At 69.7% G+C, this 230,686-nt stretch carries 156 protein-coding genes and 18 pseudogenes (2 of these 174 cut by a window edge); 89 read left to right on the top strand and 85 right to left on the bottom strand.

Annotated elements, in window-relative coordinates:
* The 6 genes from KY5_RS03275 to KY5_RS03250 all read left to right on the top strand — a co-directional run.
* Positions 1-14,227: the 3' portion of a non-ribosomal peptide synthetase gene (locus KY5_RS03275; protein ID WP_098240744.1), read on the top strand. 3,266 nt of this gene lie to the left of the window's left edge; the window shows 14,227 of its 17,493 coding nt (coding positions 3,267-17,493); its start codon lies beyond the left edge, outside the window; the stop codon is at positions 14,225-14,227.
* Positions 14,224-21,417, top strand: a complete 7,194-nt coding sequence (locus tag KY5_RS03270) for an amino acid adenylation domain-containing protein (protein WP_098240743.1) — start codon at positions 14,224-14,226, stop codon at positions 21,415-21,417. Before KY5_RS03275 ends, KY5_RS03270 begins: the two co-directional genes overlap by 4 nt.
* A 130-nt stretch (positions 21,418-21,547) precedes the next feature.
* Positions 21,548-22,798, top strand: coding sequence for a cytochrome P450 (locus tag KY5_RS03265; protein ID WP_098240742.1), 1,251 nt, complete (start codon positions 21,548-21,550; stop codon positions 22,796-22,798).
* 27 nt (positions 22,799-22,825) lie between these two features.
* On the top strand, positions 22,826-23,047 hold the full coding sequence (locus tag KY5_RS03260; RefSeq protein WP_098240741.1) for an MbtH family protein: 222 nt from the start codon (positions 22,826-22,828) through the stop codon (positions 23,045-23,047).
* Between the two features lie 83 nt (positions 23,048-23,130).
* Positions 23,131-25,581, top strand: coding sequence for a penicillin acylase family protein (locus tag KY5_RS03255; protein WP_098240740.1), 2,451 nt, complete (start codon positions 23,131-23,133; stop codon positions 25,579-25,581).
* 7 nt (positions 25,582-25,588) lie between these two features.
* On the top strand, positions 25,589-26,413 hold the full coding sequence (locus KY5_RS03250; RefSeq protein WP_098240739.1) for an alpha/beta fold hydrolase: 825 nt from the start codon (positions 25,589-25,591) through the stop codon (positions 26,411-26,413).
* A 75-nt stretch (positions 26,414-26,488) separates the two neighbouring features.
* Here KY5_RS03250 and hisC read toward each other — a convergent pair whose 3' ends face one another.
* From hisC to KY5_RS03225, 5 genes are all read right to left on the bottom strand, one after another.
* Complete coding sequence (gene hisC, locus KY5_RS03245; RefSeq protein ID WP_098240738.1) at positions 26,489-28,603, bottom strand: histidinol-phosphate transaminase; 2,115 nt, start codon at positions 28,601-28,603, stop codon at positions 26,489-26,491.
* A gap of 72 nt (positions 28,604-28,675) precedes the next feature.
* Positions 28,676-31,426 (bottom strand): ferritin-like domain-containing protein, encoded by a 2,751-nt coding sequence (locus KY5_RS03240; protein ID WP_098240737.1) that lies wholly within the window; start codon positions 31,424-31,426, stop codon positions 28,676-28,678.
* A gap of 24 nt (positions 31,427-31,450) precedes the next feature.
* Positions 31,451-32,602, bottom strand: coding sequence for a cytochrome P450 (locus KY5_RS03235; RefSeq protein ID WP_159072476.1), 1,152 nt, complete (start codon positions 32,600-32,602; stop codon positions 31,451-31,453).
* Between the two features lie 334 nt (positions 32,603-32,936).
* Positions 32,937-33,749 (bottom strand): ABC transporter permease, encoded by an 813-nt coding sequence (locus KY5_RS03230; RefSeq protein WP_098240735.1) that lies wholly within the window; start codon positions 33,747-33,749, stop codon positions 32,937-32,939.
* The gene (locus KY5_RS03225; protein ID WP_098240734.1) at positions 33,746-34,690 is read right to left on the bottom strand and encodes an ABC transporter ATP-binding protein; all 945 of its coding nucleotides are present in this window, start codon (positions 34,688-34,690) and stop codon (positions 33,746-33,748) included. The genes KY5_RS03230 and KY5_RS03225 overlap by 4 nt, the downstream gene beginning before the upstream one ends.
* Before the next feature lie 340 nt (positions 34,691-35,030).
* Between KY5_RS03225 and KY5_RS03220 the strand changes: the two genes are divergently transcribed.
* Positions 35,031-37,061, top strand: a complete 2,031-nt coding sequence (locus KY5_RS03220) for a glycosyl hydrolase family 95 catalytic domain-containing protein (RefSeq protein ID WP_098240733.1) — start codon at positions 35,031-35,033, stop codon at positions 37,059-37,061.
* 93 nt (positions 37,062-37,154) lie between these two features.
* Here KY5_RS03220 and KY5_RS03215 read toward each other — a convergent pair whose 3' ends face one another.
* Together KY5_RS03215 and KY5_RS03210 are read right to left on the bottom strand one after the other, a co-directional pair.
* Positions 37,155-39,656, bottom strand: a complete 2,502-nt coding sequence (locus KY5_RS03215) for an ABC transporter permease (RefSeq protein WP_159072475.1) — start codon at positions 39,654-39,656, stop codon at positions 37,155-37,157.
* Positions 39,657-39,667: 11 nt separating this feature from the next.
* The gene (locus tag KY5_RS03210; protein ID WP_098240731.1) at positions 39,668-40,411 is read right to left on the bottom strand and encodes an ABC transporter ATP-binding protein; all 744 of its coding nucleotides are present in this window, start codon (positions 40,409-40,411) and stop codon (positions 39,668-39,670) included.
* A 153-nt stretch (positions 40,412-40,564) separates the two neighbouring features.
* Here KY5_RS03210 and KY5_RS03205 point away from each other — a divergent pair, with 153 nt between their 5' ends.
* From KY5_RS03205 to KY5_RS03190, 4 genes are all read left to right on the top strand, one after another.
* Positions 40,565-41,872: a sensor histidine kinase gene (locus tag KY5_RS03205; RefSeq protein ID WP_159072474.1), complete on the top strand. Its 1,308-nt coding sequence runs from the start codon at positions 40,565-40,567 to the stop codon at positions 41,870-41,872.
* Entirely contained in the window at positions 41,869-42,516 is a 648-nt protein-coding gene (locus KY5_RS03200; RefSeq protein WP_098240729.1) for a response regulator, read from the top strand. Before KY5_RS03205 ends, KY5_RS03200 begins: the two co-directional genes overlap by 4 nt.
* A gap of 152 nt (positions 42,517-42,668) precedes the next feature.
* Positions 42,669-45,134 (top strand): HAD-IC family P-type ATPase, encoded by a 2,466-nt coding sequence (locus KY5_RS03195; protein WP_098240728.1) that lies wholly within the window; start codon positions 42,669-42,671, stop codon positions 45,132-45,134.
* Positions 45,135-45,536: 402 nt separating this feature from the next.
* Positions 45,537-46,937, top strand: coding sequence for an aminotransferase class V-fold PLP-dependent enzyme (locus KY5_RS03190; protein ID WP_098240727.1), 1,401 nt, complete (start codon positions 45,537-45,539; stop codon positions 46,935-46,937).
* Here the strand turns inward: KY5_RS03190 and KY5_RS03185 are convergent.
* Positions 46,903-48,627 carry an ATP-binding cassette domain-containing protein gene (locus KY5_RS03185; protein WP_098240726.1) on the bottom strand — a complete coding sequence of 575 codons (1,725 nt, stop codon included), beginning with the start codon at positions 48,625-48,627 and terminating at the stop codon, positions 46,903-46,905. The genes KY5_RS03190 and KY5_RS03185 overlap by 35 nt on opposite strands.
* A gap of 96 nt (positions 48,628-48,723) precedes the next feature.
* Entirely contained in the window at positions 48,724-49,857 is a 1,134-nt protein-coding gene (locus KY5_RS03180; protein ID WP_098240725.1) for a serine hydrolase domain-containing protein, read from the bottom strand.
* A 378-nt stretch (positions 49,858-50,235) separates the two neighbouring features.
* Here KY5_RS03180 and KY5_RS03175 point away from each other — a divergent pair, with 378 nt between their 5' ends.
* Both KY5_RS03175 and KY5_RS03170 read left to right on the top strand, forming a co-directional pair.
* Positions 50,236-50,691, top strand: a complete 456-nt coding sequence (locus KY5_RS03175; protein ID WP_098240724.1) for a hypothetical protein — start codon at positions 50,236-50,238, stop codon at positions 50,689-50,691.
* A gap of 37 nt (positions 50,692-50,728) precedes the next feature.
* Complete coding sequence (locus KY5_RS03170; protein ID WP_098240723.1) at positions 50,729-51,076, top strand: hypothetical protein; 348 nt, start codon at positions 50,729-50,731, stop codon at positions 51,074-51,076.
* Positions 51,077-51,105: 29 nt separating this feature from the next.
* Here the strand turns inward: KY5_RS03170 and KY5_RS03165 are convergent.
* Positions 51,106-52,886, bottom strand: a pseudogene (locus KY5_RS03165) (siderophore-interacting protein).
* Positions 52,886-53,392 (bottom strand): annotated as a pseudogene (locus KY5_RS03160) (ferric enterobactin (enterochelin)-binding protein); the annotation flags it as partial. The pseudogenes KY5_RS03165 and KY5_RS03160, both read right to left, overlap by 1 nt.
* Between KY5_RS03160 and KY5_RS03155 the strand changes: the two are divergent.
* The 3 genes and pseudogenes from KY5_RS03155 to KY5_RS03145 form a co-directional block, all read left to right on the top strand.
* Positions 53,390-53,623, top strand: a pseudogene (locus tag KY5_RS03155) (iron chelate uptake ABC transporter family permease subunit); the annotation flags it as partial. The pseudogenes KY5_RS03160 and KY5_RS03155 overlap by 3 nt on opposite strands.
* A gap of 40 nt (positions 53,624-53,663) precedes the next feature.
* Positions 53,664-54,425, top strand: a pseudogene (locus KY5_RS03150) (FecCD family ABC transporter permease); the annotation flags it as partial.
* A gap of 513 nt (positions 54,426-54,938) precedes the next feature.
* Positions 54,939-56,570, top strand: coding sequence for a M4 family metallopeptidase (locus KY5_RS03145; RefSeq protein WP_098240722.1), 1,632 nt, complete (start codon positions 54,939-54,941; stop codon positions 56,568-56,570).
* A 455-nt stretch (positions 56,571-57,025) separates the two neighbouring features.
* On the opposite strand, the gene KY5_RS03140 is transcribed toward KY5_RS03145, so the two are convergent.
* The 3 genes from KY5_RS03140 to KY5_RS03130 form a co-directional block, all read right to left on the bottom strand.
* Positions 57,026-57,430, bottom strand: coding sequence for an FKBP-type peptidyl-prolyl cis-trans isomerase (locus KY5_RS03140; RefSeq protein ID WP_098240721.1), 405 nt, complete (start codon positions 57,428-57,430; stop codon positions 57,026-57,028).
* Positions 57,431-57,978: 548 nt separating this feature from the next.
* Positions 57,979-58,668 (bottom strand): RNA 2',3'-cyclic phosphodiesterase, encoded by a 690-nt coding sequence (thpR, locus tag KY5_RS03135; protein WP_098240720.1) that lies wholly within the window; start codon positions 58,666-58,668, stop codon positions 57,979-57,981.
* A gap of 339 nt (positions 58,669-59,007) precedes the next feature.
* Positions 59,008-59,643 carry a hypothetical protein gene (locus tag KY5_RS03130; protein WP_098240719.1) on the bottom strand — a complete coding sequence of 212 codons (636 nt, stop codon included), beginning with the start codon at positions 59,641-59,643 and terminating at the stop codon, positions 59,008-59,010.
* Positions 59,644-60,275: 632 nt separating this feature from the next.
* On the opposite strand from KY5_RS03130, the gene KY5_RS03125 reads away from it, so the two are divergent.
* Positions 60,276-60,680 carry a hypothetical protein gene (locus tag KY5_RS03125; RefSeq protein WP_098240718.1) on the top strand — a complete coding sequence of 135 codons (405 nt, stop codon included), beginning with the start codon at positions 60,276-60,278 and terminating at the stop codon, positions 60,678-60,680.
* Between the two features lie 25 nt (positions 60,681-60,705).
* Here the strand turns inward: KY5_RS03125 and KY5_RS03120 are convergent, their stop codons facing one another.
* Together KY5_RS03120 and KY5_RS41690 are read right to left on the bottom strand one after the other, a co-directional pair.
* Positions 60,706-64,335, bottom strand: coding sequence for a hypothetical protein (locus KY5_RS03120; protein WP_098240717.1), 3,630 nt, complete (start codon positions 64,333-64,335; stop codon positions 60,706-60,708).
* 9 nt (positions 64,336-64,344) lie between these two features.
* Positions 64,345-64,491, bottom strand: a complete 147-nt coding sequence (locus KY5_RS41690; RefSeq protein ID WP_159072473.1) for a hypothetical protein — start codon at positions 64,489-64,491, stop codon at positions 64,345-64,347.
* Between the two features lie 225 nt (positions 64,492-64,716).
* Between KY5_RS41690 and KY5_RS41685 the strand changes: the two genes are divergently transcribed.
* Positions 64,717-64,893: a hypothetical protein gene (locus tag KY5_RS41685; protein WP_159072472.1), complete on the top strand. Its 177-nt coding sequence runs from the start codon at positions 64,717-64,719 to the stop codon at positions 64,891-64,893.
* Positions 64,894-64,917: 24 nt separating this feature from the next.
* Positions 64,918-65,145: a hypothetical protein gene (locus tag KY5_RS03115; RefSeq protein ID WP_098240716.1), complete on the top strand. Its 228-nt coding sequence runs from the start codon at positions 64,918-64,920 to the stop codon at positions 65,143-65,145.
* A gap of 237 nt (positions 65,146-65,382) precedes the next feature.
* Here KY5_RS03115 and KY5_RS43210 read toward each other — a convergent pair.
* Both KY5_RS43210 and KY5_RS43205 read right to left on the bottom strand, forming a co-directional pair.
* Positions 65,383-65,661 (bottom strand): annotated as a pseudogene (locus KY5_RS43210) (transposase); the annotation flags it as partial.
* A complete protein-coding gene (locus KY5_RS43205; protein ID WP_418952736.1) occupies positions 65,658-66,050 on the bottom strand; it encodes an IS5 family transposase in 393 nt (130 codons plus the stop codon). The gene KY5_RS43205 and the pseudogene KY5_RS43210, both read right to left, overlap by 4 nt.
* A gap of 466 nt (positions 66,051-66,516) precedes the next feature.
* On the opposite strand from KY5_RS43205, the gene KY5_RS03100 reads away from it, so the two are divergent.
* Together KY5_RS03100 and KY5_RS03095 are read left to right on the top strand one after the other, a co-directional pair.
* On the top strand, positions 66,517-66,702 hold the full coding sequence (locus KY5_RS03100) for a hypothetical protein (protein WP_098240715.1): 186 nt from the start codon (positions 66,517-66,519) through the stop codon (positions 66,700-66,702).
* A gap of 111 nt (positions 66,703-66,813) precedes the next feature.
* On the top strand, positions 66,814-68,265 hold the full coding sequence (locus KY5_RS03095; RefSeq protein WP_098240714.1) for a GDSL-type esterase/lipase family protein: 1,452 nt from the start codon (positions 66,814-66,816) through the stop codon (positions 68,263-68,265).
* Positions 68,266-68,506: 241 nt separating this feature from the next.
* Here KY5_RS03095 and KY5_RS03090 read toward each other — a convergent pair whose 3' ends face one another.
* Positions 68,507-69,040 (bottom strand): GrpB family protein, encoded by a 534-nt coding sequence (locus tag KY5_RS03090; protein WP_098240713.1) that lies wholly within the window; start codon positions 69,038-69,040, stop codon positions 68,507-68,509.
* A gap of 457 nt (positions 69,041-69,497) precedes the next feature.
* Here KY5_RS03090 and KY5_RS03080 point away from each other — a divergent pair, with 457 nt between their 5' ends.
* The 7 genes and pseudogenes from KY5_RS03080 to KY5_RS03050 form a co-directional block, all read left to right on the top strand.
* Positions 69,498-69,773: a hypothetical protein gene (locus KY5_RS03080; protein ID WP_199842913.1), complete on the top strand. Its 276-nt coding sequence runs from the start codon at positions 69,498-69,500 to the stop codon at positions 69,771-69,773.
* The gene (locus KY5_RS03075; protein ID WP_098240711.1) at positions 69,773-72,052 is read left to right on the top strand and encodes a heavy metal translocating P-type ATPase; all 2,280 of its coding nucleotides are present in this window, start codon (positions 69,773-69,775) and stop codon (positions 72,050-72,052) included. The genes KY5_RS03080 and KY5_RS03075 overlap by 1 nt, the downstream gene beginning before the upstream one ends.
* Positions 72,049-72,588: a copper chaperone PCu(A)C gene (locus KY5_RS03070; protein ID WP_098240710.1), complete on the top strand. Its 540-nt coding sequence runs from the start codon at positions 72,049-72,051 to the stop codon at positions 72,586-72,588. Before KY5_RS03075 ends, KY5_RS03070 begins: the two co-directional genes overlap by 4 nt.
* A gap of 349 nt (positions 72,589-72,937) precedes the next feature.
* A complete protein-coding gene (locus KY5_RS03065; protein ID WP_098240709.1) occupies positions 72,938-73,987 on the top strand; it encodes an ABC transporter substrate-binding protein in 1,050 nt (349 codons plus the stop codon).
* A gap of 65 nt (positions 73,988-74,052) precedes the next feature.
* Positions 74,053-75,018: a FecCD family ABC transporter permease gene (locus KY5_RS03060; protein ID WP_098240708.1), complete on the top strand. Its 966-nt coding sequence runs from the start codon at positions 74,053-74,055 to the stop codon at positions 75,016-75,018.
* 5 nt (positions 75,019-75,023) lie between these two features.
* Positions 75,024-75,818: an ABC transporter ATP-binding protein gene (locus tag KY5_RS03055; RefSeq protein ID WP_098240707.1), complete on the top strand. Its 795-nt coding sequence runs from the start codon at positions 75,024-75,026 to the stop codon at positions 75,816-75,818.
* A gap of 681 nt (positions 75,819-76,499) precedes the next feature.
* Positions 76,500-76,962, top strand: a pseudogene (locus tag KY5_RS03050) (transporter); the annotation flags it as partial.
* Positions 76,963-78,334: 1,372 nt separating this feature from the next.
* On the opposite strand, the gene KY5_RS03040 reads toward KY5_RS03050, so the two are convergent.
* The gene (locus KY5_RS03040) at positions 78,335-79,213 is read right to left on the bottom strand and encodes a hypothetical protein (RefSeq protein WP_159072471.1); all 879 of its coding nucleotides are present in this window, start codon (positions 79,211-79,213) and stop codon (positions 78,335-78,337) included.
* A gap of 1,452 nt (positions 79,214-80,665) precedes the next feature.
* On the opposite strand from KY5_RS03040, the gene KY5_RS03035 reads away from it, so the two are divergent.
* The 8 genes from KY5_RS03035 (at position 80,666) to KY5_RS02995 (ending at position 89,168) form a co-directional block, all read left to right on the top strand.
* Positions 80,666-81,661: a beta-ketoacyl-ACP synthase 3 gene (locus KY5_RS03035; RefSeq protein WP_234362596.1), complete on the top strand. Its 996-nt coding sequence runs from the start codon at positions 80,666-80,668 to the stop codon at positions 81,659-81,661.
* A gap of 49 nt (positions 81,662-81,710) precedes the next feature.
* Positions 81,711-81,953, top strand: a complete 243-nt coding sequence (locus KY5_RS03030) for a phosphopantetheine-binding protein (RefSeq protein WP_098240704.1) — start codon at positions 81,711-81,713, stop codon at positions 81,951-81,953.
* 362 nt (positions 81,954-82,315) lie between these two features.
* A complete protein-coding gene (gene mvk / locus KY5_RS03025; protein WP_098240703.1) occupies positions 82,316-83,386 on the top strand; it encodes a mevalonate kinase in 1,071 nt (356 codons plus the stop codon).
* Positions 83,373-84,374: a diphosphomevalonate decarboxylase gene (gene mvaD / locus KY5_RS03020; protein ID WP_098240702.1), complete on the top strand. Its 1,002-nt coding sequence runs from the start codon at positions 83,373-83,375 to the stop codon at positions 84,372-84,374. The genes mvk and mvaD overlap by 14 nt, the downstream gene beginning before the upstream one ends.
* Positions 84,374-85,585: a phosphomevalonate kinase gene (locus KY5_RS03015; RefSeq protein ID WP_098240701.1), complete on the top strand. Its 1,212-nt coding sequence runs from the start codon at positions 84,374-84,376 to the stop codon at positions 85,583-85,585. The genes mvaD and KY5_RS03015 overlap by 1 nt, the downstream gene beginning before the upstream one ends.
* 642 nt (positions 85,586-86,227) lie before the next feature.
* Entirely contained in the window at positions 86,228-87,319 is a 1,092-nt protein-coding gene (locus tag KY5_RS03005; protein ID WP_098247032.1) for a hydroxymethylglutaryl-CoA reductase, read from the top strand.
* Positions 87,309-88,544 carry a hydroxymethylglutaryl-CoA synthase gene (locus KY5_RS03000; RefSeq protein WP_098240700.1) on the top strand — a complete coding sequence of 412 codons (1,236 nt, stop codon included), beginning with the start codon at positions 87,309-87,311 and terminating at the stop codon, positions 88,542-88,544. Before KY5_RS03005 ends, KY5_RS03000 begins: the two co-directional genes overlap by 11 nt.
* Positions 88,545-88,778: 234 nt before the next feature.
* A complete protein-coding gene (locus KY5_RS02995) occupies positions 88,779-89,168 on the top strand; it encodes a hypothetical protein (RefSeq protein ID WP_098240699.1) in 390 nt (129 codons plus the stop codon).
* A 41-nt stretch (positions 89,169-89,209) separates the two neighbouring features.
* Here the strand turns inward: KY5_RS02995 and KY5_RS02990 are convergent.
* Positions 89,210-89,830 (bottom strand): annotated as a pseudogene (locus KY5_RS02990) (transposase family protein); the annotation flags it as partial.
* A gap of 136 nt (positions 89,831-89,966) precedes the next feature.
* Here KY5_RS02990 and KY5_RS02985 point away from each other — a divergent pair.
* A pseudogene (locus tag KY5_RS02985) lies at positions 89,967-91,116 on the top strand (IS3 family transposase).
* 101 nt (positions 91,117-91,217) lie between these two features.
* Complete coding sequence (locus KY5_RS43200; protein WP_418952860.1) at positions 91,218-91,325, top strand: hypothetical protein; 108 nt, start codon at positions 91,218-91,220, stop codon at positions 91,323-91,325.
* Here the strand turns inward: KY5_RS43200 and KY5_RS02980 are convergent.
* Positions 91,291-92,123, bottom strand: a protein-coding gene (locus KY5_RS02980; protein ID WP_234363130.1) for an IS5 family transposase whose coding sequence is annotated in 2 segments (ribosomal slippage) — positions 91,291-91,784 and positions 91,784-92,123 — 834 coding nt in all. Because the reading frame shifts where the segments join, the coding sequence is not laid out codon by codon here. The two genes, KY5_RS43200 and KY5_RS02980, sit on opposite strands and share 35 nt — an antisense overlap.
* Positions 92,124-92,337: 214 nt before the next feature.
* Here KY5_RS02980 and KY5_RS02975 point away from each other — a divergent pair.
* Both KY5_RS02975 and KY5_RS02970 read left to right on the top strand, forming a co-directional pair.
* Complete coding sequence (locus KY5_RS02975) at positions 92,338-92,892, top strand: helix-turn-helix domain-containing protein (RefSeq protein ID WP_324959689.1); 555 nt, start codon at positions 92,338-92,340, stop codon at positions 92,890-92,892.
* A gap of 191 nt (positions 92,893-93,083) precedes the next feature.
* Positions 93,084-93,836 (top strand): annotated as a pseudogene (locus KY5_RS02970) (transposase family protein).
* Positions 93,837-94,160: 324 nt separating this feature from the next.
* Here the strand turns inward: KY5_RS02970 and KY5_RS42425 are convergent.
* From KY5_RS42425 to KY5_RS02960, 3 genes are all read right to left on the bottom strand, one after another.
* The gene (locus KY5_RS42425) at positions 94,161-94,469 is read right to left on the bottom strand and encodes a transposase (protein ID WP_234362595.1); all 309 of its coding nucleotides are present in this window, start codon (positions 94,467-94,469) and stop codon (positions 94,161-94,163) included.
* Positions 94,370-94,789, bottom strand: coding sequence for an IS110 family transposase (locus KY5_RS42420; protein WP_234362594.1), 420 nt, complete (start codon positions 94,787-94,789; stop codon positions 94,370-94,372). The genes KY5_RS42425 and KY5_RS42420 overlap by 100 nt, the downstream gene beginning before the upstream one ends.
* A gap of 395 nt (positions 94,790-95,184) precedes the next feature.
* Positions 95,185-96,054, bottom strand: a complete 870-nt coding sequence (locus KY5_RS02960) for an IS5 family transposase (protein WP_098247031.1) — start codon at positions 96,052-96,054, stop codon at positions 95,185-95,187.
* A gap of 441 nt (positions 96,055-96,495) precedes the next feature.
* On the opposite strand from KY5_RS02960, the gene KY5_RS02955 reads away from it, so the two are divergent.
* From KY5_RS02955 to KY5_RS02940, 4 genes and pseudogenes are all read left to right on the top strand, one after another.
* The gene (locus KY5_RS02955) at positions 96,496-97,335 is read left to right on the top strand and encodes an IS5 family transposase (RefSeq protein WP_098240697.1); all 840 of its coding nucleotides are present in this window, start codon (positions 96,496-96,498) and stop codon (positions 97,333-97,335) included.
* 2,207 nt (positions 97,336-99,542) lie between these two features.
* Positions 99,543-101,279 carry a hypothetical protein gene (locus tag KY5_RS02950; RefSeq protein ID WP_234362593.1) on the top strand — a complete coding sequence of 579 codons (1,737 nt, stop codon included), beginning with the start codon at positions 99,543-99,545 and terminating at the stop codon, positions 101,277-101,279.
* A gap of 244 nt (positions 101,280-101,523) precedes the next feature.
* The gene (asnB, locus tag KY5_RS02945; RefSeq protein WP_098240696.1) at positions 101,524-103,362 is read left to right on the top strand and encodes an asparagine synthase (glutamine-hydrolyzing); all 1,839 of its coding nucleotides are present in this window, start codon (positions 101,524-101,526) and stop codon (positions 103,360-103,362) included.
* A gap of 544 nt (positions 103,363-103,906) precedes the next feature.
* Positions 103,907-104,703 (top strand): annotated as a pseudogene (locus KY5_RS02940) (IS5 family transposase).
* Here KY5_RS02940 and KY5_RS43040 read toward each other — a convergent pair.
* The 3 genes and pseudogenes from KY5_RS43040 to KY5_RS02930 all read right to left on the bottom strand — a co-directional run.
* Positions 104,631-105,353, bottom strand: a pseudogene (locus tag KY5_RS43040) (flavodoxin-dependent (E)-4-hydroxy-3-methylbut-2-enyl-diphosphate synthase). The pseudogenes KY5_RS02940 and KY5_RS43040 sit on opposite strands and share 73 nt — an antisense overlap.
* Positions 105,283-105,753 (bottom strand): flavodoxin-dependent (E)-4-hydroxy-3-methylbut-2-enyl-diphosphate synthase, encoded by a 471-nt coding sequence (locus KY5_RS43035; RefSeq protein WP_324965832.1) that lies wholly within the window; start codon positions 105,751-105,753, stop codon positions 105,283-105,285. Before KY5_RS43035 ends, KY5_RS43040 begins: the two are co-directional and overlap by 71 nt.
* Before the next feature lie 129 nt (positions 105,754-105,882).
* Positions 105,883-106,999, bottom strand: a pseudogene (locus tag KY5_RS02930) (IS110 family transposase); the annotation flags it as partial.
* 152 nt (positions 107,000-107,151) lie between these two features.
* Between KY5_RS02930 and KY5_RS02925 the strand changes: the two are divergent.
* Positions 107,152-107,279: pseudogene (locus tag KY5_RS02925) on the top strand (IS701 family transposase); the annotation flags it as partial.
* Positions 107,280-108,031: 752 nt separating this feature from the next.
* On the opposite strand, the gene KY5_RS02920 reads toward KY5_RS02925, so the two are convergent.
* Positions 108,032-109,090 (bottom strand): polyprenyl synthetase family protein, encoded by a 1,059-nt coding sequence (locus KY5_RS02920; RefSeq protein ID WP_098240695.1) that lies wholly within the window; start codon positions 109,088-109,090, stop codon positions 108,032-108,034.
* Positions 109,091-109,278: 188 nt separating this feature from the next.
* Between KY5_RS02920 and KY5_RS02915 the strand changes: the two genes are divergently transcribed.
* The 3 genes and pseudogenes from KY5_RS02915 (at position 109,279) to KY5_RS02905 (ending at position 111,746) form a co-directional block, all read left to right on the top strand.
* Positions 109,279-110,634: a tetratricopeptide repeat protein gene (locus KY5_RS02915; protein ID WP_098240694.1), complete on the top strand. Its 1,356-nt coding sequence runs from the start codon at positions 109,279-109,281 to the stop codon at positions 110,632-110,634.
* Between the two features lie 684 nt (positions 110,635-111,318).
* Positions 111,319-111,399: pseudogene (locus KY5_RS43195) on the top strand (hypothetical protein); the annotation flags it as partial.
* Between the two features lie 47 nt (positions 111,400-111,446).
* Positions 111,447-111,746 carry a transposase gene (locus KY5_RS02905; protein WP_234362592.1) on the top strand — a complete coding sequence of 100 codons (300 nt, stop codon included), beginning with the start codon at positions 111,447-111,449 and terminating at the stop codon, positions 111,744-111,746.
* 7 nt (positions 111,747-111,753) lie between these two features.
* On the opposite strand, the pseudogene KY5_RS02900 reads toward KY5_RS02905, so the two are convergent.
* Positions 111,754-112,959 (bottom strand): annotated as a pseudogene (locus KY5_RS02900) (IS3 family transposase).
* A 469-nt stretch (positions 112,960-113,428) separates the two neighbouring features.
* Positions 113,429-113,749, bottom strand: coding sequence for a hypothetical protein (locus KY5_RS41680; protein WP_159072469.1), 321 nt, complete (start codon positions 113,747-113,749; stop codon positions 113,429-113,431).
* 736 nt (positions 113,750-114,485) lie between these two features.
* Here KY5_RS41680 and KY5_RS02895 point away from each other — a divergent pair.
* The 3 genes and pseudogenes from KY5_RS02895 to KY5_RS02890 all read left to right on the top strand — a co-directional run.
* Positions 114,486-115,205: pseudogene (locus tag KY5_RS02895) on the top strand (SPFH domain-containing protein); the annotation flags it as partial.
* 406 nt (positions 115,206-115,611) lie between these two features.
* Positions 115,612-115,737 (top strand): hypothetical protein, encoded by a 126-nt coding sequence (locus KY5_RS42915; RefSeq protein WP_267894260.1) that lies wholly within the window; start codon positions 115,612-115,614, stop codon positions 115,735-115,737.
* 64 nt (positions 115,738-115,801) lie between these two features.
* Positions 115,802-116,134: a C40 family peptidase gene (locus tag KY5_RS02890; RefSeq protein WP_098240691.1), complete on the top strand. Its 333-nt coding sequence runs from the start codon at positions 115,802-115,804 to the stop codon at positions 116,132-116,134.
* A gap of 185 nt (positions 116,135-116,319) precedes the next feature.
* Here KY5_RS02890 and KY5_RS02885 read toward each other — a convergent pair whose 3' ends face one another.
* Together KY5_RS02885 and KY5_RS02880 are read right to left on the bottom strand one after the other, a co-directional pair.
* On the bottom strand, positions 116,320-116,853 hold the full coding sequence (locus KY5_RS02885) for a transposase (protein ID WP_234363129.1): 534 nt from the start codon (positions 116,851-116,853) through the stop codon (positions 116,320-116,322).
* A gap of 79 nt (positions 116,854-116,932) precedes the next feature.
* A complete protein-coding gene (locus KY5_RS02880; protein WP_418952735.1) occupies positions 116,933-117,226 on the bottom strand; it encodes a helix-turn-helix domain-containing protein in 294 nt (97 codons plus the stop codon).
* 132 nt (positions 117,227-117,358) lie between these two features.
* On the opposite strand from KY5_RS02880, the gene KY5_RS02875 reads away from it, so the two are divergent.
* The 3 genes and pseudogenes from KY5_RS02875 to KY5_RS02865 all read left to right on the top strand — a co-directional run.
* Positions 117,359-119,128, top strand: coding sequence for a M4 family metallopeptidase (locus KY5_RS02875; protein WP_098240689.1), 1,770 nt, complete (start codon positions 117,359-117,361; stop codon positions 119,126-119,128).
* A 108-nt stretch (positions 119,129-119,236) separates the two neighbouring features.
* Positions 119,237-119,381: pseudogene (locus KY5_RS42415) on the top strand (polyisoprenoid-binding protein); the annotation flags it as partial.
* Positions 119,382-120,297: 916 nt separating this feature from the next.
* A pseudogene (locus KY5_RS02865) lies at positions 120,298-120,695 on the top strand (transposase); the annotation flags it as partial.
* On the opposite strand, the gene KY5_RS02860 reads toward KY5_RS02865, so the two are convergent.
* Positions 120,692-120,946, bottom strand: coding sequence for an RHS repeat domain-containing protein (locus KY5_RS02860; RefSeq protein WP_098240688.1), 255 nt, complete (start codon positions 120,944-120,946; stop codon positions 120,692-120,694). The pseudogene KY5_RS02865 and the gene KY5_RS02860 sit on opposite strands and share 4 nt — an antisense overlap.
* A 17-nt stretch (positions 120,947-120,963) precedes the next feature.
* On the bottom strand, positions 120,964-121,203 hold the full coding sequence (locus KY5_RS02855) for an RHS repeat domain-containing protein (protein ID WP_159072468.1): 240 nt from the start codon (positions 121,201-121,203) through the stop codon (positions 120,964-120,966).
* Positions 121,204-121,549: 346 nt separating this feature from the next.
* Here KY5_RS02855 and KY5_RS02850 point away from each other — a divergent pair, with 346 nt between their 5' ends.
* The gene (locus tag KY5_RS02850; protein ID WP_098240686.1) at positions 121,550-122,500 is read left to right on the top strand and encodes a GlxA family transcriptional regulator; all 951 of its coding nucleotides are present in this window, start codon (positions 121,550-121,552) and stop codon (positions 122,498-122,500) included.
* Positions 122,501-122,956: 456 nt separating this feature from the next.
* On the opposite strand, the gene KY5_RS02845 is transcribed toward KY5_RS02850, so the two are convergent.
* The 4 genes from KY5_RS02845 to KY5_RS02830 all read right to left on the bottom strand — a co-directional run bounded on the left by KY5_RS02845 (position 122,957) and on the right by KY5_RS02830 (position 126,505).
* Positions 122,957-123,535, bottom strand: a complete 579-nt coding sequence (locus tag KY5_RS02845; RefSeq protein ID WP_234362591.1) for a hypothetical protein — start codon at positions 123,533-123,535, stop codon at positions 122,957-122,959.
* A 93-nt stretch (positions 123,536-123,628) separates the two neighbouring features.
* Entirely contained in the window at positions 123,629-123,910 is a 282-nt protein-coding gene (locus KY5_RS42410; protein WP_234362590.1) for a hypothetical protein, read from the bottom strand.
* Between the two features lie 172 nt (positions 123,911-124,082).
* Entirely contained in the window at positions 124,083-126,074 is a 1,992-nt protein-coding gene (locus tag KY5_RS02835; protein ID WP_098240685.1) for an ATP-binding cassette domain-containing protein, read from the bottom strand.
* Entirely contained in the window at positions 126,071-126,505 is a 435-nt protein-coding gene (locus tag KY5_RS02830) for an NUDIX domain-containing protein (protein WP_234362589.1), read from the bottom strand. Before KY5_RS02830 ends, KY5_RS02835 begins: the two co-directional genes overlap by 4 nt.
* 826 nt (positions 126,506-127,331) lie before the next feature.
* Here KY5_RS02830 and KY5_RS02825 point away from each other — a divergent pair.
* The 5 genes from KY5_RS02825 to KY5_RS02805 all read left to right on the top strand — a co-directional run bounded on the left by KY5_RS02825 (position 127,332) and on the right by KY5_RS02805 (position 131,468).
* Positions 127,332-127,688, top strand: coding sequence for a hypothetical protein (locus tag KY5_RS02825; RefSeq protein WP_159072467.1), 357 nt, complete (start codon positions 127,332-127,334; stop codon positions 127,686-127,688).
* A 203-nt stretch (positions 127,689-127,891) separates the two neighbouring features.
* On the top strand, positions 127,892-128,800 hold the full coding sequence (locus KY5_RS02820; RefSeq protein ID WP_098240682.1) for an MFS transporter: 909 nt from the start codon (positions 127,892-127,894) through the stop codon (positions 128,798-128,800).
* A 338-nt stretch (positions 128,801-129,138) separates the two neighbouring features.
* Entirely contained in the window at positions 129,139-129,444 is a 306-nt protein-coding gene (locus KY5_RS02815) for a winged helix-turn-helix domain-containing protein (RefSeq protein WP_234362588.1), read from the top strand.
* Between the two features lie 447 nt (positions 129,445-129,891).
* On the top strand, positions 129,892-130,089 hold the full coding sequence (locus KY5_RS02810; protein WP_098240681.1) for a helix-turn-helix transcriptional regulator: 198 nt from the start codon (positions 129,892-129,894) through the stop codon (positions 130,087-130,089).
* A complete protein-coding gene (locus KY5_RS02805; protein WP_199842909.1) occupies positions 130,086-131,468 on the top strand; it encodes a tyrosine-type recombinase/integrase in 1,383 nt (460 codons plus the stop codon). Before KY5_RS02810 ends, KY5_RS02805 begins: the two co-directional genes overlap by 4 nt.
* 161 nt (positions 131,469-131,629) lie before the next feature.
* Here KY5_RS02805 and KY5_RS02800 read toward each other — a convergent pair whose 3' ends face one another.
* The 6 genes from KY5_RS02800 to xylB all read right to left on the bottom strand — a co-directional run bounded on the left by KY5_RS02800 (position 131,630) and on the right by xylB (position 139,391).
* Positions 131,630-133,153 (bottom strand): aldehyde dehydrogenase family protein, encoded by a 1,524-nt coding sequence (locus KY5_RS02800; RefSeq protein WP_098240679.1) that lies wholly within the window; start codon positions 133,151-133,153, stop codon positions 131,630-131,632.
* A gap of 192 nt (positions 133,154-133,345) precedes the next feature.
* Complete coding sequence (locus KY5_RS02795) at positions 133,346-134,656, bottom strand: GAF domain-containing protein (RefSeq protein ID WP_098240678.1); 1,311 nt, start codon at positions 134,654-134,656, stop codon at positions 133,346-133,348.
* Positions 134,657-134,697: 41 nt separating this feature from the next.
* The gene (locus KY5_RS02790; RefSeq protein ID WP_098240677.1) at positions 134,698-135,297 is read right to left on the bottom strand and encodes an N-acetylmuramoyl-L-alanine amidase; all 600 of its coding nucleotides are present in this window, start codon (positions 135,295-135,297) and stop codon (positions 134,698-134,700) included.
* Positions 135,298-135,380: 83 nt separating this feature from the next.
* Complete coding sequence (locus tag KY5_RS02785) at positions 135,381-136,412, bottom strand: acetamidase/formamidase family protein (protein ID WP_098240676.1); 1,032 nt, start codon at positions 136,410-136,412, stop codon at positions 135,381-135,383.
* Between the two features lie 301 nt (positions 136,413-136,713).
* On the bottom strand, positions 136,714-137,922 hold the full coding sequence (locus KY5_RS02780) for an ROK family transcriptional regulator (RefSeq protein WP_098240675.1): 1,209 nt from the start codon (positions 137,920-137,922) through the stop codon (positions 136,714-136,716).
* Between the two features lie 14 nt (positions 137,923-137,936).
* Complete coding sequence (gene xylB / locus KY5_RS02775) at positions 137,937-139,391, bottom strand: xylulokinase (protein WP_098240674.1); 1,455 nt, start codon at positions 139,389-139,391, stop codon at positions 137,937-137,939.
* Positions 139,392-139,515: 124 nt separating this feature from the next.
* On the opposite strand from xylB, the gene xylA reads away from it, so the two are divergent.
* Positions 139,516-140,682: a xylose isomerase gene (gene xylA / locus KY5_RS02770; RefSeq protein ID WP_098240673.1), complete on the top strand. Its 1,167-nt coding sequence runs from the start codon at positions 139,516-139,518 to the stop codon at positions 140,680-140,682.
* Between the two features lie 325 nt (positions 140,683-141,007).
* A complete protein-coding gene (locus KY5_RS42075) occupies positions 141,008-141,586 on the top strand; it encodes a hypothetical protein (protein WP_199842907.1) in 579 nt (192 codons plus the stop codon).
* 20 nt (positions 141,587-141,606) lie between these two features.
* On the opposite strand, the gene KY5_RS02760 is transcribed toward KY5_RS42075, so the two are convergent.
* From KY5_RS02760 to KY5_RS02750, 3 genes are all read right to left on the bottom strand, one after another.
* Positions 141,607-142,974: an esterase-like activity of phytase family protein gene (locus KY5_RS02760; RefSeq protein WP_098240672.1), complete on the bottom strand. Its 1,368-nt coding sequence runs from the start codon at positions 142,972-142,974 to the stop codon at positions 141,607-141,609.
* A gap of 437 nt (positions 142,975-143,411) precedes the next feature.
* On the bottom strand, positions 143,412-144,725 hold the full coding sequence (locus tag KY5_RS02755; RefSeq protein ID WP_098240671.1) for an SWF or SNF family helicase: 1,314 nt from the start codon (positions 144,723-144,725) through the stop codon (positions 143,412-143,414).
* The gene (locus tag KY5_RS02750; protein WP_098240670.1) at positions 144,722-147,607 is read right to left on the bottom strand and encodes a DEAD/DEAH box helicase; all 2,886 of its coding nucleotides are present in this window, start codon (positions 147,605-147,607) and stop codon (positions 144,722-144,724) included. Before KY5_RS02750 ends, KY5_RS02755 begins: the two co-directional genes overlap by 4 nt.
* 248 nt (positions 147,608-147,855) lie before the next feature.
* Here KY5_RS02750 and KY5_RS02745 point away from each other — a divergent pair, with 248 nt between their 5' ends.
* From KY5_RS02745 to KY5_RS02735, 3 genes are all read left to right on the top strand, one after another.
* A complete protein-coding gene (locus tag KY5_RS02745) occupies positions 147,856-148,908 on the top strand; it encodes a fatty acid desaturase family protein (protein ID WP_098240669.1) in 1,053 nt (350 codons plus the stop codon).
* A gap of 159 nt (positions 148,909-149,067) precedes the next feature.
* Entirely contained in the window at positions 149,068-149,250 is a 183-nt protein-coding gene (locus tag KY5_RS02740; RefSeq protein WP_098240668.1) for a hypothetical protein, read from the top strand.
* Between the two features lie 157 nt (positions 149,251-149,407).
* Positions 149,408-152,824: a hypothetical protein gene (locus KY5_RS02735; RefSeq protein ID WP_098240667.1), complete on the top strand. Its 3,417-nt coding sequence runs from the start codon at positions 149,408-149,410 to the stop codon at positions 152,822-152,824.
* A gap of 54 nt (positions 152,825-152,878) precedes the next feature.
* Here KY5_RS02735 and KY5_RS02730 read toward each other — a convergent pair whose 3' ends face one another.
* Positions 152,879-153,715, bottom strand: a complete 837-nt coding sequence (locus KY5_RS02730; protein ID WP_098240666.1) for a hypothetical protein — start codon at positions 153,713-153,715, stop codon at positions 152,879-152,881.
* Positions 153,716-153,843: 128 nt separating this feature from the next.
* Positions 153,844-154,140 (bottom strand): hypothetical protein, encoded by a 297-nt coding sequence (locus KY5_RS02725; protein ID WP_098240665.1) that lies wholly within the window; start codon positions 154,138-154,140, stop codon positions 153,844-153,846.
* A 99-nt stretch (positions 154,141-154,239) separates the two neighbouring features.
* Here KY5_RS02725 and KY5_RS02720 point away from each other — a divergent pair, with 99 nt between their 5' ends.
* The gene (locus KY5_RS02720) at positions 154,240-155,145 is read left to right on the top strand and encodes an oxygenase MpaB family protein (RefSeq protein ID WP_098247027.1); all 906 of its coding nucleotides are present in this window, start codon (positions 154,240-154,242) and stop codon (positions 155,143-155,145) included.
* Here the strand turns inward: KY5_RS02720 and KY5_RS02715 are convergent.
* The gene (locus tag KY5_RS02715) at positions 155,122-155,658 is read right to left on the bottom strand and encodes a PadR family transcriptional regulator (protein ID WP_098247028.1); all 537 of its coding nucleotides are present in this window, start codon (positions 155,656-155,658) and stop codon (positions 155,122-155,124) included. The two genes, KY5_RS02720 and KY5_RS02715, sit on opposite strands and share 24 nt — an antisense overlap.
* 130 nt (positions 155,659-155,788) lie before the next feature.
* Here KY5_RS02715 and KY5_RS02710 point away from each other — a divergent pair, with 130 nt between their 5' ends.
* A complete protein-coding gene (locus KY5_RS02710) occupies positions 155,789-156,559 on the top strand; it encodes an alpha/beta fold hydrolase (RefSeq protein ID WP_098247026.1) in 771 nt (256 codons plus the stop codon).
* Here KY5_RS02710 and KY5_RS02705 read toward each other — a convergent pair.
* Positions 156,550-157,149, bottom strand: coding sequence for a class I SAM-dependent methyltransferase (locus KY5_RS02705; protein WP_098247025.1), 600 nt, complete (start codon positions 157,147-157,149; stop codon positions 156,550-156,552). The two genes, KY5_RS02710 and KY5_RS02705, sit on opposite strands and share 10 nt — an antisense overlap.
* A gap of 151 nt (positions 157,150-157,300) precedes the next feature.
* Between KY5_RS02705 and KY5_RS02700 the strand changes: the two genes are divergently transcribed.
* From KY5_RS02700 to KY5_RS02680, 5 genes are all read left to right on the top strand, one after another.
* Positions 157,301-158,074 carry an MHYT domain-containing protein gene (locus KY5_RS02700; RefSeq protein WP_098240664.1) on the top strand — a complete coding sequence of 258 codons (774 nt, stop codon included), beginning with the start codon at positions 157,301-157,303 and terminating at the stop codon, positions 158,072-158,074.
* Positions 158,075-158,138: 64 nt separating this feature from the next.
* On the top strand, positions 158,139-160,829 hold the full coding sequence (locus KY5_RS02695) for a nitrate- and nitrite sensing domain-containing protein (protein ID WP_098240663.1): 2,691 nt from the start codon (positions 158,139-158,141) through the stop codon (positions 160,827-160,829).
* A complete protein-coding gene (locus tag KY5_RS02690; RefSeq protein WP_098240662.1) occupies positions 160,826-161,260 on the top strand; it encodes a roadblock/LC7 domain-containing protein in 435 nt (144 codons plus the stop codon). Before KY5_RS02695 ends, KY5_RS02690 begins: the two co-directional genes overlap by 4 nt.
* Positions 161,261-161,279: 19 nt before the next feature.
* Entirely contained in the window at positions 161,280-161,693 is a 414-nt protein-coding gene (locus KY5_RS02685) for a DUF742 domain-containing protein (RefSeq protein ID WP_098240661.1), read from the top strand.
* Positions 161,674-162,279, top strand: coding sequence for a GTP-binding protein (locus KY5_RS02680; RefSeq protein ID WP_098240660.1), 606 nt, complete (start codon positions 161,674-161,676; stop codon positions 162,277-162,279). The genes KY5_RS02685 and KY5_RS02680 overlap by 20 nt, the downstream gene beginning before the upstream one ends.
* 4 nt (positions 162,280-162,283) lie before the next feature.
* On the opposite strand, the gene KY5_RS02675 is transcribed toward KY5_RS02680, so the two are convergent.
* Positions 162,284-162,712, bottom strand: a complete 429-nt coding sequence (locus KY5_RS02675; RefSeq protein ID WP_098240659.1) for a PPOX class F420-dependent oxidoreductase — start codon at positions 162,710-162,712, stop codon at positions 162,284-162,286.
* Between the two features lie 92 nt (positions 162,713-162,804).
* On the opposite strand from KY5_RS02675, the gene KY5_RS02670 reads away from it, so the two are divergent.
* Positions 162,805-163,218 (top strand): roadblock/LC7 domain-containing protein, encoded by a 414-nt coding sequence (locus tag KY5_RS02670; protein ID WP_098240658.1) that lies wholly within the window; start codon positions 162,805-162,807, stop codon positions 163,216-163,218.
* A 110-nt stretch (positions 163,219-163,328) separates the two neighbouring features.
* On the top strand, positions 163,329-164,288 hold the full coding sequence (locus tag KY5_RS02665) for a DUF6397 family protein (RefSeq protein ID WP_199842905.1): 960 nt from the start codon (positions 163,329-163,331) through the stop codon (positions 164,286-164,288).
* Positions 164,289-164,301: 13 nt separating this feature from the next.
* Here KY5_RS02665 and KY5_RS02660 read toward each other — a convergent pair whose 3' ends face one another.
* From KY5_RS02660 to KY5_RS02645, 4 genes are all read right to left on the bottom strand, one after another.
* The gene (locus KY5_RS02660) at positions 164,302-164,820 is read right to left on the bottom strand and encodes a tetratricopeptide repeat protein (protein ID WP_098247023.1); all 519 of its coding nucleotides are present in this window, start codon (positions 164,818-164,820) and stop codon (positions 164,302-164,304) included.
* A gap of 148 nt (positions 164,821-164,968) precedes the next feature.
* Positions 164,969-166,162 carry a winged helix DNA-binding domain-containing protein gene (locus KY5_RS02655; RefSeq protein WP_098240657.1) on the bottom strand — a complete coding sequence of 398 codons (1,194 nt, stop codon included), beginning with the start codon at positions 166,160-166,162 and terminating at the stop codon, positions 164,969-164,971.
* 25 nt (positions 166,163-166,187) lie between these two features.
* Positions 166,188-167,090, bottom strand: coding sequence for an acyl-CoA thioesterase (locus KY5_RS02650; protein ID WP_098240656.1), 903 nt, complete (start codon positions 167,088-167,090; stop codon positions 166,188-166,190).
* 46 nt (positions 167,091-167,136) lie between these two features.
* Positions 167,137-169,650: a DEAD/DEAH box helicase gene (locus KY5_RS02645; protein ID WP_098240655.1), complete on the bottom strand. Its 2,514-nt coding sequence runs from the start codon at positions 169,648-169,650 to the stop codon at positions 167,137-167,139.
* Positions 169,651-169,771: 121 nt separating this feature from the next.
* On the opposite strand from KY5_RS02645, the gene KY5_RS02640 reads away from it, so the two are divergent.
* On the top strand, positions 169,772-170,566 hold the full coding sequence (locus KY5_RS02640; protein ID WP_098240654.1) for a metal-dependent hydrolase: 795 nt from the start codon (positions 169,772-169,774) through the stop codon (positions 170,564-170,566).
* Between the two features lie 62 nt (positions 170,567-170,628).
* Here the strand turns inward: KY5_RS02640 and KY5_RS02635 are convergent, their stop codons facing one another.
* The 4 genes from KY5_RS02635 to KY5_RS02620 form a co-directional block, all read right to left on the bottom strand.
* A complete protein-coding gene (locus tag KY5_RS02635; protein ID WP_098240653.1) occupies positions 170,629-172,485 on the bottom strand; it encodes an ABC transporter ATP-binding protein in 1,857 nt (618 codons plus the stop codon).
* A complete protein-coding gene (locus tag KY5_RS02630; RefSeq protein ID WP_098240652.1) occupies positions 172,482-174,335 on the bottom strand; it encodes an ABC transporter transmembrane domain-containing protein in 1,854 nt (617 codons plus the stop codon). The genes KY5_RS02635 and KY5_RS02630 overlap by 4 nt, the downstream gene beginning before the upstream one ends.
* Before the next feature lie 75 nt (positions 174,336-174,410).
* Positions 174,411-176,192, bottom strand: coding sequence for an ABC transporter ATP-binding protein (locus KY5_RS02625; protein ID WP_098240651.1), 1,782 nt, complete (start codon positions 176,190-176,192; stop codon positions 174,411-174,413).
* Positions 176,189-178,045, bottom strand: a complete 1,857-nt coding sequence (locus KY5_RS02620) for an ABC transporter transmembrane domain-containing protein (protein ID WP_098240650.1) — start codon at positions 178,043-178,045, stop codon at positions 176,189-176,191. The genes KY5_RS02625 and KY5_RS02620 overlap by 4 nt, the downstream gene beginning before the upstream one ends.
* 278 nt (positions 178,046-178,323) lie before the next feature.
* Here KY5_RS02620 and KY5_RS02615 point away from each other — a divergent pair, with 278 nt between their 5' ends.
* Together KY5_RS02615 and KY5_RS02610 are read left to right on the top strand one after the other, a co-directional pair.
* Positions 178,324-179,064 (top strand): L,D-transpeptidase family protein, encoded by a 741-nt coding sequence (locus KY5_RS02615; protein WP_098240649.1) that lies wholly within the window; start codon positions 178,324-178,326, stop codon positions 179,062-179,064.
* A gap of 46 nt (positions 179,065-179,110) precedes the next feature.
* Positions 179,111-180,736, top strand: coding sequence for a peptide-N4-asparagine amidase (locus KY5_RS02610; RefSeq protein WP_098240648.1), 1,626 nt, complete (start codon positions 179,111-179,113; stop codon positions 180,734-180,736).
* An 80-nt stretch (positions 180,737-180,816) separates the two neighbouring features.
* On the opposite strand, the gene KY5_RS02605 is transcribed toward KY5_RS02610, so the two are convergent.
* The 3 genes from KY5_RS02605 to KY5_RS02595 form a co-directional block, all read right to left on the bottom strand.
* A complete protein-coding gene (locus tag KY5_RS02605; RefSeq protein WP_098240647.1) occupies positions 180,817-182,262 on the bottom strand; it encodes a Gfo/Idh/MocA family protein in 1,446 nt (481 codons plus the stop codon).
* 105 nt (positions 182,263-182,367) lie between these two features.
* The gene (locus KY5_RS02600; protein ID WP_098240646.1) at positions 182,368-185,286 is read right to left on the bottom strand and encodes an FAD-binding and (Fe-S)-binding domain-containing protein; all 2,919 of its coding nucleotides are present in this window, start codon (positions 185,284-185,286) and stop codon (positions 182,368-182,370) included.
* 19 nt (positions 185,287-185,305) lie between these two features.
* Positions 185,306-185,746 (bottom strand): MarR family winged helix-turn-helix transcriptional regulator, encoded by a 441-nt coding sequence (locus KY5_RS02595; RefSeq protein WP_098240645.1) that lies wholly within the window; start codon positions 185,744-185,746, stop codon positions 185,306-185,308.
* A gap of 118 nt (positions 185,747-185,864) precedes the next feature.
* Between KY5_RS02595 and KY5_RS02590 the strand changes: the two genes are divergently transcribed.
* The 3 genes from KY5_RS02590 (at position 185,865) to KY5_RS02580 (ending at position 189,939) form a co-directional block, all read left to right on the top strand.
* Positions 185,865-187,670, top strand: a complete 1,806-nt coding sequence (locus KY5_RS02590; RefSeq protein WP_098240644.1) for an ABC transporter ATP-binding protein — start codon at positions 185,865-185,867, stop codon at positions 187,668-187,670.
* Positions 187,671-187,713: 43 nt separating this feature from the next.
* Positions 187,714-188,532 (top strand): endolytic transglycosylase MltG, encoded by an 819-nt coding sequence (gene mltG, locus KY5_RS02585; protein WP_098240643.1) that lies wholly within the window; start codon positions 187,714-187,716, stop codon positions 188,530-188,532.
* 162 nt (positions 188,533-188,694) lie between these two features.
* Positions 188,695-189,939: a S8 family peptidase gene (locus tag KY5_RS02580; RefSeq protein ID WP_418952734.1), complete on the top strand. Its 1,245-nt coding sequence runs from the start codon at positions 188,695-188,697 to the stop codon at positions 189,937-189,939.
* A gap of 4 nt (positions 189,940-189,943) precedes the next feature.
* Here KY5_RS02580 and KY5_RS02575 read toward each other — a convergent pair whose 3' ends face one another.
* The 11 genes from KY5_RS02575 to KY5_RS43190 all read right to left on the bottom strand — a co-directional run bounded on the left by KY5_RS02575 (position 189,944) and on the right by KY5_RS43190 (position 203,290).
* Complete coding sequence (locus KY5_RS02575) at positions 189,944-191,053, bottom strand: NAD(P)-binding domain-containing protein (protein WP_098240641.1); 1,110 nt, start codon at positions 191,051-191,053, stop codon at positions 189,944-189,946.
* A 7-nt stretch (positions 191,054-191,060) separates the two neighbouring features.
* On the bottom strand, positions 191,061-191,501 hold the full coding sequence (locus KY5_RS02570; RefSeq protein ID WP_098240640.1) for a cupin domain-containing protein: 441 nt from the start codon (positions 191,499-191,501) through the stop codon (positions 191,061-191,063).
* 25 nt (positions 191,502-191,526) lie between these two features.
* Positions 191,527-193,497: an aminotransferase class I/II-fold pyridoxal phosphate-dependent enzyme gene (locus tag KY5_RS02565; RefSeq protein ID WP_098240639.1), complete on the bottom strand. Its 1,971-nt coding sequence runs from the start codon at positions 193,495-193,497 to the stop codon at positions 191,527-191,529.
* An 8-nt stretch (positions 193,498-193,505) separates the two neighbouring features.
* Positions 193,506-194,486 carry an NAD-dependent epimerase/dehydratase family protein gene (locus tag KY5_RS02560; protein WP_098240638.1) on the bottom strand — a complete coding sequence of 327 codons (981 nt, stop codon included), beginning with the start codon at positions 194,484-194,486 and terminating at the stop codon, positions 193,506-193,508.
* Between the two features lie 13 nt (positions 194,487-194,499).
* Entirely contained in the window at positions 194,500-197,238 is a 2,739-nt protein-coding gene (locus KY5_RS02555; protein ID WP_098240637.1) for a non-ribosomal peptide synthetase, read from the bottom strand.
* 310 nt (positions 197,239-197,548) lie between these two features.
* Entirely contained in the window at positions 197,549-198,700 is a 1,152-nt protein-coding gene (locus tag KY5_RS02550; protein ID WP_324959592.1) for an ATP-grasp domain-containing protein, read from the bottom strand.
* A 351-nt stretch (positions 198,701-199,051) separates the two neighbouring features.
* Positions 199,052-200,260, bottom strand: a complete 1,209-nt coding sequence (locus KY5_RS02545) for an LLM class flavin-dependent oxidoreductase (RefSeq protein ID WP_098240635.1) — start codon at positions 200,258-200,260, stop codon at positions 199,052-199,054.
* Positions 200,261-200,262: 2 nt separating this feature from the next.
* The gene (locus tag KY5_RS02540) at positions 200,263-201,309 is read right to left on the bottom strand and encodes an ABC transporter substrate-binding protein (RefSeq protein ID WP_098240634.1); all 1,047 of its coding nucleotides are present in this window, start codon (positions 201,307-201,309) and stop codon (positions 200,263-200,265) included.
* A gap of 59 nt (positions 201,310-201,368) precedes the next feature.
* On the bottom strand, positions 201,369-202,160 hold the full coding sequence (locus tag KY5_RS02535; protein ID WP_098240633.1) for an ABC transporter ATP-binding protein: 792 nt from the start codon (positions 202,158-202,160) through the stop codon (positions 201,369-201,371).
* On the bottom strand, positions 202,133-203,035 hold the full coding sequence (locus tag KY5_RS02530; protein WP_098240632.1) for an ABC transporter permease: 903 nt from the start codon (positions 203,033-203,035) through the stop codon (positions 202,133-202,135). The genes KY5_RS02535 and KY5_RS02530 overlap by 28 nt, the downstream gene beginning before the upstream one ends.
* A gap of 171 nt (positions 203,036-203,206) precedes the next feature.
* On the bottom strand, positions 203,207-203,290 hold the full coding sequence (locus KY5_RS43190; protein WP_355809829.1) for a putative leader peptide: 84 nt from the start codon (positions 203,288-203,290) through the stop codon (positions 203,207-203,209).
* A gap of 122 nt (positions 203,291-203,412) precedes the next feature.
* On the opposite strand from KY5_RS43190, the gene KY5_RS02525 reads away from it, so the two are divergent.
* On the top strand, positions 203,413-203,835 hold the full coding sequence (locus tag KY5_RS02525) for a secondary thiamine-phosphate synthase enzyme YjbQ (RefSeq protein ID WP_098240631.1): 423 nt from the start codon (positions 203,413-203,415) through the stop codon (positions 203,833-203,835).
* A 230-nt stretch (positions 203,836-204,065) separates the two neighbouring features.
* A complete protein-coding gene (locus KY5_RS02520; protein ID WP_159072466.1) occupies positions 204,066-204,713 on the top strand; it encodes a hypothetical protein in 648 nt (215 codons plus the stop codon).
* Between the two features lie 13 nt (positions 204,714-204,726).
* Here KY5_RS02520 and KY5_RS02515 read toward each other — a convergent pair whose 3' ends face one another.
* The 7 genes from KY5_RS02515 to KY5_RS02485 are packed head-to-tail and all read right to left on the bottom strand — an operon-like array spanning position 204,727 to position 213,090.
* On the bottom strand, positions 204,727-205,866 hold the full coding sequence (locus KY5_RS02515) for a zinc-binding dehydrogenase (protein ID WP_098240629.1): 1,140 nt from the start codon (positions 205,864-205,866) through the stop codon (positions 204,727-204,729).
* The gene (locus KY5_RS02510) at positions 205,863-206,165 is read right to left on the bottom strand and encodes a putative quinol monooxygenase (RefSeq protein WP_098240628.1); all 303 of its coding nucleotides are present in this window, start codon (positions 206,163-206,165) and stop codon (positions 205,863-205,865) included. Before KY5_RS02510 ends, KY5_RS02515 begins: the two co-directional genes overlap by 4 nt.
* A 4-nt stretch (positions 206,166-206,169) precedes the next feature.
* On the bottom strand, positions 206,170-206,829 hold the full coding sequence (locus tag KY5_RS02505) for a glycerol-3-phosphate responsive antiterminator (RefSeq protein WP_098240627.1): 660 nt from the start codon (positions 206,827-206,829) through the stop codon (positions 206,170-206,172).
* A gap of 14 nt (positions 206,830-206,843) precedes the next feature.
* The gene (locus tag KY5_RS02500) at positions 206,844-208,397 is read right to left on the bottom strand and encodes an FAD-binding oxidoreductase (protein ID WP_098240626.1); all 1,554 of its coding nucleotides are present in this window, start codon (positions 208,395-208,397) and stop codon (positions 206,844-206,846) included.
* Entirely contained in the window at positions 208,394-210,067 is a 1,674-nt protein-coding gene (locus KY5_RS02495; RefSeq protein WP_098240625.1) for a glycerol-3-phosphate dehydrogenase/oxidase, read from the bottom strand. Before KY5_RS02495 ends, KY5_RS02500 begins: the two co-directional genes overlap by 4 nt.
* 4 nt (positions 210,068-210,071) lie before the next feature.
* Positions 210,072-211,655, bottom strand: coding sequence for an FGGY family carbohydrate kinase (locus KY5_RS02490; protein ID WP_098240624.1), 1,584 nt, complete (start codon positions 211,653-211,655; stop codon positions 210,072-210,074).
* A gap of 10 nt (positions 211,656-211,665) precedes the next feature.
* The gene (locus tag KY5_RS02485) at positions 211,666-213,090 is read right to left on the bottom strand and encodes an MFS transporter (protein WP_098240623.1); all 1,425 of its coding nucleotides are present in this window, start codon (positions 213,088-213,090) and stop codon (positions 211,666-211,668) included.
* Positions 213,091-213,440: 350 nt separating this feature from the next.
* Here KY5_RS02485 and KY5_RS02480 point away from each other — a divergent pair, with 350 nt between their 5' ends.
* Positions 213,441-215,678 (top strand): penicillin acylase family protein, encoded by a 2,238-nt coding sequence (locus KY5_RS02480; RefSeq protein WP_098240622.1) that lies wholly within the window; start codon positions 213,441-213,443, stop codon positions 215,676-215,678.
* Between the two features lie 95 nt (positions 215,679-215,773).
* Here the strand turns inward: KY5_RS02480 and KY5_RS02475 are convergent, their stop codons facing one another.
* From KY5_RS02475 to KY5_RS02465, 3 genes are read right to left on the bottom strand one after another with little or no spacing between them, the layout of a single operon-like run.
* A complete protein-coding gene (locus KY5_RS02475; protein ID WP_098240621.1) occupies positions 215,774-216,850 on the bottom strand; it encodes a branched-chain amino acid aminotransferase in 1,077 nt (358 codons plus the stop codon).
* A gap of 12 nt (positions 216,851-216,862) precedes the next feature.
* The gene (locus KY5_RS02470; protein WP_098240620.1) at positions 216,863-217,240 is read right to left on the bottom strand and encodes a nuclear transport factor 2 family protein; all 378 of its coding nucleotides are present in this window, start codon (positions 217,238-217,240) and stop codon (positions 216,863-216,865) included.
* A complete protein-coding gene (locus KY5_RS02465) occupies positions 217,237-219,873 on the bottom strand; it encodes a non-ribosomal peptide synthetase (RefSeq protein ID WP_098240619.1) in 2,637 nt (878 codons plus the stop codon). The genes KY5_RS02470 and KY5_RS02465 overlap by 4 nt, the downstream gene beginning before the upstream one ends.
* A 294-nt stretch (positions 219,874-220,167) precedes the next feature.
* On the opposite strand from KY5_RS02465, the gene KY5_RS02460 reads away from it, so the two are divergent.
* The 6 genes from KY5_RS02460 to KY5_RS02435 form a co-directional block, all read left to right on the top strand.
* Complete coding sequence (locus KY5_RS02460; RefSeq protein ID WP_098240618.1) at positions 220,168-220,386, top strand: MbtH family protein; 219 nt, start codon at positions 220,168-220,170, stop codon at positions 220,384-220,386.
* Positions 220,387-220,388: 2 nt separating this feature from the next.
* The gene (locus tag KY5_RS02455; RefSeq protein ID WP_098240617.1) at positions 220,389-221,153 is read left to right on the top strand and encodes a thioesterase II family protein; all 765 of its coding nucleotides are present in this window, start codon (positions 220,389-220,391) and stop codon (positions 221,151-221,153) included.
* On the top strand, positions 221,153-222,175 hold the full coding sequence (locus KY5_RS02450; protein ID WP_098240616.1) for a TauD/TfdA family dioxygenase: 1,023 nt from the start codon (positions 221,153-221,155) through the stop codon (positions 222,173-222,175). The genes KY5_RS02455 and KY5_RS02450 overlap by 1 nt, the downstream gene beginning before the upstream one ends.
* 152 nt (positions 222,176-222,327) lie before the next feature.
* Positions 222,328-224,169: a non-ribosomal peptide synthetase gene (locus KY5_RS02445; RefSeq protein ID WP_098240615.1), complete on the top strand. Its 1,842-nt coding sequence runs from the start codon at positions 222,328-222,330 to the stop codon at positions 224,167-224,169.
* A gap of 198 nt (positions 224,170-224,367) precedes the next feature.
* The gene (locus tag KY5_RS02440) at positions 224,368-225,366 is read left to right on the top strand and encodes an asparagine synthetase A (protein WP_199842903.1); all 999 of its coding nucleotides are present in this window, start codon (positions 224,368-224,370) and stop codon (positions 225,364-225,366) included.
* Between the two features lie 48 nt (positions 225,367-225,414).
* Positions 225,415-230,686, top strand: partial view of a non-ribosomal peptide synthetase gene (locus tag KY5_RS02435; protein ID WP_098240613.1) — the 5' portion only. It continues 4,589 nt past the right edge of the window; only the first 5,272 of its 9,861 coding nucleotides appear in the window; the start codon lies at positions 225,415-225,417; its stop codon lies beyond the right edge, outside the window.

Raw genomic sequence — 230,686 nt, 5'->3', positions numbered from 1 at the left:
GCGAGCCGCGCTGGCCGACGTGGTGGCACGTCACGCGCCGCTGCGCACCCTCTTCGCCGAGGACGCCGAAGGCGCCCACCAGATCGTCCGCGACGACATCGCGCCCGAGTTCACGACGCTCCGCGTCGACGCCGACCGGCTCGACGAGGAACTCGCCCGCGCCGCACGGCACCCCTTCGACCTGACCGCGGAAACCCCTTCCCGCACCTGGCTGTTCGACCTCGGCGACGACCGGTACGTCCTGCTCTTCCTGGTGCACCACATCGCGGCCGACGGCTGGTCCGTACGCGTGCTCGGCGCCGACCTGGCCACCGCCTACACCGCCCGCTGCTCGGCGGCCGCCCCCCAATGGGCCGAACTGCCCCTGAGCTACGCGGATTACGCGGTGTGGCAGCGGGATGTGCTGGGGTCCGGTGATGATCCGGATTCGCTGCTCGGTGGTCAACTGGCTTACTGGCGTGCGGCGTTGGCCGGGTTGCCGGAGGAGTTGGCGTTGCCGGTGGACCGGCCGCGTCCGGCTGTGGCCTCGTATGAGGGTGAGCGGCTGGAGTTCGAGGTTCCGGCGGAGCTGCATGCCCGGGTGGTGGAGGTGGCGCTCCAGCATCGGGTGAGTGTGTTCATGGTGGTGCAGGCCGCGCTCGCGGTGCTGTTGTCCCGGCTTGGTGCGGGGACGGATGTGCCGATCGGTACGCCGGTGGCGGGGCGTACGGATGAGGCGGTGGAGCGGCTGGTGGGCTGCTTCGTCAACACGCTGGTGCTGCGCAACGACCTGTCGGGTGAGCCGACGTTCGCCGAGCTCCTGGAGCGGGTGCGCGAGACGGACCTGGCGGCCTACGCCCATCAGGACCTGCCCTTCGAGCGGCTGGTGGAGGAGCTCAACCCCGAGCGCTCCCTCGCCCGCCACCCCCTCTTCCAGATCATGCTGGCCTCCGCCGAGGGCCGGGCCCGGGACCTGAACGGGCTGCCCGGACTGACCTCGCGGCCGCGCCAAGTCGGCACCAGCACCGCCCAGTTCGACCTCTACCTCACCATCCAGGAGCGGCGCGCCCACGCGGACGCGAGCGCCGAGGGCATCGGCTGCTCCCTGGAGTTCGGCACCGACCTGTACGACAGGGCGACCGCGCAGTCCCTGGCCGACCGTCTGGTGCGGCTCCTGGGCGCGGCCACGGAGGCCCCCGAGACCGCGATCGCGGACCTCGACCTGCTGGACCCGGCCGAGCGCGATCAGGTCCTGGCCGCCTGGAACGACACCGCGACCGCGCTGCCCGCGGCGGCCCGAGCCGTCGCGTCGCCGAGCGAGCTCTTCGCGGAGCAGGCCGCGCGCACCCCCGACGCGGCCGCGGTCGAGTACGAGGGCCGCACCCTCACCTACCGCGAACTCGACACGGCGGCCAACCGGCTCGCCCACCACCTCATCGAAAGGGGCTGCGGCCCCGAGCGGTACGTGGCCCTCGCGCTGCCCCGCACCGAGCAACTGCTCGTGGCCATGCTCGCGGTCCTCAAGACCGGCGCGGCCTACCTGCCGGTCGACCCCGACTTCCCTGCCGACCGCATCGCCATGATGGTCGAGGAGGCGGCGCCCGCCCTGCTGCTCACCACGACCGAAGCGGCCGACGCCCTGCCGCAGGGATACGCCGACCGCGTCGTACGACTGGACGCGGAGGCGACCCGCACGGCCGTCGCCGCGCGGCCGGACCACGCCCCGACGGACGCCGACCGCACGGCGCCCGCGCACCCCGACCACCCGGCGTACGCCATCTACACCTCGGGCTCCACCGGCCGCCCCAAGGGCGTCGTCGTCCCGCGCGGCGGACTGCTCAACTTCCTGCGGGACATGGGCGACCGGGTCGCCCTGGTCCCCGGTGACCGGCTCCTCGCCGTGACCACCGTCGGCTTCGACATCGCCGCCCTGGAGATCTTCGGCCCGCTCCTGAACGGCGCCACCGTCGTGCTCGCCGGCTCCGAGACCGCACGAGACGCGGTCGCCCTGCGCGCGCTGCTCGGCGGCGGGGACATCACCGTCATGCAGGCCACCCCCAGCCTGTGGCACGCGATCACCAGCGACGGCGGCGGCGCCGAGCTCCGCGGCGTGCGCGTCCTGACCGGTGGCGAGCCGCTGCCCGCGGACCTGGCGCGTACGCTGCACCGGCACGCCGACTCCGTGGTCAACCTGTACGGACCCACGGAGACCACCGTCTGGTCCGCGGCCGCCCATGTCGACGAACGCGTCGCCTCGTCCCCTGACATCGGCACGCCCATCGCCAACACCCGCACCTACGTGCTCGACCGCGCCCTGCGGCCCGTGCCCCCGGGCGTACCCGGCGAGCTGTACATCGCGGGAGCGGGCGTCGTCCGCGGCTACCTCGCCCGCCACGACCTCACCTCCGAGCGGTTCGTGGCCGACCCCTACGGCGCCCTGCACGGCGACACCGGGTCCCGGATGTACCGCACCGGCGACCTCGCGCGCTGGAGCGCCGACGGACGGCTCCGCTTCGTCGGACGCGCCGACGACCAGGTCAAGCTGCGCGGATTCCGGATCGAACTGGGCGAGATCGAGACCGCCGTCGGCAGTCACCCGGACGTGCGCAGGGCCGCCGCGGCCGTCCGCGAGGACCGCCCGGGGGACAAGCGCCTCGTGGTCTACGTCGTCCCGGCGGACGGCCGGGTCCCGGTGGCCGCACGGCTGCGCGAGCACGCCGCCGCCTCCCTGCCCGACTACATGGTGCCCTCGGCGTTCGTGACGCTGGAGGCGCTGCCGCTCACCCCGAACGGCAAGCTCGACCGCAAGGCGCTGCCCGCCCCCGCCCGGGGCGCGGACGGCACGGGCGCCGCGGGAAGGGCCCCGCGCTCGCCGCGTGAGGAGATCCTGTGCGCCCTGTTCGCCGAGGTGCTCGGCCTGCCGGACATCACCATCGACGACGACCTCTTCGACCTCGGCGGGCACTCGCTGCTCGCCACCCGTCTCATCAGCCGCATCCGCGCCACCCTCGGCGTCGAACTTCCGCTGCGCGCCCTGTTCGAGGCGCCCACGGTCGCCCGGCTCGCACCGAGGCTCGACGACGCCGACCGCGCGCGCCAGGCCGTGACGGCCGCGCCGAGGCCCGCCAGGCTGCCCCTGTCGTACGCACAGGAGCGGCTGTGGTTCCTCAACCGCTACGAGGGCCCGTCCGCGACCTACAACATGCCGCTCGCGCTGCGCCTGACGGGCCGCCTCGACGAGGAGGCCCTGCGGGCCGCGCTGACCGACCTCGTCGAGCGGCACGAGCCGCTGCGCACCGTCTTCGCCGAGGACGACCACGGCCCGTACCAGATCGTCAGGGACACCGTCCCCCTCGTCCCCGAGACCGTGTCCGTGCTGCCCGGCGAGCTGGACGAGCGGCTCGCCGAGGCCGCGCGGTACGGCTTCGACCTGGCCGCCGAACTCCCCGCGCGCGCCTGGCTGCTGAGGCTTCCGGAGCCCGCCGATCCGGCCGACCGCGAGCAGGTGCTCCTGCTCCTGGTGCACCACATCGCGGCGGACGGCTGGTCCCTGCCCGTCCTCTCCCGTGACCTGAATGCCGCCTACACCGCACGGTGCGCGGGACGGAAGCCCGACTGGCAGCCGCTGCCCGTCGGGTACGCCGACTACGCGCTCTGGCAGCGGAGGGTCATCGGCGACGGAGGCGCCGACGGTGCCGGCGATGACGCCGGGACCACCGGCGCCATCGACCCCGCCGACACGCTCATCGGCAGGCAGCTCGACCACTGGCGGACCGCCCTCGACGGCCTCCCCGAGGAGATCTCCCTCCCCGCGGACAGGCCGAGGCCCGCCGTGCCCACCCATCGCGGCGACCGGATCGACTTCACGGTCCCCGCCGCACTCCACGGCGAACTGGCACGACTGGCCCGCGAGAACCACTGCAGCCTGTTCATGGTGGTCCAGGCCGCCGTCGCCACCCTGCTCTCCCGCCTCGGCGCGGGCACCGACATCCCGCTGGGCAGCCCCGTCGCGGGCCGCGCCGACGAGGCCGTCGAGGACCTGGTGGGCTGCTTCGTCAACACGCTCGTCCTGCGGACCGACCTCTCCGGCGACCCGACGTTCGGTCAACTCCTCGAGCGCGTACGGGAGACCGACCTCGCCGCCTACGCCAACCAGGACGTGCCCTTCGAGCGCCTGGTCGAGGAACTCAACCCGGAGCGCTCGGCCGCACGCCAGCCGCTGTTCCAGGTGCTGCTCGTCCTCAACAACGCCGTACGCGACGGCGCCGTCCAGCCGCTGCCCGGTGTCACCGCCGGAGTCCAGCAGGTGAGCACCGGCGTGGCCCGCTTCGATCTGCTGGTGTCCTTCTCCGAGCGGCGCGGCCAGGACGGCGCCCCCGCGGGCATGGACGCGGCCCTCGAGTTCAGCACCGACCTGTTCGACCGGGCCACCGCCGACGAACTGACCGGCCGCCTGCTGCGCCTGATGGACGCCGTCAGCACGGCCCCGGACCAGACCGTGGGCGCCATCGACGTGCTCGGCCCCGAGGAGCGCGCACTGGTCGTCGAGCGGTGGAACGACACCGCCCGCGAGGTGCCCGCCACCACCCTGCCCGCCCTCTTCGAGCGGCAGGCCGCCCGCACGCCCGAGACCCGGGCCGTCGTGGGATCCGACGCGACGCTGACGTACCGGGAGCTCAACGCCCGCGCCAACCGCCTCGCCCGTCACCTGATCGGCCGGGGCGCGGGCCCGGAGACGCGCGTGGCCCTCGCGATGCCCCGGTCCGAGCGCTGGGTCGTCGCCCTGCTCGCGGTCCTGAAGTCCGGTGCCGCATGGCTGCCGATCGCCCCTGAACTGCCGCTGGAGCGCGCCGAGTTCATGCTCGCCGACAGCCGCCCCGTGCTGGTGCTGCGGGGCGACGAGCCGGAGCTGGCCGATGACTTCGGCCGGGCCCCGCGCCCCGCGGACGACGACGTCACCGACGCCGAGCGATCGGCGCCGCTGCTGCCGGACCACCCGGCGTACATCATGTACACCTCGGGCTCCACCGGTCGGCCCAAGGCCGTCGTCATGCCCTCGGGCGCGATGGTGAACCTGCTCGACTGGCACAGCAGCACCCTCCCCGGTGAAGGGGGCACCGTCACCGCGCAGTTCACCGCGATCAGCTTCGACGTGTCCGCGCAGGAGATCCTCTCCACGCTCCTGTACGGCAAGACGCTCGCGCTCTGCCCCGAGGACGTGCGCCGCGACCCCGACGCACTGGCCGCCTGGCTCGACGAGTACCGGGTGGCGGAGCTGTACGCGCCGAACCTGGTGGTGGACGCCGTGTGCCGGGCCGCCGACGAGCAGGGGCTGGAACTGTCCGCGCTGCGGCACATCGCCCAGGCGGGCGAGGCCCTCACACCGGGCGGCGCCATCCAGCACTTCCACGCGCGCAGGCCGGGCCACCGGCTGCACAACCACTACGGCCCGACCGAGACCCACGTCGTCACCGCGCACACCCTGGCGGACGACCCCGCGCGCTGGCCCGGATCCGCCCCGATCGGGCGCCCGGTCGGCAACACCCGCGCCTACGTCCTCGACAGCGGGCTGCGCCCGGTCCCGGTCGGCACCCCGGGCGAACTCCACATCGCGGGCGCCGGTCTGGCCCGCGGCTACTGGGACCGCCAGGACCTGACCGCCGAGCGGTTCGTCGCCTGCCCCTTCGGCAACCCGGGCGAGCGGATGTACCGCACCGGCGACCTGGCGCGGTGGAACCGCGAAGGGGAGCTGGAGTACCTGGGCCGCGTGGACGACCAGGTGAAGATCCGCGGCTTCCGCATCGAGCCAGGCGAGGTCGAGGCGTGCCTGGGCGGCCACCCGGACGTGGCCCGCGCCGCCGTGGTCGTGCGCGAGGACACCCCCGGGGACAAGCGGATCGTCGCCTACGTCGTACCGGTGGACGGCGCGGCCTTGGACACCGAGGCCCTGCGGACGCACACGGCGGGCACCCTGCCCGAGTACATGGTGCCGTCCGCGGTCCTCGTCCTGCCCGCGCTGCCCCTGACGACCAACGGCAAACTGGACCGCAGGGCACTGCCCGTACCGCAGTACGGAACCGACCACGGCGGGCGGGCCCCGCGCTCCCCGCGCGAGGAACTCCTGTGCGGCCTGTTCGCCGAGGTGCTCGGCGTGGCCGAGGTCTCCATCGACGACGACTTCTTCGCCCTGGGCGGCCACTCCCTGCTCGTCACCCGGCTCGTCAACCGCATCCGCGCGACCCTGTCGGCCGAACTCTCGGTCCGCCAGGTGTTCGAGTCGCCCACGGTCGCAGCCCTGAGCACCGCCCTCGACGGCGCGGAGCGGGGCCGCACCCCGGTCACCGCCGTCACGCCGCGCCCGGACCGGCTGCCGCTCTCGTTCGCCCAGCAGCGGCTCTGGTTCCTCGAACGGCTCCAGGGGCCGAGCCCCACGTACACCATGCCCGCGGCGGTACGGATCACCGGCCGGATCGACATCGACGCGCTGCGGCAGGCGCTCGCCGACACGGTGGCCAGGCACGAGGCGCTGCGCACCGTCTACGCCGAGGACGCCGAAGGGCCGCACCAGGTGGTGCTCGACCCGGGAACGGCGCCCGAACTGCACACGGTGGCGACCACCGAGGAGGAGCTGGCCGAGCGCGTGGCCGACGCCGCGCGGCGGCCCTTCGACATCCGCACCGAACTGCCGGTGCGCTGGCACCTGTTCAGCCTGGCGGAGGACGAGCACGTCCTGCTGATGCTGATGCACCACATCGCGGGCGACGGCTGGTCGATGCCGCTCATCGGCCGGGACATCGGCGCCGCCTACGCGGCGCGGTGCGCGGGAGAGCGGCCGGGCCGGCCGCCGCTGCCGGTGCAGTACGCGGACTACGCGCTGTGGGAGCGCGCGGTGCTCGGCGACGAGGGCGACGCCGACAGCGTGCAGGCACGTCAGCTCGACCACTGGCGGAAGACGCTGAGCGGCAGCCCGCAGGAACTGGTGCTGCCCACGGACCGGGCCCGCCCCGCGACCGCCAGCCACCAGGGCGACCTGGTCGGCTTCGAGATACCCGCCGAGCTGTACGGGCGGCTGCGGCTCCTGGCCCAGGAGACCCGCTCCAGCCTCTTCATGGTCTTGCAGGCCGGTCTCGCCGCCCTCCTGACCCGGCTCGGCGCGGGAACGGACATCCCGCTCGGCGCCCCGGCCGCGGGCCGCGGCGACGACGCGGTGGGCGAGGTCGTCGGCGTCTTCGTCACCACCCTCGTCCTGCGCACCGACACCTCGGGCGACCCCACGTTCGCCGAGCTGATCGAGCGGGTGCGCGGGACGGACCTGGCCGCCTACGCCCACCAGGACGTCCCCTTCGAGCGCCTCGTGGAGGTGCTCGCCCCCGAACGGTCCCTGTCCCGCAACCCGCTCTTCCAGGTCGCGCTCGCACTCAACAACACCGCGCGGTCCGGGGTTTCGGAGGCGCTGACGCTGACCGGCACCGACATCGCTCCGTACGAGGTGAGCACGGCCACGGCCAAGGTCGACCTCGCCTTCGCCCTGCACGAGCGGCCCGAGGCGCACCAGGACGGACTGCACGGCGTCCTGGAGTACAGCACCGACCTGTTCGACCGGGAGACGGTGGCCGACCTTGCCGAGCGCTTCGTACGCCTGCTGGACTCGGCGTCCGCCGAACCCGGCCGTCGCATCGGCGAGGCCGACGTCCTCGACGCCGGTGAACGCCGCCGTGTCCTGGAGAGCTGGAGCGCGACGGGCGACGCCCTGCCGCCGCGCACCCTGCGCGCCATGGTCGAGGAGCAGGTGGCACGCACCCCGGAACACATCGCCGTGGAGAGCGGGGAGCGGCGCCTCTCGTACGCGGAGCTGAACGCGCGGGCCAATCGCCTCGCCCGCGTGCTGGCCGCCGAAGGCGCGGGACCCGAGAGCCTGGTGGCGCTGGTCCTGCCGCGCGGCGAGTCCTGGATGGTGGCGATGCTCGCCGCCGTCAAGGCCGGGGCCGCGTGGGTGCCCGTCGACCCCAACTACCCGGCCGACCGCATCGCGTACATGATCGATGACGCCGCACCGGTCCTGGTGCTCGCCGACGCCGACACCCGGGGCGCGGCGGCCGAGGCCCTCGGCGCCGCCGGGACCGAGCGGCTCGTCGACCTCGACGCGCCGGCGGTGCGCGCGCGGCTCGCGGCGGCGCGGGACACCGACCCGGAGGAGGGCGGCGACGTGGCCGCCGCGTGCCCGGACAACACCGCGTACGTCATCTACACCTCGGGCTCCACCGGCCGCCCCAAGGGCGTGGCGGTCACCCACCGAGGGCTCAACTCGCTGCTCACCAGCCACATCGAGAACCTGGCCATGGACACGTCGAGCCGGGTGCTGCAACTGATGTCGCTCAGCTTCGACGCCGCCGTCGCCGACGTCACCCAGGCGCTGGTCTCCGGCGCGACCCTGGTGCTCGGCCCCGCCGACGCCAGGCTCACCGGTGACGAACTGGCGGACCTGATGACCGAACGGGCCGCCACGCACATCCTGCTGCCGCCGCCCCTCCTTGCCACCGTGCCCGAGGAGCGCGTCACCACCCTGCGGGCCGTCATGACGGGCGGCGACGCCTTCGGGCCCGAACTGGCCCGGCGCTGGACCCGCGGCGGGCGCAGGATCATCGACGCCTACGGTCCGACCGAGGCCACGGTCACCGCGACCATGAGCGCGCCCCTGGCCGAGGGCGAGACGCCGCACATCGGCAGGCCGGTGGCGGGCACCCGGGTGTACGTACTCGACGAAGGGCTGAACCCGGTGCCCCCGGGCGTCGGCGGCGAGCTGTACATCAGCGGCGCCGGTCTCGCCCGCGGGTACGTGCGGCGCGCGGCGCTGACCGCCGAGCGGTTCGTGGCCTGCCCGTTCGGCGGGCCCGGCGAGCGGATGTACCGCACCGGAGACCTCGTGCGCTGGCGCCGCGACGGCACCCTGGAGTTCCTCGGCCGGGCCGACGACCAGGTCAAGATCCGCGGTGTCCGTGTCGAGCCCGGCGAGATCAGGGCCGCCGTCGCGGACCTGCCCGGCGTCGCGCGGGCCGAGGTCGTGGTGCGCGAGGACCGGCCGGGCGACCGGAGCCTCGTCGCCTACGTGGTCCCCGCCGACGGCGCGTCACCGACCCCTTCGGCGCTCCGCGCCGACCTGGCTCTGACGCTCCCCGACCATCTGCTGCCCTCGGCGTTCGTGCTCCTGGACGCCATGCCGCTGACGCCCAACGGCAAGCTCGACCGTGCGGCACTCCCGGCGCCCGAGCGCACCGCGGAGGGCCCCCGGCGGGAGCCGCGCTCACCGCGCGAGGAGATCCTCTGCGGGCTCTTCGCCGAAGTGCTCGGCGTGGAGCAGGTGTTCATCGACGACTCCTTCTTCGACCTCGGCGGGCACTCGCTGCTGGCCACGCGCCTCGCCAGCCGCATCCGGACCGTCCTGCGCACCGAGGTCGGCATCCGCACCCTCTTCGACGCGCCGACCGTCGCCGGGCTCGCCGCCGCGCTCGACGGCGGCCCCGGTGGCCGCGCCGCCCTCACGGCGGGGCCGAGGCCGGACCGCGTCCCGCTCTCCTACGGACAGCAGCGGCTGTGGTTCCTCAACCGCTTCGAAGGGCCGAGCGCCGGTTACAACATGCCGCTGTCCCTGCGGCTCTCGGGCCCGCTGGACCGCGCGGCCCTGGCCGCCGCGCTGCGCTCCGTCGTGGCCAGGCACGCACCGCTGCGCACCGCCTTCGGCGAGGACGACGAGGGCGCCTTCCAGCGGGTGCTCACCCCGGAGGAGGCGGACATCGGCCTGGTCGTGCTGCCCGTCACCGCGGAGGAACTGGACGACAGGCTGGCGGCGGAGGCCCGGCACCCGTTCGACCTGAGCACCGAACTCCCGCTGCGGGCACGGCTGTTCGCACTGTCCGACGACGAGCACGTCCTGCTGCTGCTGATGCACCACATCGCCGCGGACGGCTGGTCGATACCGCTGCTCGCCCGCGACCTGACCCGCGCCTACACCGCGCGGCTCGAGGGCGAGGAGCCCACGTCGGCCGAACTCCCGGTGACGTACACCGACTACACGCTCTGGCAGCGGGAGCTGCTCGGCTCCCAGGACGACCCGGACAGCGAGATCGGGTCCCAGCTCGCCTACTGGACGAAGACCCTGAGCGGGCTGCCGGAGGAGCTCGCACTGCCCACCGACCGCCCCCGGCCCGCCTCTCCCTCCTACCGGGGCGACCGCTTCGACATCACCGTCCCCGACGCGCTGCACGCCCGGCTGCGTGAGGTCGCCCAGGCGCACGACGCCAGCGTCTTCATCGTCCTCCAGGCGGCCCTGGCCACCCTGCTGTACCGGGTGGGGGGCGGCAGCGACATCCCGGTCGGCTCCCCGGTCGCCGGGCGGACCGACGAGGCGCTCGACGACCTGGTGGGCTTCTTCGTCAACACCCTGGTGCTGCGCACGGACGTCTCCGGCGGCCCCACCTTCGCCGAGCTCATCGGACGGGTCAGGGAGACCGTGCTGGACGCCTACGCCCACCAGGACGTGCCCTTCGAACGGCTGGTGGACGCCCTCAGCCCCGAACGCACCCTGGCCAGGCACCCGCTCTTCCAGGTGGTGCTCTCGCTCAACAACACCGACCCGGTGCCGCCCGGCACCGAGGCGGGCAGCCACGGCCTGAGCGTCACGCCCCACCCCGTGGGAACCGGCACCTCCGGCTTCGACCTGCTCTTCGGATTCGGCGAGGTGCCCGCGAGGGACGGCGCCGATGGCGGCATGTACTGCTCGGTGGAGTACAGCACCGACCTCTTCGACGAGAGCACCGTACGGGGCATCGCCGACCGCTACCTGCGGCTCCTCGACGCCGTGACGAGGGACCCGGGCCTCTCGGTCGACCGCGTCGACGTCCTGGAACCCGCCGAACGCGAACTCGTCCTCGGCACGTGGAACGACACCGCGCGGGAGCTGCCGCGCGAGACCTGGCCCAGCCTGTTCGAGGCGCAGGCTGCCCGCACCCCGCACGGCATCGCCGTCGAGTGCCAGGGCACGGCCGTGTCGTACGCGGAACTCAACGCACGCGCCAACCGGCTCGCGCACCACCTCATCGACCTGGGCGTGGGCCCCGAGCAGTTCGTGGCCGTGGCGCTGCCCCGCACCGACGAACTCGTCGTCGCGCTGGTGGCCCTGCTCAAGGCGGGCGCGGGCTATCTGCCCATCGACCCCAACTACCCCGCCGACCGCATCGCCTACATGCTCGGACAGGCCCGTCCGACGCTGTTCGTGACCACCTCCGAGACGGCCGCGACGCTGCCCGTCGGCGACGCGCCCCGGCTCCTGCTCGACGACCCGGCGACGCGCACCGCGGTCGCCGACCGTCCCGCGCACGATCCGACGGACCGGGACCGGGTCGCACCGCTGCGGCTCGAAGGCGCCGCGTACACGATCTACACCTCCGGCTCGACCGGCCGTCCCAAGGGGGTGGTCGTGCCCCACACGGGCCTGGCCTCGCTCGCGGCCGCCCACGCCGAGAAGCTGGCCCTCGACGAGGCCAGCCGGGTGCTCCAGCTCGTGTCGCCCAACTTCGACGCCGCCATCGGCGACTACGTGATGACGCTGCTCACCGGCGCCACCATGGTCCTCGGCCCGGTGTCGGGACTCGTCGGCGGAGACGAACTGGCCGACCTGGTGACCCGCGAGCGAGTCACGCACACCGCGCTCCCGCCGACCCTCCTGGCCACCCTCGACCCTGAACGGGCACCCTCCCTGCGCGGAGTGCTCATGGGCGGCGAGTCCTTCTCCGCCGAACTGGCCCAGCGCTGGTCGCAGGCGGGGGTCCGGGTCATCAACGTCTACGGCGCCACGGAGTCCACCGTCCTGACGACCATGAGCGACCCGCTGCGCGGCGACACCGTGCCGGACGCCGGAGGCCCCATTCCCAACGACCGCCTCTACGTCCTCGACAGCGCGCTCAACCCGGTGCCGCCGGGCGTCACGGGCGAGGCGTACCTCGCGGGCGAGGGAGTGGCCCGGGGCTACCTGAACCGGCCCGACCTCAGCGCCGACCGGTTCGTCGCCGATCCGTTCGGCCTCGCGGGCGCCCGCATGTACCGGACGGGCGACCTGGTGCGCTGGACCTCCGCGGGCTCGGTGGTGTTCGTCGGCCGCGCCGACGAGCAGGTCAAGATCCGCGGCTTCCGCGTCGAACTCAGCGAGATCGAGGCCGTACTGGCCCAGCACGCCTCGGTCGCCCAGGGCATGGTGACGGTGCGCGAGGACCGGTCGGGCGACCGGCGCCTGGTGGCCTACCTCGTGGGCGCGTCGGGAGACGTCGACACCGGCGAGATCCGCGACCACCTCACCCGCAGCCTGCCCGACTACATGATCCCGGCCGCGCTGATCGGCCTCGACGAGTTCCCGCTGACGCCCAACGGCAAGCTCGACCGCTCGGCCCTGCCCGCACCGGACTTCGGTGCGGGACCGCTGGGCGGGGGAGAGCCGGGCACCGAGCGCGAACGGCTGCTCTGCGAGCTGATCGCCGACGTCCTCGGCCTCGAACAGGTCGGTGTGGACCAGGAGTTCTTCGCCCTCGGCGGCGACAGCATCATGTCCATCCAACTGGCCAGCCGGGCCCGCAGGCGCGGCCTGGTGATCTCGGCGAAGGACGTCTTCGAGCACAAGACGGCCGCCGCGCTCGCCCGCGTGGCCACCGAGACCGACGGCGGGAGCGTCGAGGAGGAGGGCGCGGGCGTCGGACCCGTCCCGCTGACCCCGATCGTGCACTGGTTCGCCGAACTGGGCGGCCCCGTCGACGAACTCCACCAGTGGCGGGTGCTCCAGGCCCCTGCCGGCTGCGACCAGGAACGCCTGGTGGCCACCGTGCAGGCCCTGCTCGACCACCACGACGCGCTGCGGCTGCGCCTCACCGTCGACCCCGGCGCGCCCAGGGAAGGGACCGGCGCGGGTGACGGCTGGCAGCTCGAGGTCAGGGCCCCCGGCGCCGTCCCCGCCGACCCCATGGTGCGGCGCGTCGAGTGCGCGGGTCTCGAGGAGGACGCCTACCTCAAGCTGATGGTCGAGCACGCGCACGCCGCGCGGGAACGGCTCTCGCTCCAGGAGGGCAGCCTCGTACAGGCCGTGTGGTTCGACCGGGGAGCGGACGAGCCGGGACGGATCTTCCTGAGCGTCCACCACATCGCCGTCGACGGAGTGTCCTGGCGCATCCTGCTCCCGGACCTCGAAGAGGTGTGGCAGGCGGTGGTCAAGGGCGAGCAGCCCGCGCTGCAGCCGGTCGGCACGTCCCTGCGCGGCTGGTCCCTGCGGCTCGCCGACTGGGCGCAGCACCCGGCAAGGGAGACCGAACTCGCCCACTGGCAGGAGGTCCTCGCCCACGACGAGCCGCTCATCGGGAAGCGGCCGATGGACCCGGAGCAGGACGTGAACGAGCGCGGCGCGACACTCGCCCGTACGCTCTCGCCCGATCTCACCCAGGCCGTACTGACGACCGTTCCCGAGACCTTCCGCACGGGTGTCGACGAAGTCCTGCTGACCGCGCTGGCCATGGCCGTCGCCGATCTGCGGGGCGACGGCACCACGGGAGTCCTGGTGGACCTGGAGGGCCACGGCCGTGAGGAGGAGATCCTGCCGGGCACCGAACTGTCCCGGACCGTCGGGTGGTTCACCAACATGTACCCGGTGCGCCTCGATCCCGGTGTCTACGACCACGCCGAGGCGCTGGCCGCCGGGCCCGCCGCGGGCCAGGTGCTCAAGCGGATCAAGGAGCAGCTGCGGGCCGTCCCGGACAACGGGATCGGCTACGGCGCTCTGCGCCACCTCAACCCCCGCACGGCACGCGCCCTCGCCGCACGGCCCGGGGCCCAGATCGGCTTCAACTACCTGGGCCGGTTCACCGAGTCGGAGACCACCGAGGCCGCGACCGACTGGTCGGTCCTCGCGGACCTCAGCGGAGTCGGCGGACAGGCACCCGGCATGCGGCTGCCGCACGCCGTCGACCTCGCGGCCGTGACCCGAGACGGCGCGAACGGGCCGGAACTGACGGCCCATTGGCTCTACGCGAAGCACGTGCTCTCCCAGGAGGAGGTCCGCCGTCTCGCGGACGCGTGGTTCAGAGCCCTCGAGGCACTGGTGGAGCACGCCCGCCGGCCGGCCACCGGCGGATACACCCCCTCGGACATGCCTCTGGTGGAGCTGAGCCAGAGCGAAATAGATCTGCTGGAAGGCGACTGGAGGATGTCGGAATGAGTCAGCCCGGGCTGGAGGAAATCCTGCCGCTGTCCCCGCTGCAGGAAGGGATGTTCTTCCACAGCGTGTACGACGAGAGCGCACCTGACCTGTACGCGGTGCAGCTCGTCGTCGATCTCGAAGGTCCACTGGACCGTGCGGCCCTCAGGGCCGCGGCGGAGGGGCTGCTGCGTCGCCACGCGAACCTGCGGTCGAGCTTCCGCTACGAAGGGGTCAACCGCCCGCTCCAGCTCGTGCACCGCGAGGTGCCGGTGCCCTGGAACGACGTGGACCTCACCCCGCTGAAGGAGGAGGACCGCGCCGCCGAGGCCGACCGCGTCGTCACCGAGGACCGGGGCCGCCGCCTCGACCTGTCCAAGCCGCCCCTGATGCGCTTCACGCTCGTCAGGATCGACGACGACCGTCACCGCTTCCTGCTGACGTTCCATCACATACTGCTCGACGGCTGGTCGTTGCCCGTCCTGTGGCGGGAGCTCTTCGCCCTCTACAACAGCAGGGGCGACGCGTCGAAGCTGCCGCACGTGCGCCCCTACCGCGACTACCTCGCCTGGCTCCAGGGCCAGGACCGGGTCGCCGCCGAGAACGCCTGGCGGGAGGCGCTCGCCGACCTGGAGGGGCCGACGCTGGTCGCGCCCGACGCGGGCACGGTGTCGATGGTGCCCGGGCAGGTCAACGTCAGGCTGTCCAAGGAGGTCACGGACCGGCTCACCGACTGGGCCCGCGACGAGGGCCTCACCATGGGCACCGTCCTCCAGGGCGTCTGGGCGGTGGTGCTCTCGCGCCTCACCGGACGCGACGACGTGGTCGCCGGAGTCACCGTCTCCGGACGGCCCTCCGAGATCGACGGCGTCGAGGGCATGCTCGGCCTGTTCATCAACACGGTTCCCATGCGGGCCAGGCTGCGCCCCTCCGAACCGATGGCCGCGTTCCTGCGACGGCTCCAGGAGACGCAGACCCGTCTGCTGCCCCATCAGCACATCGGCCTCGCCGACATCAGCAAGGCCGTCGGTGCCGAGGGCCGCGGCGGACTCTTCGACACCCTCACCGTCTTCGAGAACTACCCCTCGGGCGGCGGCGGTGGAGCGTCGTCGGCCGCCCTGAAGGTGACCCGGGTCGACAGCCAGGACGCCAACCACTACCCGTTGTCGCTCATCGGCGCGCCGGGCGAGCGCATCTGGCTGCGCCTGGACCACCGCCCCGACCTGTACGACGAGGCCGCGGCACGGCAGATCATGGACCGGGCCGTACGAGCCCTGGAAGCGGTCGCGGCCGCCCCGGAGAGCCCGGTCGCCCGGATCACTGCGGCGGCCGAGCCGGGTGGCGCCGACACGCTGGCGCGGGACCTCACGGGAGCCGAGCGGGCCGTTCCCGACGCCCCGCTCGCGCAGCTTTTCCGCGACCAGGTCCTGCGGGTGCCCGACGCCCCCGCCCTGGTCCACGACGGCGGCGTGGTCACCTACGCCGAACTCGACGAGCGCGCCAACCGGCTCGCGCACCGGCTCATCGACGAGGGCGTGCGCCCCGACTCCCCGGTCGTGCTGCTTCTCGAGCGCTCTCCCGAGGTACCCGTCGCGGTCCTTGGCGCCCTCAAGGCGGGCGGCCACTACGTCCCCCTGCACCACAGCTACCCGCTGGAGCGGATGCGGCAGGCCGTCGCCGACGTCGGCGCGGAGGTGGTCGTCACCGACCTCGCCACGGCCGAGCGCGCCGAGGAACTCGGCCTGCGCACGGTCGTCGTGGACGCGCGGGACGGCGGGTCGTGGCCGTCCACCGACCCCGGCGTGACCGTGAGCCCGGACCAGGCGGCGTACACGATGTTCACGTCCGGCTCCACCGGCAGGCCCAAGGGCGTGGTGGTGACCCAGCGGGGCGTGGCCGAACTCGCCTTCGACGCCCGCTGGCACACCGGCGCCCACGAGCGGGTCCTGATGAACGCCACGCTCGCCTTCGACGCCTCCACCTACGAACTGTGGGTGCCGCTGCTCGCCGGACACCAGATCGTCGTCGTGCCGCCGGGCGAGGTGGACGTGGACGCCGTGGAACGGACCGTCACCCGGCACCGGGTCACCGGCGCGCTGCTGACCACCGCGCTGTTCAACCTCCTCGCGGAGGAGCGCCCCGGAGTCTTCGCCGGGATGCGGGACATCACCACGGGCGGCGACGCGGCGTCGGCCGAGGCGTTCCGCAGGGTCCTCGAACACTGCCCGGGCGTCACCGTGTCGAACCTGTACGGCCCGACCGAGATCACCATGAACGCCACCCACCACGCCGTCACCGACGCCGGCGCGCTCGGGTCCGTGGTGCCCATCGGCGGTCCCATGGACAACACCCGGCTCTACGTGCTCGACGCGAACCTGCTGCCCGTGCCCGACGGCGTGCCGGGAGAGCTGCACGTCGCGGGCGCGGGCCTGGCGCGCGGCTACGCGGGCCGCACGGCCCTGACCGCGGAGCGGTTCGTCGCCGATCCGTTCGGGCCGCCGGGCACGCGCATGTACCGCACCGGCGACCTGGTCCGCCGCACCGCGGACGGCGTCCTGGAGTTCGCGGGGCGCGCCGACCACCAGGTCAAGATCCGCGGGTTCCGGATCGAACCCGGCGAGGTCGAGGACACCATCGCCAGGCACCCCTCGGTCGGCCAGACGGTGGTCCTGCCGCGCCTGGACAACGCCGACGAGAAGCGCCTGGTGGCCTACGTGGTGCCCGCGGCGGGCGGCGAGGACACCCTCGACATCGAGGAGCTGCGCGCGCACACCGCGCAGACCCTGCCGGGCTACATGGTGCCCACCGCGTACGTGCCGCTCGTCTCGCTGCCTGTCCTGCCCAACGGCAAGGTGAACCGCAAGGCCCTCCCCGAACCCGACTGGGACACCGCGGTCCTCGGCCGAGGCCCGCGCAATCCCCGTGAGGAGATCCTCTGCGGCCTCTTCGCCGAGGTGCTCGGAGTCGCCAGGGTCGGCATCGACGAGGACCTCTTCGAACTGGGCGGCAACTCGCTCATGGCCACCCGTCTGGTGAGCCGCATCCGGTCCACCCTCAAGACCGAACTGGCCATCCGCGAACTGTTCGAGGCGCCGACGGTGGCCGCGCTCTCCGGCGTCCTCGACCGCACCGGCGGCGGCCGCACCGGCATCCGCGCCGCCTCGCCGCGCCCGACGCGCGTCCCGCTCTCCTTCGCCCAGCAGCGCCTCTGGTTCCTGCACAAGGTGGAGGGGGCGAGCCCCACCTACAACCTCCCCGTGCCGCTGCGGCTGAGCGGCCGGCTCGACGACGCCGCCCTGCGTGCCGCGCTCGCCGACGTGGTGGCCCGCCACGAGCCGCTGCGCACCGTGTTCGCCGAGGACGCCACGGGCCCGTACCAGAAGGTGCTGCCCAGCGCGCCCGTCGACGTGGAGACCGTGCCGACCACCGAGGAGCGGCTGCGCGGCCTGCTCGACGAGGCCGTGGAGCACCGGTTCGAGCTGAGCGGTGAACAGCCCCTGAAGGTCTGGCTGTTCCGGCTCTCCGAGACCGAACACGTCCTGCTGCTGCTCATGCACCACATCGCGGCCGACGGCTGGTCGATGCCGCTGCTGCGGCGCGATCTGACCGTGGCCTACGCGGCGCGCGTCGCGGACCGCGCCCCTGAGTGGCAGCCGCTGCCGGTGAACTACGGCGACTACGCCCTCTGGCAGCGGGAGATGCTGGGCTCCGAGGACGTCGCCGACTCGGCCATGTCCCGCCAGCTCGCCCACTGGAAGGAGGAGCTCGCCGGGCTGCCGGAGGAGCTCGAACTCCCCGCCGACCACGAGCGCCCGCGCGTCGCGAGCGGCGACGGCGGCATGCTGATCTTCGACGTGCCCGAGGGGACGCACGCGGGCCTCGCCCGGCTCGCCCGCGACACCCGCTCCACGCTGTTCATGGTCGTCCAGGCCGGACTCGCCGGGCTGCTCTCCCGGCTCGGCGCGGGCACCGACATCCCCATCGGCACCCCCATCGCGGGACGCACCGACGACGCCATCGGGGAACTCGTCGGCTTCTTCGTCAACACCCTGGTGCTGCGCACCGACGTGTCGGGCGACCCCACGTTCAAGGAACTCATCGCCCGGGTCCGCGACACCGACCTGGCCGCCTACGCCCACCAGGACGTCCCCTTCGAGCGCCTGGTCGAGGTGCTCAACCCCGAAAGGTCGCTCTCCCGCCACCCGCTCTTCCAGGTCCAGCTGTCGTTCAACAACAACGACCAGCAGGCCGCCGCGAGCGTGCAGGGGCGCCTGCCGGGGCTGACCGTCTCCAACGAGCCGGTCACCGTCAACACGGCCAAGTTCGACCTGCTGTTCTCGTTCGCGGAGCGGCGGGGCGCGGACGGCACACCTGCCGGAATGCAGGCGTCGTTGGAGTACAGCCGCGACCTGTTCGGCGACCGCACCGCGCAGTCCCTCGTGGACAGCCTGCTCAGGCTGCTCGACATGGCCGTGGAGAACCCCGCGGCGCGGGTGCGGCGCATCGACGTGCTCTCCGCCGAGGAGCGCGAGCAGGTCCTCACCGCATGGAACGACACCGGTGAAGAGCGGCCGTGGCGCAGCCTGCCCGAGCTGTTCCAGGAGCGGGTCGCCCTGGTCCCCGACACCTTCGCCGTGGTGCACGAGGACGTGGCCGACGACGGCACGCCCCGCGGTGTCGAGCGGCTGACCTACGCCCAGCTGAACGCGCGGGCCAACCAGATCGCCCGGCTCCTCATCGACCTGGGCGTCGGTCCCGAGACCTACGTGGCCGTCGCCATGCCGCGCTCGCCGCTCCAGGTCACCGCCGTGTGGGGGATCCTGAAGACCGGCGCCGCGTACGTGCCGATCGACCCCACCCACCCGGCCGAGCGCGTCGCCTACATGCTCTCCGACGCCGAACCCACCGTGGTGCTCACCAGCTCGGCGGTCGTGGACCTGCTGCCCGGCGAGCGCGCCGACCACCTGGTGCTCGACGACCCGGCGGTCCGCGAGACGCTCGGCGCGTTCGCGGACACCGACGTCACCGACGCCGAGCGCCCGCCGCTGCTGCCCGACCATCCGCTGTACGTCATCTACACATCGGGTTCGACCGGCCTCCCCAAGCCCGTCGTGATGCGGGCAGGAGGCCCCGCGAACCTGATCGCCTGGCAGGACGTCCTGCTGCCGCAGAGCAGGATCACCGCCCAGTTCGCCCCCGTCGGCTTCGACGTGTCCGTCCAGGAGATCCTCTCCGCGCTGGTCTACGGCAAGACCCTGGTGCAGTGCCCGGAGGACGTACGACGCGACGCCGAACGCCTGGTGGCCTGGCTCGACCGGCACCAGGTGCAGGAGCTCTTCGCGCCCAACCTCGTCGTGGAGGCGATCAGCGACGCGGCCTGCGAACGCGGCATGGACCTGCCGGCCCTGCGCGACATCGTGCAGGCCGGGGAGGCGCTCGTGCCCAGCGAGTCCATCCGGGCCTTCCACGCGCGCGTGCCGGGCCGCCGCCTGCACAACCAGTACGGCCCGGCCGAGACCCACGTGGTGACGGGCTGCGTCCTGCCGGAGGACGCGGCGGGGTGGCCCGCCGCCCCCGCGATGGGCGGGCCCATCACGGGCGTCAGGCTGTACGTCCTCGACGAGGCGCTCCGCCCGGTCGCGGCGGGCCGCTCCGGCGAGCTGTACCTCGCGGGCACCGGCGTGGGCCGCGGCTACCTCAACCGCCCCGGCATGACGGCCGAGCGCTTCGTCGCCGATCCGTTCGGCACGCCGGGCGGACGCATGTACCGGACGGGGGACGTGGTCCGCTGGACCCAGGAGGGTCAGATCCGCTACGTCGGCCGCGCCGACTTCCAGGTGAAGATCCGCGGCTTCCGCATCGAACCGGGCGAGGTGGAAGGGGTGTTGACCCGGCACCCGGCCGTGGCCAAGGCGGTCGTCCTGGCCCGTGACGAAGGCCGGGGCGAGAAGCGCCTCGTCGCCTACGTGGTGCCGGACGCGTCGGCAGGAGAGTCCGGGGGAGCGGTCGACGACGAGGAACTCGCCGCGCACGTCAGGCAGAGCCTGCCGGACTACATGGTCCCCTCGGCCTTCGTGACCATGGACGCCTTCCCGCTGACCCGCAACGGAAAGCTGGATCGCCGCGCGCTGCCCGACCCGGGTCTGCGGCCCGCCTCCTTCGTGCACCCCCGCACACCGGAGGAGAAGGTACTGGCCGACCTCTTCGCCGAGCTGCTCGGCCTGCCGGCGGTCAGCGTCCACGACGACTTCTTCCGGCTCGGCGGCCACTCCTTCCTGGCGACCAGGCTGGTGCGCCGGGTGCAGTCGGACCTCGGGGTGGAGATCTCCGTACGCACGGTCTTCGAGGCGTCCACCCCGGCCGGACTCGCCCGCGAACTGGGCTCCGACACATCGAGCGACCCGCTCGCCCCGCTGCTGCCGCTGCGCCCCAGGGGGGATCGTCCCGCGCTGTTCTGCGTCCACCCCGGCTCGGGCACCAGCTGGTCGTTCGCCGGACTCCTCACCCACCTGGACACCGACCAGCCCGTCTACGGGCTGCAGTCCAGGGGCCTCACCGAGCCGGACGAGATGCCCGGCACGATCAAGGAGATGGCCGCCGACTACATCGAGCGGATGCGCACGGTACAGCCGACCGGCCCCTACGCGGTCCTCGGCTGGTCGTTCGGCGGCCTGGTCGCCCACGCGATCGCCGTCCAACTGGAGGAGCAGGGCGAGGAGGTGAGCGTGCTCGGCATCATGGACACCTACCCGCCGGACCTGGAGGCCGAGGCCCCCAACTGGTCCGACGCGGAGATCATCGCGCCCCTGCTGGCGTCCGGGTTCGACTTCGACCTGACCCAGCTCGCCGAGGACCGTGACGCCGTCCTCGGCCGCTACGCGGCCTATCTCGACGAGGAGAACAGCCGGTTGGCCGCGCTCGGCGAGGAGGGCCTCGTGAAGAGCATGAACGCCTACGTCCACAACAACCGCCTCATGAAGACCTTCGATCCGGGCGTCTTCGGCGGGGACGTGCTGTTCTTCACCGCGGCCCGCCCCACCCCGGGGATCGAGCACCCCGAGGAGGTGCAGGAGAGGCTGGTGCCCGAGTCGTGGCGGCCCTACGTCAAGGGCACCATCGCCGACCACGTGGTGGACACCACGCACGGCGGGATGCTCTCCGAGGCGGAGGCCGTCGCCGCCATCGGCAGGGCGCTCGCCCAGGAGCTGTGAGAAAGACGGAATGACGGTGGGTCATTTGGCTGCCGCTTAATGACGGTGCCCGTTTCGACGGCCGGTGCTAGCTTCGGTGCCGGCCGTCGACGCAAGGATCCGACACCAGAACGAAGAGGTAATCCGCGGCATGACGGAATTGATCCAGGACGTAGACCTGGCCGACCCGCAGACCTTCAACGGTCACGATCTGACGGACTACTGGCAGCGACTCAGATCCGAGAGTCCGGTGCACTGGCACCCGCCACTCGGCAAGAATCCGGGCTTCTGGGTCGTCAGCCGATACGCCGACATCATGGCTGTCTACCGCGACAACGTGAACTTCACGTCGGAGCGGGGGAACCTCCTGGTCACCCTGCTCGCGGGCGGGGACTCGGCGGCCGGTCAGATGCTCGCCGTCACCGACGGCCACCGGCACCGCGAACTGCGGAAGATCATGCTGAAGGCATTCTCCCCGCGCGCCCTGGAGCGGATATCCGAGCGGGTGCGGGTCAACACCAGGAAACTGGTGGCCGAAGCGGTCGAGCGGGGCACCTGCGACTTCGCGGAGGACATCGCGAGTCACATCCCCATGGGCACCATCGCGGACCTGCTGGGCGTTCCCGCCGCCGACCGTGAATTCCTCCTCACCCTGACGAAGTCGGCCCTCAGTTCCGACGCCGCCGACACCCAGGAGATGGACGCGCTCATGGCGCGCAACGAAATCCTCCTGTACTTCGGCGAGTTGGTCGAGGAGCGGCGCCGCTCCCCGGGCGACGACGTCATCAGCGTGCTGGCGGGCGGCGAGATCGACGGCCAGGCCCTCACCGAGGACGAGATGGTCCTCAACTGCTACAGCCTCATCATCGGCGGCGACGAGACGAGCCGCCTCTCGATGATCGACTCGGTGTTCACGCTCTCACACCACCCGCGCCAGTGGCAGTTGCTGCGGAGCGGCGAGGTGGGCCTCGGCACCGCCGTCGAGGAGGTGCTGCGCTGGGCCTCGCCCGCCATGCACTTCGGACGGACCTGCCTCAAGGACACCGAGGTGGGCGGAGTGCGGATCGCGGCGGGGGACATCGTCACGCTGTGGCACTCCTCGGGAAACCGCGACGAGGCCGTCTTCACGGACCCCGGCACCTTCGCCCTGGACCGCACCCCCAACAAACACATCACCTTCGGGTACGGACCGCACTTCTGCCTCGGCGCCTACCTCGCCCGCGTCGAGCTCTCCGAACTGCTCTCCGCGCTGCGGACCTTCAGCCAGGGCTTCGAGATCGCGGGCCCGACCCAGCGCATCCACTCCAACTTCCTGACCGGATTCAGCGAACTGCCCGTGCGCTTCGAGCCGGATCCGGCGGGACTCGCCCACTACAACGAGACACGTGACGCGGTCAGCTGACCCCGTCACCAGCCGAGGAGGACACAGATGAGCACCAACCCGTTCGAGGACGCCGAAGGCACCTACCTGGTCCTGGTCAACGACGAGGGCCAGCACTCCCTTTGGCCGTCGTTCGTCGAGGTACCGGCCGGATGGCTGGTCGCCCTGAAGGAGACGAACCGCCAGGCGGCGCTCGACTACGTCAACGAGAACTGGACCGACATGCGGCCCAAGAGCCTGATCGACGCCATGGAGAAGGCCGACGCCTGATCCGGCGTACCAGGCCCCCCGTAGCCCGTCCTCGATGACGGGCGTGCCCGACAGGACCCGACACAGAAAGGGGGGCCTCACGCATGCCGCGCGTGACCCGGCTGCCCGCACGAATCCGCGGGGCGGTGAGTTCGCTGGTGGCCGGGATCACGCTGGTGGGGCTCACCGCCCTGCCCGCCTCCACCACCCCCACCCACACGGCCGCCGGTTCCGACCGGCGCGCCGTGATCCAGTACACCGAGTACGGCGTTCCGCACATCACGGCCGATGACTACCCCGGTCTCGGCTACGGCTACGGCTACGCGTCGGCCAAGGACAACGTCTGTGTCCTCGCCGACGCGTACGTCACGGTCAACGCCGAACGCTCCCGCTACTTCGGCGCCGACGCGCCCGCCAACGCGGGCGTGGGCGTGGCGGCCGACAGCCTCACCAGCGATCTCTACTTCCAGCGGCTCAAGGACTCCGGCACCGTCGAGCGACTCGTCGACAAACCGCCGCCGCTGGGCCCGGAACCGGAGGTCGCGCAGCTGGTGCGGGGCTACGTCCAGGGCTACAACCGCTACGTCGCCGAGGCGGACGCGCGGGGCGGCATCACCGACCCCGCCTGCCGAGGCAAGGAGTGGGTCAAACCCATCGCCGCCATGGACGTGTACCGGCAGATCCACGCCGTTACCACGATGTCCGGCTCCGGCACCTTCATGGACGGCATCGCAGGGGCCCGCCCGCCCGCACGGGCCGCGGCGGCACCCCGGCGCTCCGCCGACCCCGCCGCCGGTCTCGCCGCGGCGGTACGCGCCGCCCGCGGCGACGGCGAACTGGGCAGCAACGCGCTCGCGATCGGTGCCGAGGGCACCCGCGGCAGCCGAGGCGTACTCCTCGCCAACCCGCACTTCCCCTGGCAGGGGATGCGCCGCATGTGGCAGAGCCAGCTGACCATCCCCGGCCGCCTCGACGTCTCGGGCGCCTCGCTGCTCGGCTTCCCCGCCGTCCTCATCGGCCACAACCGCGACGTCGCCTGGACCCACACGGTCGCCACCGCGAGCACCTACGGGCTGTACGAAGTGCCGCTCGTCCCCGGCGATCCGACGCGCTATCTCGTCGACGGCACGCCCGAGCAGATGAAGAGCCACCGCGTGCGCGTCCGGGTCAAGGAGAAGGACGGGACGACCGGCACGGTCGAACGGACGCTGTGGGACACCCGCTACGGACCCGTGCTCGGCGCGGGACCCGGCGGCTTCCCGCTGCCCTGGGGCAAGGACACCGCCTACACGCTGCGCGACGCCAACAGCACCAACCTGCGGGCACTGAACAGTTGGCTGGGCCTCGGCAGGACCACGAGCACCGAGGACGTACGCCGGTCGCAGGCACGCACCCAGGGCCTGCCGTGGATCAACACCCTCGCGGTGGACCGCAAGGGCAGTGCCTACTACGCCGACATGCAGGTCGTGCCGCACGTCACCGACGAGCTGGCCAAGCGGTGCTCCACCCCGCTGGGCGAGCGGCTGCTCGCCACCAGCGGAGTGCCCGTCCTGGACGGCGGACGCGGCGCCTGCGCCTGGGGCACCGACAAGGATGCGGTGGAGCCGGGCCTGCTCGGCCCGGGCCGACTGCCACGGCTGATCCGCGACGACTACGTCACCAACTCCAACAACAGCCCCTGGCTCGCCAACCCCCGTTCCCCGCTGACCGGTTACCCCCGCGTCGTCGGGGACATCGGCACGCCGCGCTCCCTGCGCACCCAGGAGGGCCTCCTCTCCGTACAGCGCCGCATCGCCGGTACGGACGGGCTGCCGGGCAAGGGCTTCTCGCGCGCCACGATGGAACGGATGCTCTTCCGGGACCACAGCAGGGCCGCCGAACTGGCCGGCGCCGACACCGCGACGATGTGCCGGTCCTTCCCCGGCGGAACGGCACCCTCCACCCACGGCCCCGTCGACGTGTCGAGCGCCTGCCGCGCGCTGGCCGACTGGGACGGCCGCTACAGCAGCGACAGCCGCGGCTCACTGCTCTTCGCCCGTTTCGTCGCGAAGGCCGCCGGGGTGAAGGACGGCCCGTGGAAGGTGCCCTTCGACCCGTCCGACCCCCTGCGCACCCCGCGCACCCTGGCGGCGGACAAGCCCGAGGTGCAACAGGCGTTCGGCGACGCGGCCGCTGAGCTGCGCGCCGCGGACATCCCCCTGGACGCCCGGCTCGGCGACCATCAGTACGTCGTACGCGACGGCAAGCGCCTCCCCATCCACGGCGGGCCGCACGAAGCAGGTGTGCTCAACGTGATCACGCCCCGGGCCCTCGGGGCAGGCACTCCCGACGTGGCCACCGGGTCCAGCTTCCTCCAGGTGACGGAGTTCCCCGCCAAGGGCGCTCCCCGCACCTCCTCGCTGCTCACCTACGGGCAGTCCGCTGATCCCACCTCCCCGCACCACGCGGATCAGACACGGCTCTACGCGAAGGGCCGCTGGGTCCGCGAGCGGTTCACCCAGCGGGAGATCCTCGACTCGCCCCAGCTGCGGACGCACATCCTGACCGGGAAATAGGAGAACCATGCCCCTTGCCACCGTCAACGGCATCCGTCTCAACTACGAGGACAGCGGCTCCGGCGAACCCATCGTCATGATCATGGGTTCGGGAAGCGGGGGGCGCGCCTGGCACATGCACCAGGTACCGGCGCTGAAGGCGGCCGGTTACCGGGTGATCACCTTCGACAACCGCGGCATCCCGCCCACCGACGTGTGCGCCCAGGGGTTCACCGTCCAGGACATGGTGGCGGACGTCGTCGCGCTGATCGGCCGACTGGGCCTCGGCCCGGTGCGGTTGGTGGGCACCTCCATGGGCGCCTACGTGGCGCAGGAACTCGCCCTGGCCCGGCCCGACCTGGTGCGCCAGGCCGTCCTGATGGCGAGCCGGGCCCGCAGCGACGCACTGCGCCTCGCCCTGGCAGGCGCCGAACGGGAACTGCACGAGTCGGGGGTGGTGCTCCCCACGCGCTACCGCGCGGTCGTCCAGGCGATGCAGAGCCTCGCCCCCCGGACGCTCGACGACGAACGGGGCGTGGTCGACTGGCTGGACGTGCTGGAGATGTCCACCCAGGACACCGCGGGCCGGGGCGCCCAGCTCGGCCTTGAGCCGATGCCCGACCGCCGCGACGCCTACGCGGGCATCCGCGTCCCCTGTCACGTCATCTCCTTCGCCGACGACCTGATCACCCCGCCGTGGGCGGGGGAGGAGCTGGCGGCCCTGATCCCGGGCGCCGGGATCGAGGTCATCCCCGACGCCGGGCACTACGGCTATCTGGAGAACCCCGAACCGGTCAACAAGAGCATCCTGGAGTTCTTCCGCTCCGCCGCCCCGGTCGGCAGCGCGGACTGACCACGGCACGAAGGAGGGGCGGTCGCCACGGCGACCGCCCCTCCTTTCGTGTGCGCGGATCGGTCCGCGCTCACCTCACTCGGTGGTCAGCAGCCACAGCCAGGTCGAGGGAGCACCCAGCGGCTCGCGCCGCTCGACCCGGAGACCCGCACCGGCGAAGGCGTTCTCGTAGGTCGTCTGGTTCATGATCGGCGTGTCCATGAACGCGTGCACCAGCTCGAAGCCCGCCGAGAACACCGGCAGCGGCCCCTCACGCTTCTCCCAGTCCTGGGCCACGGTGTCGCCGATCAGGAACCGCTTGGCGTCCGGGAACACCCGGCGCAGCGTCTTCATGACCCCGACCGGGTCTCCCGTCGCGTCGAACAGGTCGTGCATCATCAAGAAGCTGGAGACCAGGTCGACCCCGGGGAACGTACGCTCGGAGAAGGCCAGGACGTCGCCGTGCACGATCTCGATGCGGTCGGAGAGCCCCGCGTCCGCGACCCGCCCGACCGCCTGCTCGCAGGCGCCCGCGTTGATCTCGATGCCGGTGCCGCGCCGGGCCGTGTCACCGCCGCACAGCCGCAGCAGCCGGGTGGCGTCGCCGCAGCCGAGGTCGGCGACCGAGCCGAAGTCGACCGAGGCGAGCACCTCCTTCTCCAGCGGCAGCATCATCGCGCGACCCACCTCGCCGGAGCCCACCGCGACCATCGCGCCGTCGCGGTCGATGTCCCCCTCGAAGACCGAGGTGCCGAGGGCGAGATCGGAGAGCCCGCGCAGGACGTCGTTGTAGCCGCCGACGCCCCAGGTGAAGAAGCCCTTCATCCGGACGAGTTCGCGGCCCGTCTCCGTCAGGGAGACGGTCTGGGTGTCCCCCTGACGCAACTCGACGTAGCCCAGCAGGGCAGCCACCCGCAGCATCGCCGTCAGGCCCGTGGAGTCGGTGCCCGTCGCGGTGACGAGCGAGTCGAGCGTGCACGCGGGCTGCGCCGAGAGCGGTTCCCACACGCCCAGCCTGGTCAGCGCGAACACCACGTTGGCGCCGATGTAGCCGTTGAAGAGGCTCTCGGGCGTGACCGCTTCCAGGGTCGGCACGGAGATCACGTCCCGTGCGCCGCCCAGCCCGTGGCCGCGCGCGGCGTGCGAGTTCGGGGAGGCGAGCAGCTTGCCGACCGCCTCGCAGAACCGGTCGGTCTCCTCGGACGTCCCCACCGTGACCCGCACCTGGCCGGGCCGTCCGAAGAACGTCAGGTCCCGCACCAGGATCCCGTGCTCGTCGGCGAGCCGCGCGGTGAATCGGGCGCTGTCACCGGGCGTCTTGACCATCACGAAGTTGGTGACCGAGGGCACGTAGGCCACGCCGAGGCGGTCAAGGCCCGCGCAGAGCCGCTCGCGCTCCAGCGCGTTGCGCTCACGGACCTCGTCTATGTGGTCCGGGCTCTCGAGGGCGGCCACGGCCGCCTGCTGCGCCAGCCTGTTCACGTTGAACGGCAGCGCCCTGCGCACCTCCTGGATGCCCGCGACGAGGTCGGCGGGACCGACCGCGTAACCGGCGCGCAGGGCGGCGAGGCCCCATGCCTTGGAGAAGGTCCGCAGCACCAGGAGGCGCCGGCCCGCGCGCACCGCGTCCAGGGCGTGCTCGTAACCGGACCCGGCGAACTCCATGTACGCCTCGTCGAAGACCGGTACGGCCCCGGCCCGTTCGGCGGCCGTGATGATCTCCTCGACGGCGGCGGGGGCGAGCGCGGTGCCCGTGGGGTTGTGCGGATTGCAGACGAAGACCAGGCGGGCTCCGTCGAGCTCCGCCACCAGGCCCGCGGCCGGTACGTGGTTGTCCAGGAGCGGCACCTTGCGGACCGTCGCCCCGGCCACGGCCGCCGACGCGGCGTACCCGGGGAACGTCGACTCCGTGACGACGACGGTCTGGCCGGGGCCCGCCGACGCGAGCGTGACGAGCAGCACGAGCTCGTCGGCCCCGTTGCCCACGGCCACCATGTCCGTGGGCACGCCCAGGTGTTCGGCGAGCCGCGTCCGCAGCACGGTCGCTTCGCTGTCCGGGTAGGTGGCGCACCGGCCCTCGAGCTCCTTGGTGACCGAGGCGATCACCCCGGGCGGCGGGCCGTACGGGTTCTCGTTGCAGTGGAGTCTCAGCATCCCGTCGCCCCTCTCGTGCTCGTGGTGGAGTGCGTGCAGTGTCGATGGGCTGCTCACGGTGTCTCCTTTGACGGGGAAGTGCCTGTGTGTGGCGTGCGCGCTCCCGGCTCCTTGATCCGCCGGGCGCGTCTACTGGCCGAGGTCGACGCCGGGCGACTGGAAGGCGGGCCCGAGGACCGTCTTCGCCCCCTCCGCCGAGGGGATGGCCAGCAGCTTCTTGGCCTCGACCTGCACCTGGAACATCAGCCCCACGGCGTCGTCCAGTTCTTTGGGGTGGCCGTTGAACACTCGGTTCAGGCCCTTGAGGAGGTTGGTGTACGACGCGTCGCAGCGCAGTGACTCGCGCCGTCCGACGGAGTCCGCGGGCAGCCGGTAGGTGTCGGGGTCGTCGACCACCGGGTGGACCCCGTCGGGGTCGAAGGGGATCGTGGGCCCCGAATAGGTCCACTTGCCGCTGCTGTCGAGCGCGAGCTGCCGCCCCTCGACGATCTCCTTGAACATGTAGTAGTGGCCGAGCTCCCCGGGGTCGCCCAGGCCGTCGCCGTCCAGGTCGTGCGGAGAACCCTCGCCCTGCTCCACGATCTGGTGGATGGCCAGGAGGGCCGAGCGGCTGTCGGTGACCTTGTAGAGTGTGCCCGGCGCGTCGGGCCAGCCGACCTGCCGGTCCGGGTCGCCGCTGAACAGCTTGCCGCCGTCGTCGAGGCGGATGATCGCGCGGGCGATGTGGTTGTAGAGCCACGCGATGGTCTGCGGCTCGTACTCCGCCTTGGAGAACCAGGACCTGAGCTTGTCGACGGCGTCGTCGTCCACGTGCCGCAGGTCGCCCTCGGGGCTGACCCGCACGCTCTTGGGCGAGATGACGTGGCCCTTGAAGGGCTTGCCGTCCACGGTCGGGTGCTGCGGCTGCTCGATCGTCATGAAGACGTCCCGCACGTGCTCGATCGACAGCTTGCGCAGCCTGACTTCGAGGTCGGGCAGGACGCCCGCGGGCAGCGCGCCCGGATAGACCGGCACGAGCCCGGGGCGGCCGATGCGCGGTTGCCCGCCGACGGCGTTCAGGAGGTTGCACACCTGGGCCATGTGCTGCATCTCCTCCAGCACGACGGCCCGGATGAGCCCGGCGATCTTCACGTTGCGGCCGGGCTTGATGGACATCAGCGCGGCCAGATAGGGCGGCACGGTCGCCAGTTCGACGACCATCGCCTGCTGGAGCACGTCCCTGAGTTCCTCGACGGTGGTGATGTCGAGCAGCGGCGGCAGGGGCCCGCTGTCCAGCCAGCTCACGATCATGTCTCGCTTTCCTGGGGAGAGGTCCCGGGTGACCGGCATGTGGTTGGGGGAGTCGGACGACGCGAGCAGGGTCCGCCGGATGTAGGTGCGGTGCTGCAGGACGTGGTTGTAGTTGGCCAGGTCCAGCACGTCCCGCATCACGGGGTAGAGGTTCGCGTACTGCTGGAAGAGGGGCCGGACGTCGCGGAGCCACGTCGGGCGCCGGGGGGCCCGGTAGGGGTCGAAGACGCGGAAGGAGAGCTTGCCGTCCGGTTCGCCGGGGCGGCGCAGGGACCCGTAGGACACCTCGGCCAGCGCGCCGTCGATCTTCTTGCGGGGATTGCCGGGGTCGGTGCCCGTGATCGTCACCACGGCGCGTCCCTTGGCGTCGGTGACGGCCTCGTCGGGGACGGACAGGGGGTGGGCGCCCTTGCCCGCGTCGAGGAACAGCCGCATCGCCTTGGCCGGTTGGCCGAAGCGCGTCGCGTACAGCGTCGTGGAGGCGGTCTTGGCCGGGCTCCCGGGATGCAGCCGGAAGACGGCACCGTCGGCGTGGATCCAGGTCGCGTCGTCGTTCTCCGCGAGGAGGACGACGGGCGGGTCCGCCGAGCTGACCACGGCGAGACGGCGCCGGGAGATCAGCGAGAGCTGCTTCTTCGTCAGCCGTACGGCGGCGATCCCCGCGTCGCGTTCGTAGAAGTCGCCGTCGATGCCCTCGACGGGGGCGAGCGTCTGCGGTCTTCCGTCGTCGCCGAGCACGGCCAGGGAGAGGGGGCCGACGTCCTTGAGGGGACCGCCGCGCTTGGTGGCGGGAATGCTGTTGCCGAGATCGAGGAAGATGGTGGACGACCGCTCGTCGACCCGGCACGGCGCGTGGAACAACGGGCTCTTGTCGTCGGGCTTGCGGAGCCTGCGACCGGCGACGAAGCGCCGGGGCTCGCCCGAGAAGTAGGGGCCGATGGAGCCGACGATCCGCCCGAAGGTGATGTTGTCGGGCCACTTCTCCACGCCGTCCTCGACGGCGTCCATGGTGACCTTGATCGAGAGCATGTCGTCCTCGGTCAGGGCCCGCAGGGCGCGCAGGAAGGGGGAGTCGAGGTCGGACGCCCAGTCGAGACCGGTCAGGACGGAGTGATACGTCCCGGAGATGTCGGGCCGCCCCGAGGGGAGCATGGCGCGCGGCCACATGTCCTCGACGGCGGACGGGAGGTAGTCGCCGCGCAGCAGTTCACCGCCGTCCTTGTCCAGGAGGCGGGGGCGCCAGCCGTAGATCTCCGGCACCATCTGGTTGTGCGGGTCGAGGTCGACCATCTTGCCGTTGGTCCGCAGGTCGTCGTCGACCAGGCGGCCGCCCACGACGGGGTCCTTGCGGCCGTCGGTGATCCGACGGCCGTTGGGAAGGCAGACGCTGGTCACGGAGACGTCGGCGAGGCGCAGGGTGCCCGGACCGCGCGGATTCCACAGGCCGTTGACGTCGGGCAGGTTCATCCGCCACTGGTAGCGCGGTTCGAAGAGGTCGTTGTCGAAGTACTGCGGCACGTTGTTGGCCGTGGCCACGTCGGTCTGGATGGTGCCGGCGAAGTTCAGCCTCGGGTAGCCGAGATAGGACACGGTGTGCGTTCCCCTCCTGCGGGGCTAGCGGCTCGTGGAGCCGGCCCAGCGGATCTGGACGGGGAGCTTGGCCGGTGCGAGGTTCACCCGGGGCGCGGAGTACTCCAGCGGAACGCCCGGGGAGACCGTGATGCTCGAACAGCGGTCCAGGAGCAGGGACATCGCGGTCTCGGCCACGACCCGGGCCAGCGGAGCACCGAGGCAGAAGTGCATGCCGTGCCCGAAGCCCAGGTGGCGGTTGGACGTGCGGCGGATGTCGAACCGGTCCGGATCCGCGAACTGGCTCTCGTCCCAGTTGGCCGACGCCGTCCAGACGACGACGGGAGCACCGGCGGACACGGCGTGCTCACCGATCCGGCAGTCCTCGGTCGCCAGGCGCAGGGCGCGCGGCAGCGGCCCCCGGTAGCGGAAGACCTCCTCGATCGCCGAGGGGATCAGGCCGCGGTCCTCGCGTATCGCGGCGGCGGAGGCCGGGTTCTCGTCCAGGCACACGACGAGGTTCGCCAGCAGCATCGTGGTGGTGTTGTGCCCGGCGAGCAGCATGACGGCGGCCAGGCTCACGACGTCCTGGACCGTCAGCTGTTCGCCGTCCACCTCGGCGGTGGCCAGGCGGCTGAGCAGGTCCGTGCCGGGTTCCTTGCGGCGCCTGCCGACCAGCTCGTGCAGGTACTGCTCCAACTGCTCCAGTTCGCTGCCGAGTTCGCCGCCCTCGGCGGTGCCCTGCCCCGCCGGGTCGATCAGCGAGGCCGCCCAGCTCTGGAAGGCGCGCCGGTCGTCGTGCGGCACTCCCAGGAGCTCGCACAGCACGATCATCGGCAGGGGGTAGGCGAACCGGTCGAGCAGGTCGAACTGCTCCACGCCGTCGAGTTCGTCCAGGATGCCGGTGGCCGTCTCGGCGACGCGGGGAGCGAGGCGGTTCACCAGGCGCCGCGAGAACGCCTGGCTGACCAGGCCGCGGAACGAGCGGTGGGTGGTCGGGTCCATCGTGAAGAAGCTGGCCGACGTCAGCCGCTCGATGACCGGCGGCACGTGGGTGTCGATGCCCGCGGCCTGGCTCGCCGCCCGCATGTCGGCAGAGAAGGAGGGATCGGACAGGATCCGCTGCGCCTCGTCGTAACCGAATACCTGCCAGGCGCGGATGGACTCGTCATAGCCGACAGGGGCGGTGTGCCGCATATGTGTCAACCATGAATTCAATGCGTCCACCTCCTTGTCGGGAAGGCGGGCCGCATTGTTGTCGATTTCTGGCCCAGAAGGCAGCATGAGACTCCACCGGAGGAATGTGACGGCTGACGGGCTAGTGGAGACTAACTCAGCTCTGTAGCCCTGTCAGGGTCGATCGTTCCGCTGCCGGGTGGAGTGGGCAGGTATTCCTGGCGGGGAAAGGGCCCCTGCCAGTTTCTTTTGTTCACCGCTTAATTAGCGGCCCCCTCGAACGGGAAGTCCCGGGCCCCGCGGGGGATGTGAGGGCCCGGGACGATCAGGTGGCGCCCGCGACGGGCGGTAGCCGTCAGGCGTCGCGGGTGCGCAGTACCCAGTAGCCGGCCACGTTGGCGACCACGGCCCAGAAGGCGAGCAGCACGATGGCCACGGGGGCGCCGTAGGGGTCGTTCTCGGAGACGCCCATCAAGCTCATGCCTGCGGGGCCCGGCAGGTAGTCGGCGGCCTTCGCGAGGAACTCCACCGACACGGACTGGAGGGTCATGGGGAGCACGAGGAGCACCAGGAAACCGACGGTGAGGGTGCCCGCGACGCTGCGCACCGCCGCACCGACGCCGGTGATGATCACGCCGACCGAGCCGAGGTAGCCGCCGACGGCCAGCGCCTGGCGGAAGGTGTCTCCCGCGCTCACCGGGTCCGCGACGTCACCGAGGGCCGCGATCGCGGTGCCGAGCGCGATGGGCGTGAGCACCAGGCCCGCCACGAACAGCACGGGGAACAGCACCAGGCTCTTGGCCAGCAGCATCCGGTGTCGTACGGGCACCCATTGCAGGGTGGCGCGGATGCTGCCGGTCGCGTACTCGGAGGCGATGACCATCGTCGCCATGGCGAGGACGGCGAACTGGCCCATGAAGATGACGCCGGTGCCGATGTTGTCCAGCGGCGCGGTCGGCAGCCCGCCGCTGGAGACCGACTCGTCCGTGGACCGCGCGGAGACGCCCGAGATGACGGTGTAGGCGATGAGGAGTGCCGCCGTCGCGACCAGGGAGACCCAGGTGGAGCGTACGGACCACAGCTTGGTCCACTCGGCGGCCGCGGCGCCCGGCAGACCGCCGCGGCCGTGGGCCACCGCCGCGGGAGCGGTCGTCGTCTTGTCGTTCATGCGTCCAACCCGTCCGTTCGGTTCGTCATCCGGGCGGTGCCGTACTCCAGGCTCCCGGAGGTCAGTTCCATGTACGCCTCTTCCAGCGAGGGCTCCTGCATGCGCAGTTCGTGCAGCCGGATCGCGGCCTCGTGCGCGAGGTCGCCCACCTGCTCGGAGGTGGCGCCGCGCACGACGAGCACCTCGTCGTCCGAGCGGTCCGCCGTGAAGCCCGCCGACGCGATGCGCGACGCCAGCTCCTCGCGGCCCCGAGGGTCGGGGACCCGCACGCGGACCGTGCCGAGGGCGCTGCGCTCGATCAGCTCCAGGATCGGCATGTCGGCGATGAGCTTGCCCTTGCCGATGACGACGACCTGGTCGGCGGTCTGCTGCATCTCGCTCATCAGGTGGCTGGAGAGGAAGACCGTGCGCCCCTCGTCGGCCAACGAGCGGGCGATCCCGCGCACCCAGCGCACTCCGTCGGGGTCGAGGCCGTTCACCGGCTCGTCGAAGATCAGCACCCCCGGGTCGCCGAGCAGCGCTCCCGCGATGCCCAGGCGCTGGCCCATGCCGAGCGAGAAGAGCCCGACCCGCCGCTTCGCGACCGAGGTCAGGCCGACGACCTCGAGGACCTCCTCGACGCGCCGCCCCGCGATGCCGTTGCTGCGGGCCATCGAAAGGAGATGGCTGCGCGCTGTCCTGCCGGGGTGCAGCGCCTTGGCGTCGAGGAGGGCGCCGACCTCCCGCAGGGGGTGCTTCAGCTCCTCGTACGTCTTGCCGTTGACCAGGGCCTTGCCGGATGTGGGGTGGTCGAGGCCGAGGATCATACGCATCGTCGTGGACTTCCCCGCGCCGTTGGGGCCGAGGAAGCCGGTCACACGGCCGGACTTGATCTCAAGACTCAGATCGTCCACGGCGGTGACCGTCCCGTAACGCTTCGTAAGCCCGCTGAGGCTAATCATGCATGCTCCCTGTTGGTGCGCCGGTGCCTTCACCGTATAAATCGGGGCAGCCCGGCACATCTGACGATGGAAATCAGCTGCTTGCCACTTTCGTAGGGGGCGGCCGCAGCTTCCGGTTGGGCCTCCGGGGGCCTCCCGGTGGAGCGTCTTTCATCGGTCGCTTAATGGCGGTGACTGTCGCATGCCCCAGTTGTAGGGTGGATTTTCGGTGCGGTAAAGGGGTGGCGAAAAAACAGAATCGGGCCTTTGGAATTACCGGCCGGTGGAAAGAGGGGCGTTCCATGAAGGCCCTCTACGCCCTCTCGACATCGACAGCGACTTGAGGCCGGAGGCCCCGACAGTGAACGCCGGATTCGGCAGACGGACCTTCATCCGTACGACCGCGGGCACCGGCCTTGCCGCCGCGTCCGGCAGCGCCTGGGCGGCGGAAAAGCCAGGTGCCCCGGCGGCCGGTGGCCCGGAGAATTCCACCGACCCCTATGAACGCGCCGTGCGGGACGCCCGCATGGAATGGGCGCGGCTGCCGGAGGACCCGGGGGCCGCGCCGTACCTGGGCAACGGCCGCACGGTCGCGCGGCTCGTCACGGCGCGGGGCGGACGCGCCGTGCGCCTCCTCGTCGGCGGCCGCGGCACGCGCCCCGACGACCCGCAGCCCGGCCGACTCGACCTGGTTCCGCTCGGTACCCCGACCGCGATCTCCTGCGCACTGGACCTGTGGCACGCCGAGCTGACCGGACGGCTCACCACCACCAGGGGCAGCATCACCTTCAGCGTCCTCGTCGACCGGCACGGCCCGGCCGTCCTGCTGCGCGCGAGTGCGGAAGGGGGCGAGCGGGTCTCCTTCGACGCCCCGCCCGCGGACGGCCGGACCCGGCAGCTGACCTGGGTCCACCAAGGCGGCGGCGCCCACCAGTTGCTCGCCGCCACGTCCGAGACGGGGCGGGGGACGGACGAAGGCTCGCTGCGCGCGCTCCTGAGGGCCGACCCCGACGCCGTCGTCGAGCGGCACCGCGACTGGTGGCGGACGTACTACCGGCGTGCCTACGTCGCCCTGCCGGACCGGACCCTCCAGCGGTTCCACTGGATCCAGATGTACGGCCTGGCCGTCGTCGTCGACACCGACCCCGAGCGGATCGGCCACGCCCCGGCCCTGCTCGGCCCGTCCGGCCACCTCGACATCGGCCCCTTCGCCCGCGCCGTCGAGCGGGGACCGCACCCCGGCCACGGCCATCTGACCAGCGCCCTGCCCGGAGTGGGATCGAAGGCCGGGCGTACGGAGAACCCGGTGCGCGCGTCGGGTGCGCTCGCCCTGTGGGAGGCGTACCGCTACTCCCCGGACCGGCGCCTCCTCGCGGAGCTGCTGCGGCCCGCGCTGCGACGCGCGGTGGACTACTACGCGGGTTTCCTCTACGCGGGCGTGGACGGACTGCTGCACCTGCCCGTCACGTACTCGCCGGGCCAGGCCGACGTCACCGACTGCACCCACGATCTCGCGCTCGTGCGGTGGGCGGTGACCACGCTGATCGACACGGTCCGCAAGGTCGGCGACGACGATCCCCGGATGGCGGACTGGCAGGACATCGCCGCGCGGCTCACCCCGTACCACAGGGACGACACCGGCGTCATGGTCGGAGCGGGCGTCCGGGCGAGCGGCTCCTACCCGCTCCCCTCGCACCTCCTGTGGATGCTGCCCCTGCGCGAGAGGGCGGGGGAGGGCGACCAAGGGCTGGCGCGGCGCAGCTTCGCGCAGTGGTCGAGCAGGCGGGAGGCATGGCACGGCGGATCGTACGCCGTGGCGGCGTCCCTGGCCGCGGCCCTGGGCGACGCGCGGCGGACGCTGGAGATGCTGCGCCACCTCACGGGCAGCGGGACGGCGACCGAGGGCGCACTGGCGTCCAACGCCCTGTACACACACGTGGACTCACCCTTCACCGCCGCTCCCTTCGAGGCGGGGCAGGCCCTCCTCGAACTGCTCGTCGGCGCGGGGAGCGGCCCCGTCGAGGTGTTTCCCGCCGTGCCCGACGACTGGCGGGACGTCCGGGTCGCCGGGCTGCGCGCCCCTGGCGGCTTCGTCGTCGAGGCGGCACGCCGGGACGGCCGCACACAAGGGGTGCGGGTGCGCGGCGAGTCCGATCGGCCGCTGACGCTGCGGCACGGCATCGAGGGCGACGTCGAGGCATGGGTGAGCGGTCCCGGCGACACGGGCCCCGGCCGCCGCGCCGAGCTGCGCCGCACCGGACCGGGCACGGCTTCGTTCCGGCCCGTCGAGGGCAGGACGCTGACCGTCGTACGCCGTGGCGTGGACCCGGACTTCGACGTGTACGACGTGCCCGCCTCGGACGGCGGCCGTCGCTGGGGCGGCCTCGGCTGACCCGCGAGGCACGACGACACGACGGAGCGGGGCCGGTGGACATCCACCGGCCCCGCTCCTCGTGCTCCGCTGTGCCGAGCCCTTCCGCCCCGGCTAGTCGCTGGCGATCGCCGCCAGCACGTTGGTGTTCGCGGCGCGGCGGGCCGGCCACATCGCCGCGAGCACGGCCGCGACGGCCATCCCGACCAGCGCGATCCCGATCGTGGCGTACGGCATCGTGAAGTCCCACAGCCGCTGTCCGAACATGGCGTGCTGCATCACGGCGCCCGCGGGAACCCCCACCACCACGCCGAGGAGCGCGCCGAACAGGGAGATCGCGATGGACTCCGACCTGATCATCCGGCGTACGAGCATCCGCTTGGCGCCCACCGCGCGGATCACGCCGATCTCACGGGTGCGTTCCATGACGGACAGCACCAGCGTGTTGATGACACCGAACACCGCGATGACGATCGCCACGCCGAACATGGCGTACATCAGGGTGAAGGCGAACTGCTGCTCCTCCACGCCCTGGTCGACCAGGCCCTCGCGGTCCGTGATGGTCACGTCGGGGCGGTCGCGGAACGCCGCCTTGATGCTCGCCCGCGCCTTGTCGGCGTCGGACCCCGAGGCGTACAGGAGGGAGATCTGATTGCGCAGCGACTGCGGTGCCTTCGCCGCGTCGACGAAGATGCTCGCCTGCAGCTCCGTGGCGTCGTAGATGCCCACCACGGGTTGCGTGACGGACGTCTTGGCGTCCAGCTTCAGCGTGATCTTGTCGCCCATGCCCAGCTTCAGCATGTCGGCCTGGTTCTTCGAGACGACCAGACCCTTGGTCAGATCGGCGGTGCCCTCCGTGATGTTGGGCGTGAGCACCGTCTTCAGCGCCGCGGGCTCGATCGCGGAGATCCGCCGCTCCGTCTTGCCGCCCGGGTAGTCCAGCTTGACCAACACGTCGCGACTTCCCGCGACGTGGTCGACGCCCGGCAGCTTGCGGACCCGGTCCATCTCTGCAGGGGTGAGGGTCGAGCCGCCCCCCGCCGCCGACTGCAAGACGGTCGTGGTGACCGGCACGTTGCTCCGCGTCGTCGAGGCGATCAGATCGGAGAAGGACGCGCTGAGCGTGGCGAAGGCACACACCAGGCCGAGGCCGACGGTGATGGCGGTCGCGGTGCCCGCGGTGCGCCGGGGGTCACCGGCCGCGCTGCGCAGCCCGAGGCGCACGGCGGGGCCGCTGCGACCACCGATGATCTTGGTGGCGGGGCGCAGGACGTTCTCGGCGAAGAAGGGGGCGAGCAGGATCACGCCGACGACACCGAGCACGGCACCGACCAGCGCGACGACGCGCAGCAGGTTGGACGAGCTCGGGTCGGCCGTGGCGATGACCATGGCGAGGGAGACCGCCAGGAAGCCCACGCCCATCAGGTTCCTGCGCCGCTTGGTCTCCCGCGGGACCACCGCGTCGGTGCGCAGGGCGGCCACCGGAGGCACGGAGGCGGCGCGGCGTGCCGAGTTGTACGCGGCGAGGACCGTGACCAGCACGGCGACGCCGAAGCCCAGCAGGATCGCGACCGGACTGACGGTGAACTCGACGTTGTCGTCGGGCCGCATCACATTGATCAGCAACGGGCCGATCGCGACACCGGCCAGGGAGCCGATCGCGCCGCCCGCGACGCCGAGGACCGCCGCCTCCACGATGATCGCGGTGCGCACCTGCCGCCTGCGCGCGCCCACGGCACGCAGCAGCGCGAACTGTCGGGTGCGCTGGCTGACCAGCATGGTGAAGGTGTTGGCGATGACGAACATCCCGACCATCAGCGCGACCGCCGCGAACGGCAGCATCGTCAGACGCAGGTCCGCCGCCTCGGTGTCGGACTGCTTGGTCGCCGCGTCGGCGAGCGCCTTGCCCGTCTCCACGGGGTAGTTGTCGGGCACCGCGCCCCGCGCGGTGTCCGCGAGCGCGGTGGCGCTGGTACCGGCCGCGGCCGTCAACTCGACGCGGTGGTAGCGGGTTCCGAGGAGCTTCGCGGCGGTGGCGTTGTCGTAGGCCACCACGGGAACGGCGTCGGACGCCTCGTCCGAGTCCGCGTCCGCCTCGGGGCCGAGACGGTGGTACGTGAAGAGCGCGGTCACCTTGGCGTGGTCCGAGCGGCCGCCGGACAGCAGGATGCGCACGGTGTCGCCCACCGCGTACCCGGCCTTGTCGGCGTCGGTCTTGTTGAGCGCGACCTGGCCCTTGCTCCGGGGCGCCTTGCCCTCGTCCACGGTGAAGCGCTTGTCGGTGCTCCAGTTGGTGCCCGCCCGGTCGAGGACCGTGGTCGCCTTGGTCAGCTTGCCGTCGCGCCCGACGACGCCGGCCCGTCCGACCACCACTCCCTGGGCCTCGGCGACGCCCGGCAGCTTCGCGAGCCGGTCGCGCTCGGCCGTGTCGAGCACCGGGTCCTTGCCGGGACTCTGCACCGCGACGCTGACGTCGTCCCGCGTCTCGCGCAGGGTGAGCGTCGCCGCGATGGAGTCGCTCACCACCCAGCTGCCGACCGTCGCGGTCACGCCGAGGGCGATGGCCACGAGGGTCATGAACACGCGGCCCTTGTGCGCGAGGAGATCGCGCAACATGGTCCTCAGCATCAGGCCACTGACCCTTCGAAGGACTTCATGCGCTCGAGGACGCTGTCCGCGGTCGGCGCGAGGATCTCGTCGACGAGCGCCCCGTCCTTGAGGAAGAGCACCCGGTCGGCGAAGGCGGCGGCGCTGGGCTCGTGGGTCACCATCACCACGGTCTGGCCGAGGTCGTCCACGCTCTGCCGCAGGAACTGGAGCAGCTCCGCGGACGCGGTGGAGTCCAGTGCGCCGGTCGGCTCGTCGGCGAACACCACGTCCGGCTGGGTCACAAGCGCCCGGGCACAGGCGACCCGCTGCTGCTGGCCGCCGGAGAGCTGGCTGGGCCGGTGGCTCAGGCGGTCCTTGAGGTTCACCGTGGTGATGATCCGGTCCAGCACCTCCTTGTCCGGCTTGCGTCCGGCGAGGTCGAACGGCAGCAGGATGTTCTCCAGCGCCGTGAGGGTGGGCAGCAGGTTGAACGCCTGGAACACGAAGCCGACGCGGTCCCTGCGCAGATCGGTGAGGGCGTTGTCGCTCAGCCCGGTCACCTCGGTGTCGCCGATCCACACCGAGCCCTCGTCGGCCTTGTCGAGACCGGCGACGCAGTGCATCAGCGTCGACTTGCCGGAGCCGGAAGGCCCCATGATGGCGGTGAACTCCTGGCGCATGAAGCGCACATCGACGCCCGCGAGGGCGGTCACCCGTGCGTCGCCGGATCCGTAGTGCTTGCCGAGCCCGGAAGCTCGGACAGCGGCTGTTGTTTCTGTCATGGCGGTGAGTCTGCGCGAACGGGGGCACTCTCCACTTCGCCGGAAAGTCCACGATCATGCCCCACTTAGGTCACGGTGCCACCCAACCTTCGTGGGGGCAGGTGCGGACACACGGCGGAGGCCGACGCTCCGTCGAACTACTACGCTCGGCGTGTGACACGACGTACGCCGACGGCTACCGAACCGGCAATCCGCGCATGTATAAGACGATGGCTGGACCGGTGGGGGCTGCCCCTGCTGTCGTTCCTGCTCGCCGTCGGCGCCTTCTTCCCCATCGACGGACGCCCCGTCCCGCACGTCCAGGGCGAGTTGGGGCTCACCCCCTGGCCCGCCCTGATCCTGGCCGGGCTCATCGCTGTCTCCTCCGTGATCGCGGTCCGCGTCCTGCCGGGCAAGCGCTGGCCGGTCATCGCGGTCGGCTGCGCCTCCTGGGTACTGACCTCCGTGTGGGCCACGCTCTGCGTGTCCTCGTACGTCGTCGGCTCGACCGTGCGCAGGCCGCTCCAGCAGATGTCCTACGTGGCGGGGGCCAGCGTCATCACGGTGCTGCCCACGGCCATGGGCCTGGCCATCGGGCTGCCGGGCGTCTTCTGGGGCGACGTGTTCTCCTCGATGGGCGGCGCCGGGCTCTTCGTCTGGCTGCCCTTCGCCCTCGGGCTGTGGAACAAGGCCCGCAGGGACGTGGTCGAGAGCCTGCACGAGCGGGCGGAGCAGCTGGAGCGCGAACAGGCGACCCGCGCGGAACAGGCACGCCTGCAAGAACGCGCCCGCATCGCCAGGGACATGCACGACGTGGTGGCCCACCGGGTGTCCCTGATGGTCCTGCACGCGGGCGCCCTGGAGATCAACGCGAAGGACGAGGAGACGGCGCTGGGGGCGGAGCTCATCCGGACCACGGGCCGCGAGGCCCTCGCCCAGCTCAGGGACGTCATCGGCGTGTTGAAGGCATCGGACGGCGAGGGGATCGCCCTCGGCCCCCAGCCCACGCTGGTGGACCTCGAACGGCTCCTCAACCAGTCGCGCGCGGCGGGCATGTCCGTCCGCAGGGTCGACGGCGGGACCCCGCAGCGCCTGCCCACCCTCCTGGAACACGCCGCCTACCGCTTGGTCCAGGAGTCCCTCACCAATGTGCACAAGCACGCGGGGGCGGCCGACACCGAGGTGGTCGTCCGTTACCACGAGCACGATCTGGAGATCGCCGTGCACAACGAAGCCCCCACGGGACCCGTCGAGTTGCTGCCGGGCAGCGGCATGGGCCTGCTCGGGCTGCGCGAACGCGTCGAGCTGCTCGACGGTGAGTTCACCGCGGAGCCGAGGCCGGGCGGCGGCTTCTCCGTCCGCGCACGACTCCCCATTCCCGCGCCGGACACGTCCACGGACGACGCCGCGGCACACGACAGCGCCACACCTGACAGCGCCACACATGACACCGCCACGCATGACATGGAGGAACACAAGTGATCCGGGTCCTGGTCGTCGACGACGAAGCGCTCGTACGGGCCGGATTGCGCATGATCCTGCAACCGGCCGACGACATCGAGGTGGTCGGCGAGGCGGGCGACGGCAGCGAGGCGGTCACCGCCGTCGCCAAGCACCGCCCGGACGTCGTCCTCATGGACGTACGCATGCCCGGCATGGACGGACTGACCGCGCTCAAGGAGCTGCGCCGTTCGCCCAGGGCGCCCAGCGTCATCATGCTGACCACCTTCGACCTCGACGACTACGTGCACACCGCGCTGCGCAACGGCGCGGCCGGGTTCCTCCTCAAGGACACCTCGCCGCGCGACCTCGCCGCGGCCGTGCGCACGGTCTCGGAGGGCAGCGCGATGCTCACCCCCCGGATCACCAAGCGGCTGATCGACACGTTCGCCGGACTGGAATCGGGGGAGTCCGCGAACGCGCGGCAACGCCTGACGGTGCTGACCGAGCGGGAGGAGGACGTGGTGCGCGGCGTGTCAAGGGGTCTTTCGAACGCCGAGATCGGCCGTGAACTGTCCATGAGCGAGGGCACGGTGAAGTCCCACGTCAGCAGGGCCCTGGCGAAGCTCGGCCTCTCCAATCGCGTCCAGGTGGCGCTGCTCGCCCGTGACGCGGGCATGAACTGAAGCCGGGATTCCGTTCGTCCGACCGTTCGTCCGGGTAGAGCCCCCACCAAAGTAGGGGTGGGCACCATCGTTCGTCCGTAGTGGGGGACAGCAGCGGTCATTACGGTCTCGATCAGTTCATTGGTCGCGACCGGCGTGGAGGAGACCCAGACATGTATAAGCGGTCGAAGGGGGCGAACGGCACCGGGAGAGTCGGCGGACACGACACCGCCGGCCTCCTCCCTTTACCCAGGGGCGCGGCCGGTGGCCTGACCTCCGCGGAGGTGGCGCGGAGGACCGGGCGGGGCGAGGTCAACGACATGCCTTCGCGGTCCGGACGCACCGTCGGTGACGTCGTGCGCGCCAATTTCTGCACCCGCATCAACGCGATCATCGGCGTCCTCCTCGTGGTCGCCCTGATCGTCGGCCCCCTCCACGACGCGCTCTTCGGCGTGGTCATCCTCGCCAACACGCTGATCGGCGTCGTCCTGGAGATGCGCGCCAAACGGACCCTCGACCGGCTCGCCGCCGTGGGCGAGGCCCGGCCCACGGTGCGCCGCGACGGCCGAGCCCTCACCCTCGCCCCGGCCCACATCGTCCTCGGCGACGTCGTCGAACTCGGCCCCGGGGACCGGATCGTCGTCGACGGGACCGTACTGGAGGCGAAGGGCCTGGAGGTCGACGCGTCGCTCCTCACCGGTGAGGCCGAACCCGTGCTCAAGCGCCCGGGGGACGACGTGATGTCCGGGAGCTTCGTCGTGTCCGGCTCGGGCGCCTTCGTCGCCAGGAGGGTCGGCCGGGCCACCCGTGCCGCGCGTCTCGCCGAGGAGGCCCACCGCCGTACGCTCGTCACCTCCGAACTGCGCGACGGCATCAACACGCTCATCACGTACGTCACCTACGCCCTGGTCCCGGTCGGGATCGTGCTGTTCCTCGGCCAGTTGGGCGCCGGGGACGGCGGGGTGTCCGAGGCGGCTCGGCGGACGATCGCCGGGATCGTCCCCATGGTTCCCGAGGGCCTCGTGCTGCTCACCGCCGTCGTCTTCGCCGCCGGTGCCGTGCGGCTCGGCAAGCGGGACTGCCTGGTGCAGGAGCTGCCGGCCATCGAAGGACTCGCGCGCGTGGACACCGTGTGCCTGGACAAGACCGGGACCCTGACGGAGACGTCCATGGACGTCTCCGTGGTCCACGAGATCGAACAAGGCGTACGAGTGGGGGACGTGCTCGGCGCGCTCGGCGCACTGGACGATCGCCCCGAGGCGGGCATGCGGGCCGTCATCGACGCCTATCCGGCGCCGAAGGGCTGGACCGAGAAGGAGAGCGTCCCGTTCTCCGCCGCCCGCCGGTGGGGCGGCGCGACCCTGACCGACGCCGCGGGCACCACCGTGACGTGGCTGCTCGGCGCGGCCGACGCGCTGCTCGCTCCGGGCCACTCCGTGCTGGTCGCTGTGGACGCCTACGGCGAACGCGGTCTGCGGGTACTGCTCCTGGCGCGCTGCTCACTCCCGTTGAGCGAGGTGCTCGCCGCACCGGAGCGGGGCCCTTACGCGACGGCCCCGGTGGCCCTGGTGGTCATCGCGCAGCGCGTCCGCGAGGAGGCGCCCGCGGCCCTGCGGTACTTCGCGGAGCAGGGCGTGGAGACCAAGGTGATCTCGGGCGACAACGCGCTCTCGGTGGGCGCGGTGGCCCGCGGACTGGACCTGCCGGGCGGCGACCGCCACCTCGATGCACGCCAACTCCCCGACGAACCAAGCCAGTTGAGCGATGTCGTGGCGGACCACGCCGTCTTCGGCCGGGTGAGTCCTCACCGCAAGCTCGACATCGTCACCGCGCTGCGGTCCCGCGGCCGCACGGTGGCGATGATGGGGGACGGGGTGAACGACGTGCTCGCGCTCAAAGCGGCGGACGTCGCCGTGTGCATGGGTACGGGAAGCCCGGCCGCTCGCGCGGAAGCCCAGATCGTGCTCCTCGACGACGACTTCTCGTCCCTGCCGTCCGTCGTGGCCGAGGGCAGGCGCGTCATCGGCAACATCGAAGGCGTCGCCCACCTGTTCCTCACCAAGACGACGTACTCCGCGCTCCTGGCCGTGCTGGTGGTCCTCGTCGACGTCCCCTACCCCTTCCTGCCCCGGCAGCTCACCCTGATCGGCGCGCTCACCATCGGCATCCCGGCCTTCGTCCTTGCGCTGGCTCCCAACACCGTGCGCCCACAAGGCCACTTCGTACGGCGGGTGCTCCGGTTCGCCGTGCCGTGCGGGGTGGTGACGGCCCTGGCCACCATGGGCTCGTACGCCGTCGCCCACGCCGTCTACGACGGGGACCGGGAGGCGGCGGCGTCGGCCGCGGCGCTCACGCTGTTCCTCGTCGGGCTGTGCGTGCTGTCCATCGTCGCGCGCCCCCGCACCTGGTGGCGCGTGCTGCTCGTTCTCGCGATGACGCTGTGCTTCGCGGTGGTCCAACTGGTGCCGTCCCTACGGACCTTCTTCCAACTGGAGCTGGTGGGAACCGCGGCCCCGTGTGCGGCGGTCGGCATCGCCGTCGTGGCCGGTGCGCTGCTCGAAAGCGCGTGGCGGATCGCGCGGCGCGGGTCGGTGGACGCGGCGGAGCGGGATCTGTCGGGCGGTGGGGTGCTTCGGTGAGTGCCGGGGGTCGCGCTGCTCCTTGTCGCGCTCGGCGGACCGACGGGCGAGGTGCTCGGTGCCGATGGAGTCGTGCTTGTGCGCGCGGGCGGCCTCCTGCGCCAGCACGATGCTGTGCCGGTTCAGGTCGGTGTACCGCTCGAAGGGGCCGGGCCGGGCCGGGTGCGTGGCGCTGCTGGGCGGCCTGCTCGGACACTCCGAGGGGCTCGCCGATCTCGGTCCATGACGCGCCGGGCTGCTTGGCCTGCCCCGGCAACCAGCGCCCGCCCCAGGCGGTCTGGACAGCCGCGCGCGGATGCCAGACCCTGCGGGCAGGCGCGCTCGTTCCGTGTCGCGTCGTGCGGGTGGGGCGACTGGCGGTGTCCCCGGGGCCGAGGTCCCGACCGCCGGGACGGGGGTGGCATGGGGGAGATAGGGAAGGGCGCGGCGTTCTTCGAGCGGCTGCGTACCGAGGAGTTCGGGTACCTCGATGAGACGGGGCAGATCTACCTCGACCACACCGGCACCGCGCCGGTGCCGCGGAGCCTGGCCCGGGCTCAGGCCGCGCGCCTCACGGGGCAGGTGTTCGGCAATCCGCACACCGAGAGCCCCGCGTCCACCGCGTCGACCGACCTGGTGGAGGAGGCGAGGCTCCGGGTCCTACGGTTCCTGGACGCCGATCCCGCCGAGTACACGGTGGTGTTCACGGCCAACGCCTCCCAGGCCGTCAAACTGGTCGCGGAGTCCTATCCCTTCCACCGGCGCTCGGGAGCGCTGCTGCTCACGCAGGACAACCACAACTCCGTCAACGGCGTACGGGAGTTCGCGCGGGCCGCGCGGGCGAAGGTGGGCCTCGTCCGGTTCCAGGGGGACGAACTGCGCCTGTCCGGCGAGGCATTGGGCAGGGCACTCGCTGGTCGGCACCGGGGTCTCTTCTGCTATCCGGCGCAGAGCAACTTCACCGGCGTACGGCACCCGTTGGAGTGGGTGACGAGGGCGCGATCGGCGGGCTGGCACACGCTCCTGGACGCGGCGGCGTACCTGCCGACCGGCACGCTGTCGCTGCGCCGGGTGCCCGCGGACTTCGTGGTCGCCAGCTGGTACAAGGTCTTCGGCTACCCGTCCGGCGTGGGCAGCCTGGTGGCCAGGCGGGAGGCGCTCGCCCGGCTGCGCAGGCCCTGGTTCGCGGGCGGCACGATACAAGTGGTCAGCGCGCAGGCGCACTGGCACCGCATGGCGCAGGCGCCCGCCGCCTTCGAGGACGGCACCCCCGACTTCCACGCCGTCCCCCAGATCACCACGGGCCTCGACTGGTACGAGGAGGTGGGCGCCGACGCGGTGGCCGAGCACGTCACCGGTCTTACCGGACGTCTCCTGGGGGCACTGGCCGGGCTCCGGCATCCGGACGGCAGGCCGCTGGTCCGCGTCTACGGCCCGCGCGGCACGCGGGGGCGCGGCGGCACGGTCGCCCTGAACGTCCTGGACGGCCGGGGCGAGGTCGTCGACGAGCGGATCGTGGCCCGCGAATGCGCCGCTGCGGGCATCTCGGTCCGTACGGGATGCTTCTGCAACCCGGGCGCGGGCGAGGAGGCCTTCGCCATCGCGCCGCGCCTGTTGCGGCGCACGGGCACCGGGCGGTGGCGCGCCGAGACCATCGACGGGTACATCCAGCGGCTCGGGCTGCCCTCCGGCGGCGCGGTGCGCGTCTCGCCGGGCATCGCGAACGTGGCCGAGGACATCGACCGGTTCGTGGACTTCCTGCACGCGACCTTCGCCGCCGCCACGCCCGTCAGGGGCGCGCTGGCCCCGCGTCTGACGTGCTGAGCCGGTGCGCCGACGTCGGACAGCGCCACCGCAGCACCAGCCAGGAGGCGGTGAGCAGCGCCGCGGCGCACCCGGCGAGGATCACCCACCCCACCCACGCCGGGTGGCCGAAGCTGCTCCCGTACGAGTCGAGCAGCGTCCGCCCCTCCGCGCCGCCGCCCCGCCACAGCGTTTCCAGGTCGGCACCGGAACCGAGGGCCTCGAACGCCCACCGATTGGTCATCGCGACGCTGATCCAGCGGCCGCCCGCCGCCATGTCGGGCACCGGCACGAAGGCACCGGAGAAGAGCACTTGGGGGAAGCAGAGCAGCGGGAGCACCAGGGCGGCCTGACTCGGTTCGGAGACGAGCGCCGAGCAACACAGGCCGAGCGCGAGCGCGGCGAACGAGGCGAGCGCCGTCGTCACGAACAGCGAGGCGTGGACGGACAACTCGGCAGCGGGAAGCCGGTCCAGGGCCCGCAGCACCACGAGCAGCAGCGCGTCCGCGAGCAGCAGGACCGGGCCGAGGACGGTGAGCTTGGCCAGCAGATAGGGCCACAGGCGAAGGACGGTCCTGCGCTCCCTGCGCACCACCGCCAACTCGCCGCAGATCTGAGGGAGTCCGTAGGCGAGCCCGAAGAAGAACGCGCCGAACGCGATCCAGAACAGCACCATCGCGGAGGCGGCGGGGGAGGGGTGCCCGGGATCGAAGACACCCGGACGGAACAGCAGCGCGAACATCGCGATGATGACCAGCGGCGAGCCGATGGTGATCGCGGCGGTCAGGCGGTCGTGCCGCAGGAGCCGCAGATCACGGCCGGTCAGGACCGCCCACTGACGCAGCCGACCCGTCGCCGGGGTGAAGCGGGAACGGGTGAATCGGGAAGGAGTTGATGGCGGCGGCGACTTGAGCGACGGCCGTGGTGCTCCGCCGCACGCGTCTCCGCCGCACGCGTCTCCGCCGCACGCGGCTCCGCCGTCCCGCGGCACTTCCATGGAGTACAGCGCCTCGAACGTGCCGTCGCAGGACAGGTCGAGCAGTTCGGAAGGGGCGCCCGCCGGGCCGGGGCGGCCGTTCGGCGCGATGAACATGACCTGGTCGCAGTGGTGCAGGTCGGCGGGTGTGTGCGTGGTGAACACCACGGTGACGCCGCTCGCCGCGAGGCGGACCAGGTGCTGGGTCAGCTGGGCCCCCGCCAGCGGGTCGAGTCCGGACGTCGGCTCGTCGAGGAACAGCAGCCGGGGACGGGAGAGCAGCTCGATCGCGATGCTGGCCCTCTTGCGCTGCCCACCACTGAGCGTCCGCACCGACTGCCCGGCGACGTCGCCGAGCCCCAACTCGTCCAACACGCGCGGTACGTCACCGGGGTCGGTGCCGCGCAGCCGCGCCGCGTACTCCAAGGCGACGCGCAGCGGCAGCGCGCGGTGCACGATGTCGTCCTGCGGCACGAAGCCGTAGCGTGGCGCCTGCCCGGCGCCCCCGGTCGCCGCCCGCACCGACACCTGCCCGTGCCGGGGCGCCCGCAGCCCGGCAAGCACTTCGAGCAGCAGCGTCTTCCCCGCCCCGCTGCCACCCGCGATGCCGAGGACCTGCCCGGGAGCGATCGTCGGCACGTCGATGCCGGAGAGCGCGACACCGCCGCCCGGCAGGACGAGTTCGACACCCCGAGCCGAGAGCTCGACCCCCGGCTGTTCCTCGATCGCCACCATGCGCCGCCCCTCCCGTGCCCGCCGCCCTCCGGTCCCCTGGACCTGCCCGGGCGCGGAGCCGCCTACGCCCCGTCCGGCGGCCCCGCGCCCGTCGCGTCAGCGCCCGTCACACAGCGCGGCGTCCACCGCGCCCTGGAGGTGCGCGAGTTTGGAACCCTCCGCCGCCCCGGTGGTGGTGTAGACGGTGACGGTGCCCCGGCCGCCCGACGCACGGCCGCCGCCCACCGAGTCGCCGGGCAGGTCGCCGCCGTGACCCCAGTACTCGCCGCCGCAGCTGAGCGGGATGCTCGCCACGCCGTAGCCGTACCGGCTGCCCTTCGGATACACGTCGCGCCCGCTGACGTCCGTCGTGTCGTGCGTCATCTGCCGGACCGCCCAGCCGGGCAGCAGTGTGCCGCCGAAGAGCGCGTCCCAGAACGTGTTGAGGTCCCCCGGAGTCGTCACCAGACCACCGGACGCGCCGAACTCGTAGCCCGGCAGCTCCGTCACATCCACCTGGCCCTGCTCCGGATGCGCCGGGTGGATGCCGTAGTTACGGGCGTGCGGGCCGCGCAGCGTCAGCTCGTCACGGGCGGGCCAGTACGTCGACTTGAGCCCCAGCGGCTCCAGGATCGTCCGCTCGATGTACGTGCGGTAGTCGGTGCCGGACACGCGGTCGATCACCATGCCGAGCACCAGGTAGTTGGTGTTGGAGTAGCCCCACTGGGTGCCGGGTTCGAACTCGGGACCTGCCTTGAGCGCCAGATCGAGGTAGCCCTCGGCGGTGTTCGGCTTGGTCCAGTCGATCAGCCGCGCGTACTCGGTAAGACCGCTGCGCTGCTTGAGGAGCTGCCGAATGGTCATGGGGCTGTCCGCGAGCTGTGGCACGTACCGCCCCGCCCGGTCGTCCACCCGCAGTTTCCCGTCGGCGACCAGACGCATCACGGCGGCGGCCGTGAACGACTTGGTGTCGCTGGCCATCCGGAACCGTCCCTCGGGCCCCACCATCGGCTTCCCGCTGCCCAGCTCCGCCGTTCCGGCCCGGAGGGCACGGTGCCCCTTCTCGTACGCCAGCGCGCCCGGCACGCCGTCCTTGCCGACGAGCAGATCCAGTTGCTTCTGGACGGCGGAAGGACCGCCGTGACGACCGCCGCCGCGTCCGCCCTCGGCGGCGGCCATCGGTGCGGCGGCGCCGACGAGCGCGGCGGCGGTCAGGAGTGCGGCGGTGACGCGGGTGCGCTGGCTGCTCATGGTGTTCTCCCTGGCTCGGCGGGCCCGTTCGGTCGCGGGTCCGGTGTGTCCTGTGTGTGGTCCGGGAACGCAGGACACACTTCCGCAGGGGCACGCACAGCACACTGGTGCAGACCTCCGGCCCGGGGTGTGTCTAGACCCACCGTCGCGGGGTTCGCGCGCCTCGTCGCGCCACACGGCGGCACGACGCCTGGCGGGGACTTCACGACGCGATCACTGTCACGTCACGAACGTGTCCTGAGTGCGATCATGAAGCAACTCGGGGAACCGCGGCCTCCATCTGTGAGGACAGAAAGCCACACGGACGAACAGCCGCTCAGCTCGCTCGACCGGTCCACGCGCTCCACAGGAGCGACAGCCCCACGCAAGGACATCAGCATGCGTACTCGGAAGATCTCGGCACTGACCATGACCGCGGTGGCCCTCGGCCTCGCGCTGACGGCGTGCAACTCCGACGACTCCGACGGCGTTTCCTCTTCCACGAGTTCCGCGAGCAGCTCATCGTCGGCCACGAGCACCCCGGGCTCCGACACCGGGAAGGAGAAGCCGTCGGGCACGAGGCCGTCGGGCACGCCCGCCAAGTCCGACAAGAAGTGCACGGACCAGATCGACTACACGGGCGACCCGCGCTCCAACGCCGAGATCAACTCGATCGGTGAGGAGACGGGCACGTGCCCGCCGGTCCAGAAGTCCGAGAAGCCCACGGGCACGCCGAAGGACCCCGACAAGAAGTGCACGGACCAGATCGACTACGCGGGCGACCCGCGCCCGAACGCCGAGATCAACTCGATCGGCGAGGAGACGGGCACGTGCCCGCCGGTGGAGAAGAAGTGATGTACTGACCGTTCCTGCAGCACAGGCGGAGGTCCAGATGACGGCTCACACTCCGGCAGAGCACGCGCTGGCCCGCTCGTTCACCTCCGACGACGGGGCGATCAGGTTCCACGTCACGGACCTGACGGTCGATCACTACCCGGACCGCAGCGCCACATTGACGTACCGTCTCGTCGTCGAGCGCAAGGGACACGCCGACGAGCGCTGGGCTTTCACACTGCCGTGGAGCGACAAGTCCTTCATGGACGTGCTCACTTCGGCCGTCCCTGACCCCGAGCGACTCCGCCAACTGGTCCAGTTGGTGCGGGGCCTCTTGGAGGAGTGGTGGGACACCAAGGGGTACAACCGGCGGTCGGCGAAGCTGGGGCGCCGGTTGTACCCCTGAGGTGCCGGTTGCACCCCTGAGCCGGGACGTCAGGTCCGGCGCAGGACCGTGGCCTCCGTGCCCCAGACGAGCGCGACGGTCCGCTCGACGCGCCAGCCCGAACGCGTCGCGAGGGCGGCGAGGGCGGCGGAGTCGCGCAGGGGGCTCCCGGTCGAGGCGTACGCGCGCAGGGCCGCCTCGGCCGCGCGCGGGCTCAGGCCGTCGGGACGGGATGCCTCGACGAGGACCGCCGTCCGGGTCCAGGCGCCGAGCCGGGTGAGGAGCCGGGTGGCCTCGTCGTCGGTGCGGTACGCGAGGGCCTTCGCCGCGACGGCGACATCGGCGGGACCTGCCGTCCAGTCGATCCGCTCCGGGAGGGCACGGACCCGCGCAGGACCGAGGCAGGTGTGTCGTCCTCCGCGACCCGCAGCCGCGGCCGTCGTCCGGCGTCGTCGAGAGCGGCGACGACCGAGGCGCTGCCCGGCCCGGTCAGGAGACACGTGTCGACGCCCTCCCAGAGCGGATCGGCCGTCAGACCGTTCAGCAGGAAGACCAACTGCTCGCACTCCTCGACCAGTTCGCCGAAGCGATCCGCGTCGCGCGTCACCGTGTCGTGCAGGGGAGCGCCCGAGGCGAGCTGCCAGGGGGACGTCCCGTCGCGGAGCGCGGGAGCGAGGTGTGCGAGGGCGAGCAGCAGCTCGGCATCGTGGCCGACGTACTCCTCGCGCTCGTGGTCGTCCAGGAGTTCCTCGCCCGCCGGGCCGAGGCGGAGACTGTCCTCGCCGTCCGGGCCGACCACCACGTGGTGCGCGGCGAGCAGCGGGAGCAGCACGCCGATCCCCGGTCCGGGCACACCCACGCGGCTCGCGAGCACGTCGGGCGAGAGGCCCGGCTCGTCGGCGACCGCGTCGACGACGCCGAGCTGCAACGCGGCCCGCGCGACCAGCCACGGCAACGGAGAAGCGATCCGGCCGCCAGCAGGGCCCTCCGCGACCGGGCCGACGCCGTTCGTGCCCTTCGCCTCGGCTTCGGCGGCTTCCTCGCGGTGCCAGTAACCCGTGATGGTCAGGCGGTCCTTGGGGAGTTTCCGCTCGCGCCGCAGATACCGGCGTACCGGCAACAGCGCCCGGCTCTCCGCCGCCGCCCAGGCGTACCCCTCGCCCGTCGGCACCGGCAGCGCGCGGACGGCGGCGTCGAGAGCCACCGCGTCGCCGGGCTCCGCGACCACCCAGGTGATCGCGTCGCCGTCCCGCAGGGCCAGTTCCTGGCGTGCCGAGTCGTCGGAGACGACCACCAGGACATGTGCCGGGGCGGCGACGGGACGTTCGTCGAGGAAGCGGCCGATCGCGGGCAGCGCGGTCTCGTCCCCGATGAGGTGGATCCAGTCCACGCGCTCCGGCAGCCGCAGAAACGACTTCGGCCCGACGAACCACAGGTCGTCGCCTTCGCGAGCGGACGCGGCCCAGGTCTCCGCGGGCCCGTCGCCGTGCACCACGAAGTCGAGGTCGAACTCGCGCGCCTGCAGGTCCACCCGTCGGGGCGTGTAGTCGCGGGTCAGCCGGTGCTCGGCCGGAGTCCACTCGACGCCGTGCGGCAACTGGGCGGGGAGCGCCGCTTGGACGTTCCCGTCCGCCGCCAGGATCAGCTTGACGTGGTCGTCGAACCCCGGCGCGGCGAAGGCGGGATGGTTGATTCCGTCACGGGTGAACGGCCCGAGTTCCGCACCGCCGAGGACGACCCGCCGCATCCAGGGGCTTACCTCGTGCACGCGGCGCACCGTGACCCGGCGCAGGACGAGCGGGTGCGTCGTGTACGCACGCTGGGCGGCCATCAGGAGAACTTCTGCTCGATGATGTCGAGCAGGGCCATCGACTCGTCGTAGTCGCCGCGCAGCACCCAGTACGGCAGGTCGTAGGCGTGGTCGGACTTGAAGGCGGGCAGCGCGCCGTAGACGGGGTTCTTCTTGAGCGTGGCGACGTCGGTCGTATCGGCGTTGAAGCCCATCACGAACACGGACGGCTGGGTGATCGTCTGCCCCACCTTCTCGGTCGACAGCTCGAACATGTCGCCGCCCTGCCCGTACACCTTGAAGCCGCCCTTGGCGAACACGTCGTCCGCGAGGAAGGAGAACTGGCCGCGCCAGTCGCCGAGTTTCTTGCCCACGAGCACGGTGGGAGCGATGTCGGAGAGTTTGTCGTACACCTTCTCCGCCTGGAACAGCGGGAAGCCGATGCCGCCGCCGACGATGAGGTCGGGGTCGAGGGCGAGGATCGCCTCCAGGTCGAAGCCGTCGACGCTCCAGGGCAGGAACGTCGTGCCGTCCTTCTTCGCCTCCTGATGTTCGTCGGCCTCATGGTGCCGCACGCCGTGCGATGGCTGACCGGACCCGACTGGCGCTGGATCCTCGCCTACTCGGCCGTCCTCGCACCGGTGATCGTGCTGGTCGCCGATGTCGTGGGCCGCCTGATCGTCATGCCGACCGAGCTGCCGGTCGGCGTGATCATGCCGCTCATCGGCGCGCCCGTACTGATCGTGCTGCGGCGCGGAAGCCGGGCGAGGGAACTGTGAGCGGGTACTTCGTCCTCAGAGCAGGGCCCGTGAGCCTGCGGGCGACGCGATCTTCCAGTCCCTGACCCGCAACCCGCTCGGCAGCCCCGACATCATCGGCTCCTACACCGGTGTTGTCCTCACCCTGCTGGCAGGCGCGAGCAGCTACACGGCGCTCGCGGCGGGCGCGCTCGCCGTAGGTCTCATCATGGCCTTCGCCGTGTATCTGCTGGCGTTCCGGCGAGGGGTGAAGGGCTTCCGGCTCATCGTCGTGGGAATCGCGCTCGGCGCGCTGCTGTCCTCAGCCAACAGGTGGTTCTCGGTGAAGGCCGACGTCGACACCGCGCTGCGGGCCGCGGTGTGGGGCGCGGGCTCGCTGAGCGCGGTCGGCCGGCCCGCCGTCACGATGGCCGCCGTGGTGCTCGCGGGGGTCGCGGTCGCGGCCCCGGTGGCGCAGCGCAGGATGCGGCGACTCGAACTCGGCGACGACACCGCGGCGATGCTGGGCGTACCCGTCGAGCGTACGAAGGTGATGCTGGTCGTCCTCGGCGTGACCGCGACGGCCGCGGTGACCGCCGCGGTGGGCCCCATCGCCTTCGTCGCGCTGGCGGCGCCGCAGATCGCCCGCCGTCTCACCGGGCAGGGCGGCTCCGTCGACCTCGCGGGTTCGGCACTCGTCGGCGCGGTCCTGCTGCTCGGCGCGGACATCGCAGCCCAGCACGCGATCCCCGGCGTACTCCTGCCGACCGGAGCGGTCACCGTCTGCGTCGGCGGGGCCTATCTGTTGGTACTGCTGGTGGGGGAGGGGCGACGGGGGCCCTAGGCGGCGTGCGCCGTGCGTTGTGATCCGCGGGCCGTGAGCCGTGAGCCGTGCGTTGTGATCCGCGGGTCGTGAGTCGCGCGTCGTGAGGTCACGGAGAGCGGAGAGGGCCGGTCGGGTGTCTGAAAGCGCGCGGTCCGCTTCCGGCACCGGACGTCAGGCCTCCGGCCTCCGGCCTCGGGCACCCGACCCGCACGGTCAACGCCTGGTCCGAGCCGCCAAGAGGCCCCGCCGCACCGAGACGCATCGCCGCAGCCGTCATCAACTCTCCGGCACGACCTCCCCGTTGCCGACTCCGACCGCGTTCTTGAACTGTTCGCATTGCGTATGTAGACCATCGTTCAACGGACTATTTCCGGCCAACATCCAGTCAAAATGCTGACATGTACCTGGTTGAAATGACACGCTCCCCCGCAACACGCTGCACGTACAGCAACGAGCTGCACGCCCGCATCGCGTCTTTTTCTGCTCCGGGCGGCGCTCCATGCCTCCCGGGCCCCCACAGATGGAGCCCGCGTGACCTCTCACATATCCCGTAAGCGTTCGACGCTCGCGATCGCCACCGCCGTCGCGGCCGGAGCACTGCTCACTGCCGGACTGTCCACCGGCGCCTCCGCACAGCCGGACAACGACACCCAGCCGTCCGGCTCGCCCGTCGCCCTCTCGGCGTCGGCTCGCGCGGACCTCCTTCAGGACGCGACCGCCGACAGATCGGCGACCGCCGACAAGATCGGCCTTGGCGCCAAGGAGAAGCTGGTCGTCCGTGACGTCATCAAGGACGCCGACGGCACGACCCACACCCGTTACGAGCGCACCTACGACGGGCTGCCCGTCCTCGGTGGCGACCTCGTCGTCCACGCTGCCGACAGCGGCAAGGTGAAGAGCGTCACCAAGGCCACCGAGGCCACCGTGAAGGTCGCCTCCACGGACGCGAAGCTCGCCAAGTCCTCGGTCGCCAAGTCCGCCGAGTCGACCGCCGCGAAGGCGAAGACCGCCAAGGCCGACGCGCAGTCGCCGCGCAAGGTGATCTGGGCCGCCGAGGGCAAGCCCGTCCTCGCGTACGAGACCGTGGTCACCGGTGTGCAGAAGGACGGTACGCCCAGCAGGCTCCATGTCATCACGGACGCCGCGACGGGCAAGAAGCTGTACGAGTACCAGGCCATCGAGAACGGCACCGGCAACAGCCAGTACAGCGGCAAGGTCACGGTCGGCTCCAAGAAGGTGGCCAGCGGCTACGAGCTGACCGACAAGGCCCGCGGCGGCCACCGCACCTTCGACCTGAAGCACGCGGAGAGCGGCAACGGCAAGCTGTTCAAGGACGCCAACGACGTCTGGGGCAACGGCAAGCCGTCGAACGCGCAGACCGCCGGTGTCGACGCCGCCTACGGCGCCCAGGTCACCTGGGACTACTACAAGTCCGTCCACGGCCGTAAGGGCATCAACGGCGACGGCAAGGGCGCGACCTCCCGCGTCCACTACGGCGACTCGTACGTCAACGCCTTCTGGGACGACAGCTGCTTCTGCATGACGTACGGCGACGGCGAGGGCAACAAGAAGCCCCTCACCTCGATCGACGTCGCGGCCCACGAGATGTCGCACGGCGTCACCTCGGCCACCGGCAACATGGAGTACTCCGGCGAGTCCGGCGGCCTGAACGAGGCCACCTCCGACATCTTCGCCACTGCCGTGGAGTTCAAGGCCAAGAACGCCAAGGACGTCGGCGACTACCTCATCGGCGAGAAGATCGACATCAACGGTGACGGCTCCCCGCTGCGCTACATGGACAAGCCCTCCAAGGACGGCGCCTCCCTGGACAACTGGAGCTCCAACGCCGGGAACGTCGACGTCCACTACTCCTCGGGCATCGCCAACCACTTCTTCTACCTGCTGTCCGAGGGCAGCGGCAAGAAGCGGATCAACGGCGTCGACTACAACTCGCCGACCGCCGACGGCTCCAAGGTCCTTGGCATCGGACGCGCCAAGGCCGAGAAGATCTGGTACAAGGCCCTGACGACGTACTTCACGTCGACCACCAACTACAAGGCGGCCCGTAAGGGCACGCTGAGCGCCGCGAAGGACCTGTACGGCGCGAACTCCACCGAGTACAAGCGCGTCGCCGCTGCCTGGACCGGCGTCAACGTCAAGTAACCCCCGGTCGGTCACGTAAGGGGCGGCGTCCGCAACGGACGCCGCCCCTGCCGCGTTCACCGCATCAGCCATGGGCCGAGCCCCGCGTGCGGGACCGGTGCGGCCCCTCCAGGCAACTGACATCAGGCTCTAGAAGAACCCGAGTCTCTTCGGGCTGTACGAGGTCAGCATGTTCTTGGTCCGCTGGTGGTACAGCGGCTGCATTGCACCCAGCCTGACCGGTGACAACGGCGGTAGCTGCGGCACTCGGGAGGTTGCTGGTCCGGGATGGTCCGGATCTTGGCGCGTGTGGCGCTGGGGGGGGGCAGGCTTCGGGCTTGTGGATGGTGGACGGCACGCTGATCCCCGCAAGCGCCAGCGCCGACCGCTTCTGCGGGGCGAGGAAGCAGGCAACGCCTCAGAGCACCCCAAGACCAGGCCCCGACCTGCCCGAACGCAGCCTTCTGCAACAGGCTTTAGGCGTTGCTCCACCCGGCTGTGCTGGAATACGAGTCAAGCAGGTCCACCACGAAGACGAGGGTCGAGCCCGCCGGGATCAATGGTGATGGCGACTGATTGCCGTAGCCGAGGCGCGGGGGAATGATGATCTCGCGTCGGCCGCCGACCTTCATCCCCCGCACCCCCCGGTCCCAGCCCTTGATGACCCTGCCACTGCCCAGGGCGAACTTGAACGGCTGGCCCCGGTCCCAGGAGGTGTCGAACTCCTTTCCGGACTCGAAGGTAACCCCGACGTAGTGGACCCTGACCACCATGCCCGGCTTCACCTCGACTCCGTCCCCGACGCTCAAGTCCCGGATGGTCAACTCGGTAGGAGCGTCACCTTCCGGAACGTCGACCTCGGGCTTCGTCAGTTCGCTCATTGCACCCTCATCGCTCTCCGCCGAATGCCCTCCGCCCGGGCCGGCCGGACACATGGACACCCCATGCGGCAGATGGACACGCTACCGGGAGTACCGAATCCGCCTGTAGGCAACTCCCCATGTTGCTGGCAATGCCGCTCGGCGCTGGGCTGGCTCGGTGACGCGGCTGCGCGCGGCGCTGGAGCCGCCGCCGACAGATCAGGCTGCGGGCCGACGAGGCGATGGCGTCGTGGAGTTCGAGGCGTCGTTCCCGTCGCACGGCCCGGCGTTTGAACGGTTGGAGCAGGGCGAAGGTCTGCTCGACGGCGTAGCGGAGCCTGCCCAGGTTCTTGATGTTCGGGGCGCCCTTGCGGGGATCACCGGCAAGGTCCGGCGGCGCCGTAGCTCATGCCGGCTGGCCGTCGAGTCGTACGCCTCGTCGCCCAGGACGGACCCGGGCCGCCGTCGTGGTCGTCCGGCGACGGTATGGTCGCGGCATCCTCATCTGCACCCAGAGGAGTATGCGATGGCCGGACTCCTTGACTGGCGGGCTGACCGTCTGAGCGGGCTCAGGGCGCGTCGGGCCGAGTCGGCATCAACTTGGGGCCCGAGTAGCCCTGGTGCTCATGCACAGCAGTCTGCGGCGGTTTCGGAGGCGGTTTTGGATCGGAATGCTTTTGCCCAGTCACCAGGGTCCATGCGGCGATGTCCCGATAGCGCCGCGGGCCTGAGTGGCCTCGTACCGTGCTGCCGACCAGGTGGAGGCGTCGGGCCTGCCAAGGGCTTCCGGTGAAGCCATCGAGGCAGGCGGCCGCCGCGGTTACGGACGCGTTGTCGTAGAGGCGAGCGCGGGCCAGCGTGAGGTGGGGACGCAGCGGACGTTCGGCGAACGCGACGTCGCAGTCTCTGACCCGCGCCCGCACCGCTTCGGCCAGCTCGTGCAGTCCTTCGAGATCGCCCCCGACGCCGCTCCACAGCAGTCGCTCGTCGAAGTGCCCGCCACCGAGCAGCGACAGTTCGAGAGAGGGGCGGGCAGCTGCCAGATCGGCCAGGGGCGAACGAAGCCGCTGGACGGCCCGCACCGGCAGCTCGCCCAGGAACGCCAGCGTGATGTGCCAGTCCTCGACGCGGTTCCAGCGCAGATCGGGATAGGCGGCGTAGGCCGGACTCAGCGCGTGCGCCAGCTCGTTCTTCGCATGGTCGGGCGGGGCGAGGGCGATGAACGCGTGCTGTGTGGCGGGCTGGGGCGGTTCGGTCACGTACGTCTTCTTACCTCATGCGTCCGCGCGGCCGAAGCCCGACTGCGCTCGCAACGGAGGTATGGGCAGACGGCGCGCCCCTGCCAGGCGAACAGATCTTCTTGAAGACGTCGCCCTCAGGCCGCTGACCTGCGGAGATTGACCGAAACCCCGCTCTGGCCTGGGGCGATGGGTGTTTCCGGCTCTTCCGCCGCGCTGTCCGTTTGCGCGGTCGATTCTCCCCAGGCGCTCCCCAGCGGGGGGCTTCGTTCTCCCCAGATTCTCCCCAGCGAAGGTCGGCGGGGGAGTGGTGGAGCGCTGATTCGAGGGCCCCGCGGACATGGGTGGAGGGGGCAAAGCTCACCGTGCGGGCTGATCCCTGTCGTCCGGCGGCTGTCGCGTGCCTTCGGCACACGCAGCGACGGCCCTCGGCAGGCCGGTGAAGTCGGTCTTCAGCGGGGTGAGGCGCTCCAGGCTGGACAGTCTGATCGTTTTCTGGTTCGGGCACCGATCGTTGAGGACTGCGGTGGGCAGGACGTAGAAGGTCCATTGGTCGAGAACCAGAGGATCGAGGGTCTGCTTGTCCTGGTGGTGCAGCAGGCAGAAGACGTATATGTCGGAGCGGCGCAGCATGTCGGGCGAGGTGGAGTTGGTCTGGGCGTCCCAGCCAGAGGCCGGCGCGATGGTGAACGAGATCTCCGACAACTGGTTCTGTGCCCAGGACTGCAGGTACGCCGACGACTTCACCTCCACGCGCCACTTCTCGGGCGTGCGGATGTCGACGGTGTCCCATTCCGCTCGGGTGCCGTCGGCGGCGCCGAGCGCTGTGGCAACGAGGTACTCGGCCAAGATGCCGCGCATGGTGTTGTTGGCCAGGTCGGAGCACGCCCAGCTCCAGAAGTCGCCGAGTCTGCCCACCGTTTCCCCGCTGGCCCGGATAGGCTCATTGCCGCTGTGACGCGTGACGGCCAGCGGGCCAAGGCCAGCGGTGTTCATGCTGTTCTCCTGAGAGTGGTTCGCGGCGGGTAGCGATCAGCCTGCCATCCGGTGCTGACAACGTAGTTGCGACCGCCCCAGAGCGTCGGTCGGGGGCAGCGATGGCCGACAATCACGCTTCGTGCTTCCTGCGGCACGAGTAGTGCTCGGGCAGCCCCTCGGATCCTGGAAGGCTTGCGGGCTGACCGCAGCCGAATCGGCAGAGCGGGATCGGTTGACCCGCCGCGTCGACCGGAACCCTGCTGGCCTCGATCTCCCGGGGGCGGGACTCAAGGACGATCGCGCGGCTGCCACGCCTCGGCTTCGGTTCAGCCCGAACCTCTGAAGCCGGACGGCCCTCGGTGCACCTGTCGCGCCGATCCCCCTGCCGTACGGATGGCTGGCGCTTCTTGTCGTCCAGGGCGGGCCCGTTCGCCTCGAGGCGCTGCTGCCACTGCTGTGCGGGGAGCCAACCGTGGTGGCCACCCCGCTGGAACGGGATCCGCTCACCGGCCGCAGCTTCCACGATGAACCGGGTGAGGGTCGCCTTCCTCGCGTCGGACGACGCGCGCTGGATCACCGGCGCCAAGGTCGACGTCACGGGCGGCGCCAACCTGTGATCGCCCGCGCCAAACGGTTGAAGCTTGATTCTGGTGACGTCCTTCGAGGTACAGGTCGGCTCGCTGCTCAGCTACCACAGCGGTGTGATCGCGGACCTCCATCCGGACGACGGCATCACAGCCCTTCACTGCGCCGTCCGTGAGGCGATTCGAGCGGTCCGCGGCGATGAAGCGGTCTGCTATCCGTGGGGAGTCCAGCACCTCACGGTCGCCTACGCGTCCGGGGCTGTGTCCTCGGACGATGCCCAGCGGCTCCTGCGTCGGGTCCGCCCCAGTCACGCCTCGCTGCACGTCACCGAAGTGCAGCTCGTCGACGGCACGGCCAATAGCCCGGCTAAGGTGATCACCTGGGAACGGCTTGCCACCATCCCGCTCGGGAGTACATCGGGGACCCCCGGGGAGCATGTCGGCGCGGGCGGCCCGTGGCCTTCGTGCTGATTCACCCGGTCGTTAATTGAAAAGCTCACTGAGTGTTTCGGCAGATGTCGCGGTACGGCAGGTCCGGTATGTATGTCTCCCAGCGGCTGCGGGACAAGCCGCCGCGGGCGCGCTCGCAGACGGTGTCGGCGGCGCGGTCAGGGTCGATGGCGTACGAGCTCAGGGGCACGTGCTCACCGGCCACCAGTACGTTCCGGTCGTCCTCGCTGAATGCGACCGCTGTGACTGCGTTGTTGGCGGTGGGCAGCGGCCCTCCTAGGGGACGGCCGGATGCGGTGTCCCAGAGGCGCACGGTGCCCTCGTCGCCTCCGACGGCGAGGGTCTTCCCGTCGTGGGAGTAGGTGAGGGCGTCCGCGGATTCCGACCCGCTGTCCAGCCCTGAAAACGTCCCGGCGAGGGAGGCCACGCGCCGTGCGTCGCCGTCATACAAAGCCACCCGGCCAGTGTCCTCGCCCACGGTCAGCCGCTCTCCGTCGGGCGAGTAGGCGAGGGCTGTGCCGTTGGTGAGCGACGCGGTGGCGTCCTCGGCCAAGCGGCCGGAGGGCAGAGTGAAGATTGTCCCGAAAGTGGTCGCGAGGCGTCGTCCGTCCGGCCGCACCGCCATGGCCCCGCTCCCGGGCCTCGTGAAGGTACCTCCCCACACCTGGGTGTCGGTGTCCCACACCGGCCGAACCGTCTTGGTGCCCTTCCGGATGTCCCACCTCACCAGGGCGGGCGTGGGTTCCTGGTGCAGGGCGAGAAGGGAGGTGCCGTCGGGATTCAGAGCGACCGACGGAGCACTGCGTCCCTTCGCGCCGAGCTCGAATTCCGCGCTCTCGTGGTTCTCCCGCACATCCCACACCTTGATTCGCTGTGGGTAGAGAAGGTGGTGCTCATTCTCCGTGTCCAGCGCGGCGGCACCGTAAGCAAGCTTCCGGCCGTTGCCACTGAACGCCAACGAGGCCCAACACGAGGAGGTCTTGCCCGACTTGCAGTCGACCGATGGCAGCGTCACCCTCCGACCGCCACCGGCTGTGGGCCGTACCTCGAATCGCACCCGCCCGCCGTTCTCGCGAGCCGTGACGAGTCGCCTGCCGTCTGGGCTGAAGGCTGCCCCCAGGGCGGGGGCGCGCTTCTGAGAAGCGACGGCATCGCCCAGGAACAGTGTTCGCACGGCTACGTTCGCGCCGTGGTCCCCCTCGAGGTACCGGACTACTCGCTGTTCGAGGTCTATTCGCAGAACATCGACAGTCTCGCCCGAGAGACGATACCGATACACGATCTCGTATCCGTTGGCCTGGGCCCGCCACAGGGTGATGGCCTCGCTGTCGGCAGCGACGACAAATCGTCCGTCGGAGCTGAACTCGATACCGTTCAGCGTTCCCTCGTACTCGACTTCGAACACCTTGTCCCCCGTGACGACGTCGTAGCCGCGTATGTCTTCTCCCACCAGCAGCAGCCTGTCGCTCCCCGGGACGAAGCGGAGTTGCGAGCCAGCTCTGCAGACAGCACGTGACAGTGCCGCCGCCTGGAGTGTGTGCAGTCGGCGCCGCGGGCCGACGTCCCACACCTGCAGGGAACGCCCGTCGCACAGGGCCAGGTAGTGGTCGTCCCCGCTGACAGCCACGCTCCGGATGTCGTCACTCTCGTGCCGAAACGCCATGCGCCCCCGCCGCAGGTCCCACTGCTCCGCCGAGGTGCTGCTCTCTCCCAGCACCAGGTGCCCACCGGGAGTGAGGGAGAAGACTCCTCCCACGGAGCGCGGATTCACGGCCGCACCAATCAGCTCGCCGGAGACGCGATCACGCATCCGCAATCCGTACTCCCCCTGCATCAACAGCCGACGCCCGTCTGGGGTGAGACCCCCCAGCATCTCCCCCTCGGACAGGCGGAACCCGCCGGTGCGCCGGTGGCTGGCCACGTCCCAGCTCTCCACCCGGCGATCGGCCTCCGAGGCTGCGATCATCGTCCGCCCGTCTTGGCTGAGCTCAACCTGGTTGTCATCCCGCCCGCCCGGAACAGCGAACGCGTCCTGCTCGCGCTGCGCTGTCGCCCCCAGCAACGCTGCTCTTGCCTCGTCCGTGGGTCTGACCCGCCATGCCGCCGCACTCAGCCGCATCGCCGTCCTGGGATCGGTGGCGCGCATGTTCTCCGCGAGCGATGCAAGGCGGCGGGAGGCGGCCTCCGCGCGGCGCTGGTCACCCTCGCGGTTCTGCTGCCAGGCCACCACTCCCACCATCAAGGACAGCACCACGAGCACGGACACGACGGCCGCCGAGCTCCGTCGGCGTCGGCGGTCACGCGCATGCGCGGCCCGCCCGGCCGCCATGAACTCTGCTTCGACAGATGTGAGCTCGCCTCGCGCCGTTTCGGAACCGAACGCCTCCTCTGCCTCTGTCAGACGGGCCCCTCGGTACAAGGATCCTGAGTCGTTGCCCAGTTCCTGCCACAATTGCGCGTCCTGTCGGAGGCGACCGTGCAGGAGCAGTCGCTCCCGGTCCTCGTCGAGCCAGCCGCGCAGCCGGGGCCAGGCAGTGATCAATGCCTCGTGGGCGAGATCGACGGTGTCCTGATCGAGCGTGATCAATCGGGCGCGCGCCAGCCGGTCCAGGACCGTGTTCATCTCGTCCCCGTTGGCGGTCGGCCCCTCCAGAGCGGAGCGGTTCACCGGGCAGCGGGTGTCCGGTGCACCCTGGCCGGGCGTGATCAGCCGCAGCAAGATCCTGCGGGCAGCGACGCGCTGGTCCGACGAGAGCGTGGCATACAGCTGCTCTGCGGTCTGGGCGATCGCCCCGTGCAGCCCTCCTGCGGCCTCGTAGGCACCCATCGTCAGGGTGCGGCCGCGGCGTCGACGCCAGGTCTCCACCAAGACGTGGGAAAGCAGCGGCAGGCCTCCGGGCTCGTCGATCGCCTCCTCGACGAGCCGGGCTGTCAACGCTCGTTCTACGATCAGTCCCCGCGCGGCGGCAGGCTTGACGACAGTTTCCCGCAGCTCCTGCGGACTCATCGGACCGATCGGCACGCTCGCCCTGCGCAGCACCGGGACGAGTTCGGGATGCTGGAGGCAACGGCCGTAGAAGTCGGCGCGGGTGCCCAGGACCACGCGCAGGCGACTGTCCGCGGTGTCTGCGCTCACCAGGAGGTCGATAAAGGCGGCGCGCTCACCGCTGTCTCGGCAGAGGGTGAACACTTCCTCGAACTGGTCGACGACCAACCACGTGTCGCCGTTCCCCGGAGCGGGCGCGAGCACATCGCCATGGGTGCGTAGGGGCTGTTCCCCGGGAGTGAGGACACGCAGTGCGGCCGGGCGCAGGAGAGGGTCCGCGGTTCGCTGGAGGAGGGGGATCAACCCCGCACGCAACAGGGAGGACTTGCCACTTCCGGAGGGGCCCACGAGGGCGACGCACCGGCGCGTGCGCAGCACGTCACGCAGATCTTCCACGAGTCGATCCCGCCCGAAGAAGCGCTCGTGGTCGGCAGTCTCGAAGCGCGTCAGGCCCTGGTAGGGAGCCTGTCCCTCCTCATCCGAATCCGGCGGGAGCCGCTCGGCATCCGCGCGGGCGGCTTCCGCCCAGCGCCGTTCCCACGACGTCGTGTCGGCACCGCACGCGGTCACGTATGCCAGAAGAACCGGCAGCGAGGGCAGCTTCTCGCCGACCGCCGCCTGGGAAAGCACGGTGACCGACTACCCGGCGCGCTGGGACATCGCCCGATACGACAGCCCTCCGGCCTCCTGCCGCAGTTTGCGCAGCTCGAACGCGAAGCGCTGGACCGGCCCCGCCGCCGGATCCACCGGCTTCTCCTTGCGCCCCACCGGTCCATCCCCCCTCACGCCCCCCATGATCTACCGCATCAACCTACGGAATGCCGCCAAAGGCGAGAAGGCAGGCCCCGGCCAACCGGCCTGCGGGCGACTGCCGCAGCCACCCACCCCAGGCGCTCCATCCACGGGATTGTTCGGTGGCTCGGACCAGGGCTGACGAACAATCCGCGAGCCGGTGAAGTCGTCCACGGATGTCTAGACGGGCATCTGTGATCGAGCACCAGAAGGAGAACCGTGCTTACTCGTACGAAGTTCACCACCGCGCTGGCGGCAAGCGTCCTCACCGCCGGAGTACTCGGCGGGGCCACCGCGATCGCCGCGCCGTCCGAGCCCCCGGCCTCCCCGTCGGCGCGATCCGCGTCGGCCTCCTCCTGCCTCGACGGGGATTGGTCGTACGACGGATACAACTAGGCGCCCCAGGGTGACGGCTACTACGTGACCACCAATCGGTGCGATGACATCCAGGTCAAGCCGGACCGGGACACGAAGATGAGGCTCTGCTACCTGAAGAACCGGAACCCCCGCGACAAGGTCTGCAAGGGCTGGGTCACGGCAAGGGCCGCCAAGTGGACCGTCCTTGGGACGGACTTCAACGACGGCGTCTACTTCTACCTCGACTTCCCCAACTCCTCCTCGCTCAAGACTGGGTGGGTCGCTGCCTGACGCCTCCACGCCTGCCCCCGCCTTCCTGGCGGGGGCAGCGCCAGGCCGTTTCTTTCGGATCATCTGTCCGACCAGATGAAGATGGCGGCGATGTGTAGTCCGGCGAGGTAGATGGTGGCGGTCTTGTCGTAGCGGGTGGCCAGGCCGCGCCACTGCTTGAGCTTGTTGACGCACCGCTCGACGGTGTTGCGCTGCTTGTAGACGTCTCGGTCGAAGCCTGGTGGGCGGCCGCCGGATCTGCCTCGATCCTTGCGGTTGGGCGATCTGGTCGGAGGGCTGTGGGATCACCGTCCGGATCCCGCGACGGCGAAGGCGGGCCCGGATCGCGCGGGACGAGTACGCCTTGTCGGCCAGGACCGCTTCCGGCGTGGTCCTGGGCCTGCCGCACGGTCGGGGCACCCTCAAACGGGCCATGACCTCAGGAAATGCGGGTGCGTCACCTGCCTGGCCCGGCGTGAGGACGAAGGCAAGCGGTCGGCGGCGACTGTCCGCGGCGAGGTGGACCTTCGTGGTCAGGCCGCCGCGGGACCGTCCGAGAGCATGATGCTTCGGCTCGCCGGCCGGGGCCCCTTTTGAGGGGCCCCGGCAGCGTGCTGGTGAGCGCGGACGATGGTGGAGTCAACCGCGACCACCCAGTCCAGGTCTCCGTCGGCATCCGCCTGGGCGAGCAGGGCGGTGAACACCGTCTCCCATGTGCCGTCGGCGGCCCACTTCCGCAGGCGATTGTGGGGGCCCTTCCAGGAACCGAAGTGCTCCGGCAGGTCCATCCACGGCGTGCCAGTGCGGTACTTGAACGCGATCGCGTCGATCACATGCCGGTGATCCCGCCACCGCCCTCTCCGCCGAGGCGTCCGATCTGGCAGCAGCGGCTTGATCTTCGCCCACTGGGCGTCAGCCAACGACACGCCAGGCAAACGATCAGATGGTCCGAAGGCTACTGCTCAACTTCCTTGGCGCTGCTGGCTGTCTCGAAGTCTCCTCACATGCCTGGCGTATTGCCCAGCATGAGACCTCTGGGTGCGATCAATCGAAAGCACCTGGGGATCTGCAGCGTGCTCGTACAGCTCAACCTCGAAGGAGTCTGCGTCCACCTCGACAAGCCGGGCCAGGGCATCCCGATCCTGCTCAGCTGTCGGACGCGCTCGGACCTCGTCCCTCCACACCTGACCGCTCGCCTCGGCTTCGTCCATCTCGCCCATATATGTGCGGGCAGCAGGTTCGAGTCCGCCCGAACCATGATCCGGATGAAGCGCCCTGGTCCTCAACGCACGTCGGACCGGCGGCAACTGCTTCGAGGCCAACGGAATGCCGCTGACCAGTCCCGCACCCCTCCCGCGCTCGGCATCGGCCTGTCCGGGCCAAGACAGGCCCTTGGCCGAACCGGGCAGGACCCGTCCCGTCGAGGTGCCGCCGGGCATCTCCTTCAAGAAGGTCCCTGCCCCGACCTCGCAGCCCCACATGCCCGTATCGGCGAACTCGCCCGCCCGCCCCGCGCACCGTCTCCCGGGCCCCGTCGACCTCGACGCCTACCAGCTCCCCGCGCCCGTCAGCGACTGATTCTCGATGCTCGACGACGACCCCGAGCAGGTGCCTGAGCCCGGCTCGGGGAGGTCACCCGATCGGCGCCGCCCGAGGGTGGGGCGCCGACGATCTTTGTAGCGTGGCCCTATGCCTCGTACGACTGATCCACTGAGGGGTCGTGTCGCGCTGCGGGCCCGAAGGCTCAGCGCCGCGGTGGCCCGAGGCGCCTGGTCGTGGATCGAACAGCACGGGCGCATCACGTCCGAAGACCCGGGGGACCGTCGTTTCGGGCATCTGGGTGAGGGGGTGTCCATCGGTTTCCCGGTGGGCTCCCTCTATGGAGAACCGTGGATGGAGATCGGCGACGGCACCTTGATCGGATGCCAGGTGACGCTCACCGCGGGCATGCTGCCGAACACGGACCTCGGCCCGGATCCGGTACTGAGGATCGGTAAGGGCTGCCTCGTCGGCCGTGGAAGCCACATCGTCGCCCACGAGTCCGTGACCATCGGCGATCAGGTATTCATCGCCCCCCACGCGTACATCACCGACCAGAACCACACCTACACCGATCCCGACCACGCCATCGGCTGCCAGCCACCGCACAACCGTCCGGTGCGGATCGGCGACGGCTGCTGGATTGGCGCCGCGGCCGTCGTGCTCCCCGGTGCGCAACTGGGCCGCAATGTCGCCGTGGCCGCCGGATCCGTCGTCCGGGGCGACTTCCCCGACCACTGCCTCATCGGCGGCGTGCCCGCCCGGATCCTGCGCCGCTACACCCCTGGGACGGGCTGGTCCCGTTCCGCGTCCCGCCACACGGCCAAGGAGGCATCAGTGTCCATCGCCAACCCCACCAGGACTCCCGACATGATCAACATCATGATCGTCGGCGATTCGATCAGCCATGGCAGCAGCGGCGACTGGACCTGGCGCTACCGGTTCTGGAAACACCTGCGCGAGCACGACGTCAGTGTCGACCTGGTCGGCCCGAAGAACACCCTCGACAACATCCGCACCGAGGAGACCGGAGACGACGACAGCACCTACGCCGACCCGGAGTTCGACCCGGACCACGACGCGCAGTGGGGTCGTCCCTATGTCACCGAGAAGGAAGAGATCGAGGCCAAGGTCAGTGCGCACCAGCCTGACCACCTGCTCGTGCTGCTCGGGATCAACGACCTCTTCTGGTACGGAGTCGAGCCTCCGCAGTTCGAGGAGAACCTGCGGGAGTTCATCGCCCGCGCCCGTAACGGCAGCACGGGCCTCAGCATCGTGCTCGGCACCGTCCTGCAGTGCCAGAAAGCAGTCGACGAACCGGAGTTCGGGGCCCGGGTCGACGCCACCAACGAACGGATCCGCGCGGTGGCCAAGGACCTCGACAGCACCACCTCACCCGTGACCGTCGCCGAGACGGCGGCAGAGTTCCTCGCCGGCGATCACACATGGGATGGCACCCACCCCAACCCCAACGGTGAACTCCGCATCGCCGCCGCCTTCGCCGACGCCATGGCCTCGCGGTTCGGAATCGGTGCCCGCTACCCCCGCCCCTACCCGGATGTCGCGCCGATCGTCCCCGAAGCCAAGGCGAAACTCGACTGATCAGAGGGGCCGACGTCACGTCGTGCCGTCGAGCGTCACGTGCCTTGTCCGCCCCGAGTCCTGGCCCAGCAACCGAGGGCCTTGCCCGGAGGACAGCGGTTCGATCCCCGCAGAGCAGCGCACGAGCACAAGGTCGGAGCCCTGCTGACTGCTCGCCCCTGCCCCGGCGCAACGGCCTGCGACCTCGTGGGATACGCGCCAGTGTCCACAGAGCGGCACCTGCTCGACCGGTGGATTCGTCTCACGATGCATCGGCGGCCTGAGCGGCGTAGGACTTCGCGACCAGTTCCTCCACCAGAGTGCTCTTCGCCGCAGAGTAGGCCGCCCTGCCCTCCCTGCCAGCGGGGCACCTCTGTGCCAGGGCCACCTTCAAGGCGCTGTAGCACCGGACTTCATCGGGCCGCTGACGCAGGCAATCACGGAGTAGGACGTGATCAAGGTGGGGCTTTGAGCCCGCCACTACGCCGTACAGATGATGACCGGGAGTCGCAGGAGGGGCCTGGAAGGCCGCCCGCCCGTCGATTCCCAGATCGCCTTCGTACTGGTATCCCTGCCCGGCGAGCAGGGAGATCAACTCGGGCATCACGGCCTCCTCGGACACCACGATGTCGAGGTCGATGATCGGCTTGGCGGCACACCCGGGCACGGCCGTACTGCCGACGTGCTCGATGGACACAGCCAGATGCGCGACACAGGGTGCCGGTCGCTGCCGCAGATCCTCGAACCGCTCGGGCCATTGGGGGTCGTAGTCACTGATCACGATCTTGTCAGTCATGTCGGCAGTGTCGTCGTCGTGTGTCGGAGCGCTGGGAGCATCGTGACCTGTAGCCCTCTGTCTGGGATCGGCGGAGGGCTACAGACGGGTGACGGTCAGCGTCCAGCCGGTAGGCGGGTCGCCGTCGGAAGGTCAGGCGCCCCAGCGGAGCGCGATCGTGTCTCCTACGGATATGACCTTGTTCCGCGCCGCTGTGGCGAAGGATGAGCCGTCGACGCCGGCCTTCCACGTGTTCGATCCGGTGTTGGCCTTGGCAAGGGTCTACGCAAACAGGTCAGGGGCCTGATCCAGTGAATTGGATCAGGGCCCTGACCTGTTTCCGTCGGTCGGCGCCGGTGTGTGACGTGCGTAACGCGGCGAGTCGGGAACGTCTTGGCGTACGGGTCCGACTACTGGCAGGACACCGTGGGTCCTTCCGGGACACCGGGGAGCGGTGGCGGCACGAGCGGGAGATGCAGTGGATGAAGCCTCCGGAGGCGGACGAGCCTCCGCGTCGCCCTTCGAACGCCGGAAGCCGCGTTGGGTTCCGCCACCCGCGTTCTTCGGGTTCGTTCTGCTGCTCGCCGTGCTGTTCGGCCTCTCCTATGCCGTCGGTGACGCGGCGGGCCCCGTCGCCCCGGGCATGCACGGAACAAGCAGCGGTGACGGGGCCGGTGGCCACGACGGTGGGTCGCACGGCGGCAACACGGGTGGCATGGACGGCATGCACATGGGACACGGGAGCGGTGGCTGATGACGACCGGAGCCGTGCCGTCCCTGACCGTCACCGACATCGAGGTCGGCGGTATGACCTGTGCCGCCTGCGTGCGGAGGGTGGAGAAGAAGCTCGCGAAGCTGGACGGGGTCGCGGCGAACGTTAACCTCGCCACGGGCAACGCCCGGGTGAGCCACCCCTCTGATGTCAGCCCCCTGGCACTTGTGGCCGCCGTGGAACAGGCGGGGTACACGGCCCGGCTTCCGCGGCCGGAGCGGGAGGCGAGCACCGAGGGTGACGAGGAGTCGGCGGCGGACCGCGCCGAGCGGCAGCGGCTCGTCGTGGTGGCGCTGTTGTCGCTGCCGGTGCTCGTGCTGTCGATGGTTCCCGCGCTGCAGTTCCGCAACTGGCAGTGGCTGTGCTTCATGCTGGCCGCGCCGGTCGCGGTGTGGGGCGCCTGGCCGTTCCACCAGCGGGCGTTGCGCGGGATACGGCACGGTGCGGCGACGATGGACTCGCTGGTGTCGCTCGTCGTGGTGGCGTCGTTCTCCTGGTCGGCGTACGCGCTGTTCTTCGGCGGCGCGGGCCGGGCGGGGATGCGGATGCCGTTCACGCTGGTGCCGTCCGCCGCGGACGGGGTCGCGCATCTGTATCTGGAGGCGGCGGTCGGCGTGCCGCTGTTCGTGCTGGTCGGCAGGTTCCTGGAGGCGCGGGCGCGGCGGGGGACGGGGGCCGCGCTGCGGTCGCTCGCCCGGCTCGGGGTGAAGGACGTCGCGATCCGCCAAGGCCGCGTCGAGCGGCTGGTCCCCATCGAGCAACTCGCCGTCGGAGACACCTTCCTCGTACGTCCTGGTGAGCGCGTCGCGACCGACGGCGTCGTGGTGGAGGGCAACTCGGCCGTCGACCAGGCGCTGGTGACCGGTGAGAGCGAGCCGGTGGAGGCGGGCCCCGGGGACACGGTCGTCGTGGGCGCGGTCAATGCCGGTGGCCTGCTGGTGGTACGGGCCGCGGCGGTCGGCGCGGACACGCAACTGGCCCGTATCGCCCGCCTTGTGACCGAGGCGCAGGCGGGCAAGGCGCGTGCGCAGCGGCTCGCGGACGCGGTTGCCGGGGTGTTCGTGCCGGTGATCCTCGCGCTCGCGGTGACGGCGCTGGGCTTCTGGCTCGGTGCAGGTGCCGAGGCGCAGGCCGCGATCACCGTGTGCGTGGCCGTGCTGGTGGTGGCCTGCCCGTGTGCGCTGGGGCTAGCCACGCCGACGGCGTTGATGGCCGCGACCGGGAGGGGCGCCCAGCTCGGCGTATTGGTGACCGGGCCGCAGGCGTTGGAGGGACTGCGGCACATCGACACCGTGGTGCTGGACAAGACGGGCACGTTGACCTCGGGGCACATGAGCGTGGCCCGGGTGACCGTCGTGCCGGACGGTCTTGCCGAGAGGGAGGTGCTGCGGCTGGCGGCGGCGGTCGAGGACGGCTCCGAGCATCCGCTGGGCCGGGCGATCACCGCGCACTCCGTTCGCCTGCTCGCCGATGAAGTCCTGCCTCCTGTAGGCGAGTTCGTGGCTCTGCCCGGGTTCGGGGTACGCGGCCGGGTCGGGGACGAGCTCGTCGAGGTGTCCGCCGTCACCGACGGTCTTCCCGAAGCGCTCGGTGAGGCGTTGCGGGCCGCCGAGGAAGCCGCGCACACCGCCGTGCAGGTCAGCGTCGACAGGACGGTCGTCGCGCTGATCGCGGTGGGGGACGTGCTCCGGCCGGGCAGTTACCGGGCCGTGGACCGGCTGCGGCGCCTAGGCATACGTCCGATCCTGGCCACCGGCGACCGGGAGGCCCCGGCTCGTGCCGTCGCCTCGCGCCTTGCCATCGACGCGGTGCACGCCGCCTGTTCGCCCGAGGACAAGGCCGCGCTGGTCGCCGCGCTCAGGGCCGAGGGGCGCCGGGTCGCGGTCGTCGGCGACGGCGTCAACGACGCGGCGGCCCTCGCCTCGGCCGACCTCGGGATCGCCATGGGCTCGGGCACGGACGTGGCGATCGGCGCCGCCGACGTGACGCTGGTGCGCGGCGACATCGAGGCACTGGCCGACGCCGTACTCCTGTCCCGCACCACCCTCGCCACCATCCGCACCAACTTGGTGTGGGCGTTCGGCTACAACGTCGTGACCGTGCCGCTGGCCATGGTCGGCCTGCTCAATCCGATGCTCGCCGCCGCGGCCATGTCGCTCAGCTCGGTTCTGGTCGTGGTCAACAGCCTTCGCCTGCGCACCTGGCAGCCCGCCCCCGTCCGTACGCACGAATCCCGGCGACGGGCGAGGAGTAACTGGTGACGACATCCGGACCGAACGCCGGACCCTCCCGGTCGGCGCGGCGACTCAAGCAGTCCGTGCTCGCTGCCGTCGCCCCCGTGGTGGCGTCCCTGGTGGCGTCCCTGGTGGCGCTGGGCGGGCTGACCGCGTGGACCGCCCTCGGGAACGCGGGCACACCGCCCGACGTGAGCGTCACCCGGGCCCGGGTGTTCCAGCCGACGGGCGGCACCCCCAACACGGCGGCCTTCTTCCGCATCACCAACAGGGGTGGATCGGCGGACGAGTTGACCAGGGTGACCTCGCCCTCGATACTCAGCGGGATCGCCTTGAGCCGACACCGCATGACTCCGGACGGCGCGGCCTACCGCGCCGCCGCGGACCGGCTCCGGGTGCCCGCCCACGGCACGCTGGACATGACGCCCATGTCCAGCGACGTGACCGTGCCGAGCGACCGCGACTGGCGTATGGGCGACCGGATTCCGTTCGACCTGCACTTCGAGCACAGCGGCACGGTGCGGGTACGGGCGGAGGTCGTGCGGCCCGGAACTCCCGGCTGATCCGGTCACCCCGCCGGAAGGCCGCCCACGAGTTAGTCGGCGAAACGAGCCCTTCGGTTCCCATGACGGGAAAGGAGAATCCTCACGGGTGGACGTGGCCGTGCGTGCCCTCTGAAGCCGCCCTTTCTGTGCCAGCATCTTCGCTGCGGAGCGCGATGGAATTCGCCTTCCCGAGCGCGCTCCGCACTCCTGTCGGCTGCGTTGATCGCCACATCCCGTCCCGGTGCGGGGAGCAGCCGACAGGTTTCTTCTTTCCTCGGTACGCATCGGGAACCTTTCCGCGGCTCGGTCCGACTACTGCTTCGGGGTGACCGAAGATCCCCCGTCGCCCGTGTGTCGAGGAGCGCGTATGCCCGTCAAGAGACCGAGTGCCGCCGTCGCGGCCGTCATCGCCCTGAGCCTCACCGCCGCGTGCGGTGGTGAGGCGGGCGGCGCCGGATCCGACGGCGACGGACTCGGCGGCCGGACGGATGCCGCCGCCCGCTCCGGCTACCCCGTGAAGATCGAGAACTGCGGTACCACCCAGGTCTTCAACGAGGCGCCGAGCAGGGTCGTCGTCACGGACGGCGCCTCCGTGGCCGAGGTCTCCACGCTGCTCGCGCTCGGGCTCGGAGACAAGATCGTCGCGAACCAGCAGTCGTACGGGGCGTCGGAGGTACCCGGCCGGGTGGAGGCGATCAAGGAGCTCCCCACCGGCGGGGTCAAGCGGAACGACGCCTTCGGCGTCCCCCGGGAGTCGATGATCGGGCTGCGCCCCGACCTCGTCCTCTCCACCACCTCGTACGGTTTCGATCCCAAGAACGGATTCGCGAACCGCGACGAGTTGCGGGACGTCGGCGCGCGATCCTACATATCGCCGCAGGGCTGCCACGACGAGAATTCGAAGCTCACCATCGAGGACAGTTACCGGCTGCTGCGCGACATGGGCCGGATTTTCCACGTGTCCGATCGCGCGGAGAAGATAATCGCCGCTTCGCGCAAGCGCATCGCCGCCATCGCGTCGAAGGTGAAGGGCAAGAAGAAGCCGAAAGTCATGATGCTGTTCACCAACATGTCGATGGGCAGCAACGACTTCAGCTCCGTGGTCGCCAAGGGAATCTACAACGACATTCTCGGAAAGGCCGGTGCGGTCAACGCCTTCGCCGACGCGTCGAAGACGTCGTTCGCCGATCTGAGCAAGGAGAAGGTGGCGGCCACGGACGTCGACGCGCTCGTGGTCATCGCCTACCAGGACCCGAACCCCGCGGCCTACGCCGAGAAACTGCTCAAGGAGTTCCCCCAGTGGCCCGCCGCGAAGAACCACACGTACGTGACCCTGTCCGACTCGATCTACCTGAGCCCCGACAACGACCGGGCCGTGGAGCGGCTCGCGAAGAAGCTGCACCCGGAAGCGTTCTGACCCCACCGGGCCACCGGCGCGCGGCGCTCGCCCTCGGTGTCCTGCCGTTCGTCCTCGTCGCCGTGATGCTGGTCGCCGTCAGCATCGGCGCGGTCAACGTGCCGCTTGGCGACGTGTGGCGGATCGTCCTGCACCACGTGACCGGGATCGGGCGGGCGCCCGACGACATCGCGCTCGACCAGATCGTATGGAAGTTCCGGACACCGCGCGTCGTCCTCGCCGCCCTCGCCGGAGCGGGGCTCGCCCTGTCCGGTGCGGTGTTGCAGACGGTGGTCGCCAACCCGCTGGCCGACCCGATCGTGCTCGGGTTCTCCTACGGCGCCACGCTCGGTGCCGTCCTCGTCATCACCCTGGGCGGCGGCACGGCCCTGCTCGGCCTCGGCGTGTCGGCCGCCGCCTTCGTCGGCTCGGTGGTCGCGGGCGCGCTGGTCTTCTGGCTGGGGCGCAGGCGGGGCAGGATGGCGCCCACGCGGCTCATCCTGGCCGGGGTGGCGGTCGGTTACGTGTTCCTGTCGGCCACCAGCTACGTACAGCTCCAGGCCACCCCCACCGAACTGCGTACGGTGATGTTCTGGATGCTCGGCAGCGTGGCCGGTGCCCAGTGGCACCAACTGCCCGCCGTCGCCTCGGTCGTCGTCGGCTGCACGGTCCTGCTGACCCTCTTCGGCCGCAGGCTGAACGTGCTGCTCGCCGGTGACGAGACCGCCACCTCCCTGGGCACCGACGTGAACCGGCTGCGCACGATCCTGCTCCTGCTCAGCGCCCTGCTCACCGGCGCGGTGATCGCCGTGGCGGGCAGCATCGGCTTCGTCGGCCTGATGATCCCGCATCTGGTGCGGCTGACGGTCGGCGCCGACCACCGGAGACTGCTGCCCCTGTCGGCACTGCTCGGAGCGGTATACCTCGTCCTGGTCGACCTGCTCTCCCGCACGCTCAACCGCCCGAGCGAACTCCCGCTCGGCATCCTCACCGCGCTCCTCGGCGCCCCTTTCTTCCTGTGGTTGCTGCGCCGCAACAAGGGTCTGGACTGAACACGATGCGACTCTCCGTGGACCGGCTCCACATCACGCTCGACCGCCACGCGATCCTGAACGGCGTGGACATCAAGGCCCGTTCCGGCGAATTCGTCGGGCTGGTCGGGCCGAACGGCAGCGGCAAGTCGACCCTGCTGCGCGCCGTCTACCGCTCCCTGCGGCCCGCCGACGGCACGGTCCGGGTCGGCGACGACGACATCTGGGAACTCGGCCCCCGCGCCGCCGCCCTGCGCACCGCCGCGGTCCTCCAGGACGGCGGCGACGGTACCGGCGGCTTCACCGTCATCGAGACCGTCTCCCTGGGACGCGCACCGCACCACGGACTTCTGGGGCGCGACGGACCGAAGGACCAACGTGCGGTCGAGGAAGCCGTCGACCTGTGCGGCATACGGCACCTGGCCCACCGTGACCACGGGTCGCTGTCCGGCGGGGAACGTCAACGCGTACTCCTGGCACGGGCCTTGGCCCAACGCCCCCGCCTCCTCGTCCTGGACGAGCTGACCAACCACCTCGACATCCGCGCCCGGTTCGAGCTGCTGCACCTGATCCGCTCCACCGGCACCACGACGCTCGCGGTCCTGCACGACCTCGACCTCGCGGCCCGTTTCTGCGACCACCTCGTCGTACTCGACCGAGGGGTTGCCGTCGCGGCCGGTCCCGTTCTGGACGTCCTTACGCCGGAGATCCTGGCCGGTGTCTTCGGCGTGGCCGCGTCGTCGCGACGGGATGCCGACGGCGTGGTCCGGCTCACCTACGCCGCCGAGCCGCTCGCCGCGGTCCCGTCGACCGTGCTCTGAGGCATACGTATGTGACCGGTGTGTGGATCGGGGCTGCTCGATTTGGGTTAGGCAGGTGATTGGGTACAGGCGGATGCTTGCTATTCAGTCATGATCCCCGTCGTGCTTCTGGTTGCGGCGGGGGGGGGAGGCGCCTCCAGGGCGCTCTTCATGTCGGCCTCTTGCTGCCGAGCCCCCGCCGCGCGCTATGGAGTTGGCGTCCGTCGCGTCGGACTTCTGGACCGTGCCGACGAGTTCGGTGACGGAGAGGCCGGCCGCAGCTTTCCGAAGAAGGTGGTCTTCACCCTCCACTTGCCGATTCAGGGCCGGGATTCAGGAGGGTGCCGGGGACGCGAACCGGGTGCCCAAGAAGAGCAGTGATGTGGAAGAGCACGATGAGTGGACGTCAGCGCGGCACTCGGGTGCCATGGAGTGTCTCCCTGGAACGGCCGGGGCCGCCACCCTCGGCCGGAAGGAGCGAGAATGTGGCCGCTGCTGGCCACGCGTTGGTCACGCGTGTCCAATCAGGGGGACCGACCTCTCTGCTCCTTTCACCTGAGCTGACGCGGAGGCCTGCCCGGCGCGAGCCGCCAGGAGCGGGTTGAGAGGTCAGCCCTCACATCATCTCCACGGTGCTGAAGCCGCATCGGGAAATAGAGCGCACCTGCTCGACGCTGTCCATCTCCTAGTTGAGGAGGGGTGGTGGCGAGTCTGAAGCTGTTCCCTACCAAGCGTGGCGTTACTGAAGTCATGCCGCGGTTTGCTGATGTCGAGGCGGATGTGCAGGACCTCATCGAGGCGCACATGGAGACGATGCTGGGCGTCACGTTCCTCGCGAGTGAGTGCGTGATCGACTGCACCGATGGCGGGCGGATCGACTCGCTGGGCCTCGACGAGAACGGGGCGCCCGTGATCGTCGAGTACAAGCGTGGCACCGACGCGGGCGTGATCAACCAGGGGCTGTACTACATGGCCTGGCTGACGGCCCACAAGCACGCCTTCCAGAACCTGGTCCGCGACCGGCTCGGGGCGACGGCCGCGTCCCAGATCCTGTGGAGCACACCCCCGGTTGATCTGCGTGGCCTGCGACTTCACCCGCTACGACGCCCGCGACGCACGCGAGCACCGGCACTCGATCGACCTGGTCCGCTACCGGTACTTCGGCATCCCGCCGCAGTTCGTACGCATCCTCCGTGCGCACATCGAACGGTTCGGCGTGGCGCCGGACGGGCGGCTGTTCCGGAACCAGGCCAGCAGCTACGTGGACGCGGCCGCGTACGGCACCACCTGGGCGCGGGCGCGGAAGTGCGTCCTGACGCGCACGGAACTCGCCTCCGGGCTGGCCAAGCGGCCCTACGACCTTCGGCACGCCGGGATCTCGTTCTGGCTGTACTCCGGTGTGGACCCGGCCGAGTGTGCCCGCCGCGCGGGCCAGAGCATCGAGGTCCTCTTCCGGCACTACGCCAAGTTCCTGGACGGCGTCCGGGAGCAGGCCAACCGCCTCATCGAGCAGTCGATGAAGGAGTGGGACCGCGTCAGCCAGGGCGGGGTACCTGCGGGGTGAGTCGGGGTTTGGTCCGCCACTGGTCCGGAACAGCTGGTCAGAAGGGGGGTAGCGGTGGGAGGAACTGGGAGTTACAACGTAAACCGGGCCCTGGGCTGAGCGGGTCGAGCGGAAGGCGCCTGACGGGTAAAAGCCCAGGTCAGGCGCCTTTTCTCGTGCCTCTAGAAGAAGCCGAGCTTCTTCGCCGAGTACGACACCAGAAGGTTCTTGGTCTGCTGGTGGTACATGCGCGACGTCGCTTCTGACCAGCGGCAAAGGGCGGAAACGTCCGGTGCGAAGCCGAGTTGGTCCGCACCCGGTCCGGATTTTGGTGGCCGGTCTGTGGTGCTGGCGAGTGGGCTCCGCGGTATTGCATGGCACATGCGGTAGACACCCTCCTGTGACATGGGAGCATCTGCGGGGTTGATCACAGACGTGTGATCGTTTGCCCGTTCAGCGCGCAGGTGCCGATCGTCGAAGCGGGGCTGCTTCCGGTTCCGTCAGCTGAGCCCAAGGCCCGGACGCCCGCGTAGCTGCGGCGTTCACGATCGCGCTGCCCGCCGAGGGCGACGCAAGCACCCATGTGCAATCCTGAGTCTGAGGCGACCATGCAGAAGCTGGAGCCCAGCAAGGCCTTGCACGGCCGTGCTCTTGTGGAGTCCGGGCTCGGAGCTGCTGGGCGCCTGCGGCCAGACGGCGGAAGCTGAAACCTTTCTGCGGGTGCAAGACAGCCGGGAAGTTCCGGGGGGATGCTGCGTCCTGCAAGGCCCATGGCATAGGTAGGGGCCATGGACGATCCCTTTGCCCTTGAGCCGCTGGCCGTAGACGTCACCGAAGAGAGCGAAGCAGCGGAGAGGCTGTGCTGCACAACCGCTGCCGTGAGCCAACTCATGGATGCGACGGCAGATCCTTGCCGCAGACTGGTGCAACTTGAGGCGAGTGAGGGTGCAACAGATCAGGGGTAGCCGTGTGCAGCCGCCGGTGGCGTCTCGGTTTAGCCGCAGGGCCGGATCGGGCGCTCGAGGCCGCGGGCCCGGTGGAGCAGGGAGACCGCGCGGTTCTGCCGCGGGAAGGCGCCAGCCCTCTGGCGCAGTCGTGTCAGGGCCTGGTCGACCTGGGCGGAGTGCAGGTAGGGGTAGTGGTCGAGGAAAGTGTGCCAGTGGTCGCAGGCAGCTTCCAGCTGACCCAGGTTCACCCGGGCTTCGGCGAGGCGGGCATGGGTGAGAGCCCATGCCTTGCCCTGGGCCGGGGCACGATGGCGTGCAGCGTGGGTCAGAGAGGCCAGGGCAGGGCCAGGCTCGCCGAGTGCGTTGAGAGTGCGGGCGGTGTGATATTCGAGCCCGGCCCGGGGATAGGAGGTGAAGGGACCGGGGGGACTGGAGGCCCGTTCGTGCTGTCGGTCGGCGGCTCGCAGGTCCGCACGGGATCGGCGTGGCTGGCGCACTGCGGCGTAGGTGAGAGCACGCTGAGCAAGCAGGAAGGAACGGGTTGCCGCGGTAGTAGTGCCGGCGCCTGCCGTGTCCAGGGCGGTCTGGGCCAGCGTGTGTGCCTGGGATGGGTGCCCCAGGCTCAGGGCCTGCAGGCTCATGGTCCGCAGTGTGATGGCGTAGGTGGCGCGGTCATCAGCCTGGCGGGCCAAGTCCAGGGCCGTGCGGTAATAGCACTGGGCGAGGCCCGCGTATCCCGCATCTTCGGTCATCACTCCCAGCAGGTGGGTCAGCTGGGCGGCTGCTGTGCACAGGTGCTGGTGCACCTCGGAGGTGGCCGGAGCGACCAGCATGCGTTCGGCATCGTCAGTGATGTACGCGGCAAGCGCGGAACGGGCATGCCCTCCGCCGTGGGCCGAGCACAGAGAGGCGAACACCTCTGCCATCTCCTGCAGGATGCGCACATCCGCCGATGAGCAGGAGACCGCCCGCTCACTTGCGTTCGGTGAGGTGGATGTCGGCCGGGGAGTCCAGTCGGGCAGGGTGAGAGCGGCCAACGTGTAGGGGCTGGCGGTCAGTGGGGACCGGCGGGCGGGGTCTGCGTCCTGTCGGCACAGCGCGGTGAGCCGGCGTAGTGGGTCGCCCTCCTCCAGTGGATTGGGGTTGCGGGCCGCGCGGCTGGACGGTGACTGGGACAGCCCGGTGTCTTCGGGAGTGATGACGCGCCCGCTGCGGCGGCTCAGCGCTCTGGCGGCGAGGTCCGGTATGGGAGCCCGCGGGCGCGACCCAGCGAGCCAATGTGCCACCGATGTACGGTCGTAGCTCAATGACAACCTCGCAGCCTGACCTAAGATGTTAATCGCTCTGGCCAGGTCCCCGGCACTCCAGTTGGCCTCAGCGAGCAAGTCGGACAATTGACGGTTTGGCGCGTGGCGTGACACAGCGTGACTCCTATCAGTCGTTCGATCGCGCTTCCGGAGACTGTGGCGGCGCAGGTGGTTCTGCTCTGCGCACATCAACGGCTGTGTCGCTTACGTCTCTGCGCGGAAACGGTGTGTATGGAGTCGAGTACCCGCACCTCGGACAGCTATGGGAGCGGGTGGTCGCACGCGCCAGATACCCGTGCGCCCTCTGAACGCTGACGCGCGCCCCCCGTCGGATCCACCCGACCAGGCAACGCTGGCCCGACACCATAGTCGTTGGTTTCCAGCCTGCGAAAGGCGACGCGGTCCACGAGCTCCTCCGGCGAGTGCCCGTCATGCGGCCCAGATCACCTGCGTATAGGCCGGTCAGCTCGTCAACTGGACTGTCTGACAACCTACATGCCCCCAATACCGCATCCGGCCCGCACAGCCTTGGAGCCCAGGTGCCCCACCCCGAGGCGTCGAACAGGTCTCACCTGGCGGGCGTTTCCTTACTGACGGGGATGCGAGGGCGCCGCACTGCGGGCCGAGGAAGCCCGCAGCACCGGTGCCTGTCTGGCACATCGGTGGCGTGTGGCACCTGACCAGCTATTTCCCTGACGTAGTGAGCCGACGAGTCTGGGCGTTCAACGCGTTCACGTCTGGATCACGGTACTGACGGGGTTAGACAGAACCTGGGGGTACTTGACGGATACGTACCTCTTGGCGGATTGGCTGGTCAGGTGTGGCGAATCGACGTGTCCTCAACCCCATCTTGTGATTTCGGCTGGTGGTTTCCGTGGTATCGGCAGCGCTGTTCACGACGGACACCTCTGGGCGGGTTGGTTTGCAACAGGGGCAGGCGCCCGGGCGGCCATATGGCGCCGATCGCACCAGATGCCGCTCCATGCGGCGCGGTTGACTGCCGAGGGCAACCAGCCGCCACCCGCGTCGCATGTCGCAGGTGCCTCTTGCCGCAACGTATCGGAGTGCCAAGTGGACGAAAAGCTAAAACTTCAAGGAGCAGCGGTTGCCGCTTCGAGTCTGTCGCCGAGCGCCGGTTCCCGCATCGATGGACTCGGCGCGTACCGGCCTGTGGCCGTGGTGACCAATGAGGAGGCGGCCACGGCAGCCGGTGTGAGCCCGGAATGGATCTCGAATCGGGTCGGGGTCGAGGAACGCTCTCACGCCAGGGAAGCCGAGACGGTGGTGACGATGGCCGTCGCGGCGGGCAAGGAAGCGCTGGCCGACTGCGATGCCACCGCCGATGACGTCGATGTCGTGCTCCTTTCCACCTGTTCGATGCCGTCTCCCATGCCCAATGGGGCTGCGTCAACCGCTGCCGCTATCGGCTGCACGGCGGCAGCCGGTTTCGACCTCAATGCTGCGTGTTCCGGGTTTTGCCACGGGTTGGCGGTCGCCGACGCTCTGGTGCGCGCCGGAACCGCGCGTAGCGTGCTGGTGATCGGCTCGGAGCGGATGACGGACTGGGTAGCTCCCGAGGACCGCGATACCGGTCCGATTTTTGCGGATGGGGCTGCCGCAGCTCTTGTTGTGCCGTCGGCTGAGCCCGCCATCTTCCCTGTCGCGTGGGGCAGCGACGGGACGCACTCGGACCTGATCAGGATCCCGAGCGAGACGAGCCGGATGGAAATGGCGGGGCGCAAAGTCTTTCGCTGGACCACATCCGAACTGGCCGCTGTCATGCAGGTCGCCTGCGAGCGGGCGGGCCTGGAACCCGCCGACCTGCGAGCGTTCGTGCCGCATCAGGCGAATCTGCGCATCATCGAAGCGTTGCGTCAGGGCCTAGGGGCGCCTGACCTGGTGACCGCCACTGACGTGACCAATGCGGGCAACACCTCGGCCGCTTCCGTACCGCTCGCGCTACACGCGCTGCGCCAGAGGGGCGATGTCAGTCGAGGCGATCCCGTCCTCCTCTTCGGGTTCGGCGCGGGACTCTGCTATGCGGCGCAAGTCGTTCTGTGCCCGTGAAGTCCGATTTCATTGCAACGATCCGATCTTCTCAATCAAGGAGTAAACCGTGTCCGTCGATCAAGAAATTCTGGTGCAAGTGCAGAACATTGTTGCCTTCCTCAGCGAGCGGCCGGTCGATGACGTCAGGCCGGACCACAGGCTGCTGGAGGATCTTGATCTCGACTCCCTCAAAATTACGGAGCTGGCGCAGAAGCTCGAGAACGCGTTGGGCAAGCCCATCGACGACGACTTGCTCAACGCGGATGGCACGACCGTCGCCCGCTGCGCCGAGATCGCCGAATGCGCTTAGAGGCGACGCAGGAGCAGGTATTGGCTCCGCACGGCCCCCGCCGGACGAGGCAACGAGCGGTTCAACTCCTACTGGATTCGAGCTCGTTCCTGCATGCGGCGAGGTGCCGCAGTCGGCCCAGCATTGCCGGGGCGAGAAATAGCCCGGGCACAGCACTGGGCGCACAACAGAAAGGACGATGGGTATGAGCGCAGCACCAATCGCCCGCGCACAGGTCAGTGGTATCGGCAACATCCTTACCTGCTCCGAGATCGCTCTGAAGATCCTCTTGACCACGAGGCCCGTTTGCCGTTGGGCTCCAGCACTGACACAACAGTTGCTGCCCAGCGTGCCGACGCCCGTGCGGGAGGCGGTGAGCAGCCATGGCGCGGAACGTGAGTGACGCCGAGCAGAAGAGGGGCTCGCCAGCACCGTCCCAGGTGGGTTGGGAGGCCGAGCTGCCCCGCACGGGCACCGGGGTAGCACACGGGAAGGTCATCCTGCTGGGTGAGCATGCCGCGGTCTACGGGGCCCCTACCGTGGCGCTGCCGGTGCCCGGAGTGGGCTGCCGCGCTCGCGTGGTGCGCAGTGACCGGGCTGGGGGCGGGATGTTGTCGTTCCGGTTGGTTCAGACGCCACCAGGCGTGCCGTGCGGCCCCATGTCAGTGTCGTCCCACGCTCCGAAGAGTCGCGTGCCGGAAGGATTGTGGGAACTTACGGGGGCCATGCTGCGCCAGGCGGACCTGCGGGGGGCACCGGGTGTGGACGTGCTGGTGGAGAGCGGGGTGCCGTCTGCACGTGGCCTTGGCGCCAGTGCGGCGTGCGCCCGCGCTGTGGCCCAGGCGCTGAACAACCTTCTTGGCCTGCGTTTGAACGCCGAGGCTGTCTTCCACTTTGTGCAGATGTCCGAGAATACGGTACATGGCAAGGCAAGCGGCATCGATGCCCTGGCCACCGGCAGCCACAGGCCGGTATTGCTGGCCGGAGGGCGGATCAGTAACCCAACGGTGGGTACTGACGGTTGGATCGTGGTGGCGGACAGCGGCAGCGGCGCCTCTACGAAGGAGGCCGTAACGATGCTGCGGGAGAGCTTCACCAAGCACCCCGGCAGCCGTGAGACGTTCCTCAGCCGCTCGGTGGCATTGACCCGTGCCGGACTGCGGGACCTGAAACGGGGCCATCTGGTAGCGCTGGGCAAGTGCCTGACGAGCTGTCACCAACTTCTCGACGGGCTTGAGCTGACCACCGACCGGACCAATCACCTGGTGGAAGCCGCACTCAACGCCGGTGCACTGGGCGCGAAGATGAGCGGAGGAGGACTAGGCGGATGTGTGATCGCCCTGACGGCCACTGAGCGCACGGCCGACGCGCTGGCTGCCGTGCTCGCGCGAGAGCCCGGCGTGCGCTGCTGGACGGCTCCGGTGACGAAGGGAGAGAGCCATGCCGGGATCTGACGGCTGTGTCGCAGTGGCCCATCCCAACATTGCGCTGGTCAAGTACTGGGGAAAGCGCGATGAAGACCTCGTCCTGCCGTGCGCCGACAGCCTGTCGATGACACTTGATGTCTTTCCCACTACTACAGAGATCCGACTCGTCGACTGCCAGGCGCAAGATGTGGTGATCGTGGACGGTGCCGTGGACCGGGGCGCGACGGCCCGGCGTATCACCGGCTTTCTGGATCTCGTCCGCGAGCGGGCCGGAAGGTCCGAGGCTGCCGTGGTGGCAACCCGCAACACCGTTCCAGTCGGCGCCGGTCTGGCCTCATCGGCCAGCGGGTTCGCCGCCCTCGCGCTCGCTGCAGCCTCCGCTTACGGCCTGCCGGTCGAACCGGTGGAGTTGTCACGACTGGCCCGCCGCGGGTCCGGATCCGCTGCCCGGTCCATCTTCGGCGGTTTTGCCATCTGGCATGCCGGCGCACCTGACGCCCCAGATCCCGACCTTGCCTCCTATGCCGAGCCACTCGCGAAAACGACACTGGACCTCGCCTTGGTCGCGGCCCTGCTGGAGACCGGACCCAAGCCGGTCTCCAGCCGCGAGGCCATGCGGCGCACGGTGAAAACTTCGCCACTCTTCTCCGACTGGCTCGGCATGGCCCGTGGCGACTGCACGGTCATGCGCGAGGCGTTGGCCCGGGGCGATATCGCCACCGTGGGCGCAATTGCCGAGCGTAACGCCCTCGGCATGCATCAGACCATGGAGAGTGCGGTGCCGCCCGTGCACTACCGCACCCCCGCTTCGCACCGAGTACTTGAGGAGGTGCACCGTATGCGCGCCCATGGCTTACAGGCATGGGCGACGATGGATGCCGGGCCCAACGTCAAAGTTCTGTGCGCCAGCGACGACGCGGAGCGTGTGGCCTGCGTACTGCGTCAGCTGTCGGGCTGCGTGGCGGTGGTGGCCCGCAGCGGGCCCGGCGCGACACTCGACAAGACGGTGCGCTGATGCCGTCGACGGTCACGCACAGCGCGCCGGGCAAGCTCCTCATCGCTGGGGAGTACGCCGTCCTGGAGCCGGGGCAGCCGTCGATCGTGGCGGCCGTGGACCGTTTCATCAGCGTGGAGGCCTCACCGCCTGACAGCGGCGAGGTGGTGCTTGCCACTGATCTGCTACCGCACGAAGTGGAAATGTGCCGTGCACGGACAGGATTGCGCCCCACCGACCCGGCGGAAGCCTGTCACCTCGGCGGGGCCCTCGCACATCTGGTCTCCACAGTCGAGGTCGTCGACCAGCTGCGATCCCAGCTCGGGCTGCGGCCGGTGTCGGTGCAACTGTCGGTCCACAGCACGCTGCACGAACAGGGCACCAAAATCGGACTGGGCTCGAGCGGCGCGGTGACGGCCGCGGCTGTCAACGCCCTGACGGACTTCTTTGGTATGCCAGTGTCGCCGGAACTGCGCTTTCGTCTGGCTCTGCTGGCGAGCATCCGTGTGGACCCCGGCCCTTCCGGTGCGGATTTGGCCGCCAGCACATGGGGCGGCTGGATTCACTACCGCGCACCGGACCGTGCCCGTCTGCTGCACCTCATGAGGCGGACCGGTGTCGCAGAGACGCTGCAGGCCACGTGGCCCGGGCTGACAGCACGCACCCTGTCACCACTGGACACACCGCACCTGCACGTTGGCTGGAGCGGCAGCCCGGCCTCCACCTCCACCCATGTCAGCCACCTGTCCCGCACCCAGTGGTGGCACAGCACGAGCCGCAGCCGGTTCCTGGCGCGTAGCGCGCACTGTGTGACAGCAGCGTTGCACGCGCTCGAACAGCAGGATCCAGCGACACTTCTCGCCGCCATCCGCAACGCGCGGCGCCTCCTGGCCGGCCTGGACCATGAGACAGCCCTCGGCATCTTCACACCGAAACTGACTGAGCTGTGCACCATCGCCGAGGCCTGCGGCGGTGCAGGCAAGCCCTCCGGTGCCGGCGGCGGAGACTGCGGCATCGCACTGCTGCCGGAAACAACCGACGCCCTCGCTCTACGAACGCGATGGGCGGCAGCAGGGATCACTGCGCTGCCGCTGCGGATCACTGACGCTCTGGCCGATGCCGATGCCGATGCCGATGCCGATGCCGATGCCGATGCCGATGTCGGGTCGCTCGCGAGGGGCCCGTACGTCAGGCAGGGGCTGGTCCTGCGCCCTTCCGTCATCTTCGACTGAGGACTGTCTCCGTGAGCGGATCACGCAAAGACGACTGTGCGCGGCTGGCAGTCGCGCAGCACGAAATAGCCGATGAGGACCTAGCCGACCCAACACACCCACCCAGCCGGTTCGACGAAGTGCACTTCATCCACCACGTTCTGGCTGGAACCATCCGAGACCGCATCTCACTGCGCACTCGGTTCGGCGGACTGGACCGGCCAGTCCCTCTTTACATCAACGCCATGGCCGGCGGCAGCATAAGAACCGGGAGATCAACGGCGACTTGGCAATCGCCGCCGATGGGACCTTCATGCCCGAAGGAGACCGCTCCGGCCGCCCTGCTCGACGCGTGCGGCCACGGCCTGCCCCTGTTCGCATCGGGCGACATCCGCCACCCGCTGGATACCGCCCGCGCACTGGCCCTGGGAGCCCATGCGGTGGACGCCCCCGGAACCTCCTCACCACCCTCCTCACCGGTGGGGTAACTGCTCTCATCCAGCAGATCACCAACTGTCTGGAACAGCTCGGGCGCTCATGACACTCCTGGGAACCCACAGCACAGCCGCTCTCACCGACCGGGACCTACTCGTATCCGGCTCCCTTCGCCTGTTCTGCGATCGACCCCATATCGACAGCCCCAAACCACCACGGAGACCACTGATGAACGAACACCCCACCCGGCCCAAGCCCTCCGACCGGAACAAGCGGACCAAAGCGCATATTCCCACGCGCTGGGTCGGCCCGCTGCGCGTGTCGGGAAACGTGGCCACCACCGAGACCGAGGTGCCCCTGGCAACCTACGAGTCGCCACTATGGCCGGCCGTCGGTCGCGGCGCGCAGATTTCCAGGATGGTCGAGAGCGGCATCACTGCCACCCTCATGGACGAGCGCATGACCCGCTCCGTCCTCGTCGAAGCGGACACCGCCGAAATCGCTCACACCGCTGCCCGTGCCGTACACGGGCGCATCGATGAACTGCGTGCCCTCACACGCGCCACCAGCCGGTTCGCCGAACTGCTGAGCATGCGGGACGAGATTGTCGGCTGCTTACTGTTTCTGCGCTTCGAGTTCAGCACGGGGGACGCCTCCGGTCACAACATGACCACCCTTGCTGCAGACGCCCTGCTGAGCCATCTTCTCGAGTGTGTGCCCGGCATCCGTTACGGATCGATCTCCGCCAACTACTGCACTGACAAGAAAGCCACCGCCATCAACGGCCTCCTGGGCCGAGGCAAGAAGGTGACCACGGAGATACTCATCCCCGAGCAGGTGGTGACAGGCCGTCTGCACACCACGGCTGCTCAAATTTCCAAACTCAATACCAACAAGAACCTGGTGGGCACGCTTCTGGCCGGCGGCATCCGTTCCGCCAACGCCCACTACGCGAACATGCTTCTAGCCTTCTACCTCGCCACCGGCCAAGACGCCGCCAACATCGTGGAAGGCTCCCAAGGCGTCACCCTCGCCGAAGACCGCGGCGGTGAACTCTACTTCTCCTGCACCCTGCCCAACCTGATCGTTGGCACCGTCGGCAACGGTAAAGGCCTCGACTTCATCGAGGAAACACTCACCACCCTCGGCTGCCGCGAGGAGCGCCCCGCCGGTGACAACGCACGCCGTCTCGCCGTCCTTGCCGCGGCCACCGTGCTCTGCGGCGAACTGTCGCTGCTCGCCGCCCAGACCAATCCTGGCGAACTCATGAAGGCCCACACCCGTCTCGAACGCCTCAACGGAGGCCACCATGACCAATGATCGCGCCGTAGGCATCCACGACCTCTCCTTTCGCACAGGCAGCCTCGTCCTCACCCACGCCGAACTCAGCAAGCACACCGGCGCCAGCGTGGCGAAATACCACAAAGGCCTCGGCCAGCAGGCGATGAGCCTACCCGCCGCCGACGAAGACATCGTCACTATGGCTGCCGACGCAGCGGCACCGATCATCGAACGCCACGGCACCGACCGGATCTGCACGCTCCTCTTTGCCACCGAGACATCCATCGACCAGTCCAAAGCGGCGGGCGTGTACGTTCACTCGCTGCTCAACCTCCCCTCGAACATCCGGGTCGTCGAGCTCAAGCAAGCTTGCTACGGAGCGACTGCGGCCCTCCAGTTCGCGGCCGCGTTGGTCCAGCGCGAGCCCGAGCAGCAGGTCCTGGTTCTCGCCAGTGACATCGCCTGCTACGACCTCGACAGCCCGGGAGAGGCCACCCAAGGGGCTGCCGCGGTAGCCATGCTGGTCTCAGTCGACCCCTCCCTCGTCGAGATCAACACCCCCTCCGGTCTGTACACACACGACGTCATGGACTTCTGGCGCCCCAACTACCGCGCCACCGCTCTCGTCAACGGGAAGAAGTCCATGGCCGCCTACCTGGCAGCAGTCGAAGGGGCATGGCACGACTACCAGGCACGCGAGGGCCTTTCGATCGAGAAGATCCGCACCGTCTGCTACCACCAGCCCTTCACGCGCATGGCGTTCAAAGCCCACCGACACCTCCTCGACACTGCAGGCGTCGAAGCCGACGCCACAGCAACCGATCACGCCATCGCACCCACGACCCACTACAACGAAATCATCGGCAACAGCTACACCGCATCCCTCTATCTCGCCCTCGCGTCCCTGCTGGACGCAGAAGACGAACTCGACGCAGAAACGCTCGGCTTCTTCAGCTACGGCTCCGGAAGCGTCGCCGAATTCTTTACCGGACGAGTCGTCCCCGGCTACCGCGCCCAGCTCCGCACCACCGCACACCTCGAAGCGATATCGCGACGCCGCGACATCGACTACAACGCCTACCGCCGCGTACACACACAGCCCCTGCCAGACGACGGTTCCCAGCATCGTCTGCCCCACCAGACTCAGGGATCATTCCGTCTCTCCGGAATGGAGGATCACCAACGCATCTACGAGGCGGTTCACGTTTCCGCAGACATCGCGTGCTCCAAGGGCACACACCGCCGCCTGACACCCACCGTCTGACAACAGCCCGCAGATCACCCGAGCACCAGCCAGGCTGGTGCGGAACAGCACAACAAGAACCCTATGCGCCTACAGCGGCAAACTGGCCAAAAGACAACCACCGGAACCAGCACAACCCGAATTCACCAGGCCGACTTGCGCCCACAAACGAGGAGTGCCTGCATACACACGAGCCAAGCAGTCCCAACGGCTGGAACCAACAAGCTGCCGAAAAGGAATGCGACCAATAGTGTCATGGCATCACAAAATCGCAACGCTGCCACTCTGCGCGCCGTCTATGCCGATCTGCGCACCATCGGCCGCTACTGTGCCCCGACCATCGTTGTCCACCCGGCACATCACACCCGGTGCGACACCGGAACCCTCCTGGGGCTCGATGCCGCGACCGCACACGAGCAAGCTCTGTTCAACCTGACCAACAACACCGTGGTGATGGAACTGGAGTATGTCGCCGCCAATGACTACTACGGTGTGGCCATCGGCCTGATGCACGCGGAAGAATCCATCCCCGTTCAGGTGCCGTTCTGCGGGGTGTGGCGGTTCGACGGCCAAGGGCGACTGATCGAGCACTGGGAGTACGACACCGACCCCACCGCATTCGCGGCCCTCACACCCGACATCTGATCATGACACCCCGCCCGACGCACCTAAAGATAGTTCTCTGGTCATGATGCGAGCGCCAGGTTGTGCATCTGGGCGACGGCCTGGACTGCGTGGTGGAGGCCGTCGCCGTGCTGCCGACAGTCGCGGAGGACCTTGTAGTTCTTCATGCGGCCGATCACATGCTCCACCCGGGCCCGCACCGTGCGGTGGGCCGCGTTGTCGGCCTCCTCGCCCGGCAGCAGCGCACGTCGGGGACGTTTCCGGTGCGGGGTGACCATGCCGCAGTTGAGGTAGGTGCCATCGGCCAGGACGGTCACACCCCGGCAGTACGCGGCCAGGCCGGACACCCGCCAGGCATGCGCGTCCGCGGTGGTACCCGGCACCGGCCGGGCCGCCGCGATCACCAGACGGGTATCGGCGTCCACGATGACCTGCACATTCGCCGAGAGCCGGTAGTTCCGGCTGGAGGAACCGACGCGCCGGTCCCGCACCGGGACCAGGGTGCCGTCCACGATCCACAACCGGTCCGCCGCATCGGCAGGGCGGGCCACCGGTTCGAGCGCGAGAAGCGGGCCCAGCTTCTGTACCACCCGACACACCGTCGAGGACGAGACACGGAAGAGCGGCCCGAGCTGCCGCATGGTCAGATTCGTGCGGTAGTACACGGCCACGATCAACACCCGCTAGGCGCTGTTTCTCGGATCATGTGCGGAGCCAGATTGTGAGGGCTGCGAGGGTGATGGTGCCGAGGGACCTTGACCCCGGGTTTTGGACACCGGAGAGACTTGGATCTTGATGGTCCAGGAGAACGGAGTCCCCGTGGGGATGAAGCTTTACCCCGCCGAGTTCAAGGCAGACGCGGTCGCGTTGTACCGGTCGAGGCCAGCAGCGACGATCACGTCGGTCGCCGGTGATCTCGGGGTGAACACCGAGACGCTGCGGAATTGGATCCGGGCCGCCGACGGCCGCTGCTCCGGCTGCCACTCGACACGGCCGGCCACTTCGCAGGCCAACGGAGACGACGTTCAGGCGGAGCTGACCGCGGCCCGCAAGAGGATCCACGAGTTGGAGGAGGAACGTGACATCCTCCGCAAGGCGGCCCGGTATTTCGTGACGGAGACGCGATGGTGAACCGCTGCCAGTTCGTTGAGGATCACCAGCGTCGTCACGGCGTGAGGCGGCTCTGCGACATCCTCGGGCTCTCGCGTTCGAGCTTCTACTACTGACCCGCACCGCCGCGGCACGGGCGGCGCGGCAGGCCGTCGAGGACGGGCCCGCGGCCCGGATACGAAAGGTCCACCAGGACTCCGACGGCACCTACGGCGCCCCCAGAATCACCGCCGAGCTCCGCGACGGGGGCGAACGCGTCAACCACAAACGCGTCGCCAGGATCATGCGGACCATCGGGCTCGAGGGAGTCCGTCTGCGCCGCCGGCACCGAACCACCATCGCGGACCAGGCCGCGGCGAAGGCACCGGATCTGATCGGACATGACTTCACCGCATCCAAGGTGAACATGAAGTACGTCGGCGACATTACGTATCTACCGGTCAGCGGTGTGAAGCCGCTCTATCTCGCGACCGTCATCGACCTCGCCTCACGCCGTCTGGCCGGATGGGCGATCGCCGACCACATGCGGACAGAACTCGTCATCGAAGCCCTGACACTTGCCGGAGCGATCGTGCATACGGACCACGGATCCCAATACTCGAGCAGGGCTTTCGCGGAAACCTGCAGGTCAGCGGGAGTCCGACAGAGCATGGGCGCGGTCGGCTCCAGCGCGGACAACGCCGCCGCGGAAAGCTTAAACGCCGCCTTCAAGAGGGAGACCCTCAAAGGCCACAAAGCCTGGTCGAGCGATCGTGAAGCCAGGCTCGACGCCTTCCGTTGGCTGACCCGATACAACACCTTCCGCCGGCACTCCCGCCTCGGCCAGCGAGCCCCGATCACCTACGAGAACGCCCTCTAGCCAGCAACAACTACCCTGGCCCAAGCCGCATAAACGTGTTCAAAATCCGGGGTCAAGGCCCCGAAGAGTTCAAGCGGGACGCCATTGCGCTTGTCGATTCCATGGGCAAGACGGTCACCGCCGTCGCCCGGGAACTCGGCATCAGTTCCGAGTCCCTAGGTCGTGTCCGCAAAGTCATGGGAGCCAGAGTTGTAGGCAGGCGAGGGTGACCATGGCTTGGTAGTGACGGGCGCGTTTGTCGTAGCGGGTGGCCAGGGCCTTGTGGTGCTTGAGCTTGTTGAAGCAGCGTTCGACGGGGTTGCGGCGCCGGTAGGTGGCGCGGTTGAGGTGGCAGCGTCGCTCGCCGCGCCGAATGCGGCCGTTGACCTGGTCGATTCGTTCCGGCATGGCGTCCTTGAAGCCGTGCCGGCGCAGGTAGGCGCGGATCTTGAGGGACGAGTAGCCCTTGTCCGCAGCCACCCGTTCCGGTCGGGTGCGTGGACGGCCCGGCCCGCATCGCGCGATCCGGATGCGGGCCATGACCGCCTCGAACTGGGTGTAGTCGTTCACGTTCCCGGCGGTCAGGGTGAAGGCCAGCGGGCGGCCGTGCCCGTCACAGGTGAGATGGATCTTGGTGGTCAGTCCGCCGCGGGCGCGGCCGATCGCCTCGCCCGGCCAGTGCTGCCCCTCTTTCGGGCTCCGGTTGCATGCTGATGGGCCCGCACGGTGGTGGAATCGATGCACACGATGGACCAGTCGATGGAGCCGACGGCATCACTGTGCTGCTGGACGTGGGCCAGCAGGCAGTCCCAGGTGCCATTGGCCGACCAGCGGCGAAAGCGTTCGTAGACCGTCTTCCACGGCCCAAAGCGTTCGGGCAGGTCCCGCCAGGCCGCTCCGGTCGACAGTTTCCACAAGATCCCATTGACAACCTGACGCCGGTCCCGTACCGGACGTCCCATCCGGGGCGGGGCCAGCAACGGTTCGATCACCGCCCAGGACTCATCGGTCAGTTCATGACGACACACCACGAACAGACCAACGCGCCAACGACTTTGCGGACACGACCTAGGCGGCTGGTATCGCCAGGCCAGGGCCGATCGTGGCGACGGCGCCCCGGCGGAGTTCACGAGCACTGAGCGCGAGGAGCTCAAGTGGCTGCCTCGGAAGAACTCCGAGCAGACCAAGACGATCGAGGTCCTGCGAAAACCCGTGGGTCTTCTTCGCGAAGGAGAGCGATCGGTGAACGAGACGTACGCGTTCATCGGCGCGGAAAAGACCGCCGGGTTGGTCATGAGGTGTGAAAATAGTGGTAAATTTAACATCAATAGATTGCAAAAATGCTGGTTGTCTATACTGGGGCGCGTTCAGCACTTGCCAGAAAGAGGCGATTTTATGCCCCAAAAGAATAGCGAGATAAAGCCCTCTGTGGCACGAGAAGAATCCCCCTTGCCGAAAAACCGGGACTGCCCACTCAGGGAGGCTTTGACGCTCATCGGTGACAAATGGACCGCTCTAATTCTGATTGATCTCGGCAACGGCCCGCGTCGTTTCACCGAAATAGAGCGCGCCATCGACGGTATAAGTCGACGTATGCTGACTCATTGCTTGCGCAATCTCGAACGCCATGGCCTTGTGACTCGGGCTGTCTATCTCGATGTGCCACTGCGGGTAGAGTACTCTACTACCCCTCTCCTCGACGAAATCCGCGATCCGCTGCACGCCCTCGCGACCTGGGCCGAGCGCAACAGGCATGCCATCGTCGCTGCTCGGCGTGCGTACGACAACGGCCACTGATAACTCCGTCTGTAGATCACAATCTTCATGTCAGGGTGGCTTTTCCCTGATGGTGGATGGCTTGGTAACGACGCCAGTCAGCTGTTTCCAAGCTGGCGGCGTTGACCGCGGGTTGGGTCGTCCTGTGCGACGACGAAGCTTCTGGTAGACGGGTTTTCGGCCAAGACCATCGTGTCTGCCAGGAGTTTCGCGTGCTTGTCTACCCATCGTCGATTAATCTGTCCTGCCGCACTCTGCGGTTCCTGGCCGAACAACGCACAGCCAGGCCACAAAAGATCGGGACACGCTGGCGGCGCCTTCCTGCCGCGCGACAGGCTCTGCTCGCCCTGGTCCATCTACGATGCGGCGACACCTACGCCCAGCTGGCGGCCGGGTCCGGCATCGAGATTGCGACCGTCTTCCGCTACATACGAGAGGCCGTCGACGTCCTGGCCACCCTCGCCCCGCTCCTGGTCGCGGCGATGGAGACGATTCGCGAGAAGGCGTTCGTCATCCTCGGCGGCACCCTGCTGCCCATCGACCGCATCGCTGCGGACACCCCGTACTACTCCTAAAACACAAGCGCCATGGCATGAACATGGAGGTTCTCACCGACCCGTTTGGACGCCTGCTCCAGGCCTCGCCGGGGCTGCCCGGCTCAACCCACGACCTGACCGCTGCCAGGCAGCATCGCATCATCGAAACCCTCGCCGACGGGGGCCCGGATGTTGTGCCGATAAGGCATATCGAGGCGCTGGCGGCCTTGTCCAAGTGCCGTTCCGGGGCCGCCGCTTCAAGAGGTGGAAGCGCAGCCACAACACCACCCATGCCTATATCCGGTGCGTCGGCGAGCAGGCCATGCCACCCTGAAATGCCAGGGCCTCTTGAGGAAGCTCCGCTGCAGCACCAACCAAATCACCGACGTCATGAAAGCCGTCCTCGTACTTCACCACGCACCAGCATGAGGTTGGAAAAGGCTCACTGAATTTCGCGGAGGCTGCGGCGGAGGGTCCGGATCAGATGGTCCGAGTCGTTGAACGTGGTGTTGCACTGCGCCAAGCGCCGAACCAGCGACCAGGCACCTTCCACGGGATTAAAGTCGGGAGCATATGAAGGTAGTAGACCTCTCGTGCGACGAAGCGTTTGAGGCATCTGATGGTTTCGCGTTTGGTTTTGCCGTCTTTGGTGCGCCGCTCCAGGTAGTTCTGGGTGCGCTCTTCGAGTCGGAGCCGCGTGAGGACGATGCGGTAGAGCGCGCGCTGCATTGGCCTGCCGGTCGCCGCCCCGGTTCAGGCGGCGGTGCCGACTTTGCCTGACGAGTGCTCCACGGGGCTGACACTGCAAAGCGCGGCGAAGGATGCCTCGCCGGTGAGGCGGTCGTGGTTTCCCCCGGCCGCGATGAGCAGGGACGCCGCACTGTCCGGCCCTACTCCATAGACCTTCAGGAGGGCGGGGCTGAGGCCCTGGACAATTTTGGTGATCCATTGCTTGAGTGCGGCTATCTCCTTCGAGAGTTGCTGGATGCGGATGGCCAGCAGCTGCAGGGCGTGCTGAACGGAGCCGTGCCGTGGATCGAGACGCGGGCACGCAGCGAACAAGGCGGGATTGCGTAGTGGCTCAAGGGTTTCCCGCAGTTGGGCGTCGGCGCTGACGAGGATTGCCTTGAGCGGGTGGCGGTGGCCGAAGCTTTGACCATCTTGGCCACGCGGAGTTCTTCCACGGCTCCGGCGGTGTGCTTGGGGCGGATGGAGGCCCGGCCTGTCAGCACGGCCCGTGCTGCTGCTTCGGCGTCCACCGTGTCGGTCTTGCAGCGCTGGCGCCGTGTTGCCCGGTCCGGCCGGTTGACCTCGATGACCCGCACTCCCTCGGCGATCAAGTAGCGGACCATGGCGGCACCGTAGGAACCGGTGCCCTCCACGCCCGCCTGGCGGACAGCGCCGAATGAGCGGCTCCAGAGCAGCAGTGCGCGATATCCGCGTGGTGGCCGGGAAGGCCTTCGTCTCCAGCAGGGCACCCAGGGGCGTCAGAACGGCGACCACATTCAGGTCTTTGTGTGTATCGATGCCCAGGATCAGATCGGCATGCGGTCGGACGTGGGGAGGGTGCACGATGGACCTCCGTTCAGCGCGGGCCAAGGCCCCAGTTCCGGCCGGACAGGAGGTCAAGACTGTGAGAGTGCCACTGCGAAAGCCCCTATCGGGACACGCCCGCGGGCCGGTATCCGGCGTCCCGTCCGACCCCGGCCGACAGATCAACTCTCTGGACACGAAGGTCAGTCCCAGACCAGGTCAGAGGTCGTTTTCTCCTGTTGTTTCATCCCGAGATGAGCCTTTGATCCGCTGATGTCGGGTCGCGCCAGGAGATGGTTGTCTCGCCGGTGAGGCGACGGGACATCAAGTCGGTCATCTCGAGATGGATCATGGCTTCGGAGCGGTGCGGGTGGGTTTCGTAGTCGCGGGCCAGGCGGCGGTGCAGCATGAGCCAGCCGTAGGTCCGCTCCACGGCCCAGCGTTTCGGGATGGGGATGAATCCCCTGTTCCCGGAGGTGCGGGCGCTGATCTCCATGTCAATGCCGAGGGTGGCGGCGTGCTCGACGAAGTGCTTGCGGTAGCCGCCGTCCACCCAGGTCTTGTGGATCGTGGGGTGGTTGGCGGCGACCTGGTCGAGCAGGCGGGTGCCGGTGTTGGAGTCCTGAACGCTGGCCGCGGTGACCAGGACCGCGAGCAGCAGGCCAAGGGTGTCGGTCACGATGCTCCGCTTGCGGCCCACGATCTTCTTGGCGTTGTCCGTGCCCTGGCTCGCGGCGGGGACGCTGGTGGAGGTCTTCACGCTCTGCGCGTCGATCACGCAGGCCGAGGGCTCGGTGCTTCGGCCCTCCTGTTCGCGGACTAACTCCCTTAGCAGGCCGTTGAGCTGGGCGAAGATGCCGTCCGCCTGCCACTTGGCGAAGTAGCCGTAGACGGAGTTCCAGTGGGGGAAGTCGTGCGGCAGGTAGCGCCACTGCACTCCGGTGCGGTCCACGTACAAGATCGCGTTCATGATCTCGCGCAGGTCGAGCTCGGCGGGTCGGCCGAAGCCCAGTGCCCGGCCGTGGCGCTCGTAGCGCCAGGCGGCCAGGACCGGCTCGATCAACTCCCAGCGCGCATCGGACAGATCACTCGGATACGGGCGACGGTCGGCCATGACCTGGAGATACCGCCGTATCGGGGCGTGCGCCCAGGCGTGCGTGCGGCCGTATCGAAGCACGGGACGGACCCGGGCGTCCTGGAATGAGACAGGCGCAAGCAGTCCTCCACCCCAGCTGTCACACCATTCGTCTCGGCATCCACCACCAGCCCGACAGCCCCACCACCACCAGATCATCGGACGGCATAAACATGGCTATACCGCAATGACTCAGATGAAAACGACCTCTGACTGAGCGTGTGGTCCTGTTTCGTGGCAATGTGTTGCGGTTTTTCGGGGTCAGGATTCCGAGACTGATGGGGCCGACGAGCCGACACATCTGCGAAGCGGTCCGAGAGGATCGTTTCGTCCGGGCTCATCCTGTGTCATCCCAAGGCGTCCCCGCCCGCGGGTGTTTGCCTGCTTGCCGAGCCGAACGCGCCGCTGTACATCGGAAACATGGCTCCGCACCGCGGCTACCCCAGCGATCTGTCCGATGCCCGCTGGGCGCTGATCGAACCAGTACTGAGCGCCTGGCGGGCCGAGCGCCGCGGCCGCGGCCTGGACATCGGCCGCCCGCCCGAGCACGACCTGCGCGCCCTGATGAACGCCGTGATCTACATGGACCGCACCGGCATCCCCTGGCGCTATCTGCCGCACGACTTCCCGCACTGGCGCACCTCCTACGGCTACTTCGCCGCCTGGCAGCAGGATGGCGTGTTCGAGCAGCTCAACGGGCTGCTGCGGCGCCTGGTCCGCGAGCGCGAGGGCCGCAACGGTGAGCCGTCCGCCTGCGTGCTGGACTCCCAGACCATCAAGACCTCCGCCAACGTGCCCCTGGCCGACCAGGGCACCGACGCCGGGAAACGGATCATCGGCCGCAAGCGCCACCTCGGCTGCGACACCCTGGGCCTGCTGCTGACCGTGCTGGTCACCGCCGCCAGCGTCTCGGACACCGCGGCCGGAGTGACGCTGCTGTCCCGCATCGCCGCGGTCCATCCGCAGATACGCAAGGCCTGGGTGGACGCCGGCTACCGCACCACCGCCATCGAGCACGGCGCCCGCCTGGGCATCGACGTCCACCCCGTCCAACGCCCGCCAGGCGTCAAGGGGTTCACGATCATTCCGCGCCGCTGGACCATCGAACGCAGCATCGGCTGGCTCATGCACCACCGCAGACTCGCCCGCGACTACGAAACCCACCCACACCGCTCCGAAGCCATGATCCACCTCGCGATGATCAACCTCATGACCCGCCGCCTCACCGGCGAAGCCACCCTCAACTGGCGCGGAACCTGAGGCGGGACCAAACACACCTCACAGGACCACACGCTCAGTGAGGGGCCAGCGGCTCCGCGATCTCCCACAGCCAATCCGAATTGATCCAGCTCCAAGTACCCCGCCCCATACGGGATTCCACGTTCGCCTCACTGCGTCGGACATCCAGCAGTATTTTGCCATCTGCGTGAGCTCTTTGCTGCATGCACGAGCCCGGGAAGGCCATGGCGTAAAGTTGAGTAAATACGTCACATTTACAACTTCCCCTAGGCAGGTGCGGATATTATGATCTAAGTATTAGATCTAGAGAGTGCGCCACATTTGGAAGCGGACTTTTGCTGGACTCGTTGTACAGTCAAATAGCGAGGAGGGCCTCATCGGTGCCCTATCTAGAAGAATTTAACTGTCGTAAACGTCGCTAGGGCGTATGAGATGTGGTTATAGTGCCTGTCGCAACACAAGGTGAGTTGGATGGTGGCTTCGTGGCGGACGGCGAGCTTGTGGTTTTCTGGCCTACGCATTTCTCGCGACTGAAGCCTGGTGGTCTGCCACCCGTGCTGCCACGCCGATGGCAGTGTCCTGCCTAAAGGCTGTCCCGGTTAATCCTGCGGGCACACGACGACAGCTACGGTGTCTCGCTGCTCCGCTGAGCCGGGGCACACGGATGTGGTTTATCACTTCGGTGAACAGCGGGGCATTGCCGCCCCTGTCGACGGTAACGATCATGACCAAGACATGGAACGAGGATTCTACGGCGAGGCGAGTCTCGTGGTCAGGCCGCCGCGAGTGCCCGATGTCGGGGCGTCCGGCTCGGACGCGAGTACCTGGCTGCCCTGCCCGCCGCGCTGGTCCCCTTTTTCCGGGCTCGGCGGCGTGCTGGTGGGGCCCGGCAGATGGTGAAGTCGACAGAGACCTCTTACTCGATATTCCCAGCGGCGTCGGCCTTTACGCAATCTCTCCGGAATTCCGGCCCAGGCGCCATTGACCCGCTAGCCTCAGAAGATGCAAGTATAAAAATCCCCGAGGCCCGTACCTAACCGGCACGTCGTGCAATACAAGTAGGGATATCAAGAATGCGGTAACTTAGTATCGCTACCTTCTGTTCAAAAAAGGCAGCCCAGTTATCGTTTCAATTATGACCTACCGTGCAAACTGAGGAGTGGCTATAGCAACCGGGTTGACTGTGAAAACCATGGCTGGAGACTATGACTGCAGAGCTTTGCGGCTGCGGGCTCCTAGTGTGGTGGGACCGGCTAGGAATCGTTTGCCTCTTGTAGTGGTGGATTGCAGGCATCGCCTTCCGCCAAGAAAGAGGACTCCTGTTTCGGGCGGTACGCCTGAATCAGGGTCGAGGATTTTACCTCATTGATGCCTGCTCGGCGACACGGGGGTATGAGGTGCTGAGGCCTGACAGTGAACCATGGAGCAAACATGTATAGGTCCGGAATGAAACGTAAGAGGACCGGCAAATTAACAGAACCGGGCCCTGAGCTACGTTGCAGATAGCACACGAATCGCGATCCTTCAACGGGTGGACGGCAGCGGCCTGCGCTGGTGCGGGGAGCTGGGCAAGACCGGTGTCCTCGACTATGACCCGACGACCGGTGCGTCGGGTCAGTGCCTGCGCGGCGAGAGCGGGAACCGGAGCGGAGGGGCGGGAGCCGGCGAGCCAGGAAGCGACCGAGGCGCGGCTGTAGCGTAGAACCATTCCCCGTGTGGTGCCCAGGGCGTTGATTGCCCGGGCCAGAGCACCCGCGCTCCAGCCGGCCTCCGCCAGGAGCGCGGCCAGCTGGGCATTGGGATCACGACGGGCCATGACAGCCTTTCCTCCGCTCTCTCGAATTCGCAAGCGCACAAGCGTTTGACGCGTTTGACGCCCCGGCAGCCCAAAGCGGCTTCCCTTTCCAGCGGGCGCGGCGCTTGCTGGAGTTGTGCCCACTCTCGCGGGCTCGGAAGAAGGAAGCAGGCGGGATTTGGACACCCCCGCATCCGTACCCTCATCCCATGAAAGGGGAGACCACCATGGCCGCGCCTGTGGTCCGCACGCCCGCGTGACTGTGATCCTGACTCAGAGCGTAGAGCTATCACTACGCCCCATCGGCTACAGAGTGTGGGCCAAGGCTACTGAACTGGAGGATGGATCCCCTACGCGAATGTAAAAGGATCACCAGAAAAGTGTGAAGTGCAGAAGCATGGGAATCACACCGTTGTCACCTTGGAGGTTAGGTATGACCGGCAATCCGGTAGATTTGGTGCCGCTGAATTTCCGAGTGCACCAGTACCAGCGCGACGTGACTCCGACCGCTCCGCCTATGTCGGTCCTGTGGACACGTAAGGCGGTAGCTGGCACTCCTTTGGACCATCATGTACAGCGTGTGCGCCAAGCGCTGGATTCTGGTCAGGACTGGAGTAGCGGATCTGGCTGGCGCTACGCTCCTGAGACCCAGCTTAACCAGGCCTTGGATAATCCAGCTGCTCTCGGGGAAGAGTTCGCTCGGTGGACGCGGGCTTGTGCGGAGATGGTCTTCACAAGCCGTGAACTGCTAGAGCTCATTCAGGCCACCCGCGTCAGCGGTGTAGTTGGTGATAAAGTGGCCCTTCGCCCGGTATCGGTTGCCCAGGATCGGATCGGGGAGATCTACGCTCGGGCTCGAGCGGGTGAGAATGCCGGACGGTCAACGAAATCGAAAATTGATACCTGCACTTCTCCTTCATGGGTCACGGTAATGGAGAGGCATGGCCTATCAGGTGTGGCGTCCTACCCTAACTTTGCCGTTGGTTCGTGGTGGGAGTCGCTACTTTCCGATGACTGCCCCGGGTGGCAAGACTACCTTATTTGGCTAGCGTATTCTTTTTATCTTGAATACAATGTTGATATTATCGAAGGGGGAGGTGAGTCCTTGGTGCGAGAAATTGTTGCTCTGTGGGATATGCCGGATCTCCCTCTTGAAGTTCAGGCACGCAGACTGCACATGTCGTGTGACATGGCTTTCTTTGATCTTAAGCGCCGTCACGAGGCTGGTATGAAGAGTCGCGAAACTGATGGGCGGAGTGGGTGGGTCTTCGCTGATAGAGACATTTGGCGTGACTTCAAGGCCGTTGACAGCGGTGTTTTTGGCCATTACCTGTCGTTTGCTGAAGGTGCTGAGGGACGCGACGACATGATGATCGCAGGGCTTGTCAATGACTGGCCGGACCTCGGGCCTGACCTACGTGCACAAGAGTGTGCTCAGAGCGTACTCGCTCTAACACGCGGCTCCTTGGCTCTCTCGGATCTGCTGGATTGTTACGAGCGAACCGTCTGGATGCTTAACGCACAACTCACGCCAGGTGGTTACGTGAAGGAAGAGCGGTACACAGGTGCAGTATTCGCCTACGGAACCTGCCTGTGGCAGTCGAGCGCCCACCGCCATGACTTGTGGCGGTACTATACGCTCGCCAGCGATCTATGTAGCGATGCCCGCAATCGGGATATGTACCTGTCCGGTCAACTCGCCGACTGCTATACACCCACCTTCGGCATCAAGGATCTTGACACATCGAAAAGAGTGTCTGTGCCCCGCCGTGCCATGCAGTACACCGTTTCCGTCGGCGGGGATACTCACAGCGGGACGTTGCAGGTTCATCAGGCCGTGTGCAACGCTGTTCAATCTGGTATGATACCCATGAGTCTCGTGGATTATCAGCTTGTCCTTCCGATGCTTCTCCAGCAGCGGCGTATTACTGCTGATGCGTTCCTCGCGTATATGGACGGCAAATATTGCGAAAACTTCGCTACGGTGATTGATTCAGGCCACGCGAGCGGTTTCTCGCGAGAGTACGGGATGGCAGTATTTGCACTCGTTCTGGAGCAGTGGTGGAACGGAATCTATTTTGCCATCGGAGCTGGCAGCTTGGTCGAGGCGCAGCCCGGTCTTATCGCATCAGACCGTGACCATGACCGGATCTTTCCAGCGTCACCTTAGTTGAGGTAGCGCCGAGGTGCACTTACTGATTCAAAAGGTGGCGGCGCGCGTAGTCGCCTCAAAAGGAGTGCCGAGTGTAGCGGTGGAGAAAGCACTCGTGAGGGTGAAGCTGCTCGCGTTTTGCCTCTGCAGGCAACACGCATGTGCTGCTCTGATTGACTGACGACCAGCGATGGCAGGGTGCTGGTGAGCCGCGGGGCTGGTACTGGCCCTGCGCAGTAGCTGGTATAGAGAGGGCACGTGTATGTGCGGAATCAGCGGATGGATCTCCTACGAGCGGGACCTTTCCTTGGAGTCCAGCACACTTGCGGCGATGACGGAGCCGCTAGCCTGCCGTGGCCCCGACGCCGCCGGGATGTGGCTCAACGGACACGCCGCTTTCGGCCACCGCCGCCTGGCTGTCATCGACATTGAGGGCGGCAAGCAGCCCATGAAGGTCGAGCGGGACGGGCGCACTGTATTGGTGGTCACCTACAGTGGCGAGGTGTACAACTACCGGGAGCTGCGTGCCGAGCTAGAAGGTTTGGGGCACATCTTCCGCACAAGCAGTGACACCGAGGTGGTGCTCCACGCCTATCTGCAGTGGGGCGACGCTTTCCCGGGCCGCCTCAACGGCATGTACGCGTTCGCCCTGTGGGATCCACGCGACCAGGAACTCCTCCTAGTCCGCGATCGGATGGGCATCAAGCCCCTATATTACTACCCGACCAGTGACGGAGTGTTGTTCGCCTCGGAGCCGAAGGCGATCCTGGCCCATCCTGCAGCGCGCGCGTGCGTCGACGCGGACGGCCTGGCGGAACTAATCGCGTTCACCAAGACACCCGGGCACGCCATCTACAAGGGGATGTACGAGCTAAGGCCCGGCCACACCGCACGGGTCGACCGGCATGGTCTGTCGGTCAGGCGCTACTGGGCCCTGGAAGCCCGCGAGCACACCGACGACATCGACGCTACCATTGCCTGCGTACGCGATCTCTTGGAAGACATCGTGGCCCGCCAGCTCATCTCGGATGTGCCGCTGTGCTCCCTGCTCTCTGGTGGCCTGGACTCCTCGGCCATCACAGCCCTCGCCGCCCAGCGCAGCAGCGGACCGCTCCGCACCTTCGCCGTCGACTTCAGTGGCCAGGCCGAGAACTTTAGCGCCGATGACCTGCGTTCCACCCCTGACACCCCTTACGCCCACGCTTTGGCCGCGCACGTGCGCTCCGACCACACCGACATCATCTTGAATACGGCGGACCTGATGGATCCTGGACACCGCAGGGCTGTCCTGGCCGCCCATGACCTTCCCACCCGGTTCGGCGACGGCGACACCTCTCTGTACCTATTGTTTCAAGCGGTTCGGAAACACTCTACGGTTGCCCTGTCAGGTGAGTCTGCGGATGAAGTCTTCGGTGGCTACCGCTGGTTCCACGACCCCAGTAGCGTGCACGCAGATACCTTTCCGTGGATCGCTGCCGGCATCGCCGGTGGGTTCTCTGGCAGCACCGGCACCCGCGACGCCCTGCTGAACACAGGCCTGCGTACGGAACTCGACCTGGACGGCTATACGGACCGGCGCTACCACGAGGCTCTAGCTGAAGTCCCCTACCTGCCCACCGATACGGGGCTCCAGCACCGGATGCGGGAGATCAGCTACCTCCACCTGACCCGCTTCGTGCAGATCCTGCTGGACCGCAAGGACCGGGCCAGTATGGCGACGGGCCTGGAAGTCCGCGTCCCTTTCTGCGACCACCGATTGGTCGAATACGTATTCAACACCCCCTGGGCCATGAAGACCTTCGACGGCCGGGAGAAGTCACTGCTCCGCGCCGCCACCCGTGACCTTTTGCCGTCCGTCATCTCACAGCGAATCAAAAGCCCCTACCCCAGCACGCAGGATCCCCACTACGCACAAGCCCTGCGCGCTGGGCTGCAGGCCGTCCTTCGTGACAGCGATTCGCCCGTGCTGCCCCTGCTGAATACGTCTGCCGTAGCCCAGGCATCCACGGCAGACGCGACCCTGGAGACCCGGCCGGGCGCCGAGCTCGTCCTGGGCCTGAACGACTGGCTGCGTCGCTACAACGTGACACTTGAGATCTAACCGCGGGCAGGGTTGTCACTCAGATGACCTCTGGTTCGTGTAGTTCATGGGTGATTGCGTTTTATTCGTCTTGCCAGGTTGGGGTGGTTTCGCCGGTTGTGCATTGGGTGAGGGCGCAGATTACCGCGAGGCGGATGATGCTTTCTGAGGGTGAGGGTTTGGTCTCGCAGTCGCGGGCGAGCCGACGGTGCATCATGATCCACCTGAGGCTGAGGATGGCTGCGGGCCGTGGCCGTCTCCGGCCTGGCCGCATAGCACATTCGGACCGTGGCACCGAATACACGAGCAGTCAAATCCGTTGCCTAATGAACGAGTTGCGTCTCCGGCAAAGCTGCGGCTAGACGGGAACTTGCTTCGGGCAATGCCGAGAGTTTCTGGGCCCTGCTCAAAGAGGAAATCGGAACCCACGTCTGATTTAACCGAGTCACTGCCCGAGCCCAGGTCGTCGACTTCATCGAGGTGTTCTACAACGGTCGTCGGCTGCGCAAGCACAAGGTCTTTAGACGCCATTTCAGTTGGCGTGTTCTTGCGGCAGTCTGGGGTGATGAGTGCTGCGCTTGTCGAGCGGATGGCGCCGGAAGAGTTGTGGATGTTGTTCCAGCGGGTGGTGCCGGTGGCACCGGTTCGCGCGCAGGGCGGGGGCACCGTCGGCGCGGAGACCGCGAGGTGCTGGCCGCGATCGTCTTCGTGGCCACCTCGGGCTGCACATGGACCCAACTCCCGCCGGGCTCCGGCCTGTCAGGGGTCACCGCCTTCCGGCGCTTCACCGAGTGGACCGAAGCCAGGGTGTGGGCCAAGCTCCACCGCTTGGTCCTGGACGAACTCGGCACGCGGGGAGAGCTTGACTGGTCGCGGTGTGCGATCGATTCAGTCAGCGTCCGAGCTCTCAAAGGGGGCAGCTGACCGGACCGAATCCGACCGACCGCGGCAAGAAGGGATCGAAAATCCACCTCATCGTGGATCGCCAGGGCCTGCCCCTGTCGATCGGCATCTCCGCCGCCAACCTCCACGACAGCCAGGCTCTCATCCCGCTGGTCCGCGGCATCCTGCCCGTTCGCTCTCGACGCGGCCCGCGGCCCGCGGCCCGGCAAGCTGCATGGTGACAAGGGCTACGACTACCGCTACCTGCGGCGATGGCTCGCTTCCCGCGGCATCCGGCACCGTCTCGCCCGTCGGGGCGTCGAGTCATCCCGACACCTGGGCCGACACCGCTGGGTAGTAGAGCGGACCATCTCCTGGCTGTCTGGGTGCCGACGCCTCCACCGCCGCTACGAGCGCAAGCCGGAACACTTCCTCGCCTTCACCGCGACCCTCATATGTAACCGCAGACTCACCAAGTGAAACGACGTCTTAGCTACCTCACGCCAGCCGAGACCCGACAGCGACACCAATACGACCTTGCAGTACAAAGATCGAGTGGCCAGGATCACGGGGAAGCTCAGGCATGGGGTTTCACCGCCTACGCGGACGGTAGCTTGGTCAGTCAGGCGCAGGGCTTCGGTCCAGGAGGGTTTCGACGACCTGGGATTCGGTGACGATGCGCACGACCTTGCCCTTGTCGAAGAGCTGGCCTTGCCGTTGCTGCAGGACACACTGAGGTCGGCTTCACGGGATTCGCCGGGTCCGTTGACCACGCAGCCCATGACCGCAACGCGCAGCGGGTGGGGAAAGCCGTCGACGGGGCCTCGACCTGGGCGGTGAAGCGATGGATATCGACTTGGCGGCGGCCGTAGCCGGGGCAGGAGACGATCTTCAGTTTGCGTGGGCGTAGGCCGAGGGACTGCAGGCTGTGGCAGTCGGCCTGCCTTGACCTATTCGACCGGGGGCGCGGACAGGGAGACGCGGATGGTGTCGTTGATGCCCGCAGCCAGGAGGACGCCGAAGGCGACGGCGGACTTGGTGGAGCCCTGGTAGGCAGGGTCAGTCTCGGTGACGCCGAGGTGGAGGGGGTAGTCGCAGGGCTCGGCCAGCGCCCGGTACGAGTTGATCATGGTGAGGGGGACGTGGTGTTTGACCGCGATCTTCAGGTCCGGACGCGGTGTTCCTCGAAGAGGGAGCATTCCCACAGGGCGGATTCGGCGAGGGCCTTGGGGAGGCGTGGCTGTACGTCTTCAGCAGGCGCGGGTCGGGGGAGCCGGTGTTGACGCCGATGCGGATGGGCACTCCGACGGAGGAGGTGACCTCGGCGATGTCGGCGACGCGGTCATCGAGTTTCGTGATGTTGCCGGGGTAGCGTACGGCGGCGCAGCCCGCGTCGATGGCTGCGAAGACGAAGCGGGGCTGGAAGTAAATATCGGCGGTCGCAAGGACGCCGAACTCTGCGCAATCTCCTCTTTGGCATCGCGGCCCGGCTTGGGTAAGGCATCTGTCCGGCGCCCACGCAACCGTCACATTACGACCACCAGGGCCCTGCACCGATCTACGGTGAGGGGTGAACTGCCCGGGTGGTCGTGAGCGTCACAGCCCTGATGCTCGAACAGCCCGTAACGAACTCTGATCTCGTCCTGGACTGTCGTACCTACGGATTAGGGCCTGGGTGTGGTGCTTGCTTTCCTTGATCTTCTTGTCGTAGTAGGTGCGGGAGGCGGGGTCGAAGAGCGCGGCGAACGCGGAGAGGAAGAAGGTCCTCTCGAGCTGCTTGTTGCCGTTTCGACTGCTGTTCGCCGCGGATTGAGGAGCCCGAGCTGCGGGTTGTCGGGACGAGTCAGGCATACGCGGCGAGGTGGGCAGCGGAGGGGAACCTGGTGCCGCCGCCGACGTCGATGAGGAGACGAGCTGCGGTCCTGACCCCGACTCCTGGCATCGAGGTCAGGATTGTGGAAAGAGGGTGAGCCGCCAGCAGTTCTTCGAGTCGTTTCTCCAGCAGGCGGCGCTGTTCGAGGAAGCCGGTCAGCGACCGGGCGAGGCTAGGGACGATCAACGAGGCTGCCCCGGTGCCGGGAACAACGACGGTCTGCTCGTCGAGCGCAGTGAAGATTGCGCTGCTCAGGCGGTCTGCCGTACGGGGCGCTTTGGGACGTATCGCGGTGGCAATCCGTCGGCGTCCGGCCTGGCGGAGCTGGGCCGGAGACCCGAAGTGTTCCAGCAGGGCCAGGACGGCTGGGTGCTGCATGCGTGGACCCAGGACCCGTTCCAGATGCGGGTGGACCTGTGTGAACAGGCCGCGGAGCCGGTTGGAGAGCCGGTTGGCCTCGGCGACCAGGTCGTTGTCGAAGCAGACGAGCATCTCGAGCGCGGCGACCGTCTCGTCGTCGGCGTCGATCGCGCGGAGGGTGTGAGGCATGGAGCGGGCCGCGTCGGCGATGATGAACGCGTCGCGGGCGTCGGTCTTGGCTTCGCCGGGATGCAGATCGGCGATCCGACGCATCGTGAGTCCCGGCAGATAGGCGACTTCGCAGTTCAGAGCACGGGCGACGGCCAGCGGTAAGGTCCCGATGGAGGCTGGCTGGTCGACGATGACGAGCACGGTTCCATGCTTGGACTTCAGCTTGGTAAACACCTCACGGAGCTTGGGCTCGCTGTTGGGCAGCCTCCGGTCGAAGGCCTTCTTCCCGGCCGGGGTGATGGCGGTGGCGTGGTGTTCGCCCTTGCCGACATCCAGGCCGAGGAAAACGTCGATGCCGCTGATATCGATCATGCCGAGCATCCTTCGGTGGTCCTGTTCACCCGGCCTAGCCACGGCGCCGATCGCCACATCCACATTACGAAGAGCCTCCCGACCTGGGGAAAGGCCGGTGGTCATGCCCCCAATCAGCGGTCTGCCAGCGCCTCCGGAGCTGGCTCCCCACACACATGACCCTGGCCACGGTGCCCACGCCTGCCTCACCGTCCTGCGAGCCCGCCAGCTGGAAACGAACAAAGCAGAAACGGATTCTCCCGGCTCATCCACCTCAGCCTCGCCGAAATCAAACGTCTGATCACGCGGCTGGCCAACCCAAGACCCGTGGCCGTCGAGCACATCCTGCACTGGTCAACCTGGCGTCGACGCCGCCAACACCAAGCCCGCATCAGCCCTTACAAGCGACGCGGACACAGCCCCTGACCTAGCCAACAGTCACGGGAAAAACCGTTGCAGTACTAAGCCGCCTGGATCCAGGCGAACCCTCAAGCGCATTGAGGGCACAACTCGCTACTCCTCACAACACCGCAGATCAGACCACCTGTAAAATTCCTTTACAGAAAACTACGTTTGAGGTCGAGTTGATACTCGACCCCTTAGACGGGGCCCGCGCCCCGGTCCAGCAGCCGCTCCACGGCGTCGATAGCGCGTTCCACTCGGCGCAGAATGAGCGTGGGGACGGCAGAAGCACCGTGCGGGGAGCGGACACGGCAGCATAGGGTCTACTACGTCATAAAGAGCCGGGGCTGGGTGTTGGTCCGTAGTGGCGGCGGCAAGTGCCATGCGGAGCGCCCCCTTGGACACCGGCGGCCGACGGCCCACCAGGCATCGGTGTCTCCCCGGCGCCCGGTCTGGCAGTGCGCACCGGGGCCAGGACTGCGGCGCGGCTGCTGCGGCGTACGGTACCGGCCAGCAAAGGGGCGGCCGGGCAGGGCAGTTCAATGCCGTCCGGCAGCATGAGACAGTCGGCAAGGGTGACGCAGCAGATTGCGGCGCGAACCATGGAGGAGCAGGCCAGGTGCGCAGGGGTGTGGCGTACGGAACTGGTCATCACGCCTTTCGGTGAGTCAGGACACCTGCCAACGCGGTCAGTTCGTCCAGAGCCTGCGGCTGAGGGTCGGCCTTGACCAGCGCCGTAAACGCAGCCGCCAGCTCCAGGTTGGCGGCCTGCTGCGCCTGTTGGCGCCCGCCGGCGTCGGCCACCCACTGGGTGGCCCGCACCCGTTGCTCCTCGCCGAGCGCTCCCTCGGCGGCATACATCGCGGCCAGTTGCTGGCCGGCAGGGGTGGCGGAGGCCAAGGCGGCGAGGACGGGGTAGGTCTTCTTCCGTGCGGCGAGGTCCGCTCCCACCGGCTTTCCCGTCGCTGCTGGGTCACCGAAGATGCCAAGAAGGTCGTCGACGATCTGAAACGCCACCCCGAGATGCCGCCCAAATTCGGCCATATACCCGGCGCGGACGTCCCCGCCCCCGCCGGCCAGGGCGCCCAGCGCACACGCACAGCCCATCAGGGCACCAGTCTTGTCCGCCGCCATCGCCGTGTACTCGGCCACCGTTACATCGGTGCGTGTCTCGAAGGCAACGTCAGCGGCTTCCCCCTCGACAAGCTGCGCCACGGCCTCAGCTAGCCAAGACACCGAGCGCGCCGACTGCGGGCCGGGTGTGTCGGCCAGTACCTTGCACGCCAGCGAAAGGAGTGCGTCCCCGGTCAGGACCGCTGCCGGCACCCCGAAGGCTTTCCATACCGTGGGGCGGTGCCGGCGCAGTGCGTCGCCGTCGAAGATGTCATCGTGCGCCAGGGAGAAGGCGTGGACCAGTTCCACGGCCACCGCCGCACCCAGCGCGTCCTGGCCGGTGCCACCAACCGCCCGCGCGGCGGTGAACGCCAGCGCCGGACGGACCGCCTTGCCCGCAGCCTCCACCGAGGGCCGGCCCTCGGCGTCTAGCCACCCCAGGTGGTATCCCGCCCAGCGGCGTGCGACGGCGGGCAGCTGACCGGCCCACTCCCGCAGCCCCGGCTCCACACTCCGGCGGGCCTGCACCAGCAGGTCCAAACCCTGCGACGCGGGCGTGCGGACCACAGGCGCGGCCATGGTGGTCTCCCCTTTCATGGGATGAGGGTACGGATGCGGGGGTGTCCAAATCCCGCCTGCTTCCTTCTTCCGAGCCCGCGAGAGTGGGCACAACTCCAGCAAGCGCCGCGCCCGCTGGAAAGGGAAGCCGCTTTGGGCTGCCGGGGCGTCAAACGCGTCAAACGCTTGTGCGCTTGCGAATTCGAGAGAGCGGAGGAAAGGCTGTCATGGCCCGTCGTGATCCCAATGCCCAGCTGGCCGCGCTCCTGGCGGAGGCCGGCTGGAGCGCGGGTGCTCTGGCCCGGGCAATCAACGCCCTGGGCACCACACGGGGAATGGTTCTACGCTACAGCCGCGCCTCGGTCGCTTCCTGGCTCGCCGGCTCCCGCCCCTCCGCTCCGGTTCCCGCTCTCGCCGCGCAGGCACTGACCCGACGCACCGGTCGTCGGGTCATAGTCGAGGACACCGGTCTTGCCCAGCTCCCCGCACCAGCGCAGGCCGCTGCCGTCCACCCGTTGGAGGAGGCCGACGCCGTGCGCCGGATGACCGCACTCTGCCGCGACGATACCGACCCCGCCCGTCGGGTCTTCCTTACCCGCACTGCCTACAGCCCGGCCGCTGTCGCACTGCCCGACTGGCCCCAGAAATCCCGCCCGCACCAACCGAGATCGCAGCGCCGAGCGACCGAGGCTGACACCCAGACCCTGCAGGACACGGCCCGCCTCTTCGCTTCCCTCGGCAACGCTCACGGTGGCGCCCACGCCCGCTCGGCCCTGGCCGCTTACCTTGCCGACGACGCCAGCTCCCTGCTGTCTGCCCCGGCCACTGAGACACTGCACCGGCAACTGCTCGTCGGCTGTGCACAGCTGACGCACCTGCTCGCGTCCATGACTGCTGACGCCGGACACCCCGGCCTGGCCCAGCACTATTACCGCACCGCGCTCGCCCTGGCCCACGAGGCCAGCCACCGCCCCACTTACGCCATTACTCTGCGCGCCACGAGCACCCTGGCTCTCCGCCTGGGCTATCTGCCCACTGCCGCCCGGCTGGCCCAGGCCGCCACTGACATCGCCGGATCCACCGTCGCCCCGGCCGCCTGGTCCTTCCTACTCAGCCAACGCGCCCTCACCCGCGCCGCGACGAGCCAGAGCCGTCTTGCCCTGGCCGACCTGGACGCGGCCGAACACGCACACAGCCGCGCGTCCATCGAACCCGGGGCCTTCAGCGTTTACCCCCGTGCCGGGCTCGACTACCAGCGTGCGGAAACCTTCCACGCCCTGGACCAGCCCGTCGAAGCCCTGGCTGCCTACCAGGACGCCGCCCGGCACCGCGCCCCCGCCGAGCACAAGCTCTACGCGCTGACTCAGGCCCGCCTGGCCGAAAGCCTCCTACGTATTGGGCACCTCGAGCAAGCCTGCACCCACTGGCACCTCTTCCTCGACCACTACCCTCACTTGCGCTCCGCCCAGGCCGACCAAGTTCTCGCCGGCCTCCGGCGCACCCTGGCCAGCTTCCCCCGGCAGCCCCACGCCACCGCACTGCGAGAGCGTGCCCACAGCTTCACCGCGCCGCCCGGCCCCTGACCCGCACCGTCACGGCAGTCTCACCGCGTTCGCCTTGCGGAGCAGTTCCCAGCCATCTCGGGCCCATCGTGAGTTCCGTAACCCGGCCGCCCGAGCACTCAGAACTCCACGCCACAAAGCCGGCCGCGTTCCCCGGCGACGCGTCCCCCTCAACGGGTACGCGCAGTACGGCCCCCGGGTACAGGCCCAACAAGCCCACTACGCTGAAAGGAGAAGGATCGTCCATGCCCCGACCCTAGGCCCCTCGCTTCCGCACCGCGCGCGACACACAGCAGAAGCCGAAACTATGACCCTACTGAGTTTTTCGTTAGTTCTGTGGGTGCGGGAGCTATGGCGGTGCCAGCATGTGAATGTGTCTTGCGAGTCGTAGGCCGTTGCTGCTGATGTCTCCGTTCCGCCGTTAACACGGCCGCAGTTGGCCGAGGCCCGGCGTATGCGCGCGGTCGAGTTGTTCGAGCAAAGACGTCCTTCGTCTGAGGTTGCCCGGGCGGGAGATGCCTCCCGAGAGCGTGCGCCGGTGGAGACGGATGCGGGAACAGGACGGGGCCCAGGCATTGCGGCGGCGTCCAGCCACCCAAACTCGATGACTCCCAGGTCGAGGCGCTGCGAGCCGCTCTGGAACAGGGCGCCCAAGCGCACGGGTTCGAGGCCAACCTGTGGACCCTGGAGCGAGCGGGTGTGGTGATGGAGGGGGTGAGCGGGGTGACGCTGTCCCGGGCATCGGTGTGGCGCCTGCTGACCGGACGGCTGGGCTGGACCCTACAGCGGGCCCACCGCCACACCGCCAAACGGGATGAGAGTGAGATCGCCCGGTGGATCGCCAAGGTGGCCACGCTTCGAAAAGGGGCGGTGAAGAACGTACCTGGATCATCTTCTTCGACGAATCGGGGGTGTCGCTGCTGCCCGAAGTGCGCCGTACCTACGCACCGCGCGGCCTGCGGCAGCGGCTGAACTGGAAACGAGCCTCGATGGCCGCCGCGCTGGGCTACCACGCCACCGACCGCGCACGTGGCCAGCGGCTGTGCTTCCACCTCAAGCCCGGCAGCTACAACACCATCTCTCTGATCGAGGTGCTGGAACACCTCAACACGGGCCTTGTCCCCGAATCCTGAACACGGGTTATGCGGCTGATGTGAGCGTAGTTGGTGTGAGGTGGAAGGTGTTCTCGAAGGCGATGGGTGATCGTTGTCCGAGGTGGGAGTGTCGGCGCCGGGTGTTGTAGCGGTGGAGCCATCTGAACGCGTCGAGTCTGGCCGCGCGCTCGCCTGGCCAGCTCTTTCGGGCTTGCAGGCTCTCGCGTTTGAAGGTCGCGCTGAATGACTTGGCGAGTGCGTCGTCCGCGCTGGACCCGACCGCGCTCATGCTCTGTCGGACCCCTGCTGACCTGCAGGCTTCGGCGAAGGCCCTGCTGGTGTACTGGGCTCCGTGGTCGGTGTGCATGACCGATCCCGCGAGGCTGCCGCGGGTGCGGACGGCCGCGGCCAGGACGTCAATCACGAGGTCCGTGAGCATATGGTCGGCGAACGCCCAGCTGGCCAGGCGGTGTGAGGCGAGGCCGATGACGGTGGCCAGGTAGCAGAACTTCCCACCGTCGAGGGGCAGATAGGTGATGTCACCGACGTACTTCGTGTTCGGCGTGATGGCCGGTGAAGTCGCGGCGGATCAGGTCCGGGGCCTTGGCTGCAGCCTGAGCGGGGACGGTGGTGCGGTATCAGCGGCGCAACCGGACTCCTTCGATCCCGGACTCCCGCATGATCCGGGCGACCCGCTTGTGGTTGAGCGCCTCACCGCTGGTCTCGCGGAGCTCGGCGGTAATCCGCGGGACTCCGTGAGTGCCGTCCGATTCCTGGTGCACCGCTCGTATCCGGGCAGCCAGTCGTGCGTCGGCCGCCTGCCGGATGGCCCGGTCGGCGGCTGCCCGGCACCAGTAGTAGAAGCTCGAGCGGCTGACGCCGAGGACGTGGCAGAGCCGCTTTACGCCGTAGCGGCGCTGCAGGTCAGCGACGCACTGGAAGCGGTTCACCAGCGCGTCTCCCCGGTGAAATATTTGGCCGCCTTCCGCAGGATCTCCCGTTCCTCCTCCAGCTCGCGGATCTTCTTCCGCAAGGCCGCGTTCTCCGCCTCCAGCGGTTCCGGCGGCTGGATCGTCTCCGGTGTCCGGCGTCCTCGCGGACGGCTTGCTCCGGCAGCCCTCACCCAGTTCCGCAAGGTCTCCGGGTTGATGCCCAGATCAGCGGCGACCGACCCGATCGTCGTCTCCGGCCCCGACTCGTAGAGCGCGACCGTGTCCGCCTTGAACTCCGGCGGATAGTTCTTCATGACCACGAGATGTCCGTTCTCAGATCCTCAGGATCCAGTGTCTCGTGTGTCCAACATCAGGGGGCAAGGCCCGTTCGGGAAACGCCCAGTTCAGTGAACCGCTGTCAAGTTCCCCTCGCCCCTGAGCACTCCATTTCGCACCGATGATGGTGAGCCTCTGCTTCAGTGGATAGCCCGTCTCCCGCGGAAGCTCGGATCGCCCCGTTATGTCAATGTTCCTTAGTGGTATTAAAGTGCCCTCTTTCGGGAAGTGTGGACTAGCTTTAGCGTAGAGGTGTCACCGCTTAGCGGTGAATCATCATGGTCACGAATCCGACTATGGGAAGTCCATTGAAAGGCGTCATGATTAAGAAGAGGAACTATCGGGCAGTCATTCCAGAACTTTCGGCTGCAGGTGCAGCAGTGCCGTCCGAGGCGTTCTCCGGACTCGATGCCGGTCCTGCGCAATGCGCGCAACAATTCGGCGCCCACGAAGTCAGGTGAGGCGTTCAATGGAGAAGTGCGCTTTGCCCGCGCGGAGTCTGACGGGGCGACCTTGCCGCGGCCCATAGTGAAACGACGGCGGGTGTGCTGCGGATGAGTCACTTAAGGAAAAGATGTCGTGCATGTTCGTGCCGGAAATGGCGACGGTGAGCGGGAAGCCCTGGGCGTCGGATGGGACGTTTCGCTTGCTGCTCTTGCTGTGATCGTCCGGGTTCGGCCCGGCCAGCAATTTGCCCTTCTTTGAATTTATCTGGAACCAGACGATTCGACGAATCGGCACCCGCGACTGGCGGCATGCCGCAGGAGACATCATGCCACGTGAGATAAAATTTAGATCTATGACGTTTATTCCTGATCGGGTAACTTGAGTGGCGTGATCACCTACTTGGTACTTAAATGCCGCCTATCCGGCGATGCGAGATGTCTCATCCTTTAACTATGTCGAATGGCCGAAGGAATCCGCAGTGAAAAGAGAGCCTGCTACCTCGCGAGCCCCGGTCATCCCCGAGTACCTTACCGGGGCAGGCCTCCACCCAAGCCGCTGGCCGCCTTCCTCCCTGCCCGGCGAAATCGTCATCAGGAATTCTTACGATTACACTCCCATGGATCTGCTCTCCCATGCCGACAACACCGAACTTGCTAAACCACTTGACGTTTCGGGGACGGGCAACAAACCGGGGCGCACCCCGATCCGTGAGGGAGCCAAGGCTGCGGCAGGATCGGCTAAGAGTGGAGCACCATCCGAGACGATGACCGGAGTGGCTTCCGCAGTAGCGCAGTCAGCTACGGGTCGACAGACGCACAGTGTCCCTGTCCGTGGGGTCTTTCTCTCACGAGGGGACCGCGAGCTTGCTGAGCTGCCAGGGCCCGCCTGGTCCGGTTGGTGGGCCGTGTCCGTGGCCCTGCTCGCGCTCGCGGGGGCGGGGTGGCTGGCCTGGGACAGCGGGTTCGTGCCGGGGCGAGTCACGGAGTTGCTGCATGTGCCCGAACCCCCGCGGCTGCGGCACGGGTTCGACGTGGCGCGGTCGGCGGCCGTTTGCGGCTGCTGGACCGTCGCGCTCTTCGCGCTCGGCGGGCTCACCCGGGGGAGGGTCGGCAGTGCGTGGGTCTTGTCGCTCTTCGGACGGTACCGGGGCAGCGTGCGGCGGACCGGACTCGTCTGGATCAGCCCCCTGATGCTGCGCAGACGCGTCGACGTACGGCTTCGGCACTGGCGGAGCGATCCGATGCCCGCCGTCGACGCGCAGGGCGTGGAGCTGCGGGTCGTCGTCTTGGTGGTGTGGCAGGTCAAGGACACGGCGCGGGCGCTCCTCATGGTCGACGACCACACCGCTTACCTGGCGGAACAGGTCGAGGCGGTGACCGCGCGCGTGGCGTCACGGCTGCCCGCAGACTCGTTCCACGACCCGGCCGACAGCGACGGCGACGTACCGACCCTGCGGGACGCCGGAGCCGTCGGTGACGCGCTCACCAGGGCGCTGGCCGCGGAGTGCAGAGCCGTCGGCGTCGAGGTGTTCTCCGTCCGGCCCACGCGCGTGGGGTACGCCCCGGAAGTGGCCGCGGCCATGCAGCGCCGCCAGATCGCCGCGATCGACGCCAAGCACCGGGACAGCGTGCTGACGTCGGTCCTGGACGCCGTGGACGACACCGTCCACAGGCTCACTGAACGGGGGCTCGTCGCACTCGACGACTACGAACGGAAGGCCCTGGTCAAGGACTTGACCGTGGCCTTCTACACGGCGCGGGGGAGCGCCGTCGACACCCACTGACCGGCACGAACGGCAGGAACCGAACGGAACGAGAGGGTTTTCACGTGCAGACTCCCCGATTCATCGAAGCCGCCCCCGCCGACTGCCCCTGCGGGCACTGCTCGGCCGCGGCCGGCCCGGACCGTGCCGGGCAGCAGCGCTGGGGCACCGTGCGCGGTGCCGTGGCCGCCGCCGTCGGCGCGGCGGTCCTGGTTGGCGCCGCCTTTGGGACGGCGTCGGCGGAAACCGCCCCGAGCCACGCGGGCTGGGACGGCGCCAAGTACTGGTACAAGGACGCGACCGGCTGGTGGCGCTGGACGTCGCACTACGACAAGTACGTAGCGCGCGCCGGGAAGGGCGCGTCCGTCGGCACCGCTAAGCGCGGGTCCGCGTCCGCCCGAGAGCCCGTCTTCTGCGGCCGCCAGGCATGGGGGACGCCACCGACCGCGTCTACTGGTACTGGAAGGGCGGCCACTGGTACTGGATCAGGCACCACTACAAGTACGAGCGGTACGTGGGCCGTACGGGCACCACCACCGCACCCGGCACCTAGACCCGCCCCTCCACCAGTCCTGGCACCCCGCCGCCATGGCACCGAGGCCGCGATCTCGTACGCCATGCGTCACCTCGGCGACCCCTACGTATGGGGTGGCAACGGTCCGCACGGGTGGGACTGCTCGGGCCTGGTGATGGCGGCGTACCGGCAGGCGGGCATCGCCCTGCCCCGCGTCGCCGATGCCCAGTACCGCGCCACGCAGCCGATCTCGCGGGGGCAGCTGCGCCGTGGCGACCTCGTGTTCTGGAGCAGCGACAGCAGCTCGTCCGGCGTCCACCACGTAGCGATCTACCTCGGGGGCGGGCAGTACCTGGAGGCGCCGCGGCCCGGCAAGAACGTGCGAGTTTCGTCCTTCTGCTGGTACGCCCCGAACCTGTACGGGCGGGTGCGCTAATGGGAGTCTCGGTCGACTTCACAATCTGCCGGGTGCGCAAGCACGCTGCCGGGGTCAGGGGAAATGCGCCGTCAGCTGTTCCTTCCAACTGCTGACACGCCGCCGGACGCGGGGCGATGCCCCGCTGTCCACACGGTGATGGGCCGTACCTCCATACCCCGCCACGGAGGAGGTCCGCATGCGAACTACTGAGGTTGTGGGCGTGATGTCGTGATGGTGAGGCATGCGTCGATGAGTTCGGGGCGGTACTGAATCTCGCGGAGGCTGCGGCGGAGGGTCCGGATCAGATGGTCGGGGTCGGTGAACGCGGTGTTGCACTGCGCCGAGCGCCGGACCAGTGACCAGACACCTTCCACGGGATTCAAGTCGGGGGCATATGAAGGGAGTTGGAAAGAGATGATCCAGTCGCGGGTATCGATGAAGGCCCGCAAACGGGCGTTTAGATGCACATTCAAATTGTCCCAGAACAGTACCAGCGGGGCGCCGAGCTGCTGGTGGGCGGCGGCCAGCAGGTCGCGGTAGCCGGCAAAGGTGAAGCTGCGCCGGCCACCGCGCTTGTCATCGACATTCTGTTTGGGCCGGAAGACCAGGCGTGTCCGTTCGCCGGGTTTGTAGCAGGACAGGGCGGCAACGGATAAGCGGCGCTGGGAATCGCCACGCACCCGGACTACGGGCGTGTGCCCCCGCCTGGACCAGGTGCGCGAGGTGGGCGGCGTCATCGAGAACCCGGCCTCGTCTTCAAAGACCATGAAGGCGCCGAGCGCCGCTGCGGTGCTTCCACCTGCGGCCACGTGTCCTTCACCCAGCCGGCCACAGTCTCCTCGTCCCGCTCCAGGGTTCGCTCCGCCGGGACCTGATGGCTCCAGCCGTCAGCTTGCGCCGGGCCGCCGAGCCCTTCGACCGCAAGACGTCATCCCCGCCGTCCTGCCAGGCGCGGCGCCAGCGTTGCACCGAACGCACACTGACCCGCAGCTGTTTCGCCACCACCGCACTGTCGTCACCCGCGGAGAATATCTCGGCCGCCTGCAGGCGGACACCCTCACGAAAGGGCCGCCGCTCGGCCGTCAGACCACCCCTCTGCGGATACCTCATGATTCCGGCCTACCGCGGCTGACACCACCTGTCAGCCCCTCCGACATCACGCCTACAAACTCAGTAACAGCCCACTACGAGGCGATTTTCCAACCTGTCCCTATATCAAACAGACCGTAAGGCTCATAGACCATGCTTACATCCCATATACGAAGCCTGGCGATAGTCCTGGCCGTCACTACGCCCTTCGCTGTCGCCGTGGGCGGTGGAGGCCCGGCCCTCGCCGCCTCGGAAGCCACTGCTCCTGCCGCAAGCGCCGGTTTCCAGCCGGTGATCAACGCAGCCCGCACCGCCGCCGACGCCCACGCCGCCGCCACCGGCGTCGGTAAGGGCGACACACTTCAGGCCACCGACGTCCTGATCGACCCGGACGGCAAACAGCACGTCCGCTTCATGCGCTCGCACCAAGGGTTGCCGGTCCTCGGCGGCGATCTGGTTATTCACCTCAGCAAGAGATTCGCCTACACCGGCGTGACCCGTGCAGTGCACCAGCCGGTTCAGGTCGCCACCACTAGAGCCAAGTTGACGACCACACAGGCGCAGGCCAAAGCCGCCGCCACCGCCAAGGGCACTGCGGGTGCAGCCCAGCTGGTGGTGGACGCCCGCGCCAGACACTTGGCCCTCGCCTACCAGATCCATGTGACGGACAGCTCCACCACAGAGTCTGGCACCCGCACCGTGGTCCTCGACGCGGCCAGCGGTTCGATCCTCAGCAACACCCCGACCGCCGACTCCTTCCTGTCACCTCGCGTCCGGGAGAAGCTCCGCAAGAGTGGCCAGAAACTCACTCCTTCCCTCGCTGCCGCCACGCCCCGCTCTTCCAAGGTGCCCGGCTTCCCCGCGCAGGCCAAGGGCACTGGCAAGTCCCTGTTCGTCGGCAGTGTTCCGCTGATCACCACGCAAACCGCGAAGAGCTCATTTACGCTCGAGGACCCGAGCCGTGGCCAGACCGACAGCCGGGACGCGGGCAACAGGAAACTGACGCGGTATCGGCGTGGCAGGGCGTTCACCAGCACTACTAACCACTGGGGCAATGGTGAAGCGAATGACCGTTCCACCGCCGCCGTCGACGTGCAGTACGGGATCACCAGAACCTTGGACTTCTACAAGAAGACCTTCGGCCGCAACGGCATCAAGAACGATGGAGCGGGCGTACACGCTCTGGTCCACTTCGGCAGTAGGGTCGGCAACGCCTTTTGGGCCCCGGACTGCGGTTGCATGGAGTACGGCGACGGCGACGGGAAGACCTTGCGTCAGCCCGTAGTCGCCCTCGACATCACCGGTCACGAGCTCACCCACGGTGTAGTGGCCGCGACGGCGAACCTCCAGGGGACCTACGCCGACGCGCACGGCAATCTGCACGGCGAGTCCGCCTCGCTTAACGAGTCGCTCGCGGATATCTTCGGCAGCAATGTCGAGTTCGCTACCAACAACCCGAACAACCCGCCCAACTACCTGATTGGCGAGAAGCTCGGCTTGCGGCAGGGGTTCCTCCGCCGCCTGGACCACCCCTCCCTGGACAAGCTCGAGGGAGTGGTGGAGAACTGGTCGCCGGGGTTGAACCGCGCCGAGGCCCACAAAGGTTCCGGCGTCTCCTCGCACGCCTACTACCTGCTGGCCGAGGGCAGCGGCAGGAAGACCATCAACGGAGTGGCCTACAACTCGCCGACCTGCGACGGCTCTTCGGTGACCGGTATCGGTCGGGACAAGGCGACGCAGATCTTCTACAGGGCACTCACCCGGTACATGGTCTCCACCACTGACTTTCATGATGCCCGCACCGCCACGCTGAGGGCGGCCGCTGACCTCTACGGCGGCGCAAGCAGCACCGAGTACAAGACAGTGGACAAGGCGTGGGCCGCCGTCAACGTGACTGCGGCGAACGCCCCCTCCCGCAGCTGATCGCGCGCATGCCGTTGCCGCCCCGCGAATCAGTGGGCGGCAACGGCATCTCCGGGAGGGGGAGGATGTCCCTCCGTTCACTCCAAGTGCCGAGTGGGTTTGTCACCCCGTTGCGGTTTCGACAGCGCCACTAACATCGACCGCACACACCGGGGACTCGTCTGCAAACCAGCGCCTCAAGGCTGGCGGCACCGTAGTGAGCGAGAAGGCTCGGCTGCAGTTCGATATTTCTGCCATCCGGTCACTGGAATAGATCGAACTCTGATCTCGTCCTGGACTGTCGTACCTACGGATTAAGGCCTGGGTGTGGTGCTTGCTTTCCTTGATCTTCTTGTCGTAGTAGGTGCGGGAGGCGGGGCGGAGAGCGCGGCGAACGCGGAGAGGAAGCCCAGAGGTCGCTGGCCTGGATGATGAACGCCCGCCGCCGCATGCACGAGCCCCAGGAAGGCCGTGGCGTGAATTTAGTAAATTCGTCAAATTTAACGCTTTCGTCAGGCCAGTGCCGGCATTGCCCTCTAGCGTACTAATCCTAAGAAAGCGCAGCATGTTTTGCCATTTCGAGGAATGGAGTTCAGTCGCAATGCACCTTCATGCTTGGATGGCCCTGTGTGCGTGCCTGAGGAAATGGGATGCGGACATTGTGTGGAATCGGACTTTCGCTGCACTCGTTGCACAGCAAGATAGCGAGGGGGGCCGCATATGGGTTCTATGTGAAGAATCTGACTGCCGCAAACGCCGCTAGCGTTTTTGAGGTGTGGTCATAGCGCTTTTTGTAACTCAAGGTGAGTTGGATGGTCGCTTCGTAGCGGACGGCGAGTTTGTCGTAGCGTGTCGCGATGCTGCGGGCCTGTTCAGCAAGCCGATCCGGTTCTCGACGTTGTGTCTGGCCTTGTATTTCTGGCGATCGAAGCCGGGTGGACTGCCACCCGCGTTGCTACACCGATGCCAGTGTCCGGAATAAAGGCTGTCTCGGTTAATCCCGGGCGGGCACACGACGACGGCTACGACACCTCGCTGCGTTGCAGGGAGTCGCGAAATCTCGCGCGAGCAGCACGCCTGATCGGCCGGGACATGGAGGAGTGTGGTGCGCGGCTGACCGCCGCCGAGCCGGGGCACACGGATGCGGTTCATCACCTCTGTGAACACTGTCAGTGGGCCTACCTCCCGCAACCCTCGGCCTGCTGCTGGCGGTCCTGGTCACCGCGGCCGCCCCCTCCTGGAGCAGGCCGCCGCGGACCAGCCCAGCCTGCGCAAGGTGTGGGTCGACGGCGGCTACCGCAAGCACTGCATCGACCACGCCGCCACCCTCGGCATCGACCTCGAAATCGTCCAACGCGCCCCCCCCGGAAGCCGGGGCTTCACCCCGATCCCGAAGCGCTGGACCGTCGAGCGGACCTACGGCTGGCTGATGCTGCACCGCCGCCTGGCCGGCGACTACGAGACCCTCCCGGCCCACTCCGAAGCCATGATCCACCTCGCCATGACCGACCTCATGGCCCGCCGCCTCACCGGCGAGAACACCATCTCCTGGCGTGACCCGACACCAACACATCAAAGCCGCAGCTAGGGATGAGACATCAGGATGAAACACCCACTTACGGCCGCACCGACGTGGCGGACGAGTTCTTTTCCTGCGCGGTCACGTTCGAAGCTGCCCCTGCGCCCAGCGATGGTCAGTTCAGCGACGTTGTCTGCGATGTCGTAGGTGATGGTGCTGATCGCCCCGGTGGGAGTGGTGCGGTTCGTACGACGGCCGAAGACGTCGTATGCGTACGTGGCGGTCCGCCCGTTGACCGTCTCGGACGTCAGGTTGCCCATCTGGTCGTGCTGCCGGGTCAGGCCACGCTGGGACCGATGGCCTGCGCCAGCTGGCCGTTCGGTTCGTACTCGTACGTGATGACCCGCCCGTCGGCCTCCTTGCGGATCACGCGGCCGATTGCGGCGTGTGCGTAGTGAGTCGTCTGGCCGAGGGTGTTGGTGCGGGCGGTGAGAAGTCCTGCGGCATTACGGGTGTAGGCGAGGATGCGGCCGTCGAAGTCTGTCTCGGCGGTGAGATGGCCTGCTGGGGCGTACACGCAAAACCAGTGCACGCTATGAGGGTTGGTGACCTCTCGCCTCGCCCTGACCGCTCACCCGCCTGGAACCGGCTCTATTCCCTGAACTGCCGCCACTCAGGACACAGCATAAGTTACATCAACGTTCCCCAGGAATAATAATGTTCCCTCTTTTGCAAGTTCGAAACTCATGAAAGAATGAAATCTATGAGCTAAAATAATGGCCGAGTGGACCACTTGACCGCGACCTATTCACCTTAACTCCGGCCGAATAGGGTCCTCCGAATTCAAAGAACCTGAATGGCGTCAAGAGTAGTAGCAATTTGCGATTTCGCATCTTGTTGCCTATAGAGGAAGTGCTCACGTCATGCCCAGTCGCAGTGTCCTTTTTATTCTCACGGATAAAATGGAAGCCCTAGATACCACTGGTCCAGCTACCGTTTTCGACATGGCCAATCGCCTGCTGTCCCCCACATCCCCTCAAGGTCATCCCTACACTTTGCACACAGCTAGCCCTGATGGCGATAAGGTTCGCGCTAGCGGCGGTTTGATCATAGTTCCGGACTCTGTGCTGGAAGGGCCCTGTAAAACACACACCATAGTTCTACCTAATGCCCCAAGCGACTTGCGCGTGGCTGCATGGTTGCGAGACCATAGCTGGCGCGCGGAAAGGGTTGTAGCACCAGGTGGAGGTGCTACGCTTTTGGCCGAATCGGGATTTCTGAATGGGGTACGTACGTCTACGCACTGGAGCTCCGCATCAGATTTCGCTACGAAATACCCAAAGGTTAAAGCTTCCGGAAAATCAATTTTTATACATGATGGCAGATTTTGGACGGGAGCAGGTTTTACTAGCAGTATTGATATGGCTTTGGCTCTGGTCGAGGAAGACTACGGCCAAAAACTTTCACTCAAAGTTGCGCGCCAGATAGTTGTATTTCTGCGCCGTCCCTATAATCAGAGCCAGATAAGCACCCAACTGCAGGCGCAAATTACTCACCGCGATAGCATCAGAAAAGTTCTAGATTGGATACTTGAACACCCACGAGGTGATCTTAGTGTGGAAGAATTGGCGCGTCGCGCCTCACTTTCCCCTAGGCAGTTCACGCGCGTTTTTACCAAAGATACCGGAATGCCGCCAGGTCAGTACGTTGCCAAGATTAGATTCGAGATGGCCTGTAGGCGGCTTGCGAATTGCAGGAATGAGGCTGTGGCGCAAATTGCCGACCTTTGCGGATATCGCAACGCTGAGGCGATGCGGCGAGCGTTTCGGAAAATGCTCAAAATGTCGCCGCTAGAATACCGGAGTAGAAATTGAAGGTTTCGTGCTAAAGTAAGTTATTTTTCGACGGACCACCAAGTAAGCTTCGCGGCGATGTCGGAAATGGGGAAGAGTTACCGATTTCACTGCAGATTGGCTTAAGCTTTCCTGTTTTTGGTTTCTCTAATTTGCTCTATCTCCTGAGGGCTATAGCCACGGCGCCGATCGCCGCATCCACATTGCGAAGAGCCTCTCGACCTGGGGAAAGGTCGGCGGTCATGCCCCCAATCAGCGGTCTGTCAGCGTCTCCGGAGTTGGTGCCCCCGTGTTTTCTGCGGTCCTGCAACGGGACCGCAGAAACATAACGGGGGATCGGGGGCGGGCAGACCGAGGTTGGCCACCGGGCGTGCCGACCCCCGCGTCCCGGCACGCCTGGGCGGTGGCGGAGCCGATGCCGCCCGTACGAGTGTTGTTCTCCACCGTGACCACCATCCGGTGGAGGACGGCGAACCGTTACAGCGTGGAGTTGATGGGTAACAGCCAACGGGGGCCTACGACAGCGACGCTGATGCCGTGCTCCTCGAGTTCCCCGGTCGCCTCCAGCGCGGGCCGTTCCAGGGGTCCGGCTGGCACGAGCAGCACGTCCAGGGGCCGCGCGGTGCTGCGGTGCAGGATGTACAGGCTGTTCACGCGGGCCAACGCCCGGATGCCCGCACCGGCGCCCGCCTTGGGTAGGCGCAGTGCGGTGGGTCCGTCGTGGGCGTCGAGCGCTTCGGAGAGCAGCAGTTGGAGTTGGGCGGCGGCGCGCGGCGCGGCGATGCGCATACCGGGGACAGCGGCCAGGGCGGTCAGGTCCCACATGCCGTGGTGGCTCGGCCCGTCGGGGTCGGTCACGTCGGCTCGGTCCAAGACGAAGGTAGGTTGGTGCAAGGCCACATCCATGAGTACCTGGTCGAAGGCCCGGTTGAGGAGGGTGGCGTAGAGGGCGACGACGGGCTGGTAGCCGCCCATGGCCAACCTCACGGCGGAGGTGGCGGCGTGCTGCTCGGCGATGCCGACGTCGAAGACCCGTCCGGGGAACTTCGTGGCCATCAGGTCGCCCGGTGGGGCGCAGCGTGGAGGCGGTGATGGCGTCGATCCCGCCCTCGGGCACGAGGCCGGCGGGCAGGTGCTCGGCGTCCGCGGTCACCACCTGAACGCGGTCGTACCGGTCCGGGCCAGGTAGCGGGTGGCGCGGTCGGTGACGGCTGGGTCGATGTCGAGGGTGGTGACGTGGCCGGTGGGGCCGACGAGGGCGGCGTTGTAGCCGCCGGAGCCGATCTCCAGGACGCGGTGGCCGGGCCGGATGCGGGCGGCTTCGAGCATGTCGGCCTGGAGCCAGGGCGCGGAGAGGGAGCTGGCGACGCGGCCGTCGTCGCTGTGGCGGGTGAGGACGGTGTCGTTGGCGTACGCCTGGTGGAGTGGCACTTTTCGGGAGCGAAGGCGTGCCGGGGCACGGTGCGCAGGGCCTTGTCGACGGCGGGGGTACGGATGTGGCCGGACTTGGCGAGTTGGTCGGCCAGTTGATGGCGCAGAGCGTCGGCGTCGTGGAGGTCGGTGGTGGGAGATGTGGTCACGGCGGGCCTTTCGGGCGAGCGGGTCATGCGGGGTCCGCCACGGTGGGCGCGGCGGGATTCGGGATGCTGACGGTGGGGGCGTACTGGGCGGCCTGCGCGTCGAACATGGCGGCGTACCGGCCGTGCGCGGCGATCAGGTCGTCGTGGGTGCCGTGTTCGACGAGGCGCCCTTGGTTGAGGACGTAGATGTGGTCGGCGTGGCGGACGCCGGACATGCGGTGGGTGACCAGGACGACGGCCCGGTTCGGGGCGGCGAGGCGACGGATACGGCCGAAGGCTTCGATCTCCGCCTCGGGATCGAGTGCGGAGGTGGGCTCGTCCACGATGAGGATGCTGTCCGCCCGCGAGGTCGCGCTACGCCAATGCGTGCGGGCCAGACCTACCTTCTGCCACTCGCCGCCGGAGAGTTCGATGGCGCCGCGGAACATGCGGGCCAGCAGACTGCGCAGGCCGTCGGGGAGTTTGGCGATGACCGGGGCGGCACCGGCGTAGTCGACCGAGGGCTGCAAGTCCTGCGATGCCGCCGCGTGGGCGGGGCGGCCGATGCGGATGTTCATCGCGGCGGTCACCGGCCAGCGCTGGAAGTCCTGGGTGAGCAGGGAGACGCGCTCGAAGACCTGGGAGCGGTCGAGGCCGGTGATGTCCGCCTCGCCCCAGCGCAAGGTGCCGCTCTGGGGCAGCAGCATGCCCGAAAGGATCTTCATGAGCGTGCTCTTGCCGGAGCCGTTCTCCCCCACCACGGCGGTGACCGACCCCATCGGCAAGGTCAGCGACACCTGCTCCAGGGCAGCCGTGTCCCGGTCGGGGTAGCAGTAGGTGACCTGGTCCAGGGCGATCTCCTTGACCCGCCCGGGTACGGGGTCGCCGCCAGCGGGGATGGTGCGCTGTGCGGCCTGGGTGAGGAACCGGCCGTGGTCGCGTACGTAGAGGGATTCCTCATGCAGCTGGTTGATGTTCATCACCAGCGCGCCCAGGCTCGCCGATCCGGTGCGTACCGCGATCACGGCGGTTCCGGCGACGGCGAGGCTCATGTGTCCGGCGACGATCAGCCAGAACATGGCCCCGTAGGTCGCGGCCATGGCCAGTCCTGACAGTGCGGAGGCGATCCATTCGGTGAGGGCTTTGCTGGAGGCGAGGCGTTCCTGTTCGGCTTCCGCGCTCTCGGCCATGCGCTCGTAACGGCTGAGGAGGAAGGTTCCGACGGCATGGAGGCGGACCTCTTGGGCGGCGCTGCGTTCGGTGAGCAGGCTGCCGATGAGGCGGCTGGCTCGCACGTGCTCGATCCAGGCCATCACCGACACGTACCGCTCCTGGGCCACGCGCATGGCACCCCAGCCGCGCGGGGCCGCGATGAGGAGCAGCATGGGCAGCAAGAGGGGGTGGAGCACGGCGAGCACACCGGCCGTGGTGATCAGGGAGATCAGGCCGTTCAGGGCGGCGACACAGGCACCGATCATGCGCCGGGCGGCGCCGGGGCCGTGCTGGGCGATGTCGACGAGCCGACGGAAGTCGGGGTCGTCGATGGCTTCCAGCTCGACGCTGACGGCGGCGGCCAGGTACTGGGTGGTGGCGATCCGCTCGACCTTCGGCTCCAGACGCCCCGCGCGGGAGGTGGACCAGGCGGAGAGGGCGGAGTTGACGACAGCGATGGCGGCGGCGGCCAGCAGTCCGGGTAACAGCGCGTGCAACCGCTGGTCGGCGCTGCCGGTCCCGGCGAGCAGCGCGTGCATGACGGCGTTGATGGCGAGCAGGCCGACGGCCGCGGCGATGCCCTGGCCGATCTCACTGACGGCCACGGCCAGGAGCGCGCGCCGGTCGGCCTGCCACGCCAGACGCAGGGCGGCGCCGACGAGTGCGGGCATGGAGCGCAGCGCCGTCATCATGGTCAGATCCAGACCGGCGTGCTCGTGCTGCGACCAGCCCAGGTCGTAGCGCAACGGTCCGCCGAACAGCTCCTGTTCGGCGTCGGAGACGCGAGGCTCGGCCATCTTCACCGGTCCGAAGAACCTCTTCACCGAGTGCCTCCCGGGGCGGGCCAGTTCAACGCCCGGTGCGACGGGCCGTGGGTGAGCATGTGGAAGACGGTGACGGTGGAGGGACGGCAGTCCGGCGGGGGCTTCTCCATCGAGACCCAGAACAGCCCGTCGTGCTTGTCCGGCTCGGCGTTGTGCGGCTCGCCCGTCCAGGACTGGGCGACGAACACGGCAGTGATCCGGTCCGTGCCGCCGGGCTCGTGGTGATGGATGAGTCCGCAGAACTCCTGCTCGTCGGCGCGGATGCGGATCCCGGTCTCCTCCTGCGCTTCACGCCGGGCCGCGTGGTCCAGTGGTTCACCGGCTTGGAGATGGCCGCCCACGACGGTGAGTTGTCCTGGTGCGAGGGCCGCATCCGGCTTGCGCCGCACGCACAGGACGGCGCCGCTGTCCCGGGGCAGGAGCTGCGCCACGTCCGCGATTACTAGATGGCGAGCCTGGGTCAACGCTGTCCCTCCCGCACGAGGCGCTGGACCGTACGACGGCCGCGCGCAGGGAAGGAATGGTGAGCGGAGTGGGTCATGCCAGGTACCTCGTATCCGGTCGTGACCCCTCGGCGAACAGGGCGGCGCGGCCGGAAGCGAGCTGATGGGCGATGCCCGGGGAGGCGGCAGTGTTATCGAACGCGGGATGAACGAGAGCAGGACGGCGTACGGGATGCATGAGGGCTCCTCGGGGGCGGGATGCGGACAGGTGATCGGGTAACGGGCGCTCTGTTGTCGCCGTAATGGGTGGGAGCGGGCGAAATCTAGAACGCGATTTCGAATACCCAGCCCTCTCTTTGTGTGGCCGAGTGGGACGGGTCGTGATGCTGTGTTCGATCACTCGTGTGGGTTTCGGTGCCCCCTGCGGGGGATTGCCCGGCACCGCCTTGCCATCCCGCAACAGGTGCCGCGGTTCGCCTTCGCCGAGAGCGTCGGCTCTGGACCGTGACCGCCGGTGATCCGCGGGCAAGATGCGAGCCCCGGGACCCGCCCCCCCCGTGATCACCGCACCAAGGGCGTCTGCCCGAACGCCGCTCGGGACGGCAAGGATGTCGTCGCCGACCCTGAGGGCAACGGCGGGTCCGGTGGGAGCCTTTGGGAGGTCGGCGCCGCGTCTCCTTTCACGTCTCCTTCCGTGTTTCTTTCCATGTCCTTTTCCGTTCGCGTACGCGATCATGATGACCTAGGCTGTGCGGCGTACCGCGGGGTGTGCAGAAGCCCCGCAGCTAGTGAACGGGGTTGTGCAGTGCGGAAGTTGGCTTCTCTGCTGGGTGTCGTGGCGATGACGGGGGCCGCGTTTGCGGCCGGAACGGCGACGGCCGGTGCGGTCACGCCGGATGCCGCTCCCACGAGCGTGGCGAGCAAGGCGTGCGGCAAGGGGAACCCGATCAAGGCGAAGGAGAGCGTCAAGATCCGCAAGACGCGGAAGCTCAACTCGACGGCCAAGGGCCTGTACCCGAAGGGCGCCAAGGCCAAGTGGGCTGCCTGCGAGGTGGAGTACGGGCAGACCTACTCGAAGTGCGGCTGGCACAACGACAACCGGTGGTCGTACATCAACTACCGGGGGACCAAGGGATGGATTCCTACCGCCTGCGAGAACTTCATCGTCTGAGCTGACACACGCATGAGGGGCCCGGAACCGCCTTCACGGTTTCCGGGCCCCTCACATTCGCGTCGCGTCGTAGGTGTTACGCCTCGCCGTGCTCCGGCGCGTCGGTGAAGAGGTCGTCGGCGTGGGGGCACGGGTGAGCCAGTGGTCGAGGGTGTGCAGGTCGGTGTCGCCTTCGAGGTACTTCTCCTCACCTCGTCGCCGGAGTGCTCGTCGGGGCGACACTGCCCCAGCTCGGTGCCCTGTCCGCCGCCCGCTGGTCCGCCCTGCTGTCCGGCGAACGGGCTGTCGCGCTGCCCACCGCCTTCGCCCTGGAGGCCCTCACCAACGGCGTGTCCTACCTGGCCGGCCCGGCCCTGGTGAGCGTCCTCGGTGCGGCGGGCCGCCCGGGTGCCGGGGCGCTGGTCGCCGCCGCGCTCGTCGTCGTCGGCGGGCTCGCCCTCGCCGCCCAGCGCCGCACCATGCCGCCCCTCACCGGCCCCGCCGAACGCCGGCACGCCGGACGCGCCCTCCTGCGCTCCGCATTCCTGCGGCAGGTCGCGCTCAGCCTCACGCTAGGGGTGTTCTCCGGCGCGATGCAGGTGTCCACCGCCGCGTACGCCGTCGGGCGCGGCCCGCCGGACGTGGCAGCCCTGCTGTATTTCGCCTCCAACTGCACCAACCTGGTGGGTGGCTGGGCCTACGGAGCATGGCGTCGCGGCGGCTCACCCCGGCGCCACCAGGCCGCAGCTGCCGCCTTCCTCACCCTCGCGAGCCTCCCGCTGACCTTCCTCGACGCACCCCTCGCGGTCGGCGCCATCCTCGCCCTGACCGGACTCGCCGTGCCGGTCTTCCTGATCCTCGCTTCCGTCCTCACCGAGTCGTCGGTCCCGCGCGCCGTCCTCACCCAGGCATTCAGCTGGGGCAACTCCGCAAGCGCGGCAGGAATAGAGGGCGCCGCGGCGGTCGCGGGGCGGGTAGTGGACACGGGCGGTGCGCACGGCGGTTTCGGCGTGGCGGCGGGGGCCGCGGTGGTAATGACGGTCCAGGCGCTCAGCGGTCTGCGGGACTCATCACCGAACATGCTGTCCGCACCCGCGGAAACCACGGCGCGAACAGGTCTACCCTCAACCTGACCAGCACAACTTCGAATTCCTGGCCTGGCCAGCGATCTCACTCAGGGAGAGTTGCACCCATCGAGGAGTTGGTGCAGTTGCTCCGCGCCGAAGGCATCGGCTCCCTCTTCCCGAGAAGGAGCCCTGGGGGACTGGAATCACTCCCGGAGACCATGTCAACGTACAACCTCCCCGGAAAAGACCAGGTCAGAGACGCTCACAGCTGTGCGGGTGTCGGCGTGTCGCGCTGGCTTCCCTCTCCCGTCTCACGCGATGGTCCTAGCAAGGAGGCCCACCTGCCGAAAGTCGCACTTCGATCGGCCCGCGTCACGGCCCCGATCCTCCTGGCGCTCGGCGCCATGAACGCATGGACCGCCCAGACGAAAGCCGACTACGCCGCCCTCTCTACGGCCATGTGCCTCTGCGTCTGCGCCGCTGGCTTCTTCGGTGAGGACCTGGTGCAGAGCGGGCATCGCCAAGACCTGGTGGTGCTCGCGTACGTCGCGGCCCACCCCGGTGCTGAGGCCCGAGGCATTGCCCGAGCCGTTGGGGTCCCCGAGCGCGTGGTGGCGCGCAACCTCAGGCGACTAACCGAGAACGGTCTTGTGGTCTTGATGGACGACGACGTACACCCCGCGCTCAGGTCCTACCGGCTGGCTCCCTGACGGAGGCGACGGGAGCGCCAGGGGCGATGCCCTCCTCCGTGCTGCGTGATGTATAGCAGACGATCCCCGGTTACCGAAACCGGGGATTCTCCAGAGCATTGATGGTGTTCGCACGCGGCTGTGCTTGGCGGTGGAGCTGTGGCGGACGCAGTTGGCAATGCTGCACGTATTCGTGAGGAGGTAATAAGGCGGCCGTTGCCACGCGCTGCTACGTCAATGACCGCGTCTTCATGTTCACGGCTGTGGCTGCCTGCTACGCATGGCCTCCTCCCCGGCCGTCTCCTGCATGCCGTGACGAATTCTCCCGCTGCGTCGATTTGTTCTGCCTAGCTGTGTCCTGTCGCCCACTCCGCGAGGGGTGGCTGTTCAGAACTGCAGACCTGTGCCGTGTCGATGCGCGGCTGGATTTCCGACGTGAAGCCTTTCCCAGTACGAAGGTGAAATTGCATGGCTCGTCCTCCGGCGCTGAAGCTCGCTGAGGTCCTAGCAGAGATCCGTATGAGTCCGTCGGCGTTCTACCGAATGCGTGCTCGCGGACAAGCTCCCCGCATGTTCAAGTTGCCCAATGGCGAAATCCGTTGCCGTCGCGCAGACCTGGACGCCTGGTGGGAAGCATGCGAGAGGGATTCTGACACTTGGCGATGAGCTACAACGTCCGTTTCTGGGACATACGCGAGCGCCCTGACCGGCGCAAACCGTTTATGGTCCGGTGGACGGTCGAAGGGCGCGAAAAATCCGAGTCATTCATTACCTCCGGTCTTGCCGACAGCAGGCGCTCAAAGCTGATGACGGCGGCGCGCGACGGTGAGGCTTTCGATGTGCACACCGGTCTGCCGACGTCCGAGCTGCGAGCCATCAAGCAGCGGACGACGTGGTACGACCTTGCCCACGAATACCTCGACCAACGATGGGACCGCACGCCGGGAAACACCCGCCGAACCCTGGCCGACGCATTCGCCACCATCACACCTGCCCTGGTGCACCCTGGCGCAAGCTATCCGGAGCCGCGGGTGCTGCGGCGCTCCTTGTACTCGTGGTCATTCAACAAGAACGCTTGGGCCCAGGAGCCGACCGACGAATGGCGGCAGGCCCTGGACTGGATAAAGCGGAACTCCCTTTCCGTCGGTGCGCTCGCGGAAGCCGATGTGCTACGACGGGCGCTGGACGCCCTGTGCCGCAAGCTGGACGGCAAGGCGGCTGCGGCCAAGACGGCACGGCGCAAGCGGGCTGCGTTCAACCAAGTACTCAACACCGCAGTGGAGAAAGGTTATTTCGCGGAGAACCCACTCAACGGGCTCAGATGGAACGCTCCGGCCGTCAGCGAGGAGGTGGACCCGGCCGCCGTCCCCAACCCGGCCCAGGTCGCCCGGCTCCTCGCGGCGGTTGCCCAACTGCGCGGACGCGGCCCTCACCTGGAGGCGTTGTTCGGCTGTATGTACTACGCGGCCATGCGGCCCGCGGAGGTAATCCGGCTCGATCAGTGTCACCTCCCCAAGACCGGGTGGGGGATGCTTAACCTTTCGGGCGGCGTCGTCATCGCAGGAAAGGAGTGGACGGACGACGGCGCGGTGCACGAGGTGCACTCGCTCAAGCGCCGCGCGGCCACCGCCACCCGACCTGTGCCGATTCCGCCGCAGTTCGTATGCATCCTCCGTGCGCACATCGAACGGTTCGGCGTGGCGCCGGATGGCCGACTGTTCCGGAACCAGGCCGGCAACTACGTGGACGCGGCCGCGTACGGCACCACCTGGGCGCGGGCGCGGAAGTGCGTCCTGACGCGCACGGAACTCGCCTCCGGGCTGGCCAAGCGGCCCTACGACCTTCGGCACGCCGGGATCTCGTTCTGGCTGTACTCCGGTGTGGACCCGGCCGAGTGTGCCCGCCGCGCGGGCCAGAGCATCGAGGTCCTCTTCCGGCACTACGCCAAGTTCCTGGACGGCGTCCGGGAGCAGGCCAACCGCCTCATCGAGCAGTCGATGAAGGAGTGGGACCGCGTCAGCCAGGGCGGGGTACCTGCGGGGTGAGTCGGGGTTTGGTCCGCCACTGGTCCGGAACAGCTGGTCAGAAGGGGGGTAGCGGTGGGAGGAACTGGGAGTTACAACGTAAACCGGGCCCTGGGCTGAGCGGGTCGAGCGGAAGGCGCCTGACGGGTAAAAGCCCAGGTCAGGCGCCTTTTCTCGTGCCTCTAGAAGAAGCCGAGCTTCTTCGCCGAGTACGACACCAGAAGGTTCTTGGTCTGCTGGTAGTGCTCCAGCATCATCTTGTGGTTCTCACGGCCGATACCGGACTGCTTGTAGCCGCCGAAGGCCGCGTGCGCCGGGTAGGCGTGGTAGCAGTTCGTCCAGACGCGGCCCGCCTGGATCGCACGGCCCGCCCGATAGGCCGTGTTGATGTCCCGTGTCCACACTCCGGCGCCGAGGCCGTAGAGCGTGTCATTGGCGATCTTGATGGCGTCGTCGAAGTCGTTGAACGACGAGACCGAGACGACGGGCCCGAAGATCTCCTCCTGGAAGATCCGCATCCGGTTGTCGCCCTCGAAGATGGTCGGCTGGACGTAATAGCCCCCGGCCAGCTCGCCGTCGTGCTCGATGCGCTGACCGCCCGTCAGCACCTTGGCGCCTTCCTGCTGGCCGATGTCCAGGTAGGAGAGGATCTTCTCCAACTGGTCGTTGGACGCCTGCGCGCCGATCATGGTGTCGGTGTCGAGCGGGTGGCCGCCTTTGATCTGCTCCGTGCGGGCGACCGCCGCCTCGAGGAACTCGCTGTAGTGGCCGCGCTGCACGAGCGCCCTCGACGGACAGGTGCAGACCTCGCCCTGGTTGAGGGCGAACATCGTGAACCCTTCGAGTGCCTTGTCCCGGAAGTCGTCGTTCGCGGCCCACACGTCGTCGAAGAAGATGTTCGGCGACTTGCCGCCCAGCTCCAGCGTGACCGGTTTGATGTTCTCCGAGGCGTACTGCATGATCAACCGCCCGGTCGTCGTCTCCCCGGTGAAGGCGACCTTGGCGACGCGGGGGCTGGACGCGAGCGGCTTGCCCGCCTCGACGCCGAAGCCGTTGACGATGTTGACGACACCGGCGGGCAGCAGATCCGACACCAGGCTCATCCAGTAGTGGATCGAGGCCGGGGTCTGCTCGGCGGGCTTCAGGACGACGGCGTTTCCGGCCGCGAGCGCGGGCGCCAGCTTCCAAGTCGCCATCAGGATCGGGAAGTTCCACGGGATGATCTGCGCGACGACGCCCAGCGGCTCCTGGAAGTGGTACGCGATGGTGTCCTCGTCCACCTCGCTCAGCGATCCCTCCTGCGCGCGGATGACGCCCGCGAAGTACCGGAAGTGATCGATGGCGAGCGGAATGTCGGCGGCCAGCGTTTCGCGGACCGGCTTGCCGTTCTCCCAGCTCTCGGCGACCGCGAGCTGTTCGAGGTTGGCCTCCATCCGGTCGGCGATCTTGCGCAGGACGTCCGCGCGCTCACCGACGGACGTACGTCCCCACGCGGGCGCGGCCGCGTGCGCCGCGTCGAGGGCATGCTCGACGTCCTCGGCCGTGCCCCGGGCGATCTCGGTGAAGGCCTGCCCGTTGACCGGGCTGGGGTTCTCGAAGTACTGGCCACGAGCGGGCGCCACGTACTCGCCGCCGATGAAGTGGTCGTAGCGCGACTGGTAGGAGACGATCGCGCCCTCGGTGCCGGGCGCTGCGTAACGGGTCATCTTGGCTGGCCTCCCGGGGAAGGCTGCCCGCCGTTGGGCAGCTCTCGCCCGGAGGCTAGGAGCGCTGACGTTGCATGTACGTTGCGGTGCTCACCTCGAAGCATGGGGAGAGGGAGAGGGGGAGGGGGAGGGGGTGAGGATGGGAGCGGGGCGGGCACCCGGCATGTGGCCGGGCGCGCCTGGTTACCTGCCCTAGGGCTGCGCGCGACCGTGCCCCGACGCGGACAGCTCGACGTCGAGCGCCCGCAGGCGGGCCAGAACGGATGCCGTCGGGCGCAGCGCGGCCAGCGCCCGCCACACCACCAGATCATCCTCACCCCACGGAGCGTGCGCCCAATCGGCCAACAGATCGGGATCGTTCCTGTCGACCAGCGCCGTACGCAGCTGATCGGCGAGCCTGCGCCGGAGCCGGACCAACGCCGGTGCCTGGGACCCGGGCAGCAACGGACCGGCGTACGCGGCGGCTGCCGCCGTCACCGCGCCGACCCCCAGCCGACGCTCGACCGTATCGACGTCACACTCGACGGGCGCCGCGAGACGGTACGGACGCGATCGCAACAACTCCGCGCCGAGGACCCGCCGCAGCCGCGCCATCTCCGCCCGCAACGTCACCTGCGGCACCGACTCGTCCTCGTACAGCGCGTACAGCAGCTCGTCACCGGTCAGCCCTTCCGGATGGCGGGCGAGCAGCACCACGATCTCGCTGTGCCTGCGGCTGAGACGCACCTTCCGGCCGCCCGCCAGGAGCAACGCCTCCTCGCGCCCCAACGCGGTGAGCTCCACCGCGTCCTCGGCTCGCATCGGCGGTGCCAGCAGCGCCAGTTGGGACTCCGCCGCCCGTGCCACGGCCTGTACGAAGGCGAGGCTGTGCGGGTGCGCAAGGCCGTTCCCACCGGTGATGTCGACCGCCCCGATCAGCCGCCCGGTACGCGGATCGTGCACCGGAGCCGCGGCGCACGTCCACGGCTGCACACGCCTCATGAAGTGCTCGGTGGCGAACACCTGCACCGGACGGTCGACGGCGACCGCCGTCCCCGGCGCGTTCGTGCCCATGGCGGATTCGGCCCACCGCGCGCCAGGAACGAAGTTCATCCGCCCCGCGCGCTGTCGTGTCGCCGCGTGCCCCTCGACCCATAACAGCCTGCCCTGCGCGTCGCACACGGCCAGCAGATGCTCGCCGTCCGAGGCGAACGTGCCCATCAACTCACGGAACAGCGGCATCACCCGCGCCAGCGGATGCTCCGCGCGATACGCGCCGAGGTCACCATCGGTCAGCTCCACCGCCGCGCCCGTGGCCTCCGGACTGACCCGCGCCCTGGCCGACCGCCGCCATGAGTCGGCCACGACCGGCCGCACCGGCCGCGCCACCGTTCCCTTGGCGGTGAAGTCCTCGTGCGCCCGGCGCAGCTCCCGTGCCTGCTCGGTGGGGTCGGTGCCCGGTTTCAGAGCCACCCACGGATCGGTCAACTCGGCCTCCTGGGACGGCGATGGGGTTGTCGCCATCGTCGCCCCAGGAGCGGAAGCCGACAAGCGGCCCGGGTGCCTCAGGCGAAGTTGACGAGACGTATGTAGCGGGACCAGTCCCAGTATGGGCCGGGGTCCGTGTGGTCGGCACCGGGAACTTCGGAGTGCCCGATGATGTGTTCGCGGTCCTTGGGGATGCCGTACTTCGAGCAGATGGCGGAGGTCAACGCGGCGGACTGTTGGTACATCGCGTCGGTGAAGTACTCCGGCTTGTCGACCCAGCCCTCGTGCTCGATGCCGATGCTGTGGGTGTTGTAGCTCCAGTTGCCCGCGTGCCAGGCGACGTTGCGATCGCGGACGCACTGGGCGACGTGCCCGTCCTTGGAGCGCACCACATAGTGGGCGGACACCTGCTTCGCCGGGTTCTGGAATATCGCGAGAGCGTCCGCGTAGGTCTCCTGCGTGACGTGGATGACCACGTAGTCGATGGAGTAGGTGCTGGGCCGGTTGGCCGCCGTGTAGTTGGAGGTGCTGGCCGGAATCCACTCGGCCGGTGGATAGTCGCCCGCACGCTCCTGCGCGCTCGCGTGGCCGGTGGACAGCAGCGTCGCGGGAACCGCCGCGGCGACCGCACCCTGCAACAGTCGGCGTCTGCTCGGGAAGCGTCTTGCTCGATCCATGACTGACCTGCCTCTCGGTGGGGGGAAACGGCTGGGCTGGCGCTGCACTTGAGAGGGGGGAACTCACTGTGACACAGAGGGCCTTAGAGGGAGCGGAGGCTCCCGCGCGGGAGCGTCGTGGCGACCTCGCGCAGCCGCGCGTGCAGTCCGCGATGCGTCTCGCGCGCGGGTAGCCAGTCCTTACGGAGCTTGGCCACGCAGGTGTAGTTGGTGTCGCAGACATTGGCGAGCGGCGACTCGACGGTCTGCGTCGCGAACTGGTAGGCGTCCAGCTCGCTGAACCCGTAGTCCCGCACCAGCCACTGGATCAGGTCCAGCTGGGATATGCGGAAGGCGTCCTCCAGCGGCCTGGCGGAGCCGGTCGAAATGATGTGCGTATCGGACTCCAGGCGCGGCCGCGGAGTGGTGACCCCCTTCAAGAGCTCGACGATCACCACGGTGTTCATGGCGCATTCGACGGCGACCCCACACGTCTCGCCCTCGCCCTGTCGCGCGTGCCCGTCGCCGAGACTCAGCAGGGCGCCCTCGACGTTCACCCCGAGATAGCAGGTGACTCCGGCTCGCATTTCGGGTGTGTCCATGTTCCCGCCGTGGGCGTCGGGCACGAGCGCCGAGCGGACCTCGAGGTTGGCGGGTGCGACGCCGACGGTGCCGTGCATGGGATCCATCGGCAGATCGGTCTCGAAGTCGCCGTCACGCGAGGTGAACCGTGCCGTGCGGCGGGCCCGGTCGAGCTGCCAGATCCATACGGCCTCGGGAAGCGGTGGTTGCAGGGACGCGGTGGCGTGTGTGGAGGTGAGGGCGCCGAACAGGGGGACCGTGGTCGATGCCGCCCAGTCGCGGGCCGGTTCGATCGACACGAAGTGCACGGCGAGGGTGTCACCCGGCTCGGCTCCCTCCACGTGGAAGGGCCCCGTCTGCGGGTTGAGATAGGGGAACTGGCAGACCTCGGAGACGAGGTCCTTCTCCGAGCGCACGTTCCCCGCGAAGCAGTCCTCCGTGAAGAGGTCGAGGACGGTGCCTGGCGTGATGCGGGCGACGGGCGGGGCGCCGCCGAACGTCCAGGCGTACTCGCCGGGTTCCGGCCGCACGGTCAGGATCCGAGGGTCGCTCATCGCTCTACTGCTCCGCTCTGGCCGGACAGGCCGTGCTTGTGGAACTGTTCTGGAACCGGCGCGGGCTCGTCGCCGAGCTGCGCTGGTCCGGTCTCAGGCCCCGTCCAGCTTTCCCCGACACGTGATTCCCCCGATCGGCGTGGACGCTCGCGGCCGGTGGGGCAGCTGCGCCTCGCACGAATTACGTTACGGCGCCCGCTGGTTGGGGCGGAAGGGCCTGCCTCGCATCTGTGTACAGCTGAGGGATTGTGGATATCTCGGCCACTCGAACGGGGGAGGGAAGGCGGCAGACCGTTGCGGTCTATGCGCCGCAGGCGACCGCCATCGGATCATCAAGCACGGCACGCACCACCGAGTGAGCCGCCCCGAGCAAGGGCCCGTCCGAACCGATCTCGGAGACGGTGACGCCACAGGCACGTCCAGCCGTCCGGCCGGTCAACTCCTGCTCCAGCGAGGGCAACAGCCACGGCGCGAGTCTCGACAGAGCGCCGCCGAGCACCACGGCTCGCGGATCGAGCAGGTTGACGGCGCCTGTGAGCGCGATGCCCAACGCCTCACCGGCGCCGTGAAGTGCCTGCCGTACCCCCGCGTCCCGCGCGGCCGCGCGATCGGCGAGAAGCCCGACCCGATCCACGCCAGGCCCCACTCCTGCCGCGCGCAGCACGGCCTCCTCACCGGCGTACTGCTCCAGGCAGCCGCGCCCGCCGCAGGGGCAGGGCGGGCCCTCTGGACGCACCGGAACGTGCCCCAGCTCGCCAGCGAAACCATGCGCTCCGCGCAGCAGTCGGCCATCGACGACCAAGGCGGCGCCGATGCCGATCTCCGCCGAGACATGGAGGAAGTCCTCCGGTGTGTCCGCGCCGAGCCACAGCTCCGCGAGGGCGCCGAAGTTGGCCTCGTTGTCCACGCTCAGCGGCAGATCGGAGGGCAGGAGCGGAGCGAGGTCGATGTCGCGCCAGCCGAGGTTGGGGGCCCTGACCACGGTCCGCGCGTCACGTGTGATGAGACCGGGCACGGCGACGGCGAGGCCGGCGGGGGAGAGGCCCACCTGCCTGACTTCGGCGCTCAGCCGCTCCACCATGGCGGAGAGCTCTTCGAGCACGGGTTCGGGCGCGCGGCGGCGATTGGCGACCCGTCGCACCGCGCGGGCCCGCACCTCACCGCGCAGGTCGACCGCGCATACCGCGAGATGGTCGACGCCCACTTCCGCGCCGATGCCGATGGGCCCCCGGCCGCTGACCGCCAGGGCCGATCCTGGGCGGCCCACTCGGCTGGGGCGCTCGGGGCCCAACTCGTCCAGGAGCCCGGTGCGGATCAGCTCGTCGACCAGGGTCGATACGGCGGCCCGGGTGAGTCCGATCCGGGAGGCCACGGCGGCCCGTGACAGCGGGCCGTGCGCGGCCACCGCGTGCATCACCCGGGCGAGGTTGCGGCGGCGCATGCCCTGCTGGGTGTCGGGCAGCCGCGCGCCGTTCGTGCCCCGGCGTTCCTCGTGCAGCGGTGCGGTCATGCCTCCGTCGGTCCTCACTCCCCATGAGGCGCCCTGACGAGCAGGGGCGCCGCGTCGGAGAGTACCCCGGAGATCCGCGCGAGCGTCGCCTCGTCCCGCTCCACGGGGTCGAGCACGGGCCCCTCGGCCGTTCCCCAACGCCGTGCGATCGCGGCCGGATCCTCACCGGTCAGCACCCCGGCGGCCTGGGCGGCGGCGCCGAGCGCCACCAGTTCCTTGGCCTCGGGCACCTGCACCGGGCGGCCGGACAGGCGGCGGACGGTGTGCTGCCACGCCGCGCCGCGCGCCCCGCCTCCGATGAGCAGCAACGGGGACGAGCGGTCGGCGTCCGCATCGAGCACCTGGTCGAGGGCGCCGAGCAGCGAGTGGACGGCCCCGTCGTACGCCGCCTGCAGGAGCTGCCCGGCCGTCGTGTCGTGTCGCAGACCGTGCAGGATGCCGGAGGCGTGGGGGAGATTCGGTGTCCGCTCGCCGTCCAGATAGGGCAGGAGCGTGGCAGCGCCGCCCGGCTCCACCGCCTCTCGGTCCAGGTTCAGGAGCGCGGCCATCTTGTCGACGGCCAGGGTGCAGTTCAGGATGCAGGCCAGCGGCAGCCACGCGCCACGCGCGTCGGCGAAACCCGCGACGGTTCCCGTGGCGTCCGTGGGGCGATGCTCCGAGACCGCGTAGACCGTGCCCGATGTGCCCAGGCTCAGCACCGGCGTGCCCGGGAGCAGCCCGAGCCCGAGGGCCGCTGCCGCGTTGTCACCGGTGCCGGGCGCGACCAGCGTGCCGGGGGAGAAGGGCAGTTCACCGCTGCCGCGTACGGTGCCGACCACCTCTCCGGAGCGTGCCACCCGGGGCAGCAACGTCGGGTCGAGCCCCACCATGCCGAGGATCTCCTCGTCGTATGTCTCCGAAGCCGAAGCCCACCACCCCGTGCCCGAGACATCGCCGCGGTCGGTCGTGCCGTATCCGGTGAGACGTTCCGTGAGGTAGTCGTGGGGCAGCCGTACCGCCGTCGTGGCCCGGGCGGCCGCGGGCTCGTGCTCGGCGAGCCAGGCCCATTTCGTCACGGTGAAGGACGGCCCGGGGACGCTGCCGACACGATCGGCCCATGCCTTGGGACCGCCGAGCCGCTCGACGAGATCCCGGGCCTGCGGGGCCGAACGGACGTCGTTCCACAGGAGGGCGGGCCGCACCGGCGTGCCATCGGCGCCGAGCGCGACGAGGCCGTGCTGCTGTCCGCCGACCGACACGGCCGATGCCTCGCGGGCGGCGGGCCCGCAGTGGTGAAGCGCCGCGCACAGGGCGTCCCACCACTCCTGGGGATCGCTCTCCCTGGCCTCGCCCGTGCTGACCCGGTGCGGGGCCTGGCCGCTCGCGACGACGCGCCCCGTGGCGGCGTCGACGACCAGGGCCTTGGTGGACTGCGTGGAGGTGTCCACACCGACGACGAGCGGCCCCTGGGCTGCTGGCGATGACGACATTGAGGTCTCCGTTCCTGCGGCTTCCCCGGGACGCGGCCCCGGACTTCCCTCCCCGACCTTCCCAGCGGAGCCCTCGGATACTAATTTGTAAATCGCCATGACGAAATAGTCGAGGGAGCCGCACATGAACTACCAGCCCACTCCTGAGGACAAGTTCAGCTTCGGACTGTGGACCGTCGGCTGGCAGGGCAGGGACCCGTTCGGCGACGCCACCAGGGCTCCGCTCGATCCGGCCGAATCGGTACAGCGCCTCGCCGAAGCAGGCGCCTACGGAGTGACGTTCCACGACGACGACCTGATCCCCTTCGGGTCGTCGGACACCGAGCGCGAAGCGCACATCAAGCGCTTCCGGCAGGCGCTGGACACGACGGGGCTCGTCGTGCCGATGGCCACCACGAACCTCTTCACCCACCCCGTCTTCAAGGACGGCGCGTTCACGGCCAACGACCGCGACGTACGCCGCTACGCGCTGCGCAAGACGATCCGCAACATCGACCTGGCGGTGGAACTGGGTGCGCACACCTATGTCGCGTGGGGTGGCAGGGAAGGCGCGGAATCCGGCGCAGCGAAGGACGTGCGTTGCGCGCTGGACCGCATGAAGGAGGCGTTCGACCTGCTCGGCGAGTATGTGCGCGAACAGGGCTACGACCTGCGGTTCGCGATCGAGCCCAAGCCCAACGAGCCGCGTGGCGACATCCTGCTGCCCACCGTCGGGCACGCCCTCGCGTTCATCGAACGCCTGGAGAGGCCCGACATGTACGGCGTGAACCCTGAAGTGGGCCACGAACAGATGGCGGGCCTGAACTTCCCCCACTCCATCGCCCAGGCCCTGTGGGCCGGCAAGCTCTTCCACATCGACCTCAACGGCCAGACCGGCATCAAGTACGACCAGGACCTGCGGTTCGGAGCGGGTGATCTGCGCAGCGCGTTCTGGCTGGTGGACCTCCTGGAGAGGGGCGGTTACGACGGCCCGAGGCACTTCGACTTCAAGCCGCCGCGGACGGAGGACTACGAAGGGGTGTGGGAATCGGCCGCGGGCTGCATGCGCAACTACCTGATTCTGCGTGAGCGTTCGGCGGCCTTCCGGGCCGACCCCGAAGTGCAGGAAGCCTTGAGGGCCTCACGTCTGGACGAACTGGCGGTGCCCACGGCCGACGACGGCCTCGCCGGGCTGCTCGCGGACCGGGCTGCCTACGAGGCGTTCGACGTGGAGGGCGCTGCCGCGCGCGGGATGGCCTTCGAGCGCCTCGACCAGCTGGCCATGGACCATCTGCTGGGCGCTCGGGGCTGAGCGATTCCCGCCCTGCGAAGCGAGGACCGGGCCGCTTCGCAGTCGTAGTCGGTTCGGTGATTCCGCGTCAACTTCGGTAGAGGGGTCGCTAGATGACCGGTTCGAGGCGACTCTTGACGGTATGGCCATGCCGCCGATGCCGCCGCAGCCCCCTCCGCCTCCGAGTGGTCCCCCGCCGTCGGGCGGTGGCGGGGCCGGCCCACCCTCGCAGGGCGGGTTCGGGCCGCCTCCCGGGGGTGGGGGATGGCCGCCCCCGCCACCGCCGCAGAAGGGGCCCGGAGGGCGCAGGAACAGGCTGTTCGCCCTGCTCGCCGTCATCGTTGCGGTGGCCGCCATCGCCGCCACGGTCCTCGTGCTCACCCGTGACGACGGATCGGACAAGAAGAGCCCTACGGAGTCGAGCAGGAGCACGAGCCGCACCCCGACGCCTTCGCTGAGCATCCCGTCGCAGGTCCCCTCCGGCCTGCCCACCGAAGTTCCCAGTGGCATCCCGTCCCTGCCAACCGGTTTCCCGAGCGACCTCGACTCCTTGATTCCGTCACCCGCGGGGAACGAAGTCCCGTACTACCTGTTGAAGACAGGTGACTGTTTCAACACCAACAGCAGCAGGCCGGGCCAGGCGGCGAAGAAGTCGTGCGGCGCGCCGCACGACGCCGAGGTCGTCAAGCGCGCCGAGCTGAACGGCTCCTACACGACCGACGCGGCCCTGAAGAAGGCGGCTACCGCCCTGTGCGAGCGGCCCCTGGAGCGCAAGGCGCGCAGTCAGCCCGCCGGCACCGTCCGGGGCACGCTGGTGCAGTACCCGGACGCCTCGGGCTACAAGCTGGGCATCGACAGCGTCGCGTGCAGCCTCGCGGGGGACAGCGGCTCGGGGAAGCACAAGCTCACCGAGCCGCTGTCCTGAGAACGAGCTCCCTGTGCCGCTCAGAACTTCCGAGGCAGCTTGACGTACGTGACCGTCGTCTCCACGTCGCTGTCCACCAGACGGCCGTTCTTGTCGAAGGCTTCCGGACCGTCGGTCATGCCGAAGTCGTTGTCGTTGATGAGCGCCAGGGTGCGCTCGTCGACCTTGGCGACGCCTTCGATCTTTCCGGGGACACCGTCGACTTTGCCCAGGTCGACCACCAGGCGCTTACGGAGGACGGGCACTCCGGAGGCGGCGGGGTCGTCGAGCTGCTCCAGTGAGGGCTTGGTGGTGTCGCTGTCCCACTTGCCGCCGAGAATGTTCGACCGGCGGTCCAGGGTGACGCTCTGCAGCCGCGCGGCCTTGTCCGTGCGCTCCTGGACGAGCAGCCGGTCACGGCCGACGGCGACCACGGAGGAGATCTTCAGCTCGGAGGTGTCGTCCTCGCCCGGGTCGACCACGTCCACGGGGTCGAAGCGGTAGGCGTACTCGGCGGTGACTGCCTGCTTCTTCGGGGAGAAGCGCAGCAGGCGTGTCGTCCGCGAGGCCTCACCCGCGTCCTCGTCCGGCAGCGAGAGAGGGCTCTGCACCGCCATCACCAGGTCGCCTCCGGGCAGCTGGGTGAGCCCTTCGAAGCCGCGGTTCGTCTTACGGTGCGACAGGATGCCGGGCAGCGCTTCGACCACGGGGTAGTCCGCGCCCCGCAGGTCGAGCCCTTCAGGGACGTAACGCTTGAGCACCTTTCCGCGCGCCGAGACGTGGATCAGCGACGGCCCGTACTCGTCCACCAGCCAGAAGCTGCCGTCGGCGGCCCGCACGAGGCCCTCGGTGTCCAGACCGTTCGGATCGTAGGAGAGAGGCTTCCGTGCGTCGTACGTGTAGGGCGCTTCGTCGCGTCCCTTCTGATTGGGCAGTCCCGTGACGGGCTTCCCGGAGGAGGTCGTGATCGGCACGGCGGAGAGGACCTTGACGGTCTCTCCGGAGACGCGGATCTTCACGATCGCGGGGTCGAAACCGGGCACGGGGAAGGTGCGGCGCTTCTTGCCGTCCACCTTGATCTGGCCGTTGGGCCCGCGGTCGGTCACTGTCCAGAACTCGCCCTTGCGGCCTGCCGGGTAGAGGTCACTGCCGATGCCGCCGAGATCCACACCGCGGTCGTTGTCCACCGTCCCCGGCAGGAGGGAGTTGCTGAACGTGCCGAGAGGAATGTCACCGAGAGTGGCCGTGTGGGTGACGCGCGCCTTCTTGTGGGCACCGTGCTGGTGGTCTGCGCTCTGCTGGCTGCCCATCGCGGTGCCGGTCACCGCCATCGCGGTGGCCACGGCGAGCGGTACGCCGACAGCTAGGGAACGGCGGACACGGCGCTTGCGGGCGGCGTGCGGGGACATCGGGGCCTCCTGGGGCACGAGTTCGGTCACAGCGGCCAGACTTCGCCGCCACCACGAACGCCGAGGGGACGCCAGGTGAACGCCGGGAGTCGCGCCGACGGCGCCTCCCGCGAGGGGCAGGAGGCGCCGTCGTCAACCATCGGTCCGATCAGTAGTCGTGGGGCCCGGTGCCCTGATCACTCCCTTCGGACGGGTCACACGCACGGAGCTGACGAATCCGATGCCCCCGCAGTTGAGCCCGGGGCGGCTCCTGTTGCGGTCGGATCTCCCTGAACCGACGCGATCCACGCTCGCGGATGTCATGCCCTCGCTCAATCGCTGGCCAGAGTGAGTGCGTGCGCCGGTGTTCCCGGCGCACGGGCGCCCCGCGTGGATGCGCCGGTGGGCGCCGCGTGCGTTTCGGCCAAGCGCCATGTCGTGCGCCCGGCGCCCCCGTGCTACTCGCCTCCGGCCGCCACGGCCAGCGCCGTCGCCGGGTCCTTCGCCGCCGGCCCCGCAGGGGTCCAACGGCCGCGCTCCTTGCGGTAGGGCCACCAGCGGCCGTCCCTGCCGTGCCGCACTTGGGCGTCGGCGTCGACCAGGGTCCAGCGGTTGTCGGCCGCGTGCAGACGGGGCCGTTCGTCCTCTTCCCACGCCGCGTCCAGCGCGGCACGCGCGCGTGCCAACGACTCCTCTCGTGGAGTCCACTCCTCCTCGAGCACGGAGAGCGCCGCCTGACCGCCGTACTCCCAGGCGCGGACGGCGAGCGCGAGAGCGTCCCCGTCGCGCCCGGACCCGGCCGCGAGCCGCGCCGTGATCTCCTCACCAGGAGCCCCGGCCGCCAGACGCACGGCGTCCTGGCTCGCAGTCAACTCACGTCCCACAGGGAGTCGTTCGTGGCCGGAAGTCAGCGCGTCGGCCAGGAGCCGGTACGCCTCCACGGCGGTCTGTGCCGCAAGGAACTCGAGCGCGGCCACATCGAGGCCCGCAGCAGGTTCCGTCTCCGTGTCGAGCGCGGGCGGCAGACCCGGCTCCGGCGGCAGCGCGGGGAGCGGGGGCAGCGGTGGGAGCACGGCCCCCTCCGCGTACGCCTGAGCGGCGCTCACGCCTTCTGGAGCCGCATCGTGCGCCTCCTCCGTGGCCGGCTGCGCGTCGGCTTGCGACAGGCTGCGGACCTGGAGCTCGTCGAGGAGCGCACGCTCCCCGCGGCCCCGCATCAGCAGCAGGACGAAGGGATCCTGATCCAGCAGCCGCGCCAACTGGTAGCAGAGCGCGGCAGTGTGCCCGCAGTGGTCCCACGCGTCACAGTCACACTCGGGCTCAAGGTCGCCTATGCCGGGCAGGAGTTCCACGCCCGCCGCGGCCGCGTCCTCCACCAGGTGCGGTGGCATCTCACGGTCGAGGAGTGCCGCGATGTCCCCGGCCCGTTCGACCGCCATCCCCAGGAAGCGGTCCCACTCGTCCTCGCTCAGCTCCTGCAGCAGGACATCGGAGCGGTGCGGGGTGCCGTCACGGTCCTGAACGACCGCCGTGATCCGGCCGGGCCGCACCGACACCGCGCCCACGGATCCCGCGCGCGCGAGCCTGCGTCCCGCCTTCAACTGCTGGAGGTCGAGGGCCGTGTCCTCCAACGCCTTGAGCCAGGCCTGACCCCACCAGCTCTGCGCGAAACCCCTCCCGTGCGCCGGCGGCAGTGCGGCGAAGGTCCGTTCGTCCGCGCCCGGACCGTCGTTGCTCGCGCCGCCATATTCCTCGTCGTACGCGTCACTCATCGCGCGCCCCCTCGCAGCTCGACCAGATCGGACAGTTCGGAGTCGGTCAGTTCGGTGAGCCCCGCCTCACCGGACCCCAGGACGGAGTCCGCCAACTCCCGCTTGCGCAGGAGCATGTCGGCGATGCGGTCCTCGATGGTGCCCTCGGCGATAAGCCGGTGCACCTGCACGGGCCGCGTCTGACCGATGCGGTACGCGCGGTCGGTGGCCTGGGCCTCAACTGCCGGATTCCACCAGCGGTCGTAGTGCACGACGTGCTCGGCACGGGTGAGGTTCAACCCCGTACCCGCTGCCTTCAGCGACAGCAGGAAGACCGGGACCGCGCCCTCCTGGAAGCGTTCCACCATCGCCTCGCGCTCGGCTACGGGCGTGCCGCCGTGCAGGAACTGCGACGGGATGCCGCGCGCCGACAGATGCTGCTCGATGAGCCGGGCCATCTGGACGTACTGCGTGAAGACGAGCACGCACGCGTCCTCGGCCAGGATCGTGTCGAGCAGTTCGTCGAGCAGTTCCAGTTTTCCGGAGCGACCCGGAATCCTCGGCTCGTCCTCCTTGAGGTACTGCGCCGGGTGGTTGCAGATCTGCTTGAGACCGGTGAGGAGCTTGACGATCAGCCCCCGCCGCTCGAAACCGTCGGCCCCGGAGATCTCCGCGAGCGTCTCGCGGACCACCGCTTCGTAGAGCCCTGTTTGCTCGGTGCTGAGCGACACCGCACGGTCGGTCTCCGTCTTCGGGGGAAGCTCGGGCGCGATGCCCGGGTCGGACTTGCGCCGCCGCAGCAGGAACGGGCGCACGAGCTGACCGAGCCGCTCGGCGGCGCCCGGGTCCGACCCGCCCTCCACGGCCTGCGCATAGCGGGTGCGGAACGTGCCGAGCTTGCCGAGCAGCCCGGGCGTGGTCCAGTCGAGAATGGCCCACAGCTCGGAGAGGTTGTTCTCCACCGGAGTGCCGGTGAGCGCTACACGCGCGCGTGCCCCGATGGTGCGTAGCTGCTTGGCCGTCGCGGAGTACGGATTCTTGACGTGCTGTGCCTCGTCGGCGACGACCATGCCCCACGAGGTCTGCCCGAGCGTCTCCGCGTCGAGCCGCATCGTCCCGTAGGTGGTGAGTACGAACTCGCCGTCGGCCAGGTCCTCCAGGCTGCGGCGGGCACCGTGGAAACGGCGTACGGGGGTGCCCGGCGCGAACTTCTCGATCTCGCGCTGCCAGTTGCCCATCAAGGACGTCGGGCAGACGACCAGCGTGGGGCCCGCGGATTCTTGATCCGTCTGACGGTGCAGGTGGAGCGAGATCAGGGTGATCGTCTTGCCGAGCCCCATGTCGTCGGCGAGACAGCCGCCGAGACCCAGTGAGGTCATGCGGGCCAGCCAGTTCAGGCCGCGCAGTTGGTAGTCGCGCAGCTGCGCGGCGAGCGCGGCGGGTTGCCCGACGGGCTCCATGCCCTCCGGGTCCGCGAGGCGCTCGCGAAGGGTGGCCAGCCAACCGGTCGGCTGCACGTCGACGCGTTGGCCACCGATCTCGGTGGTGCCGGTCAGGGCGGCGCCAAGGGCGTCGATCGGTGTGACCTTGCGGTCGTGGCGCTCACGGGCGCGGCGCGCCTCGTCCGGGTCGATGAGCACCCACTGGTCCCGCAGACGCACCACAGGGCGGTTGGCCTCGGCGAGACGGTCCAGCTCCTCGCGGGTCAGCTGCTGATCGCCCAGTGCGAAACGCCAGTTGAAGGCCAGCAGCGCATCGGCGGAGAGGAACGACGGTGTGTCCGAGGACAGCTTCTGCGGCCCCTGGTCTTCGTCGTCCGGCGGGCCGATGACCGCGCGCGCCGTCAGGTTGCGCGTCAACTCCCTGGGCCAGTGCACGTCGACGCCCGCGACCGAGAGCATCCGGGCCCCCTCCCCGAGGAGGTCGGTCACCTCCTCGTCGGCGAGTTCGATGGCGTCGGGCACGGTGGCGGCGAGCAGCGGGGCCAGCGGCGGCCACGCGCGCGTGGCCCGACGCAGCGCGAGCAGGGCGTCCATCCGCGCGCGCGACCCGAAGGCCGCCGCCGACGTGCCGGATCCGGCCCACACCTCGGCGGCGTCCGCGACGAGCGAGGGGTCGCTGACGCTGTGCAGTTGCAGTACGGCACGGAAAGGGAGCCGGGTACCGCCTTCGGTCTCCGAGGTGAGACCAGGGATCTCCACGCGCAGGGAGATGCGCACGCCCGCGTCGTGACCGGCGGCCACGTCCAAGGCCCAGGCGCGCTGTTCGGGAACATGCTGCGGTTCCGCCGCGCTGAAGGCGGGCCCGCCCGTGGCCATCGCGGCGGCGGGGGAGCGGGGGAGCGTATCGGCCACGGCGTCGAGGAACTGGCGCAGCAGGCGTTCCGGTTCGGGCAGCCGCGGCGGCACGGTGTGGTCCAGAGGGTGCGCGTGCGCGGCGGGTGGCATCGCGGCGGCGAGGTCGCGCAGCCGTTGCACGTCATCGGCCCCCAGCGGGCCGGTACGCCAGGCGTCGTGATCACTGCTGGTGAGCCCGGGGAGGAGCAGGCCCCTGGCCGCCAGCTGGAGGGCGAGCACGCCCGCGGTGCCCCAGAAGGCCGCCGTGGGATGGGTGCCAGAGGCGGCACGCGCGCGCGTGAGGACGGGCAGCGCTACGCGCACCGGGAGGAGCAACGCCATCACGTCGACGAGCTCGACGCCGTCGTCCCCCGGTACGGCGACGGTCAGTTCCTCACGAGCTCCCTCCGTGATCGAAGTGTTGGAGGCGATCGAAGGGAGCTCTGTGCCATCGGGTTGCCAGAAGGCCACACGCCCGCCGCGTGCCGGATCGCCCGGCACGAACAGCACGGAGCAGCGGGACAGTTCGGAGATCTCGGAGGGGGATACGGCAGGGAGTCCGTGCACAGCGATGGCGCATTCCTCAAGTTTGACTACTGAGACTGGAGCGGCCGAGGGTACAACATATTTACGCCCTGGCGACGAGTGTGCCGTGGTGATTCACGTCACTCCACGTCGCGGGGGTGTAGCCAGCCCCCCTGTCGGGCGGTGCTTGCCCCCGCTTCGGAACGGGTGGTGGCGTCATGGTCGCCGAAGGTCACCGATCCGTAGGTTTTTACAGGTCAGCCCGTTGTTACGGAGACCGGAGAACCAGCATGCCCCAGGCCGCCGCAGTCGCGGAACGCTCCCCTGTCAGTACCGGCAGGCAGCCCGCCGGAAGTGATTTCGCGCCCCTGCTGCGCACCGTCAAGGAGCAGGGTCTCCTGGACCGTCGGATCGGCTGGTACACGCGCACCGTTGCGATCAATGCCCTGGCGCTGGCGGCGGTGGGAGTCGGGATGTTCCTCCTGGGAACCTCTTGGTGGGTGCTGCTGCTCGCTCCCGTGCTCTCCGTCCTGTGCGCCCGCACGGCCTTCATCGGTCACGATGCGGGGCACTCACAGATATCCGGCAACCGCACGGTCGGTCGCGTCATGGGGCTCATACACGGCAACCTCCTGCTCGGGATGAGCTCGGCGTGGTGGAACGACAAGCACAACCGGCACCACGCCAACCCCAACCACATCGAGAAGGACCCGGACGTAGCCGCCGACGTTCTGGTGTGGACCAGCAAGCAGGCCAAGGTCCGCGTGGGATTCCGGCGCTGGCTCACCCGCAACCAGGCGTGGCTCTTCTTCCCCCTGACGCTGCTCCAGGGCGTCGCCATGAAGGTCTACGGATTCCAGGACCTGCGTCGGCAGGCCCCGCGTGAACGCGTGGTGGAAGGACTCCTCCTCGTGGCCCACCTCGTCGGCTATGTGACGCTGCTGCTCACCGCCATGCCCCTCGGCCACGCCGTCGCCTTCGCCGCCATCCACCAGGCCTTGTTCGGCCTGCACCTCGGACTCGCCTTCGCACCCAACCACAAGGGCATGGAAATGCCCGATCCGGACGGGGAGCGCTGGGGACATCTGCGTCGTCAGGTCCTCACCTCGCGCAACATCCGCGGCAGCCTGGCGACCGACTGGTTCCTGGGCGGCCTCAACTATCAGATCGAGCACCACCTGTTCCCGAGCATGCCCCGCCCCCACCTGCGGCTCGCCCAACCCCTCGTGCGTGCCCACTGCGCCTCGTTGGGCATGCCCTACACCGAAGCGGGATTCGTCGACTCCTACCGTCAGGTCCTGCGGCACATGTACGAGGTAGGGGAGCCGCTCCGCGTCGAGTGAGGCTCAAGGGTCCTGACCGCGGACGGGGGGCGGAGCGGCTCCGGAACCAGTAGGGGTCACGACTCAGGGGTCTCTCAGGGTCGTGGCCCGGAACTGTGAGGCGCCCGATCACGTTTTCCAGGACAGAGAGCGGCAGGAGCCGCGAAGGAGGCGACACACATGTCGAAGAACGCGAAGATCGCCGCAGGAGGTGTGGCGGCCGGGATCATTCTGCTGTTCTGGCTGCCGTGGTGGGCCGCATTCCTGATCGTGCTCGGAGTCCCGGCCGCGGCCTATCTGGCGCTCGACCCCGGCCAGCGGCGCAGGCTGCGCCGGGTCACACGCAAGGAGATAGGCCACTGAGGCGTCCGGTGGAGCAAGGATTTCCGTCCGCTCGCGGGCTCGCCCATGGCGGTTCCGCGAGCCGATCGGAAAATGCGTTGCGACACCGGCGCCTCATCCGTGATCATCGGGCCATGACTTTCCGAAAGGAGGCCCAGCGATCCCTCGGTGATCGCTGATGGCCGGACACGAAGCGCCCCAGACGCCGTCCTCATCGCCCCAGTCCATGCCCGCGCCGCTGACGTCGGCGTGGCTGAAGGCCCATTTCGACCCCCTGCCCTTCCCGGCACGGATGAGCGCGCTCGCCCGCTACGCCCGCGCTCTCACGTCAGTGGCGTACACAACGCTCCACCGCGTCCTGGACACCGGCGAAGCGGATGACCGGCACACCGCCCTCTTCCTTGCCGTCGCCCGACGCGATCTCCCCACCATCGCCGCAGCACTGTCCGACCCGCTTCTGCGCCGCCGGGCCCTCTCGGCCGCCATCAGGCTCCCGGTTCCGGAAGAAGCCCTGGAACAGCTCGCGTTGAGCGAGATCCGGGCGACACGCCGCGAGACGTACCGAGTCCTGCGACTCAGCGGGCGCACCGTGCTCGCCGGACACCTGCTGCCCAAGGTGTACGAGCACTACGGCAGCTCGGACGCGGCACTGCTGCTGCCCGCATGCCCACCTGCGACCGTCGCCGACTGGATCGCCCGACTCGACCCGCCCCCGGGCGTGCTCAACGCCCTGGCCCGAACGGCCCCCTTGGCCGTGGCGACACTGCTGGCCTCCCGCAACCAGAGCCAGGAACGCAACGCCGGATACGCCTTCGCGCGGCAACACCGAGCCGTGGCGAGCCTCGCCGCCGAGCGTGACCCGGAAGCCGGGCTCGTCCTCCTGGAACGTGCCCGCGCTCTCCTCACCGCCCGAGCCGCACGCTCGCTGCTTCGCCACCCGGACCGCGTCCTCGCGGTCCTGCGGGCCGCGGCACCGGACGCGGACGGCTTGCTCCCCGAACTCGCACTGCCCGCCGGGCCTTTGCTGCCTTCGGTGCGCCGCGCCGTTCGTGCACTGAGCCTCGCGGACCGGAAGGACCTGGCCCGCCTCTGCCCTGCGGAACGGCCCAGGGCACGCTTCCCGGAACGCCGAGAAGTAGCCCCGGACGGGCTGTTGGCGCTGCTCCCGGCGCCAGAACGCCGACGCTTGACGGAGGAGCGCGCAGAACGGTCCAACTCCGTACGGAGCCTCCCCGTGACCACCTTGGCAGCGTTGGAACCCTCGGACAGGGCAGAGCTCGTCCTGCCCTGGGTGGAGCGTTGGTCGGGCCGGGGCCGGACGGTGAGCCACCTGGCCGTTGCCCTTCCTCTCGCCACGGGTGAACCGCTGCTGCGCGAGATCGCTGGACAACACCGCATCCACCAGCGTCTGATGGGCTGGCCCTCGCTGCTGGCCTGCGCGGAACTGGAAGGTGACGCCGTCGAGTTCGCACGCGTCGCTGTCGACTGCGAGCGGGCCTGGCACGACCAGGAAGAGGTGCGGCATCACACCCTGCGTCAGCTCGCGGGCGCACCGCCCCGTCTCCTGGCCGCGCTGCCCGAGCGCGTCCTGCGCGACGCGACGCTGACCACCGTGCAGTCCGCGGACTCCAAGGGGCGCACGCTCGCCGCGGCCGAGGAACTGCTCCGGCGCACAGCGGAGAACGTCGCGACCCATGGCGCCTGGGAACGCGCCGCATACGTGGTGGAACTGCTCTGCCAGGTCGTGGCAGATCCCCGGCGCCATGGGCCGGTCGCCCCACTGCACATGAGCCAGGAGGAAGCTCAGGCCATCTGGACGCTGCTCGCGCCGACGGTGACCGCACGTCCCGGCACTGGTGTCCACCTCGCCGAACTGTTCGCACCACACCTCACCGCCCTGCCGGAACTGGACGCCCTGACTCGCGGCACCGCGCTGGGGCACGACGACCCTCACGTCGCGGCCCGCGCGGCGCAGGCATGGGTGGCACCGGCATCGGTGCGCGAGGCACGTTGCGCCGAACTGGTGACTCTGGACGCCTCGTTCGCGGCGGTGCCCGTCGTCCTGGAAACCGTGGCCACCCGACGTACGGACTTGTTGGACACCGTCCTGACCGCCGCTCAGGAGGGCTTGAGCGGCCGCGTACGACCCCAGGCCGAGGCATGGGTCCCGCGGCTGCCGCACGGCGTCACGCGGCGCTGGCTGCCCGCACAGCAAAGGCGCTGGAACGCGCACCACGCACGCGTGGCCGTCGACGACGCGGTCCCGCTGCGCATCAGGGCCGACGCGGCAGCACGCCTGCGCGACCCAGCTCTGATGGCGTCACTGGCGGACGACGCGCCGCAGCCCGTCGCCGCTGCCGCGCTGGGAGCACTGGGCGACCTCTTCGAGCCCGGCTCCACCGACGTACCTTCCGGGAACACGTCTCTTCTGGACCTGCTGCTGCGGCACGCCGCGACCGGTGGCGTACGGGGCCGCGCCGCGATGGGAGCCGTCCGGCGACTCTTGGAAGCAGTGCCGGACCAGCACGCCGTCGCCTTGCTCGCCCCGGTGGCCCGTGCTGTCGACACCCCGGTCGGCACACGTAAGGAAGCGGCCCGCGGGCTCGCCGCGCTCCCCGGTGCCGAGGCCCAGGACGCACTGCTGGCAGCCTGGGACGCCCCACACCAGCACCGCGACGTACGCGCCGCCCTGGCCCAGGGCCTCCTCGCCGCGATCGACCGACCGGAGGTCGCCGAACGTCTGGCGCGATGCGTGGATGACCCCGCCCTGCGCGAGGCAGTGATCCTCGCCGACCGAGGGCGAGTACGCCTCTCCTTGGCCGGGCCCTACCGGAACTTCCTGACGCGACTGATCAGGGAGGGCGATGCGGCCACCGTCACAGACGTCTGTCGGGCGCTGCCCGGGTGGCTCACAGCGGACGCGGAAGAGGCGATGCGTGCCGTGGCCGAGGTCGCCGTGGACGAGCACCGAACACGTCGTGAGTGGGAAGCGGCGCTGTGCCAGTTGGTGCGGTTCCCGTCGGGGCCCCACGCGAGCGGCGTACTGAAGGCCGTCTTCCGGCAACTGCGCGAGCGGGCGGCGGGAACGGACCCGCGCGAAAGGGCCGATGCGCTGCGCCGTCTCGTGGCGCTCTGCGACGTGGCGCGGATCGGACGAGGCGCCACGGTGACCCTCCGGATCGCCGACTCCCTCGCCAGGACCCTGGAGAGCGCGGGGCTGCGTCACCAGGCGGCGCTCCTGACATGGGACACGGCGCTGGTGGCCACAGGTCTCGGGCGGCACGACGCGCAGCGGTGGCGACGTCTTGTCGACCTGCTGGAGGAGCGTCCCGGGCGCCTGGCCGCCGCACAGTGCGAGCGCTACCTGAACCTGAGCAGGCCACGCGCGCGTGAGGCCCTGCTCGGAGCGGTGCGCATGCTGCGGGAGCGAGGCACTCCGGGAACAGGCGTCGTGGCCCTGGAGTTGGTGCGCGCGGGTGGCGTGAACAGCTCGTGGGACGCGGTGTGGCGCGACGAACTGGCGGCGCTGCGCGATCATCAGGATCACGACACGGCCATGGCCGCGCTCCTCGTCGATCCCGAGACGGGATGCTGATCACGCCGACGGACAGACGCCCGCTCCGGGCTGCGAACAGGCGCCCGAGACTGCTCAGGCGGGGCGGACCGCCATCTTGTCGAGGGCCTCCAGGAGTGCGGGAAGCTCCGGCCCCCGGCCGACCGGCAGCACCTCACCCGGCTCCTCGTCGAGCAGCACGAACGCGATGTCGTCGGTCCTTGCGACCATGGACCAGCCAGGACCGTCGGCACGCAGGGTGCGCGCGTCCCCCGAGGCGAACGACGACCGCACCCTGCCAAGCGGCGGTGGATCGGTCACATACGCCCGAGCCTCCGCCAGGACGCGCCGTACACCGGTGAGCGGTTCCGCTGCCCCGGTCACGGCCGGTGCAGCCTGCGGCGAGCCGTCCGTCGCGAAGTCGGCGTCGTCGATCTGCTCCCGCCACGTAGCCCACTGCAGCGCTATCTCGTCTGCGCCCAGGCGCCGTTGGGCCGGACCCCAGGTGTCGGACTCCGGCGGCGCCAGCGGTGTCAGCGGCGCCCGGTCCTCGTCCTCGGACACCGGATCCGGATCGTGCGGAGCGGGCACACCGGGAGCCGCGACCGCGACGGCCAGCGGCCAGCCCGGCAGCGCGGTGACCACCGCGCGTTCGTCGGGAGAGAGGTCGTACTCCATGCCGCAGTCCCAGGAAGCGATCGCCACGGCCACGAGCGACACGTCGTCGACGACGACCGTCCACCGCGCGCCCTCGCCGTCCTGGCCGAGCACAAGGCCGTAACCCGCCGCGAGCGGGGCGAGGCCCAGCCGCGCACACGCCTCGGGATAGTCGTCCCCGAGCACACTGGGGAACTTCGCGGGCGTCAGCAGTACCGCCGTGAGCACGTACAGCGCGTCGTCATCGGCGGCGACAGCGTCGTCCGTCCCGGCCATTCCAGCCTCCCCATCGCTTCATCCGTCGGCGCACCCTAACCACTCGCCCCAGAGATCGTCGAGGGGGCGATGACCAGGAAATTCGTCAACGCGGCCGCATGTTCGACGTGGGTGCGGAGGCGGGGGGCTCAGGCGGCGGGCAACCCGAGGAGCGTGCGGGCCACCTCGCGCGGTGACTCGTCGCGCTCCCGGGCGAGGGCGATGACGGCACGGCAGGCGAGTTCGCTGACGCCGAACGACAGAGCCTCCGGAGACACCCATTCCGTGGCCTCGTCCATCGTGTCCCGGTCATCCTCGGCGCTGGCCGCCACGTAGACGGCGGCCGCTTCGAAGAGGTTGTGCGTGCGCTTGCTCCCGGTACGCACGGGCTTGCTGGAGCCTGCCGTTCCGTCCTTGTTCCAGAACCTGCGGAGCTTGTCGAACATGTGGGCCATCTTCCCCCGGCGCGGCTTTCACCGCTGATCCCTTGTCTGTCGCTCCCCAACGTAGAGTTAGAGCTCCGGTGACAGAAGGGGGACCGCATGGTGAAGCGCTATGAGCGGCTCGAGCAGATTCGTCGCATGGACCCGGAGAAGGACTTCCTCGCGATCTACCGGCTCACCGCGACGTACGAGTTCCCCTGGGACTTCACCCGCGCACTCGAACTCGCCCTCTACCGCACGTACGCCGTGCCGAGCATCGGTCGACTCCTGGCGCGGACAGCCGAGCTGACGGACCGTACGCAAAAGCGCTACGACGACACGGCGCTGCTTCTCGACACCGTCGTGGAGCACGGGTTCGGCGACGAAGAGGGCCGTACCGCCATCCGTCGCATCAACCAGATGCACCGCAGCTACGACATCAGCAACGACGACATGCGCTACGTGCTGTGCACCTTCGTGGTCATGCCGAAGCGGTGGATCGACACCTACGGCTGGCGCAGGCTCTCGCGTCACGAGACGGTCGCCGCCGCAACCTACTACCGCGTGCTCGGGCAGCACATGGGGATCAAGGAGATTCCCGGCTCCTACGAAGAGTTCGAGAACTGCCTCGACGCCTACGAAGAGGCCAACTTCGGCTGGGACCAGGGCGCGCGCGAGGTCTCCGACGCGACGCTCGACCTGATGGTCTCCTGGTATCCGCGTGCCGTGGCGCCTTTGCTGCGCACCGCGACCCTGGCCCTGCTCGACGAGCCCTTGCTGCGGGCCTTCCGGTACGAGCAGCCAGGCGCCGTCACACGTTCGCTGGTCAACCGCGCCGTGCGGCTTCGAGGGCGTGCCGTGCGCCTGCTGCCGCCGCGCAAGGCGCCGCACTACGCGCGGCAGAACTGGGAGATCAAGGGCTACCCCGACGGGTACGAGGTGTCGGAGCTCGGCACGTTTCCCGTTCCCGGCGCCCGGGGCTGCCCCGTGCCGCACACGGACAGGTCAGCGGGCTCTCCCGTCGAGTGACGTCAAGGTGGCGCGCAGCCAGGCGAGTTCGGCCCGGCTCGTCGCGCGGGCGATGGTGAGCATGCCGCGCCGGAAGGGGTCGTCGAGTTCCTCCGCGCGCAGCGGGCGCCCGCTGTCGTCGTAGAAGAAGCTCGCCGGTTCCTCCAGGAAGGCCAGTCGGCTTTCGAGTACCGCCACCTGTGCCGTCTCGTCCTCCAGATGACGCAGGAAGGCGAGAAGCGTGAACCAGCGGTTCTCGTCGGTGATGTCCACCCGTGCGGGAGCCGACAGGCGCTTGCGAAGCTCGCGCCTGCCTTCCGGGGTGAGGCTCAGGACGTGGCGAGGCGCTGCTCCAGAGCCGGGCTGCGTCTCGCGCGCGATCAGCCCGGCCTTCTCCAGCCGCTTGATGGCGGGGTACAGCGTGCTCTCCGCGACGGGCCGCACGTGCCCGGTCAACGCGGTGATGCGCTTGCGCAGCTCGTAGCCGTGCAAGGGGGCGTCGTAGAGAAATCCGAGGATGGCCAGTTCGAGCATGCCGTGCATTCTGCCGCACTGGGGCCGCATGTCGGTGTACATCGGCTACGCAATACATCGGTAGCGATGTATTGTCTGTGTGGGGCTCGCGACGGGCGAGCTGGCGGATACGACGGGACGGGGCACGGAGATGCGGCAGGCACAGTTCGACGCGGGAGGCAGTCACGTGCGATGGACGGAGGTCGACGGAGCCGCACCGGCGAGGGTGTACGTCCACGGGCTTGGCGCCGCGTCGACGGTCTACCACGCACACATCGCCGCGCGCTCCGAACTGGCGGGCCGCCGCTCGCTGTTCGTGGACCTCCCGGGGCACGGCATCAGCGACCGGCCCGCCGACTTCGGATACACCCTGGAGGACCACGCTGACGCGCTGGCTGCGGCGCTCGACGCGGCATGCGTGACGGAGGCCGAGGTCGTCGGGCACAGCATGGGCGGCTCCGTCGCCATCGTGCTCGCGCACCGGCGGCCCGACCTGGTGTCGCGGCTCGTCCTCACAGAGGCCAACCTCGACCCGATGCCACCCGTGACGGCGGGCAGCAGCGGCATCGCCGGGTACGACGAGGAGGACTTCGTCAGCGGCGGCGGCCACGCGCGCGTGCTGGAGAAAGTGGGCTCCACGTGGGCGGCGACCATGCGTCTCGCCGACCCTCTGGCCCTGCACAGAAGCGCGACGGGGCTCATCAAGGGCACTCAGCCCACGATGCGCCGCATGCTCACCGATCTGACCCTCGACCGCGTCTACGTACAGGGCGCGCTCAGCGGTGAACTCCCCGGAGAGGACGGCCTGGTGGCGGCCGGAGTGCGAGTGGTCACCGTTCCGGACGCGGGACACAACGTCATGTTCGACAATCCGGCGGCCTTCGCCGCCGTGATCACCGAAGTCCGCAAGGATCAGTCCTGACGCACGGCCAGGGCGAGGAACCGGTCGTCCTCGTCGACATACGTGGTCATGTGCCAACCGGAACCGGCAAGCAGAGGGCCCAAGTTCGCCTCCGCCCGCAGATCGCCCGGGGTGATCTGCCGCCCCTGGCGCGCGGCGAGTGCCGCCCGGCCAATCGGATGGAACAGGGCGAGGAGACCTCCAGGGCGCACCACGCGCCTCAACTCCCGCAGGTTCTCCGCCGGATCGGGCAGATGGGCGATCAGACCCGCGCCGAACACCGCGTCGAGCGATCCCGTGCGCAGCGGCAGGTGGGCCACGTCGGCGAGCAGAAGCTGCCCGTCGCGGTCCCTGCCGGCCCGTTTCGCGGCCTCCAGCATGGCGGGCGTCAGATCCGCTCCGAGTACGACGCCCGAGGGCCCTACGGCCTCCCGAAGAGCGGGCAGTGCCCGTCCGGTGCCGCAGCCCGCGTCGAGCACGTGAGAGCCGGGCCGCAGCCCGAGTTCGGTGACCGCGGCCCGATAGGCGGGACCGTCGTCGGGAAAACGGGCGTCCCAGTCGGCGGCGCGCGCCGTGAAGAATTCCTGTACCCGTGTGCGCTCGTCGTTCATGCCACCCATGATCCCGCAAGAACCGCACGCACGTTGGGTGCACTCGTTCGAGCGTGATGCGATCGTTCAAGGGCTCCTCTCTGTCATCTTCCAACACCTTTCGAAATGCGCCCCCGTAGTGCGCCCGCGGCAGGACTAGCGTCCCGGAGCCATGGGACACCTGGACCACGCCACATTCGGTTGGCTGACCCCCGTGCTGTCGTACGCGATGGCCTGCATCGGCTCCGCCCTGGGGCTGTGCTGCACCGTCCGCGCGCTGGGCGCCGAGGGTCGCTCGCGCCGGAACTGGCTCATCACCGCGGCCTCCGCCATCGGCACCGGCATCTGGACCATGCATTTCGTCGCGATGCTCGGTTTCGGAGTCACCGGCACCGAGATCCACTACAACGTGCCGCTGACCATGCTCAGCCTCCTGGGCGCGGTGGTCGTCGTCGGCGCCGGAGTCTTCGCCGTCGGATACGGCCGGGACCGGGGGCGGGCACTCGCGATCGGCGGGCTCACCACGGGGCTCGGCGTCGCGAGCATGCACTACATCGGCATGGCGGCACTGCGCATGCACGGCGAGGTGCGGTACGACCCGGTGCTGGTCGGCCTCTCCGTAGTGATCGCCGTGATCGCGGCGACCGCAGCCCTGTGGGCGGGCCTCAACATCAAGTCGCCCCTCGCGGTGGCCGGCGCGTCTCTCGTCATGGGCGGGGCGGTGAGCAGCATGCACTACACCGGCATGCTCGCCGTGAGCGTGCGCGTCACGCCCTCCGAAGCCGCACTGCCCGGGGCCACCACGATGCAGTTCATCTTCCCCCTCGCCGTCGGTCTCGGGTCCTACATGTTCTTGACCTGCGCCTTCGTCGCGCTCTCCCCGACGGAAGGCGAGCGCGAAGCCTCCGTGTCGGCCCAGCGACCGGCCGAGACCGCCGCCCGATAGCGGGCTCCGTCGTGGCCGGTGACGGCCCGGCGGCACGCACCGAACCCACCCGAGCGAGGAGGCCATGCGCACACCACGAAGCACCTCGGATCCCGCCGACGGCGTCATACCGCCACAGTCGGCGCCCCCGGCGCGCGGCCGCCGTGCCCACGCGGGCCGACCCGCCGACGAACGCGACGAACACCCCTACGGAGACGAACACCCCTACGGAGAGGACGACATCGCCGAACCTCCGGGGGATAGGGAACTCACGGGCGCGAGCCACTGGCGGCTGCGGCCCCGCACCGTCCGAGCCAAGATCGTGTGCCTGTTGATGGTGCCCGTCATCTCCCTGCTCGCTCTGTGGGGGTACGCGACCGTCAGCACGGCCCAGGACGTGGCCAGGCTGCGGCAACTGCAGCGCGTCGACACCGGCATACGCACCCCCGTGGAAACGGCGATCACCTCGCTCCAGGCCGAGCGCGTCGCCGCCGTGCGCTACGCGACCAAGCCGAACACCGGCCGTGGTGACGCACTCACGAAGCAGGGCGAGCGCACCGACCGCGCGGTGGCGAAGCTGCGCATCGGAGATGATTCGACCGTCGCGGACGGGGTCGGTCTTCCCCGGGGAGTGGCCGACAGGCTGGAGACGTTCCTCACCGCGGCAAACGGCATGCGCACGCTGCGGAACGAGGTGCTCGACCGCCGCACCGGCTGGAATACGGTGTACGGCCAGTACACGCGGACGATCGCCCAGGCCTTCGGGGTCGGCGGCGCGCTCTCCGGCATGCAGGACACCGCGGCAGGCTCCAACGCGCGCGTGCTGCTCGAATTCTCCCGGGCCGGCGAAATGCTGGCACGCGAGGACGCCGTGCTTGCCGGAGCACGACTCGACGGCTCCCTCGCGGGGCAGCGGCTCCGGCTGTTCACCGGTGCCGTGGACACCCGCAGGACGCTGGCGGAAACCGCGTCCGGTGATCTGCGCGGCCCCCAGCGGGCGGCTTGGCGCGGCATCGAGAAGGGGAGCGCGTACGACGACGTGCGCACCGTCGAGGACAAGGTGCTCGTGACACAGCCCGGCCCGAAGGCGCTCGGCGCGGCCCCGGCAGGTACCTGGGACGACGCCTACGGAGAGGTGCAGGACCAAGTCGACGCGGTCGTGGCGAACGCGCACCGCGACGCCGCTGCCCAGGCTGACCCGCTCACTCACGGAGTGCTCACCCCCGCGGGCGCCGCCGTCCTCCTGGGGCTCGTCGCCGTCGCCACGTCCCTGGTCGTCTCCGTACGCATCGGCCGAGGGCTGGTCGTCGAGCTGGTCGGCCTGCGCAACGGCGCCCTGGAGATCGCCCGGCGCAAGCTCCCGAACGCGATGCGGCGGCTGCGCGCCGGTGAGGAGCTCGACATCAATGCCGAAGCGCCGCCCGGACCACCCGCGGAGGACGAGACAGGACAGGTCGCCGAGGCGCTCGGCACCGTCCACCGGGCCGCCCTGCGCGCGGCGGTCGAGCGCGCCGAGCTGGCCAGCGGCATCTCCGGAGTCTTCGTCAATCTCGCCCGCAGGAGCCAGGTTCTCGTCCACCGCCAACTCAGCCTCCTGGACAGCATGGAACGCCGGGCCGAGGACCCCAACGAGCTCAGTGACCTCTTCCGGCTCGACCACCTGACCACCCGGATGCGGCGACACGCGGAGAGCCTGATCATCCTCTCCGGGGCCGCGCCCGGCCGCGCCTGGCGCATGCCCGTGTCGCTGACGAACGTGGTCCGTGCCGCCGTCTCCGAAGTCGAGGACTACGCGCGGGTGGAGGTACGCCCATTGCCCGGAGCCTCGGTCCTCGGGACGGCAGTGGCCGACCTGACCCACCTCCTGGCCGAACTCGTCGAGAACGCGGCACAGTTCTCACCTCCGCACACCAAGGTGCGGGTCAACGGCGAACCGGTCGGCAACGGCTACGCCCTGGAGATCGAGGACCGTGGGCTCGGCATGGGGACCGAGATGCTCGCCGAGGCCAACCGGCGCATCGAGCAGTCCGAGGCGCTCGACTTGTTCGACAGCGATCAACTCGGTCTCTTCGTCGTCAGCAGGCTCGCGGCACGGCATCACATCAAGGTGCATCTGCGCACATCGCCCTACGGAGGTACCACCGCGGTGGTGCTGCTTCCCACCGCGCTCCTTCACAGCGGCACGGTGGAAAGCCCCCAGGCCGCCACCGTGGAGCGCGGGCGCTTCCCGGGAAAGGAGCACGCGCGCGTGGAGGGCGGGTCGGAACGCCGCGTGAACGGCAACTCCGTCCCTGCCCCGGCAGCCCTCCCGGCTCTCGCCGCAGCGGTGGAGGCGTCCCCACCGCCCGGCGTCACTACGCTGCGGCCGCACCGGACGCGTGATCCCGGATCCCCAGGCTCGGGACCGTACGGTGACGGGCCGCTCGACGTGGCGGGCGCTGACGCCCAAGTCCCCGCCCTGCAAGGTCCTGACGCGGACGGCTTCGTAGGGCAACACGCCGACGCCCAGGCAGCGGCCTCGGACGAACTGCCCCGCCGGGTCCGTCAGGCGAGCCTCGCCCCTCAGCTCCGAGAACATCGGTCTACGGAAGAGGCGGCCACGGCGGCCCCCGCAGCGGAGGACGAACGCAGCCCTGAGCAAGTACGTGCCCGCATGACCGCCTACCGCGACGGCTGGGCGCGGGGCGGCGGTCCGCTCCCGGGCATCGTCGGCTCGGTCCCCGACATCTCAGGGCCCGCACCGGGTCGAGACAGCAGTGAAGGAGACCACGCATGATCCAGGATCAGAGCATCACCGCCGGGCGGACCGGCGAACTCGACTGGTTACTGGACGACTTGGTGCTGCGCGTCGGTGAAGTGCGGCACGCCGTGGTCCTGTCCAACGACGGCCTGCCGGTCGGCGCGTCGACCGCCCTCACTCGCGAAGACGCCGAACACCTGGCCGCCGTCGCATCGGGGTTCCACAGCCTCGCCAAGGGGGCGGGCCGCCACTTCGGGGCCGGGGGAGTGCGTCAAACCATGGTCGAGATGGACGACGCCTTCCTGTTCGTGGCGGCCGCGGGCGATGGCTCCTGCCTCACGGTCCTGAGTTCCGTGACGGCCGACATCGGGCTCGTGGCCTACGAGATGGCGCGGCTGGTCAAGCGGGTGGGCGAACACCTCTACACCCCGGCGCGCTTCGCCGCGCAGCCGCCGGCCGCCGGGTGACCGAGGACGGTCGGCGGCCATGACCGAGGAAGCGAGCGGACTCCCGCACCAGCCGGGCAGTCAGTGGTACGACAACGAAGCCGGTCCCCTCGTCCGTCCCTACGCGATGACGGGTGGGCGGACCAAGCCCGGGCCGAGCGACGTGCGCTTCGACCTGATCGCGCTCGTCACGCTCGATGGCAGCGCCCCGGGCCCCGGCGACGACTCCACGCTGGGACCCGAACACCGGACACTGATCGAACTGTGCCGCACCGAGACACAGTCCGTCGCCGAACTCGCCGCGGGCGCCGATCTGCCCGTCGGCGTCGTCCGCGTGCTCCTGGGCGACCTGGTGGAGAGCGGCTGCGTCAAGGTCAGCCGACCGGTGCCGCCCGCGCAGCTACCCGACGAAATGATTCTTCGTGAGGTGATCGATGGTCTCCGAGCACTCTGACGCCACCGGCGACGACACCACCGCCATGGCGCTCAAGATCCTGGTCGCGGGCGGCTTCGGGGTGGGCAAGACCACCCTGGTCGGCGTGGTCAGCGAAATCCGCCCGTTGCGCACGGAAGAACTGCTCAGCGAGGCGGGCGAGTCGGTGGACGACACCGACGGCGTCGACCGCAAGACCACGACGACCGTGGCCATGGACTTCGGCCGCATCACCATCAGGTCGGGCCTGTCGCTGTACCTGTTCGGAACTCCGGGACAGGATCGTTTCTGGTTCCTGTGGGACGAGCTGTCACAGGGCGCCCTCGGAGCCGTCGTCCTGGCGGACACCCGACGGCTCGAGGACTGCTTCCCCGCCGTGGACTACTTCGAGCACCGACGTATCCCGTTCGTCGTGGCGGTCAACTGCTTCGCGAACGCGCGTACGTACGGAGCACATGAGGTGTCACGAGCCCTGGACCTCGACAGCGGAACTCCGGTGGTGCTGTGCGACGCACGGGACCGCGACTCGGGGAAGGAGGTGCTGATCCGGCTGGTCGAGTACGCCGGACGGATGTATACCGCCCGGCTGCTCGACACCGTGGGCTGAGCGCTCAGTCGGAGACCGAGGCGTAGGCGAGTACCTTGTCGATCCTCACGCGCACCAGGAGTTCCCCCGGTACGCCGTTGCGCTTGCCGAACTCGTCGGCGCGTTCCTCTCCCATGTAGCGCGCGCCGAGCCGGGTCGCCCAGCGGCGGACCTCGTCGATGTCTTCACTGATCTCGGCGCGGCCCTGAAGGACGACGAAGGCGAACGGGGGCTTGTCGTCGTCCACGCACAGGGCCACACGCCCGTCACGAGCGAGGTTCCGTCCCTTCACGGTGTCCTTGCCGGTGTTGAACACCAGGTCGTCCCCGTCGATCAGGAACCAGATCGGGGCGATGTGCGGGCTGCCGTCGGCGCGGACGGTCGACAGCTTGCCGGTACGGGTTCCGTGGGATACGAAGGCTCGCCACTGGTCATCGGTCATCTTCTGTGCCATGTCCCCATCCTGCTTGCCCGGGCGCCGGTCGTGGTGAAGGCTGGCAGGTCAGATCCTCCAGCCAGGGGGAGCGGAATCGGGGAGACGGGAACATGGGGCAGAGCACGGGGCTCGGTTGGCTGCTGGACGACCTGACGCAGCGGATGGAACACGTACGGCACGCACTGGTCCTTTCGAATGACGGTCTCGTGACGGCGGCGAGTTCGGATCTCAAGCGTGAGGACGCGGATCACCTGGCGGCGGTCGCCTCGGGACTTCACAGCCTGGCCAAGGGGTCAGGACGCCAGTTCAACGCGGGCAATGTGCGTCAGACAATGATCGAGTTCGATGACGCGGTCCTCTTCGTCACGGCGGCTGGTGACGGCAGTTGCCTCTGCGTCCTGAGCTCGGCGGAGGCCGACATCGGCCAGGTCGCGTACGAGATGACGCTGCTCGTCAACCGGGTCGGCGAGCACCTGGGAGTCGGTGCGAGGCAGCCGGAACGCACGCCCATAGTGGACCTCTGACCTGCACTGACGCTGCCACGTCAAGAGTTATCCACAGGCCGAGCGGGGATCGCGGGGATCGAGCTACGGTTTTTCCCGAGAGCAATCACATCTCACGGGGGAGAACCACCATGACAAGCGACACCATCACGTCATCCACCGCGGTGGCGCCCGCGCAACAGTCGTTGGCGCCGAGCCGCGCCGCGGGGGAACTGGGCTTGAAACGCGGCGAGTTCGAGCTCGCCGTGATGTTGGGACGGGTACGCACCGTCGGCGAGGCGGTCGGCGGTCAGCGCCGCGTCCCGCAGGAGGAGATCGACCGCGTACGCGGGAGCGAAGGGTTTCCCGAGGCGCTGCGAGAGAGCGTCAGAGCCGTGGGCACCACGGAAGGCGCGGCGCTGATGGAGATCACCACGACCCGCTTCACTCGGCTTGCCCGCGCCGGTGTGCTGACGCCGGTCAAGTTCTACTTGAATCGCTACCGTGCCGTCGTCTGGCTCTATCTGGCCGAAGAACTGAGGCAGTTCGCCGGGACGGAGGGGAACGCCCGTCTGCTCACCGGGCGCACCCCGGAGCCGATGCGCGCCCGACTCGCAGAGGGGCAAGACCTGCGGGCGCGGAACTGGCGCGGTCGGCACACGGGATTCCTGCTCAGCCAGTGCGAGGACCCGTGGGAGCGCGCCGCCGTCATGGCATCGCAACTCGACCCGGTGCAGATCGCGGAGATCGTCAGGGATCCGTACGAGCGGGCCTATGTGAACCGCCTCAGGCCCGTGCCACGCAAGCAGAGCGCGCCGGACTCGCCCGCGGCGCTGATCGTCGAAAGGATCACGACAGCGGACGATCCCGACGAGATCCGATGGCTCCGATCCAGTCTGCTGATCGGCCTCATCCAGGCGCGCGGACAGCGACCGGCGCCACGCCCCGCACCGCGGCCCGTGGCCCAAGCGGCGAATCGCCGCCCGGCTTCGGCGACACGGCACGGCAAGGTCGCCGAAGCCGCCGAAGCCGCCGAAGCCGCCGAAGAGGTGACGACCGTGCCGGACGAGCCGCGCGGCCTGCGCGAGTGGCTGCGCCGCAGGCGGGCGTAGGACGCGGCAGTCCCTACGTCGTCGCGTCGAGGTCCTTGGCGTAGAACTCGATGGCGGATCGATAGCCAGCGATCTCCGGGGCACTGCTCGTGGCGGCGAGCAGCGTCAGGAGCATCCGCATCGCTTCGTGGGCCCGGCCGGTGTTGTACAGAGCCATCGCCAGGAACGTCTTGAGCGCGGCATCGTCCGGGAATTCGTTCACGGCATCGGTGAGCGTGGTGACCGCGTTCTCGTAGCGCCCCAGGGTGCGATAGGTGCTGCCCAGACCGAGCAGGGCGCCCCGTCTGTCGTCCTCCGTAAGACCCGGCCCTTCGAGCGCGTGCTCGTAGTACGGCACGGCCTCGGCTTCCAGGCCGAGTGTGTCGTGGACCCACGCGGTCTGATAGGCCACTTCCGCATCGTGGGGGAAGTGCTCGGCGAGGGCGACCAGTTGTTCCTTGGCCTCCTCGCGGCGGCCTGCCTCGCGAAGCCGTATGGCCTCCGCGAGCGCCTCGTCCCTCTCCAAGTCGTCCACTCTGTCGACTCCGCCCATGTCCATTCCCCCGACCCTTTCGCTCTCGCTGCCGAGCACCGCGTCGAGCCGCAGCGCGCGTCGACTTCGATGATCTCGCGCCTACGCCCGACGCAGAACGGAGGTACCCGTGTCCACGCCGTCCTTGCCGAAGCCCGCCGCGCGGGTGTCAACCGGCCAGTTCCTCCTCGAGCCAGGTGCGGCCCCGAGCGCGCGCGGTGAGCCGTGCCCCGCCCAGGCGCGAGGCGAGGCGCTCGGCCTCGGTCGCGACCGCGTCGCGGGCGTCCGCTCCGACGTCCTCCAAGAAGCGGCACACGATCTCGCCGTCCGCGTCCTGGGCCCAGCCGCCCACGATCCGGCCGTTCCACCACAGGGAGGGGCCGATGTTGCCGTTGCGGTCGAAGAGCCGAGAACCGTGCTCGCCGAGGAACCAGCCGCGGTTCTGCCAGCCCATCGGGGTGGAGTCGAGCGAGGGCAGCAGGGCGGCCCAGGGCTCGGGCGTGGGCGTCTCGGCCAGGTCGTCGGGGAGGAGGAGTCCTGGAGTTCCGTCCAAGTCGACCTCGATGGGACGCAGTTCGGTCAGCGCCCGCTTCGTCTGGGTCTTGGTCCATCCGGCCCACCAGCGCAGATCGTCGGCCGGTGCCGGCCCGAAGGTGTGCAGCCAACGTCGCGCGACCTCGGTCTCCGCCTCGTGGGGGTCCCGGTCCGCGAGGCCGTCGGGAAACCAGTCGGTCAGCCGCGCCCAGCGGTACTGGTGCGACTGCCACGATCCGCGGGGGCGAGCGCGCACCACGCGCCCCTCGGCGGCCAGCAGCAGGAGGAGCCTGCTGGCCAGCCTCTGCTTGGACTCGTAACGCTTGCCGGGAGACATGACCAGCTCCGTGCTCAGCCGCGGATCATCGCCCGCCACCTCGGCCGCCGTCGCCTCACCCCGCTCCTTGAGGGCCCGCAGCGCCACTTCCTCGGTCTCCGCCAGCCAGGCCGCGACCCCTGCGGCGTCGCGGGCGACCCCGATGTCGGCCAGCATGCGCAGCAGCAATCGGCGTTCGCGCGCGGCGACGGGATGGGAGCAGGCGGCCTGCAGGGCGGGGGCGACATCCAACGACGTCACAAAGACCGTGCGCCGCATGCCCATGAAGCGGATCAGCGAGCGGTCTTCGTACAGGGCACGCTCCAAGTCGGCGACCTGGCCGTCCTTCATACGGGCCCACGCACCGATGTACACCGACGACGGGTCGGTGCCGTGCAGCGCGAGGAGCGATCGTGCCACGTCGGCCGGGTCGTCCGCTCTGGTGGCCGAGGTCAGCCGGTGGCGCAGCGCCAGACGCGCCCGCCGCTCCGCCACGTCGATCCGTCGCACCATGCCTCCTCCAAGGGCCCCACGCCGTTCACGCGCTGGTGGTCGGGGCGTCCATGTGCCGCTCCCCGTACGGACGGAAGAGCCCTTCTTGTACGACCGACACCAAGAGCCTGCCCTCCGTGTCGTAGATGCGGCCTCTCGCGAGCCCGCGGCCCCCCGTCGCGATGGGGGACTCCTGGTCGTAGAGGAACCACTCGTCCGCCCGGAAGGGGCGGTGGAACCACATGGCGTGATCCAGCGACGCCATGTCGAAGCCGCGGCGGCCCCAGAGCGGCTCCACCGGGATGCGGACGGCATCGAGGAGCGTCATGTCGCTGGCGTAGGTGAGTGCGCAGGTGTGTACGAGCGGGTCGTCGCCGAGCGGCCCCACGGCACGCATCCACACCGCGCTGCGTGGCTCGGCGTCCTTGATCTCCTCTTCGGTCCAGCGAAGCCGGTCGACATAACGGATGTCGAAGGGCTGGCGACGGGCCATGCGTTCCCACTGCTCGGGAAGCGCGCCGAGGTGCTCCTTGATCTCCTCGGCGACCGTCGGCAGCGACTCCGGAGAGGGAGCCGCGATGCGCGGTGGCAACTGGTGCTCGAATGCGCCCTGTTCTGGCTGATGGAAGGAGGCGGTGAGGTTGAAGATGGTGCGGCCCTGTTGGACGGCGGTGACGCGGCGCGTGGTGAAGGATCGCCCGTCCCTGACCCGTTCGACCTGGTACACGATGGGGACGCCCGGGCGCCCCGGACGCAGGAAGTACGCGTGCAGCGAATGCACCGGGCGATCGCCCTCGGTGGTGCGGCCCGCCGCGACGAGGGCCTGCCCGGCGACCTGCCCGCCGAACACCCGCTGGAGGGACTCCTCCGGGCTGCGGCCGCGGAAGATGTTGAGCTCGATCTGCTCCAGGTCCAGCAGGTCGACCAAGCGCTCGGCGGGGTTGTTCATGGCAGTTCCTCGACTCCTGTCCGGGGCGAACGGATCCTCGGGGCGCTCAGAGCTGGCCGACGTCCGTGACCCGGACGACGGCGCGGCCCTCCTCATCGGAGGCCGCGAGATCGACCTCCGCGCTGATGCCCCAGTCATGGTCGCCGTTCGGGTCGGCGAACGTCTGGCGGACGCGCCACAGACCGTGTTCCGGATCCTCCTCGATGAGCAGCAGCTTGGGACCGCGCGCGTCGGGTCCGGTGCCGAGATCTTCGTACTCGTCCCAGTACTTGTCCATCGCCTCGCCCCAGGCGTCCGCGTCCCAGCCGGACTCCCCGTCCAGCTCGCCCAGCTCCTCCACGTGATCGAGCGCGGCAAGCTCCACCCGGCGGAACAGCGCGTTGCGGACCAGGACCCGGAAGGCGCGGGCGTTGGCCGTGACCGGCTTGACCTGATCGGCCTTCTCCTGGGCCTCCTCGGCCGTCATGACCTCCGGGTTGGCGAGCTGCTCCCACTCGTCCAGGAGGCTGGAGTCGACCTGGCGGACCATCTCGCCGAGCCAGGCGATCAGGTCCTCGAGGTCCTCGGACTTCAGGTCGTCGGGGATGGTGTGCTCAAGGGCCTTGTACGCGCCCGCGAGGTAACGCAGGACGATGCCTTCGGTGCGCGCGAGTTCGTAGAAGGACGTGAACTCCGTGAAGGAGAGCGCCCGTTCGTACATGTCGCGGACGACGGACTTCGGGGAGAGCGGGTGGTCGCCGACCCACGGGTGGCTGGTGCGGTATGTGTTGTACGCGTGGAGGAGCAGCTCCTCCAGAGGCTTCGGGTACGTGATGTCCTGAAGCCGCTCCATCCGGTCCTCGTACTCGACGCCGTCCGCCTTCATCAGCGCCACGGCCTCGCCACGCGCCTTGTTCTGCTGGGCGGCGAGGATCTGGCGCGGGTCGTCGAGGGTGGACTCCACGACGGACACCATGTCCAGGGCGTACGAAGGGGACTCGGGGTCGAGCACCTCGAAGGAGGCGAGGGCGAACGTCGAGAGCGGCTGGTTGAGCGCGAAGTCCTGCTGCAGGTCCACGGTCAGGCGCACGATGCGGCCGGTGGCGTCCGGCTCGTCCAGCTTCTCCACCACGCCGCCGGCGAGCAGCGAGCGGTAGATCGCGATGGCCCTGCGGATGTGCCGCAGCTGCTGCTTGCGCGGCTCGTGGTTGTCCTCGAGGAGATGACGCATCGCCTCGAAGGCGTTGCCGGGGCGGGCGATCACGGAGAGCAGCATGGTGTGCGTGACCCGGAAGCGGGACGTCAGCGGCTCGGGCTCCGAGGCGATCAGCTTCTCGAAGGTCCCCTCCGACCAGGCGATGAAGCCCTCGGGAGCCTTCTTGCGGACCACCTTGCGGCGCTTCTTCGCATCGTCACCGGCCTTGGCCAGTGCTTTCTCGTTCTCGATGACGTGCTCGGGCGCCTGCGCCACCACGAGGCCCGCCGTGTCGAAGCCCGCCCGCCCGGCGCGTCCGGCGATCTGGTGGAACTCCCGCGCGCGCAGGGTGCGGACACGGGTGCCGTCGTACTTGGTGAGCGCGGTGAACAGCACCGTGCGAATCGGGACGTTCACTCCGACGCCCAGGGTGTCCGTGCCGCAGATGACCTTCAGGAGACCGGCCTGGGCGAGCTTCTCCACGAGGCGTCGGTACTTGGGCAGCATGCCCGCGTGGTGCACGCCGATCCCGTGGCGTACGTAGCGGGAGAGGTTGCGGCCGAACTTGGTGGTGAAGCGGAAGCTGCCGATCAGATCGGCGATCTTGTCCTTCTCCTCGCGGGTGCACATGTTGATGCTCATCAGCGACTGTGCGCGCTCGACGGCCTGCGCCTGCGTGAAGTGCACGATGTAGACCGGCGCCTGCTTGGTCTCCAGGAGCTCGGTGAGCGTCTCGGTGATCGGCGTCAGTCGGTACTCGTACGACAGCGGGACCGGGCGCGTCGCCGAGCGGACCACCGAGGTGGGGCGGCCGGTGCGGCGCGTCAGGTCCTTCTCGAACATGGAGACGTCGCCGAGCGTCGCCGACATGAGGATGAACTGCGCCTGGGGCAGTTCGAGCAGCGGGATCTGCCAGGCCCAGCCGCGGTCCGGCTCGGCGTAGAAGTGGAACTCGTCCATGACGACCTGGCCGATGTCGGCGTCCTTGCCGTCACGCAGCGCGATGGAGGCGAGGACCTCGGCCGTGCAGCAGATGACGGGGGCGTCGGCGTTGACGGAGGCGTCACCGGTGAGCATGCCGACGTTCTCGGTGCCGAAGAGCTTGCACAGGTCGAAGAACTTCTCCGACACGAGCGCCTTGATGGGCGCGGTGTAAAAGGTGACCTTGTCCTGGGCCAAGGCTGTGAAGTGGGCGCCCGCGGCGACCAGGCTCTTGCCCGAGCCCGTGGGCGTGGACAAGATCACGTTGGCCCCGGAGACCACCTCGATCAGCGCCTCCTCCTGGGCCGGGTAGAGAGTGATCCCCTGTTCCTCGGCCCACGACGAGAAGGCTTCGAAGAGGGCATCGGGGTCGGCATCCGGCGGCAGCTGATCGATAAGGGTCACACCCCCATCTTGCCTTCCTTCTCACCCGATCAGGGAACCGGCGGTCCCTACGAAGATCATGAACGCTACGCTGTGTCGCCAACGGGGCGTCAGTTCAACGGAAATGGGGCGGGCAACAACAATGATGGGACCGGCACACTCACTGTCGGGGGCGGCGGCCTGGCTCGGTGTCGGAGCGGCCGCAGCGGCCGCCGGGCACACGATGCCCTGGCCGGTTCTCCTGGTGGGGGCACTGATCTGCGCCGGGGCGGCTCTCGCACCCGACCTCGACCACAAGTCGGCCACCATCTCGCGGGCCTTCGGTCCCGTCTCCCGGGGCCTGTGCGAGATCGTCGACAAGCTGTCCTCCGCCGTCTACAAGGCGACGCGGAAGCAGGGCGACCCGCGCCGTTCGGGCGGGCACCGCACGCTCACGCACACATGGCTGTGGGCGGTGCTGATAGGAGCGGGCACCTCCGCCCTGGCGATCTTCGGCGGGCGCTGGGCCGTGCTTGCCATCCTCTTCATCCACATGGTGCTCGCCATCGAAGGGCTGCTGTGGCGGGCGGCCCGCGGGTCGAGCAGCGACGTGCTGGTTTGGCTCCTTGCCGCGACGAGCGCCTGGATCCTCGCGGGAGTGCTCGACAAGCCGGGCAACGGCGCGGACTGGCTCTTCACGGCGCCGGGCCAGGAGTACCTGTGGCTGGGGCTGCCGATCGTCCTCGGTGCCCTGGTGCACGACATCGGGGACGCGCTGACCGTCTCCGGGTGCCCGATCCTGTGGCCCATCCCCGTCGGCCGCAAGCGCTGGTACCCGGTCGGGCCGCCGAAGATGATGCGTTTCCGGGCGGGCAGCTGGATCGAGCTCAAGGTCCTGATGCCGGTGTTCATGCTGCTCGGTGGAGTGGGCGGCGCGGCGGCGCTCAACTTCATCTGAGGGACCGCCGCTTTCGGCTGCGAAGCCGCCGCGCCCACCACGCCCGCCGAGCCCGCCGCGGTTCAGCCCAGCGCCGGGCGCTCCTCGGGCTGGGAATGCCAGGAGTGCCAGAGCGCGGCGTAGGCGCCGTCGGCCGCGACGAGAGCGTCGTGGGAGCCCAGCTCCGTCACCCTGCCGTCCTCCATCACCGCGACGCGATCCGCGTCATGGGCCGTCTGCAGGCGGTGGGCGATGGCGATGACGGTCCGGCCGTGGAGCACGGCGGCCAGGGCCCGCTCCGTGTGGCGAGCCGTCGTCGGGTCCAGGAGCGCGGTGGCCTCGTCGAGGATCACGGTGTGCGGGTCGGCGAGCACGACGCGGGCCAGCGCCAGCTGCTGGGCCTCCGCGCCGTGCAGCAGACGGCCGCCGGGGCCGAGCTCCGTGTCCAGGCCGTCAGCGAGGCCCTCGGCCCAGTCGGCGCCGACCGAGCTGAGGGCGGCTTGCAGCTCGCTGTCCGTCGCGGACTCCGCGGCGATCCGCAGGTTGTCGCGGACGGTGCCCAGGAAGACGTGGTGCTCCTGCGTGACCAGGACGACCTGGCGGCGCAGCCGGTCGGGCGGCAGATCGGCGATCGGTACCCGACCGACGGTCACCGATCCCTTCACCGGTGCGTCGATGCCCGCGAGCAGCCGACTCAGGGTGGTCTTGCCCGCTCCGGACGGGCCGACGATCGCGAGGCGTTCACCGGGGCGGACCGACAGGTCCACGTCGCGCAGGACCTCGGGGCCACCTCCGTACGAGAAGCAGACACCGTCGACGTCGATTTGGTCGTCCGCCGGAACGCCGACGCTCTCGACCTGACCGCCGTCCTCCACCAGGTCGACGGTGGCGGTCCCTGCCAGGCCCTCGACCCTGGCGAAGGACGCGGTGCTGCTCTGCAGGTGCTCGACCTGCTGAAGGATCGTGTCCAGAGGCTGGGAGAGCTGCCGCAGATACAGGGCGCAGGCCACCACCGTGCCCAGGCTCACCGAACCGTGGTCGTGCAGGACGCCACCAATGAGCAGTACCGCGACCACGGGGACGGCGTACGAGATGTCGATGCTGGGAAACAGGACGCTGCGCAGGTGGAGGGTCCGCTCACGCGCGGCGACGCAGCGCCCGATCTGTGCCTCGCTGTCCGCGACGCGCTGCTCCCGCAGGCCGAAGGCCTCCACGGTGCGGGCGCCGGAGGCGGTGGCGGCGAGCACCTCGGCCAGGGTGGAGTGGGCCGCGCCCTCTTCGAGGTAGGCGGTGTGGGCACGGCGCAGGTACCAGCGAGTGGCGAACCAGATCCCGACGAGACCGAGCACGCCACAGGCGCCAAGCAGCGGATCGAGGAGGAAGACCGCGCCGAGGATGAACAGGGCTTGGACGGCCGCCACGAAGACGTCGGGCCCTGTGTCGCGCAAGGTCTGGCCGGCCGTCGCGACATCGGTGGTGCCGCGTGCCGTCAGGTCTCCCGCCCCGGCACGCTCCACGACCGAGGCGGGCAGGGCGAGCGCCCGGTCGACGAACTGCTCGCGGATGCGGGCCAGCGTCCGCTCGCCGAAGCGGTGGCCGAGGTAGCGGGCGTGCCGGGACAGGAGGAGCTGGGCGACGGCTCCGGCCAGGATGCCCAGGGCGAGGCGGTCCACGGTCGCGACGCTTCCGCCGTCCTTGACCGTGTTGATGATGCGCCCCAGGAGCCAGGGTCCGACGAGGCCCGCGGCAGCGGCGAGCGCGTTGAAGACGAGCATCGCGGTGAAGGCGCGGGTGTCCTGTCGGATGAGCCGCGCCGCGGCACGGCGGACCTGGCGCGGCCCGGCTACGGGCAGGTGGCCCGGCGGCGGCTCGGGGCGGGATTCCGAGGCCGCGGACCGCGCCCGGAGCTGGGACCGCTTCGTTCTGGGGCGCTGTGTCATCGAAGGGCCTCGTGCGGGGAATCGGAGGAATCGTGAGAGGAAGGGGAGGGCAGGTCGGGTCCCGCTGGGAGACTCGGCCGGCCGTGCTTCTCAGCGCTGTCAGGAGGTTCTGCCTCCGCGCGGTCCGCGTCCTCGTCCTCGTCCTTGGCTTCACGCGACACCAGCTGCCGGTAGCCGGGGTGATCGGCCAGCATGTCGGCGTGTCGGCCGACGGCGGCGACGCGGCCGTCCACGAGGTACTGGACCACGTCGGCTTGGTCGAGAAGCAGGGGAGAGGTGCTGGTGATGACGGTGGTGCGGCCGGCGCGGGCGGTGCGCAGACGTGCCGCCATCTTCGCCTCGGTGTGGGCGTCGACCGCGGAGGTGGGGTCGATCGCCATCAGTACCTCAGGACCGGCGAGCAGAGCCCGCGCCAGGCGCAGGCGCTGACGCTGGCCTCCGGAGAGGTTGCGGCCGTTGGCGTCCAGGGGCGCGTCGAGCCCTTCCGGCAGGCCGAGCACGATGTCGCGGGCCATGGCCGCGTCGATGGCGTCCGCCACGGCCCCGTCGCCGGGATCCCGCCGACCGGAGACGGCCGAACGCAGTGTCCCGGCGAACAGGTCGGCTTCGTTGTCCGCGACGAGGATCCGCGCACGGACCTGGTCCAAGGCGATGGCGTCGAGTCGGGTCGTGCCCCAGGTGGCCTGGGACGGAGCGAACCGGCCGAGCCGGTCGACGACATCCGTGCAGTCCGTCGGACGGGCGCTGACCAGCGCCGTCAGGAGGCCGGGCGTGATCTCGACACCGGACTGCGGATCTCGCAGCACGGACGGCGCTTCGGGCCCGTCCACTCCGTCGGCAGCCGAGCCCTGTACGCGCGGATCCGGTTCCAGGTTCAAGAACCCCACGACCCGGCGCGCCGACACCAGGCCGCGGCTGATGTCGTACCCGGCTTCGATCAGGAAGGACACCGGGAGCACGAGGACGGCGACGTACCCGTACACGGCCACCAACTCGCCGACCGTGATCGACCCTTGAGCCGCCATGCGCGCGGCGAGCCACGTCACGGCGGCGAGGAACAGAGTGGGGAGGCCGAGGCCGAAGGCCTGGATCCAGCTCATCGCGGAGCCGACGCGGTATCCCTCGTCCCGCAGCTTCCGCGAGCCCTCGCGGTAGCGGGCCGCGAACACGCCCTTGCCGCCGAGGCCGTTGAGGATGCGCAGGCCACCGGCGAGGTCGGCGAGGTCGGCCGCGAGCGCGCCCTGCCGTTCCCGGTACGCGGCCTCGGCGCCCTGCAACCGGCCGAGCAGCGGACCGATCAGCGCGACGATCAGCGGCACACCGACCAGGACCACCACGGCCAAGAGCGTGGAGACGGACAGGAGGAGGGCGGCCACCACGATGTAGGCGATCACCGCGCCCACGCCGGGGCCCGTCGCCGTGAGCGTCTGGCTGATGACGCCCACGTCGGAGTGCCCGATCGTGACGACCTCACCGGTCGAGACGCGGCGGGAGAGTCCCGCGCCGAGCCGGGTCGCGTGGTCGACGACGACCCGGACCGTACGGAAGTAGGCGTCGAGGCGGACTCGGGTCATCGTGCGATGCCGCATGATCGCCAGCCAGGCGTTGAGGACCCCGATGCCGAGCAGCGCCACGCTCCACCCCACCAGTGCGCCCCGGTCACCGGGGCGCAGCCCGTCGTCGATGGCACGCGACAGGACGTAGGGCGGCAGGGTCAGGCAGACCATCCACACGGTGCCGAACAGGGCGCCGGTGGCGATCCGCCCTGGCTGGGCGGCGATCACCCACCAGAGGTAGCGGGCGGGGCCGCGACGGTCGGGAGCGCCGGGATCCGTGGACGATGCAGACATTCACGAACCTTAGTCACTCCGCTCACGGCCGCACCAGGGTCAATTGCTCCGGTGCGCGGCCTGACCACGCATCCTCTACCCGTGCCAGGACCGCCACAGTGCCGCGTACGCCCCGTCGGCCGCCACCAGTTGGTCGTGGCCGCCCAGTTCGCTGATCCGGCCGTTCTCGACCACCGCGATGACGTCCGCGTCGTGCGCGGTGTGCAGCCGGTGGGCGATCGCCACGACCGTGCGCCCGTCCAGGACCCGGGCGAGCGAGCGCTCCAGGTGGCGCGCCGCACGTGGATCGAGGAGCGAGGTGGCCTCGTCCAGGACCAGGGTGTGCGGGTCGGCGAGGACCAGCCGGGCCAGCGCGATCTGCTGCGCCTGTGCCGGTGTCAGCGCGAAACCGCCGGAGCCGACCTCGGTCTCGAGCCCTTCGTCGAGGGCCCGGGCCCAGTCGGCCGCGTCGACCGCGCCGAGCGCCGCCCACAGTTCGGCGTCGCGCGCTCCGGTCCTGGCCAGGAGGAGGTTGTCCCGCAGCGAACCCACGAAGACGTGGTGTTCCTGGTTGACCAGGGCCACGTGCGCGCGGACCTCCTCGGCGGGCATGTCCGACAGCTCCGCGCCGCCCAGGGTGATGCGGCCGGTACGCGGTCCGTAGATGCCCGCGAGCAGCCTGCCCAGCGTCGACTTGCCCGCTCCGGACGGGCCGACCAGAGCGACACGCGAACCGGGCTCGACGGCCAGCGACACCTCCCGCAGGACGTCGACGCCCGAGCGGTAGCCGAAGTGCACGTCGTCCGCGAGGACTTCGCGCCCCTTCGGCGTCACCGAGGCATCACCGGCGTCGGGCTCGATGTCGCGCACGCCGACGAGGCGGGCCAGCGACACCTGGGCGACCTGCAACTCGTCGTACCAGCGCAGAATGATGCCCAGCGGGTCGACGAGCATCTGCGAGATCAGCACGCCGGTGGTCAGCTGGCCCACGCCGATCCAGCCTTGCAGGACGAAGACTCCGCCGATCATCAGGGTCGAGCAGAGCACGATCGTGTGGGTGAAGTTGATCACCGGGAAGAGTACGGAGCGCAGATAGAGGGTGTACCGCTCCCAGGCGGTCCACTCCTTGATGCGGCGCTCCGACAGATCGATGCGGCGCTGGTCGAGCCGGTGGGCCTCGATGGTGCGGCCCGCGTCCACGGTCTCCGCGAGGGCCGCGGCCACCGCCGCGTAACCGGCGGCCTCCGAGCGGTAGGCGGCGGGCGCCCGCTTGAAGTACCAGCGGCAGCCCACGACGAGCAGCGGCACGGCGACGAGGACGGCAGGGGCCAGCGGCGGCGCGGTCACGGCGAGACCGCCCAGGAGAAGCACCACCCACACCACGCCGATCGCGAGCTGCGGCACGGCCTCGCGCATGGCGTTGGCGAGCCGGTCGATGTCCGTGGTGATCCGGGAGAGCAGATCGCCCGTCCCGGCCCGCTCCAGGACGCCCGGCGGCAGGCCGACGGACCGTACGAGGAAGTCCTCGCGCAGATCCGCCAGCATGCGCTCGCCGAGCATCGCGCCGCGCAGCCGCACCTGGTGCACGAAGAACGCCTGCACGAGGAGTGCGAGGGCGAACAGGCCGATGGTGAGCTCCAGATGGAGGTCACGGGCGTCGTCGGAGACCTTCTCGACCAGGCCGCCGAGCAGGTAGGGGCCGACCATGGAGGCGATCACGGCGAGGGTGTTCACCACGATGAGCAGGACGAAGGCCCGGCGGTGGCGCTGGAACAGTTCGCGCACGTAGCCGCGCACGGTCGAGGGCGCGCCGATGGGCAGCGTCTCCGCCGTGGTGGGGGCCGCCGGGTCGTACGCCGGTGGCGCCAGGCCGATCATGCCGTCTCCTCGATGTCGAGATCCGTCAGGGTGTCCACGGTGACGCGCTCGTCGTCCGTCTCCCGGGTCACGACGGCGCGGTACCGGGGCTGGCTGTGCACCAGTTCACGGTGCTCGCCCACCGCGGCGACCTCGCCCTCGTCCAGGAAGACGACGCGCTCGGCGCGGTCCAGGATCAGCGGCGAGGAGGTGAGGACCACGGTCGTACGTCCCCGGCGCAGCTCCCGGATGCCGTCGGCGACCCGTGCCTCGGTGTGGGAGTCGACGGCGGAGGTCGGTTCGTCGAGGACCAGCGCCTCGGGGTCGGTGACCAACGAGCGTGCCAGGGCCAGGCGTTGGCGCTGGCCTCCGGAGAGGGAGCGGCCGCGCTCGGTGAGGTGGGCGGCCATCGGGTCGTCGTCCACCGAGGTCTGCGCCAGCGCGTCGAGGACGTCCGAGCACTGGGCCGCGGACAGGGCCTCCGCCGCACTGACGGCTCCCGATGCGGGGACGTCCAGGAGTGTGCTGAGTGTCCCGGAGAGCAGGACGGGGTCCTTGTCCTGGACGAGCACGGCGGTGCGGGCGGCGGCCAGCGGCAGTCCGTCGAGCGGGACGTCACCGAGACGCACCGAGGGCAGGTCGGCCGCGCCGTCGAACGCCGGGTGGCCGCCGAGGCGTTCGGCGAGCCGCCCTGCCTCGTCCGGGTCACCGCAGACCACGGCGGTCAGTCGCCCGGCAGGGGCGAGGAGCCCGGTGGCCGGGTCGTACAGGTCGCCCGTGGGAGGAGTGCTCGGGTGCTCGACGCCCTCGTCGAGGCGCTCCGTGCCCTTGTCGGATGTGGCACCTGTGCCAGATGCTGCCTCGTCCGCCGACCGCGTGGTCCGCTCCAGCGACAGGACACGCGCGGCCCGCTTGGCGGAAGGGCGGGAGAAGGAGTACGCCATGGCGATCTCCTCGAAGTGCCGCAGCGGATAGTTGAGCATCATCACCGCGCTGTAGACGGTGACGAGTTCGCCGACCGTGATCCGGCCCTCGCGGGCGAGATGGATGCCGTGCCAGACGACCGCGATCATCAGGAGACCCGGCATCAGGACCTGGATCGCCGAGATCGTGGCCCACATCCGGGCGCTGCGCACGGCGGCCGTACGGACCTCCTGGGAGGCGCGGCGATAGCGGTCCAGGAAGAGTTCCTCGCCGCCGATGCCGCGCAGGACCCGCAGGCCCGCGACGGTGTCCGAGGCCAGCTCGGTGGCGCGGCCGGCCTTCTCCCGCTGGAAGTCCGCCCGGCGGGTCGCGCGGGGCAGCAGGGGGAGCACGGCGATCGCGAGGAGCGGAATGCCCACGGCGACGACGACGCCGAGCGCGGGCTGGTAGACGAGGAGCCCGATGGTGACCAGGACCACCGTGAACGCGGCGGCGGCGAAGCGTGAGAGCGCCTCCACGAACCAGCCGATCTTCTCGACGTCGCCGGTGGAGACCGCGACGACCTCTCCGGCGGCCACGCGCCGGGTGAGCGCGGCGCCGAGGAGAGCGGTCTTGCGGGCCAGGAGCTGCTGGACACGGGCGGCGGCGGTGATCCAGTTGGTGACCGCCGTGCGGTGCAGCATCGTGTCGCCCAACGCGACGGCGATGCCAAGGACGACGATCAGCGCGCCCGCGAGGGCGAGCCGAGTGCCCGAGCGGTCGAGCACGGCCTCGACGGCGATGCCGACCATGTACGGCAGGCCCGCGATGGAGCCGAAGTGCAGCAGCCCCCAGGCGAGGGACTTGAGCTGGCCGCCGAGCTGATTGCGGCCGAGCCACAGCAGGAAGCGTGGCCCCGACCGGGCATCCGGAACGCCGGGGTCGGAGTACGGAAGGTCGCGAATCTGCATGGGGTCCCAGAGCTCGGTGCGGTGAAGGGCGGTGGTGGATGGACGCCGACAGGTGGCGGTCGGCTGGCCGGGAGCGGAGCCGACGGGGGGTGGCGAGCCGTGAGCGGGCGGTGGTGCAAGCGGTGGTGACAAGTGGTGGTGACAAGCCGTGAAAGGTTCGCCTCGTAGGGTGGGCGGAAGCAAACGATTTTCCGGCCGACGGTAAAGAATGAGCCCGATCTCCGTGAGCCGGGAGGGCGCGGACAGGCGCACCGCACACCGGGTGCGACCATGGGCGGATGCGTATAGCCGGTGCGGTGCGAACGGCGGTCGCGATGGCGGCCTGTGCTCTCCTTGTCACGTCCTGCGGAAGCGGGGACGACTCGGCGAAGAAGAACGACGACGCCGGGCAGGGAGAGTCCGACACCCATGCGCGGGCTGCCGACCAGAAGCGCATCCCTGATGTGGGGGACGGGCTTCAGTCGAAGATCCCCGAGAACTCCCAGCAGGTGCTCGCGGTCTACGGCGACGGCGAGGACTCCGCGAACTCCACCATCGTTCTTTATGCGAAGTCCGGGCCGAAGGACGCGACCTGGGAGAAGAAGCACAGTTGGTCGGGCCACAACGGCAAGAAGGGCTGGACCACCAACCACCACGAGGACGACAAGCGCAGCCCGGTCGGCGTGTTCACGCTCACCGACGGGGGCGGTGTCCTCGCGGCTCCCGAGGCGAAGCTGCCGTACAGCCAGAGCGCGTCCATGCAGGCCCCGCACTACTGGCCGAAGTCGCACTGGCACGACTTCGACTACGTCATCGCCATCGACTACAACCGGGTCAAAGGCACCCCGCCCAATGACCCGACGCGCCCGCAAGGCAAGGAAAAGGGCGGCAGCATCTGGGTACACATGGACCACGGCAGCGGTACGTCGGGATGCGTGAGCCTTTCGAAGTCGGGCATGCGGTACCTGCTCAGCACGCTCGACCCGAAGCTGCACCCGGTCGTGGTCATGGGCGACAAGGCGCACCTCAAGGCGGCCTGAGGGGCGGGGCATTGCGGTGATCGCCGACTGCCCATAGAAATCCCCCATGAGAAGACGCGTCATGTCCATGCTCGTCGGAGCCGCACTGGCGGCGAGCGCCCTCACGGGGGTCGACCCCGCCGCAGCGGCACCCACGGTCGCCGATCCGCCGCCGTCCGAGTTCGGCACCGACTGGCACGACCCGGTCACCGCCGCGCCCCCGATCCGGACGCCGCACACCAAGTCCTGCCGCGTCACGGTCGCGGAAGCCCAGTTCAAGGACTTCACGCCGTACAAGGGGGAGTACGCGCCGCCGGTCGGGTGCGGGGACCGGTGGAGCAAGGTCGTCCTGCGCATGGACGGCAAGGTCAAGGGGCGGCAGTACGACCGACTGGGCTACCTCCGCATCGGCGGGATCGAGGTCTTTCGCACGTCCACGCCCGAGCCCTCGCCCGAGGGCATCGCCTGGCCCGTGGAGAAGGACGTCACGCGCTACAGCGCGACGCTGCGCGGCGACCAGCCGGTGGACATGCTGATCGGGAACGTCGTCAACGAGACGTACACCGGTGTCATCGACGTCAAGGCCACCCTCACGTTCTACGCCGCGGAAGAGCGGGAGAAGCAGGCGAAGTCGTCGGCTCAGCGGATGCCCGACCGCGTCCTGCCGCTCGACGGCGGCACCCTCACCACCCCGCGCAACAGCGAACGCGTCGTCGCCGAGGTATACGCCACCGGTTCCGGCGGCGGATGCGAGGAGTACTGGTACCTGACCGTGCCCGGCACCGCGCCGTACTCCTGCAAGGCGGACGAGGGGCCCTACCGCGAGGTGCAGGTCACGGTGGACGGACGGTTGGCCGGGATCGCCGCGCCGTTCCCGACCGTGTGGACCGGCGGCTGGTCCAACCCCTTTCTTTGGTACGTGATTCCCGGCCCCCGTGCCTTCGACATCAAGCCCATCGAGTACGACCTGACGCCCTTCGCGGGGCTCCTCAACGACGGGCGGCCGCACGACGTGGAGGTCTCCGTCGTCGGCGTGTCCAAGGGGCAGACCGGCTGGAGCACCCCGGCCAACGTCCTGGTCTGGCAGGACGAGAAGAGCGATCACGTCACGGGCAAGCTCACCCGGCACCGCGAGGGCGACCTCGTCAACGAGGCGACGTACAGCCCCGGTTCGCCGACCCAGGAGCACCGTCTGGACACCGAGGGCGGCCACCGGCTCAGCGTCTCCGGCTATGTGGACACCTCGCACGGCCGCGTCGCCACGACCGTGACGCGCACCGTCGCGAACACCTCTGTCCACCGCTGGACGGAGGGTGAGTCCACGGACGCGCTCAAGGCCACCTGGACCGACGACGAGAAGGTCACGACGGGCTCCCGCGCCGTGCGCACCGACCGCACGTACACGATGGACGGCACGACGACGCTCGGGTCCGGCGACCGGCTGCGCACCCAGATCGCGCTCGGCGATCGCGCGGAGAGCGTCACACGCCACGACGGGCGGCGCGCCAACTGGTCGTTCCTCGACGACCGTTACGACGGTGACGCGACGTACACCGCGAACGTCCCGCGCGAGGAGCGGCACGCCGTGGGCACCTCCCGCGAGCGCTACCGGCTGATCGGCGACGGCGGTTGCCACGACCGCACGCTGGCCACGGTGCAGGGCATCCTGACGCGGGACAGCGACCGCTGCTGATCCCCCGGCTCTGTCGCCGTCGGACGGCTGTGGCCCCTATGGGCACAGCCGTCCGACCGCCGCCAAGTCCCCGACGCCCGCTACCCCTTCGGCTTCTCCGAGTCCACTCCGGGACGGGCCTTCTTCCACAGCCCGCGAGTGAAGTCGGGGATCGCTTGGGGCGCGCCCTTCGCCTTGATCGACAGATGGCTCAGCGGCACGGGTGACGTCCAGGTCGCCGCGTCGTACACGTCGAAGTCCGGGACGAGCCCGAGCTGCATGGTCTGCATCAGACGGAAGATCATGATGTAGTCCATGCCGCCGTGACCGCCCGGCGGGTTGGCGTGCTCCTTCCACAGCCAGTGGTCGAACTCGGCGGCGTACTTGCTGAAGTCGCCCCACTCGTCGTTGGTGTGGTCCGGCTCGATGTAGATGCGTTCCGGATAGTCCTCGAAGACGCCCCTCGTGCCGCCCAGGCTGTTGACGCGCGAGTACGGGTGGGGCGTGGAGACATCATGTTCGAGCCGGATGACCCGCCCCTTCGCCGTCTGGACGAGGCTGATCGTGCGGTCGCTCTCGATGTACGTCTCCTTCCAACTCGGGTCGCCCGACGGCATGTTCTCCTTGCGGTACTGGGCGAGGCCGAGCGCGGGCGTGCCGAAGCTGGAGATGTGGGTGACGCGGTCGCCCCGGTTGACGTCCATGTAGTTGGCGACCGGGCCGAAGCCGTGGTTCGGGTAGAGGTCACCCCGCAACCGGGTGTGCCACAGGCGGCGCCAGGGCCCCTCGTAGTAGTCGGGGTCGAACATCAGGCCGCGCAGGTCGTGGTTGTACGCGCCCGCGCCGTGCAGCAGATCGCCGAACTTGCCCGCGTGCGCCATCCGCAGGACACGCATCTCGTTCTTGCCGTAGCAGCAGTTCTCCAACTGCACACAGTGTCGGCGGGTCCGCTCGGACAGGTCGACCAACTCCCAGAGCTGGTCGAGCTGGAGAGCGATCGGACACTCCACGCCGACGTGTTTGCCGTTCAGCATCGCCGACTTGGCCATGTCGAAGTGGAAGTCCCAGGGCGTCGCCACGTACACGAAGTCGATGTCCCCGCGCTTGCACAGGTTCTCGTAGTCGTGATCGCCCTTGGTGTACGTGGCCGGGGCGGGCTGGCCCGCCGTGGTGACCTTCTTCGCGGCGGCCGCGGTCTTCTCCTTGACCGGGTCGCAGAGCGCGACGACGCGGACGCCGGGGATCGCGAGGAACAGGTCGATCATGCTGCCGCCGCGGTTGCCGAGCCCGATGATGCCGACCCGCACGGTGGAGCGCCGCTGGAAGGGCACGCCGATCATGGTGTCGCCCTTGCGGGCGGGCGCCGCGTCGACCGCCGCGGCAGCGGCTTCCGGGGCGTCCGCCCGGGCCGTACCGCCGGTGAAGGCGCCGACCCCGAGCCCCGCTCCGGCGAGACCTGCCGTGCGGAGCACCGCACGCCTCGACTGTCCTTCGGCAGTGGTGTCGGTGCTGTCGTCCGGGACCGGTGTCGCGTTCTCGTCGTGCATCGGACCTCCGTCGTCGTGGTCTCTACCACTGGGCGGAAGCCACCTTGATGGCGGTGCGGACGAGAAGCAAGAGGCTGTAGTGATCGAGGAATTGGACTTCTCGCGCTACGGACGCGTGGCACGCTCCAGCTCGAGGAGTACGGAGTAGTAGCCGCGGCCCGTCGCGTGGTCCATGCCGACCTCGCACATGCGGTTCGCCGAGAGGTGCGCGTCGAAGGGGCGGGCGGTGACCTCGGCTGCCTCCTTGCGCGTGGCCGACTCCGTGAGTTCCTTGTGGAGCATGCCCCGGTCGCCCGCGAAGGCGCAGCACCCCGCGTCGTCGGGCACGACGACCTCGTCCGCGCAGGCCTCGGCCACGGCGCGCAACTGCGCCTCGTCGCCCAGGTGCCGCATGGAGCAGGTGGGATGCAGGACGGCCGAGCCGACGGTGCGGCGCACCGTAAGCCGGGGGAGGAGCTCGTCGGCGGCCCAGACGATCGAGTCGACGATCGTCAGCTCCTGGTGCAGCTGGCGGTTGTCGTCCGTCAGATAGGGCACCACCTCGTGCGCGATGCCGAGCGTGCAGGAGGACGCGTCGACGACCAGCGGGAGCCGCCCGCCCGCCGTCCAGCCCCACGCCGCCTCGACGATGCGGTTGGCCATGACCGTGTTGCCCGCGTCGTACCCCTTGGAGTGCCAGATCGTCGCGCAGCACGTCCCCGCGACGTCGTCCGGAATCCACACCGGCTTCCCCGCGCGCGCGGAGACCGCCACGACGGCCTCCGCCAGGGAACGGTCGCCGGGGCTCCCGAAGATGCGGTTGACGCACGCCGGGTAGTAGACGGCACAGGCGCCCACGCGCGCGGTGCGCGGCAGCTTGCGGGCCGCGGCCCCCGGGATCTGCGGCAGCCACTCCGGTACGAGATCGGGGCGCACGGCCTTGCGGGCGGTGCGGGTCACCGTGGTGAGCAGCCGGTCGCTGATCCGGTCCGCGGCGGCCACCGCGAGCCGCGCGGCCGCCTCGACCGCCGTGAAGTTCTTCGCGGTGAGCGCCGCGACCTTCTCCTCGCGGGGCGAGTGACGGGCGTGCCGGAAGTCCTTCATCAGGGCGCCCGTGTCGATGCCGACCGGACAGGCCAGCTTGCACGTCGAGTCGCCCGCGCAGGTGTCCACGGCGTCGTAGCCGTACGCCTCGACGAGCCCCTTCTCGACGGCGGAACCGGCGGGCTGGCGCATCATCTCGCGGCGCAGCACGATGCGCTGGCGCGGAGTCGTGGTCAAGTCCTCGCTGGGGCAGGTCGGTTCGCAGAAGCCGCACTCGATGCACGGGTCGGCGATCGGCTCCACCGTGGGGATGGTCTTCAGGCCGCGCAGATGGGCCTTCGGGTCCCGGTCCAGGACGATGCGCGGCGCGAGCACGCCGTCGGGATCGATGACCTGCTTGGTGCGCCACATGAGTTCGGTGGCCTTGGGGCCCCATTCGAGTTCGAGGAAGGGCGCGATGTTGCGGCCCGTGGCGTGCTCGGCCTTGAGGGAGCCGTCGAAGCGTTCGACGGTCAGGCGGCAGAAGTCGTCCATGAAGGCGGCGTAGCGGTCCACGTCGGTGGGCTTCGCCGCGTCGAAGGCGAGCAGGAAGTGGAGGTTCCCGTGCGCCGCGTGGCCCGCCGCTGCGGCGTCGAAGCCGTGCCGCGTCTGGAGTTCGAGCAGTGCCTCGCATGCCTCGGCGAGCCGTCCCGGGGGCACCGCGAAGTCCTCGGTGATCAGCGTCGTCCCCGAAGGGCGCGAGCCGCCGACGGCCGTGACGAACGCCTTGCGCGCCTTCCAGTATCCGTTGATCGTCCCCGCGTCGCGGGTGAAGGCGTTGGTCACCGAGGCGACGGGCGCGACCAGTTCGAGCCCTTCGAGGGCCTTGGCCGCGGCCGCTTCGTACGCTTCCTGGGCGGCCTCGTCCGGTGCGCGGAACTCCACCAGGAGCGCGGCCGTCGACTTCGGCAGCTCGGCCCAGTCGGCGGGCACCCCCTGCACGCTGACCGAGGCGCGCAGCGTGTTGCCGTCCATCAGCTCCACGGCGAGCGCACCGGCGGCGTTGAACAGCGGCACCGCCGCGGCGGCCGCGGGCAGCGAGGGGAAGAAGAGCAGCGCGCTCGTCGTGTGCCGGTCCAGCGGCAGTGTGTCGAACACGACCTCCGAGATGAAGCCGAAGGTGCCCTCGGAGCCGACCATCAGGCCGCGCAGGATCTGCACGGGGCTCGCGCCGTCGAGGAAGGCGTCCAGGCGGTAGCCGTTGGTGTTCTTGATCTCGTACTTGGCGCGGATGCGGGCGCTGAGTCCGGCGTCCGCCTCGATCTCCCGCTTGATGGCCAGGAGGCCCTCGCAGAGGGCGGGTTCCGCGTGGGCCAGCTGCTCGTCGGCGTCGGGGTCCGCCGTGTCCACGACCGTCCCCGAGGGGAGGACGAAGGTCAGTGAGGCGACCGTGCGGTAGGAGTTGCGGGTGGTGCCCGCCGTCATGCCCGACGCGTTGTTCGCGACGACGCCGCCGATGGTGCAGGCGATGGCGCTCGCCGGGTCGGGGCCGAGCACCCGGCCGAACCGCGACAGCGTGGTGTTGGCGCGCACCACCGTGGTGCCGGGGCCGATGCGGGCCCGCTCGCCCTCGCCGATCACCTCGATGCCCGACCAGTGCTTGCGCACGTCGACGAGGATGTCCTCGCCCTGGGCCTGGCCGTTCAGCGATGTCCCCGCCGCGCGGAAGACGACCTCGCGGCCCTTGCCGTGCGCGTACGAGAGGACGGCCGACACGTCGTCGATGTCCTCGGGGACGACCACGACCTGCGGCAGGAACCGGTAGGGGCTCGCGTCCGACGCGTACCGCACCAGGTCGGAGACCTTCGTCAGGACCTTGTCGGCGCCGAGCAGCGCGATCAGTTCGGTGCGCAGCGGCTCCGGCGTGCCGGAGGCCCGCAGGTCCGCCACCCGGTCGGGTGATGGCTCCGGGGCGCGCGACATGGGGCGCAGGGCGTCCGGCTCGGGCTCCAGCAGGGGCATGGGCTCTCCTCGGCGGTGGTCAGCAACGACGTCCGGGGTCGTCGAGCAGGGCGGACAGCAGGCCGCCGAGCACCTCGCGCTGTTCGGCGGTCAGTGGGGCCAGGATGTCCTCTGCGGCGGCTCTGCGCGCGCTGCGCAGCTTCTCGAGGGCGTCCTGCCCCGCGTCCGTGAGTTCGATCCGGATGACACGGCGATTGCTCAGATCGGGCGCGCGGCGCACCAGGCCGCCCGACTCCAGGCCGTCGACGAGGCTCGTCACCGCGCGCGGCACCACTTCGAGGCGCTGTGCCAGGTCGGCCATGCGCGGCGGTGTCTCGTAGTGCGCGAGGGTGCGCAGCAGCCGGGACTGGGCCGGGGTGATGCCCACCGGCTCCAGATGGTGCTTCTGGATGCGGTGCAGCCTGCGGGTGAGCCGCAGCAGCTGCTCGGCGAGAGGGCCGTCGGTGTCCGGGGTGCTCATGACGGGAACATTATCAGGACCAAGTGCATTGTGAGTATAGGTAACAGTGAGCTATGCTCCCTGAATCTCGCACCGGATCAGCCATCGCGTCCCGTACGCACTCACCCCGTAGGAGCCCATGCGTCACGACGAACCCTCCTGGACGCCGCCGCCCCAGGCCCCCGGCCAGGAACCGCCGCGCCAGATGCGCCGCATCCTTCGCCTCTTCCGTCCCTACCGCGGGCGCCTCGCGGTCGTGGGCCTGCTGGTCTGTGCCGCGTCCCTCGTCTCGGTCGCGACCCCCTTCCTGCTCAAGGAGATCCTCGACACCGCGATCCCGCAGGGCCGCACGGGACTGCTGAGCCTGCTCGCGCTCGGCATGATCGTCAGCGCGGTCGTCACGAGCGTCTTCGGCGTCCTGCAGACCCTGATCAGCACCTCCGTGGGGCAGCGGGTCATGCACGACCTGCGCACCGCGGTCTACGGCCGACTGCAGAGCATGTCGCTGGCCTTCTTCACCCGCACCCGCACGGGCGAGGTCCAGTCCCGGATCGCCAACGACATCGGCGGCATGCAGGCGACCGTCACCTCCACCGCCACGTCCCTGGTCTCGAACCTCACGAGCGTGATCGCGACCGTCGTCGCCATGCTCGCCCTGGACTGGCGCCTGACCGTCGTCTCGCTGCTGCTGCTCCCCGTGTTCGTGTGGATCAGCCGCCGGGTCGGCCGCGAGCGCAAGAAGATCGCCACGCAGCGCCAGAAGCAGATGGCCGCGATGGCCGCGACGGTCACCGAGTCCCTCTCCGTGAGCGGCATCGTCCTGGGCCGCACGATGGGCCGCGCGGACTCCCTCACCAAGTCCTTCTCCGACGAGTCCGAACAGCTCGTCGACCTGGAGATCCGGTCGAACATGGCGGGGCGCTGGCGCATGGCCGTCATCTCGATCGTCATGGCCGCCATGCCCGCCGTCATCTACTGGACCGCGGGCATCGCGTTCCAGATGGGTGGCCCGACCGTCTCGATCGGCACGCTCGTCGCCTTCGTCTCGCTCCAGCAGGGCCTGTTCCGGCCCACGGTCAGCCTGCTCTCCACCGGCGTGCAGATCCAGACCTCGCTCGCGCTCTTCCAGCGCATCTTCGAGTACCTCGACCTGCCCGTCGACATCACCGAGCCCGAGCACCCCGTCCGCCTCGACAAGATCAAGGGCGAGGTCCGCTTCGAGGACGTCGAGTTCCGCTACGACGAGGAGTCCGGGCCCACGCTCCAGGGCATCGACATCGCGATACCCGCGGGCGGCAGCCTCGCCGTGGTCGGCCCCACGGGGTCCGGCAAGTCGACCCTGAGCCACCTCGTGCCCCGGCTGTACGACGTGACGGGCGGACGCGTCACGCTCGACGGCGTCGACGTGCGCGACCTGGACTTCGACACGCTCGCCCGCGCCGTCGGCGTGGTCTCCCAGGAGACCTACCTCTTCCACGCGTCGGTGGCCGACAACCTCCGCTTCGCCAAGCCCGACGCCACCGAGGAGGAAATGATCGCCGCGGCCCGCGCGGCCCAGATCCACGACCACATCGCGTCCCTGCCCGACGGGTACGAGACGGTGGTCGGCGAGCGCGGCCACCGCTTCTCCGGCGGTGAGAAGCAGCGCCTGGCCATCGCCCGCACGATCCTGCGGGACCCGCCCGTCCTCATCCTCGACGAGGCGACCAGCGCCCTGGACACCCGCACCGAGCGGGCCGTGCAGGAAGCCATCGACGCCCTGTCCGAGAACCGCACCACGCTCACCATCGCCCACCGGCTCTCCACGGTCCGCGGCGCCGACCAGATCGTGGTCCTCGACGGCGGGCGCACCGCGGAGCGGGGCAGTCACGAGCAGCTCCTGGCGCGCGACGGGCGGTATGCCGCGCTCGTCCGCAGGGACGCGCAATTGGAGCCCGCGACATGACGATATGCCAGGAATGCACCCTTTTGCGGGTTACCGTGCCCGCATGCAGACCAAGACTCCGCGACGGGGCACGATTCGACTGACGCGGCGGGGCCGGATCGCCCTGATCGCGACCGGAGCCGTCGCGGCGGCCACCGCCGTGGCGGTGCCGCTGATGCTTCCGGACGACGACGCGCGGCCCGAGTCGCTGACCATCCCCGAAGGCTGGCGCTCGGGCCAGGTGTACGAGGCCGTGGACAAGGCGCTCAAGGTGCCGTCGGGCAGTACGAAGAAGGCCGTCCCCAAGGCGAACCTCAAGCTCCCCAGCGACGCCGGAGGCAACCCCGAGGGGTACCTCTTCCCCGCCACGTACCCGATCAGCTCCCAGTCGACCCCGGCCTCCGTCCTGTCGTACATGGTGAACACGGCGACGAAGAAGTTCGGCGGCAGCCAGGTCACCGCGGGCGCCGACCGCAACGCGGTGAACGTCTACCAGACCGTCACCATCGCCAGCATGATCGAGGCCGAGGCGGGCACCAAGGCGGACATGGGCAAGGTGGCCCGGGTCATCTACAACCGGCTCGACCAGGGCATGCCATTGCAGATGGACTCCACCGTCAACTACGCCCTGAACCGCTCCACGCTGGCCACCAGCGACCGCGACACGAAGATCAACAGCCCGTACAACACCTATGCGCGGATGGGCCTGCCGCCCACGCCGATCGGCAACCCGGGCGAAGAGGCGATGCGGGCGGCGATCAGCCCGGCGCGTGGGGACTGGCTGTACTTCGTGACCGTGAAACCGGGTGACACGCGGTTCACGTCGAGCTTCGAGACGCACCAGAAGAACGTCGCGGAGTTCAACAGGACAGGGAAGAGCTAGGCGCCCTCCCCGGCCCCGGTAGGGACACTTGTGCCGCGCGGAGCGGCGCGAGACTCTGGCATGCGCTCCGCGCCGAACCACCGGCAACGACCGCGCCACGCACCGCACATGACCCGACCCCACCCCTGGTCAACGAAAGGTTCAGGTGCACCGGGAATGAGAATGCCCTCGCGTCGGCGGACGGCGGCGGTGCTGCTGCCCGCCGCGCTCATAGCCGCAGGACTCCAGCTCGGCGCCACACCCGCAGGTCATGCCTCATCCGGCCCCTCCGCCGGGGAGCTGCGGCTCGCGCGTGGCGCCGAGATCGCCGTGCCGGACAGCTGGATCGTCGTTCTGAAGGAACCCGCGAAGGCCGGTGCCGACGCGGCCGTGCCGACCGTGGCGCGCGAGCTCGTGGGCCGGGCCGAAGGGGCCCGGCTCGGGCATGTGTACCGGGCGGCGCTGCACGGCTTCTCGGCGCGGATGAGCCGCGCGGAGGCGGCCGGGATGAGCGCCGACCCCCGCGTCGCGTACATCCGTCAGGACACCCGGGTGCGCGTGGCCGACGCGGCGGCGGACCAGACCCAGCCGAACGCGCCCTGGGGCCTGGACCGGATCGATCAGCGGCGCCTTCCGCTCTCCACCACGTACACGTACCGCACGACCGCGCCGGGCGTGAGCGTGTACGTCATCGACACGGGTCTGCGGACCACGCACAAGGAGTTCGGCGGCCGGGCTTCGGTCGGCACCGACACGGTGGGCGACGGGCAGAACGGCAACGACTGCAACGGCCACGGCACCCACGTCGGCGGCATCGCCGCGGGCACGACGTACGGAGTGGCCAAGAAGGCCCAGCTGGTGGCGGTGCGCGTGCTCGACTGCCAGGGGTCCGGCACCACATCGGGCGTGATCGCGGGCGTCGACTGGGTGACCAAGAACGCGGCGCGCCCCGCCGTCGCGAACATGAGCCTGGGCGGCTCGGCGAGCGACGTCCTCGACAGCGCGGTGCGCAACTCCGTCCGCTCCGGGGTCACCTACACCGTCGCGGCGGGCGGTTCGGGCCAGGCGGGCGGCGCGTGCGGCACCTCGCCCGCGCGGGTGCCCGAGGTGATCAGCGTCGGCGCCAGCGACCGCGCCGACCGCAGGGCGGGATCCTCCACCTACGGTGACTGCGTCTCCCTGTTCGCGCCGGGCGTGCAGATCCCCTCGGCGTGGAACGGCGGCGACACCGCGACGGCGACCCTCAGCGGCACGTCGATGGCCACGGCGCACGCCGCGGGGGCGGCCGCGCTCCATCTCGGGTTCCGGCCCACGGACACCCCGGCGCAGGTGAAGCGGGGGCTCGTGGAGAACGCCACCACCGGGGTCCTCCAGGGGCCTCCGCCGGTCGTGCCCGACCGGCTGCTCTACACCCTGTACCTGCCCTAGGGCCTCATGCCCTGACCGGCTCTGCCGCGAGCAGCCGCTGGATCTCCCGTACCGCCGCACGGCCCGCGCGGTTGGCGCCGATGGTGCTCGCCGAAGGCCCGTACCCGACCAGATGGACGCGCGGATCGGCGGCGGCGCGGGTGCCCTCCATGCGGATGCCGCCGCCCGGTTCGCGCAGCCGCAGTGGGGCCAGGTGCTCGATCGCCGGGCGGAAACCCGTCGCCCAGAGGATGACGTCCGCGTCGACGCGGCGCCCGTCGTCCCACTCGACGCCGCTCGGCGTGATGCGGTCGAACATGGGGAGCCGGTCGAGCACGCCGTCGGCCCGAGCCTGCCGGATGGCGTCGTTCACGGGCAGCCCCGTCACCGACACCACGCTCCGTGGCGGGAGGCCCTGACGCACGCGCTCCTCGACCATGGCCACGGCCGAGCGCCCCCAGTCCTCGTTGAAGGGTCCTTCGCGGAAGACCGGCGGACGGCGGGTGACCCAGGTCGTCGCCGCCGCGTACGGGGCGATCTCCATGAGGTGCTGCGTGCCGGACGCACCACCGCCCACGACGACGACCCGCTGCCCCGCGAACGCCTCGGGTCCCGGATAGACCGCCGTGTGCAACTGCCGCCCGCGGAACGTCTCCTGACCCGGGTAGCGGGGCCAGAACGGCCGGTCCCAGGTGCCCGTCGCGCTGATGACGGCGCGCGTCGACCAGGTGCCCGCGGAGGTCTCGACGAGCAGGCGGCCCGCCTCGCCCTCGCGGACTCCCCGCACGTCGACGGGGCGTCGCACCCGCAGGTCGAAGCGGCGTTCGTACGCCTCGAAGTACTCGGCGATGACCTCCGACGACGGGCGCGCGGGGTCCGCGTCCGTCAGCTCCATGCCCGGAAGCGAGTGCATCCCGTGGACCTTCGCGTACGTCAGGGAGGGCCAGCGGAACTGCCAGGCACCGCCGGGCCGGGGCGCGTGGTCGAGCACCTCGAAGTCCCGACCGGGTTCGAAGCCGACCCGCCGCAGGTGATGGGCGCTGGACAGGCCCGCCTGACCAGCGCCGATGACGACCACGTCCACGTCTTGTACCGCCGCTCGGGCGGCCGCGTCTCGTACCCCGATGTCGTTCACATTTCTACTAACTACATCGGGGTCGGAGATCTTCCCGCGGCTGGGCGGTCTTCGTCTCCACCGTCAGGAACGACAGGGGTTCCTCGCCGATGTTCTTCAGGTCGTGCAGATGGTGGCGTCCCTCGCCGAGACGGAAGTGGAGGGTCTGGCCGCGGACGAAGGAGATCTCGCGGCTGGCGCCGTCCTCGGAGTGCTGGCGTGCGTGGCCGTCGGTCAGCGCGATCCAGGTGTAGTCCCGCTCGTGCCGGTGGACGGGGATGCGCGCGCCCGGCTCCAGAAGGGTCTCCCAGACGCGTACCAGGCCGGTCTCCTTGATGAGGGTCTGGCCCAGCTGGCCGTGGTGGGTGTTGGTCTCGAACTCCTTGTGCAGGGGCGGGCTCCAGCGGTCATACCCCTCGGCGACGACGGTGCTGGTGAAGGGGAGGTCGGAGCGGGAATCGTGACCCACGAAGGGATCCTTTCGGTCGTGGTGCTCACACCGAGGCGGAGAGCGCGGCGAGCAGCGTGTCGTTCGCGCGGCGGTCGCCGATCGAGACGCGGCAGGTGGCGGGAATGACGAATCCGGTGTCGGCGACCACGATCCCCGCGGCGGCGAACCGCGCCATCACCTGTTCGTGCTTGTGCAGCCGGACGAGGAGGAAGTTGGTCTCCGAGGGGAACACCCGCTCCACCGAGGGGTGTTCGGCGAGGGCCGCGGCCATCCGGTCGCGCTCGGCACGGATGCGCCGGACGCTGTCGAGCGCCTCGTGGGAGTTGGTCAGCCGGTGCCGCGCGGCGCGCTGGGAGGCGTCCGTGAACCCGAAGGGCACCTGCACCCGCCGCAGCGCGTCGACGAGACCGGGACGGGCCAGCGCGATCCCGCAGCGCGCGCCCGCGAGCCCCCACGCCTTGGAGAGGGTCCTGAGCACGATGAGGTTGTCGTGCTCGGCGACCCGACCGGCGTACGAAGGGGTGTCGCTGAACTCGGCGTAGGCCTCGTCGATCACCACGATGCCGCGGGTGCGCGTCACCAGGTCGAGCACCTGTGCCCGGTCGAGCCGGGTGCCGACGGGATTGTTCGGGTCGCACAGGAACGTCACCCGGGGATCGGCGGCCAGGATCCCCTCGACGTCGAGTTCGTCGAGGTCGTCGCCGCGCAGCGGACTGTCGACGACGGGCAGGCGAAGGACGCGGGCGAAGTGGGCGTAGAGCGGAAAGGTGGGCGGCGTGACGCAGACGGACTCGCCGGGTGACGCCAGCGCCGCGAGCAGCAGCATGGCGCCGTCGACCGACCCGCTGGAGAACAGCACGTGCTCCGGACTCAGCGCCTCGACACCCTGGTGGCCGGGCAGCTTCGCGATCGTCGTCAGATAGGTCCTGGCGAGTTCGGTGGTGTCGAGATGGGGGTAGACGGCGTCGGCGCCGAGGAACGGATTGGTGTTGCTCGACAGGTCGATCGTGTCGAAGCGCGGCTGGCGGCGGAAGCGGGCGGGGCCGGGCACCGGGACCGCGGCGACCGGATCGGTCGCGAACCGCGACAGGGCGCTGTCGGCTTCTTCGGCGGCGGGCGGCAGGTCAGGGGCGCGCAGCCAGTGGTCGAGGGGGACGAACAGGTCGGCGCCCACGCCCCGCTTGCGCTCGGAGCCCCCGGAGCCCAGGTGGACCCACTCCAGACCGGAGCTCCGCGCGTCGAGGCAGAGCCGGTACAGAGTGGCGTCTTCGAGGCTCTCGCGTGCGACGGGATCGTGGTGACCGACGGCCCCCGCGAGGTGGTAGATCCCGCGCCCGGTGTGGGACTCCACCAGGAGCGCGACCTGGACGACTGCGTCCTCGGCGTCCGCGACCTCCTTGCGGCGGCGCACGAGCAGCTCGGCGCGGTCCGCCGGGGCGCCGTGGGCCAGCGCGTCGAGAGCGTCGGCGTTGTACGGCGTCGGGCCGTGCCCCGCGCGCTCGGCGACCCGCCGATGGAGCGCGACGAAGGCATCGCGCGCCCAGCCGTGCGCGGTCAGCTCGCTCAAGGGGATCCGCTCCCAGGTCAGGTCCTGGGACACCGCCTCGTGGTGCGCGCGGAGTTCGCGGAGCCGGTCGGCCCCGACGCGACCGCGCAGCAGAACGTCCACGTCCTCGGTCAGCCGTACGACGCATTCGCTGTCGGCGGCGACGGGGACGAAGCCCGCGGCCCGCAGCGCGCCGGGGTCGTCGGTGCGCCGCACATGGGGGACGAGGAGTTGGGCGACGCCGAGGGAGCGCGCCTGCTCGATGAGCGCGTCGAGGGCCTGGGGCGTGGGGGCGGGGGTGGTCGGTGCGTACGGTGCCGCGCCGCCGACCAGGGTGGGCCGCTCGGTCGGCGCGGTGCACGCGCCGACTTCCACGCCCAGTCGGGCCGGCGTGCACACCGGCGCGTCGGTGCCGAGGGCGGCGCACAGCACACGCCGGAGCGCGTCGATGTCGATGGGCCTGCGCATGCTGCTCCCTAACCCCGTTCGCCGACGGGCTGACCGACGGACGTCCCGATGCCGTGTTCGGTGACGTACGCGTCGATGCGGTCGCGGTACTCCTCGAACAGCTCGGCCATGGTGCGGGCGATCCCGGCCCGCCAGCCGACGGCGCAGTCGCCGATCAGCGCGCGGCGGGCGTCGTGGTCGAAGATCGCCGTCTCCCGGCTGAGGTCGCCCGGGTCGAGCCGCACCGGCACGCCGGTGAGCTCGGACATATACGTCAGGAGGTCGGTCATGCCGACCTCCTCGTCGCCGCCCCAGTTGAGTACGCGCGCGGGCGCCTGCGCAGCGCCCCAGAGCAGCGGCACCTGGCGGACGAGGTCGTCGACGTGCAGGAGGTTGCAGTAGTTCTGCCCCTCGCGCGGCACCGCGCAGGGGCGGCCCGCCCGCATCTGGTTGAAGAGGATCATGGGTACGCCGCCGTGGCCGTGCACGCCGTAGGCGATGTTGAGCCGGGCGATCACCGAGGGCAGCCCGAGCGCCTCGCTCAGCCCCCGGACCACGCCCTCCGCGGACAGCTTCGCGATCGGGTACGTCGGCAGCCAGGGCGCCGCACCGCCCAGCGGGTCGCTCTCGCGGTAGCGGTGGGTGCGGTCGGCCCGGTTGTACACGACCCCGGACGACACGTACAGGAACGCCTCCGCGGTGGCGCAGTGCGTCATCAACTGGGCGGTGCCCGCGGCGTTGACACGGGCCGTCTCGTCGAAGTCCTTGCCGTCGCCGCGGTGCACCGCGGAGTGCAGTACGTGGGTGAAGTCGTCCGGCAGGTCCGTCAGGTCACCGGCGGCCATGTCCCAGGTGAAGGTGTGGGCGCCGCGCTCCTCCAGTGCCTTGCGCGCGGACAGGTCACCGAACCGGCCCAGGCACCACACCTCGTTGTCGGCGGCGAGCGCCTCGGCCACGGGCCGCGCGACCTGCCCGGTCCCGCCGGTCAGCAGAATCTTCTTGCCTTGCATGCCTATTCCGTCCTTAGCCGAGCGCACGGGCCAGTTCACGGCGCAGTGTCGTCTGGAAGGTCTGCACGTGCTGCGGGCTCATCAGGGTGTAGTGCTCGCCGTCGACCTCGATGAACGTGGTGGGGCGCCGGGTGAAGTCGTCCCAGTGGCGCAGCTGGTTGTCCAGCCACTCCTGCTTGGTGCCCTTGAGCGGAGTGCAGTAGAAGACGTGCGCCTGTCCGACCGACCCCGAGGGTTCGTAGTCGCGGCCGAGGTGCACCATGCTCTGCGCCAGGTGCACCCAGGCGGTGAACCGTTCGACGGTCAGGTCGAGTTCGGTCAGACGCCGTTTCGGTGCCTGGTCGATCAGATGCGCCAGTTGGTCGGCCGCGGGCAGCGGGCGCAGCCGGGCGGTGAGCTCCGGGATGTCGGCCGCGTCGATCAGTTCGAGGAACAGCGCGAGGTTGATCGCGCCGTCGGTGAACGTGATCTCGTTCATGCGGCCCGAGATGCTCGGCGGCAGATTGAACACACCGACGAACTTGACCTCGTCGCCGTCCGCCTCGAGCCGCTTGGCGATCTCGAAGGCGACCGCGCCGCCGTAGGAGTACCCGGCGACGGCGTAGGGGCCGTGGGGCTGCGCCCGGCGGATCGCCGTCACATAGGTCGCGACCATCTCGTCGAAGGACGCGAAGTGCGTCTCGCCCTGCCCGAACCCGCGCGCCCGCAGCGCGTAGAACGGCCGCTCCCCGGTGAAGTACTTGGCGAGGTTGATGAACACGAGGACCTCGCCGAGGCCGGGATGCACGCAGAACAGCGGTGTGCCCTCGCCGGTGACCTGAAGAGGCACCAGCGGGTCGTACGCCGCGTCTCCGCCCGCGCCCCGGCCGCCGGTGAGACGTCCGGCCAGCGCCCGGACGGACGGCGCCTGGAGGAGGGTCGACATAGGCACGTCGTCGATGCCGAACTCGTTCTGGATCTCCAGCTTGAGCCGCAGCACGTCCAGCGAGGTGCCGCCGAGGTCGAAGAAGCTGGCCGTCGCCGGCACCTTCGCGAGGCCGAGCGCGCGGGCGTAGATGGCGGCGAGCGCGGTCTCCGTGGCGCCCTCCGGGGCCACGTACCCGCCGAGGAACCGGGTGCTCACCTCGTCCGCGCGGCGGGCCGCCGCGTCGAGGGTGCCGCTCTCGACGGCGGTGCGCAGCCGGGTCCGCTGGACCTTGCCGAGGTTGCCCCGGGGGATGTCCGCGACGGTGACCGGCAGGACGAGCTGCGGGCGGAAGCCCCAGTGCATGACCGTGGAGCTGCGGATAGCCACGATCGCCTGGTAGACGGCCGTGTCGTCGGCGAGGTCGCCCTCGGGTACGAACGCGATGGCGAGCTGCTCGGAGTCGGCGCCCTCGGGCCGGACGGGGAAGGCCGCGACCTGGCCGCGCCGCACCTCGCCCAGCTCGTCCAGGACGGTCTCCAGGTCATGGCTGTAGTAGTTGACGCCGTTGACGATGATGGAGTCCTTGGTGCGGCCGACCAGCGTCAGCCGCCCGTCGGCGTCGAGCTGCCCCAGGTCGCCGGTGCGGAACCAGCCGTCGGCGGTGAACGCCTGGGTGGTGGCGCGGTCGTTGGCGAAGTACCCGTCGGTGACCATCGTGCCGTGCAGCTGCACCTCGCCGGGTTCGGTGACCCCCGGCCGGTCGGTGGAGGCGAGGACGGTGCCGCTCTCGTCGGCGACGCGGATGCGCAGGCCCTGGACGGGGCGCCCCAGCGGAGGGAACTCGGTGCCCCGGTCGCGGGTGGCGAAGTCCCGGTTGAACACGCTGCCCGCGCAGGTCTCCGTCATCCCGAAGGCGGGGACGATCACGTCGTCGCGCAGCCCGTACGGGGCGAGGTGGGTCAGGAACTCCCGCACGGTCGCGGTCACCGTGGCCTCGCCGCCGGAGATGACGTGCCGCACCTGCGAAAGGTCCACCTCCTGCGGGGCGGGGGGCCGCTGCGCGAGCGCCTGATTGATCTGTCCGAACAGGAAGTTGGGCGTGAAGGTCACCTTGACGCGGTGCGCCGTGAGCAGCCTGAGGAACTCCACGGGGTCGGCGAGCACGGTCGCCGGAACCGTCATGACCTGGTCGGCGCCGTTGAGCATCGGCAGCAGGTGCGCCTCGATCGCGGCGATGTGATCGGTCGATATCCAGTTCAATATCGTGTCGGCGGGCCCCAGTTCGAGCGCGCCCGCCTTGCCGGCCTGTGCCGCGAGCAGATTGGCGTGGGTGAGCCTGACGGCCTTGCTGGATCCGGTGGAGCCGGAGGTGAGCATCAGCAGGGCGAGGTCGTCGGGCGCCGCCGCGGGGATCCGGACGTGGGCGGGAGCGGCGTGGCTCAGCTCGTCCACCGTCGCCGCGCGCAGCCCGACGTCGGGCAGATCGGCGTGGGACACCTTGGACACGAGCACCAAGGGATCGCCCAACAGGTCGCGCAGGTACTCCAGTTGAGTCGCCCAGCGGGAGGGGTCGGCCGGTGGCGCGACGGGGCACGGGACGAGCCCGGCGAGGAGGGATCCCCAGAAGGCGCGGAAGAAGGTCTCGGGTTCATCGGCGACGATCAGGACCCGGTCGCCGGGGGTGGTGCCGAGGCCGTGCAGCCCTTGAGCGATCCGCTCGGCGGAATCCCGCAGTTCGGCGTAGGTCAGGAAGGAGCCGCCGATGAAAGTGATGCCTCGTGCGGTGTCGCGGGCGGCGCTCTCCAGCAGGTGCGGAAGCGTGGAAAGGGAACGGTGATCCGGCATGGGGGCGAAGACCTCCGATCGAAAAGATGGAGAGAGAAATAGTCACATGAGGAGAAGGATGCAGGCGGATAATTCCGCGAGTTGGAGGAGGTGGGTGTGACGTCACGCGAATGCCGTGGACATGCCCGAGAGCTCGCTATCGGTCACCTTGGATCACTCAGGTGCCCGCCTGGATCAGGCGCGCGAGGAGAGGGAACGGCATACGGCGCGGACCGGGTGCGCTTCGGTTCCCGAAGGGAGAGGGGTCCGGCGAAGCGGAAGGGAGTTGCCACAGGACCGGGAAGAAATCGGCGTCAGGGGCGCGGCGTTCTCAGCAGACCTCGTTGAATCTCACGATGTCCTCGATCTTCTTCTGCAACGTCGCCTCGTCCGCGTCGGAAACGATCGCGTAACCGACCATCCCGTAGGGGCCCACGCGCGCGTCGGGCGTCGAGGGGTAGGAGATCTCGTCGAGCTGGAAGGCGCGCTCGAAATCGGCTTGGGTCGCCGTGCCGTTGGTCGAGGGGCGCAGAAGAATATGCGCGTGAAAGCGCTCGGGGTTCGGGTCGGCCTCGATCGGCGGAACTCCCTCGCCGAGAGCCAGGCTGATCTCGATGTCAAAGAGGTTGACGCCGTACGTCAGTTCATTGCATCGCGGGGAAAGGCCACCGGGGAGACGCAGTGCGCATTCGCCGAACGTCAGCCCCTCGGCTTCCTTGAACATTTCGAGGTGGAAGACGCAGTCGGGCGCTTCGAGACTCTTCAGCGCGTCCGTGGCCAGCGTCTCCGCCTGCTCGTACAGTGCCGCGTGCAGCCTCCTGTCCAGGATGTACGCGGCCATGATGCCGCCCTGCGCGGCGCTGAGGGGCGAGGCGTGATACCCCACCAGGGTCCACCACCGCAGGCCCCCGTCGCCCCAGACGCCGTCGACGTAGATCTCCGGGGCGTCGATGAAGGATTCCGCGACGACCGCGACGTCCGAGCGGTCGGGAAAGGGGTTCAGAGCCTGCTCGTAATCCTCCGGCGAGCGCACGATAGTCGTACGGAGCGAGCCGCCTCCGTTCGCCGGTTTGATGACGAAGGGGTTGCCGAGCTCGGTGGCGAGCTCCTCGAAGGTGGTGCCGCTCGGCACGTACCGGCAGTGCGCGCGGCGCACGTGCGGCGGCAGGCTGTTCTTCTGGAGGTACTTGTCCCGAAAGTGGAGGACCCTTTTTGAATCAGGATTTCCGGGAAGGTTGAGCTGTTGCCTCAGATAGGCTGCCCCGAAGACGCCCATTTCGTGGCAGCTGAGAACTCCTGCGACGTCCTCGATTCGCGCCGCGAGCACCGCGCGCAGAATCTCATGGGCGTTCTCGATGTCGGAGACGGACGTGAAGTCGATGCCCTGGGGCGGGACTGCGGGCCGCGGCACGATGTAGAAAGGGGTCAATCCCCTTCTCCGTAGCGCCAGGTCAAGGTCGTCCCGGTAACCGATGACAATCATTGCGGGCATTCTTGTTCCCCCGAATTACGGCTAGCTAAAAACTTTGGAGAAGCTACTTGCCGTACTGCTACCACCCGAGAGGGGCGGTCAGTGCCAACGCATTGGCATCGTGTCACAGGGAAACAGGGATGGGGATATGCCCAATCAAGATCTTTTACAGCTGTTGGTGTGAGCTGGGTCACAACTTACGCTTTGTGATGGGCGGGTGCGTATTCGTATGCGGCGTTTCCGCTCATCACGGTGTATTCACCATGCTGTTCCCGCATGGCGGTACATCGGGAATATCGACCGGACCCCGACCGACCCCCCGAACGAACCCCGGGCGGGCGCGCCGCCCGGGGCCCGAGGCCCTCAGCGTCCGCCGGCCACCAGCAGCGGCGCGCCGCCGGGCGCGGACGCGGGACGGCCGTTCGCCGCGGGCACCCCGCCCAGGGGCGAGGCCGGAATGCGCGCGAGCAGACCGCGCCGCGCCAGGTCGGGGCTCACGCCCTCGCCGAACCAGTACGCCTCCTCCAGGTGCGGATAGCCGGACAGCACGAAGTGGTCCACGCCCAGGGCGTGGTACTCCTCGATGCGGTCGGCGACGTCCGCGTGACTGCCGACGAGCGCCGTGCCCGCGCCGCCGCGCACGAGGCCCACGCCCGCCCACAGGTTGGGCGCGATCTCCAGCTTGTCCCGGGAGCCGCCGTGCAGCGCGAGCATCCGCTGCTGGCCGACCGACTCGCTGCGGCCGAGCGCCTCCTGCGCGGCCGCCACGGTGTCCGGGTCGAGATCGTCGAGCAGCCGGTTCGCGGTCGCCCACGCCTCGGCCGCGGAGTCGCGCGAGATCGTGTGCAGCCGGATGCCGAAGCGGACCGTGCGTCCTTCGCGCTCGGCGAGCCCGCGGATCCAGTCGATCTTCTGCTTGACCTGCTCCGGCGGCTCGCCCCAGGTCAGATAGACATCGCTGTGCCGCGCGGCGACCGGCCCGGCGGCCGCCGACGAGCCGCCGAAGAAGATCTCCGGCAGCGGGTCGGGCGGCAGCGCGGTCAGGCCGCCGTCGATCCGGTAGTGCTCGCCGTCGAAGTCGTACGGCAGCCCGCTCCACACCCCGCGGACGACCGAGAGGAACTCGTCGGTGCGGGAGTAGCGGCGGTCGTGGTCCAAGTGGTCGCCGAACCGGCGCTGTTCGGTCGAGTCGCCGCCCGTGACCACGTTCAGGAGCAGCCGTCCGCGCGTGATGCGCTGATAGGTCGCCGCCATCTGCGCGGCGAGCACGGGGGAGATGACGCCGGGGCGGAACGCCACGAGGAACTTGAGGCGTTCGGTGTGCTGGGCGAGCGCGACCGTCGTCAGCCACGCGTCCTCGCACCACGTCCCGGTCGGCGTGAGCACCGCCTCGAAGCCCAACTGCTCGGCGGCCTTGGCGATCTGGGCGAGGTACTCGATGTCGGGCGCCCGCACACCGCTGACCGGAGTGACGCGGGAGCGCGTGATGCCGCCGTCGGTGTAGGCGTGCCGGTCGACGAGGGTGCGGCCGTCGCCGCCGGTCGGCAGGAACCAGTGCAGGTGGACGGTCATCGTCAGTTCTCCTCGGGGTACGTGCGCGGCGCGGTGGTGGAGGGCGGCAGACCGCCGTTGAAGCGGGTGTCGACGAAGTCGCCGAAGTCGATGCGGCGCGGGATCAGCTTCAGGTCGGTGAAGGTGTCAGCGATGTCCTGCTCGGTGCTGATCACGTTCTTGTCCACGGCGACGGGGACGCGGGTGCCGTTGCTGCGCTTGACCGACGCGAGGGCGACCTCGTACGGCAGACCCGTGTCCTTCGCCCAGACCTTCGCCCACTCCTGCGGGTGCTTGTAGACCCAGGCCTGGGCCCTGCGCAGCCGCTTGAGGTAGTCGTCGATCGCCGCGGACTTCTTCTCGTCCCCGAGCGCGCCGGGCGCCGCCACCTGGAAGCTGATCCCGTTCACCACGCCTTCGCCGTCGGCCAGGACGCGCCCTTTCTTGGGCTGGAGGATCTGCGAGGTGTACGGATCCCAGACGGCCCAGGCGTCCACCTTGCCGCCGGTGAAGGCGGCGAGCGCGTCGGCGGGTTGCAGGTACTTGGCCTTGATGTCGTCGAAGTCGAGCCCGGCCTTCTTGAGGGAGGCGACGAGCTGGTAGTGCGCCGACGAACCCTGCGCCACCGCGACCGACTTGCCCTTGAGGTCCGCGGCGCTCTTCAGGGGCGAGTCGTTCGGGACGAGGATCGCCTCGCCGTTCGCCGTGCCGTGGCTCGCGGCGATGACCGAGATCTTCGAGTCGGCGCCCGCCGCGAAGACGGGCGGCGTGTTGCCCACCGCGCCGAGGTCGACGGCCTTGGCGTTGATCGCTTCGAGCAGCGGGGGCCCGGAGGTGAAGGTCGACCAGCGGATCTTGTACGTGAGGTCGTCGAGTTCCCCGGCCGCACGCAGCACCGCTTCCGAACCTCCCCTCTGGTCGCCGACGTTGAGGGTGAGCGACCCCTTGCCGTCGACCGAGCCACCGGCACCGCCCGACGAGGTGTCGGCGGACGAGGTGCCGGTGCAGGCGGCGAGCAGCAGGGCCAGGGGGAGGAGCAGGGCGGCTGGGGCGAGGCGTGGTCGTCGCATGGCTGTGGTGTGAGATCCGTTCGTGAGAGGGGGGGAGGCGTGTGGGGTGTGAGGGGCCGTCAGGAGACGTTGTGTGAAGGGTTTTGGGTGGCATCGGGCTGCTCCACGCCGAGCCGCCGCAGCAGCTCCGCCCGGATCTCGGCGAACCGCGGATCGGCGATCCCGCGCGGCCGGTCCAGATCGATCTCCCTCTCGTACGCGATGACGCCCTCATCCATGACGAGCACGCGGTCGGCGAGCAGCACGGCCTCCTCGACGTCGTGCGTGACGAGCAGCACCGCGCAGCCGCGGCGCTGCCACAACTCGTCGACGAGGCGCTGAGCCTTGATCCGGGTCAGTGCGTCGAGCGCGCCGAACGGCTCGTCGAGCAGGAGCAGATCGGGCTCGCGCACCAGGGCGCGGGCCAGCGAGGCGCGCTGGGCCTCGCCGCCGGAGAGCGTCTTGGGCCAGGCGTCCGTGCGGTGCTTGAGGCCGACCTCGGTCAACGCCTGTTCCGCGACATCGCGCCGGGGCTTGCCGGGCAGGCCGAGCAGCACGTTGCGCCACACCCGCTTCCACGGCATCAGCCGCGGCGACTGGAACGCGACGGCCTTGCGGCGCGGTACGAGGACGGTGCCCTCGATGTCGCGGTCGAGTCCGGCGAGGATGCGCAGGAGGGTCGACTTGCCGCAGCCGCTGCGTCCGAGCAGCGCCACGAACTCGCCCGGCTTGACGTCGAGGTGGAGCCGGTCGATCACGGCGCGCCCGTCGAAGGAGCGGGTCAGGCCGTCCACGCGTACGGCGAAGGGGGCGGATCCCGTGGGGGCGTTCACCGCAGGGGTGGTCACCGGCCGGTGAACGTCGGTCGCCATTGCAGCAGCAGCCTTTCGAGGGTGCGGACGATGAAGTCGGCGATCAGGCCGAGGAAGGCGTAGACGATCAGGCAGACGACGATCACGTCGGTGCGCAGGAAGTCACGGGCCTGGACCATCACGAAGCCGATGCCCGCGTCGGCGTTGACCTGCTCGGCGAAGACCAGGGCCAGCCAGGCGATGCCCAGCGAGTAGCGCAGCCCGGTCATGGCGCCGGGCAGCGCTCCGGGCAGGACGACGTGCCGCACGAGCCCCCAGCGGGAGAGCCCGAGCGACTCCCCGGCCTCGATCAACTGGGCGTCGACGCCACGGATTCCGGCGTACACGTTGAGGTAGAGGGGGAAGGAGACGCCCAGCGTGATGATGGCGATCTTGGGCGTCTCGCCGATGCCGAACCAGATGATGAACAGGGGGATCAGCCCCACGAACGGCACGGTCCGCAGCATCTGCACGCTGGCGTCCACGAGGTCCTCGCCGATCCGGAAGAGCCCGGCGACCAGGGCGAGCGCGGTGCCGACGACGGTGCCGAACAGCAGCCCGACGGCGACGCGTTGCAGCGAGACGCCCATGGCGGAGGGCAGCGATCCATCGGCGATCATGTCGCCCGCGAGGCGCGCGATGGTGCCGGGCGGGGCGAGCACGTCGTCCGTCAACGCGCCCGTGGAGCTGAGGACCTGCCACAGGGCGAGCAGGAGGAGCGGGCCCGAGGTGCGGCGCAGCCAGCGGGGGACGTGGGTGCGGCGGCTCGAGGCGGGGACGAGGGGGACGAGTTCCGGACCGGGCGCGTCCTCGCGGGGCGCGTCGTCGAGGGCCGGATTCTTGGATATACCGGAAATGTCGGTTGAGGCATGCGGCGGCGCATGACTGGTGCTCATGGGTGCTCCACGGCGGGGGAGGGGTGGCCGGGGCGGGACGGCGCGCGTCAGCGGCACTCGGGCGCGCGTGGCGCACGCACAGGGCATGCGCACACAGAGATCACGCGGGAGCGGCGGAGAGCGCCCGGCCGACCGGGCGGGAAGGAGAGGGGAAGAGCGGGTGAGAGGGCGTCAGCAGCCGCGACGACACGCGGAAGAGGCCACCCGCAGCAGGTCGATGTGACCGCGCGTGGTGAGCAAGGCTGAACGCAACATGCCGCAGAACGTAGCCAGATCGCGTACGCAGGGTCAATGCCGTCTCGAAAGGCGGACGCCGCGTATCAGTGCTCGGAAGGTGCCGTCGGCGATCAGCGGGTGCGATGGGGGAGGATGGAGCCATGTCCGATGCCTTCACCACCCGGGTCCTGACCATCGACACCGGCTCGGCCGAGACGGTCGTCGACCTCACCCACGCCTGCGAGCGCTTCCTGCGGGAGGCGGCGGCGGGCCGCGACGGCCTCCTCAACGTCTTCGTCCCGCACGCCACGGCGGGCATCGCCGTCCTGGAGACGGGCGCGGGCAGCGACGACGACCTTCTCGCCGCGCTGCACACGCTGCTCCCCGCCGACGACCGCTGGCAGCACCGCCACGGCAGCCCCGGCCACGGCCGCGACCACGTCCTGCCCGCCCTGGTACCGCCCCACGCGACGCTGCCGGTCGTCGGCGGCAGCCTGGAGCTCGGCACCTGGCAGTCGGTGTGCCTGGTCGACACGAACCGGGACAACCCGAGGCGGCAGGTGCGGTTGTCGTTCCTGGGCTAAGGGCCTGAGGTCGGTATCGCCTTCTGCGTCGTCCGTCAGGAACCGTCTAGGCCATACGGGTTACCTCTTATGTGCTCGTGCGTTCTTCCGCGCCTCGCGTCAGTAGCTTGGTGAGTGCATGCCGTCATGGGGCGGCGTCGTCGGTTCGGGAGGAGCGCGCCATGCGCAGGTTTTCCTTTGTCGCGGCAGCGGTTGCGGGAGTCATCGGTTTGTCCCTGGGGAGCACCGCCGTGGCGGAGCAGCCCGGAGTGCGGCCGGCCGCGCGCTATCTGAACCTCCACCAGTGCGTCTACGTCGGGAGCGGCGGGCACTACACGAACGTGCTGCCCAACACGGCGAACACCGCCTTCAACACCGGCACGAACGCCTCCAGCACGCCGGACACCACGCTCTCCTGCGGACCCGGGAGCGGGGGCTGGAGGCCGGCGCCCGCCAACTCCGCGGTGAAGGCCTTCGACCTCACCGCCGGTCGGTACCTGAACGTGCACCAGTGCGTGTACTTCTCACCCGGGCAGCACTACACGGCGGTCCTCCCGAACACTCCGAACGTCAACTTCAACACCGGCACCAACGTCTCCGACACGGCCGACACGAAGCTCAACTGTGGCCCCGGCGGAGGCGGCTGGCGGCTGCTCCTGGCCAACTCCGCCGTCAAGTCGTTCGACCTGGCCGACCATCAGTACCTCAACCTGCACCAGTGCGTGTGGACTTCGAGCGGGCAGTACTACATGGGACTGCTGCCCAACACGCCCAATGCCAACTTCAATACCGGCACCAACGCGTCGGGCACGGCCGACACCGCGCTGAAATGCCTTCCCGGCGGCGGAGGGTGGGCTCTCGACCCTTCCGACTCGGCGTTCCTCCCCTTGGGCGGTTGAGCCTGGTCCGATCTCAGGCGCCCAGCATGCCCGACGTGTCGATGACCTGGCGGATCGCCCGGCCCGAAGCCAGCTCCTCCAGCGCCGTGTTGATGTCGGCCAGCGGGAGTGTGCCGCTGTGCATGTGCTCCACCGGCATCAGGCCCGCGCGCCACAGGTCCAGGAACCTCGGGATGTCCCGGCGCGGCACCGCGTCACCCATGTACGAGCCAAGGAGGGACTTGCCCTCGCCCGCGAACGCGAGGGCGGGCACCTGCAGGACCCGGTCGGGCGCGGGAAGGCCGACCGAGACGACCTTGCCGCCCCGGGCCACGGCCGTCAGGCACTCCGCCATCACCGGCGCGCTGCCGACCGCCTCCACCGCCAACTCGGCTCCGCCGGAGGTGAGTTCGCGGATCTGTCGGACCGCGTCGTCGGGGGCGTACGCATGGGTCGCGCCCAGCCGCAGGGCCAGCTCGCGCTTCTCCTCGACCGGGTCGACCGCGATGATCGGGCAGGCGCCCGCGGCGCGGGCGCCGAGGACCGCGGAGAGGCCCACGCCGCCCAGGCCGTAGACCACCGTCGACTGACCGGGGCGCAGGGCCGCCGTGTTGATCACCGCGCCCGCGCCCGTCAGCACCGCGCAGCCGAACATCGAGGCGACGGCGAACGGGACGTCCTTGGGGATCGGCACCAACGATTCCTGGGCGAGGACGGCGTGTTCGGAGAACGCGGAGACGCCCAGCTGGTGGAGGACCGGGGCGCCGGAGGCGTCGGTCAGCAGGGGCGGGCCGTGCAGGAGCGCACCGGAGCCGTTAGCCGCCGCGGCCTTCGCGCAGAGGGCGGGACGGCCCGCCGCGCAGTCGGCGCAGAAGCCGCAGCTCGGTACGTAGACGAGCGCCACGTGGTCGCCGGGGGAGACCCGGGAAACGCCGGGTCCTGTGTCCTGGACGACACCGACCGCCTCGTGGCCAAGGGCCATCGGCAGCGGACGGACCCGGTCGCCGTTGACCACCGAGAGGTCCGAGTGGCAGAGCGAGGCGGCGGCGACGCGGACCAGTACCTCGCCCTCGCGCGGGGCGCCGAGCTCCAGCTCCTCCACCTCGACGGGGCGGGTCCCGGAGTACGGGCGGTCCTTCGCGATGCCGCGAAGCACCACCGCACGGGTCTTCACGCGTCCACCTCCCCACGCGGGGCGCAGCGCAGGACGTCGCGGCTCTCCAGGAGCGGGACGACCTTGCCGAGCACGATCTCCTGGAAGTGCGGCGTCGCGCAGTGCGCGGCGAAGTCCGCCTCGGAGGCGTACTCCTCGTAGAGCACGATCGCGCGCGGGTCCTCGGTGCCCTGGTGGACCCGGTAGGCGAGGTTGCCGGGCTCCAGGCGGGAGGCGGCGGCCACCGTGTCGAGCAGGGGCAGGACGGTGTTCTCCGCTCCGCTTCTGGTGCGGTAGCGGGCTACGACCACGAAGGTCATGGGGTTACTCCTCGGGTGCGGTGGGCCTCTTCAGGGCGGAGGGCGGGACCGGAGGAAGCTGGTCCCTGCGCAGACTCCAGAGGCGGGGATCGGACGTGGCGGCGGCGCTCGACCCGAGGGCCAGGGCGAGCGCCACGTCCGAGGGGGTCTCCACGAAGCCCGCGGCCACCGAAGGGGACATCGCGCGCTGCGCCTGGGCGCTCATCCGGGCGATGATCGGGGCGGGCATGATCTCGACCAGGTCCGGCGCCCCGCGCGAGATCGCGTCCGTGGAGCGGCGCAGGTTGGACCGGTCGGTGACGAACACCTTCATCATCGTCAGCAGACCGAGCGGACGGCCCTTCTCGATCAGGGAGAGCCGCGTGCTGACCACGCCGTGCGCGCCCATGTTCTTGATGAACTCAAGCGCGCCCCGGTCCTGAGCCAGACCGGGGCTGCTGTCCACGTTCACGAACACGGTCTTCCCCGCCCGGCCCAGCGCCGGTACGACCTGGGGCAGCTGCCCCACGGCGAACGAGGCGAGGATGCACACCTTGGCCGGTGCGGTCAGGAACTGCCGCAGCGGCTGGGTGCCGACGACGGACGCGACGACCGGCACCTGGGCGAACGCCGCGGTGAGCCGGGGGTCGAGTGCGGCACAGGACCGGGAGGGGGAAGGGGGCATGGCGGTACCTACGTTCAGTTCAGCGGAGACGTACCGAATCGGCTGGGAAGCCCCAGCTTGCCAGGGTTGAGAAGGCCCGCCGGGTCCAGGGCGTTCTTCACCGCGACGAACGTCGCGAAGCCGGCTCCGAGGGATTCCTCCAGGTAGGGGCCGCGCAGCAACCCGCAGCCGTGGTGGTGGCTGAGCGCCGCCGCGTGCTTGATCAGTACGGCGTTCGCCGCGTCCCACACCGAGCGGTACCAGTCGCGGCGCGCCTCGGGCGCCACGTCGCCGCGCAGCGAGAAGTAGACGCAGGCGCCATCCGTGTACGCGTGGGACTGGTGGGCGGAGGCGGCCAGAGTGCCGGGCACCGACTCGATGGCGGCGACCACTTCGTCGTAGATCACCGGCAGGTCCTTCCAGGACGCGGCCATCTCCAGGGTGTCGGCGACGAAGCCGGGCCCCGGCGTGAAGCCGTCGGCGGACTTGCCGACCAGCATCCGCTCGTCCAGCCAGCGCTCGAATACGGCTTCGCTGTCCAGCTCGGGACCGTACGCCGAGCAGACCTCGGCCGCCACGGCGAGGGAGGCGTCGACGAGGGCGGGGTCGCCCTCGTCGGCGATGAGCAGGAGGTTGGTCTCGGGGTGGCCGAAGTGGGTGCCCGACTCCAGGGCGTCGTAGAGCCGCAGGACGGCCGGGGTCGCACCGCGCTGCATGATCTTGCGGCAGGCGTCCAGGCCCTCGGCGAAGGTCGTGAATCCGTACGCGAGGGCACTGGCGTACTCCGGCAGCGGGTGGACCCGCAGCCGTGCCGAGACGATCACGCCGAGGGTGCCCTCGGAGCCGACGAACAGCTGGCGCAGGTCGGGGCCGACCGCGGCGCGGGCGTAATCGCCGTAGGTGGCGCGCGTGCCGTCGGCGTGCACCACGTCCACGCCGACGACCATGTCCTCGATCTTGCCGTACCGGGTGGAGAGCTGCCCCGCGCCGCGGCAGGCGATCCAGCCGCCGACCGTGGAGACGGCGAAGGCGGAAGGCCAGTGTCCCGTGGTGACCCCGTACTCCTCCTGGAGCTGCTTCTCGAAGAGGTCGCCGAACATCCCGGCCTGGACGTCCACGACGTTCGACTCGGCGTCGAAGCCGGTGATGCGGTTCAGCCCGCAGACGTCGAGGACGACGCCGCCGAAGACGGGGAGCGCCGCACCGGTGACGTTGGAGCGGCCCGCGGACGGGGTGACGGGTATGCCCGCCTCGTGGCAGATCCGCAGGACGGCGGCGACCTGGTCGGCGTCGGCCGCCTCGACGACCACCGCGTCCGGCGTCGCGGGACGGCCCTCGGTCTCGCCGATCATCGACCCCGCCCACCAGTCACGGGTGCGGGTGACGACCTCTTCGCGGGCGGTGTGCACGGCGTGCGCGGCCTCGCGCAGCGCCCCGAGCACGGTCTCGGGGACCTCGACCGGGTCCACCTGGAGGGCGGCGTCGCCGTCCCCGACCGGCGTGTTCCGTGCCCACTTGGCGAAGCTGGGGGCGCCGATCGTGTAGTTGCCCCGGTTGAACGGGTGGGTGATGGTCTGACGGCTGATCATGCTGCTGCCCCTTCGAGGAGTACGGACTTTTCGTGCCGGACGGCCGTGAGGTAGTCGGAGACCGAACGCTCCACCTCGGCCTCCGGGAGGTTCAGTTCCTGGCCGAGGACCGCGCCGACGGCCTCGGCGGCGTCCACGGACGCGTCCCGGGCGAAGAGCCGGGCGCGGGTGCGCCGGGAGAGCACGTCGTCGACCGAGCGGGCCAGCTCGGCGCGGGCCGCGTAGACCACCTCGGCCTTGGTGTACGGGAGTCCCGCGACGATCGGCTCGGCGAGCGCGGGATCGTCCTGGATCAGGTCGCCGACGAAGCGGGCCTCGGTACCGAAGCGCTCCCCGAGGTGTGCGGCGATCCCGCCGGAGGCCGCGACGGCCTCGGTGTCGTGACCCGCGCCGCCGAGCAGCGGCAGGTCGGCGGTGCGGCTCTTCCCCTTGCGGCCGAGGACCGCCATCACCTTGTCGACGACGAGTTCGCCCATGTGCCGACTGGTGGTGAGCTTGCCGCCGGTCACCGTCACCATGCCGGTGCGGCCGACGGTGATGTGGTGGTCGCGGCGCATGTCGAGCGTCGCGCCCTCCTTGCCGCCGACCAGCGGGCGCAGACCGCCGATGGAGCCGACGACGTCGTCCGGGGTGAGCTTCCCCTCGAAGGCGGTGTTGGCGCCCTCCAGGAGGAAGTCCATCTCCTGACGCGTGCAGTGCACGTCGTCGGGGGAGCCCTGGTAGTCCTCGTCGGTGGTGCCGAGCACGACGCTGTTGCCCCAGCGGGTGCAGGTCGCGCGGCGGGCCCGGCCCGGGATCGGCACGGTGACCGTGCAGTTGATCCGCACCTTGTCCCACGGCACCACGATGTGGACGCCCTTGGCGGGCCTGACCTGCGGCCTGTGACCGTCGTCCGCCTTCGCGTCGAGCTCGTCGGTCCACACGCCGGTGGCGTTGACGACCGCCCGCGCGCGGATGTCGAAGGTGTCGCCGTCCGCGGCGACCCGGGCACCGGCCACCTTGCCCTGTCGCGTCAGCAGCCCTTCGGCCTTGGCGCCGTTGAGGACCGTCGCACCGAGCGCGGCCGCGGTCCGCACGATGGTCAGGACGAGCCGGGCGTCATCGGTACGGGCGTCGAAGTACATCAGCCCGCCCCTGAGGTTCTCCGCGCGCAGCGTCGGCGCCTGGGCGAGCACCTCGGGGACGGTCAGCCGCTGGTGCAGTTTGCCGATCCGCCAGCCGCCGACCAGGTCGTACGTCCACAGCAGGCCCTCGAAGCCCTTGGCGAGTCGGGCGTCGAAGATGCCCTCCTTCTCCAGGATCGGGAAGAGGAACGGCAGCCGGTGCACCAGGTGCGGGGCGTTCTTGCGGAACCTGTGCCGCTCCAGGAGCGAGTGGCGGACCAGGTTGACGTTGCCCTGCTCGATGTAGCGCAGGCCGCCGTGCACCATCTTCGAGGACTTCGACGACGTGCCGGAGGCGAAGTCGTCCTTCTCGATCAGCGCCGCGCGCAGCCCGCGCGAGGCCGCGTCGAGCACGGCGTACGCCCCGGTGACGCCACCCCCTATGACGAGCACGTCGTAGGTGTCGTCGGCCAGTTGCCGCTTGAGGGCCTTCCGGTCGAGCAGCAGGGGCGTTCGGCGGGCCGCCGCGGCGCTGCGCCGCGGCTTCCTGGCGGGCATGGTGATCACAACATCAACTCCTGGTGCGGGTGGGGGGTTCGGGGCGCTGGTCCTTCAGGGGGAGCAGCGCCGGGTCGCCGAGGTGGGCGATGAGTACGTCGCGCCAGGCCGAACGCTGCGTGGTGCGCTCGGCCGCCGCGATCGCGGGCTCGAAGACCCGGCCGTGCGGCTGTGCCTCGACGACCTCTTCGAGCGAGGACCACAGGCCCTGGGCGACACCGGCGAGGTACGCGGTGCCCCGCAGGCTCGCGGTGGCGGAGTCGGCGACCCGCTCGAGGGGCAGTCCGGTCAGGTCGGCCTGGATCTGCAGGAGCGGGTCGCTGCCGGAGACGCCGCCGCCGACGCGGAGCCGGGTGAACGGCGTGCCCATGGTGTCGGCGACCCCGTCGATCAGGTCGCAGACCGAGTGCGCGATCCCGTCGAGCACGGCGCGGGCCAGGTCCGCGCGGGTGGTGGCGAGCGTGAGCCCGGTCAGGGCCGCGGTGGCCTCCGGGTGCCAGACCGGCGTACGGACCCCGGCGAGCGCGGGGACGAAACGCGGCGTGCGGCCCGGCCTGGCGGGGGCGCGCCCGGCCTCCTCGCCGAGCTCCTTCGGCGAGGCGAACAGGCCCAGGTCGTCGCAGAGCCAGCGCAGCGCCGACCCCACCGTGGAGGTGTACGCCTCCAGGCTGAAGTGGCTGACGCCGCCCTGCCGCCGCCCCGGCTGGGCCAGCACCCCGGAGATGTCGGGGCGCGGCAGGGCGGGCGTGGTCCCGGTCGCCGCGTCGACGAAGGCGCCGGTCCCGTACACGCACATGCCCTGCCCGGCGGCGAGGCCGCCGAGCGCGACGAGCGCGGCGTGCTGGTCGCCCATGGAGGCGGCAAGCGGGACGGCGATGCCGAGGACGGCCGGGTCGGTGGTGCCGAACCCGGCGTCGTCGGAGCGGAGTTCGGGCAGCAGATCGAGGGGGAAGCCGAGGTGGGCGATCCACTCCTCGTCCCAGGCGTGCCGCTCCAGGAGATAGCCACCGGTGGACGCGGCGTTCGTCGGCGTCGTGGCGTGCACGGCGCCGCCGGTGAGCCGCCAGAGCAGCCAGGTGTCGACCGTGCCGAAGAGCAGTCGGCCCTCGCGGTGGGCCGCGGCCACCTCCGGATGCGCGGCGATCTGCCGGGCGGCCCAGAGGAAGGGGGCGCGGGCGCCGACCGGACGGCCCTGGCGGGCGAGGAGGGCGGCGTCCCACTTCGGTCCGTACGCGATGAGCTCGGCCGCGTGGCGCCGGTCCTGCCACACCACCGCGGGCAGCAGCGGCCGCCCGGTGACGCGGTCCCACAGCATCGCGGTCGCCCGCTGGGTGGCCAGTGCCACCGCGGTGATCTCGATGCCTTCCTCGTGGGCCCGGCCGACGGCCCGGCGCGCCACCTCGACGGTGGCCGTCCAGATCTCCATCGGGTCCTGCTCGACCGAGAGGTCGTCCGGGTGGCTGACCTTGATCGACCGGTAGAACACCTCGTGCGCGGCGCCGGAGTCGAGGACCACTCCGGCACGGGTACCCGTGGTGCCCTCGTCGATGGAGAGCACACCGCGCCGTCGTGCGGCGCCGGGGGATGTCTGTGTCATGGCAGCCCTTTCACGACCCCGTCCGGGAACCGGCGGGGACCCTGTCCTGCCCCGCGACCTCGTCGGGGGACGCGGCCTTCGTCGGATCCCACTTGATCGCCAGGCAGGTGATGAGCCCGAGCAACGGCACGACGGAGAGCACAAGGAAGGTGTCGGCGAGTCCCAGCGAGTCCTTGATCTGCGGGAACACGTACAGCCCGATGACACTGCCGAAGCTGCCGACCATCCCGGTGACGCCCGTGCCGAGGGCGCGGACGTCGCTGGCGTACGAGAGCGCGGCGATGGACTTGCCGTTGGCGCCGGGGCCCGCAGAGTGACAGAGGATGAACAGCACGGGCAGCAGGAACGCCACGGCCGTGGGCACCCTCTCGAAGGTCAGTCCCATCGCGAGCAGCGCCACGAAGACCCCCGCGAAACCGGCGGCCGAGCTGAGCCGCAGTCCGAGGCGGCGGCCGAAGTAGGCGGAGAGGAGTCCGCCCGCGATGCCGAAGGCGTTGAAGACCATCGAGCCGATCGTGGCCTTCTCGAAGCTCTCGCCGAAGATCGTCAGGCTGATCAGCGGGAGGTACCAGCCGACCGCGAAGTACTGCATCGACTGTCCGAGCGAGATGACCGAGGAGAGCACCGTGCGCGGCAGGTACTCGCCCTTGAAGAGCACTCCGGCCTGACGGAAACCGATGGCGGGCGCCTCGGTGGCGGCGCGGGTCGCCTCGTCGGGCCGCCCGGCGACGGCCTTGAGGCCGTAGATCCGGTCGAGGTTGACGACGGCCTCGTCGAGGCGCCCCTTGCTCGCCAGCCAGGCGGGGCTCTCCCGCAGCATCAGCCACTGGCCGATGAGCAGTACGACGGCGACGACCGCGGCGGAGCCGACCGACCAGCGCCAGATGTCCGCACCCGCGTCCAGGTGGAAGAAGACCAGGGCGAGCAGGAGGTTGCTGGTGGTCGCCACGTACCAGACGGCCTGCCACAGGTTGAGGCGGCCGCCCAGCCTGGCGGGCGTGTACTCGGCGAGCAGCGCCATGGCGACGGCGAAGTCGATCCCGTACGCGACACCCACCAGGACCCGGCCGAGCCAGACGACGGTGAAGTCACCGGCGAAGGCGGCGAGCAGGGCGCCCGCGATGGCGAACACCTTGGCGATGAGCAGCGGGGGAACACGGCCGAACCGGGTGGCGAGCCAGCCGCCGACCGGATTGAAGATGATCGCCAGGGCCGGGGCGGTGGCCGTGAGGATCGAGACCTGGGTGCTGGTGAGCTCCATCTGGGACGTCATGGGCCCCAGACCGGCGCTCAGCGCGGCGTTCGAGTAGGCGTCGAGGAAAAGACCGCCGAACACGAGGAACCAGATGACCTGCGCCCGGCCGGTGATCTTCCCCAGCCCATCGATGAGCGCAACGACGTCGGCGACGCCTTTGACGCTCGGACGTTGTGCCATGAATCCGCCTTAGAGGAGGACCCATCGGTGGCACGGGGAGCACGGAAACAGGCATGGCGAGACCACCGACAGGTGGTCTATGTCTGTGCCTGTCAAAACACTGCGGAAAGCGCCGCAGCACGTGAACCACTAGGTGCGAACTACATGCAGAGGTTAGGAACGGGTCGTGAGAAACGTCAAGGGTTTCGGCTAGGTTGCCGACACGTGACATGTGTGTCGGCTGTGGGGCCGCGGACTCACACGTTGCGGCATGGAACTCTCAAGCACACGCCCCCGCCGGGGAGTTGACGGTCTCGGCCCTCGCTGAAAGACCTTGTTATTCCGCCGTCCCCTGTATAGGACTGTGACGCATGAGCCACGCAGAGCACACAGGGGTGAGCCGGCGCCGCGTCCTGGGCGGAGCGGTCGGGGTCGCCGCCGTCGCGACGGGTCTGCCCGCGGGCACCGCGATCGCGGCACCGCGGCAGTCGACGCGGGATGCGGCCCGCTGGCACGGACACGCGGCGCGCGTGACCATCAGCCGCGACGACTGGGGCGTACCGCACGTGGTCGGCGAGAGCGACGCCGACGCCGTGTTCGGGATGATGTACGCCCAGGCCGAGGACGACTTCCACCGGATCGAACGCAACTATCTGGTCGCCCTCGGTCGGCTCGCCGAGGCGGAGGGCGAGAGCGCGATCTGGCAGGACCTGCGCCAGCGCCTCTTCCTCGACCACGAGTCCCTCAAGACGACGTACGCCACGACGACGCCGGGCTGGCTGCGCGCGCTGATGCGGGCCTGGGCGGACGGGCTGAACTACTACCTCGCGACCCACCCCGAGGTGCGTCCGAGCGTGATCGAGCGGTTCGAGCCGTGGATGCCGCTGAGCTTCTCGGAGGGCAGCATCGGCGGCGACATCGAATCGGTGCCGCTCAGCCAGCTCGAAGCCTTCTACGGCAAGCGGACCGTGCCCATGACCGACGAGGAACGGGGCCTGCTACTCCGCGAACCCTCGGGATCCAACGGCATGGCGATCGCGCCGAGCCGCACCAGGGACGGCCGCGCGCTGCTGCTCATCAACCCGCACACCAGCTTCTTCTTCCGCTCCGAGCAGCATGTGACCAGCGGCGAGGGGCTCAACGTCTACGGCGCGGCCACGTGGGGACAGTTCTTCGTCTACCAGGGCTTCAACGCGGACACCGGGTGGATGCACACGTCCAGCGGCGTCGACAACGTCGACGATTTCGCCGAGACGGTCGTGACCGGGGCCGACGGCAGCCGCCGCTACCGCTACGGCGACGAGCTGCGCCCGGTGACGACGAAGACGATCACGCTGTCCTGTCGCACCGCGGGCGGCGGGCAGGAGGAGCGCACCTTCACCACCTTCGCCACGCACCACGGCCCGATCGTCCGCGAGGCGGACGGCAAGTGGATCGCGTGCGCCCTGATGAACAAGCCCCTCGACGCGCTCAAGCAGAGTTATCTGCGCACCAAGACGCGGGACTACGCGGGCTACCTCCGGGTCGCGGGCCTCAAGGCCAACAGCTCGAACAACACCCTCTTCGCGGACTCCCAGGGCGACATCGCCTTCCTGATGCCGCAGTTCATGCCGGTGCGCGACGACACCTTCGACTACGGCAAGCCCGTCGACGGCAGCGATCCCCGGACCGACTGGCACGGCCTGCACAGTCTGGAGAGCATGCCGCAGGCCGTGAACCCGAGGAACGGCTGGGCGTTCAACACCAACAACTGGCCCTGGACCGCCGCAGGTCCTGACAGCCCTCACGCGGACGACTATCCGCGCTACTTCGACCGGTTCGGGGAGAACCCGCGCGGGCCGCAGGCGGTCAGGGTGCTGTCCGCGCGCGACGACTTCACCCCGAAGAGGCTGATCGCGGCCGCCTTCGATCCCTACCTCACCGCCTTCGCGCGACTGGTGCCGAAGCTCGTCACCGCCTGGGTGCAACTGCCCGTGGGCAGCGCGCAGAAGACGCGGCTGGCCGGGCCGAACGCCCTGCTGCGCCGCTGGGACTACCGCTGGGCCGAGCGGTCGACCGCCACGTCGCTGGCCGTGTTCTGGGGCGAGGAGCTGGTGCCGCTGATCATCGAGGCGGCGATGAAGGCCGGGATCTCGGTGTACGACTACATGGCCGAGCACGCCACCGCCGAGCAGCGGCTCACGGCGCTCGACTCGGCGGTGGCGCGGCTGAAGCAGGACTTCGGGGACTGGCGGGTGCCGTGGGGCGACATCAACCGCTACCAGCGCAACGACGGCTCGATCGTCCAGGAGTTCAGCGACGACAAGCCGAGCATGCCCGTGCCCTTCACCTCGGCCCTCTGGGGCTCGCTCGCGTCGTTCGGCGCGATGCGCTACCCGGGCACGAAACGCATGTACGGCACCAGCGGCAACAGCTTCGTCGCGGTCGTGGAGTTCGGACCGAAGGTGCGCGCCTGGGCGGTGACGGCGGGAGGCGGCAGCGGCCACCCCGAATCGCCGCACTTCGACGATCAGGCGGAACGCTACGCGCGGGGCGATCTGCGGCCCGTCTACTTCTACCCCGAGGACCTGGAGGGGCACGTCGAGCGGCGGTACCGGCCCGGCAAGTGACCGCAGGCGGCGTGTGCACCCGGGGTGGCCTGAGCCGCCCCGGGTGCTGAGCGTCGCGCGCGGGATCCGTGCGCGATGGGTCTGTGAACGGAAGGTCAGCCTGCCGGATGGCAGACGTGCAACCAGCCCTCCGGGTCCGCGAGTTCACCGTGGTGCAGGTCCACCAGGGCCCGGCGCAGGGCGAGCGAGACCGGGCCCGCGCTGCCGTCGCCGATGGTCCAGTCGCCGCCCACCGGGTCGCGCACGCCGACCACGGGGGTGACCACCGCCGCCGTGCCGCAGGCGAAGACCTCGGAGACGGTGCCGTCCGCGCACTCGGCGCGCCACTGGTCGAGGGAGACGCGTTCGGTGCGCGGCAGGTAGCCGAGGCGCTCCGCGAGCTTCAGCACGGTGTCCCGGGTGACGCCGGGCAGGAGAGTGCCGGTGAGCTCGGGAGTGACCACCTCGGCGCCGGGCCCGCTGCCCCGGACGAGGAACATGTTCATCCCGCCCATCTCCTCGATGTAGCGGTGTTCCTGCGCGTCCAGCCAGATCGCCTGCTGGCAGCCCGCGGCCTCGGCCTGACGCTGCGCCAGGAAGGTGGGCGCGTAGTTGCCCGCGATCTTGACGTCGCCGGTGCCGCCGGGGAAGGCCCGCGCGTGGTCGTGGCTGATCCAGACGTTGACGGATTCCACGTCGTCGCCGAAGAAGCCGCCCGCGACGAAGGCCATCAGCGCGAAGCGGTACGTCCGGGAGGGCCGCAGCATCAGCGAGACGTCGGTGGCGAACATGAGCGGACGCAGGTAGATGCTGTGGGTCGGGTCGTCCGAGAGGCTGTCCTGGTCCAGGCCGAGCAGCAGGCCGATGGCGTCGACGAACGCCTGCTCGGGCAGCTCCGGCATGGCGAGGCGACGGGTGGAGCGCTGGAAGCGCCGCGCGTGGTCCCGGGGGCGGAAGGCGGCCACGGATCCGTCGGTGCGGCGGTGGGCCTTGAGCCCCTCGAACGCGACCTGGCCGTAGTGCAGTCCGATCATGCCGGGGTGGATGGAGAAGTCCTCCAGGGGCGCGACCTCGGGCCGCGTCCAGCCGCCGGTCTCCGACCAGTCCATGAGGATCATGTGGTCGGTGAACGCCTCACCGTGTCCGGGGTCGGCCACGGCCTTGGTGCGGCTCGGCTCGGTGACAGAGGTCATGGGTGAGCTCCTTCAGGCGAGGGGGGCGAAGAAGTAGGTGTCCCGGCGGGCGAACAGACCGTCGTGGGCGAAGCCGAAGTAGTCGGCGAATTCGAGGTCGACGGGATTGCCGTCGTGCAGCACGCCGTGGAAGGCGCCGAAGACGGCCACGTCGTCGCCGCTCTCCACGACCCGCTCGATGACGTGGCCGCCCTCGCGGATCGTCCGCTCCTGCGTGTAGAAGTGCAGCAGTCCCGCAGGTCCTGTCCGGGGGCCGTAGCCGGGGCGCCGGTAGACGGCGTCGGGTGCGAAGAGCGCGGCCATGGCCGGGGCGTCGCCCGAGTCGACCAGGGCGTAGAACCGCATCACCTGCCGGGTGCGGGACACCCTCTCCGTCGTTTCCTGGGTCATCGCGGCTGCCTCCTGGGTGTGGGGGTGGTGGACTGCGTACGCCATCGCACGAGGTCACCGGTGCGGTACATGCGCTCGCCCGGCGCGCCGAAGGGGCAGGCCACGAACCGGGCGGCGGTGAGGCCCGGCTGGCCCGTGTAGCCGTGGGCGAGGCCGATCCCCGCCATGTAGAGCTCGCCGACGACGCCGGGGGCAACGGGGTGCAGCTGGTCGTCGAGGACGTACAGGCGTTTGCCGGGGACGGCGCCGCCGACCGGGACGGTGCCGTGGTCGCCGTCCGCCGCGGTGATGCGGTGCGTGACCGTGAAGATCATGCTCTCGGCGGGGGAGTAGCCGTTGACCAGGCGGAGCCCGGGGAAGTCGCGGGTGAGGCGCGTGACGTGCGGGACGGACGCGGCCTCGCCGCCGGTCATCACCTGCCGCAGCCCGGTGAAGACCCGCGGGTACTCGTCGATCAGGAGGTTCAGCAGGCTCGCGGACACGTGCATCGTGTCGACGCCGTGCCGTGCCACGAGGTCGGCGATGGCGTCGGCCTCCGGGCGCTGCCCCGGCTGCAGCACGCAGACGGCCCCGGACATCAGCGGCCCGAACAGTTCGAGCGCGAACGCGTCCCAGGAGACCGGCGCGCACTGCAGCCAGACACGACCCGCGCCGAAGTCGACGTACCGCTGTCCGACCAGGGTGCCCACCACCGAGCGGTGCGGCGAGACGATGCCCTTGGGCAGGCCCGTGGAGCCGGACGTGAACATCACACAGGCCGGGTCCTCGGGACCCGCTGTGCGCCCCAGGCCCTCGGACGACTGCTCGGCGACGGCGGCCGCGTCCCGGTCCAGGTCGATCTCGGTGTGTCCCGAGCCGAGCCGCCCCGCCAGTTCACCGGAGGTGATGACGCAGGAGGTGCCGGTACGGCCGAGGATGCCGGTGACGCGTTCCTCGGGGAAGTCGGGGTCGAGCATGGTGTAGACGCCGCCCGCCTTGAGCGTCGCGAGGACCGCGACGACGAGCTCGACACCGCGCGGCAGATGCACCGCGACCACGCTGCCTCGGACCACGCCCCGGGCCACCAAGTGCCGTGCGAGGCGGTTCGCACGGGCGTCGAGTTCGGCGTACGACACCCGTTGCTCCTCGAACAGGAGGGCCGGCGCGTCCGGGGTGGCCGCCGCCCGGCGCTCGACGTGCTCGTGGACGCAGGTCTCGCTGTCCGGCGTGTGGCCCGGGTGCTCGTTCCACCGGTCGAGCACGGCCTCCCGCTCGTACTCCGAGAGGACGGCCAACTCACCTACGGGTACGTTCGGTTGGGTGAGTGCTCCGTCGAGGAGCCGGATGAGGCGCTCGGCCAGTTGCTCCACCACGACGCGGTCCAGGACGTCCGTCGCGTACTTCAGGAGCACGCGGATTCCGGCGGGCCGCCCCTCGCCGTCGTGACGCTCGGCGAACTCCACGGTGAGGTCGTGCGCCGCGCCGTCGCGGCCGTGCGGGACGGCGTCCACGACACCGTCCGAGACCCAGATCTCCGCGTCGAGGCCGGTGAACCGCACCCCGGGCACGCCGGGGGCGTGCACGAGCATGACCTGGAAGAGGGTGGCGTCGACGGCGTCCGTCGCGGCCCCTTCGGCGGCGAGCCCCGCGACCACCTGGTCGAAGGGCAGGTCGGCGTGGTCGTGGGCCTCTTGTCCCGTCGTACGGGCCCGGTGCACCAGCTCCCGGAAACACGGGTTCCCGGACACGTCGGTGCGCAGCACGACGGTGTCGGCGAAGCGTCCCACAGCGTCGGCTTCCGCCCCGTCCGCCGCGCGACGCCCGGTCGTGAGCGTCCCCAGCGGAATGTCCGTGCCCGCGCCGAGCCGGGTCAGCAGGGCCGCGAGCGTCGCCTGGACCAGCGTGAACACCGTGGTCCGCTGGTCCCCGGCGAACGCCAGGACGCGCTCGTGCAGGGCCCGTTCGAGGTCCGCGGGCACCACGTCGTACCGAAGAGGGTGCTCCGCGGGCGCGCGGCGCGGTCGGGCCTGCGGCAGGGTGGGTTCCCTCGGCAGGTCCTCCAACACCTTCTGCCAGTAGGCGAGTTGGCGGGCGACGAGTCCGCTCGGGTCGTCGGGCGCGCGCAGCCGCTCGCGCTCGCCCGCGATGTGCTCGGCGTACGGAAGGGGCGGTGGCCAGGCGGGGGCGGTGGCGCGGCACCGGGCGTCGTACGCGGTCGCGAGGTCGCGCACGAGCGGCGGCAGGGACCAGCCGTCGGCCGCGATCGCGTGCACGGTGACGAGCAACAGGCGGTCATCGGGGGCGACGTCGAAGAGCGCGGCGCGCAGCGGGATCGCGTGGCCGAGGTCGAAGGCGCGCCCGGCGGCGCGGGCCACGTCGGCGGCCAGGTCGTCGGGCGTGCTCGCGGTGACGGACCACGGGACGACCGCGTCGCCCACGGCGAGCACCCGCTGGAACGGCTGCCCGGCTCGCTCCTCGTAGACCGTGCGCAGCGCCTCGTGCCGCCCCGCCACATCGCGGACCGCCTCCCGCAGGGCGCCGGTGTCGAGCGGGCCGCGCAACCGGACGCCGAGCGAGAGGTGGTGGGCGCCGTCCGGTCCTCCGGAACGCCGGAGCGACCAGAGCCGTGACTGTGCGAACGAAAGCGGAATCACCGGTCACTCGCCTCTCGGGTTCGCGGAATCCAGGAACGTGCGGTGCTTTCGTGGAACGGGCTTTTGCGGGAGGAGGGAAAAGCCTCGGACAAACCGTAATCTCGGGCGATCCGTGTGGTCGGCAGGTCCACCGGCAGTTTCCGTGATGCGGCGCGACGGAACGGCGACGGTCGGGCTTTGCCGTGGAAACTGCCCGGCACCTGCCCGGAGAACTGCCGGACCGGGCGTGTGCCCCTTTGTACGCTCGACGCGACCGAGCGGCCACAGCTCTCACGAGAGAGAAGGACAGAGCCCATGGCGAATCCCTTCGAAAACGAAGAGGGCCAGTATCTGGTCCTCGTCAACGACGAGGAGCAGCACTCCTTGTGGCCCGCCACGATCGAGGTGCCCGCGGGCTGGCGCACGGCGCACGGCGCGGACAGCCGCGGCGAGTGCCTCGCGTACGTCGAGCGGAGCTGGACCGACATGCGCCCCGCGGGCCTGCGCCGTGAGATGGACGAGGTGGCCTCGTAGCCATGAACGACCAGGTGCTGCAGGACGCGTCGGTCGTACGGCCGGAGCCCAGGCCCGCCGCGGGGCACCGGCTCGTCTGCCTCGGCTTCTGCGGAGGAGGGACGGGGCCCTACCGGGACTGGCCGGGGCTGCTTTCCGACGACACCGAACTCGCCCTGGTCTGCTACCCGGGCCGCGAGGGCCGGTTCGCCGAGGAGTTCGCCACCAGCTGGGACGAACTCGCCGCGGACGCCGCGGAGTCGGTGCTGCGGGCCGCGGGCGGACTCCCGTACACGCTGTTCGGGCACAGCATGGGCGGCTGGATGGCCTTCGACGTCGCCGCGCGGCTCGAAGCGCGCGGGGGGCACGCCCCCGCACGGCTGATCGTCTCCTCCTGCAACGCCCCCGACCGGGGCGTCACCGAACGGGACCGCTTCCCCCGCATCGAGGACGCCGACGCCCGGCTCCTGGACTGGATGCAGGAGATCGGCCTGCTGCCGCCGTACGTGGTGGAGGACCCGGACCTCAGCGAGATGGCGATCGAGCTGATGCGCGCCGACATCGTCGTCCGCGACTCCTACCGGCCCGCCCCCGGCGCCGCGGTCTCGCTGCCCGTGCAGGTCCTGTACGGCGAGGACGACGCGGTGATCGAACCAGCCGTCGCCGAGCAGTGGGCGCGGGTGGCCCGGGGCGAGCTGCGCGTGGACGCGCTGCCCGGCGGCCACTTCTACACGAAGCCGCTGTGGAAGGCCCTGCCCGAGCACTTCGCGCCGCGAGAGGAAGTCTGATGACGCTCCACTGGACCGAGGAGCCCGGCACACCGGCGACGACCGTGGTCGAGGACGTGACCACTCTCGACGAGGCGGACGCCTGGGTGCGCGCGCACCACACCGAACTGCGCGAGGCACTGGGCAGGTACGGTGCGCTCTACGTGCGCGGCCTGCCGATCACCGACGCCGGTGACTTCGCGCGCCTGCGCGACGCGCTGTTCGCGGCGCGCGCCAAGTACCAGGAGAAGGCCACTCCCCGCAGTGACTTCGGCGACGACGTGTTCTCGTCCACGGACCTGCCGCCGTCGCAGTCCATCCGGATGCACAACGAGAACAGCTACACCCTCACCTTCCCCGGGCTGCTCCTCTTCTGCTGCCTGGTGGCCCCGGAACAGGGCGGTGCCACGCCCGTCGCGGACGTACGACGGGTCCTCGCCGAGCTGCCGCCCGAGCTGGTGGAGCGCTTCCGCGCGCACGGGTGGGAGCTGACCCGCAACTATGCCGAACACATCTCGCTGGACTGGCGCACCGCCTTCGCCACCGAGTCCCGCGCGGACGTGGAGCGCTACTGCGCCGAGAACCGGATCAGCTGGGAGTGGGGCGAGGACGACACCCTGCGCACCCGTCAGCTGCGCGCGGCGCTGATCCGGCATCCGCGCACCGGCGACGAGGTGTGGTTCAACCACGTGGCCTTCTGGAGCGAGTGGGCCCTGGACCCCGACATCCGCGACGTCCTGGTGGGCGAATTCGGGCCCGACGGGCTGCCGTTCACCACGGCGCTCGGCGACGGGACGCCGCTGACCGCCGACGAGGTCGCCGTCCTCGACGCGGCGTACGAGCGCGCGACGGTGCGCAGGGCCTGGCGGCCGGGTGACCTGCTCCTGGTCGACAACGTCCTCGCCGCGCACGGGCGGGATCCCTTCCGGGGCGACCGCAAGATCGTCGTCGCGATGGGCGAGCCGGTGGCGGTCGCGGACTGCCGTCCGGTGGGGCCGACGGGGGAGACGGGTGCGGTGGGCCGGGCGGCCGCGTTGCGTTGAGGTGAGTTGAGCCGAGGGCCGGGCTTCCGCGGTGCGCGGAGGGCATGAGACCCGTCCCCGAGCCGAGCGGTCGCGGCCTGTGTGGTCCGAGCCGTGTGGTCCCAGCCGAGCGACCCCGACCCGGACGTCCTGTTCAGACGAAGGAGCCTGTGATGCACGCGAGTTCCACCGGTCCGACCGACATCGCGCCCGCCGAGCGGGACCGGGCCGTCATCCAGGCCGACCGGGCCCGGGCCAGCGACCCCGACCCGCTGTCCCGCTTCCGGACCGCGGTCACCGCGCACCCCGGACGGACTGCCGTCGTCACCCCGGCGGGGGAGCGCCTCACCTTCGCCCAACTCGACGCACGGGCGCGGTCGTTGGCGTCCTCTCTGACCGGCGCCGGGGTGCGTCCCGGTGCCGTCGTCGGCGTCAGCCTGGGGCGCGGACCCGCGCTCGTCGCGGCGCTGCTCGCGGCCTGGCGGACGGGCGCGGCGTACGTCCCGCTCGACCCGGCGTATCCGGGGGAGCGGCTCGACCACATGGCACGGGACGCGGGCGTCTCGGTGGTGGTCGCGGAGCCCGGAGGCCACACCTGGCCCGACGGGGTGCAGGTCCTGGCGCCCGACGCGACCGCGGTCTTCCCGACGCCGGAGGCCAGGGTGTCGCCGGGCACGCCCGCGTACGTGATCTACACGTCGGGCTCCACGGGCCGCCCCAAGGGCGTCACCGTGACCCGTGGCGGCGTCGCCCACCTGGTGGGCTCGCTGGAGCGCGGCGGCGTCTTCCCGGACACACCCGGACGGGTCGCGTGGAACGCCAGCGTGTCCTTCGACGCGTCCGTGCAGCAGTGGATCCGGGTGTGCCGGGGTGACACCCTCGTCCTGCTCGCGGACGAGCTGCGCGCCGAACCCGAGGCGCTGGCCGCCCACGTGGCGCGGCACGACACCACCGACCTGGACGCGACCCCCTCCCACTGGATCGCGCTGCGCGACCACGTGGCGGCCGCCGCCGCGACCCTGCCCGACCGCCCGCTGCGGCTGCTCCTGGGCGGCGAACCGGTGCCGCCCGCGATGTGGGCGGACCTGGCGGACCTCGCCGAGCGCGGGATCGTACGCGCCGTGAACCTGTACGGGCCCACCGAGTGCACCGTCGACGCCACCGCCGCGTGGGTCGGCGGGGACAGTGCCCACATCGGGGCGCCGCTGCCCGGCGTCGGCGCACACGTGCTCGACGACGCTCTCGCGCCGAGCGCCGAGGGCGAGCTGTACCTGACCGGCGACGGTCTCGCCCAGGGCTACTGGCGCCGTGCCGCGCTGACCGCCGAGCGCTTCGTCGCCTCGCCGTTCGGGCCCGCGGGCAGCCGTATGTACCGCACCGGCGACCGGGTGCGGCGCGGGGCGGACGGGACGCTCGCCTACCTCGGCCGCGCCGACCGGCAGGTGAAGGTCAACGGCTTCCGCGTCGAACCGGGCGAGATCGAGGCGGCCCTGACGGACCATCCGGACGTGGGCGCGGGCGTGGTCGCCGTGCGCCAGGACGCCACGGGGGCCGCGCTCGCCGGATACGTGGTCGCGCGGCCCGGCGCCGACCTGGACCTGGCCGGCCTGCGCGAGTGGCTCAGGGCGAGGCTGCCCGCCCATCTGGTCCCCTCGCTGACCGCGCTCGCGGAACTGCCCTACGGCGTGGGCGGCAAGGTCGACCGCTGCGCGCTGCCCGAACCCGCGACCGACGAGGCGGCCGAGGGCGGCGCACTGCCCGAGGGCGAGTTCGAGGTGACGGTGGCCGAGGCGTGGCAGGAGGTCCTCGGCAGGGACCGGGTCCTCGCCACGGACGACTTCTTCGCCATGGGCGGCCACTCCCTGATGGCGCTGCGCGTCGTCGCGAACCTCAAACGGCGCCTCGGCGTGGTCATTCCGACCAAGCTGGTCTACCAGTACCCGGCGCTGCGCGACCTGGCCCGCGAGGCGGCCCGCCTGAAGGACGCGAGCAGGACACCTGAGGCGTCCAAGTAAGCCCGGGGAAATACCCCATCACCCTTTCCGCATAGGCGCGTTGCTGCCCGAAGCTGCCGCTCTTAGCTGCCGCCCGCGCCACCCGGAAGACATTACCTTCAAGAGATACGAGAGCCCTCGAAAGACGGCTCGAAGAACCGTCCGGAAGTCCTTGGGGAACGAACAGAACCGCATTCCCGGAGAAAAGAGGATCCCGACATGCAGCAGCCCCCAGCAGCTGAGATGCCCCGTCCCGAGCGCCTTCCCGACACCCCGCAGAAACACCTCGCCTCCGAGACGACCCGAGACGTGCTGCGCATTCAGCACAAGGTCCTCATGGCGATACGAAGGCACCTCGACGCGGAGGGATTCGTGGAGATCAGGGTGCCCATCATCGGGCCCGTGACCGACCCCGGAGCCCGTGGCGCCAAACAGGTCGACATCGACTACTACGGCCGCCGGTACAAGCTCATGACCAGCGCGATCCTCTACAAGCAGGCGTCGCTGCTCGCCTTCGACAAGATCTTCTGCATCGCGCCCAACGTCCGCCTCGAACCGCTGGAGACCGCCGGCACCAGCCGCCATCTCGCCGAGTTCAACCAGATCGACGTCGAGGCGGCGGGCCACTCCCGCGAGCAGATCATGAAGGTCGCTCAGGAGATCGTGGTCTGCGCCGTGCGCGAGGCCGTCGAGTCCATGCCGAAGGAACTGGAGCGCCTCGGGCGCGACACCGACCTCTTCGGCGATCTGCTGCGGCGCCCCTTCGACCTGATCTCGCACGCCGACGCCGTCAGCGAGGTCGGCGGCGACCCGCACGCCGAGATCGACTGGGAGGGCGAGGCCCGCATCTCCAGGAAGGCCACCCGCCCCTTCTTCGTCACCGACTACCCCAAGGGATCGCGCGGGTTCTACGACCGCGAGAGCCGTGAACTGCCCGGCGTCCTGCGCAACTTCGACCTGCTGGCCCCGGAGGGCTACGGCGAGCTCGCCAGCGGCGGCGAGCGCGAATTCGAGTACGCCCGGATCGTGACGCGCATGCGGGAGACCGGCGAGAACGCCTCGAAGTACGCCTGGTACCTCGACATGGTCAGGGACGGGATCCCCGACAGCGCGGGCTTCGGCATCGGTCTGGAACGCCTCACCCGGTACATCACCGGCGTGGAGCACATCTGGGAGGCGTGCGCGTACCCCAAGCTCCCGGGCGTCTACTCCCCTTGATCCGCCCCACCCCTGAATCCCACCCCTGACACGTGGAGCGAGGACGACATGAACTGGCTGCCCCTGACGTCGGTCGAGCTCGATGCCCCCGCGCCGCTGGGCCCGCCCGGGCACGTCCGCCTCGTCTCCTCCGGCCCGGCCCTCGGCACGGACTCCGAAGCCACCTGCCGCGTCGGCGTCCTGGAGTTCCTGGGGCGCGCGGACGACCAGGTGAAGGTGCGGGGTTTCCGGGTGGAGCCGCGCGAGGTGGAGGCGGTGGTCGCCGACTGCGCGGGGGTCGCCCAGTGCGCGGTGGTGGCCCGCGACGACGGAGCAGGGGGGCGACGCCTCGTCGCGTACGTGGTGGGCGCGGCCGGCGCGTCGGTCGAGGCGGAGGCGGTGCGCGCGTCCGTGGCCCGGGTGCTGCCCGACTACATGGTGCCCTCGGCCGTCGTGGTGCTCGACGCCCTGCCGCTGACGGCCAACGGCAAGCTGGACAGGGGCGCGCTGCCCGCCCCCGAGGCAGGTGGCGGAGCGGGGGCGGGGCGTGGCCCGCGCACTCCTGAAGAAGAGCTCCTGTGCGGCCTGTTCGCCGATGTCCTGGGACTTCCCCGGGTCGGTGTGGACGACGACTTCTTCGCCGTGGGCGGGCATTCGCTGTCGGCGACGCGGCTCGTCTCGCGGGTGCGCTCGCGGATGGGCGTCGAGCTGAGCGTGCGTGACTTGTTCGCGGCCCCGTCCGTGGCGGCTCTCGCCGCCCGGCTGCGGGTCGACGAGGAGTCGTCGCGCCCGGTGCTGTGCGCGGGGGAGCGGCCGGACGTGGTGCCGTTGTCGTTCGCGCAGCAGCGGTTGTGGTTCATGCGGGAGTGGGAGCAGGGGGGCGTTTCCTACAACATTCCGCTGGCCGTACGGCTGCGGGGTGCGGTGGACGCGTCGGCCCTTCGGCTCGCGCTCGCCGATGTCGTCTCGCGGCACGAGGTCCTGCGCACGCGCTACCCCGTCACCGACGGACAGCCGAGGCAGGAGGTGGCCGACCACGCCGAGATCCCGCTCCTCATGTCCGACGTGACCTCCGCCGCGGACGAAGGAGCCCTGGCGGAGCGCGTGGACGCCGCCGCCGATCACCGATTCGACCTGGCGGTCGAGGGCCCGCTGCGGTGTGAGCTGTTCCGGGTCGCGGCCGACGAGCACGTGCTGTTGCTGGTGCTGCATCACATCGCGGGCGACGGCTGGTCGTTGGCGCCGTTGGCCCGGGACCTCTCGGTGGCGTACGCGGCGCGTCGCAAGGGGGTGGGCCCCAACTGGTCCGCGTTGCCGGTGCAGTACGCGGACTACGCCCTGTGGCAGCGGGAGCTGCTCGGCGACGCGGACGATCCGGCGAGCGTCCAGGCTCGCGAAGTAGCTTACTGGCAGGGGCAATTCGCGGATGTGCCCGCCGAAGTGGAGCTGCCCACGGACCGCCCCCGTCCGGCGGTCGCCTCGTACCGGGGCCGCTCGGTGTCCGTGGAGGTGCCCGCCTCACTGCACGCCGGTCTGGTCGGTCTCGGCCGTGAGTCGGGTGCCACGCTGTTCATGGTGGTGCAGGCGGCGCTGGCGACGTTGTTCTCGCGCCTCGGCGGCGGCACCGACATCCCGCTCGGCACGGCTGTGGCGGGGCGCGCGGACGAGGCCCTGGACGATCTCGTCGGGTTCTTCGTCAACACGCTCGTGCTGCGGACCGACGTGTCGGGCGACCCGACGTTCCGTGAGCTGCTCGACCGGGTGCGTGCCACCGATCTCGACGCGTACGCCCATCAGGACCTGCCCTTCGAACGCGTCGTGGAAGCCCTGAACCCGGCCCGCTCCAGCGCCCGCCACCCCCTCTTCCAGCACATGCTCGTCCTCCAGGACAGCGCGGCCCTCGACGTCACCTTCCCCGGCGTGACGTCGTCCGCCGTGCCGTTGGAGCGCAGGTCGGCCAAGTTCGACCTGACGTTCTTCGTGGAGGAGACCTTCGACGAGGACACCGGCGGCACCGCGAACGGGCTGCGGTGCGACGTCGAGTACGCCACCGACCTCTACGACCGCACCACCGTGGAGATCCTGACCGGCCGCCTCCTGCGGCTCCTGGAGTCGGTCGTCGCCGACCCCGACCGCCCGGTCTCCCGCATCGGGCTGCTCGACGCCCGCGAGGAGCGGCGCGTCCTCGCGGAGTGGAGCGGCGCCCACGCCCCCTTCCCGCAGGCCCGCACCGTGCACGAGGTCTTCGAGGAGCAGGCGCGCACGCACCCGCACAGGACCGCCCTGGTCCACGGCGCGGCGCACGTCTCGTACGCCGAACTCAACGCCCGCGCCAACCGGATCGCCCGCCGCCTCGCCGACCTCGGTGTCGGCCGCGACCACGTGGTGGGGATCTTCCTGGCACGGGGGACCGACCTGGTGGCCTCGCTGCTCGCCGCGCTCAAGACGGGCGCCGCCTACACGCTCCTGGACCCCGCCTTCCCCCAGGAGCGGCTGCGCACGGTGGTGGAGACGGTCGGGGCGCGCGTGATCGTCTCCGACGGCTCGCTGCCCGAGCGCCTCGACACCGACGCCCGCCTGCTGCTCCTGGACGAGGAGGCGGAGACCGTCGCGGCGCATTCGGGAAGCGATCTGGGCGTCGTCTGTCCGCCCGGCGCGGCCGCGTGCGTCATGTTCACCTCCGGCTCGACCGGTGTCCCCAAGGGCGTGGTGGCACCGCACCGCGCGGTCGCTTCGACGTTCCTCGGCCAGGACTATCTGGGGTTCCGCGCCGACGACGTCTACCTCCAGTCGTCGCCCGTGTCGTGGGACGCCTTCGCCCTGGAGGTCTTCGGCGCTCTCTTCCACGGCGGCTGCTCGGTGCTGCCGAGGGAGCGCAAGACCGACATCGACGAACTGGCCGACCTGGCAAGGGAACACGGCGTGACCGTCCTCCAGGTCTCGGCGACGCTGTTCAACCTCTTCGTCGACGAGCGGCCCGAGATCCTCTCCGGGCTGCGCACGGTGATGACCGCGGGCGAGGCGGCATCGGTGGAACACGTCGCGCGGGCCGCGCAGTTGTTCCCCGGGCTGGCCGTCGTCAACGGATACGGTCCCGTCGAGTCGATGGGCTTCACCACCAGCCACACCGTGCGGGACCTCGCTCCCGCCGCGACCTCCGTCCCCATCGGCGTCCCCTTGGCGGGCAAGCGCGCCTACCTCCTCGACCCGCGGCTCCGGCCGGTCCCGGTCGGCGTGCCGGGCGAACTGTACGTGGCCGGTGCGGGCCTCGCCGACGGCTATGCGCGCGGGCCCGCGCTCACCGCGGAGCGCTTCGTGGCCAACCCGTACGCCGTCGGCGAGCGCATGTACCGCACCGGCGACCGCGCCCGCTGGAACCGCGACGGCGTCCTGGAGTTCCTGGGGCGCGCGGACGACCAGGTGAAGGTGCGGGGTTTCCGGGTGGAGCCGCGCGAGGTGGAGGCGGTGGTCGCCGGGTGCGCCGGGATCGCCCAGTGCGCGGTGGTCGCCCGTGCGGACGGCGCGGCGGGCCGTCGCCTCGTCGCGTACGTGGTGGGGACGGCGGCGGAGCCGGTCGACGCGGAGGCGGTGCGCGCCGCCGTGGCCCGGGTGCTGCCCGACTACATGGTGCCCTCGGTCGTCATGGTCCTGGACGCCTTGCCGCTGACGGCCAACGGCAAGCTGGACCGGCGCGCGCTGCCCGTTCCCGCGGCGGGCGGCGCCAGGGAGGGAGGCCGTCCCCCGCGCACGCCGCAAGAGGACATGCTGTGCGGGCTCTTCGCCGAGGTGCTCGGAGTTCCCCGGGTCGGCGTGGACGACGACTTCTTCGCGCTGGGCGGGCACTCCCTGTCGGCTACCCGGCTCGTCTCACGGGTGCGCTCGCGCATGGGTGCCGAGCTGGGCCTGCGCGACCTGTTCGCGGCCCCGACGGCGGCGGGCATCGCCGCGCTGATCCGCGAGGGCGGCGACGCGCGCCCGGCGCTGCGTGCGGGGGAGCGGCCCGACGTGGTGCCGCTCTCGTTCGCGCAGCACCGGCTCTGGTTCATGCGGGAGTGGCAGGAGGGCGGCGCCGCCTACAACATTCCGCTCGCCGTGCGACTGCGCGGCCCGGTCGATGTGGGGGCCCTGCGCCTCGCGCTCGGCGATGTCGTCTCCCGGCACGAGACGCTGCGGACGAGTTTCCCGGTGACGGGCGGGGAGCCGCGACAGGAGGTCTCCGCGCGTGCCGAGGTCCCGTTGCTGGTCTCCGAGGTCGCCGAAGAGGAGCTGTCGGAGCGGGTGGAGTCGGCCTCGGGGCACAGCTTCGACCTGGCGGCCGAGCCGCCGCTGCGGTGTGAGCTGTTCCGGGTGTCGGACGACGACCATGTGGTGTTGCTGGTGCTGCATCACATCGCCGGTGACGGCTGGTCGTTGGTGCCGCTGGCCCGGGACCTCTCGGTGGCGTACGCGGCGCGTCGCGAGGGGGCGAGCCCCGGCTGGTCCGCGTTGCCGGTGCAGTACGCGGACTACGCCCTGTGGCAGCGGGAGCTGCTCGGCGACGCCGCCGACCCGGAGAGCGTCCAGTCCCGCGAACTGGCCTACTGGCGTCAGCAGTTGGCAGGCGCTCCGGAGGAGCTTGAGCTACCCAGGGACCGGCGGCGTCCCGTGGTGGCGTCGTACCGCGGCCGCACGGCCTCGGTGGAGGTACCCGCTTCGGTGCACGCGGGCCTGGTGGGTCTTGGCAGGGAATCCGGTGCGACGTTGTTCATGGTGTTGCAGGCGGCGTTGGCGACGTTGTTCTCGCGGTTGGGCGCGGGTTCGGACATTCCTCTGGGGACGGCCGTGGCGGGGCGTACCGACGACGCGCTCGACGATCTGGTCGGGTTCTTCGTGAACACGCTTGTCCTGCGGACCGACGTGTCGGGCGATCCGACGTTCCGTGAGCTGCTCGACCGGGTGCGTGCCACCGATCTCGACGCGTACGCCCATCAGGACCTGCCCTTCGAACGCGTCGTGGAAGCCCTGAACCCGGCCCGCTCCACCTCCCGCAATCCGCTCTTCCAGCACATGCTCGTCCTCCAGAACAACGACGTCGCCACGTTCGAGTTCAGCGGCACGCGCGCGGAGCCGCACCCCCTCGCGTACCGCGCCGCCAAGTTCGACCTCACCGTCAGCGTGGCGGAGACGCCCGGTGCCGATGACGGGGGGACGGGCCTGCGCGCCGAGTTCGAGTACGCGGTGGACCTCTACGACCACGAGACCGTCGAGGTGCTGGCCCGCCGCTTCCTGCGCGTCCTGGAGTCGGTCGTCGCCCACCCCGACGCCCCGGTCGGCGAAGCGGAACTCCTCGACGGCGAGGAAC

It is taken from the genome of Streptomyces formicae (assembly GCF_002556545.1).
In the GTDB taxonomy this organism is placed as follows: Bacteria; Actinomycetota; Actinomycetes; order Streptomycetales; family Streptomycetaceae; genus Streptomyces; species Streptomyces formicae_A.
This window is presented reverse-complemented; position numbering and strand designations above follow the sequence as displayed.

What these genes read in the sequence shown, in the direction of transcription:
- KY5_RS03270 (WP_098240743.1), top strand. Translation starts at nt 14,224, where the DNA reads ATGAGTCAGCCCGGGCTGGAGGAAATCCTGCCGCTGTCCCCGCTGCAG.
- KY5_RS03265 (WP_098240742.1), top strand. Translation starts at nt 21,548, where the DNA reads ATGACGGAATTGATCCAGGACGTAGACCTGGCCGACCCGCAGACCTTC.
- KY5_RS03260 (WP_098240741.1), top strand. Translation starts at nt 22,826, where the DNA reads ATGAGCACCAACCCGTTCGAGGACGCCGAAGGCACCTACCTGGTCCTG.
- KY5_RS03255 (WP_098240740.1), top strand. Translation starts at nt 23,131, where the DNA reads ATGCCGCGCGTGACCCGGCTGCCCGCACGAATCCGCGGGGCGGTGAGT.
- KY5_RS03250 (WP_098240739.1), top strand. Translation starts at nt 25,589, where the DNA reads ATGCCCCTTGCCACCGTCAACGGCATCCGTCTCAACTACGAGGACAGC.
- KY5_RS03235 (WP_159072476.1), bottom strand. Translation starts at nt 32,602, where the DNA reads ATGCGGCACACCGCCCCTGTCGGCTATGACGAGTCCATCCGCGCCTGG.
- KY5_RS03230 (WP_098240735.1), bottom strand. Translation starts at nt 33,749, where the DNA reads ATGAACGACAAGACGACGACCGCTCCCGCGGCGGTGGCCCACGGCCGC.
- KY5_RS03225 (WP_098240734.1), bottom strand. Translation starts at nt 34,690, where the DNA reads ATGATTAGCCTCAGCGGGCTTACGAAGCGTTACGGGACGGTCACCGCC.
- KY5_RS03215 (WP_159072475.1), bottom strand. Translation starts at nt 39,656, where the DNA reads ATGTTGCGCGATCTCCTCGCGCACAAGGGCCGCGTGTTCATGACCCTC.
- KY5_RS03210 (WP_098240731.1), bottom strand. Translation starts at nt 40,411, where the DNA reads ATGACAGAAACAACAGCCGCTGTCCGAGCTTCCGGGCTCGGCAAGCAC.
- KY5_RS03195 (WP_098240728.1), top strand. Translation starts at nt 42,669, where the DNA reads ATGTATAAGCGGTCGAAGGGGGCGAACGGCACCGGGAGAGTCGGCGGA.
- KY5_RS03190 (WP_098240727.1), top strand. Translation starts at nt 45,537, where the DNA reads ATGGGGGAGATAGGGAAGGGCGCGGCGTTCTTCGAGCGGCTGCGTACC.
- KY5_RS03185 (WP_098240726.1), bottom strand. Translation starts at nt 48,627, where the DNA reads ATGGTGGCGATCGAGGAACAGCCGGGGGTCGAGCTCTCGGCTCGGGGT.
- KY5_RS03180 (WP_098240725.1), bottom strand. Translation starts at nt 49,857, where the DNA reads ATGAGCAGCCAGCGCACCCGCGTCACCGCCGCACTCCTGACCGCCGCC.
- KY5_RS03175 (WP_098240724.1), top strand. Translation starts at nt 50,236, where the DNA reads ATGCGTACTCGGAAGATCTCGGCACTGACCATGACCGCGGTGGCCCTC.
- KY5_RS03170 (WP_098240723.1), top strand. Translation starts at nt 50,729, where the DNA reads ATGACGGCTCACACTCCGGCAGAGCACGCGCTGGCCCGCTCGTTCACC.
- KY5_RS03140 (WP_098240721.1), bottom strand. Translation starts at nt 57,430, where the DNA reads ATGAGCGAACTGACGAAGCCCGAGGTCGACGTTCCGGAAGGTGACGCT.
- KY5_RS03130 (WP_098240719.1), bottom strand. Translation starts at nt 59,643, where the DNA reads ATGAACACCGCTGGCCTTGGCCCGCTGGCCGTCACGCGTCACAGCGGC.
- KY5_RS03095 (WP_098240714.1), top strand. Translation starts at nt 66,814, where the DNA reads ATGCCTCGTACGACTGATCCACTGAGGGGTCGTGTCGCGCTGCGGGCC.
- KY5_RS03090 (WP_098240713.1), bottom strand. Translation starts at nt 69,040, where the DNA reads ATGACTGACAAGATCGTGATCAGTGACTACGACCCCCAATGGCCCGAG.
- KY5_RS03075 (WP_098240711.1), top strand. Translation starts at nt 69,773, where the DNA reads ATGACGACCGGAGCCGTGCCGTCCCTGACCGTCACCGACATCGAGGTC.
- KY5_RS03065 (WP_098240709.1), top strand. Translation starts at nt 72,938, where the DNA reads ATGCCCGTCAAGAGACCGAGTGCCGCCGTCGCGGCCGTCATCGCCCTG.
- KY5_RS03060 (WP_098240708.1), top strand. Translation starts at nt 74,053, where the DNA reads ATGCTGGTCGCCGTCAGCATCGGCGCGGTCAACGTGCCGCTTGGCGAC.
- KY5_RS03055 (WP_098240707.1), top strand. Translation starts at nt 75,024, where the DNA reads ATGCGACTCTCCGTGGACCGGCTCCACATCACGCTCGACCGCCACGCG.
- KY5_RS03040 (WP_159072471.1), bottom strand. Translation starts at nt 79,213, where the DNA reads ATGGCAGAGGTGTTCGCCTCTCTGTGCTCGGCCCACGGCGGAGGGCAT.
- mvk (WP_098240703.1), top strand. Translation starts at nt 82,316, where the DNA reads ATGGCGCGGAACGTGAGTGACGCCGAGCAGAAGAGGGGCTCGCCAGCA.
- mvaD (WP_098240702.1), top strand. Translation starts at nt 83,373, where the DNA reads ATGCCGGGATCTGACGGCTGTGTCGCAGTGGCCCATCCCAACATTGCG.
- KY5_RS03015 (WP_098240701.1), top strand. Translation starts at nt 84,374, where the DNA reads ATGCCGTCGACGGTCACGCACAGCGCGCCGGGCAAGCTCCTCATCGCT.
- KY5_RS03005 (WP_098247032.1), top strand. Translation starts at nt 86,228, where the DNA reads ATGAACGAACACCCCACCCGGCCCAAGCCCTCCGACCGGAACAAGCGG.
- KY5_RS03000 (WP_098240700.1), top strand. Translation starts at nt 87,309, where the DNA reads ATGACCAATGATCGCGCCGTAGGCATCCACGACCTCTCCTTTCGCACA.
- KY5_RS02995 (WP_098240699.1), top strand. Translation starts at nt 88,779, where the DNA reads ATGGCATCACAAAATCGCAACGCTGCCACTCTGCGCGCCGTCTATGCC.
- KY5_RS43200 (WP_418952860.1), top strand. Translation starts at nt 91,218, where the DNA reads ATGGGCAAGACGGTCACCGCCGTCGCCCGGGAACTCGGCATCAGTTCC.
- KY5_RS02960 (WP_098247031.1), bottom strand. Translation starts at nt 96,054, where the DNA reads ATGGCCGACCGTCGCCCGTATCCGAGTGATCTGTCCGATGCGCGCTGG.
- KY5_RS02955 (WP_098240697.1), top strand. Translation starts at nt 96,496, where the DNA reads ATGGCTCCGCACCGCGGCTACCCCAGCGATCTGTCCGATGCCCGCTGG.
- KY5_RS02950 (WP_234362593.1), top strand. Translation starts at nt 99,543, where the DNA reads ATGACCGGCAATCCGGTAGATTTGGTGCCGCTGAATTTCCGAGTGCAC.
- asnB (WP_098240696.1), top strand. Translation starts at nt 101,524, where the DNA reads ATGTGCGGAATCAGCGGATGGATCTCCTACGAGCGGGACCTTTCCTTG.
- KY5_RS02920 (WP_098240695.1), bottom strand. Translation starts at nt 109,090, where the DNA reads ATGAAAGGGGAGACCACCATGGCCGCGCCTGTGGTCCGCACGCCCGCG.
- KY5_RS02915 (WP_098240694.1), top strand. Translation starts at nt 109,279, where the DNA reads ATGGCCCGTCGTGATCCCAATGCCCAGCTGGCCGCGCTCCTGGCGGAG.
- KY5_RS41680 (WP_159072469.1), bottom strand. Translation starts at nt 113,749, where the DNA reads ATGATGTCTCCTGCGGCATGCCGCCAGTCGCGGGTGCCGATTCGTCGA.
- KY5_RS42915 (WP_267894260.1), top strand. Translation starts at nt 115,612, where the DNA reads ATGGGGGACGCCACCGACCGCGTCTACTGGTACTGGAAGGGCGGCCAC.
- KY5_RS02890 (WP_098240691.1), top strand. Translation starts at nt 115,802, where the DNA reads ATGCGTCACCTCGGCGACCCCTACGTATGGGGTGGCAACGGTCCGCAC.
- KY5_RS02885 (WP_234363129.1), bottom strand. Translation starts at nt 116,853, where the DNA reads ATGACGCCGCCCACCTCGCGCACCTGGTCCAGGCGGGGGCACACGCCC.
- KY5_RS02880 (WP_418952735.1), bottom strand. Translation starts at nt 117,226, where the DNA reads ATGAGGTATCCGCAGAGGGGTGGTCTGACGGCCGAGCGGCGGCCCTTT.
- KY5_RS02875 (WP_098240689.1), top strand. Translation starts at nt 117,359, where the DNA reads ATGCTTACATCCCATATACGAAGCCTGGCGATAGTCCTGGCCGTCACT.
- KY5_RS02860 (WP_098240688.1), bottom strand. Translation starts at nt 120,946, where the DNA reads ATGGGCAACCTGACGTCCGAGACGGTCAACGGGCGGACCGCCACGTAC.
- KY5_RS02850 (WP_098240686.1), top strand. Translation starts at nt 121,550, where the DNA reads ATGCCCAGTCGCAGTGTCCTTTTTATTCTCACGGATAAAATGGAAGCC.
- KY5_RS02845 (WP_234362591.1), bottom strand. Translation starts at nt 123,535, where the DNA reads ATGGCCACGAAGTTCCCCGGACGGGTCTTCGACGTCGGCATCGCCGAG.
- KY5_RS02815 (WP_234362588.1), top strand. Translation starts at nt 129,139, where the DNA reads ATGAACGCATGGACCGCCCAGACGAAAGCCGACTACGCCGCCCTCTCT.
- KY5_RS02810 (WP_098240681.1), top strand. Translation starts at nt 129,892, where the DNA reads ATGGCTCGTCCTCCGGCGCTGAAGCTCGCTGAGGTCCTAGCAGAGATC.
- KY5_RS02805 (WP_199842909.1), top strand. Translation starts at nt 130,086, where the DNA reads ATGAGCTACAACGTCCGTTTCTGGGACATACGCGAGCGCCCTGACCGG.
- KY5_RS02800 (WP_098240679.1), bottom strand. Translation starts at nt 133,153, where the DNA reads ATGACCCGTTACGCAGCGCCCGGCACCGAGGGCGCGATCGTCTCCTAC.
- KY5_RS02795 (WP_098240678.1), bottom strand. Translation starts at nt 134,656, where the DNA reads ATGGCGACAACCCCATCGCCGTCCCAGGAGGCCGAGTTGACCGATCCG.
- KY5_RS02790 (WP_098240677.1), bottom strand. Translation starts at nt 135,297, where the DNA reads ATGGATCGAGCAAGACGCTTCCCGAGCAGACGCCGACTGTTGCAGGGT.
- KY5_RS02785 (WP_098240676.1), bottom strand. Translation starts at nt 136,412, where the DNA reads ATGAGCGACCCTCGGATCCTGACCGTGCGGCCGGAACCCGGCGAGTAC.
- KY5_RS02780 (WP_098240675.1), bottom strand. Translation starts at nt 137,922, where the DNA reads ATGACCGCACCGCTGCACGAGGAACGCCGGGGCACGAACGGCGCGCGG.
- xylB (WP_098240674.1), bottom strand. Translation starts at nt 139,391, where the DNA reads ATGTCGTCATCGCCAGCAGCCCAGGGGCCGCTCGTCGTCGGTGTGGAC.
- xylA (WP_098240673.1), top strand. Translation starts at nt 139,516, where the DNA reads ATGAACTACCAGCCCACTCCTGAGGACAAGTTCAGCTTCGGACTGTGG.
- KY5_RS02760 (WP_098240672.1), bottom strand. Translation starts at nt 142,974, where the DNA reads ATGTCCCCGCACGCCGCCCGCAAGCGCCGTGTCCGCCGTTCCCTAGCT.
- KY5_RS02755 (WP_098240671.1), bottom strand. Translation starts at nt 144,725, where the DNA reads ATGAGTGACGCGTACGACGAGGAATATGGCGGCGCGAGCAACGACGGT.
- KY5_RS02745 (WP_098240669.1), top strand. Translation starts at nt 147,856, where the DNA reads ATGCCCCAGGCCGCCGCAGTCGCGGAACGCTCCCCTGTCAGTACCGGC.
- KY5_RS02740 (WP_098240668.1), top strand. Translation starts at nt 149,068, where the DNA reads ATGTCGAAGAACGCGAAGATCGCCGCAGGAGGTGTGGCGGCCGGGATC.
- KY5_RS02735 (WP_098240667.1), top strand. Translation starts at nt 149,408, where the DNA reads ATGGCCGGACACGAAGCGCCCCAGACGCCGTCCTCATCGCCCCAGTCC.
- KY5_RS02730 (WP_098240666.1), bottom strand. Translation starts at nt 153,715, where the DNA reads ATGGCCGGGACGGACGACGCTGTCGCCGCCGATGACGACGCGCTGTAC.
- KY5_RS02725 (WP_098240665.1), bottom strand. Translation starts at nt 154,140, where the DNA reads ATGTTCGACAAGCTCCGCAGGTTCTGGAACAAGGACGGAACGGCAGGC.
- KY5_RS02715 (WP_098247028.1), bottom strand. Translation starts at nt 155,658, where the DNA reads ATGCTCGAACTGGCCATCCTCGGATTTCTCTACGACGCCCCCTTGCAC.
- KY5_RS02710 (WP_098247026.1), top strand. Translation starts at nt 155,789, where the DNA reads ATGCGGCAGGCACAGTTCGACGCGGGAGGCAGTCACGTGCGATGGACG.
- KY5_RS02705 (WP_098247025.1), bottom strand. Translation starts at nt 157,149, where the DNA reads ATGAACGACGAGCGCACACGGGTACAGGAATTCTTCACGGCGCGCGCC.
- KY5_RS02700 (WP_098240664.1), top strand. Translation starts at nt 157,301, where the DNA reads ATGGGACACCTGGACCACGCCACATTCGGTTGGCTGACCCCCGTGCTG.
- KY5_RS02695 (WP_098240663.1), top strand. Translation starts at nt 158,139, where the DNA reads ATGCGCACACCACGAAGCACCTCGGATCCCGCCGACGGCGTCATACCG.
- KY5_RS02690 (WP_098240662.1), top strand. Translation starts at nt 160,826, where the DNA reads ATGATCCAGGATCAGAGCATCACCGCCGGGCGGACCGGCGAACTCGAC.
- KY5_RS02685 (WP_098240661.1), top strand. Translation starts at nt 161,280, where the DNA reads ATGACCGAGGAAGCGAGCGGACTCCCGCACCAGCCGGGCAGTCAGTGG.
- KY5_RS02680 (WP_098240660.1), top strand. Translation starts at nt 161,674, where the DNA reads ATGGTCTCCGAGCACTCTGACGCCACCGGCGACGACACCACCGCCATG.
- KY5_RS02675 (WP_098240659.1), bottom strand. Translation starts at nt 162,712, where the DNA reads ATGGCACAGAAGATGACCGATGACCAGTGGCGAGCCTTCGTATCCCAC.
- KY5_RS02670 (WP_098240658.1), top strand. Translation starts at nt 162,805, where the DNA reads ATGGGGCAGAGCACGGGGCTCGGTTGGCTGCTGGACGACCTGACGCAG.
- KY5_RS02665 (WP_199842905.1), top strand. Translation starts at nt 163,329, where the DNA reads ATGACAAGCGACACCATCACGTCATCCACCGCGGTGGCGCCCGCGCAA.
- KY5_RS02660 (WP_098247023.1), bottom strand. Translation starts at nt 164,820, where the DNA reads ATGGGCGGAGTCGACAGAGTGGACGACTTGGAGAGGGACGAGGCGCTC.
- KY5_RS02655 (WP_098240657.1), bottom strand. Translation starts at nt 166,162, where the DNA reads ATGGTGCGACGGATCGACGTGGCGGAGCGGCGGGCGCGTCTGGCGCTG.
- KY5_RS02650 (WP_098240656.1), bottom strand. Translation starts at nt 167,090, where the DNA reads ATGAACAACCCCGCCGAGCGCTTGGTCGACCTGCTGGACCTGGAGCAG.
- KY5_RS02640 (WP_098240654.1), top strand. Translation starts at nt 169,772, where the DNA reads ATGATGGGACCGGCACACTCACTGTCGGGGGCGGCGGCCTGGCTCGGT.
- KY5_RS02635 (WP_098240653.1), bottom strand. Translation starts at nt 172,485, where the DNA reads ATGACACAGCGCCCCAGAACGAAGCGGTCCCAGCTCCGGGCGCGGTCC.
- KY5_RS02630 (WP_098240652.1), bottom strand. Translation starts at nt 174,335, where the DNA reads ATGTCTGCATCGTCCACGGATCCCGGCGCTCCCGACCGTCGCGGCCCC.
- KY5_RS02625 (WP_098240651.1), bottom strand. Translation starts at nt 176,192, where the DNA reads ATGATCGGCCTGGCGCCACCGGCGTACGACCCGGCGGCCCCCACCACG.
- KY5_RS02620 (WP_098240650.1), bottom strand. Translation starts at nt 178,045, where the DNA reads ATGCAGATTCGCGACCTTCCGTACTCCGACCCCGGCGTTCCGGATGCC.
- KY5_RS02615 (WP_098240649.1), top strand. Translation starts at nt 178,324, where the DNA reads ATGCGTATAGCCGGTGCGGTGCGAACGGCGGTCGCGATGGCGGCCTGT.
- KY5_RS02610 (WP_098240648.1), top strand. Translation starts at nt 179,111, where the DNA reads ATGAGAAGACGCGTCATGTCCATGCTCGTCGGAGCCGCACTGGCGGCG.
- KY5_RS02605 (WP_098240647.1), bottom strand. Translation starts at nt 182,262, where the DNA reads ATGCACGACGAGAACGCGACACCGGTCCCGGACGACAGCACCGACACC.
- KY5_RS02600 (WP_098240646.1), bottom strand. Translation starts at nt 185,286, where the DNA reads ATGCCCCTGCTGGAGCCCGAGCCGGACGCCCTGCGCCCCATGTCGCGC.
- KY5_RS02595 (WP_098240645.1), bottom strand. Translation starts at nt 185,746, where the DNA reads ATGAGCACCCCGGACACCGACGGCCCTCTCGCCGAGCAGCTGCTGCGG.
- KY5_RS02590 (WP_098240644.1), top strand. Translation starts at nt 185,865, where the DNA reads ATGCGTCACGACGAACCCTCCTGGACGCCGCCGCCCCAGGCCCCCGGC.
- mltG (WP_098240643.1), top strand. Translation starts at nt 187,714, where the DNA reads ATGCAGACCAAGACTCCGCGACGGGGCACGATTCGACTGACGCGGCGG.
- KY5_RS02580 (WP_418952734.1), top strand. Translation starts at nt 188,695, where the DNA reads ATGCCCTCGCGTCGGCGGACGGCGGCGGTGCTGCTGCCCGCCGCGCTC.
- KY5_RS02565 (WP_098240639.1), bottom strand. Translation starts at nt 193,497, where the DNA reads ATGCGCAGGCCCATCGACATCGACGCGCTCCGGCGTGTGCTGTGCGCC.
- KY5_RS02560 (WP_098240638.1), bottom strand. Translation starts at nt 194,486, where the DNA reads ATGCAAGGCAAGAAGATTCTGCTGACCGGCGGGACCGGGCAGGTCGCG.
- KY5_RS02555 (WP_098240637.1), bottom strand. Translation starts at nt 197,238, where the DNA reads ATGCCGGATCACCGTTCCCTTTCCACGCTTCCGCACCTGCTGGAGAGC.
- KY5_RS02550 (WP_324959592.1), bottom strand. Translation starts at nt 198,700, where the DNA reads ATGATTGTCATCGGTTACCGGGACGACCTTGACCTGGCGCTACGGAGA.
- KY5_RS02545 (WP_098240635.1), bottom strand. Translation starts at nt 200,260, where the DNA reads ATGACCGTCCACCTGCACTGGTTCCTGCCGACCGGCGGCGACGGCCGC.
- KY5_RS02540 (WP_098240634.1), bottom strand. Translation starts at nt 201,309, where the DNA reads ATGCGACGACCACGCCTCGCCCCAGCCGCCCTGCTCCTCCCCCTGGCC.
- KY5_RS02535 (WP_098240633.1), bottom strand. Translation starts at nt 202,160, where the DNA reads ATGGCGACCGACGTTCACCGGCCGGTGACCACCCCTGCGGTGAACGCC.
- KY5_RS02530 (WP_098240632.1), bottom strand. Translation starts at nt 203,035, where the DNA reads ATGAGCACCAGTCATGCGCCGCCGCATGCCTCAACCGACATTTCCGGT.
- KY5_RS43190 (WP_355809829.1), bottom strand. Translation starts at nt 203,290, where the DNA reads ATGTTGCGTTCAGCCTTGCTCACCACGCGCGGTCACATCGACCTGCTG.
- KY5_RS02525 (WP_098240631.1), top strand. Translation starts at nt 203,413, where the DNA reads ATGTCCGATGCCTTCACCACCCGGGTCCTGACCATCGACACCGGCTCG.
- KY5_RS02510 (WP_098240628.1), bottom strand. Translation starts at nt 206,165, where the DNA reads ATGACCTTCGTGGTCGTAGCCCGCTACCGCACCAGAAGCGGAGCGGAG.
- KY5_RS02505 (WP_098240627.1), bottom strand. Translation starts at nt 206,829, where the DNA reads ATGCCCCCTTCCCCCTCCCGGTCCTGTGCCGCACTCGACCCCCGGCTC.
- KY5_RS02500 (WP_098240626.1), bottom strand. Translation starts at nt 208,397, where the DNA reads ATGATCAGCCGTCAGACCATCACCCACCCGTTCAACCGGGGCAACTAC.
- KY5_RS02490 (WP_098240624.1), bottom strand. Translation starts at nt 211,655, where the DNA reads ATGACACAGACATCCCCCGGCGCCGCACGACGGCGCGGTGTGCTCTCC.
- KY5_RS02485 (WP_098240623.1), bottom strand. Translation starts at nt 213,090, where the DNA reads ATGGCACAACGTCCGAGCGTCAAAGGCGTCGCCGACGTCGTTGCGCTC.
- KY5_RS02480 (WP_098240622.1), top strand. Translation starts at nt 213,441, where the DNA reads ATGAGCCACGCAGAGCACACAGGGGTGAGCCGGCGCCGCGTCCTGGGC.
- KY5_RS02475 (WP_098240621.1), bottom strand. Translation starts at nt 216,850, where the DNA reads ATGACCTCTGTCACCGAGCCGAGCCGCACCAAGGCCGTGGCCGACCCC.
- KY5_RS02470 (WP_098240620.1), bottom strand. Translation starts at nt 217,240, where the DNA reads ATGACCCAGGAAACGACGGAGAGGGTGTCCCGCACCCGGCAGGTGATG.
- KY5_RS02460 (WP_098240618.1), top strand. Translation starts at nt 220,168, where the DNA reads ATGGCGAATCCCTTCGAAAACGAAGAGGGCCAGTATCTGGTCCTCGTC.
- KY5_RS02455 (WP_098240617.1), top strand. Translation starts at nt 220,389, where the DNA reads ATGAACGACCAGGTGCTGCAGGACGCGTCGGTCGTACGGCCGGAGCCC.
- KY5_RS02450 (WP_098240616.1), top strand. Translation starts at nt 221,153, where the DNA reads ATGACGCTCCACTGGACCGAGGAGCCCGGCACACCGGCGACGACCGTG.
- KY5_RS02445 (WP_098240615.1), top strand. Translation starts at nt 222,328, where the DNA reads ATGCACGCGAGTTCCACCGGTCCGACCGACATCGCGCCCGCCGAGCGG.
- KY5_RS02440 (WP_199842903.1), top strand. Translation starts at nt 224,368, where the DNA reads ATGCAGCAGCCCCCAGCAGCTGAGATGCCCCGTCCCGAGCGCCTTCCC.